Genomic DNA, 230686 nt, shown 5'->3' with positions numbered 1-230686 from the left:
TGGGTGCCCGATGTCGCTGTCGAACCCGTGCGCGCGGGGGAAACCGGCCGCGGACAGGGGCTCGGCCAGGGAGTCGTCGAGGGTGGGGACGACGACCTGGAAGTCGAGGATGTCCTTGGCGGCCAGGCCGGGCACCGAGGTCGAGCCGATGTGGTCGACGCGCAGCGCGGCCGGGCCCACGGCCAGCCGCAGCCGGGCCAGCAGCCGTTCGGCCTGGGCGGGCCAGGTCAGGTCGTAGTCGACGACCCTGGGCGCGCCGCGGCTGAACGGGCGGCGCAGGCGGGTGTTCTCCTCGTAGGGGGCGAGCCGGTCGGTCCACAGCGCGTCGACCGCCGCCCTGGTCTCGTCCGGGGTGCCCGCGTTGGACAGCCAGATGTCGGCCGCGGCCCGGCGGGCGTCGTCGTCGGCCTGGGCGGCGATCCGGGCGCGGGCGTCGGACTCGGCGAGGCCGCGGTGGTCGACGAGCCTGCGGATCCGGGTCTCGACGGGGGCGTCGACCACGATGACGAGGTGGTAGAGCGCGCCCATCCCGTTCTCCACCAGCAGCGGCACGTCCTGCACGACGATCGAGTCCGGCGGCGCGGCGGCGACCAACTCCGCGGTCCTGGCCCGCACGAGGGGGTGCACGATCGCGTTCAACCGCTGCCGGGCGGCGTCGTCGGTGAACACGATGCCCGCCAGCCTGGGGCGGTCGAGCGCGCCGTCGGTGATGACGCCGGGCCCGAACTCCTCGGCGATCGCGGCCAGCCCCGGGGTGCCCGGCTCGACCACCGCCCTGGCCACCCGGTCGGCGTCGACGACGACCGCGCCGTGCTCGGCCAACCTGGCCGCCACAGTGGATTTTCCCGACCCGATCCCGCCGGTGAGGCCGACTCGCAGCATGGGGGCGCATTCTTCCACCACCGAGTGGTTCGCGGGTGAACTGTTGACAAGCGCACCCGGGACACGCCGCGCGGTTACCGGCGTTTTGCCACTTCAGCCGGCTACGGTGCCCCCAGGGCCATCACCCAAGCGGAGGAACCAATGCGCGACACGAGGCGCCGGGGACGGCACCGGCTCGGCACGCCGGGCCTGGTGCACTGCACCGAGTACCTGTCCGTGCCCGCACACCGCACGTGGTGGTCGCTGCTGCTGGTGCCCGCCCGGCACAGCCTCGCCGGTTTGCGCCGCCGCGCCGCCGCCGCTGCCGTCGAGCGCGCGTGGGCCCCCCAGGTCCGGACCGCCTAGCGCTCGGTGAGCGCCAGGTCGGCGAGCTTGCCCACCTGCTCCGGCGTGGCGAGGGTCTTGGCGACCGTCACCGCCACCGTGAGCTTGCCGTGCGCGACCACGACGGTCCGGGTGTCACCGTCGAGCAGGTACCCGGTATCCGCGCCGACCTTGACCTCCTCCGCCGCGATGCCCTTGTCCCGCTCGCTGTCGACGGTCTCCTGAACCCGCTGCTTCGCTGAGGCCTCGTCCGTGTAGGCCGCCATCCCCACGGTGAGGACGGCGGCGGCGGGCGGCTGGTCCTGCGGAATCCCGAAGTAGCAGTCGATCCGCCCCGTCCGCCCGATCTTCGGCAGACCAACCCCCACGACGACCTCCGTCCGCCCGGTGATCACCGTGTCCACCACGTCGTCCAGGTCCTGCCGACTCAACATCCGCCCACACGACGACGGCAACGCCGTCCGCTCCACCCGCGCCTTGGTCGTCGTCGTGGCGAACTGCGGAACCTCCGGCACCTTCGCGGGTGGAGGGGGCGCTGACGTGCACGCCGCCGCCAGCACCGCGACCAGGGGCACCAGCAGGATCCGCATCCGGAGACGGTAAACCGCCTCCCCCGCCCGCGAAAGAGGAGGGCTGGTTGTTCTCTACCTAGGGGCTAGGTAGAGTTAGACCATGGCTGGCCCGAGGATGACCCTGCCGACCCAGCTCGTGCTCCGGACGCTGATGACCGACCCCACCCGCGAGTACTACGGGCTGGAGATCTGCGCCGAGGCGGGACTGCCGAGCGGGACGATCCACCCGATCCTCGCCCGGCTGGAACGGGTCGGGTGGCTGCGCAGCCGCTGGGAAGAGGTCGACCCGGCGCGCGAGGGCAGGCCGAGGCGGCGGTACTACAGCATCGATCCGGCGAGCGTCGCCCTTGTGCGGGCCGCACTGCACCGGGCGAACAGCTCCGTCACCGCACTCGCCCACCTCCGCCCGCGCCTGGCCGGTGAGCGATGACCATGGAGCTCTCACCACGCAACTCCGTGAGACTGGTGCGAGCGGTTGCGCGTATTCGCCGCGCGCACACGCGAACGACAGACCTGCGGACCGCGCTCGCGATCGCGTGTACAGCAGCGGAGGCTGTTGACGACCTGGTCACCCCCGGCACCGCTGACAGGATCGCTACCGGGATCTACTCGGCGCTCTGCGCGAATCCACCCAACCGCGATCTGGCGAGTGTGCTCGGCGATGTGCTCTGGGCGGAGCTCGCGAAGTGGTGCGAGATCCCGATGACCGAGTGGACACCTGAAGAGCGCGTGGTCATCGACCACCTCCGTGTCGCGCGAACCCACCTCGTCGAGCTGCGGGCGTGGCTGTCAGCGATGACCGCCCCCACACCCGCTGAGATCGAACGACCGGTGTCGACATCGCTGCGGTTCGCGGTGTGGGCGGCTCGGGTGTTGCCGGTGGGGAGTCGAGACCAGTACCGGGAGATCTTCGAGAGCGAGTTGCACGAACTGGCCGCCTCGGGGTGTTCGTGGTGGGCGCAGGTGGCCTGTGCGGTGCGGGTGTTGGTGCGGGCTCCCGCGCTTCGACGTGCCCTCAAGGCCAAAGCCGCGCCGGTGGGTGAGCGCCGGTGGTGAGGCCGCATCCGCACGGGCTGGTCGGGTATCTCGTCGACGATCCTCGGCGGACTCGGCGGGCGGTTTTCCTGGTGCTGCCGGTCGTCGTGGCGTTGGTCGTGATCGTGGTGGTGGCGCCTGCCAGCGGGGCGATCGTGGCGGCGGGATTGGTCGTGGGCAGCGGCGTGCGGAAGGTCCGCGCGGGGCGCAGGCGGTCTGAGTAGCCGAGTCGCGGCTGTTGGCAATACGGGGAACCGCTGGGATCTGGTTCAGGAAAGCCGAGAGCCCCGCACCTGAGCAGGCGCGGGGCTCTCGGAGAGTTCAGCTAGCTCACACGCCGCCGGAGAGCTTCTCGCGGAGGGCCGCGAGCTGCTCGTCGGAAGCGAGGGTGCCGCCGGACTGGGCGGGCTTCTCGCCGCCGCCGGTGGAGGAGTAGTTCTGCTCCCCACCGCCGGTGGCCGCGGCGATGACGCCCTCGGCCTCGGCGGCCGCGTCGGCCTCAGCGGCCTTGGCGATCTGCTTCATGTGCTGCTCGTAGCGGGCGTGCGCGTCGGCGTACTGGCGCTCCCACTCCTCGCGCTGCTTCTCGAAGCCTTCCTGCCACTCCTGGGTGTCCGGGTCGAAGCCCTCGGGGTAGATGTAGTTGCCCTCGGGGTCGTACTCGGCGGCCATGCCGTACTGGGTCGGGTCGAACTCGGTCTCGGTGGTGAAGCCCTCGTTCGCCTGCTTCAGCGAGAGCGAGATGCGGCGCCGCTCGAGGTCGATGTCGATGACCTTGACCATGACGTCGTTGCCGACCTGCACGACCTGCTCCGGGATCTCCACGTGGCGCTCGGCCAGCTCGGAGATGTGGACCAGGCCCTCGATGCCCTCGTCCACGCGGACGAACGCACCGAACGGAACCAGCTTGGTGACCTTGCCCGGCACGATCTGGCCGATCGCGTGGGTGCGGGCGAACTGGCGCCACGGGTCTTCCTGGGTGGCCTTGAGCGAGAGCGAGACGCGCTCGCGCTCCATGTCCACGTCGAGCACCTCGACGGTGACCTCCTGGCCGACCTCGACGACCTCGGAGGGGTGGTCGATGTGCTTCCAGGACAGCTCCGAGACGTGCACCAGGCCGTCGACGCCACCGAGGTCCACGAAGGCACCGAAGTTGACGATCGAGGACACGACGCCCTTGCGGACCTGGCCCTTCTGCAGCTGGTTGAGGAACTCGCTGCGCACCTCGGACTGGGTCTGCTCGAGCCAGGCGCGGCGGGAGAGAACCACGTTGTTGCGGTTCTTGTCCAGCTCTATGATCTTCGCCTCGAGCTCGCGGCCCACGTACGGCTGCAGGTCGCGCACGCGGCGCATCTCGACCAGCGACGCGGGGAGGAAGCCGCGCAGACCGATGTCCAGGATGAGACCACCCTTGACAACCTCGATGACCGTGCCCTTGACCGGCTCGTCCGACTCCTTGAGCGCCTCGATCGTGCCCCAGGCCCGCTCGTACTGAGCGCGCTTCTTGGACAGGATCAGGCGGCCCTCCTTGTCCTCCTTCTGGAGAACCAGGGCCTCGACCTCGTCGCCGACGCTGACCACGTCGGCGGGGTCGACATCGTGCTTGATCGACAGCTCGCGCGAGGGGATGACACCCTCAGTCTTGTAGCCGATGTCGAGCAGGACCTCATCCCGGTCGACCTTGACGATCGTGCCCTCAACGATGTCACCGTCGTTGAAGTACTTGATCGTCGCGTCGATCGCGGCGAGGAACTCCTCCTCCGTCCCGATGTCGTTGATGGCGACCTGCTGCTTCGGCGCGGTCGCGGCCGGGACAATGGTGGTGTCGGTGGACATTAGGTAGGTGGCTCCGGTACGGATTGGGGGTCGCTGGGTTCAGTTCTTGGGGCGCCGCGGGATCGGGCCGCCGACGGACACCCGGACAACAGGAACCAACACCGCCAACGCGCGCCACCCCGGAACTGTTCCCGCCGACGGCTTCCCAGCGGAAGGAAACCCGGGGCAGCGCGTTACCACCGCGCGGATGTATCCTACGCGGCCCCGTGACGGCCGGGCAAACCCGGGGGTACCCTCCCGCCGCCCCCGCCCCGCGCGCGACTGGGAGGATGGCCCGGTGGTGAGCGAGACCAGCGCGGAGCAGGCCCTGGGGACGACCGGTGTGGCGCGGATGGCGGTGGGCTCCGCGGAGTCGGTCGCGGCGAACATCGCCTGGTGGGACGCCGACGCCGACGACTACCACCGCGAGCACGGCGATTTCCTCGGCGTCAGCGACTTCATGTGGTGCCCGGAGCGGCTGCGCGAGGCTGACGTGGGGCTTCTGGGCCCGGTGGCGGGCAAGGACGTGCTCGAGGTCGGCTGCGGGTCGGCGCCGTGCGCGCGGTGGCTGGCCGATCAGGGCGCGCGCCCGGTCGCGTTGGACCTGTCGAGCGGGATGCTGCGGTACGCCTCAGCGGCCAACATCGCGACCGGCACCCACGTCCCGTTGGTCCGGGCGAACGCGGAGAAACTGCCGTTCGCATCGGGGTCCTTCGACCTCGCGTGCTCGGCGTTCGGCGCGGTGCCGTTCGTGGCCGATGTGGGCGCGGTGTTCGCGGAGGTCGCCCGCGTCTTACGCCCGGGAGGCACGTGGACGTTCGCGGTCACTCACCCGATGCGGTGGATCTTCCCGGACGACCCCGGTCCGGACGGCCTGCGGGTGACCGGCTCTTACTTCGACCGCACTCCCTATGTAGAGGTCGACTCGGACGGCACGCCTACCTACGTCGAGCACCACCGCACCATGGGCGACTACGTGCGGGCGTTGGGCGCGGCCGGTTTGGACCTGTTCGACCTGATAGAGCCAGAGTGGCCGGAGGGGCACACGCAGGAGTGGGGCCAGTGGAGCCCGCTGCGCGGTGAGCTGTTCCCGGGGACCGCGATCTTCCGCTGCCGCCGACGGTGACCGCGCCGCTGCTGCGGGCGCAGACGGCCCGGTTCTCGACGCTGGACCCGCTGCTGCCCGCCGCGGTGGCACCGCCGCCGGGTGACCTGATCACGGCGGCGCTGCGCGACGGCGAGCGGGTGGCCGGGATGATCACGAAGACCACGCTGGACCCGGGGTCGCCGCAGACCCTGTGGTCGGCGGGCCACGTGTGGGAGCTGCACCCGATGGTCGGGTCGACCGGCGGCGCCGGGGTGGACGCGCTGCTGCGGCGGTGGCCGTCGATCGTGGCGAACCTGTCCCCCGGTCCCGACTCGGCGTGCCTGGTGACCTGGCCCAGCCGGGACGTCACGGCGACCGCGGCGCTGCTCGCGCACGGGTTCGTCCCTCTCGCTGTGCTGGCGGTGCGCACTGGCGGACCGGCACCCGCGGGCGACGACCCGACAGCCGTAGTCCGACGGGCGACGCTCGGCGACCTCGACGCGCTGGTGATCTCCGCGATGGCCGAGGTGGAGTACTCGACGCTGGTGGGCGGCGCGGTGTTGCGCGCGGGGGCGTCGAACATCAAGCGGGAGACGTTGCGCCGCCACCTCGCGCAGGGGGATCCGGTGTGGATCGCGGAGGTCGACGGGATCGCGGTGGGGCACGTCGAGGGGTGGCACACCGAGTCGGTACCGGGGTCGTGGGCGGAGACCCGGGTCAGGCACGGCCGCTGGGGCTACGTGAACTGCCTGTCAGTGCTACCGCACGCGCGTGGCACCGGAGTGGGGCGCGCGCTGATGGACGTGGCGCACGCGGAGCTGCTCAAGCCAGACGCGGTCGGCTCGTTCCTCTATTACAACCCGCCGAACCCAGTGTCACCGGTGTTCTGGGCCCGGCAGGGCTACCGGCCGTTGTGGACAGTCTGGGAGACCCGTCCCGCGAGCGCGGTCCGCTAGCCGATCAGGTCGAGGCTGACCACGACCTGGAGGGCGCCGAGCACGGCGACCACGGCGGCGGCGATCCGCCAGCGCGGCGCCTTGTCCGCCTCGGTCTCCCACTTCATCGCCATGGCCCAGGCGATAGCGAGGGCGCCGATGCCCGCGATGACGCCGCCGACGTTGAGCGACTCGTGCACGACGACCTGGCCGTTGACCCGCTTGGTCTCGGTGATGCCGAGGAAGAGCACGTAGGGCAGGAGCGCGCACACCAGGCCGCCGATGAGCAGTTTCAGCTGTCTCGTCACGCGGGCTCTGATGGCGCGCCCCGCTGGTCGGTTCCCCCGAACGAGTCAGCGGGATCACGGCGCGCCCGCTTGCGGTCCCGTCCGCGGCGGCGCAGTATTTGAACTGACCGGTCAGTTCAAATAGGAGGCGCTATGGAGGTCCACGCGGACCAGGTCGTGGTCACCGGCGCGCACGGGCGGCTGCTGGAGCCGACGTCGCTGCGGGTGCGCCCGGGCGAGGTGGCGGTCGTGGCCGGGGAGCCCAATGCCGGGCATACCGCGTTCGGGCTCGCGCTGACCGGTCGGATCACCCCGTCGGAAGGATCTGTCACCCCATCGGCGGACGAACTGCGCGCGCACGCGGTGCTGGTCGACGCGCCGGAGGTGACCGCGCCGGAGCCGAACCTGCGGGTGGCCGACGTGATCGCCGAGGAGTTGGTGCTCGCCGGGGCGCGCGGGCGCAAGGCGGCCATGGCGGCGCTGCTCGCCGAGCACGGCCTGGAGCCGTCGACCCGGTTCGAGGACGTCCCCGGCGCGGCCAGGATCGCGCTGCTGACCGGCCTGGCCGCGCGCCGACCCGGTGCCGAACTGCTGGTGATCGACACCCCCGACCGGCACTCCAGCAACCCCGCCGACTGGCTGCCGACGGCGATGGCGCACGCCCGCGACGGCCGCGCCGTCGTCGTGCTGTGCGGGACGTCGACCGCGCTGCGCCTGCCCATGACCCCCGCCCGGCTCGGTGAGTCGGAGCAGCCCGCCCCCTTGGAGCCGAGCCTGTGAGCGTCTTCCGCCTCGCCCGCAACGAACTGCGCCGGGTCAGCTCCGGCACGCTGCCGAAGCTCGCAGTCCTAGCTCTAGTGCTGGTGCCGCTGCTCTATGGGTCCCTCTACCTCTATGCGAACGCCGACCCGTACAACCGGTTGGACAAGATCCCCGCCGCGCTCGTGGTGACCGACAAGGGCGTGGTCCGGGCGGACGGCTCGCGGCTCGACGCGGGGCGCAAGGTGGCCGACCAGTTGGCGGCGTCCGGCAAGTTCGACTGGCACGAGGTCGACGCGAAGGCCGCCGAGGACGGGGTGCGCTCCGGCCAGTACACGTTCTCGATCACGCTGCCCGGCGACTTCTCCGCCTCGCTCGCCTCGTCGTCGGACTTCGCCCCGCGCCAGGGCATGATCACGGTGACCACCAACGACGCCAACAACTACCTGGTCGGCACGATCGCCGACCGGGTGGTCAGCGCGGTGCGCGAGTCGGTGGCGACCTCGGTGGGCACCGAGGCGGCGGAGAAGTTCCTGGTCGGCTTCGGCACCGTCTACCAGCGCACCCAGCAGGCCGCCGACGGCGCGGCCCGGTTGGCCGACGGCGCGACCCAGGCCAGCACCGGCGCGACCCGGCTGGCCGAGGGGCAGCGCGAACTCGCCGACGGCGCCACCCAGCTCGCCGAGGGCGCGACCACCGCGGCGGCGGGCACCAAGAAGCTGTCGACCGGGTTGGACACGCTGCAGGCCAAGACGAAGGACCTGCCCGCGCAGGCGACGCAGCTGGCGACCGGGGCGCGCAAGGTCGCGACCGGTGACGAGCAGGTGGCGCGCACGGCGGAGAACCTGTCGGCCGCGGCCCAGGCCGCGGTGGACCACCTCGACGAGCTGGACTCGACGATCGAGAAGAGCCTGCGCGACGCGGGCCTGTCGGACTCCGACGTCGACCGGGTGCTGGCGCAGCTGCGGACCCTGCGGACGCCGGTGGAGCAGGCGAACACCCAGGTGCGGGCCGCGAGCGGGCAGCTGCGGGCGTTGGCCACCGGCGCCGACCAGGTCGCGGACGGCGCGGAACTGCTGGCCACCGCCGCGCCCGCGCTGGCCGGGGGCATCTCCGACGCGGCCGGGGGCGCCAGGGAACTGGCCACCGGCACGACCAAGCTGCGCGAGGGTGCCGTGGCGCTGCGCGACGGCGAGGCCAAGGCGGTGACCGGCACCGACCAGCTCGCCGAGGGCACCAAGTCGCTGTCGGACGGCTCGGTCCAGCTCCGCGACGGCCTCACCGCCGGTCTCGGCCAGATCCCGCACCCCGACGACGCGACCCGCGACGCCACCGCCAAGACCATCGGCGACCCGGTGTCGGTGCACACCGTCGGCGAGAACAGCGCGGGCAGCTACGGCGCCGGTCTCGCCCCGTTCTTCCTCGGCCTGGCGCTGTGGATCGGCGCGTTCGTGCTGTTCCTGCTGATCCGCCCGCTCTCCGCGCGCGCCCTGGCCGCCGGGCACCCCGCGGCCCGCACCGCGCTCGCGGGTTGGCTGACCCCGGCGGCGCTCGGCGTGGCCCAGGTCGTGATCATGTTCGCGGTGGTCACCACGCTGATCGGCATCCACCCGGCCCGCCCGCTGGCCACCCTCGGGTTCCTGGTGCTGACCTCGCTGACGTTCGTGTCGATCGTGCACGCCCTCAACGCGTTCCTCGGCCCGGTCGGCAAGTTCGTCGCGCTGGTGGTGCTGATCCTTCAGCTGATCAGCGCGGGCGGCACGTTCCCCTGGCAGACCCTGCCCGACGCGCTGATCCCGCTGCACCGCGCGCTGCCGATGGGCTACGTGGTCGACGGCCTGCGGCACCTGCTCTACGGTGGCGCCTCGGGCGGCATCGGCACCGACGTCGGCGTGCTGCTCGCCTACCTGATCGGAGGACTCGTGGTCTCGACCCTGGCCGCGCGCAGGCAGCGGGTGTGGACCCCGGCGCGGCTCAAGCCGGAACTGGTGCTGTGACCCGACCCAGCCGCACCACCGCCACCAAGCGCAAGCTGTTCGACGCGACCCTGCGCCTCGCGGGCACCCGGGGCATGGTCGGCCTCACCGTCGACGACATCGCCGCCGAGGCGGGGGTCGCCAAGGGCACGGTCTACTACAACTTCGGCAGCAAGGACGGCCTCGTCGACGCCCTCCTCCGCCACGGGGTCGACCTCCTGGCCACCCGCCTGCGTTCGGTGTCGGGCTCCGCCGCCGACACGCTGACCGCGTTGGTGGAGGGCATGCTCGGCTTCTTCGCCGAGTACCCGACCTTCGCCCAACTCCTGGTCAGCGAACTCTGGCGGACCCCGGGCCAGTGGCAGCAGACGCTGACGCTGCTGCGGGAGGAGGTCACGTCGATCATCCGGGGCCAACTGCAACGCCTCGCGGACTCGGGAGAACTACCCGCCGGTGTCCGCGTCGCCACCGCGTCGTCCGCCCTGTTCGGCACCGTCCTGGTCGTATCCCTGGACTGGCTCGTCTTCAGCCCCGACCAAACCCTCCCCGAGGTCCGCGACTCCGTGCTCTCCCTGGTCCGCGGCCTCCGCACCCCCTGATCCCACAACCCCAGCGCCGCAACGGCTCCGCCGCCCCAAGGCCCTCCCGCTCAGCCGCCCCAGCACCTCGCGCCGCCGTTCCGGAGGCCGCCCCCGCGAACCCCAGCCCCCACCCTGTCCCGGGGGGCGTCCCCAGGCCCAGTCTACAAGGACCCCCTCCCCCGAAGGAGTGATGGCGAAAACCTGTGGATAACTCGACCCCTTGTGGACAACGCGACCTGGGCGGAGACAAGGGCAACGAGAGCGGCCAGGCCGGATTCACCCAGTCGAGCAACCGAGAACACCGCCAAGGACCACCGGCCAACCGCAAGCGAGACAACAGAACCACCGCCCGCGAGACGGCAGACCCGCGCAACCGCAAGCGGTCCGTTCAGGACACCCCCTGACCGGACCGCCGCGGTTCACCCCCGGGCTAGAGCTTCCGGAGGTAGTACGTCAGCGCGTTCCCGCCCGGGTTGCAGACGCCGTACTGGTTGTAGCTGGAGTAGTAGCCGAAGCCCGTGGGCACGGTGCAGGCGTAGAGGCCGTCGCGCGGTGTGCGGAGGTAGTAGGTGTGGCCGCTGCCCCCGGGGTTGCAGATGTTGGTCTGGGCGATGACCTGCGAGTAGGTGAAGTTGCCCGGCACCGTGCAGGCGTAGAGCTCGTCCTTCGGGACGCGCAGGTAGAAGCTGTGGCCGTTCCCGTTGGGGTTGCAGATGTTGTACTGGCTGATGACCTGCGTGTACGTGTACCCGGCGGGCACCGTGCAGGCGTAGAGCTGGTCCCGGGGTGCCTCCACGTTGTAGTACGGCGCCGAGCCGCCGCCGCACGCGTTGGTCACGTAGGTCATCGAGATGTAGGTGTAGCCCGCGGGCACGGTGCACGACCACGTCCCGGTGACCTTGGCCGGCGCCGCCCCCGCCTGCACGGTCCCCACTTGCGCTAGTCCGAGCGCGATCAGCAGCGCGGCGAACAGACCCACCACTTTCCGCATACTGTCCCCAATCGTCGTGTCGACAAACGCTCGGGTGAAGCTAGGGGCTGAATCGACGCGGATTTCCGGCATCCGGCGAGGTGCACCCGAAGTGCGCCACACCACCACGAACGGCCGGGATCGTCCCGACGTGCGCGCTCACCTCGGCGGGTACCGGTCGACACCCCGCGTGGGCCGTCAGGGATCCGCCGCTACCTGGCGGCGGCCAGGGCGCGGTCGGTGGCGTGCAGGATGCCCTCGGTGATCTCCGTCGGTGTCGGGCGCCGGGTGCGGCCCGCGTAGCCGATCGGCGTGAGGACGACGTGGTGGGTGGGGTGGTTGGGCAGCGGGGTCGGCCAGCGGTCGCGGGCGGCGTGGGCCTCGACGACGGGGGCGCCCGGGGCTAGGAGGGGTTCGACGGCGCGCAGGGTCGGGGGGAGGGTGTCGTCGGGGAGCCAGGTGATGAGGAGGTCCGCGGGGGCGCCAAGGACTCGGGCGGCCTTGGTGGCCAAGACCTGAGGGCGAGTCCAGTCGACTTCCACCCAGATAGCCTTACCGTTGCCAGTGTGGTTATCGGCGGCTAGAGGCGCGTAGTGCCTGCACGGCAACACCACGTGCCATCCGCCCACCACCAGTCGTTCCGCGCACCCGGTGAGCATCCCGGCTCCGCCCAGCACCAACGCTCGTCTGATCGCCACGCCGCCTCCTGCGTGTCAGGGGGTGCCGTCCCAGCGCTCGAAGTGCGTCACCCGCTCGACCGGGGTGCGGCTCCGCCAACCGTGTCGTTCCAGGTCCGGGACCTCCTGGAGCCGCTCGACCGGGCCGAGGCAGAGCCAGGCGACCGGGCGTACCGACGCGGGGATCTCCAGCAGGGACCGGAGGTGGTCCTCCTGGTAGAAGCTAACCCACCCGACGCCCAAGTTCTCGGCCGTCGCGGCCAGCCAGAGGTTCTGGATCGCCAGGCACACCGAGTACAGGCCCGCGTCGGCGATGGCGTGGCGGCCGAGCACCGACGGCCCGCCCCGGTCCGCGTCGTAGGTGACGACCACCGACAGCGTCGACTCCAGGATCCCGTCGATCTTGATCCGGTCGAAGGTCGCCGCCCGCTCGCCGGTGAGGGTCGCGGCGAAGCGGGCGCGTTCGTCGTGCACGTGCTGGTGGAACCGGGCGCGGGTGCCGGGGTCGCGGACCACCACGAAGTCCCACGGCTGGGTCATGCCCACGCTGGGCGCGGCGTGCGCGGCACCGAGCACGCGGCGCAGGACCTCGTCGTCCACGGCGGCACCGGTGAACTCGGCGCGCACGTCCCGGCGGCGGGCGATGGTGTCGTAGAGGTCCACCCGGCCAGCCTAGTTACCGCCCGGTCGGGGGATCAGCGGCTGTGCCTGCCGTCGCCGTCCTTGCGGACCCGGTGCCGTCCGGGGAGGTTCACCCGACCCGCCGCGAGCACGTCCCGGAGACCGTTGATCGCCAGCACGACCGCCACGACGACGAGGGCGGCGGCGCCACCGAGCAGCACCACCATCAAGACCGTGAACGGTGACTCGTACTCGACCCCGACGACCGCGACCCGGTCCGGATCCGTGCGGTCGTAGATGACCCTGACCTGCTCGCCGATCGTGTAGGGCTTGTCCAGGCGCAACGACTGCTCACGGTCGACCCCGTCGGCGGAGTACCGGACCCGCATCGAGTCCTCCCCCCGCGAGTGCTCACGGATCTCGAACACGACCGCGGACGTCTCGACGGCGTTCGCCGTCAGGGAATCGGACTCGCTCTCCAGGACCGCGCCGGGAACCATCGCGACCGCGACGAGCGCCACCGCCCCCACCAGAGCCGCTCCCGCGCCTCGCATGCCCACCCCGACTCCCTCCCGCTCAGGTGACCGGACCTGGCACCTCTCGACCCGCCACAACTCGTCCGTCGGCGGCGGCGATGACCGCGCTACTGCCCGAGCCGCCGAGCAGGACCCGGCCGGTGCGCGCGCGGACCCGGCCGGTGTCGACGAAGACCTCGCCGCGCGCGTCGAGACCGATCCTGGCCAACTGGGACTCGACGGTGGCCGTGCCGGGGCGCCACCCGTGCGAACGGACCGACCGCAGGCGGCGCAGCCACCGGACACTGAGGACGGCGCCCGCCACGACCAGCACGACCCCGAGCGAGGCCGCGACCAGGTAGCCGACCTCAAGTACCGCCGGGGGCTCGGTGCCCGCCTGCGCGGAGGCCACCCGCTCCGGGTCCGCCGGGTCGTAGAACAGCGTGATCCGGTCGTCGACGCGCGGCGGCGGGTCCGGCACGAGCAGGGTCAGCGTGCGCACCCGGTCCTGTCCGTCCACAGCGAACCGCACGTCGATCGACGCGGACGTGACCCGGGTGGCCTCCTCGACGCGCACCACCACGCCGGGCACCCGCACGCCGTCGGCCAGCAGTCCGGACCGCTGGTCCTCGGCGGCGGCGTCCAGCAGGCCACCGACGACGACCAGGGCGACACCGAGCACGAGCACCACGACCGACCGCAGCAAGGCCCGGCGCACCGCCCCCGCGGCCGCGGTCGTCGTGAGGTGGTCGTCGCCCATGATCCCCTCCTTCGGCATGATCATCGCCCACCGCGCGGCCCTGTTTCCAGCACCGGCAGAGACCGGCGGCGGATCACCGCGGCTCCGGACCCCGTCTCCCCAGGATCTCGCGACCGGGAACGACCCTGCCGTCGGCGAAGACGAGCACGGCCCCACCACCCGAACCTCCGAGCAGGACACGGCCACCGGTCGTCTTGGCGCCGTTGGTGTCGATGACGACCTCACCCGCGACGTCCAAGGTGACGCGCACCGAGTCCTCGTCGACGGTGGCGGTGCCGGGGCGCCACCCGTGCCTGCGCACGGCGACGAGGCGGCGCGACCACCGTCCACTCAGGATCACCCCAGCGGCGGTCATGCCCACGGCGGCCATCACCACGCCGAAGCGGGCCAACTCCAGGGCCACCGGGGCGGACCGCCGCTCGTCAATCGCCACACCCAACTGTCCGGCGACGACGACCAGCGCGACCCCGACCAGCAGGCCCGCGACCGACCGCGCCAGCGCCCGTCGCACCGCGCCGGTCGCGGCCACCCCGCTCAGCGGTCGGCTCTGCATCCGTCCCCTCCCCTACCCGGGAAGGATCATGGCCCTGGGGCGGACCACGGTCTAGTGCGCTGCCTCGTTCCAGGACCGGCCGAACCCGACGGAGACGTCGAGCGGGACGCGCAGGTGGAACGCGGCCGCCATCTGGGCGCGGACCAGGGACTCGGCCTGCTCGCGCTCACCGTCGGCGACCTCGAGCACGAGTTCGTCGTGGACCTGCAGCAGCATCCGGGTGCGCAGGCCCGCGGCGCCGAGTTCGCGGTGCACGTTGAGCATGGCGACCTTGATGATGTCGGCGGCGCTGCCCTGGATGGGGGCGTTGAGGGCCATCCGCTCGGCCATCTCGCGGCGCTGCCGGTTGTCGCTGGTCAGGTCGGGCAGGTAGCGGCGGCGGCCGAAGAGGGTCTCGGTGTAGCCCTCCTTGCGGGCCCGCGCGACCACCTCGTGCAGGTAGTCGCGGACCCCGCCGAAGCCCTGGAAGTAGTCGTCCATCAGCGCGCGGGCTTCCTCGGTGGTGATCCGCAGCTGCTGGGACAGGCCGTAGGCGGACAGGCCGTAGGCCAGGCCGTAGTTCATCGCCTTGATCTTGGCGCGCTGCTCCTGGGAGACCGCGGTCGGCTCCACCGAGAACACCCGCGCCGCGGTGGCCGCGTGGAAGTCGAAGCCCGAGTTGAACGCCTCGATCAGCGCCGCGTCCTCCGACAGGTGCGCCATGATCCGCATCTCGATCTGGCTGTAGTCGGCGGTGAGCAGCTCGGCGAAGTCGGCACCGACCACGAAGGCCTCGCGGATGGTGCGCCCGGCCTCGGTGCGGATCGGGATGTTCTGCAGGTTCGGCTCGGTGGAGGACAACCGGCCGGTCGCGGCGATGGTCTGGTTGAACGTGGTGTGCACCCGGCCGCCGTCGGACACCGACTTGATCAGGCCCTCGACGGTGACCCGCAGCCTGGTCGCGTCCCGGTGCTCGAGCATGTGCGCCAGGAACGGGTGCGCGGTCAGCTCGAACAGCGTGGTCAGCGCCTCGGCGTCGGTGGTGTAGCCGGTCTTGGTGCGCTTGGTCTTGGGCATCTGCAGCTCGTCGAACAGCACGACCTGCAGCTGCTTGGGCGAGCCGAGGTTGATCTCCTTGCCGATCACGTCGAACGCGGCCCGCTCGGCGTCGCGCACCCGCGCGGCGAACTCGGACTCCAGGATGGACAGCCGCTCGCCGTCGACCGCGATGCCGACCGCCTCCAGCTCGGCGAGCACCCGCAGCAGCGGCAGCTCCATGTCGGCCAGCAGCGGCGCCTGCCCGGTCTCGGCGAGCGCGGTGTCGAGCGCGTCGGCCAGCTCGGCGATCGCGCGGGCGCGCAGGATCTCCCCCGCCGCGAGCTTGCGCTCGTCGTCGCCCTCGTCGTCGAGCAGGGACAGCTGCTGCTCGCCGTCACCGTCCTCCACGCGCAGCTCCCGCTGCAGGTAGCGCAGGACGAGGTCGTCGAGGTTGAACGTGCGCTGGCCGGGGCGCACCAGGTACGCGGCGAGCGCGGTGTCGGTGGTCAGGCCCGCGAGCTCCCAGCCGCGGTGCCGGACGGCGTGCAGCGAGCGCTTCACGTCGTGGGCGAGCTTGGGCGCCCTCGGGTCGGCCAGCCAGTCGCTGAACGCCTTCTCGTCGTCCTCGGTGAGGGTGGTGACGTCGACGTAGACGCCCTCTCCCCCGGCGGTGGCCAGCGCGACGGACTTGAGTTCGACGGCTTGGCCGGATACCCCGGTCGCCACCTCGCGGAACGACAGGCCGATGCGGGTGCCGCGCGGCGCGTGCGTGGCCAACCAGCCGGGCAGCTCCCCGGCCGCGACGGCGCCGCCGCTGACCTCGAAGCCCTCCTCGGCCTCGGGTTCCGCGGTGGACAGCGTCGCGAACAGCCGGTCGCGCAGCACCCGGAACTCCAGCTCGTCGAAGAGCCGGTGCACCGCGTCGCGGTCCCAGTCGCGCACCTCGAGGTCGTCCGGACCGACCTCGAGCGGCACGTCGCGCACCAGCTCGGTCAGCTGCCGGTTGAGCAGCACCGCGGCCAGGTTCGCCCGCAGCGCCTCACCGGCCTTGCCCTTGACCTCGTCCACCCGGTCCACCAGGTCGCCGAGCGAGCCGAACTGCTGGATCCACTTGGTGATCGTCTTCTCGCCGACGCCCTTGATGTTGGGCAGGTTGTCGCTGGGGTCCCCGCGCAGCGCGGCGAAGTCCGGGTACTGGGCAGGCGAGAGGCCGTACTTCTCCTGCACCAGCTCGGGGGTGTAGCGGGCCAGCTCGGAGACGCCCTTGACCGGGTAGAGCACGGTGACGTCGTCGGTGACCAACTGCAGGGCGTCGCGGTCGCCGGTGCAGATCGCGACCTTGAAACCCGCGGCGGTGGCCTGCGTGGTCAGCGTGGCGATGAGGTCGTCGGCCTCGTAGTTGTCCAGCGACAGCTTGGTGATGTTCAGCGTGCCGAGGACGTCCTCGATCAGGCTGACCTGCCCCTTGAACTCGTCCGGGCTGGCGCTGCGGTTGGCCTTGTACTCGGCGAAGTGCTCGGTGCGGAAGGTCTTGCGGGACACGTCGAAGCACACCGCGAGGTGGGTGGGCGCCTCGTCGCGCAGCAGGTTGATCAGCATCGAGGTGAAGCCGTAGACGGCGTTGGTGTGCTGGCCGGTGCCGGTCTGGAAGTTCTCCTTGGGCAGCGCGAAGAACGCCCGGTACGCCATCGAGTGGCCGTCGATGAGCAGCAGCCGGGGGGTGGTACGGGTCTCAGTCTTCGCAGGCACGGTGCGAGTCTAGGGTGGGGCACCGACACCCTTCGGAGGACCCATGAGCGGGATCGACCGCGACAAGCTGCCCGGGGCGCGCCCGGAGGTGGCCGACCAGTTCCTGCCCGACAAGCTCGGCATCGACGTCACCGACTGGACCCCGGCGCGGCTCGTGGGCACCATGCCGGTCAAGGGCAACCTCCAGCCCTACGGCCTCCTGCACGGCGGCGCGAACGCCGTCCTCGCCGAGACCCTGGGCTCGATCGCCGCGGTGCTGAACGCCCCCGAGGGCAAGCTCGCCGTCGGCTTGGAACTGTCCTGCACCCACCACCGAGCCGTCCGCACCGGCATCGTCACCGGCGTGTGCACCCCCTTGCACGTCGGGCGCACCACCTCGACCTTCGAGATCGTCATCACCGACGACCACGACCGCCGAACCTGCACCGCCCGCCTCACCTGCGTCACCATCTCCAAGCCCCCCGGCGACACCCCACCCGCCTAGCGCTTCGCCCTTCTTGCCGCCGCCTTCGCGGCGCGGTTGGCCCGTCGGCCTGCCTGCTCTCTTGGCCCTCGGCTCGGCCGGGCCCAATCCCTCGGGCGGGCTGCCTCACGCCCTCGGCTCGCCGCCTCAAGGCCCTGGCCGCGCTCTCACCACCGCGAACCGCGCGGATCCGACGTGCGCCAATCGAGCCTGCCCAAGCGGCCCCATCACACCTTCGAGCGAACCCCCTTGACACCCCCGGGGGCCCACCCCAAGCCTGGCCCGGCCCCCACCCTCTCCGGGGGGCGTCCCTGGGCCAGTCTACCGGGACCCACCCACGGATGATCTTGAAAGCACCCCCGCGGAGATCCACATGTGGACAACTTCTGTCACCCAGCAGAGGGACATTTCCGGGCCCGCACAGTACGCATCCCCTGCTAGACGCCACAACGCCGGGTGAACGCACCCCCGCACAGCGGCAGTCAAAGCGAAATCGCCTTCCAGCCGACCAAAAAAGGGCCGCACCCGGGGACAACCCCGGGTGCGGCCCGCACAGAACGAAACGAACCTCAGTCCTCGCCCAGGTAAGCGGCTCGGACGCGCTCGTCGGCCAGAAGGTCGTGTCCCGGGCCTTCGAGCGTGGTGCGGCCGAGGTCGACCACGTACCCGCGGTCGGACAGCGCCAGCGCCGCGAGGGCGTTCTGCTCGACAAGCAGGATGGTGGTGCCCTGGGCCTGCAGGTCCTTGATGGTGTCGAAGATGCGCTGCGTCATGATCGGCGACAGGCCCATGGAGGGCTCGTCGAGCATGAGCAGGCGCGGGCGCGACATCATGGCCCTGCCGATGGCGAGCATCTGCTGCTCGCCGCCGGAGAACAGGCCCGCCTTCTGGGTGCGGCGCTGGCCGAGTACCGGGAACAGGTCGTAGACCCGCTGCATGTCCGCCGCGACGCCGCTGTCCTTGCGGACGTAGGCGCCCAGGTGCAGGTTCTCCTCGACCGTCATCCGGCCGAAGAGCCTGCGGCCCTCGGGGCAGTGCGCGACGCCGCGTTCCAGGATGGTGTGCGCGGCGAGCTCGGTGATCGGCTTGCCCTCAAGCAGGATGCTGCCGGACTTGGGCCGCAGCAGGCCCGAGATGGTGCGCAGCGTCGTGGTCTTGCCCGCGCCGTTGCTGCCGATGAGGCTGACGATCTGCCCCTCGCCGACCGCGAACGACACATCGCGCACGGCCTCGATGGCGCCGTAGGCGACGCTGAGGTTCTGCACCTCCAGCAGTGCGGTCACCGGTTGCCTCCCTCGTGGCCGTCCTGGTCGCGGATCGGCTGCATGACCTGCGTCGACTCCGGCCCGCCGTGCGCGGCCTCCTCGGCGTACTGGCGCACCTCGGCCTCCACCTCGTCCGGCGGCTTGCCCAGGTAGGCCTCGATGACCCTGGGGTCGGCGCGCACCACGTCCGGGGTGCCCTCGACGAGCAGCTGGCCCTGCACGAGCACCGAGACGTGGTCGCACAGCGAGAAGATGAACTTCGTGTCGTGCTCGATGACCACGACCGCGACGCCGGTCTCGCGGATCGCGAAGATCAGCTGCCGGGTCGCCTCAGTCTCCTGCGGGTTCATGCCCGCGGTCGGCTCGTCGAGCAGCAGCACCTTCGGGTCCGTGGCCAGCGCGCGGGCGATCTCGAGCCTGCGCTGGTCGCCGTAGGGCAGGTTGCGGGCCAGTTCGTCGTGCACGGTGCCGAGCCCGACGAACTCCAGCAGCTCCCTGGACCGGTCGCGGGCGTCGCGCTCGCCCTTGAGGTAGGCCGGGCCGTGGAACAGCGAGGCCAGCGGGCCCTGCTTCATCCGCGAGTGCCGCCCGACCATGACGTTCTCCAGCGAGGTCATGCTGGGGAACAGCCGGATGTTCTGGAACGTGCGCGCGACACCGGCCACGGTGACCGCGGCCGGGTCGGTCGGCAGGACCTGCCCGCGCAGCTGCACGTTGCCCGTCGTGGGCGAGTACAGGCCGGTGAGGCAGTTGAAGAACGTGGTCTTGCCCGCGCCGTTGGGCCCGATGAGCCCGAGGATCTGGCCCTCCTGCAACCGCAGGCTGACGTTGGACAGCGCGGTGAGGCCACCGAAGACCATCGACACGCTGTTGGCGGCGAGCACCGGGGTCGCGCTCATCGGGTCACCGCCTTCTCGTCACCGGGGGTGTCGTGCACGTTGAGCTCCTCGATCGGCACCCCGTCGGCGCCCTCGTCGGCGAGTTCGGCCCTGCGGTGCCGGTCGGGCACCAGGCCCTGCGGCCGGAACCGCATGATCAGCACCAGCGCCAGGCCGAAGAGCATGAGCCGGTAGTCGGAGAACTCGCGCAGCTTCTCCGGCAGCACCAGCAGCAGCGCGGCACCGAGCACGGCGCCCGGGATGGACCCCATGCCGCCGAGGATGACCGCCGCGAGCAGCGTCACCGACTCGATGAACTGGAAGCTGTCGTAGGCCACTGTGGAGGTCTTGTGCGCGAACACCGCGCCTGCCAGACCCGCCAGCGTCGCACCGATGAGGAAGGCGAGGATCTTCGCCTGCCCGGTCTTGATGCCCATGGCCCGCGCGGCGTCCTCGTCCTCGCGGATGGCGATCCAGGCGCGGCCGATGCGCGAGTTCTTGAGGTTCGCGAACACCACCATGACCAGCGCGACCAGCACGATGATCAGCACGTAGTACAGGACGCCCGAGGGCAGCTCCAGGGAGCCGATGGTGAGCGACTCGTCGAACGACGCGCCGAACCAGTTGATCGGCGGCACGTTCGGGATGGCGTTGGCACCACCGGTGAGGCCGCCGATGTTGTTCTGCGCGGCCTTCTTGAAGATCTCACCGAAGGCGAGGGTCACGATGGCGAGGTAGTCACCGCGGACCCGCAGCGTCGGCGACCCGACCACGGCGCCGAAGATGCCAGCCACGACAGCGGCGATGATCGCGGCCACCACGAACGGCAGCTCGATGTCGAACGCGGCCGCCGCGGCACCGGAGAAGTTCGCCGCGACGAACGCGCCGATGCCCAGGAACGCCACGTACCCCAGGTCGAGCAGACCGGCGAGGCCGACGACGATGTTGAGGCCGATCGCGGTCGCGGCGTAGACGCCGATGTTGGCCGCGGTGGTCATCCAGTAGTCGGTGCCCGCCTCGGTGAACGGCAGCGCGAGCGCCACCAGCACCAGGACGATGACGCTGAACCACTTGTGCTTGTCGGACAGGCCGGAGATCCAGCCGGTGAGGCCGATGCCGTGCAGGGCACCGAGGACACCGGCGAGGAAGGCGAGCAGGGACAGGAAGATCGGGCCCGCGTACGGGTTGCCGACACCGCCCTGGCCGCCCGCGTTGAGCATCATCGCGACCACGAGCAGCAGCGCGACGAAGGAGACCACCAGCACCGCGTACGCGACCAGCGTCGGGACCGAGGTCTTCCACTGCGGCACGGGCTCGAGCGGGCCGGTCTTGGCGGCCAGCACCAGCGCGATGCCCGCGATCAGCGACACGATGCCGCCGAAGGCGAAGTTGGTGCCGTCGGAGGTGATCGCACCGAACCCACCGCCGTCGACGAGCGGGAAGACGATGTTGACCGCGGCGACGCCGATGAGGCCCCAGCCCAGGGCGCGCAGCACCCGGCGCAGGGGCACGGGGATGAAGTGCGCCACGATCGCGACGACGCCCAGCAGCAGCACGTGCAGGCGGAACCCGCTGACGGCGTAGGGCGCGTCGAAGAACTGGAGGGTGGCCTTGTCCGGGTACGCGCCGTCGTTGAGCAGGAACGTGACCCAGGGCAGCAGCGCGCCGAGGATGGCGAGCACCCCGCCCCCGATGCCCAGCGGCCTGGCCAGGCCGGGCGGGATGGCGACGGAGCCCGTCACCGAGTTCGTAGGCTTGCTCACGCGCGCACCCTTTCCGGCTCACCGAACAGGCCCTGCGGCCGGAAGACGAGCACGACGATCAGCAGGACGAAGATCCACACCAGGTCGTACTGCGTGCCGCCGGGCAGGTACTGACCGGACAGGGTCTTGATCAGGCCGATGGCGAAGCCACCGATGACCGCGCCCTTGATGCTGCCGACGCCGCCCAGCACCGCCGCGGTGAAGGCGAAGATGCCGTAGAGGAAACCGACCTCGGTGTCGACGTTGGTGATGTGGATGCCGTAGAGCACACCCGCGAGGCCCGCCAGCGCGCCACCGATGGTGAAGGTGAGCACGATCGTGCGGTTCGGGTTGACGCCCATCAGCCGGGCGGTGTCCGGGTCCTGGGCGGTCGCGCGCATCGCGCGGCCCATCCGGGACCGGGTGATGTAGGTCTGCAGGATGATCGCGCCCAGGATCGACACCACGATCATCAGGATCGCGGTCGCACCGATGGTCACGGTGCCCTCGCCGAGCTGGAAGCGGAACTGCTCGTCGACGAAGGCCCGGGGGAAGGGGACGGGGGCGGTCGCGCCCGGGTACCACAGGCGGACGGCCTCCTTGAGGATGACCGAGACGCCGAGCGCCGTGATCAACGGCGCCAGGCGGGGAGCGTTGCGCAGCGGCCGGTAGGCCAAGCGCTCCATGGCAACGGCGAGCACCACGGCGACCACCGCACCGCCGAGAGCCATCAACGGCAGGGCGATCGGCCAGTGACCGTGATCGCGCCAGCTCTCCGGGAGGACGTAAGAGTACGTGGCGAGCGAGGCGAACCCGCCCACCATGAAGACCTCGCCGTGCGCGAAGTTGATCAACTGGATGATGCCGTACACCATCGTGTAGCCGAGTGCGATGAGCGCGATCAAGCCACCCAGCACCAGGCCGTTAATGAGCTGCTGTAGCAGCGTGGCCACGTCTACCTCCAAGAGCGGCGGGGGCGGGCCAGGTGCGCCCGCCCCCGCCACGTGCGGTTGGACAAGAAAGTTCCGGCTCAGCCGCCGAAGGTGCCGGTCTCGTCAGCCACCCACTTGCCGCCGGAGACCTTGTAGACGGTCAGCAGCTTGTTGGTGCTGTCGCCGTACTGGTCGAACTTGATCTCGCCGGTCGCACCCTCCGCGGAGTACGTGCCCACGTTGGAGATCACGTCGGTGCGCTTGGCCTCGCTCCACTCGGCGCCACCGGTGAGGGCCTTGCCCAGCGAACCGATGATGGCGTTCGCGGCGTCGTAGGCGAACGCGCCGTACGCGCTGAAGTCGTCCTTGTACGCCTTGGCCTTGTACGCGGACACGAACGCCTTGGCGGTGTCGAGGGTGTCGGTGGGCGCGCCGACCGAGGTCGCCAGGTCGCCCTCCTTGCCGCCGAGCTCGATGTACTTGCCGTCGTAGATGCCGTCGCCGCCCATCACGGGGATGTTGAGGCCCGCGTCCTTGAGCTGCTTGGACAGCGGACCGGCCTGCGGGTACTCACCGCCGTAGTAGACCGCGTCCGGCTTCGAGCCGCTGATGGTGCCGATGACACCGCTGAAGTCGGTGTCCTTCTCGCCGACCTTGGCGGTGGCCACGATGGTGGCGCCGTCCTTCTCGGCCTGCTTCTTGAACTCCGCGGCCAGACCCTCGCCGTAGGTCTTGCCGTCGGTGATGATGGCGATGGACTTCTTGCCCGCCTTGCCGACCAGGTACTTGGCCGCGAACGGGCCCTGCAGGTCGTCGGTGGCGCAGACGCGGAAGTAGTTCTCGAACTGGCGCTTGGGCGCGGTGCCGTACTCGGCACCCCGGGTCAGCGACGGGTTCGTGTTGGCGGGCGACACCTGGACGATGTTCTTGCCCTTGAGGATCGGCTGCACGCTCTGCGCGACCGACGAGTTCAGCGTGCCGACCACGCCGACCACGTTGGCGTTCGACGACAGGCGGGTGGCCGCCTGCGCGCCGACCTGGGCGGTCGCCTGGTCGTCCTCCGGCTGCACCTGGAGCTTGTAGCCCGGCACGGCGCACTTCTCGTTGGCCTGGTCGGCCGCGAGCTGCGCGGAGTTCCGGATGCCGAGGCCGAGCGCGGACAGGCCGCCGGACAGCGGCGCGATGACGCCGATGACCAGGGTGCCCTTGCTCTGGTCGCAGCTCTGGTTGTTCCCCCCGCCCGAGCCTGACTCGGTCTTGTTCGTGCCACAGGCTGCGAGCAACAACGCGCCAGCGACCAGCACCGCGGCCTTCACCGTCTGGTTTCGCACGTGATGTCCCTTCTCCGCTTTCGTCCGGACAATGCGTGTAAGCATGCCGAACCTCGCCCTCATACCTGTTGGAGGGTTGCGCCGGAAAGTAGTGACCGAATGCGACGTAGTCACGCACCTGGGCTCCTCGTGACCAGACTGCAACGAAAGTGCGGGGTCGTGTTCGCAGTCCGGACATCCGGGCATGAACAGCGCGACACCGACCCGGTCTCAACTTCACAACAACGTGTCACACACCGTCACCGGCGGCCCTAGGGTGCGGGGCGTGCGACTGCGGAACCGGGTCCTGGCCTGGGGTTCCGCCCTGCTCGCGATCGGTGCCGCCGTGGTGTTGTTGCGGGCGCCCGCCGAGCCGCCGAGGCCGGGACCTGCGCCTATCCCGCCACCGGAACGAGTTAGCCGCTACGCCGCCGACGACGTGGTGCTACCGGAGCAGGGGGCGCCGCCGGACACACCGCGTGACGTGGTCGTGGGAAAGGCACCGGGCAGACTGGTCGTGTCGTGGGCGGAAGTGGCCCGGGCCACGGGATACGAGGTGCGGTGGAGCGGCGCGGGGCAGTCACCCGGTACCCGGTTGGTGGCCACCCGCGACACCCAGTTGGACGGGCTCGTGGACGGCCGAGAATACCGGATCGAGGTACGCGCGGTGGACGCGTTCGGCCAGGTTTCGGGGCCCGCGGCGGCAATCGGGAATCCCGGACCGGGTGATACTTCCTGGCGCGCCGGGCTGACCGGCCTCCTGGACGATTTCCCCGACGATTCGACGCTGCGCGCGGACACCGTCGGGTCACTGTGGCACCTGTCCGGTTACCGCGGGTGCGTCGACCTCGGCGCGCGGGCGGCGGCGGAGGTCGGGCTGCCGATCGACCTCGGCTGCGGGGCGGACGAAGCGGTGCTGCGCGCCAGGGCGCCGGTGCTGCTCGGCGAGTCCACTCCGGACGGCGAGCTGGGCCGGGTGGCGGTGCTGACCGACGCGGCGGGCCCGGGCGGGCGGCTGACGCTGGACCTGGTGCCCGGACCGGCGGACCGGGTGGGGTCGACCGCGGGCGGCGGGTCGTTGCCGCCGGGGACGGTGCGGGCGGTCGTGGACGACACGGGCGCGCGGGTCGGTGAGCAGGACGAGTTCGTCGCGACGCCCGGTCCACGCGGTGCCGGGGTGCTGCACTTGTTCGAGGTCCGGGTGACCGCTACGGGGGTGACGCTGTCGCAGGACGGCAGGGTTATCGCGTCGTCGCCTGTGGTGCCGTCGTGGCGGTCGGCGTGGTTGTTGGTGGGTGTGCGGGGTCCGGAGGGGCGGCGCGCACGGGTCCATCTGGCGACGGTGGGGTTCACGGGGCTGGCGTCGCCTGTGCCGCAGGTAGTGGAGACGCCGGTGAACCTGGCTACGCGGCAGGTGTTGGACCCGTCAGCGACGGCACCGTCGGCCGGGATCTTGCGCCGTCCATTGGCGACAGCATTGTCTGCGCGTCTTGTGGTGACGATGGTGATGTCCACGGGGATGGATGTCAGCCGCACGCAGATCCAACTGGGCACGTCGATGCTGCCCGCACGCCCGGTAGCACCACCGCCTATAGAGGCCGGTTCGGTGGTGACTGTGGTGGCTGACGTACCGCAGTCGTTGTTGGGTGGGAGTGGGCCTGACTCGTTGACGCCTCTAGTGGTCCGCGCGCCGGGGGCTGGTGAGGGCGCGTTGGTGCAAGAGAGCTATTTGGAACTGGTACCCGGGCCAGTGGCGTCTGTAAGGACCACCACGCAGCCCGCGCGTACCGACCGCCTACGCCCCACCGTCAACGCCTTGCCCACAGCCGGACTCACTCTCGGGGACTCGACCGGGCGGCCTCTAGCGACTCCTACCGTGCCCGCGCAAGGGAGGCTGGTCCTGACCGTGAACCTCGCGGGCGCGGCGGCGCAGTGGGACACAGGTGGACTAGAGGGCGTGCAAGGGTTCCAGGTCTGGGTGGACGGCCGGATGACGGCGAGCCTGCCTACGTCGGCACACACAGGGGCACCCGGTGGGCGCTATGCGATCCCAGTAGGGCTGACGGGGCGCGCGGTCGGTGAGCACACCGTGGAGGTCCGGGTGATCGGGACGCAGGGGACCCGGGGATCGGTCCTGAGTCAGTTCACCGTGTCCTAGTTGATGGTGTCTTAGTTGATGGTGTCGACAACGGCCTCGGCGACGGCCTTCATGGTCGTCCGCCGGTCCATGGCCGTGCGCTGGATCCACCGGAACGCCTCGGGCTCGGACAACCCCTGGGCGGCCATCAGCAGCCCCTTGGCCCGCTCGATCACCTTCCGCGTCTCCAGCCGCTCGGTCAACCCGGCGACCTCGTTCTCCAACGCCTGCACCTCGGCGAACCGGCTGACCGCCAACTCGATCGCGGGCACCAGGTCGTGCTTGGCGAACGGCTTCACCAGGTACGCCATCGCCCCCGCGTCCCGCGCCCGCTCCACCAACTCCCGCTGCGAGAACGCCGTCAACATCACCACCGGCGCGATCCGCTCCCCCGCGATCATCGTCGCCGCCTCGATCCCGTCCATCCTGGGCATCTTCACATCCAGGATCACCAAATCCGGCCGAAGCTCCCCAGCCAGCCGAACAGCCTCCTCCCCATCCCCCGCCTCCCCGGCGACCTCGTACCCCTCTTCCCGCAACATCTCCACCAGGTCAAGCCGAATCAACGCCTCGTCCTCGGCCACCAACACCCGCCGCGGGACAGACCGACCCTCAGCAACCACCTCAGTCACCGCTGGTCCTCCTCAACACCCGACCCAACCCAGAGCCCCCAGCTTACCGCCAGGTAGCCCCCACCCCCTCCCCACCACCCGTGACCACCCCAACACCCCGCCACCCCCATCCCGTAGAGTCACCGCCAACGCCCCCGTAGCCCAACCGGCAGAGGCAGCGGACTCAAAATCCGTCCAGTGTGCGTTCGAATCGCACCGGGGGCACGCACAGGTTGCACACTGGCCATCACCTGCCGATTCAGGGCAGTCGCCACAGTGTCCTAGCGACCTCTCCGCCACCGCCTGCCCGATCTCGGCGATGGCGTGCACCTCGTCGGCGGGGAGTGTGACTTTCAGGGTGGCTTCGTTGGTTGCGTAGTGGATCCGCACCGTCAACTGGGTCAGGTCAAACAATCGTTCGAGCAGGGGTCCTGGGGCCTGGTCGAGGTTGATCGCCAGGTAGGGCAAGGCGTCGATGAGGTCCAGTTGGTCGAGGCTGGGCTGGGTTGGCTCCTGTTGCTGGTCGAGTTGGTTGATCGCTCCCAGCGCCGCCTGGCGTTCGGTGTCGAGGTCGTTGTAGCGCTGGCGAAGGCCCTGGGTGAAGGGGTCACGGGGATCGGCGTCCTCGGCTTGCCGCCGGACGTTGTCGAGCTTGCGAGCGATGTCGGCCACCTTGCCTTGGAGCCGCTTGTCGTTGCGGGCCGATTCGTGCGATCGCCACCTCTATGATTCGGGCATGGGCCAACCGATTCCGTTCACCGACGTCAACTTCAAGCTCGCCGTCGTCCACGAGCTGATGTACAACCAGGGCCTTCTGCCGAGGTTCAGGTTGACCGAGTACGCCGTCGAGCAAGGCTTCACCTACAACGCCTGGAGCGGCGAGGTGGTGCCTGCGGCACTGGCATACTTCGCGGCGCTCGAGGTCCCCGTCGAGCTCGCGGAGCGGATCACCAAGATCGAGATGGACGGCGGCAACAAGATCTACCTCGAGATCGCGCCGGGCTGGGACGGCGAGGACGAGCTGTTCGAGATCAACGAGTTCGCCGACCTGCGGCACTTCCCCAACCTGAAGTCGATGACACTGTTCTACACCGGCGACGAGGAGCCGCTGGAGATGCTGCGTGCTCGCGGTATCGACGCGGCTTGGGTCTGAACAGGCCGCTAACCCGGATCTTTCACGTGGGTCATGGTCTGGCTCGAGGCAGGAGGACCGCGACGCCTTGGGCTACGTGAAGGCGGGCAATAACTAGACGACTGGACTCCGGCTGCCGCTCGTCAATCGTGAGTGTGCCACCGTCCGAATGGTAGCCGGATCCGGCTAGCCCTCCGGGCATTGCGCTATCGCTGCTCGTCGTTGCGGGCGTCACGGCCTTCGGTGTCGAGTTCGTCGTTGACGATCTCGGCGATGAGGATCTGGTCGGCGGGGTTGTCGTCCGCAGCGGGAGTGGGCTGGACACCGTCGTCGGGGAGCCCGTACTTGTCGCGCAGGAAGCGTTCGCGGTACAGCCTGTCGGCGTCGTCTGCCAGCTTGGCGAGCAGCCGGGCGTTGAGACCGGCACCGATCAGGATGCCCGCGATGGGTACCGCCTGACCGAGCTTCTGTTTGGTCAGGCGCAAGCCGAGCCGTTGGTAGACGACGTGCAGGACACGGGTGACGCTGTTCGTGTTCAACTGCGCCCAGGTCGCGTTGCGCGCCAACGCTTGCACGATCTTGTTGAGCTCCAGGTAGGCGGCACTCTTGCCCGCCTGCCGAGCCAGGCCGAAGTTCAGCACACCGAGGGCGAAGACCTGCTCCTCCGGATGTCTGGTGTCGTAGCCGTAGAAAGCCGCCGTGCGGGCGACGGCGCGTGTCATCGCCCCCAGCGTCGCGGCCGCATCCGCGGCCAGCGCTGCGATGACCGTTCCGGCGCCGGGTGCTGCGGCCGCTCCCGCACTCGCCACCGTGCCGACCGTGGCCAGCAGTTCGCCGCCGGACACAGCCAGTCCGGTGGCCGCGCCCGTGACCGCGGTGCCGGAGGCATAGCGCAGGCCGAGGCGCGGCTTGACCTTGTCGACCACCTTGAGGTCGAGCTTGCGGATGTCCTCGATGTCGGTCAGGACGTGGCCGCGCTTGGCATAGGCAGCGAGGACGACGCTGCGCCGCATGCTCTTCTCCGCCGCCTTGTTCACCACGCTCAGCATGCCCTCGAGTGCTTGACCGAGGGTGCCGACAAGCTGCTGCGCACCGGGAATCCCGTCGACTCTCCCACGGCCGAGCTCGCCTGCCTTGGCCAGGCCACCACGAACCACCTGGGGCAGCACGTGCCGCTCCGCCGACGGCAACCGGTCGACCCGCCATGCAGCAAGCTCGTCCCACGCCGTCCGCTCATAGCTGCTCATGTCTCCGGTACCCACCGCGCCGCTCCCCAGTACTCGATGTCGCAATGAGCGTGCAGCCTACGCTCAACGGCTGACACCCCCGGATATCCCACTATCGGCACGACTGCGGGACGGCCCGTAGCGCGCGCATCGACAGACGCGGATGTTCGCGTCATGACGAATGAGGCAGCTCGCAACAACCCGATCCCCGTCAGAACCCACACACAACTGCCCAACGACACACCGGTCTGCGGCGCGTCAAAGCGCCAAGTACGCCTCGACCACCAACAGCCGGTAAGAACGATCGGTTGACAATTCCGGCTGTTCATTCAGATGAGACTCGATCATCTCAGCGGAGTCACATGTGGACATTCCGACGCAGTGAGCGAAGGCCGATCGCAGGATTGAAGATGTTGGGCGATGTCCTGGATCCAGCGGGCATTCTCTGCCTTCGCGTGGCATGAACCCCGTCGCTCTTGGCGAAGCACGCCCGTGCGGTGGATGGGTGTCCACCCACCGCACGGGCGGTTGTTAGAGATCGGAGCGGACTGTGGCGGTGGCGGCGACGAGGTTGGTGAGGGTTGCGTGGACCTCGGGGTAGCCGCGGGTTTTGAGGCCGCAGTCGGGGTTCACCCAGAGGCGGTTGGCGGGGAAGGAGGCTGTGGCGGTGCGGAGGTGGCCGATGATCTCCTCGACCGAGGGCACGCGCGGGGAGTGGATGTCCCAGACGCCGGGGCCCACTTCGTTGGGGTAGGCGGCGGCGGTGAGGTCGGTGATGATGGCCATGTTGGAGCGGGCCGCTTCCAGGCTGATGACGTCGGCATCCATGTCGATGATGGCCTGGAGGACGTCGCCGAACTCGGCGTAGCACATGTGGGTGTGGATCTGGGTCTCGTCGCGGACGCCTGCGGTGGCGAGCGTGAAGGACGTCACCGCCCACTCCAGGTAGGCGGCGCGGTCGGCCTGGCGCAACGGCAGCGTCTCGCGCAGCGCGGGTTCGTCGACCTGGATCACGGCGATGCCCGCGCGCTCCAGGTCCGCCACCTCGTCCCGCAGCGCCAGTGCGACCTGGCGCGCGGTCTCCGCCTCCGGCTGGTCGTCGCGCACGAACGACCACGCCAGCATGGTGACCGGACCGGTGAGCATTCCCTTGACCGGACGCGGTGTCAGGCTCGCGGCGTAGGTGGACCACTCGACGGTCATCGGCGCGGGACGGGACACGTCACCGGCGATGATCGGCGGCCGGACGTAGCGGGTGCCGTAGGACTGGACCCAGCCGTGCCGGGTGGCGACGAACCCCGCGAGCTGCTCGGCGAAGTACTGGACCATGTCGTTGCGCTCCGGCTCGCCGTGCACCAGCACGTCGAGCCCGAGTTCCTCCTGCGCGGCGATGACCGAGCGGATCTCCGCCCGCATCGCGTCCTCGTACGCCTCGTCCGACAGCCGCCCCGCGCGCAGCTCCGCGCGGGCCTTGCGCAGCTCGCTGGTCTGCGGGAACGAGCCGATGGTGGTGGTCGGCAGGTCGGGCAGCGCCAACCGGGCCTGCTGCGCCTGACGACGCTTCTCGTACGGGGACGCGCGGTGCAGGTCGGCGTCCGTGACCGCCCGGTCCCGCACCTCGGGCACCCGCACGATCGGCGAGCCGACCCGCGACGCCAGCCGGTCCGCGTTGTCCCCCAGGGCTTCGGCGATCGCGGCGCGCCCCTCGGCCAGCCCGACGCGCAGCGTGACGACCTCAGCGACCTTCTGCCGGGCGAACGCGAGCCAGCCCGCGATCTCGGGGTGCAGGTCGCGCTCCAGGGTGACGTCGAGCGGGACGTGCAGCAGCGAACACGACGCCGACACGTCCAGCGAGCCCGCCAACCCGTACAGGGTGTCCAGCGTGGTCAACGCGGCGGCGAGGTCGGCGGCCCAGATGTTGCGACCGTTGACCACGCCCGCGACCAGCCGTTTCCCCGGCACGCCCCCGATGGCCGCCAAGTGCTCGAGGTTGGCCGTGGCGGGACCGGTGAAGTCGATCGCCAGACCTTCGACAGGGGAGTCGGCGAGCACCGGCAGCGCGTCGCCGAGGCGGTCGAAGTACGAGGCGACCAGGATCTTGGGCCGCACCCGTTCCGCCGCCAGCGCCGCGTAGGTCTCCGCCACCCGCTCCAACACGGCCGCGGGCTGGTCGGTGACGAGCACGGGCTCGTCCAGCTGCACCCACTCCGCCCCCGCCGCGCGCAACTGGCCGAGCAGGTCGACGTACAGCGGCACCAACCGGTCGAGCAGGGCCAACGGCTCGGAGGTGCCGGTCGGGTCCTTGGCAAGCAACAGGAAGCTGATCGGACCCAGGACCACCGGCCGCGTGAGGATCCCGTGCTCGAGCGCCTCGGCGAACTCGGAGAGCGGCTTGGTCGGGTCGAGGGTGAACTCGGTGTCCGGCCCCAACTCGGGGACGAGGTAGTGGTAGTTCGTGTCGAACCACTTGGTCATCTCCAGCGGCGGGACGTCGGCCGCGCCGCGCGCCATGGCGAAGTAGCGGTCCAGCCCCTCCCCCACCGCCGCGTGCCGCCGCGGGATCGCGCCGACCAGCCACGCGGTGTCCAGGACGTGGTCGTAGAGCGAGAAGTCGTTGCTCGGGATCTCGTCCAGCCCGGCGTCGCGCAGTTCCACGAGCCGTCCCAGCCGCAGGTCCCGGGCGGCTGAGAGCAAGGTGTCAGCGTCCGTCCGGCCTGCCCAGTAGGCCTCGGTCGCCTTCTTCAACTGCCGGTTGGCACCCTGGCGCGGGTATCCGTACACGGTCGCGCCGCCGGTGTTCGTGCTGGTCACGGGCCTCTCCTTCGCGAGTCCACATGGACCACCGCGGGAGGCGCGCACGGCGAAGCAGACCACCAGGGGCCTGGTTCGGCACGACCCACCCGCGAGGTCTCAGCCAGCGCCCCGCGGTCACGGGGCGCGCAGCGGGCAGGTCTTCGGACTCGCGGGCGCCACACTCGTGCCTACTGGCCGTCGCTTCCCAGGTCTCGCACCCAGTGCTCTGTGACGGCGGTCGTTCCCACTCACCGCTGCGGGGCAGTCCCGGACTCACACCGGGTTCCCTCTTGCCTCGATCACCGCACGTCAACGCACGGCGACCGAACCTGCTGCACCACCAGCCTAGTGCCTGCGCGCACCCCGGTGTCGAGCGCCGATCGGGTCACGACCGGTGACCCTCGACATGGTCGGTCTTCCTGCTCCACGGTATCGGGATGCTGGCGCGGTCCCGCCACCGAGACCGGGAGCGGCACTCCGTCACGAGGCCACTGGCGCGAGCTGGGAAGGCCGGGGCAGCCGTTGTGGTGTCACTCGGCCGAATGGCGTGGGTAGGTCGCATTGTGGTTCGCGCCGACACCCACCTCCGTAAAGTCTCGGCGCGAATTGGGCACTATGTGGGAACCCGATACTGGCGTCAGGGTCCCAGGACGTCGTGGATCGCTGTGGCGCAGCGGTGGGCCATGTCTCTTACTTGCTCAGGTGTGACGACGAGCGGGGGGCCGAAGAGCAGCAGGTCGCCGTCGTGGCCGTTGGTGTTGCCGGTTGCGTGGTAGAGGAGGAGTCCTTCGGTTTTCGCGGCGGCGATGATCTGTTCGGCGATTCGGTCGTGGCGGGGGAAGGGCTGGCGGGTGTCGCGGTCGCGGACGAGTTCGACCGCGCGCAGGAGGCCGATGCCGCGGATGTCGCCGACGGCCCAGTGGGTGGAGAGTTCGCGGTGCAGTGCCAAGCCGAGGTCCCGGCCGCGGTCGGCGACAGTGGGCACCAAGTCGCGCAGGACACCTAGTACCGCCCGTCCGGCGGCGGCGCCGACAGGGTGGTGGGAGTAGGTGAAGCCGTGGGTGAAACCGGATTCCGCCACGGTGTCGTGGATCTCGCCGGAGCACACGGTGAGGCCGAGGGGCCAGTACCCGGAGGCTGCGCCCTTGGCCGCGACGAGGATGTCCGGCCGCAGGCCCCAGTGCTCGCAGGCGAACCAGCGGCCGGTGCGGCCGAAGCCGGTCATCACCTCATCAGCGATCAGCAGCACACCGTGGGCGCGGCAGACCTCGGCAATCGCGGGCCAGTACTCCGCAGGCGGAACACAAGCGCCGAGGGCCGCGCCGGACACTGGTTCGGCGATGAACGCGGCCACCTGGTCCGGACCGATCTGGGTAATGACCCGGTCCAGGTGCTCGGCGTGCCTAACAGCGCACCCGCCCGGGTGCACGTCGGGGAACGGGCAGCGGTACTCGTACGGCGGCGTGGTGTGGAAGGCGTGCCCGAGCCACGGCAGATAAGGCGCCCGTAGACCAGCTCGACCGGAAACATCCAGCGCACCACGGGTGTTGCCGTGGTAGGAACCCTGCCGCGCGATGATCACGGACCGGTTCTGGCCGCGACCCAGGTGGTAGGCCCGCGCGAGCTTGATCGCGGTCTCCACAGCCTCACTGCCGCCGGACACCGGGTAGATCCGGGGATCGTCCACAGGCAACAGTGGTGCGAGTTCGTCGGCATAGGCATCCAGTGCCTCCGAACCGAACGCGGTGCCATGCACGTAGGCGACAGCGGCGGCCTGAGCGGCGATGGCGTCGACGACCTCAGTGACACCATGGCCGATCGAGTTGACCACCGCGCCCCCGGATCCGTCGAGATAGCTCCGTCCGTCCTCATCGAACAACTCCGCCCCCGTTCCCCTGACCACCAAAGGAAGTCGGTGACCAGGGGAACGGGAGAACACGTGCTTGCTCATCGGCAGGCGTCGATCGCCTCGGCGAACACCCTCAGCGCGACCTCGGCCTGCTCGGCGGCGACCACCAGCGGCGGAGACATCCGGGCGCGTTGGCGAGCGCGGCGAAAGCCTTGACGTGATCACGTTGGTAGGAAACGAGAAAGTCGGGTACACTACCCGGCCAATGCGTGGCGAACTGGACCTCCACCAGTTCACGCGGAGTCTCTCGTAGCGCGTCGAGTTCCTGGCCGAGTTCGGGTTCGGACACCTCGGGCATGGGCTCGAACACATCCGGAGTCCGCTGCCCGCGCCCCGCCTCCGCCAAGTGGAGGTGGACGTGCAGCGCGGCGACTTGCGGCACCGTGCGCAGGATCTCCCAGGCGCGCCGGGCCCATTCAGTGTATGGCCAGGGCGCCTGCGAGCCGTACCGGTGAAGCAACTCCAGCGCGGCGACGGACTCGTTGAGCGGGCTGATCGCGATCCTGGTGCGCGCCAACGTCAGAGGTCCCAGGTGGATGCGGATCATCGCTACCTCGGGTCCGCGCGCGCGTCGTGGTCAGCCAACCCGGTCGCGATACTCCACATGCAGCGCTGGAGATAAGGCTTCATGAACCACCGCATCCCCCAGCGCGCGGTGTACGTGCCACGCCAACGGATCCGCGTCCCACCGTTGGGCAACTCCGCAAGGTCGACCGTGGCCCGGTAGCCGGTGAGCTGCGGATTCACCACACCCTCGTACCCGAACCGCCGCTCAGCCTCCAGGACCGTGATCCGCTCCTTCGTCACCACCTTCCCAGTCCGGAACGTGCGGAACGTGCCGACCTCCACCCCGCCCACCAGGGCTGTCCTCCGCCTCATCGACCCGAGACCACACAGGCCACGTGTCGACATCAAGCAACAACGCCCACACAACACCCGGCGCCCCCGCAGACTCCGCAACAACGCCATAAGACCGCACTCCACCCATTCCCCCAACGTAGCCGCTACCAGCCAAACCTCCCACCCGGGATCACGGTCCGCCTGCAACGTGCGACTGCCCCCGCTTGTTGATCAACACGAACGGACACGCAGGCACGTGCGTGGTGCTACATGATCAATTCGAGCGGAATTCTTCGAGTTTAGCCATGGAAACGGCCAGGCGTGTGGCTTGAATGGGATCGGGCGGCAGGACCGGTTGTTTCCGGGGAATTTCGGGTGGTCGCGGGGGTGGCGTGCGAGGATGGTTGGGCCAATTTCCCGAGGGGGTCGGGGGAATTTAGGCCGACCTCGGGCTTCCTCGGTTCGGTGAGGACGAGATGTTGGGGAGAACAATGTTATGGCGTAGACGGCGGGTTGGGGTTGTGGTGGCTGCTGTGCTGGTGGCCGGGGTGACACCGGGGGTTGCGGCGGCGCGGGTCGAGGCGTCTGAGGGGCCCGCGGTCATCAAGATGCGGGTGGGGATCGACGAGGGCGAGTTGGACAAGATGCGGGCGCAGGCCCGGGCGGGGCAGAAGGTTGGCCCACAGCAACAAGGTCGGGCGCCGCGGACGCCGGGTGATGATCAGCGGGAACGTCAGCCCGCACAGAAGCCCGCCACGGCAGAGAAGCAGGCGCGCGCTACAGAGGCGGCTGCGGAGCGGGTGACGAAGCGGAATCCTGGTGCGGTCACCGCCGCCCCGCCACCGCCGGTGCTCAACGAGCCGAACCGCAGGTTGCTCGATGAGTGCTTCGGGGCGCCGGAGTCGGCGCCGGGGATGGGGCGGATCCACAACAGGTTCACGCACTGCCAACGGATCGGGGTCGAGGCGGAGTACTGGACGATCCGCAACGGCGTCCCGGTCGAGAAGGAGGGCACCACGACCGCGACGCTGGAGCTGTTCACCCAGACCGACGACAAGCAGCGCCGCGCCCGGCAGTGGGCCCGGATCCAGCGGGACTCGGTCGACTACGACTGGGGTTGGTGGGACAACATCTGGCTGGCGCCGAACGTGCCGCTGACGATCATCGGGCAGTGCCGCGAGTCGTTCTCCGTGTGCGCGGCTAGCGGTGGCGGAGTGACTTTCCCGTGGGCGTACTGGGACAACCAGACCACCTGGCAGTCGTGGGACGTCTACAACAAGCCCGGGTCCGGCGTCGGTCGGGACGTGATCTCCTACAACCACGAGTACGTGGAGCTGTTCACCGACTTCCCGCCGTTCGTGACCATCAAGCGCGGGGAGAGCCCGCAACGGGCGCTGCGGTGCGACTCGGCGACGTACTTCCGGCACGGCACAACGACGTACCCGCACGCGTGCGTGTTCGCGGAAGTCACGCCACGGGCGGGTTTCACGACTGACCCGGCGTCGAACTACTACCTGGTTTCGCTGCACATCCTGCAAGCGCAGGATGCGCCCAACCAGACCTATCCGCGGCTCGTGCCGGACGGTGTGCCGCCGCCGCGCGACAAGCGGATCCCCGGGAAGTACATCGCGGGTGACGAGAACGCGCCGGGGCTGCACCGGATCAGCCCGCAGCTGCATCCGACCGAGGACAAGGAGAACGACGCGCACAAGAACGGCGCCTGCTACGGAACCGGGATCTACGCGGACCTCTACCGCGACATCGGGTTGCCGGTGCCGCCGGACACGTCGATCCCGGATGAGTGTGACGAGTACCCGATGGGGTCGACGCTGGAGGGCGCTGCCCACCCTGACTGGGACTTCTCGGTCAAGGCAGTGCCGCGCTCGCACAACCGCGCCGCAGGCGGGAAAGTCCGCGTCTACTATGTCGACGACCGGATCCTGCAGTGGGACTACGACCTCGAGGATCCGTTCAACAGCAACGACCGCTTCTACGTGCACGTCCAGTAACCGGGAGGACGAGGGTGGCTGATCCGTTCGACCCCACGACCCTGCTCGGCGAGGGGTGGTGCTTGCTCGTCACCGACATGCCGGTCGACGCCACCCTGGAACTGATGGGCGTGGCCGACGAACGGGACTTGCCCGACGGCTTGGGGCAAGCGAGCACCCGACTGGCGAACAGCGCCGACGACGGCGTGTTGTTGCTGGCCAAGCAAGTCCGGCCGGGTCGCACGCTCGTGCTCGAACTCGACGGGCTGACCGGCTGGGTCGGGATGGACCCGGACCTGCTGACCGAACTGTCCGCTGGCAACGGCGTCTCGTGCGCCGCTTTCACCGACCCGAACAACGTCGAAGTCCTGACCTCGTTCAACGGCGAACCAGTCACCAGCCTCAACCCTCGTTCCCTGAGGCGGTGGGGAGCGGAGAACACGGACTACATCTCCGCCCTCACCGCCCTAACCTCCCCCGACGACCACCTCTCCCCCACCCAACGCACGATCCTCGCCATCCAGGCCGCCACCAACGTCCGCCTAACCCCCCAAGACCTCACCGCCCCCTGGACCGGCGGCTTAGTCATGTGGCCTTGATCCGGACGCAAAATGGCGAATATTGCCCCAATGCGTAAAACGCGAACCGCGGGGCGGGCGCGCGCCATCGACCTCGTTCAGCGAGAATCCGCCATATTCGCGATGCTCAAGCGAGCGTCCGCACGCCCAGGCGCTCTTGGCGACTTTTCCTCAAATTTGACAGTTCACCTGGATCTTTGCCAACCGCTGTCCGCCAGTTCCGCGCCGTTCGCGCAGGTCGCGGGGCCACGACGTAACACGAGAGCGCCATCCGGCGACCCTTGCTTCGTAACGTCGGCGTTGAATGTCGGCGGCGCGCGTGCCAAGATCAACTATCGACGGCGGGCGGTGGTTGGGTGAGCAGGCCGAAGGTGGACCACGGTGAGCAACCAGGAGTGGTCAATGATCACTCAATCGGGGAAGCGATTGCCGCGCTCGCACGGCGATCCCGTCCGCCGTTTGCCGTAGTCTCAGCGCCGGGAAGTCGTCCACGCCAGGGGAGGCGGGGACGCGGGCCCGTTGAAAGGATGTCTTCCGTGCCAGTTGCGGACACGATCACCCGGAGTCCGAGGTCATGACCGGTCGAAATCCACATCGGATGGCGGCGGCGGTCGTCTACTGCTCCGCCGCCGGGCTCGCCGCGGTCGCCGCGGCCATACTGACGCATGACCCGACCGGGCCGGGGAGTTGGGGAGTTCCTCTTGGAGTTGCCATCGCCGTCGCCGCACTAGCCGGGTTGTGTGGCGACCGAGTCATTACCGCGATGACTCCAATCCGTTCGCGTTCGTCATTTCCGCTGAGACTTCCTCTTGGACCAACGGACTCCTCCGACGACCAGGCTGACCAGCGTGGCCAGTCCGCCAGCAGCGGAAAAGGCGAATTTCCACGACACGTCACCCTTAATTACGATAACGGCGGCCACCACTAGCACGCCGAGCACCACAAGCCAGGCCATGATGGTATTCAGGATATCTTTTGCGCGACGGGTCTTGTCGTCAGAACTGATAACGTTGCCAAAAGCCTTGGCAACTATCTCGCACAGCGTCGGTCGCACATGGGGTTTGCTGATCGGGCGTCGCCGAGCTTTCTTGGCAACAGGCGCGTCCTCACGTAGTTCGGGGGACTTCTTCTCGTCCCCCGGATCGGCTGGTGGCGGTGACGTGCCAGCCTGCTCGGTCATCGCTGAACTCCTGGTAGGGAAAGGCGCGGCGCGGGTGTGTCGCTGACTTGCGGGGCGACTACGAGATGGGGTATCGGGCGAGCTCGTCGGCGATGCGGCGGGTGCTCCGCTCAGCGGTGAGGGCGATGCCCGTCAGCGCGTCGAACGTCGCCCCGTATCCGGCTATGCGCTTGTCGTCATCGCGCACCAAGGCGCTGTGCACGGGGTGGTCGACGAATACCACGGTGTTGGTGGGGACCAAGGCGGTGCTCTCCGGGGCCAGGTCGAAGATCGCGAAGGACTCCCGCAGGCCCGGGTGCGCCCCCGCCGAGTACTCGATGATCCGCACGTCGACCTTGCCCTCGTCGATGAGTCGGAGCAGGTGCCGCAACTGCCCGGCCATCACCTCCGGGCCACCGACCTGCCGGTGCAGGACCGACTCGTCGAGGATGACGGTGTACGCGGGGGACGGGTCGGCTTCCAGTTGGCGTTGCCGTGCGCGCCGCAGCTCGAGTTGCTGGGCCAGGTGGTCCGCGGGGGTGTCATCGATCGGCTGGAGCCCGCGCGTGTAGTCGTCGGTCTGCAACAGCCCGGGTAACAGCACGGTGTGGACCTGTCGGATCACCCGTGCGGCCCCCTCCAGCGCCAAGAAGGCGAGGAACGGCGGCTGCACGACCCCGCGGTACTTGCTGTAGGGCGAAGGCCGCCTGCTCTCCTCGGCCAAGGCGAGTAGCCGAGCGACATCAGCCTGATCGGTCACCCGGTACACCCCGATCAGGGCGTACACGGTCGCCGCGGTGAACCCCTCCAGGCCGTTCTCCCTGCGGATCAGCGTGCGCGCCGACCACCCGAGCTCCGCGGCGGCTTGCTGCTGCGTCAGCCCGACCAGCTCCCGCAACCTCCGCAGCTCCGCCCCCAGGCGCAAGCCGTCGATCGAGGGGACAGGGGTGTTCGCCAAGTGAAGCCTCCGGGGTGGGGGATCCGGTGCGCAGGCCGCGCCGGGGGTGGTTTCCACACCACCGCGCCGTCACTGCCCGCGAGTCAGTGACAGCGAAGCTATCACGGGACGAGCGGAAACCGTCCGGTCGACGCGGCCGCTCCGCCGCTGGTCACGGACCATGCGCGCGCGAACACGCAGCGTGCGCCAGGCGGAGCGCCGGATTCCGCACCACCCAGGCAGCGGATGCCATTCCCGGCGAACCAGCGGAATACTTGACGAGCCATTTACCGGCTCAGTCTGGAGGCTTTCATGACCCCGTTTCGCACGGTCTGGCGGAAAAGCACCCGCAGCGAGGCGTTTCTCAACTGCGTCGAGGTCGGCCGAACTCCGCGAGGCCTGGGAATACGAGACTCGAAGAATCCTGGACAGATAGTGGACATTTCCGCACCGAGCGCTGTTCGGTTTCTCACGTTCCTCACGTCTAGGGCGGAGGAGAACTCAGCGGGATGACGCTATTGGGCTATCTCGCGGATGAAGTCGGCCAGGGTGGTTACGGCGGGGTGGCTGGGTGGGTTGTTCCAGACGAGGTGGAGGGGGAGGGCGGGGGCGTCGGTGAGGGGGAGGTAGGTGACGCCGGGGTAGGGGTGGAGGGTGGCGGTGGCGGATGAGGTGACGCCGATTCCTCGGGCGGAGGCGATGGCCGCCAGCCAGTCGTCGGTGTTGTCGACGTTGAGGACGGTGGTGGGGCGGGTCTCGGGGGGCCACAGGGTGAGCGTGGTGCTGCCGGAGACGGGGTTGACCACGATGATCTCGTGGGTCAGGGCGGCCAGGACCAGGTCAGGGTGGGTGGCCAGCGCGCTGTCGGACGGGACGGCGACCATGCGGGGCTCGGTGAACAGCAGGGTCGCTCGGGTGCCCGGGGTGTTCGGGGGGACGCGCAAGAGGGCAGCGTCGACCCGGCCCTGGCTCAGGCCCGCGGTGCGGTCGTCGAAGCGCAGGAGTTCCAGCGGCATGCTCGGGTGGGTCGTGCCCCAGCGCCGCAGGACGGTGGTGGTGTGTTGGCCGAGGGCGGACCAGGCGTGGCCGACCCGCAGGGGCCAGGTGCCCGCGCGTTGGGGGTCGAGGGCAGCGTCGACGGCGGCCACGGCGGTGGCGGCGCGGGTGCGGAACGCGTGACCGGCGTCGGTGAGGCGCAGGTGGTGGGTGGACCGGTCGACGAGCCGCGCGCCCAGGTGGTCCTCCAGCGCCTTGAGCATCCGGGACAGGGCGGGCTGGGTGAGGTGCAGCCGGACGGCGGCGCGCGTGATGCCGCCCTCCTCGGCGATGGCGAGGAAGGCCCGCAGGTGCCTGAGCTCGACGGTCATTACCGCTGAGCATAACCGCTGGTGAACCGGCATTTCACCTCGTGGCTGGCGGCACCTAGCGTCGGCGGTATGAGCCAGGTCGACATCGCCGCCCCCGTGGTCCTCGTCCGTCCCCTCCCCCGGGCCCGGGCCTCGGCGGGGATGGCCCTGGTGCTCGGTGGGCTCCTGTTCCAGACCTTCGGCGCGGCGATGGCGGCCGTCCTGTTCCCGCGCGCGGGCGCCGCCGGGATCGTGACGCTGCGCCTGGCGATCTCCGCCGTGGTGCTGCTGGCGCTGTGCCGTCCCCGGGTGCGCGGGTACCGGCGGGCGGACTGGGCCGTGGTCGTCGGGTTCGGGGTCGCCATCGCGGGGATGAACATGCTGTTCTACCAGTCCATCGCGCGGATCCCGCTGGGTGCGGCGGTCACGCTGGAGGTGCTCGGCCCGCTGGTGCTGTCCGTCGTGACCGCGCGGCGGGCGGCGAGTTGGCTGTGGGCCGGGCTGGCGCTGGCGGGCGTCGCGCTGCTGGGCCGGGGCGGGTTCGACCAGCTCGACCCCGCCGGGATCGCGTTCGCCCTGGGCGCGGCCGCGCTGTGGGCCGCCTACATCCTGCTGTCCGCCCGCACCGGCAGCCACTTCCCCAAGGCCGACGGCCTGGCGCTGGCCATGGGCGTCGCCGCCACCCTCGCCCTCCCGATCGGCATCGCCGACGCCGGGTCCAGCCTCCTCGACCCGGTCACCCTCGGCCTCGGCGCCCTCGTCGCCCTGCTCTCCTCCGTGGTGCCGTACACGCTCGAACTCCTGGCCCTGCGTAAACTGCCCTCCTCGACCTTCGCGATCCTGGTGAGCCTGGCCCCCGCCGTCGCGGCCACAGCGGGCTACCTCGTCCTGGGCCAATCCCTCAACGCCGCCGACCTCGTCGCCATCGCCTTGGTCGTCACCGCCAGCGCAGGAGCCGTGCGGTCGTCGCGACCCGCTGTGGGAACCTGACTGCGTGCTTGAGGAACGGGTGCGGTTCACCGAAGGTGAGGCCGTCGCGAACTTGCGGACCGTGTTGGAGCTGTGCGCCGCCGGGGAGATCAAGTGCGGTCGCAAGACCGGTCTCCCGCTGGCTTCGGGGATCCACGTCGTCGAGACGCACTTGGCGAACGGCGACTTCTACGAGGACGACCCCATCGCGGCGTTCGCGTGGCCGTTGCTGCTGCAAGCCGGTGGGCTCGCGCGGGTGGAGGGCATCCAGCTTCAGTTGACCCCCAGCGGGCAGGCGGCGCTGACGGAGCCTGCTGCCGACGTGATCCGCGGGTTGTGGCAGAGCTGGCTCACCGACGGGGTGATCGACGAGTTCAGCCGGATCGAGGAGATCCAGGGTCCGGAGCAGGCGCTGACCGATGCGACGCCACGCCGGAAGGTGGTCGCCGCGGCGCTGGCCACCTGCAGGCTGGGCAAGTGGGTGGACGTGGACGCGTTGTTCGAGCGCATGCAACGGGACGGCCTGGATCCCACCATCGCGCTCAACTACAAGCTGGTGGGTGACCTATACCTGGTCGATCCCTACTACGGCGGCCTCGGCGACGACGACTGGGAACTGCTTGAGGGGCGCTACACCCTCGCCGTGCTGTTCGAGTACGCCGCGACCTTAGGCCTGATCGACGTCGACTACGTACACCCTGACGGCGCCCGTGAGGACTACCGCGACAACTGGGGCGGTGACGACTTGGACGCTCTTAGCCGCTACGACGGTCTAGTGGCGATCAGTCTCAACGCTCTAGGGGCATACGTGCTGGGCCTCAGCGATACCTACGAGTGGCCATTGACCAGCCACAACAGGTGACTCCCAAGGCGGCTCGACAGGCTCGGAGCGTTCCACTCGCACTGACTGCCGTCCGCGAAGACCCATGAACCGGATGTCCAGGCCGTGTCGGGCTTCAGGCTCTCGATGACCCGGCGCAGAGGCGGCGTGTCGACAGCACCGTCGGTCCGCGCGTCGGCTGCTCCTCCGTGTCGGCGAGGAATGCTGGTGATCGCCAACGGGAGCCCCGCGAGCGACGCGTCTCGGCCGTTGAGCGCTGCTGGCCATCGACGGGTTGGTCCTCGTCAGCCGAGGTCTGGTCATTGGAGATGATCAACTCCCCCACGGCCGAGTAGTCAACGAGTTCGCCGTGCAGCAGGGCGGGATCGAATGTCCCCCGGTGGTCGAAGACCACGACGATGGCGTTGACCAGCATCGAGTGGTCGTCGCTCGCCGCACCAGGAAACTTCTCTCAACATTGAACTGTTTGACGTCGAGATGATGGGTGGCTAGGGTCGAGACAGTTCAATGTTGAGATGTTGGGGGTGTGGGGTGGCTCGGACGTGGGGGTATACGGGGTTGGCGGCGGTGGCGCCGGTTAGTTGGGGGACCACGTACTTGGTGACGACGGAGTTGTTGCCCGCGGGGGTTCCGTTGGGGGCGGCGGTGATTCGGGTGTTGCCCGCGGGGGTGGTGTTGCTGTTGATCAGCCGGAGGGGGCCGGTCGGGGTGTGGTGGGGGCGGGTGGCGGTGTTGGGGGTGTTGAACATCGGGGCGTTCAACGCGTTGTTGTTCGTGGCGGCGTACCGATTGCCGGGTGGGGTGGCGGCGACGTTGGGGGCGGTGCAGCCGTTGTTGGTGGTGGGGTTGGCTTTCGCACTGCTCGGGGAGCGGGTGACGCGGTGGCGGTTGGGGTGGGGGGTCGCCGGGGTGGTGGGGGTTGGGTTGATCGTGCTCCGGGGGGCGATTCCCGTTGACATGATGGGGATCGCGGCTGGGTTGGGTGGGGCGGGGTCGATGGCGGCGGGGGTTGTGTTGACGAAGCGGTGGGGGCGGCCCGACGGGGTTGGGCCGGTGGCGTTCACCGGGTGGCAACTCACGGCCGGTGGTCTACTGCTCGCACCGGTCGCGTTTCTCGTCGAAGGGTTGCCGCCCGCGCCGGACGTCGCCGCGCTCGCGGGGTACGCGTGGTTGGCGATCGTCGGGACCGCGATCGCGTATGTGTTGTGGTTCCAAGGAGTGGGCAGGCTCCCGGTGACGGCGGTGTCGTTCCTCGCCTTGCTGTCGCCGGTTGTCGCGGCCGTGCTGGGGTGGGTCGTGTTAGGACAGACGCTTACGCCGTTGCAGTGCTTGGGGTTCGCACTCGCGCTGTTGGCGATCGCCGCCGCGCAACTGTCCCCCGCGACCGCGCGTTCACTCGTCCACCAGGCGAGGAACTAGACACAGTGGACCGCACAGTACTGATCACCGGCGCTACTGGCACCGTCTCCACAGCGTTGATCAACGCGCTTCGCGGCTCTGGCTTGACCATCAGGGCGCTAGTGCGCGATGAGAGCAAGGCCTTGCCGGATGGGGAATCCACTCCTTCGTCGGCGATCTTGGCGGACGACATCGCGACTCGAAGCGCGTTCCGGCTCAAACACGGCGGCGGTCGACTCGGCATGATCGACGTGCGCGACATCGCCGAGTTCGCCGCCGTGGTGCTCACCGCAGGTCCGCACACCCACCACGGCCGGACCTACACCCCGACCGGCCCGGAGTCGCTCTCGTTCGCTGAGGTCGCGGCGGTCTTCAGCGCGGTCCTCGGCAGGCAGGTCCACTATCTTCCGACTGGAGACGCTGAGATCGAGGCGCGGTTGCTCGGAGTTGGCGTGCCTGTGTGGATCGTCGGGATGCTGACCGAGTACGCGCGGGCTTACGCGTCCGGCTGGGGCGACTTCACCACGTCCGACTTCCGGGACGTCACGGGTTACGAGCCACGCGGGCTGGCGGGCTTCATCCGTGACCACGCCGACGCGTTCTCGTCGCGCGAGAGGTCACCCGTGGTCTGATACCTTGGCAGCGAACAGTTCCAGGTTGGGAGTTGGAGTGGACAACGTCGACCGCGTGTTGGCGCAGTGGCACGCCGAGCGCCCCGATGTGGATCCGGCGCCGATGGGGGTCGTCGGCCGCATCCAGCGGGCGTCCCGACTGCTGGAGAAGGGCCTGGCGACCTACTTCGCCACGCACGACCTGCAGCTCTGGGAGTTCGACATCCTGGCCACGCTGCGCCGGGCCGGGCGGATGACGGCGGGCAGGCTGGTCACCGCGTCGATGGTCACCTCCGGCGCGATCACCAACCGCGTCGACCGACTGGTCACCCGGGGCCTGGTGACCAGGGAGGTCGACCCGGACAACCGCCGCAGCGTGCTGATCGACCTCACCGCCGAGGGCCGAACCCTGGTCGACAAGATCCTCGCCGGGCACATCGACAACGAGAATCGCCTCCTGGCACCACTCGACCTCGAAGACCGCGACCGCTTAGCCAACCTCCTGCGCACCCTGCTCACCGGCCTCGGCGACGTTCCAGACTGACGTCCCACCAGTAAATCCTTGGTAGTAAGCAACTTCGGGTCAGTGGTCGCGGCGGTGGTTGACGTGGGCTGAGGTGATGCCGGGGATCGAGGTGGCGAGGACTTCGGCGACGTGGTGGTCGGTGGGGTCGTTGAGCTCGTCGGTGATGGTGGCGGTGCCGTTGTGGACGGTGACGGTCCAGCGGGTGGGGTCGCCGTAGAGCTCCAGGCGGTGGCGCAGGTCGGTGGCCAGGACCTCGTCGTCGCGGGTGAGGAGGCGGACCAGGTCGCCGCGGGTGATGATTCCGAGCAGCTCGTCGCCGTGTACGACGGGTAGGGCGCGAATGCCGTCGTCGAGCATGGTGGACACCAGGTCGACGACGTCGGTGCCCGCGTCCACGCTGGTGGCGGGGCTGGTCATCACGTCGGCGACGATGTTCGGGGGTGGCGCGTCGGCGGTGTGCAAGTGGCGGAACCGTGCGTCGCGGGGGAAGCGGTCGCGGACGATGTCTGCCTCGGTGACGACGCCAACGAGTTTGCCGTCCTCCGACACCACCGGCAGGGTCGTGAAACCGTGCGATGCCAACAGCCCAGCGGCATCCTTCACGGCCGTGGCCGGTGTCGCGGTGACGACGGGACTGCTCATGACATCGCGGGCGCGCATCCGGTCCTCCTGCGTTGCTTGGCTGAGTCCAACGCTATGCGCCTGCAGCGGGTCGTGGCACTGTCGTAGGTCCCGGACTGGGTGGTCCACACCAGACCTCACGCAGGGACCAAGGTCCCTCTTCGACAGGGACCGCGGCCGCTACCCGAGAGGCGAGCTGCGGGGCAGTCTGGTGCTGACACGGGAGGGAACTCATGTCCACCACCGTTTCGACCGTGCACGCGGCTATCGCGGCCGCGGTGCGAGCCCCATCACCCTTTAACACGCAACCGTGGGAGTTCGCGGTGCACCCGGACCGCGTCGACGTGTGGCTGGACCAATCCCGGGTGCTCGCGGTGACCGATCCCAAGGCGCACGAGGCACACATCGCTTGCGGGGCAGCGATTTACACTTTGCGCCTCGCCCTCGCGGTGTCCGGTCAACGCTCCGAGCTGGCCGTGTTGCCCGACAGAACGCGGCCAGACCTAGTGGCCTCGGTCGTGCTGGACGGCAAGTACCGGCCGTCGCCGCACGAACGAGCACTGGCAGAGGCTGTGTGGCGCAGGCACACCAACCGCAGGCCGTTCCTGGACCACCCGGTGCCGTCCCCGGCCAAGACGGCCCTGATGCGCGCGGCGGCTGGAGAGGGCGCGCAACTGCACCTGATGGACCAGCCCGCCGACGTCGGTGCGGTGGCGGACCTGATCCGCCGCGCGGACCACGTGCTCGGCCAGGACCTGGCGCACGTCACCGAGGTGCGCGGGTGGACCGGCGGGCGCGACCGGCTCGACGGCGTCCCGGTGGCCGCCGCGGGTCGTCCATCCACTGCGGACACTGTGATCGTGTTGCGGGAACTTGGTTCTCGGGCACCCGCTGTCCCGTTCGAACAGCTGCCGCTGCTCGGCGTGCTGACAACCGTCGGCGACACCCACAACGACCACCTCGCTGCGGGACAAGCGTTGCAGGCGGTTCTGCTCGAGGCTTGCGCGGCAGGGCTCGCCGTATCGCCGCTGTCCCAGCCGATCGAGGTTCCCGCGACTCGCGACGCCCTCAGCGTGCTCGTCGGCGCGGCGGCACACCTGGTCCTGCGGTTCGGGTACGGCCATCCCGGTGCCGTCACGCCGCGCCGCCCGGTCGGCGAGGTGTTGCGCTGAACGGGTGGCGGACTCCGGCGTTGCGGTGAAGGTCCGCTGATCACGCCACTCCCCCGGCCCCGGTTCCTACTGTGCGAGACGTCAGTGGACCAGGGGAGGTCGGGGTGGGCAAGGCGCTGTCGTTGGCGGTGGCTGTCGCGGTCGGGCTGGGCGGGTCGGCGCCGACGGCGGCCGCGGCGCCCCGGCAGGCTCGGGCGTTGGCGGCGGATCCGGCGGTGGCGTTGGTGCAGCCGAACAAGCGCGTCCGCGCGGACACGACGCAGAGCTATCCGCCGTCGTGGGGGTTGGACCGGATCGACCAGCGCACCGCCGACCTCGACGACGCGTACACCTACACGACCACGGCGTCGACCGTCACGGCGTACGTCATCGACACAGGGATCTACACGGCGCACGACGACTTCGGCGGCCGCGCGATCTGGGGCACCAACACCACCGGCGACGGCCAGGCCACCGATTGCAACGGGCACGGTAGCCACGTTGCGGGAACCATAGGTGGCACGAGCCACGGTGTCGCCAAGGAGGTCAAACTTGTCGCTGTGAAGGTCCTCGACTGCAACGGGGAGGGCACCGTCGAAACCGTTGTCGCGGGCTTCGACTGGGTGATCGCGCACCACACGTCGGGTCCGGCCGTGGCGAACCTCAGCCTCGGCGGCGACGCGGACCCGGTGCTCGACGCGGCGATCCGGCGGTTGATCGCGGACGGGATCACCACGACGGTCTCCGCGGGCAACGACAGCGCTGACGCGTGCCTGCAATCCCCCGCGCGGACAGCGGAAGCCATCACCGTTGGGTCTACGAGCGAAGACGATGCGCGATCGTCGTTCTCGAACACCGGCACCTGCGTCGACCTGTTCGCCCCTGGCGACGGCATCACCTCGGCCTGGACGGGCTACTCGGGCGCGACCAACACCATCAGCGGGACATCCATGGCGGCACCGCACGTGGCCGGGGCGGCAGCATTGTTGCTCGCGGTGGACCCCGCGACCGCACCGGCGCAGGTCGCATCGCACATTGCGCTCGACGCCACCGCGGGCAAGGTCACCGACGCGGGCACGGGCTCGCCGAACCGACTACTGGTCGTGGGCACGGGGAGCAGACCGGGCTACCCGATCGTGTCGAACCCCGGCTACCGGGCGCAACGGACCGGCACGCCGATGACCATCCAGATGACCGCGATCGGGGGTACGGCGCCGTACACGTGGTCGGCGACCGGGCTGCCGACCGGGACGAGCATCAACGCGGGCACCGGGCTGATCTCGGGGACCCCGACGCAGACGCTGGTCAACAGCCCGGTGAGCGTGTCGGCCAAGGACAAGGCGAACCGCGTGACGGTGTCGCAGTTCCGGGTGACGGTCGTACCGCCGGGGTGGACGTGCCCGAGCGGCGGGCAGAAGCTGGTCAACCCGGGGTTCGAGAGCGGCGACGCGACGTGGTGGTCGAGCGGGTACTACATCGACCAGCACACCGGGGCCGACGCGCCGCGCACCGGGTCCTGGGCGGCCAAGGTCCCGGCGTTCACCTCGATGGGCGGGCACCTCGCGCAGGACGTGCGGATCCCCCAGGAGTGCGGGTGGTCGACACTCACCTTCTGGGTGAAGGTCAGCTACGAGGAGACCAGGGACGACCGGGACAAGCTGAACGTGAAGGTCGACGGGAAGGTGCTGGCCACGGTGCCGGGCGGCACGGCGCCAGCGGGGTACCAGCAGTACACAGTGGACTTGTCGGCCTACGCGGGCAGGTCGATCAGCATCTGGTTCTCGGGCTGGGGCGACACGGCGAACGTCACCAGCTTCGTGCTCGACGACATCGCGGTGAACGCCCGCTGACGGGTCGGCCGTGGACGCTCACTAGGATCGCGCGGTGACCACCGAGTTCTTCGACGGCCTTGACGCCTCGACCCTTCCCGAGCGGCAGCAGCGCATCCTGCTCGCGATCGGCGACTGGGTGGTCCGGCACGGCTACTCCCCCAGCACCCGCGAGCTCGGCGAGGCGGTCGGCCTGCGCTCGACGTCGGCGGTGTCGCGGCACCTGGCGAGCCTGGAGGACAAGGGTTTCCTGCGCCGGGGCACGGCGGTGTCGCGGCCGATCGACGTGCGGGCGTTCCTGGGTTCGCCGGAACCGGAGTCATCGGACTCGGTACCGGTGCCGGTCGTCGGCGACATCGCGGCCGGGGCGCCGATCACCGCCTCGGAGCACGTGGACGACGTCCTGACCCTGTCGCGCGAGCTGACCGGACGGGGCACCGTGTTCGCGTTGCGCGTGCGGGGCGACTCGATGGTCGACGCCGCAATTTGCGACGGGGACATGGTCGTTGTGCGGCAGGGGTCGGAGGCGCACTCGGGACAGGTCGTCGCCGCAATGATCGACGACGAGGCAACGGTGAAGGTCTACCGCCGCCGCAACGGACACGTGTTCCTCGAACCGCGCAACGATGCGTACGAGGTGCTGGACGGGGACAACGCCGTCATCCTCGGCACCGTGGTGTCGGTCCTGCGCACCATCTGACCCACTCCCGGGGTGCCCCGGTTTCCTTGCTGCCTCTTGCTCACTGAGGCTCCCGCCGCGCCCGTTGCGACCCCGCGCGTCACCCGCCGAACCCGGCTGCCAGGCGCTGCACTGCCCCCTTGCCCGCTGCTCCAGCGGGTGAATTGTCGATCGCACCGCGCTCCGGCCCAGGTCGCGGTTGTCCACAAGGCCCCGAGTTGTCCACAGGTTTTCGCCGTCACCCCTTCGGGGGAGGGGGTCCTTGTAGACTGGGCCTGGGGACGCCCCCCGGGACAGGGTGGGGGCTGGGGTTCGCGGGGGCGGCCTCCGGAACGGGGCGGCGGGCGCGGCAGGGGGCTCGACCAGCAGCTGGGGGCGGGCATGGCGGGGCGGCTTGGGGCGTGAGGGAAGAGGCCGGGGCGGATTGCCGGGGTTGGGGGTCGCGGTCATTGCGGCGGGCAGCAGCGGACGCGGGTGCTGGAGTGCTGAGGTGGCGTAGCCGCGGGGTACTGGGGATGGCAAAGGTCTAGCCCTGAGGTACGCGGCTTGGGCGGGGGGCGGCCGGACGTCGGAGTGGGGGCTCAGGTCGGGTGGCGCGGACGAAGGTCCGGCGCTGGCCAGGGCATCGGCTTGGCGGGGTGAGTGGCGACAGACGCGGTGCTGAAGTGCTGAGGCGGCGTAGCCGCAGGGGAAAGGTCTGGCCCTGAGGTGTGCGGCTTGGGCCGGGGGTGGCCGGACGTCGGAGTGGCGGGGCGGGCTGGGTGGGGCGTCGAAGGCGGGCGCCGACCAGGGCGTCGGTTTGGCGGGGCAGGCCGGGTGGGGCGTCGAAGGCCGGTGCTGGCCAAGGCGTCGGCGGGGCGGGTGTGGGCGGGGACTGGGGCAGCGCGGCGGTGAGGCGAGGCCGGGTGGGGTGCGGGGTGCGGACCGGGGCGCAGTGGGGGCGGGGCGCATTCTGGGGTGGGGTTTCTTGGGGGTTTTCGGGAGCCGAGTGGGGGCGCGCTTGGGGGCCGGGCGGCAAATAAATGGGTATCTCCACTTAAATGCGCGTGGATTGGCTGGCCACTGGGTTGGGGGAAAAGTGGGCGGCGGTGGTCGCCCGTTACAACCCTGCTCGCGGCCACTCGCCGAGGTGGCACCGCCCCCGGCGCGGTGAAATGGAGTTTCGATGAATTACAGGTATTCGATGCGGTCGTTGGCCGTGATGGGCGTGGTGGCGGGCGCGGCGCTCGTGGCCGCGGTGGCACCCGCTCTCGCCGCTCCGGCGGAGGGCTCGGTCCGCGGCGCGGGGGCGCCCGGGACGGTTGCCGGGAGCTACATCGTGGTCCTCAAGGACGGCGCGAGCACCCAGTCGGTCGACGCGGTGTCGGCGGACCTGGCGAGCCAGTACGGCGGGCAGCGGAAGCTGACCTACGGCACGGCGCTGCGCGGGTTCTCGGTGTCGATGTCCGACCAGCAGGCTCGCCGCCTGGCCGCCGACCCGAAGGTGGCCTACGTCGAGCAGGACGGCATCGCGCACGGCACCGGCGAGCAGCCCAACCCGACCTGGGGCCTCGACCGGATCGACCAGCGGTCGCTGCCCGCGGACAACAAGTACGCGTACCCCAACGACGGTGAGGGCGCGACGGTCTACGTCGTCGACACCGGCGTCTACCGCGGTCACTCGGACTTCGGCGGCCGCGTCACCTCCGGGCGCGACTTCATCGACAACGACGCCGACGCCTCCGACTGCCACGGGCACGGCACGCACGTCGCGGGCACCGTCGGTAGCGCCACCTACGGCGTGGCCAAGAAGGTCAAGATCGTCGCCGTCCGCGTGCTGGACTGCCAGAGCTCGGGCCAGTGGTCGCAGATCATCGGCGGGTTCGACTGGGTCGCGGCGAACGCGGGCGCGAACTCGGTGATGACCGCCAGCCTCGGCGGCAGCTCCAACTCCTCGGTGGACGACGCCGTGGCCAAGGTCGTGCAGAAGGGCATCACCTCGACCATCGCCGCGGGCAACAACAACGGCGACGCGTGCCAGACCAGCCCGGCCCGCACCCCCAGCGCGATCACCGTCGGCGCCTCCGACAACGCCGACAAGCGCTCGCTGTGGAACAACGGCCAGGGCTCGAACTACGGCACCTGCGTCGACCTGTTCGCCCCGGGCACCAACATCCTCTCGACGCTGCAGAACGGCTCGTCCGGGACGATGTCGGGCACCTCGATGGCCACCCCGCACGTCGCGGGCGCCGCGGCGCTGTACCTGACCGCCAAGCCGGGCAGCACCCCCTCGCAGGTCACCCAGGCGCTGCTGGCCGCGACCACCCCGGACAAGATCAGCGACCCCAAGGGCTCGCCGAACAAGCTGCTCTACGTCAAGGAGCTCGGCGGCTCGACCCCGCCCAACCCGGGCACCTGCGCGCCGCAGTCGAGCACCAGCTCCGTCGCCATCCCGGACGCCAGCTCGGTGGACTCCCCCGTGACCATGGCCAACTGCACCGGCAACGCCTCGGCGTCGACGACCGTCAAGGTCGACATCGACCACGCCTTCACCGCTGACCTGGCCATCGACCTGGTCGGCCCGTCCGGCGCGGTGTTCAACCTGCGCCCCTCCGGCGGCCTCGGCGACAGCGCGGGCATCCACACCACCTACACCGTCAACGCCTCCGGCCAGGCGAAGAACGGGACCTGGAAGCTGCGGGTCTCCGACGTCTACCGCTTCGACACCGGCACCCTCACCGCCTGGACCCTGACCCCGTGACCCGCCGTGCCCGGGTGACCCCCGGCTCCCCCGCATCGGAGAGAAGTCCCATGTTCACGAACAAGCGTTCCCTGCGCGCGGGCGCGGTGGCGGTGGGTGTCGCGGTGAGCGCGCTCGCGGTCGTCGCGGTCGCCAACGCGGCCCCGTCCAACGCCAAGGCGGCCACCTTCGAGGGCGACACCCCGGTGCCGGTCCCCGACGCGACCGCGCAGATCTACAAGGGCGTCGACGCCACCCTGTCGGACTACCCGGCGGTCATCGGCGCGCTGCGCGAGGGCGGCTCGCGGCCCAAGGGCCAGTCCTGCACCGGCTCGGTCGTCGGCAAGCGCAGCATCCTGGTCGCCGCGCACTGCTACGACCTGGCGGGCACCAAGACGTTCCTCTACGGGCTCGACGACCTGTCCGTGGGCACCGGCACCACGCTGACGGTCAAGTCGTACGAGAAGCACCCGAAGTACGTCAACTTCGACCAGGGCTACGACGTCGCCGTGGTGACCACGAACGAGGACATCCCGCTCTCGCAGGACAAGTGGGCCAAGTTCGCCACCTCGGCCGACGCGGGCAACGTCTGGAAGGTCGGCGACTCGGCGCTGAGCATCGGCTACGGCAAGAAGACGCACGAGGACAGCCCGGCCGACGTCTCGCTGGACAAGCAGAACTTCCCCATCGTCAACGGCGACTCGGTCTGCCAGGGCGTCGGCGCCGGGTTCAAGTCGGCGTACATGATCTGCGCCGGGTACCCGGACGGCCGCTCGACGATCCTGCCCGGTGACAGCGGCGGCCCGCTGGTGGTCAACGGCAGGCTCGTCGGCGTCGCGTCGTGGAGCCGCTCGGACTTCAAGTGGTACGGCATCTGGGCCCGGCTCGACAACGAGATGGGCGACTGGGTCAAGGAGAAGGTCGGCACGACCACACCGCCGACCGGTGAGTTCGGGGTCGCGGTGAACCCGTCCTCGCTGCGGGTCAACGCCGGGTCCAGCGGGTCGGTCGCGGTCAACACCACGGCCGGGTCGTCCCCGGAGGACCTGACGCTGACCGTGTCCGGGGCGCCCTCGGGCGTGGAGGCGGTGTTCCAGCCGACGTCGATCAAGACCGGTGAGGGCGCCAAGCTCTCGGTGAGCGTCGCCCCCGGCACCCCGGACGGCAACCACACGCTGACCGTCACCGGCAAGACCGCGACCGGCACCAAGACGGCCAACCTGGCGCTGACCATCGGCGCGGGCGGCCCCGGCGGCGAGTTCGGCCTCGGCGTCAGCCCGTCCGCGCTCAAGGTCGACCCGGGCAAGTCGGCGTCGACGAACATCACCAGCGAGGTCGTCGGCGGTTCCCCGGCGGAGATCACGCTCTCGGCCAGCGGCCTGCCCTCCGGCGCGGAGGCGGTGTTCCAGCCGACGTCGATCACCTCGGGTCGCACCGGCAAGCTGACCGTCACCACCTCGTCGAGCACCCCGAAGGGCGAGTACCGGGTCACCATCACCGGCACGTCCGGCTCGGTGAGCAAGCAGGCCACCCTGACCCTGACCGTCGGCGACGGCGGCCAGGAGCCCCCCACCGGTGGCCTCACGGTCGCGCTGACGCCCGCCTCGGGCACCGTCGCCCCCGGCGGCGCGGCGTTCCCGAACATCCGGGTCACCGGCGCCACCGGCTCGGTGAACCTCACGGTGAGCGGCGTGCCCTCGGGCGTCACCGCGCAACTGGTCCCCGCGACCATCAGCGGCAACCAGACCTCGATGCTGTTCCTGACCGCCTCCTTCTCCGCGGCCCCAGGGACCTACAAGATCAAGGTCACCGCCACCGGCGGCGGGAAGTCGGGCAGTGCGGACTACACCCTCACGGTGTCCGCACGGCGGTAGTCGCCAGCTGAAGTGATCGCGGCAGGGGCCGGGTGAGCGGGTTGCAGGACCGCTCACCCGGCCCCACTCTTTTCCGCCTCGGACGATGGCGCGCTCGTGCCGGGTTCGCCCCTGGCAGCTGATCGCGGACCCTCACCGGCCCGCGCAGGCGGTTCGCCTACCGCGAAATCCGGCTCCGCCTGGACCGGAGACCCGCTCCGACGCCCGCGGGTTCCATGATCAACTCGCGTGGTGGGGCCCACCCTCCCGGGGTCTGAGGTCCCACGTTCGAGACTACCGAAAACGGGGACTTGTCAAGAGGGGCCGCGCGAAGCTGTGGATGGCTCACGGGGTTGTGGACAAGTCGGCCGTTGCGGGCGGTTGGGCCGTTGTGAACAGGAGAGCCCAGCGGCTGTTGCAGCTGGGCGGTTGCGGACAAGGGGCGCCTCGTGGCCATGGCGGCCGGGCGGTTGCGAACGAAAGAGCCCAGAGGCTGGGCGGTTGCGACAAGGAGCGCCTCACGGCTGTGACGGTCGGGCGGTTGGCGAACAAGGGGTGCGCAGTGGCTGTGGCGGGTGGGTGGCCACGGGCAGGGGCGCGGCTGCTGCTGATAGCTGGGCGGATCGCGGGGCGGGGCGCTCGCACAGCGCCGATCCGCTCGATGGGCGCTACGCCGATCGCGGAATCCGTGACCGCACTGACCGGGGACCCTCTTCGGCGGCCGCGAGTTCCATGATCAACTCGCGTGGTGGGGCCCACCCTCCCGGGGTCTGAGGTCCCACGTTCGACACTACCGAAAACGGGGACTTGTCAAGAGCGGCCGCGTGAACCTGTGGATGGGTCGGGGGGTTGTGGACAAGCTCCGTGCGGCTGGGGGTCAGGTGGGCTGGCGCGCGAACCAAGGCTGGGGTGGGACCGCCGCGTGAGGTGTCCGGGGGGATCGGGTGTGGTCAGGTGGGGTTGGGTTCGAAGGCGGCGCGGGAGGTTAGGCCTAGTTTGCGCATTGCCTTGGCTACGTGGTGTTCGACGGTGCGTGGGGAGAGGTAGAGCTCCTGGGCGATCTGGCGGTTGGTGCGGCCGGCGGCGACCAGGTCCACCACCTCCCGTTCCCGGGGCGAAAGGTCGTCGCCGTAGCCCTTGCGGCCTCGGGGAGTGCCGCGGCGGAAGCGGCGGGCGATCTGGCGGCAGCGGGCCTCGTCGCGGGTGGCGCCCAGGTCGGCGAAGGCTGTGGTGGCGGCGGTGAGGTAGCGGGTCGCGGCGGCGGTGTCGCCGAGGTCGAGGGCGGAGCGGGCGGCGGCTTCCCTGGCCGAGGCGGCGGCGTGCAGGTGGGGTAGGGCGGCGTAGTGGTCGGCGGCGGCGGCGTAGTGGGTGACGGCTTCCTCGTGGTAGCCGCGGGCGGAGGCGAGGACTCCCCTGGCCAGTTCCGCGCCTGCGACCGCGAGTGGGGCGTCCCGGCCCTCGATGCCGTCGGTGTACTCCGCGACCAGGTCGGCGGCGTCGGCGATCCGGCCGCTGCGGACGAACGCGCGGGTCGCCAGCGGCACGAGGTCCGCCGCCCACACCCAGTTCCCCTTGTGCCGGGCCTCCCCCACCGCCCGCTCGGCACCGACGGCGGCAGCGGCGACGTCACCCCGGGCCAAGGCAATCGCGACCCGCCCAGCGGCCACGGCGAGGGACACGGGGGCGTTCTCCGGTGCGGCGACCAGGGCGTCGTCCAGGTGCCGGGCGGCGAGTTCGCGGTCGTCGCGGGCCAGCGACAGCCAGGCGAGGGCGAGCCAGGCGTCGGCGGCGAGGTAGGCCATCTCGCCCGCCTCGTCGATCAGCGCGGCGGCCGCGGCGGGCAGGCCCTCCCACCGACCGGCGGCGACGTCCAGGCGCAGCCCGGTGCCGGTGGCAAGCATGGACAGGAACGGCACGTCCGCGTCGACCAGCAGCGATCCGCCGAAGCCCAGGTACTCGCGGGCGGCGCCGTAGTGCCCGAGCCAGGCCGACGCGTCGGCCAGGTTGTTGTACGCGCGGCTGAGCTGGCGCCGGACCCGCGACGAGCGGGCGGTCACCGGGAGTTCGGCCACCGCGGCCCACATCGCCGGGTCGCCGGTCTGCGCGAGCGCGGTGACCTCGTTGGCCCGCACGGACGCCACCAGTTCCTGGTCGCGGGCGTCCTCGATGACCCGCAGCGCCTCGCCGAGCCAGCGCAGGTGGAACTCGACCGGGTGGGCGCCGAAGCTGGGCACGCACAGCGCCGCCATCCCGCGCGCGGCCAGCAGCGGGCGGTCGCGCAGGTCGTGGATGGCCATCTCGATCTCGTTCTGGCCCAGCTCCATCCGGCCCGCCTGGTTCATCAGCAACCGCCCCAGGTTGAGCCGCACCTCCCCGCGCGCCGTCCGCCCCAGCGTCCCGTCGCGCAGCAGGGCGCCGAGCCGTTCGATGGTGCTGCTGTGCGCGATGGCGTTGAGCGCGACCCGGCTCAGCCGCACCGCGAGGGTGTTGCGGGCCCGGCTGGGCAGCGCGTCGTCGACCAGGGCGTCCTCGAGCAGGTGCAGGGCGAGCGCGGTGTCGCCGACCTCGGTGGCCTGGTCGACGGCGGCGAGGGTCTTGCGCACCCAGTTCGTCAGGTCGCCCGCGCGCCGGTGGTGGTGGGCGAGCCGGACGACGGGCGGGTCGGGCGCGGCGGCGAGCAGGTCGGCGGCCCTGGCGTGCAGCCTGCGCCGTTGCGGGCCGGGCACGCAGATGTAGGCGGCCTGCCTGGCCAGCGGGTGGCGCAGCGCGTAGCGGCCGGTGTCGGTCTCGTGCAGCACCGCGGCGCCCAGCGCCCGGATCAGCGCGCTGCCGACCCGGCGGGCGGGCAACCCGGCGACGGTGCCGATCTCGTGCTCGGTGGCGGGCATGTCCAGGACGGCCGCGGCGTGCACGACGGCGGAGACGGTCGGTCCCAGCCGGGCGAGCCGGTCGGACATGGTGTCGCGCAGCAGGTCGGGGATGTCGACGAGGTCGAGCACGGTCGGTCGGGGCGTGGTGGTGTCGCCGGTCTCGCGAACCTCCCGCAGGACCTCCTCGATGACGAACGGGATGCCCGCGGTGCGGTGGTGCAGGGCGAGCGCGAAGTCCTCGGGGACCTCGGCGGTGCCGAGCAGGTCGGCGGCGAGGGCGGCGACCGGACCTGGCTCGAGCGGGCGCAGGCGCAGCAGCGAGTTGCGCGCGTCGGCGAGCAGGCGGTAGCCGGATCCGGGCAGGGCGGCGCCCTCCTCCTTGCGGTAGGAGAACACGGCCGACAGCTCGGGCGGCGGTGGGCTGGTGATGAACCGCAGCAGGTCCTGGGTGCCCTCGTCGGCCCAGTGCAGGTCCTCGACGACGAGCAGGATCGGGCCGTAGGCGGCGAGCAGCTCGCGGACCGCGCGGAACACCCGGTGCCGCTCGACGGCCGCGTCGCCGCGTTCGAGCTCCGGCGGGAGCAACGGTGCCAACTCGGGGAGCAGCGGTCGCAACGCACCGGTGACCGGCGGCAACCGGTCGGCCACCCCGGCCAGCAGGTCGCCGGTCTCGCGCAGGATGTCCACGACCGGGCCGTAGGGCAACGGGGTCCGCATCGGCTGGCAGGCGCCGACCAGCACCGTCCTGGCCGCGATCTGGGGCAGCCGCAGCAGCTCGCGGACCAGCCGGGTCTTGCCGACCCCGGCCTCGCCCTCCAGCAGCGCCACCGCCGGGGGTCGGCGCACGCACCCCGCCAGTTCGGCGAGCTCGGTCGAGCGGCCGACGAACAACGACGTCGGCAGCCGAACCGGGGGGAGCGTGGTCACGACGGCACGGTACCTCGCGGTCCCCCACCAGGCGATGCACCGCCGGTGGCGCGCCATTGCCACCGCCATTCCCATTTCGGGACTTTGAATAGGGGTACCCATCAATCCACTCATCCATTCACCACCGGCCGGGCGGGCCGCATTGTGGTGGCGCGGCGGTGTGTCCCCTGACATTTCCCTGCCCCTTGTGCACCGGCCGCGGAGGAGTCCAACAATGTTCAGTCGGAAAACCGGCCTGGCCGCGCTCGCGCTCGGCGCCGCCTGCGCCGGGGCGATCATCGCCGTCCCGGCCGGGGCAGCCCAAGCGGTGGGCACGGTGGTCCAGGCCAAGGAGCACTACACCGGCCAGTACATCGTGGCGCTGCGCGACGCGTCGGCCTCCGGTGCCGCCGTCGAGGCGTCCGCCCAGTCGCTGGTGTCCAAGTACGGCGGCACCATCGCCTCCCTCTACAAGGTCACCGCGCGCGGGTACTCGGTGCACGGCATGACCGAGGCGCAGGCCAAGAAGCTCGCCGCCGACCCGGCCGTGCGCACCGTCTACCAGGACGGCAAGATGCGCGGCAGCGACGTCCAGACCAACCCCACCTGGGGCCTGGACCGGGTCGACCAGCGCGACACCACGCTCGACCGCAAGTACGAGTACAACGCCACCGGCGAGGGCGTCACGGTCTACAGCGTCGACAGCGGCGTGCGGATCACCCACCAGGACTTCGAGGGCCGCGCGCGGTCCGGGTACGACTTCCTGGACAAGGACAACGACGCCTCGGACTGCAACGGCCACGGCACGCACACCTCGGGCACCGCGGTCAGCAAGACCTACGGCGTGGCCAAGAAGGCGAAGCTGGTCGCGCTGCGGGTGCTGGGCTGCGACAACAACGGCCCGGACTCGCTGCTGTCCGACGCCGTCGAGTGGATCACCGCCAACGGCGTGAAGCCCGCGGTGGTCAACATCAGCATCGGCCAGTTCGAGACCGGCATCGGCGACGAGCAGATCCAGGCCTCGATCCGCGCGGGCTTCGTCTACGCGGTGGCCGCCGGTAACAACAACGCCGCCAGCGCGTGCAACTACAGCCCGGCCCGCGTCCCGGAGGCGATCACCGTCGCCTCCATCGACCAGGGCGACCGCCGGTCCAGCTTCTCCAACATCGGCAGCTGCGTGGACATCTTCGCGCCGGGCGCCAACATCACCTCGCTGTCCTACAGCAGCGACACCGGCACCGCGGGCAACTCCGGTACCTCGATGGCCACCCCGCACGTCGCGGGCGCGGCGGCGCTGTACCTGCAGGGCCACCCGAACGCCAGCCCCGCCGACGTCGCGAACGCGCTGATCTCGCTGTCCACCCCGAACAAGGTGACCGACGCGGGCTCCGGCTCGCCGAACAAGCTCCTCTACACCAAGGAGATCACCGCCACCCCCGGCCCGGGTCCGGACCCGACCTGCGCCAAGCAGACCAACGCCGACGACGTCGCCATCCCGGACGCCGGTGCCGCGGTCACCAGCAATATCGCCGTCAGCGGCTGCACCGGCAACGCCAGCGCCACCGCCTCGGTCGAGGTCGTCATCGCCCACCCGTACCGCGGTGACGTCGCCCTCGAGCTCGTCGCCCCGGACGGCACCACCTACCGCCTGAAGGAGGCCTCGGCCGGTGACCCGGCCGCAGACGTCCGCGCCACCTACACGGTCAACCTCTCCAGCGAGGCCAAGAACGGCACCTGGAAGCTGAGCGCGCGCGACGTGTACCGCTTCGACGCGGGCAAGATCGACAGCTGGTCACTCACCGTCTAGTCCCTCCCGGCCCGTGCGGGCTCCGCCCTCTTCCGTGGGGCGGAGCCCGCACGGCTTTGCGCCATACAGCCGGACGGGCTTTGGCCAACCGGTTCTTTGGGTTGCGGGCAAGGGGGATCCCGGGACCACTGTGGTGGGTGGCGCACGGGCCTGGGGTTGAGGGACGCACGATCGTGGGGTTGGCGCGGAGTGTTGGGGACGGGTGAACGTACTTTCGGCTGAGGCGTTTGCGCTGGCCAGGCTCTTACACTGACGCGGTGTACGACCTCTTTCGTTCGCTTTGGCGGGAGCCGCGTCCTGCGGCCGCGCTGCCGTTGCGGTGGTGGGACTGGGTGCTGGTTGGCGTCCTTGTGTCCGTGGCGCTGGTCGAGGGCGTAGCGCGGGGTGGGGTTGTGTCCACTGTGCTGGCGGTGGGGTTGGTACCGGTGCTGTTGGTGCGGCGGTCGGCGCCGTTGGGGGCGGTGGGGGGCGCGTTCGGGGTGTGTGCGGTCGCGTCGGTGATGATGGGGCGGAACTTCCCTGACCTCAACGTCATGGTGTACCTGGTGCTGTTGCCGTTCGCGCTGTTCCGGTGGGGGTCGGGGCGGGAGGCGGGCCTCGGTGCGGTGGTGATGGTGGGGCAGGTGGGGCTCGCGGTGCTGTTGGGGTACCAGCGGGTGGCGGACGCGGGGGCCGGGGTCCTGGTGCTGGCCGCCGCGATGGCCGTCGGGGCGGCGGTCCGGTACCGGTCCAGGGCGCGGACCCGGCAGCTCGACCAGGTGCGGTTGCTGCTGGCGCGCGACCTGCACGACACCGTCGCCCACCACGTGTCGGCGATGGCGATCCGGGCCCAGGCGGGGATCGCCGTGGCGCCGTCCGACCCGGCGGCGGCGGTGGCGGCGTTGCGGGTGATCGAGCAGGAGGCGGGCCGCGCGCTGGACGAGATGCGCGCGCTGGTCCGGGTCTTGCGCGCGGGCGAACTCCCGGAGATGGGCCCCGTTGGCGACCTGACCAGCCTGACCTCGACCGGTCACCCCACTGTCGACGTTCGGGTGGTCGGCGACGCCGCCGAGTTGCCCGCCCCGATCGCGGCCACGGTGTTCCGCCTCGCCCAGGAGGCCGTCACCAACGCCCGCCGTCACGCCCGCCACGCCACCGCCATCGAGGTCCTGGCCGAGATCACCCCCACCACCATCCACCTCCACATCACCGACGACGGCGACCCACCCCCCGCCCGTCCCCCAGGCCTGGGCCTCACCGGCATGCTCGAACGCGCCACCCTCCTCGGCGGCACCTGCACCGCCGGCCCCTCCCCCGAACGCGGCTGGACAGTGACAGCGGACCTCCCGCGAACGGGAGTAGCGCGGTGACCGTGCGGCCACACAAGCCCAGCGACTGGGCCCGCGTCAGACACCAGCGCTACACCCCATGCGAGCACAGCGCGATGGCGACACGTGCGGCAGACCTCCCCAGGACAGGAGTGGCGTGGTGACGGTGCGGGTGGTGGTGGCTGATGACCAGGAGATCGTCCGGACCGGGTTGGTGATGATCCTGGGGGCGCAGCAGGGGATCGAGGTGGTGGGGGAGGCCGGGGACGGGGCGGCGGCGGTCGCGGTGGTGCGGCGGGAGCGGCCGGATGTGTGCTTGATGGACATCCGGATGCCGGGGATGGACGGGATCGAGGCGACGCGGGTGTTGGCGGATGAGGTCGCGGTGGTGGTGATCACGACGTTCGACCTGGATGAGTACGTGCACGCGGCGTTGCGGGCGGGGGCGCGGGGGTTCCTGTTGAAGAACGCGGGGGCCGACATGCTCGCGCAGGCGGTGCGGGCGGCGGCAGCGGGGGACGCGTTGATCGCGCCGAGTGTCACCGCGCGCCTTCTGGCCACGTTCGCGGGGCGGGCTCCGGTCGCACGGCTCGTGGATCCGTTGACGGAGCGGGAAGAGCAGGTGCTGGTCTCGGTGGCGCGCGGGCGGACCAACAACGAGATCGCGGACGAGTTCCACATCACGTTGAGCACCGTCAAGTCGCACATCGCCAGCCTGATGGGGAAGTTGGGCGCGCGGAACCGGGTTGAGGTCGCGATGTGGGCGTACGAGACCAACCGGGTCTGAGCCGAAAGTACTAGGGCGGGACCGTACCTGGTCCTGATGTGCCGGGGTGGGCCCGAGCAGCACGATGGCCTGGTGTCCATGAGAACCAAGCGGTTGCCCGCGGCGTTGGTCCTGCTCAGCGCGGTCCCGATCATCGCGGGGGCGGCCAGGCTGACCACGCTGGCGGCGCCGGTGACTGCCGAGAACGCCCGGTTCGCCGCCGCGCCGGTCCCGATCGTGCTGCACATCGTCGGCGCCACGGTCTTCAGCCTGCTCGGCGCCTTCCAGTTCTCCCCCGGGCTGCGCCGATCGTCCTGGCACCGGCGGGCAGGCCGGATCACTCTCCCTTGTGGACTGATTGCGGCGCTGTCCGGGCTATGGATGACCATCGCCTACCCCGACGCGCCCGGTGACGGCCAGCTGTTGGCCACCTTCCGGTTGGTCTTCGGCACCCTCATGGTCGTCTCCCTGGTGCAGGGCTACCGCGCCATCCGGCGCAGGGACCTCCGGGCGCACCGGGTGTGGATGATCCGCGGGTACGCCATCGGGGTCGCGGCCGGGACGCAGGTGGTGGTGACGTTGCCGTGGGTGGTGGTGTTCGGCCAGCCGGGCGGGACCACGCGGGCACTGCTGCTCGGCGCGGCGTGGGTGATCAACCTGGGGATCGCGGAGTGGGCCGGGCGGCGCAGCGGCCAGTCCGCACCACACCGGAGAACCCGGACGAGACAGTCACTTGTGGACGGTCAGCCCCGTGTCAGCCGGATGTCAGCCCGGTGGGCCGGACGTCCGAGCGGGCGCGGCCGGGCGGTCGACGACGGCCCCGAGCGCGCTGGTTCGTTGGGGTGACGGGGATTCCTGGGCCGCCGCACCGCATGTGATCGTTCGCTCATCCGACCCGAACGGAGGAACGCATGAGGAAAGCGAAGGCGGTGGCGGCCGCGGTGCTCGCCGTGGGCGCGGTGGTGACCGGGGTGACCCCGGCCAGCGCTGACTACTGGGCCAGGTACAGCATCGGCCCCTACACCGACGAGGCTGTCTGCAACTACGACTCCGACCGCCTCTGGGACCCGCCCTACTGGTACTCCTACGACTGCCACTACCTCACGACCGACCCGGACAACCGGGGGCGCGGGGCGGGCTACTACTTCTGGAACCGCGTCGACATCCGCTAGGCGCGCCGCTCACCCGGTCCGCGCCGGGTGAGCGGGCTCAGAAAGCGCTGAGGGCGGGCAGGAAGCGCTCATAGCGGAACGGCCCGAGGACGTCGTCCTGGTTCTCCCCCAACACTTCCGCGGCGACCAGGTCACCGGCGTGCACGCTCAGGGTGGTGCCGCTGTGGGAGACGGCGAAGTGGAAGTTGGGCATGTCCGCGACACGGCCGAGGACGGGCAGGCCGTCAGCGGGGATGGGGCGTTCGCCGACGCGCACGCTCTCGACGGTGGCGTCGCGCAGGCCCGGGTAGAGGTCGCGGCCCGCGGCGAGGACGACCTCGACGGCGTCCTGGTCGACCCGCGTCCGACCGCCGGTGATCCGCGCGGCGGCGTCGACCTGGTGGGTGTGCAGCAGGAGCCTGCCGCCGCCGTCGGGCCGCAGGTGGACGTTGGGGGCGTGCACGACGCGCGCGACCGACACCGGGACCGGCGAGGTGTAGATCAGCACCCCGAGGGTGTTGCGCATCGGCAGGTCGAGCCCGGCGAGCGCGGCGATGCGGGTGGCGTGCGGACCGGCGCAGTTGACCACGGCGTCGGCGGTCACCCGCTTGCCCGAGGTGAGCCGGAGCGCGGCGGTGGGACCCATGTCCAGGTCGACCACGGCGTCGTCGCGCAACAGTCGGGCGCCCCGCGACAGCGCGGTGGCCAGCAGGTGCCCGACCAGCCTGGTCGGCTCGACCCAGCCCTCGCGGGGGAAGTAGGCGATCTCGTCCGCGGGGACGGCGGCGCGGTCGATGTCGGGTTCGAGGGCGAGCACCTCGGCCCGGGTGAGCCACCGCACGGCGTACCCGTACTCGGCGACCGTGGCGACCTTGCGGCGCAGCTGGGCGACCCCGTCGGCGTCAGCGGCCCACTCCAGGTTGCCGCCCTCGTGGTACCAGTCGCTGTGCGGGGCGCGGGCGGCCAGCCGCTGGTGCGCGACCATGCCCGCGACACCGAGGTCGTGGTAGCTGCGCGGTTGCTTGCCGCAGGAGTTGGTCCACGAGAAGGTCGCGCCGGACGTGCCGGACGCGGGGGCACCCGCCTCGACCACGGTCACCCGGGCGCCCCGGCTGGCCAACCCGGCGGCGACGGCGGCCCCGTAGACCCCGGCGCCGATGACGACCACGTGTCCGACCATCGCGCTCCACCCCACCTGCGTCGACAGCGGCGGACCACCTTGGTACCGGCGCGGCGCTGTGGGGGTCAACCGCCAGCAGGGGGCGGCTCGCTCAGCCGTTCAGGTGCCCGACCAGGGTGGTCACCTGCACCACCTCGGGAAACGGCCCGAGCCCGGTCAACGCCTTGTCGATCCGGCACTCGAGCAGCGCGCGGTTCTCCTGCGTCGGCAGGCGGTGCACGGGTAAGGCCGAGTAGATACCGCCGACGATGTCAGGCAGCGTCAACTCGCCGGTATAGGTGACCGCGGACCGGCTGACGGTTAGGCCTGCCGCAGATAGAGCCGACGCGTAGCGCTGTTGGCTGGCCTCGTCTGTCCCACAGGTGGCGACGAGTTTGGTGGTGAACCACTGTTCGAGCACCTCGCGCAACGCGCGGGACCAGTCCGAGTCCTGTAGCCACAACGGGGTGCCGTTGGTGACGATCGCGATCCCGCCGCCGGGGCGGACCGTCGCGGCGATCTCGCGGAAGAGGACCTCGTGGTCCATCCAGTGCAGCGCCTGCCCAACGGTCACCGCCGCTACCGGACCGGTGACGGCTCTTAGCGCGGGCAGGTCACTGTCCTTGCCGAGCACCCAGGTCGCGTTAGGCACACCGTGGGCGGCGGCGCGGGTCAGCATGTCCGGCTCCGGGTCGACCCCAACCACGGCGCGAACCCTGGCGGCGAGAGGTAGGGCTAACTGCCCCGTGCCACACCCGAGGTCGACCACGACGTCCGCACCGGTCAGGCCGAACGCCCGCACGACAGCGTCGACCACCTCGCCCGGATACCCACGCCGGTACCGGTCGTAGAAGTCGGCTACCTCTCCCCCGAACCCCAGTTCCATACCTCCAGGCTGCCAGGGCCGGACGGGACGGACGCCGGATTTCGCTCAGGGCTTGCTGTTCCTGCGCCACCGGTAAGTCCATTGGCGCAGGTAGGCGTATTAGCATGCGCGTGTGCACGGCGAAGACGACGAGAAACCGGCCGGGCGGCGCAGACCGGGAGAGCTCGCCGCCCAGGTGTTGCGCACCCTGGTCGAGGCGGGGCAGCCGCTGTCCCCCGGCGAGGTGCTCGACCGGCTCGACCCGTCGGGGGCGTTGTCCTACAGCGCGGTCGTCACCACCCTGACCCGGCTGCACGAGAAGAAGGCGGTCACCCGCGAGCGCTCCGGCCGCGCGTTCCGCTACCTCGCCGTCACCGACCCGTCGGCGCTGGTGGCCTGGCGGATGAGCAGGCTGCTCGACGCCGAGGCCGACCACACCTCGGTGCTGACCCGGTTCGTCTCCAGCCTCACCAAGGGCGACGAGGAGATCCTGCGCAAGCTGCTCGACGACCGCTGAGTCAGCGCACGCCGACCCACTGACGCCACCCACGGTTCACGGTCGCGGCCACCCAGGTTCATGATCACGCCCCGTTCCGGCCCGGCGCGCTGGGCACCCTGGACCCGTGCAGGCGCTGGTGGTCCACGCGGTCGAACTCGCCGCGACCCTGCTGTCGCCCCTCGGCGACCGCTGGAAGCACACCATCGGCGTCGCCCACCGCGCCGAACACCTCGCGTCCGCGGTCCCGGACGCCGACCGCGACACCCTGGTGGCCGCCGCCTGGCTCCACGACATCGGCTACGCCGTCCCCGACACCGGCTTCCACCCCCTCGACGGCGCCATCCACCTCACCCGGCTGACCTGGCCGCCCCGCCTCTGCGCCTTGGTCGCCCACCACTCCGGCGCCCGCTTCACCGCCGACGTCCTCGGGCTCACCCATCTCCTCGCGCCTTACCGCCACATCGACGACCCCTTGTCGGACGCCCTCACTCATGCCGACCAAACCACCGACCCCTGCGGCACTCTGGTTCCACTCTCCGCCCGCCTGACCGAGATGCTGACGCGCCACGGCCCCACATCAGCCAACGCTCTCGCCCACCCGGTCCGCGGCCCATACCTCCAGGCGGTCGCGGACCGCGTCGAATCGCGTCTCTCCCACGGCTGACTGCGGCTTGGGGCTGCTCAGCTCAGCGCCGGGCGCATCCTGGCTTCGATCTCGTTCGCGGCTTGGGTAGCGCCGCCGGTCCGGTGGATGACCTGACGCATCGCGGCGAGGTTGGCGCGGGTGGTCCGGTCGGCCACGACGGCGGTGACGGTGTCGTGGATGGGGTCGGCGAGGGGGACGCCCAAGCCGAGTTCGTGGATCCTGGCGGCGTTGACGACCTGCTCGGGGAGCCGGGGTGAGGTGATCAGCGGGACGCCGTGGCTGAGGGCCTCCATGGTGGAGTTCATGCCCGCGTGGGTGAGGAAGGCGCTGGCGTGGCGCAGGACGGACAACTGGGGGAAGTACGGGCGGGCGTCGACGTTCGGGGGTAGCGGGCCGAGGTCGGCGCCGCCGGTGGTGATGGCGAGGTGCCAGTCGGTGCCCGCGAACGCCTCGACGCACTGGCGGTAGAGCGCGACGTCGGTCAGCACGGAGCCGAGAGCTACGTAGAGCACCTTGTCCGACGGCGGCGACCACGGCTCATCCGACTGCCGCACAGTCGGTCCGACGAACCGGAAGCGGTCGTCGAAGGTGTCACCCGCGGGCTGGAACTCGCGCGGGAGGAAGACCAGGTTCACCTCGTCCACCACGTCGTACAGGGTGCTGGGGTCGAGATCGATGCCGTGGGCTCCGGCGAACGAGGCGCACCGGCGCGCCAGGGCGAGCGCTGCCGGGTGGTCGTCGGGGAGGCCGCGCTCGAGGGCGAAGTGAGCGTTGGAAGCCAGGTGCGGGACCAACCGCACAGCGGGAACACCGAACTCGGCGGCGATCACCCGCGCGGGCCAGTTGGTCGCGTCGTAACACACGACATCCGGCCGCTCAGCCGCGATGTGCTCCCGCAACACCGGGTACACGGCACTATTCGCGGCGAAGTAGTGCAGGAACCAGGCCCCGAGGATGTCGACCAACTCCCCACCTGGCGGCACGAACAACGGCAGCGGCGGCAACGGCACCCGCTCCACCCCGGCCACCACCTCCCCGCTGGCATACCGCACCCGATGCCCACGACGCCCCAACTCCGCCACCACCGGCACAGTCGGATTGATGTGCCCGGCCCCCGCCAACGTCACGAACAGCACGCTCCCGCGCAACGCCCCCACCCTTCCGTCGTCAGTCCAGTCGCAGAACCCGACTCCACGCGTACCCGACCGCCCTCCCGGCGACACCGCAAGGAGGCCGCCGCACCAGTCACCCACCCGCTACGCCGACCGCGAATCCACGACCACACCGCGCCAGACCGATCGACGGCCGCTACGCCGACCGCGAAATCCGGCGCCGCCCAGCCCAGAAACTCTCGCCACCGCCCGCGAATTCCATGATCAACTCGCGTGGTGGGGCCCACCCTCCCGGGGTCTGAGGTCCCACGTTCGAGACTACCGAAAACGGGCGGTTGTCAAGAGGGGCCTCGTGAACCTGTGGATGGGTTGGGGGGTTGTGGATAAGTCGGCCGTTGCGGACGAGGGTGCGCAGCGAAAATGGGTTAGCGCTGGCGGAAGGTGGTGGCTACGGCTTTGCAGGCGGTGGCGACGTGGTCGAACTCGGTGCGGATGTCGGTGAGGTCTGGGGATAGGCGGCCTGCCTTGGCGTCTTGTTCGACCGTGGCGAAGAGGGCCGCCAGGCCGGAGGCGCCGATGTTGGCGGCGGAGCCCTTCAGGGTGTGCGCCTGCACGACGGTCGCGTCGGTGTCGCCCGCGGTGATGACGGCCTTCAGGGCGTTGAGGGCCGCCGGGGTCTTGGTGGTGTACGAGGTGAGCAGGTGCGCGAGGAAGTCGAGTTCCTCCTGCGGCGGGTTGGGGCCGCTGATCTCCAGCAGCCGCGCTCGGATCTCGGTCTCCCGGTCCAGGGTGGTCGTGGCCATGGTCGCGGTCGTCGCGGTGATCTCGGTCTGCTGCGCGCCGGAGAGGGCGGCGACGAGGTCGGGGACGCGCACGGGCTTGGCCAGGTGGTCGTCCATCCCCGCCGCGAGGCAGGCGGCGCGGTCCTCAACGAGGGCGCTGGCGGTCAGCGCCACGATCAACGGCTGCCGTTCGACGGGAAGTTGCGCGCGGATGGCCCGTGTTGCGTCCAGGCCGTCCATGACCGGCATCCGCACGTCCATCAGGACAACGTCATAGGGGGCGGCGTGCATGGCCTGCACGGCTTCGTGTCCGTTCGCAACGGTGTCGACGTGGTGGCCGAGGCCCGCGAGCATGAGCCGGGCGACCTTCTGGTTGATGTGGTTGTCCTCGGCGACCAGCACGCGCAGCGGGCCGGTCGGCGTGAGCGGTGCCGTGCGCGGCTCGGCGGCCTGGTCGGCGGCCACGTCCAGCAGGGCGCTGAAGGTGAAGGTCGACCCGACGCCCGGGCTGGTGCGCACGGTGAGGTCGCCGCCCATCGCGACCGCGAGGCGCCTGCCGATCGCGAGGCCGAGGCCGCTGCCGCCCTGGGTGCGGGTGGTGGAGCTGTCGACCTGCCGGAACGGCACGAACAGCACCGCCATCTTGTCCTCGGGGACGCCACAACCCGTGTCGCTGACCGAGATCCGCAGCCACACCCGGCCCGCAGCGGCGGGGTGCAGTTCGACGGTCGTCATGATCTGGCCGTGTTCGGTGAACTTCACCGCGTTGTCGAGCAGGTTCACCAGCACCTGGCGCAGGCGGGCGAGGTCGCCGACCAACCTGGTCGGGGTACCGCCCCGCACCACCACCTCGGTGCTCAACCCCTTGCGGCGCGCCTCGTCGGCGACCAGCGCGGTGGCGCTGTCGACCAGGTCCCGCACACCGAAGCTGACCTGTTCCAGGCCCCACTGCCCGGACTCGAGCTTGGCGAAGTCGAGAATGTCGTTGATGATGCCCAGCAACGTCGCACCGCTGTCGCGCACGGTCTGCACGAGGTCGCGCTGCACGGTGTCGAGGTCGGTGTCGAGCAGGACGCCGGTCAGACCGACCACGGCGTTCATCGGGGTTCGGATCTCGTGGCTCATGGTGGCCAGGAACGCGGTCCTGGCGGCACCGGAGGTGCGCAGCGCGGCCGCGGACGAGTCCAACGCGTCGGCCATCCTGGCCAGTTCCGCGGGGACGGTCACGACGGGCACGCGCACGTTCGGGTCACCCGCGCCGATGCGGGCCGCAGCCTCGGTGACCGCGCGCACTCCGGTGCTGACCTGGCGGACCGTCCACCACGTACCGATCGTCACGACGACAACCCCGACCAGGCACACCCAGGCGACACCAGCGGTCGCGGTCGGCCCCAGGAGAGCGGCCGCCCCCGCGCCGACCACGAGCAGGACCAGCACGGCGAGGGTGGGGCCGACGGCGAGCAATCGGCCGAGCGTCCACCACCTGGCTGAGGGCGCGCGGGGACCCGAGCGGTCCTCCGCACCCTGCAAACCATCCGTGGTCACCTCTTCGCTATCGACACAACGCGCAGTCGGATGAGGCCGTCGCACAGCCGGGTGGCGTTCGTGACCCGGGGTTTGCGGCCGACCGCGCGTGGTAGCCGGTGGGAAGACCCGGAGGAGGTCACGATGTCCACCGCACACCACTTCCCGCACCGGCGCTCGGATACCACTGTCCTGCAACCAGTCCGCTCCGCCGCGGCCATCGTGGCGGGCCTGTTCGCGGTCGTCGGTGTGCTGGGGTTCGTTCCCGGCGTGACGCGGGGCCTGTCGGAGATCACCTTCGCTGGCCACGACTCGGGGGCGCTGCTGCTGGGCGCGTTCGCGGTGTCGGTGCTGCACAACCTCGTCCACCTGGCGTTCGGCGCCGCCGGGATGGCCATGGCGCGCACCAGCAAGGGCGCCCGCGAGTTCCTGCTCCTCGGCGGCACCATCTACTTGGCACTGTGGGCCTACGGGATGGTGGTCCCGCACGACAGCCACGCCAACTTCGTCCCGCTCAACACCGCCGACAACTGGCTGCACCTCGGCCTCGCCGCCGCCATGATCGCCACCGCCCTCCTCTTCGGCACCCACGTCGAACGCACCCCCATCACCCCGCCCACCCCGGAGTGACCCCTCCACACCCGCGACCGTCCACGACTTGTCCACAACCCCGCGAGCCATCCACAGGTTCACGAGGCCCCTCTTGACAAGCCCCCGTTTTCGGTAGTCTCGAAAGTGGGACCTCAGACCCCGGGAGGGTGGGCCCCACCACGCGAGTTGATCATGGAACTCGCGGGCGCCGGAAAGGAACGTGCGGGCGCTGGGGAGGGCTTCCGGGTGGTGCGGCCGCGGATTTCGCGATCGGCGTAGCGGCGGCTGATCGAAGTAGCGCCATGCGAGCGCCTCGCCCGCGACCAACCCGCAACAGCCGCGCCCCAGCCGCAGATACCCAATCGCCACAGCCGATGCGCGCTCTTGTACGCCAAGGCCCCACGAGCCACTCACAGCGGCCGCACGCCCCAGCCCACAACCACAACCGATGCGCGCCCTCGGTCGCAACCGACCACTTATCCACAACCCCGTGAGCCATCCACAGGTTCACGCGGCCCCACTTGACAAGTCCCCGATTCCGATAGTCTCGAACGTGGGACCTCAGACCCCGGGAGGGTGGGCCCCACCGCGGGAGTTGATCATGAGCCGGAGGGTGGCGACGCGGGGTTGACGGGGGCATGGAGGGGCGTGCTCTTCATCACGTCGAGGGGTTCGACCGTGCCGAGAGCGCGATTTCCTCGTTGTGCCCGAAGGGTTCGTCGGCTGCACACAGTCCACAGTAGAGAAAAGCGCGGCAGCTATCGGCGGGGGGCGGTCTGGCCGGACCGGCGGTCGCGGAGTTGGCGTTCGGTGCGGGGTGGCGGGGCGGTGTGGCCCGCGACGGGCACCGTGAAGCGGACCTGGGTGCCGCCGTCTCGGCCGGGTTCGACCCAGATGGTGCCGCCGTGGCGTTCGACGATGCGCCTGCAGGTGCTCAGGCCGATGCCGGTGCCCTGGTAGGCGGAGGCGACCTCGGCGCGGTCGTAGAGGGCGAAGACCCGCTCGCGCGCCTCGGACGGGATGCCGATCCCGTTGTCGCTGGTGGTGATCGTGACCGCGCCGTCTGTCCACTCGGCACCGACGTGGACCCGCGGCTCGACGCCGGGGTCGACGTACTTCACCGCGTTCCCCAGCAGGTTCGCCATGACCTGGCGCAGCAGGGTCGGGTGGCCGGGGATGGCGGGCAGCGGGTCGCGGGTGATCTCGACGCGGCGGGAGCCCGCGCTGAGCTCGGTCGCCAGGTCGTCGACGATGCCGTCGAGGTCGACCTCGCGCAGGCCGAGGGGTTCGTGCGAGGCGCGGGCGTGCGCCAGCAGGTCGTCGATCATGACGGTCATCCGGTCCGCGGCGCGCGAGATCGCCGAGAGTGCCTTGTGCGCGGCCTGGTCCCCGCGGCGACCGCGCTCGTCGATCAGCTCCGTGACGACCTCGGTGTACGCGGTGATCGCGGTCAGCGGGCTCTTGAGGTCGTGCGCGACCATGGCGGTGAACTGGTCGAGTTCGTCGTTCGCCGCCGCCAGTTCGCTGTTGGCCAACGCCAAGCGCTCCCGGGCCGCCTCGCGCTCGGTCACGTCGCGCAGGAACGAGTGGAAGCGGCGCTCCCCCTGCCAGGTGAACGACGCCAGGCTCAGCTCGACCAGCAGCCCGCTGCCGTCGCGGCGGCGCGCGGGCACCTGGACGATGCCGTCGTGCAGCCGGGACTCGCCGGTGCGCGCGCGGTCGGCGTAGCCGCGGTTGTGCGCGGCCGCGAGCCCGGTCGGGATGATCAGCTCGTCGAGCCGCCGCCCGACGGCCTCGTCGCCGGTGTAGCCGAACATCGCCTCGGCGGCCGGGTTCCACGCGGTGACCGCGCCCCTGGCGTCGGCGACGATGACCGCGTCCGGCGCGGTGTCGAGGATGGTGGCGAGCAGACGCTCGCGGTCGGCGAGTTCCTGGCGCTGGGCGCGCTCGACGGTCACATCGCGCATGGTGACCACGGCCCCGATCGGGGTACCGCCCGGTCGGTGCAGGGCCCGTCCGGCGCACACCACCCGGACCGGGTCGCGCCCGTCGCGGGTGATGACCATCTCCACGTCGGCGACCGAGCCGTCGCGCAGCGCCACGCGCAGCGGGACCTGCTCGGCGTCGAGCGGGGTGACGCCGTCCTGGGCGTAGAGCCGGTAGTGCGCGGGCCACTGCTCGGGCTCGACGCCGGGGTCGGCCCCCATGCCGTGCCACTCGCGGGCGGCGCGGTTGAACAGGGTGAGGCGGCCGTTCTCGTCGCAGGCGACGATGGCCACGTCGATGGACTCGTGCACCGCGTCGGTCAGCTCCTGGCGGGCCTCGAGCTCGTTGGCGTAGTCCTCGGCGAGGGCGCGGGCCGCCTCGGTCTCGGCGGCGAGCGCCTCGGTGGCCCTGGCCTGCCTGCGGCGCTCGAAGAGCGCGAGGACGACGACGGCGAGGTCCTGCAGGGCGGTGACCTGGGTCTCGGTGAACGACCTCGGCTCGGTGTCGAACGCGCACAGCGTGCCGAGCACGTGGCCGTCGGGGGTGATCAGCGGGACGGAGGCGTAGCCGCGGACGGCGGCGAGCTCGCCGGTCACCCACGGGCTGGTGGCGAAGCGCTCGTCGCGGCTGGCGTCGGTGACGTGCACGGGGTCGCCGGTGGTGACGACGACCTGGCACATCGAGTCCGCGCGCGCGGAGTCGGCGCCGTCGAAGCCGACCGTGGTCAGCTGGCACTGCCGGTGCTCGTCGAGCAGGTTGAGGGTCGCCGTGGGCACGCCCGCGACGTGCGCGGCGACGCGCACGACGGCGGAGAGCTCGTCGTCGGCGGGTGCGTCGAGGACGGCGTACTCGTGCAAGGCGGCCAACCGCGCGGTCTCGCTCACCGCCGTCCTCCAGTCACCTAATCGGGTCCCTGCCGACCTGTCATCGACCGAGAGTCACCCCGACCTGAAGGCTTTTCGGGCCGCGAAGGGTGCGGTTCGACACCGTTCCCGCACCCGAAGCGGACCCGGTTCTCACCCTGTGCGCGGTATCAGGGTTCGCTCATCCTGTGGACGGACGCCTGGTCACACGGCACAAACCCAAGATCGGCGCATGCACAGGAAATGGATGGCCCTTGTCATTCCCCTAGCGGCGGTCGGCGCGCTGCTACCGATGGGGACGGCCCAGGCCACGGGAAGACCACAGGTACGGCCGATCGAGTGGAGGGCATGCGGGACGGGTGCGGAGTGTGGTGAGGTCCAGGTCCCGCTCGACTGGGCGCGGCCGGGCGGCGAGAAGATCACCGTGGCGGTGAGCCGGGTGCGGGCGACCGACCAGGCCCGGCGGCTGGGGGTCGTGCTGTTCAACCCCGGTGGCCCCGGGGGTCCCGGCACGCCGGTCGTGCGCGAGTTCGCGGCGCAGGTGTTCCCGGCTGACCTGCGCGCCCGGTTCGACATCGTCGGCTTCGACCCGCGCGGCGTCGGCGACAGCAGGCCCGCGATCACCTGCCCGGTGCCGCCGACCAGCCCGTCGGTGACGCAGTTCCCCGCCACCGGCGCGGAGTTCGACCGGCTGGTGGCCTACAACCGCCGGGTGGCGCGGGGCTGCCGGGACGCGACCGGGCCGCTGATCGACCACGTGGACACGGTCAGCGCGGCCCGCGACATCGACGTCCTGCGGCAGGCGCTGGGCGAGTCGCGGGTCAACTGGCTGGGGCTGTCGTACGGGTCGCTGCTCGGCGCGACCTACGCGGGGCTCTACCCGGACCGCGTCCGCGCCATGGTGCTCGACGGCGCCGTGGACCACACGATCGGCACCCGCCGGATGGTGGTCGACGAGACCCGGTCCACCGAGGACGTGTTCACCCGGTTCGTCGCCTGGTGCGACGCGGAACCGTCGTGCGCGCTGCACGGCCAGGACGTCGCGGCGCGGTACCGGGCGCTGCTGGACGGCGGCGCGCAGGACGCCACCCCGGACGAGGTCGGGTTCGGCGCGTACACGCTGCTCAACCTGCCGTCGTACTGGCCGCAGCTGGCGGAGGCGATCCGGGACCGGACCGGTTTCGCGGGCGAGGAGAGCTCGGCGGCGTACCGGGTGATCGGCTGCCACGACTTCCCCAGCGACATCCGCACCTTCGGCGACCTGCGCAGCCGGATGACCGCCGTCCGCGCGCTGGCTCCGAAGACGCGCGGGTACGTGGAGGCGTGGGACGTCCAGGCGGGGTGCGCGGGCTGGCCCATCCCGGCCGCGAACCCGTGGGGCCCGACCCCGGTCCGCGGCGCCCCGCCGATCCTCGTCGTCAGCGGTGAGCACGACCCCGCGACCCCGCTCGTCTGGGGTACGGGCATGGCGAGCCAGATCGCCTGCTCCCGCCACCTCGTCTGGAGCGGCGTCGGCCACACCGGCTTCCTCAACGACGGGCCGACCCAGCAGAAGGAGGTCGACTACCTGATCTCCCCGTGACCGCCCGCCGCCGTGGGGACCAGCTCCGGTCTCCACGGCGGCCGCGTCGGCTCGCGCCACCACCGGCGCGACGCCATGGCGGCCAAGGCCGCACCGACCGCGTTGAGCAGCACATCGTCCACTGAGGACACCCGGTCGAGCTGGAACGCGTACTGCGCGGTCTCGACCAGGACCGAGCACACCGCCCCGAGCGCCAGCACGCGGGGCACGGACGCCATGGCCGCGAACCGGATCGGCGCGAAGAACCCCAGGGCGGCGAACACGAGCAGGTTGCCGCCGATGCCGAGCGGCCCCATCGTGACCAGGTCCCGCAGCGGCACGAGGCTCACCCTGCCGGGGACGACGCCCGCACCGGACCCCGGCATCAACGTCATCCACACCCACGGGATCGTCCCGTAGACCATGCCCACCTCGGCCAGTGACATCCGCCAAGCGGCGGGCCGCCGACGCCGCGCCAAGACCCACGCGACCAGCACGGCCACCGGTATCCCGGCGAACGTCATCAGCACGACGCCGTTCTCGGTGCTGAGACACCCGTTCCACCGCCCGGCGAGGCACATCGGCGCCGCCATGAACAACGGCCCGCGCACGACGTACACAAGACCCGCCAGAGCGAGGACCCCTAGGCCGACAACCACTCGCACCCGCGTCGATGAGCTGACCTTCACCTCCACAGTGAACCCGACACCCCGTTGCCCCGACATACGCGTTTTCGCATACACCCGCGATACATCCGCCGTCGTGGTCCTGGGTCAACCCGCCGCGAGGGAGCCTGTGGACAACTTAATCCGCGTTAGGGGTCGGAGGGTCGAGACTGTCGCGCATGGAGGTGAGGTATGAGCGGAAGGACGCGCTGTCCTGGACTTGGGCGGCGCGCCAGCGGACGAGGTCGGCGGGGGTGATGTCGCGGCCGGTGAGGGATGTGAGGTGGTCGATGAGGACGGTGTCGGTGTGGGAGGCGTCGAAGAGGACCTTGTGGTCGGAGATCTCGAACTTGCGCATGAGGTCCATGCGCAGGGTGGAGTAGAGGAAGGAGTCCTTGGCGAAGCGGTAGGACTCGGGCAGTTCCATCCGGGCGGAAGCCGGGCTGTGGTACCAGGAGACGTAGACCGACTGGTCGACCATGGCGTAGCGGTAGACGGCGGTGTCGTCGTTGTAGAGCACCTCGACGGGGCAGATCTTGCGGCAGTCGAAGAGGGAGACGAGGTTCATCAGCAGCTCGTCCTCCAGCTCGGCCTCGATCGCCTCGATGGGTTGGCCCCGGGAGCGCAGCCACGACAGCCGGTCGGCGGCGCGGCGGCTGATGGCGCGGCGGTTGCCGGGGTTGATCATGGCGACCCGGATCTGCTGCGGGTGGTGGCGCGCGGCGAGCAGCCGGGCGGCGACGTAGCGGGCGCTGGGGCCGTAGAAGGCGAAGAAGACAGTCGACTCCAGGTCCACGGTCAGGTCGCGGTTGTAGTCGTCGCCGAAGGAGGTGGTGGGGTTGAGCGCGTCGTAGTGCTTGGCGGGCAGGAACATCCGGTTCGTGCGGGCCAGGTCGGCGGTGACCCGCCCGGCGAACTCCTCCAGGCTCTCGGCGATGGTGTCCTGGGTGTGCCGGTCCTGCACCCAGTTGGCCAGCGCGGCGAACATCAGCGCGAACACCACGCTGGCGAACAGGTTGAGGCCGACCGAGGAGGAGATCTGGGCGGCGGTCATGTCGTCGTCCTGCATCACCAGGATGACGCTGATCAGCAGCGCGACCGCGCACGCCGTGGCGAACGAGTAGCGCAGCAGGGTCCGGCGCAGCGACCGGGCGGACCGCCGGTCAGCCGTCATCACGGCTCGCCAGCGCCCAGCGGACCGCGTCAGGCAGCTCCCGCACGACCGGCACCCGCAGCCCGTCGACCCGCGTCTGGCTCACCAGCGCGCCGTTGGACGGGTGGTAGAGCAGGCAGGGGACGCCGCACGCCGTGGCCGCGTGGACGTCGTCGACGCTGTCACCCACCACGAGCACACCGCGCTCCCCCACGGACTCCAGGTGCCTGCGCAGGTGGGGTTCCTTGCGGTGCTGTTCGTCGGAACGCATGCCGTCCACTCTGTCGAAGAAGTGGGCGATCACGCGGAACTGCGGTAGGTCAACCAGCCGATCGTGCGGGTACATCGACAGCAGCGACTGGGACCCACCGGCGTCCCGCCACGCGGTTAGCGCTGCCACGGTCTGTGAGTGCAGGGCGGCTCGGCCCATCAGGTCGGCGTAAGAGAACTGGAAGTGGTCGTTGAGGTCGGCCTGCTCTTGCGGTGAGAGGGCCTTGCCTGCCAGGCGGTCGTAGAAGTCCGTGATGGGCCGGGTGAAGTGCTCCTGGTAGCCGGTCACGGTCACCTCGGGCAGCCCGGCGCGCGCGAAGGCGGCGATGGTGGCCCGCACCAGGGCGTCGCCGTCGTCGAACAGGGTCCCGTTCCAGTCCCAGACGATGTGGTTCACCCGCACGCGCGTGCCTCCAGGTCTGCGATCATGGCCGGGTGCGGCGAGCGCAGTCGAGGGCAACGGCGGCCAACCAGCGGGGCTACTCCGGTGACGAGGTCGCGGGCTACCTGCGCGACCCGTACCACCGGCTGCGCCTCGACCACGCGCTCGACCTGCTCGCCGAGCACCTGCCCCCCGGTTCCCTCTCCGCCGACCTGGGCGCGGGTGGTGGTGAGGTCGCGGCCCTGATCGCCGGTCGCGGCCTGCGCCCGATCGCCTGCGACGTGGTCCACGACGCCTGCCGGGCCGCGGGCTGCCCCGCCGTGCGGCTCGACGTCGGCGAGGTCCTGCCGTTCCGCTCCGGATCGCTCGACGGGGTGCTGGCCGGGGAGATCATCGAGCACGTCTACGACCCGGCCCTGCTGCTGCGCGAGTGCCACCGGGTGCTGCGGCCGGGCGGCGTCCTGGTGCTCACCACGCCCAACCTGGCGCCGCTGCAGGACCGGCTGCGCTTCCTGCGCGGCCACGCGCCGCGGCAGGTCGACCCGTTCCACGAGTACCTGCACCTGCACATCCGCCCGTTCACCTACCCGCTGCTGGCCACCGGTCTGCGCCAGGCCGGGTTCACCCCGTCGGCCCCGCGCTCGAACCAGGTCGTCTGGCGGACCCGGCGCCGCGAGTTCCGCTCCACCTGGGCCGCCCGCCGCTGGCCGACCCTCGGCGGCTCGCTCGTGGTCGCGGCCCGCAAGCCCTGACCGGGCCCGCCCGTTCAGAACGGCTCCGTCAACGGCACGGCGTGCACCTCCCGCAGCGCCGCGTCCAGCTCGCCGACCTCGAACCGGCACAGCCCCACCGCGTGCCAGAACTCGCCGCCGGGGGCACCGTCCACCTTGTACCGGCCGTCCGGGGTTACCGCCGCCCACGCCTCGGGCAACCCGATCATGGTCAGCCGCAGCGCCTGCCGCTCGACGTCCCAGAGCCGGGTCGTGCCGTCGGCCGACCCGCTGGCCAGGGTCCGCCCGTCGGGGCTGAACGCCAGCGACAGCACGCGGCGGGTGTGGCCCGCCATCCTGGCCAGTTCGGCGCCGGTCGCGGTGTCCCACAGGTAGACCACCGCGTCGTCCCCGGCGACGGCGAGCACCCGGCCGTCGGGGCTGAACGCGCCGGACCACAACCGCCCGCGCTGGGCCCGCACCACCAGCGACCTGCTGTGGTCGGCGACCCGCCACAGGACCGCGGTGCCGTCGTTGCTGATGCTGGCCAGCACCTGCCCGTCGGCGCTGAACCGCACGTCGTAGACCCGGTCGGCGTGGCCGTCGAGGGTGGCCAGGCAGGCGCCGGTCTCCCGGTCGAAGAGCCGGACCTTGGCGTCGTCGCAGCCGGTGGCCACCAGCGACCCGTCCGGGCTGAAGACGATCGAGCGCACCCGGCCGCGGTGCTCGTGCAGCACCAGCACCTCGCGGCCGGTGGCCTGCCACCACAGCCGCACGGTGTCGTCGTCGTTGGCGGTGGCCAGCACCTCCCCGTCCGGGGCGAACGCGCTGGCCCACACGTACTCGGTCTCCACGTCGAGCTCCTGGTCGGCGCGCCAGGTGCCCAGGTGCCACAGGTGCACGCCGCCGTCGTTGCTCGCGGTGGCCAGCACCGGCTTGACCGGGTTGAACACCGCGCCGGTGAGCTGGTCGTCCGGGCCGGTGAGCACCTTGAGCTGCCTGCCGGTGGTCGGGTCCCAGACGCGCACGACGCCGTCGTTGCCCGCCGCGGCCAGCAGGTCGCCGTCGCGGTTGAAGCCGACCTGCAGGACCCGGCGGCCGTGGCCGTGCAGCTCGTAGCGCTGCCTGCCGGAGTCCGGGTCCCACAGCCGGACGGCGCCGTCGCGGCCGCTGGTGGCCAGCTGCGCGGAGTCGGCCCGGAACGCCAGCGGCCACACCGCGCCGCGGTGGGCGAGCACCTCGTGGGTCTCCCGCCCGGACGCGGTCTCCCAGACCCTCAGCGTGCCGTCGCTGTCCCCGCTGGCCAATGTGCGGCCGTCGGGGCTGAATGCCAGGTGGTAGACGGCGGTGGCGTGCCGGTGCTGCAGCGCCGCCCCGGTGGCCCGCCCGCGCGGCGGGATGGTCCACAACCGGACCTGGCCCGCTGTGTCGCCGCTGGCCAGCACGTCCTGGTCGGGGTGGAACACGACGGAGTAGACGTGCTCGACGTGCCCGCCGAGGGTGTGCGTCTCGGCGCCGGTCTCGACGTCCCACAGGCGCAGGTACCCGTGCTGCCCGGCGGCCGCGAGCAACCGCCCGTCGGCGTTGAAGCACAGCGTGTAGACCGCCGACCCGAGGCTGAGCAACCGGTGCCGCTCGGCGCCCGTGGTCAGGTCCCAGACCCGCACCGCGCCGGACTCGTCGGCGGTCGCCAGCAGCGGGGCGCTCGGGTGGAAGGCCAGCGCCCACACCCGTTCGACGTGCCCGGTGAGCCGGTGCGCCACGTCGCCGCCGGGGATCGTGCGCACCACGACCGTGCCCGCGCTGTCCCCGTAGGCGACCAGGGTGCCGTCCGGGGAGATCCGCAGCGGCCAGATCGGCGCGGTGTGCCCGTCCCCGTCGGCGATGACCTTCGTCGGTTCCCCGGTCGCCGGGTCCCAGAACCGCACCGTGCCATCAGCGGACGCGGTGACCAGCGCGCTGTCGGGCGGCCCGAAGTCGACCGCGTAGACCCGGTCCAGGTGCCCGTCGAGGATGCGCAGCGGCAGGCCCCGGTCGGTGTCGCACAGCAGCACACCGCCGTCACCGCCGCCGACCGCGAGCAGCGACCCGTCGGGGCTGTAGGACAGCGGGTTGGGCAACCTGCCGTCCTCGAAGCCGAACTGGACCCCGACACCGGCCGGGCGCAGACCGGTCAGCACCGGCTGCCCGGGCACGATCGCGGCGGCCCGCAGCGCGGGCGCGTCCCACAGGTCCTGGTCGGCCTGGACGTTGATCAGCGCGGCCCTGGCCCAGCTGCTGCCGGTGATCACCGCGCCGCGCAGGTCGGTCTCGAGGAGGCGGGCGCCGTCGAGGTCCGCACCGGTCAAGTTCGCGTCGCGCAGCAGGGCCCGGTCGAGCCTGGCCCGGCGCAGCCGGGCGCCGCGCAGGGTGGCGCGGGAGAGCTTGGTGCCGATGAGCAGGGTGTCGGACAGGTCGGCGTCGGACAGGTCGACGCCGGACAGGTCGCGCCAGGACAGGTCCTCGCCGCGCAGCACGGCGCCGCGCATGTCGGTCTTGGCCGGACCGCTGATCTGCTTGCTGACCATGAGCGCGTTGGCGTCGACCACCGCGTCCCTGGCCGGTCGGGCGACCCACAGCAGCAGCTGCCTGGTGTCGGCGAGGTCGCAGAGGAACTCGACGGTCAGCTCCGAGAGCTTGCGGCGGCCCAGCAGCGCGGGCGTGTCGTCACCGGCGGCGAAGTGCCTGGCGATCTCCTTGGCCAGCAGGAACTCGGCCACCGAGCTGTGGATGAAGCCGAAGAGCCCTTCCTCGGTGCGCACCAGGAGGCTGCCCGCGCCGACCGCGTGCGTGGCCTGCTGGGCCGACATCGGGGCGTCGACGAGCTCCGCCAGCGCCTGGGCGACCTCCGCGACATCGTCGAGCCGCAGCAGCACGTCGTCGGACTCCCAGACCCGCAACGCCAGCGTGGTCACGGCTGACCACATCTCGTCGATGGACAGGCCTGCCTGCGCGCCGGGAGGGTTAGCCCTCTCGTACTCGTAGGTGAGCCAGGCGGTCAGGATCTCTTCATAGAGGCTCGCCGCGCTGTCGACCGCCTCGAGCCGGTCGGTGTCCAGGCCGACGACGAAGCTGAGCATCCGCGGGTTGCGGGCCAGACCGCCGAGCTCGTCGACCCGGTTGATCACCTCGAGGCGTTCCCGCGCGACGCCCCGCTCGGTGCCGTAGGCGTTGACCATGTAGTCGTCGATCTGGGTGCGGGTGAAGTCCTCCAGCAGCAGGATCCGCCGCTGGGTCAGCACACCGAGCCGGTCGCGCAGCGCGGTGCTCACCTGGGCCTCGTTCTGGAAGTGCTGCGTGCGGCTGGTGACGATGATCTTGGCGCGGTCCTCGGCGGCGGCAAGCAGCGTGGTCAGGTGGTCGGCGGCGCGGTCGTAGCTGACCCGGCTGGCCAGCTCGTCGAACCCGTCGAACAGCAGCACGATCCGGCCCTGGCGCAGCAGGTAGCGGAAGGCGCGCAGGTCGATGCGGGACTCGCCGTTGTTGGCCAGGTGCGCGGCCACCAGCCCGTCGACGCTGTGCGCCTTGTCCAGGGCGTGCAGCTCGATGAGCACCGGGGAGACGCCGGGCAGCTCGGTCGGCAGCCGCATCGCCAGCGTCCGCATGGCGAAGGTCTTGCCCCGGCCGAAGTCGCCCAGCAGCAGCACGAACCGGCCCTCGTCGGCGGAGAGCAGGTCGACCAGCTCGCCGACCACGTCCTCGCGCACGTCCGGGACGGTCCCCGGGGCCACCTCGATCTCGCGGAAGCGCTGCGGCACGTACAGCTCCGGCGGGTACACCCGGTCCTGCCGCAGCCGGTCGGTCTGCGCCGCGACGTACTCGCGCAGGTCCAGGAGCCCCTGGAACTCGAGGAAGCTGCGCAGCCGGATCCCGTCGCGCGTCGCGGCCGCGCGCAGCGTGACCCCGGGGTTGGGGCCGAGGTAGACCAGCTCGGAGGTCAGGTCCTCGGCGTTGCGCCTGCGGACCGTGGCCAGCGCGGCGACGTCCTGGGCGGTCGGCTCACCGACGTGCGCGGCGATCAGGAACTGCGGCACCAGGTCGCCGTCGGGGTAGCTGACCCGCAGCACCGGCGGTCGACCGGGCAGCCTGCGCACCGCGGCGCCGGGGTGGCGGACCTCCAGCACCTCGGTGATCCGGCGCAGCAACTGGTCGACCGGGTGCTCGGAGCGCTCCTCCTCGGCTTGGCGCACCTCGGTCTGGCGGACCCGGGGACCGGCGGGTGGGGTGAAGGTCCGCGCGGCGGCGTGCCACGGGCGGGCGACCCCGCCGGTCCGGCGCGGGCCACCGACCAGCGACCAGGTCTCCACGCCGTCACGGGTCAGGTGAAGCAGCCGGGGGGCGCTCGCGGGCGGGATGCCGCCAGCCTGCGGGGCGACCTTGCCAGTACCGGAGGTGTCGCCGCTGAGCAGGAGGTTCAGCCGGGTGCCGAGGGCCGCGTCGAGGGCGTCGGCGTCGGCGAGCCCGGCACCACCCGCGGCGCCGGGGGTGTGGCCGACCACGCCGAGCCGCAGGTACCCGGCGTCGACGTACGGGGAGAGCGCGTTGGCGAACCACTCGAGCTGGCCCTCGCCGAGCTTGCCGGGCTCGTCGAGGGTCAGGTGGGTGTGCGGGAGGGTCGAGTTGAACGCGGCGACGACCACCCGCAGGTCGGCGATCTCGATCAGCGACCACGGCTGGTTGGCGTCGAACACGGTGCCGGGGCCGTTGCCGCCGGGGTAGAGCTCGCGGTGCAGGCGTTCGTAGTGCAGCCACTTGCTGAAGTACGGCGGCTCCGGGTTGAGGCTTTCCGCGCGGCAGTGCGCGAAGTAGGCCTCGCACGCGGCAGCGGTGATGTCACCTCCGCCAGGTACGACTACCAGCCTGCCCGCGTCGATACCCAGCAGTGAGCGCAATCCGGTGAGGAAGCTGCGTACTTGGTCGAACTGCTCGCGGCTACCGGAGTCGGTGAGGCTGCCGCTGATGACAACAAGCTCAGGCGTCGGTAGGCCTGACTCGGTGAGGCGGGCTAGACCGGCGTCCAACGCGGCGAGCCGGTCGACAGGGCTACCTGGGTCGCGACCGAACCTGGGACCAGGCAGGTGCAGGACGCCAAGTTCGTGGCGGGGGTTGCTCGTTGGCTTTGCCGTGGGCGGGAACTCGGCCGATTCGGAGGTGTGTTCGCCGCGCGGGTTCGGGATGGTCTCCTCGACGACTGCGACCGTTGGCAGGGCCTTGCCGGGGAAGCGCGGGTTGTCGCCGGGCTTCGCGCGGCCGGTCAGCGCGTGTTCGAGCCGGTCGAGCAGCCGCGCCCTGGCCAGCTCCGGCTCCTCGATGCCGACCATGTCCACGAAGGTGACCTGGCCGAGCAGGCCCTCGGGGAAGATGTTCTGGATCCGCACCGGCACCAGCAGGTTGCTGTCCGGGCGGTCGTGCGCGGCCTGGTACGCCGCCATCCACTCCAGCTTGCCGTACTGCGAGGCGAGGTAGTTGCTGGAGAGCACCGCGATGACCGCCGAGGACTCCCGGATGCCGCGGTCGATGAAGTCCAGGAAGTGCGTGCCCGGCACGAAGTCCCAGGCCTGGATCATCACCGAGTACCCGGCCGACTCGAGCTCGTGCGCGATCCAGGTGGCCCAGGCGTCGTCGAGCAGCGAGTAGCTGACGAAGAAGTCGACCGGGCCGGACCGGGGTGGGCGTGGGCCGCGCACCGGCGGACGCGGACCGGGCAGCGGGGTCGGCACCAGCTCGGCCACCGCCATCCCGAGGGCGAGCGCGAGCAGCGACACCTCAGCCGTGGTGACACCGCGGGCACCCGACTCGATGGCGGCGATCGCGGCGGCGTCGAGCGCGTCGGACCCCAGCCGGGCGCACTCGGCGGCCAACTCCCCCGTCGAGAAACCCCGCCGCCGACGCGCCTGCGCCAATCGCGCCCCGAACCCCGGCTCCGCTCGGCTCACCCAGGCCTCCCCAGCTCGGTGGACCCCGTTCGACCGTCAGCGGGCGGCCGGGCGGCGGGCGAGGGAAAGGACCGCCCTTGTCCGGTTATTCTCCGCGTGGCAGGCGAGCGGAATGGACATCGAGCCTACCCGTCGGAATTCCGCTACCGGATCCCCCGATCGGGGTCACGCCGAAAGGGGCGGCACCGAACAATGTGGTGCAGGTGCCGTACCGGCTCATCCCGTAAACGGCGAGGCCGGGCAGCAGGCCGCTGAACTCGGCGGCGGGCGGCAGGTCCGACAGCTCCACCCGGAAGCCGGGGTCGACCGGCCACGCGAGGGTGACGTGCGGGTTGAACCGGTCGGTCGCGCCGCCGTCCCACACCTCGGTGACCTCGTCGAAGCCGAACCGGGTCAACTGCTCGCGGCGCACCGGGTCTTGGCCGGGATCGCCGATGATGCCCGCGACGCTGTCGCCCGCCGGGTCGGTGTCGCGCAACCGGCCGCGCCGCAACGGCTCCACGGCCTCGATCACGGCCCGCTGCAAGGCGATCCACTCCGCCGTCTTGCGGAAGTACAGCTCCGGCGCGCCGACCGGGTTGTGCCGGTAGTACTCGCCCTCGGCCACCAGCGCGGCCATCCCGGCGGCGAGGTCGCGGGTCGCCGAGACGACCCCGGGGACCTCGTCGGGCTCGACGGCGAGCATGAACAGGGACACGTGCGGCGCGGCGGGACCGGCCTCGAACCGGTCACCCAGGCGGAACCACGACGGGCTGCCACCCGCGCGCATCCGGGCGGTGAGGCGGTCGCTGAGGGCCAGGGCGGTGGTGTCGAGGTGCCGTGGCAGGACCGCCACGATGTCGACCGTCTCCATCGGCGGATCTCCTCCGAATGGGAATCGCGTGGGCGAGCACACAGTAGTGCGGTTGTCCGGCGCGGCGACAGCGGTTCCGGAAAAGTCTGGATCGCGGTTTTCCCGTTGTTGCGGCACCGGGGGGAATGGATAGCCCATTCCGGGGACGGCGGCGCCGGTGTGGCAGCATGTCGCGCATGCCAGACAAGCGGCTGGATGGCGCGACGCGCGGGCTGCCCAAGCTCCACGTGCTCGACTGGGTCGCCCTCGGACTGCTGCTGGCGGGCTGCCTCTGCGTGGCGTTCGGCGCGCTCCCGGCCGCGGACGCGCGGGCGACGGTGACCCGACTGGTGCCGCTGCTGCTGTTCCTCGGCTCGGTCATCATCCTGGCGGAACTGACGGCGGTCGCCGAGGTGTTCGACGTCGTCGCCACCCGCCTGTCGATCCTGGGACGCGGCCGCTACCCGCTGCTGTTCCTGCTGTGCGTCGCGCTGGCCGCCGTCACCACCATGGGCCTCAACCTGGACACCACGGCGGTGCTGCTGACCCCGGTCCTGCTGGCCCTGGCCGCGAAACTCGGCGTGGCCGCGCTCCCGCTCGCGATGACCACGGTGTGGCTGGCGAACACGGCGAGCCTGCTGCTACCGGTGTCGAACCTGACGAACCTGCTCGCCGCCGACCGGGTCGCCCTTGCCCCGGCGGAGTTCGCGGCGAAGATGTGGGCCCCGCAGCTGGCCGCGATCGTGGTGACGGCGGCGTTCTTGTGGGTTTTTTACTGGCGTGGCACGGAAAGCCGCCCGGGGTACGCGGTGCCGGAACGCCACCAGCCGACCGACGGGGTGCTGTTCCGGGTCGCGGCGGTGGCCTGCGCGCTGTTCGTGATCGGCATCCTGGTCGGGGTACCCATCGGCATCGCTTCCTCTGTGGCGGCCGGGATCCTGGTCATCACCTTCGTGCTCCGCCGCCGCTCCGCCCTGACCCCGGCCCTGCTCCCCTGGCGGCTGCTGGTGTTCGTGATCGGGCTGTTCCTGGTGGTGGAGACCATCAACCGCCACGGCCTCGCCGACCTCGTCCACGCCATGATGGGCGACTCCGACGACGCGGCAGGCGCGGCCCGAGCGGCGGGGACCGGGGCGCTGCTGTCGAACCTGGTGAACAACCTCCCCGCTTACGTCGCGGGCGAATCCGTTGTGCCGCTGGAAAACCACAACCAACTGCTGGCCCTGCTGGTCGGCACCAACGTCGGCCCCATCGTGACCCCGTGGGCCTCCCTGGCCACCCTCCTCTGGTACGAACGCTGCATCGCCAACGGAATCCGCGTCCCCATGACCCGCTTCCTGTGGACCAGCGCAGGCCTCGCCATCACCGCCCTGACGGCAACAGTGGCCACCCTCCTCCTCGTCGGCTGACCCCTGATCATCTCGCGTTGAGGCTCCGCGCTGCCGCCTCCCCCATTCGAACAAGCCGACCTGCGGATCCCCTGCCCCACCGACCCAAATATTCATGCCGCTGGGTGACAGAAGTTATCCACATGTCGATCTCTGCGAGGGTCGGTTCAAGATCGACTGTCGGTGGGGCCCGGTAGACTGGCCCAGGGACGCCCCCCGGAGAGGGTGGGGGCCGGGCACTCGCTTTTCGCGCGCGCGAGGCCATTCGGCGGGGGGCGGGGGGCGGGGAGCGCCAGCGGGAAGCGCGGCCGGGTAGCGAAGAACCGCGTGAGGCCATTCGGCGGCCGGGAGCGCCGTGGGATGACCGCCCGGTGGGTCAGGCGGCACCGCAGGCGAGGCTATTCCGCGGGGGCGGGGAGCGCCGCAGTGAGACCGCTCCGGAGGGTGGGAAGAGACGCGCTGGTCGCCGGACCCGGAACCGTTCGGCGGGGCCAGGCGGTGCGGTAGGCAAGGCTATTCGAGCGGGGCCGGAAGCGCCGCAGGCAAGAGCGTCCAGGGAGACTGGGAGCGCCACGCGAGGCCGAGCGGCCAGGCCGAACAGCGGAAGGCGAGGCAATCGGCCGGGGTCGGAAGCGCAATGGAAGGAGGCACTGTGGGTGAGGCGCCATGGGTGAGGTGGCGGAGTCTGCGCGCCTCAGCGGGCGGCCGGTGGCGGAGCTGCCGCAAGGCGCTTGGGGGCGCTGGGGTCCAGCAACGGCCGCGGAAGGGGACTGACGCGGGAGTCAAGGCTGGGTGGGTGGGCGGCGGGGTAGGACTATGCCGTTGGTGAGGTCCCAGGGGCGGGCGCCGGAGGAGTCTTCTTCGCGCATCATGGACATGGTGTCGCGGTGGTCCAGTTCCATGCGCTTGGAGGCGTAGAAGAGGGCGGTGAACTCGTTGACGTAGGTGGCCGTCAGCGGGGCGCCGTCGAGGCCTTTGTTCTTGCGGCGGCGGAGTTCGTGCACGCCGAAGGCGACCACGCCGAGGGACGAGGCCGGGATGCTCAGCGACAGGATCAGCTCGAGCGGGGTCACCCCGGGTCAACGGTCGGGTGGGCCGCCGAGTTCCGGACAGATCCGGGACAGCGGGCCGTTGTGACCTTCCGGGGCACGCGCGGGCGTTGCTAGGCTGGTCGGGCAGGGGAGCCTAACTTCCGGGGCGTTCACCATGTATTCCGAGCTGTTCGACGCGATCGGGCGGGGTGCGGGCGGGTGGTTGGTCGGCTGGGCGCGGGCGGCGTTGGCCGGGGTGGTCAGCGGCGACCGGGCGGTGGCGGCGGTGCGTCACCCGCTGGGGTTCGTGTGCGTGCCGGTGTACCGCGGCGGTGATGACGGTGTGTGCGTGCACCTGTGGGAACCCGCCCGCACCCTGGCGCCGCCGACGACCTCGCCCACGCACTGCCACAGCTGGGACCTGCTGAGCTGGGTCCTGGTCGGCGGCTTGCTCAACCAGGCGATCCGGGTCGAGGAGAGCGCCGCGCCGACGCACCGCGTGTTCCAGGTCCGCAGCGACGCTGAGGGCGACACCATCGAGGCGACCGACCGGCTGGTCCGCGCGCACGTCGCCGCCACAACTGAGCACCGCGCGGGTGAGAGCTACACGCTGACCGCCGGGATCTTCCACGAGACCGTCATCCCCGACTCCGAGCGCGTCGTCGCGACGGTGGCGCTGGGCAGCAGCCGCCCCGGTGCCGCCGACCTCTCCCTCGGCGGGCTGCACACCGCCGACCACCGGGTGGTCCGCCAGCAGTGCTCGCGCGCCGAGACGATCGCGGTGGCCACGACCGTCCTGGCCGCCATCGCCGACGACCGCGTCCCCGGCTGACCGGCTCGGCGGGGTGGGGCCGGACCCCCACCCCGCCGACCCGTCAGCGGAACGGCCCGATCACGTCGTCGACCGTCCTGGGCACGCCGTTCTTGACCACCCAGCGCACATCGGCGAGAGCGGCGATGTCCCGCGTGGGGTCACCGGAGACGATCACGAGGTCGGCGAGCTTGCCCGCCTCCACCGTGCCAAGGTCCTTGTCGACGCCCAATTGCCGCGCAGGCACCGAGGTCGCGCTGCGCAGGACCTGGAACGGTTCCACACCGTACTTCGCCATCGACCGCAGGTTGAGGTGCAGGCTGACGGCCGTGGTGTCCAGTGGCGCGTCGGTGCCCGCGACCACACCCGCCCCGGCGGCGAGCAACCGCTTGATCAGCTCGACGTCACGGCGGGCTTGGGCCGGTGTGCCGTCCAGGAAACCGCACGGGCCAAGTCCTTGGGCGCACAGGAGTTTGGCGTTCAACGCCTGCTTGTCCTGGGTCGTGAACAGGGCCTGCACACGCGGATCGGCGACGATGCCCGGATCGTCGGCCAGCAGCGTGCTGGCGCTGAACAACGTTGTGCTGAAGAGCATCCGTCCTCGCGCGGCGAGCTGCAGGACGTCCTCGTACGGTCCGCCGAAGGACGACTCGCGGGCGAACCCGAAGCCCCATTTGGACGGTCCGAAGAGGTGTTCCTTCGAGTCGACCCCGTTGGCGACGGCCGGGTACAGGTAGTGCGACGTCGTGCCGATGCCCTGCCGGTGCGCCTGGTCGGCGACCTTCGCCTGCCAGTCGACCCGGAACCGTTCGTAGGTCTTGACCAGGTCGTAGTCGAGTTCGCGCACCCGGCTCAGTTCCAGGGCCAGTTGCCGTTCGTCGCGGACCGGTCGGGAGAACTCCCAGAGGAGCCGCGTTCCCTCCAGCATCTCGCCGGTCATGAAGTAGCGCGGCCCGACCCGGGTCCCGGCCGCGAGCGACTCCCGGTCCTCCACCGCCCGGTACACGGCGTCACCGGTCGAGCGGGTCGAGGTGATGCCGTAGGACAGCAAGAGCCTGCCTTGGCGGTCGCCGAAGACCTTCGAGCGCATCTGCTGGTGGTTGTGCGCGTCCACCAGGCCTGGCGTGACCGTCAGGCCGCTGGCGTCGATGAAGGTCCACCCGCCTCGCGGTCGGTCCGGCTGGTGCGGCTCGATCCGCTGGATCCGGTTGCCGACCACCAGAATGTCCACATTGGTCCGTGGTTCGGGGTCGCGGCCGTCCCACAGCCGCCCTGCGTGGATGACAAGCCGACTTTCTGGCTTCTCTTGGCGATAGGAGAACCGCAGTGGGACTTCCTTGCTTCCACCGTCTACTGTGGTCAGCTTGAGGGTGCCGTTGTGCAGGTACAGCAGCGTTCGCGAGTCACCCGCCCAGCTCGGTGCGTCGCTGGCCTCGGTGGTGATCCGGCGGGCTCGTCCGGTCGGTGTGCCGTCGGGGGCAACCGGGAGTACCCACAGCACGCTGTCCATGGAGAAGGCGAGCCAGCGGCCGTCTGGCGAGAACACCGGGCCATCATCGCCGCGCGTAGACACCGAGCCGAACGGCACGGGCTCGACGACCTTGCTCGCCCCTGTCGCGAGTGTGACCAGCTGGATCTGGTTGCGATCGGCCGAGTTCACCGCCAGCGCAAGCGTTTTCCCGTCCGCCGACCAACTCGGTTTCCCCGGCACGCTGAACGATCCGGGCAGCACCGTGGTCACCGCGCCAGTGGCGATATCGACGGTGAGCGTCTGGTTGGCCTGGTCCTGGAACGCGAGTGTCTTGCCGTCCGGGGACCAGGCCGGGGCGTACTCCGCGCCGTCGATCGTGGTGATCCGTCGATGTTGGTTCGTGGCGAGGTCGAGTACGTAGAGGTCTTCGGTGCCTGCCTTGTCTGACGCATAAGCGATCTGCTTGCCGTCGCGCGACCACGCCGGGTCGACCTCGTAGGCCGAGTCCGAGGTGATCTGCTTGGGGACACCGCCGAGTGGCGCGACCCACAGGTCGTTGAGTGCCTTGAACACCACCGACCGGCCGTCCGGCGATAGTGCGGGGCCGACGATCCCCCGCACTGACTGCGGTCGTCTGGTGTCGAAGTCGCGCGCTTTCGGCTCGTAGTGGTCACGTTTCAGGGTGAACGTTGCGCGGAACGGCACGGTTTTGCTCGCGCCACTGCTTGCCTGCGTCACCACGATCGCGCCGTTCGCACCGTAGACAAGCTCGTCCGGCGACGACCACCGCGCGGGGAACGGGAACACATCGGTGTGCGCGCCGACCTGGCGGATCGCACCCGCCTGCCACACCTGCACCGTTCGCCCGCCCGGACCGGTGCGCAGGAACGACAGCGACTTGCCGTCCGGTGACCACGACGGCGCCGCAACGGTGCCCTGACCGGCGGGAACCAGGGTGGTCACGGCCCCGGTCGCCACATCGATGCTCTCGATGGTGTTGCCTTGCACGTAGGCGATGCCGCGCCCGTCCGGTGACCAGGTCGGCTGCGACTCGGCCGTGGCCGCCGTGGTGATCCGCCTGGGCTCGCCGCCCCGCGTGTCCACGGTCCAGATGTCCTCGCCACCGGCCCGGTCCGAGGTGAAGGCGATCCGGGTGCCGTCCGGCGACCAGGCGGGGTAGGTGTCGTCGTACTCGCCCCTGGTCAGCGGCCAGGACGACCGGCCGTCCGCGGTGAGGAGCCGGACGCGGAACATGCCGTCGGCGAGGGACTGGACGGCGATGAGCTTGCCGTCCGGGGAGAACGACGGCCAGTACGGGTCGAGGTTGATGTCCCCGATCGCGGTGGCAGAGCCACCGCCGCGAGGCAGGGTAAACAGTTGGCCTTGGAGGTCGAACAGGATCGTGCCGTCACGAGGTGACGTAGACACGGCCAGGTTGGTGCCCTCGCTGACGGTAACGACAACGGGGGCGGTTTTCAGTTCGGGTTGGCTCGCGCGGGCGGCGGACATCGGCAGGACGGCGAAGGTGAACGCCAGTGCCGCGCCCCCGACCCTGCGGAAGGTCGGTGAGGTCATGTCGCTCCCATGGCGTGCTCCGGCGCTAGGACTATCCCCAGCGCCGGAGCGACAGGGTTATAGGCCGAAGGCGAGCAGGACGTTGCCGTGGTCGGACGGGTAAGCGGGCCAGTAGCCGGATTGGATATAGAGCATCCCGTTGGCCACGACAGCGCCGCCGTTGCCGGAGATAGCGCTACCGCTGCCGGTTAGCCCGTTCACGCCCTGGAAGTCGCGGATCGTGTCGAACGTCCAGAGGACCTTGCCGTCCTTGGCGTCGTAGACCCGCATCTTGCCGTCGACGCTACCTTCGTAGACAAGGCCGGGGCTGGAGGTCACCGCTGGCGTGTGGGCGCGCTTGCAGACCGTGGGGTGCTGGGCGGCGCCACCGGTCGTGCAACCGTCGGCAGGGCTCTCGGTCTGCCACACGACGTCACCGTTCGCCGGGTTAAGAGCGAAGAGAGTGCCCGGGTTGCCCCAGTTGGTCGCGACATAGATGTTGCGCCCGTCGAAGCTGGTCCCCCACTGCACGCCGGAGAGGCCGCCGCCGGGCATAGGGACGGAGAGTTGACGACGCCAAGTGGGCTGACCGGAGCGAGCGTCAAACGCGTGGAAGACGCCGCTCTTCTGGCCGATGCCGACATAGGTGCGGCCGCGGACCTGGAACAGCGTGGGCGTGGCACCGAGGTCGTAGTCCAGCGCGGTGCCGTCCTTCTGCCCGGGGCAGTAGCCCTCGGCGTCGGGGAACCCGCACAGCAGCCGCCAGGTGTCGGCCTTGGTGACCTGCTGCTTCCACTTGACCGCGCCGGAGCGGGCGTTGAGCGCGAGCAGGGTGTCGAAGTCGCCGGTCGTGCCGGAGTAGAGGTTGCCGGTGCCGACGTAGAGGGTGCCGGTGCGCTCGTCGACGATCGGGCTGCTCCACACACCCGCGCCGGAGGGCTCGTAGCGGGTCGCGCCGCTGGGCCAGGTGCCGACCGCTTTCGGCTCGGGGACGGTGAAGTAGCGCCAGGCCAGCTCACCGGTCTCCGCGTCGAGCGAGTCGATGTGGCCGCGGAAGGTGCAGCACGGGTAGTTGCGGTCCGGGGTGACGTTCTCGCCGCTCGACGCGCCCACGTAGATCCGACCGTCATGGTAGAGCGGGGAACTGGTGTGCTGCCCCGCCGCGTGTGGCTCGGTGTCCTTGGCCCACACCAGTTTCCCGGTGCGCTGTTCGAGGGCGTAGATGTACCCGTTGGTGTCGCCGAAGTACACCTTGCCCTTGGCCACGGTCGGACCGTCGATGACGACCGCGCGCGGGGCGACGGTGCCGAGGTCGAAACTCCACCGCGCGGCACCGGATCGGGCGTCGAGGGCGTGGAACTTGCCGTCAGGGCTACCGAAGTAGATGGTGTCACCGACGACAGCGGGCTGGCTCTTGGCCGGGAACCCGTTCTTGGGGTAGGCGAAGGCCCATTTCAGGGTCAGCTTGCCTGCGGTGCGCGGGTTGATCCGGTGTTCCGCCGAGGCGAAACGGGATCCACCTTTGTCCCCCGTCCACGTTGGCCAGTCGCCGGGGCGGTGACCACCGCCCACCGGGGCACCTGCGGCGGCGCTCTGGCCGCCGACCAGCAGCACCGCGAGGGCGGTCACCGCAAGCACACGGCGTTTTCGGTGCGACACGGGCACTCCTCTGGGTCGTGAGCCGCCGGTGGGCGCGCTCAGCCCGGGGAGGCTCGGCTGTCGTGGCCGCGCTTTGGTCTCCAGGCGTAGCCATCAGTCGGTCCAGTCTCGAACCAGGTCCGGTCGCGGGACCAATCACGCGGCGGGGATGGCCGGGTGCTATCGACTGGCCGGGTGACCGCCATCCCGGTGACCAACTGGCGAACCCGGTCCGGGCGCCAAGGCCAGCGGTCCACCCAGCGGGCGGCGGCCACCACCAACTGGGAAGAACAAGCTCCGGCACCGGTTTCCCACCGTGTCGGGTTTCGTTGCCGGAACGCGGTTTTGGGTCAACACCTGGAGCCTAAAGACTCACTTCGCGGAGAACCCGCCGTCCACGAAGACCATCTGGCCGGTGACGTAGGCCGCGGCGGGTGAGGCGAGGAAGACAGCGACGCCGGGGAAGTCGGCCAGTTCGCCGTTGCGGCCGATCATGGTGCGCGCGGCGAGCGCCTCGATCTGGGCGGGGTTGGAGTACACCGGCGCGGTGAGCGGGGTGCGCACGAAGCCGGGCGCGACGGCGTTGACGCAGACACCGCGCGACGACCACGCCTCGGCCTGCGACCGGGTCAGCCCCGCGAGGCCCGCCTTGGCCGCACCGTAGGCGCCGCTGTTGCCGAACGCGCGGACCGCCTGCTGGGAGGTGACGTTGATGATCCGCCCCCAGCCCGCGTCGGCCATCAGCGGGCCGAAGCGCTGGCCGAGGACGAACGGGGCCTCCAGGTTGGCGCGCAGGGTCAGGTCCCAGTCGGCCTCGGTCAGCTCGTCCATCGGCGGCCGCAGGTTGACCGCGGCGGCGTTGACCAGGATGTCCGGCGCACCGTGGCGGCCGATGACCTCGTCGGCGACCCGGTGGACCTGGGCGCGCTCGGACAGGTCGGCGCTGACCCAGTCGGCCTTGCCGGTGACCCGCAGCTCCTCGACCGTCTCGCGCAGCGCGTCCTCACGGCGGGCCACCACGATGACCTCGGCACCGGCCCGCCCCAGCGCCACGGCCATCGCCCGCCCGATGCCGGAGTTGCCGCCGGTGACGACGGCCCGCCGTCCGGCGAGGCTGAACAGCTGGTCGAGATAGGCGGACATCAACGGCTCCCGTGGTCGAGCTGGCGCGGTCATACTGGCTGGTAGTAGCGAGCCAGTATCGCACCGGGGAGGCCCCTCTTGTCCGATCCGCTGGTCATCAGCAACGGCGTCTTGGTCACCATGAACGATGCAGGCGACGTGCTGCACGGCGGCACCGTTGTCATCGAGGGCGATCGGATCACCCAGGTGCTGCCCGCGGGCGCCGCTGTTCCCGCAGGTCGGGTCCTGGACGCCGAGGGCAAGGCGGTGCTGCCCGGTCTGGTCGACCTGCACTACCACACGGCGCTGGGCAAGGGGTACAGCGATCACCTGCCGTTGCTGGAGTACCTGGAGACGTGCTGGTACCCGCTGATCCGCGCGCTGGACCCGGAGGCCGCGTACTGGGCGGCGCTGGCCAGCTACAGCGAGTCGCTGCGCTGCGGGGTGACCACGGTCAACGACATGTACCGCGAGCTGGACTCGTTGGGCAGGGCGGCGCGGGAGATCGGGATCCGGGCGGTGCTGTCCAACGACGTGGCCATCGCCGAGCACCGGCTGGACACGTTGGCGGACAACGAGAGCGCGTTCCGGCGGTGGCACGGCGAGGCAGGTGGGCGGATCGAGGTGCGGGTCGGGATCGAGTGGCTGCCACTGGCCTCACCGGAGCTGCTGCGCGACGCGCGCGGGCTCGCCGACGACCTGGGGACCGGCATCCACATCCACCTCAACGAGTCGTTGGGCGAGGTGGAGACGGTGCTGGCGCGCCACGGCAGGCGGCCGACCGAGCTGGCGGCGGACACCGGGATCCTGGGCCCGGACTGCGTCGCGGCGCATTGCGTGTGGTTGTCGGACGCCGAGATCGCCATGATGCGCGAGACGGGTACCCAGATCGCGCACAACCCGACGTCGAACGCCAAGTTGGGCAACGGGATCGCCCGGGTGCCCGAGATGCTGGCCGCCGGGCTGAACGTGGGCTTGGGCCACGACGCGGCGGAGTGCAACAACAGTCGGGACCTGTTCGAGGTGATGAAGTTCGGGTCGTTGGTGCACCGGGCGAATCGCACCGATGCCGGGCTGTTCCAGGCCCCGGACATGCTCGGCATGGCGACTCGCAACGGTGCGCGGGCACTGGGCCACGAGACCGGGGAGCTGACGCCCGGTCGCAAAGCGGACGTGATCCTGCTCGACTTGCACCACCAGGCGTTCACCCCGCTGGAGCCGGGCAACGCCGACCACCTGTACTCGCACCTCGTCTTCGCGGCCTCCGGCGCCAACGTCACCCACACGATCGTCGACGGTGTGGTGCTCCTGGCCGACCGCGTGTTCACGACCATCGACGAGGCGGAGGTGCTGGCGAAGGCGAACGAGTCGTTCCTGCGGGTCCTGGAGCGGGTCCGGCGCTAGCCTTGGCGGCATGACTGACGGGGACCGTTTCGTGGCCGCACTCTGGTCCGACATCGAAGACATCTACGCCGCCATCCTGGCCCACCCCTTCATCACCGGCCTCGGCGACGGCACCCTCCCCCGCCCGGCGTTCCGCCACTTCATCACCCAGGACGCCCACTACCTGCGCGAATACGCCCGCGTCCTCACCCTCTGCGCCACCAAGGCGACCCACGACGACGACGTCACGATGTTCGCCTCCCACAGCGCCAACGCCGTCACCGCCGAACAAACCCTCCACACCTGGCTCCTCACCGAACTCGGCACAACGGCGGAAGAGGCTTTGGCCGAACCCGTGATGCCGACCACTCTTGCGTACACGAACTACCTGCTCGCATCGGCCTACCGAGGCTCTTACGCCGAAGCCGTCGGTGCCGTACTCCCCTGCTACTGGCTCTATGCCCGCGTAGGCACCCACCTCCGCGCCGTCGGCTCCCCCGACCCCCTGTACGCCCGCTGGATCGAGGCCTACGCCGACCCCGACTTCCAAGAAGCCACCAACCACATCCTCACCACAACCACCCGCATAGCCTGGGAATCCACCCCCGGCACCCAACTCCTCATCCGCAACCGCGCCCACACCGCCGCCCGCTACGAATACCTCTTCTGGAACGCCGCCTGGCACCAAGAACAGTGGCCGATCTAACCCACCATCCCACGCCCCACTCAGCCCACCCGCCTTGCCACCCCACGCTCCACAAAGTCCCCACGCCCAGTCCAGCCCACCACCTACGACTGGCTAGGACCCCGAGCGCATTACCCCAAGGCTCCCGCCGACAACGTTGGCCGCCCGCCGCTCCACGAAGGCGCTGGTGCCAGGCCGTCTCGATGGGGCGAACGTGTTTTGTGTGGGGAGACGGTACCCGTAGCGTCGGTAGCGGACAGGGCCATGCTTTTCGGCCCCTGCTTTGCGGTCCTGCCACGGGTGTCGTAGGGGCCCCACGCAAAACACGTTCGCCCCATCGAGCTTCGCTCGAAAATCGCGCCTGTTCGATGGCGCAGCCGAGGCGTCTACTGCAGCGCAGCGGAGGCCGCGAAAGCCGGACTTCCCCAGCTCAACGCCTTGCCGCCCACGGCCAGCAAGATCAACCCGCCCCAAAGTCCCCTGAATACACAGCCTACCGAGGGGGCGCGCCGAGCAGAGAGGCTGAAAGTCGAGCCTGTGGACAGCTAGGACCCATGTGGACAACTCCCCGCAAGTCGACCCTTCACACACAGCCAGCCCATCAGACCGCCAGCGCACGCACCGCAGGCCCCCTACCTCAACAACCCCGCAAGATCAGCAACAGCGTGATCCGGCCGAGTCTCAGCAGTGGTCAACGCCGCCCCAACAAGAACGGTAGCGAGGCCCGCGCGCCGTCCTCCGAGAATGTCAACGCCCGGCGTATCCCCCACAACCGCCGTGCGACCCGACCCCAGCCGCGACTGGGCCAGGCGGAAGATCGGAGGCTCAGGCTTGCCCAGCACCGTCGCCGTGCGTCCGAGAGCCGTCTCCACTGCGGCGAGAATCGCGCCTGTGGCAGGCCAAGGGCCGTCAGGCATCGGAAAAGTCGGGTCCCGGTTCGTGGCGAACAGTTCAGCAGCAGTAGCACGGCAAGCAGCGCGAAGCTCGGCATAGCTGAAGTCGCTATGGCCTGCCACAAGGATGCGGTCGGCAGAGGAAGCGTCGGCAGCAGACAGCACAGTGCCGCCCGCGCGAGTCACTTCGGCCCGAAGTTCAGCCGACCCGATGACATACACAGCAGCCCCGCCCTCAGCGACCGCCAGCGCCCCCGCCCAGCCGGCGGTGATCACCGAGTCGACGGACACCGACAACCCGAAACCCCGCAGTCGGGCTGTGATCGACGCGCGGGCGTACCGGGGTTCGTTGGTCAGGTACACCACACCTTTGCCGCGGCGGGTCAGTTCTTGCAGGGTTTCGACGGCGCCGGGTAAGGGGGACCAGCCGACGTGGACTACGCCGTCCAGGTCGATGATGTAGTTGTCGTAGAGGTCGGTGAGGGGCATCAGGTGTCGATGGCGGCAACGATGCGATCGGTGGGGTCCTCGCCGGGGGTCAGGGTCAGGTAGGTGACCGGTGCGACGGTGTGCAGGCCGCGTACCAGGAACGCGTACTCCGCGCCCTCCTCCAGCAGCAGGACGATGGGTTTCCCGAGCGCGGACGCCCAGCCGATCTCGATGTGCGTGCCCGGTGAGGCGGGTGAACCGGGGAAGGCCACGAACACGTCGCTGGCGGTGATCTCGTCAAGGTCGAGCCGGGTGCACTCCTGCGGCGTCAGGAACTCCGCGCCCCACTTCTCGCGGCGGTGGGCGTTGTACACCTTGTGCCCCGCCGCCTCCAGGCCCGCGATGATGGCCTCCAGCCGCGCGCGTTCGGCGGGCCGCATGACCCCGTCCACGTCGACCAGTGCCTTGAACGGTCCGCCGAGGAACACGCTGCCCATCACTTCACCCCTGTCACGACGAGGAACGGTGCGTTGTCGGCCTCCGCGGGCCGCTCGGTGTCGAGCAACGTCCCCGCGATGCCGCTACCCGGGACGTCGCCGAGCAACGGTGCGATGAACTCCACCGACGTGAACCCGGCCGCGGTCAGGACATCCGCGTAGGTCGAGCGCGGCCAGTGGTAGTCCGACAGTTCGAGCACGCCGCCACTGGGCTGGTTCAGCAGCACCTGACGCCGCTGGCCCGCGACATAGGCGACGCCGGGCTCTCCGCTGCGGAACGTTGAGAAGTCGATGCCAGTGGTGTCGGGGTTCGTGTCGAGCACCGCGTAGCGGCCGCCGGGTCGCAATACCCGGTACACCTCCGCAACGATGCCGCTGATCACGTCCGGGTCGCCGATGTTGATGAACACGTAGCAGGTCAGCGCCGCGTCGACCGCGCCGTCGGGCAGGAACGCCAGCTTGCCCGACTCGACCAGGTGGTGGTCGACCCGCGGGTGCGGCCTGCTCCGGCGCGCGATCTGCAGCATCCGCTCGGCGATGTCGACCGCGACCACGTCCACGTCGTGTCCACTCGCGACGCGGAGCGCGACCTTCCCCGGCCCGCACCCGTAGTCGAGCACGGTGCGCACGTCCGGGTCGTCGAGCCGCAACTGGGCCAGGGCGGTGGGGTATCCCAGCACCCGTTCGGGCAGGTCGTCGTAGGCGTCGAAGCCCTCGGCGACCGTGGTGCTGTGCTTCCAGTCGGTGCCCAACCCGTCTCCTTCAGCTCGTCGGCGCCGCGACCAGGCGCGGCTGCCAGTGCGTGATCAGGTTTCGGTACAACGGTGGCAGCGGGTGCAGCAGCTCCTCGTCCACTACCTCACCTGCCCGGACCCTGCGGTGCAGTTCGAACAACCGCACCACGTCGGCCCAATACTCCGGCAAGTCCACAGTGGAGCCAAGGCGGTTGCCTGCCCGCAGCGATTCCTCCAGCAGCAGCACTTCCCGGATGGCGGGCCAGTTGTCCCCCTCGGGCATGCCGGGGAACCGGAACTCGGGGTCGACCCGCGTGGCCGGGTCCGCGAGGACGGCGTCCACCCGGCGCGAATCGGGGTCGTAGACGTGCAGCGACCCCACCGAGTGCACGTACTCCCCCACCGGCAGGCCGAGTTCCCGCGCCATCACCTCCTGCAGGAAGGTGAACGAGAAGACGTCGCTGCTCATCCCCCGGTACGCGTCGTTGGCGCGCATGAACCCGATGGCGTGCAACGCGCCGTCGCGGATGAGCAGTTGCAGTCCGAGCGTGCAGGACACGTCCGGGTTCGCGGGGACCCGCAGCTCCTCGCCGCGGAAGATCTGGAGCACCGCGCGCTTGCTGTCCGGGTCGGCACGCAGTTGGTCGACCACGGTGCGCCACTGGTCCCGACCGAAGATGGCGTTGCCGTAAGCGGTCCCGGTCAACCGCACGCCATCGGCGGAGTACTTGCGGATGCTGGGCGCGTAGGTGGCAATGAACGCCAAGTCGTCGCGACCGGACAGGTACCACAGTGCCTCGGCGAAGTTGAACACAATGTTGAGCCGCCTGGCCGGGATCACCGGAACCCGTTGCGCCGCCTCGCGAACGCGGTACTGCACCCCGATGCGTTCCCGGCTCGCGTTGCCGCGCGGTGCGTTGCGGTAGGTCGGTTCCTCGGCCACCGACCGCAACACCGCCGCGTAGGCGTGGTGAAAGGTGTCGAACTCCATCCCGCTCCTCCCTCTCACCCGCCCGCCCGTCCTCCGACCGTCGAGCACTACCCGGCTGGTACGTGGTCGTTCGTCATGAGCGATGCCGCGTCGATGTGCCGCTTGACCATGCCCTCGGCGTAGAGCCAGTAGGCGAAGGCCTGCCACTTGGCCGGGTCCATCCGGCCGAAGCCCCTGGGGTTGGTCAGCAGCGGCAACGTTGCGGCCACCATCTTCTCCAGCGCCTCGCCGTCGTACCCGGTGGCAACCTTGCGGATCGACGCGGTGGCGAAGCTCGGCTCACCCTGGGCGGCGGCAACCCCCTTGCCCAGCGCGGCGACGAACCGGGTCACCGCGTCGCGGTAGCCTGCGTCGTCGCGCAGCCGGTCGCGGTTTGCGACGAGCACCAGTTCGTCGTACTCGGGCACGCCCGCGTCAGTCACCGGCACGATGTAGGGCGCCTTGCCGTCCTGCGCCAACTGCACGCCCTCGATGTTGCGGTACGCGCCGATGGTGGCGTCGACCTGCCCGGAGAGCATCGCGGCCACCAGGTTCGAGCTGACGTTGACCTTCTTGACGGTGTTGAGGTCCACCCCGTGCTTGGCGGTGATCTGCTTGAGGTAGACGTCGTCCGACGGCAGCCCGGCGGTGCCGACCGTCTTGCCAGCCAGGTCCTCCGGGGACTTGACCGGCGACGACCCGACCGCCATCAGCGAGTTCAGCGCCACCGGCACCAGCGCCGCGACGGCCACCACCGGCAGGTCCTGCTCGGCGGCCATCAGCACGTCCGGCTCGTAGGAGATGCCGAGTTCGACCTGCCTGGCGGCGACGAGCTTGAGCGGGTCGGCCGGGTTGGACGGCGGGGTCAGCGTCACCTCCAGGTTGGCGGCGGTGAACAGGCCCTTGTCCTGCGCGGTGTAGAGGCCGACGTGGTCGGGGTTGGGGAACCAGTCCATCAGCACCCTGACCTGCGCCTTGCCGCCGGGTTCGACGCTCTCGCCCGCCCCGCACCCGGCGGCGAGCAAGCCGACCGCCAGCACCGCGGCGAGGACCCGCCGTGTCGCACCCATGCTCATCTCCGGTTTCCTCGGCGGGTGGTGGTCTCCAGCACCCGCACGATCAAGAACAACGCGACCGATTGCACTGTCAGCACCACGATCGCGGCGAACACCAACGCGGTGCGCAACTGCGGGGTGGCTTGCAGCATCACGAAGCCGAGCCCGTCGGTGGAGCCGGACCACTCGCCGAACACCGCACCGATCGGCGCGTACGTCGCGGCGACGCGGACACCGGAGAACAGCCTCGGCAGCGCCCACGGGAACTCGACCCTGGTGAAGATCGCCCAGCGGGACGCGTCCAGGGTGCGCATCAGCCGGGGCAGGTCGGGGTCGACCGAGCGCAGCCCGTCGAGCGCGTTGACCACCACCGGGAAGAAGCAGATCAGCGCGACGATGACCAGTTTGGGCACGATTCCGTAGCCGAACGCGATCGCCAGGATCGGCGCCAGCACCACCACCGGCACGGTCTGCGAGGCGATGAGCAGCGGGAACACGGTCTTGCTCAGCAACGGCGAGAAGTGCAGCGCGACCGCGATCACCAGGGCGACGGCGACCGCGATGAGCAGTCCCAGCACGACCTCGGTGGCGGTGACCAGCGAGGCGTCGGCGAGCAGTGCGCGGTCGTCGACCGCGGCGCGCACGATCGCGCTCGGCGCGGGGAACAGGTACGCCGGGATGTCCGCGAGAGCCACCACGAGCTCCCACAACGCGACCAACGCGATGGCCAGCCCGATAGCCGGTCCCCACCTCGCGAACGCTGATGGCCTCTTATCCCGAGCACGCACTACGGGACGCGCGGTGACCGCCGACCGTGTCACCTCACGCCCTCCGACAGCAGGGATAGGACCCGCGCGCGCATGGCGGTGAACTCAGGATCGGCGACTGTCTCCGCACGCGATCCGCGCACAGGTAGGTCTACCGAGATGGTGGCGACAACGGTCGCGGGTCGTGGGGACAGCACTACGACCTCGTGGCACAGCAGCAACGCCTCTTCGACGTCATGGGTGACCATGACCGTGGTACGCGGTTCGACAGTGAGCACTCCGCGCAACCAGTCCTGCATGTCAGCGCGGGTGATGGAGTCGAGACCGCCGAAAGGCTCGTCGAGCAAGAGCACGTCCTTGTCCGCGACCAGGGTTCTTAAGAACGCGACGCGTTGACGCATACCGCCGGAGAGTTCATGAGGCCAATGGCGCTCGAACCCAGCCAGGTGGAACCGTTCGAACAGCGGCGCGACCCTGGCCCGGGCCTCCTTGCGCGGCACGCCTCGGTTCTCCAGTGCCAACGTTGCGTTGTCGATCGCACGGCGCCACGGCAGCAGTAAGTCCTTCTGCGGCATGAGGGCGCACGCGGCCAATCGCGCGGCAGGGTCTAGAGCCTCGCCGACACGGACCGTACCTTCAGCGGGGTCGGCGAGACCGGCGATGAACGACAGCAAGGTGGACTTACCGCAGCCGCTTGGCCCTACCACGCCGAGACTGCGCTGAGGCGCGACAGTGAAAGCTATGTCCCGTAAGACATCCACGTCGCCGTAGTGGTGTCCGACACCGTCAAGGCTAACTCCCGCGCCCCTCGGCGTCACCAACCGCGCCCCCTCCGTCGAGCACCAGTCTCAAGAGTCACCGTACGCGGTGTCCGGTCGCGCCACCAGCGTCCGCGGTAGGTGATCGTCCTTACGTCCAACCACGGGTGAACCAGTTGTGGAACAAGGGTTCCGTTGGGGCTTATGGTTCGGTGGTCCCGTCGCGAGGAAGGCGCCGCCATGAGCAGGTTCGTCGAGCTGGACGGCTGTTTCAACTTCCGGGACCTGGGCGGCCACCGCACGGTCGACGGGCGGGAGGTCGCCTGGCGCAGGCTGTTCCGCGCCGACGGGCTGCACCGGCTCACCGAGACCGGTCGGGAGGCGTTCGACGAGCTGGGCGTGGTGACCGTGCTGGACCTGCGCACCCAGCGCGAGGTCGACCAGAAGGCGTGGCGGCCCTCGCCGGGGTGGGCCGGCCAGTGGCGGCACGTGCCGTTGGTCCGCCAGACACCGGACTGGTCGAACCAAGACAGGGCTACCTTGGACGATCCCGGGTTCGCTGCGGCGCACTACGCCGAGATCGTCATCGAGGGTGCGTCAGGTCTAAGGGAAGCGGTGGAGGCCTTGGCCGAGCCGGGAGGTCTTCCCGCTGTGTTCCACTGCGCGGCCGGTAAGGACCGCACGGGCATCCTCGCCGCCTTGGTCTTGCGCCTGCTCGGTGTCCCAGCCGAGGACGTCGCCGACGACTACGCGGTGAGCGAGCAGGCCACGGCGCGGTGGGTCGCCTCGGTCGCCGCGACCGGCACCGATGACACAGCCGCGACCTGGCCGTACATCCCGCCGTCGATGCTGCGGTCCGACCGCGCCACGATGCTCGCGTTCCTCACCGAACGCGGCGACATCACCGACTTCGCCCACTCGCTCGGCATCACCGACGACACCATCGCGAAGCTGCGCACCGCCTTGCTCGCTCCCTGATCCTCTTACCCGATACCAGACCTGGGTCATTCGGGCGAGGATCGGCAGGTTTCCCCGACGGCCCAACCCCGCTGGGGCGCGACGGCGTTTGATGGTTGACAAGTCGTCGTGAGGAGAGGGTGCATGCGAGGACACAAGCGAGGATTCCTCGCCGGGGTGGCCGTTCTGGTGGCCTCGGTGGGAGTGGCGGTCCCGGCCTCGGCCGCGCCGCAGGCGCCGCGGTCGGACGGCGCGGCGAGCCGGTTCCAGGTCACGTTGGTGACCGGGCACCAGGTCGAGGCCGTGCGGGACGCGGGCGGGCGGTGGCGCGTCGGGTTGGCCCCGTCCGGGCCGATCACCCGGTACAGCACCTTCGGCAAGCAGCGGGGGAACACGACCGACGTCTACCTGGTGCCCCAGGGCGCGGCGGCGCTGGTGCAGGCCGGGGTGGTGGACCGGGAGCTGTTCAACGTGACCGGCCTGATCCGCCAGGGCTTCGACGACAAGCGCAGCAAGACGGTGCCGCTGCTGGTGGAGTACGGGCAGGGCGTCGCGGCCGCCGCGCCGCGGGGTGCGGCGGTGGAGCGCGCGCTGCCCGGGCTCGGGTTCGCCGCGGTGGCCGAGGACAAGGCGAACGCGAACCAGTTCTGGTCGTCGGTCGCGGGCAGCACCACGGCGTTGTCCGGTGGTCCCCGCAAGATCTGGCTGAACGCCCGGTTCACCGCCAACCTGGACCAGAGCGTGCCGCAGATCGGGGCGCCGACCGCGTGGCAGGCCGGGCACACCGGCAAGGGCGTGACGGTCGCGGTGCTCGACACCGGCTACGACACCGGTCACCCCGACCTCGCCGGGAAGGTGACCAAGAGCAAGGACTTCTCCGGCAAGGGCACCGTCCAGGACGGCCACGGGCACGGCACGCACGTGGCGTCGACGGTCGCGGGCTCCGGCGCGGCCTCGGGCGGCAAGTTCAAGGGCGTCGCGCCGGACGCGTCGCTCGCGGTCGGCAAGGTGCTCGACGACGGCGGTTCCGGGTCGCTCGACGACATCCTCGCCGGGATGGAGTGGGCATCCGGGGAGGCCGGGGCGAAGGTTGTGAACCTGAGCCTGGGCAGCTACCCGACCGACGGGACCGACCCGGCCTCGCAGGTGGTCAACACCCTCACCGCGCGCAACGGCACGCTCTTCGTGATCGCGGCGGGCAACTTCGGGTCCGACGAGGCGGTGAGCAGCCCTGCCTCGGCTGACGCGGCGTTGGCGGTCGGCAGCATCACCAAGGGCAACGAGCTGTCTGACTTCTCCAGCCGTGGACCCCGGGTCGGCGACGGCGCGGTAAAGCCAGAGATCGCCGCGCCCGGTAGTGACATCGTCGCCGCTAGGGCTAAGGACACCGACCTCGGCGACAACGTTGACGCCAACTACGCGCGCTTGTCCGGTACATCTATGGCGACCCCGCACACCGCGGGTGCCGCAGCGTTGCTGGCCCAGCAGCACCCGGACTGGCAGGCGCCCGCGTTGAAGGCGGCGCTGGTCGGTACCGCGGCGGCGGTGGGCGACAACGGGGTGAACGCCGTGGGTGGCGGTCGGGTCGACCTGGCCCGCGCCACCAGCCAGGCCGTGCGGGCCGACCAGGCGACGGTCAACGGGTACCTGAGGTGGCCGTCGACGACCGTTGAGCAGCGGAAGGTGACCTACACCAACGACTCCGCGGCACCGGTGACGCTCAAGCTCGACGTCACGCTGCGGGACAAGGCGGGCGCGGCGGCACCGGCGAAGTTGGCCAAGCTGTCGGCCACCACGGTAACCGTGCCCGCGAAGGGTAAGGCTGACGTCACGCTGGCGTTGACTCCGCGGTCGGGCACGCCTGGCCTCTATAGCGGAGTGTTGTCGGCGACCACGGCGGACAACGCAGTGAAGGTCCGCACACCGGTAGCGGTGCACGACGAGGCCGAGCACTACGACCTGACCGTCAACGCCAAGGACCGCACCGGTGCCGCGACCACGACGGGGATCGTCAACGCCGTCAATCTCGACACGGGCGCCTGGGCGTACGGCGCTCCCGGCGAGAAGCTGCGACTGCCTCCGGGCAACTACGCCCTCGGTGGCGCTATCGAGACTCCTAGGCCCGGTCAGCTCCCCTCGTCCACGCTGTTCACGAACCCGGCGTTCAAGCTGGGCAAGGCGAACAAGACAGTCACCTTCGACGCTAGGGACGGCAAGCGGGTCGCGATCAGCACCGACCAGCCCGATGCGCGCGGCGGTGTGTGGACGACCCGGTTGCAGTACAAGGTGAAGTCGGTCCCTTACCCGTACGGGCAGATGTGGGGCTTCGACCCGCGCTTCAACGAGGTGTACGCGTTCTCTACGCGCGGGGTGACCTCCCCCGGGTTCGGCTACGCGGACAACGTGCACTTGGCGCAGCCGGACCTGGAGCTGTTCGGCGAGGGCAGCCAGTCGTTCGAGACGGCCGCCGGTTGGCTGCGCGGCTCGGCGACGCCGGTGCTCGACGACCGGGTTCCGACCGCGCACGGTGGCGCGGGTACCCCGGAAGACCTGGCGAAGATCGACGCTAGGGGCAAGTTCGTGGTGCTAGAGCTGTCGGGTGACCTGACGTACGAAGAGGTGTACGCGCGGATCGCGGCGGTCAAGCAGGCAGGCGGCAAGTACGTCGGCGTGCTGCCGGTGGAGTCCTCCGCGCTGATGGCGCTGGCCGACGACGAGGAGCCTCTCGCCGCGCTGCCGACCGTACGGCTCTATGAGGAGCCGGGTAAGAGGTTCGCCAGCGCCGTGAAGGCCGGTGGGCTCAACGCTCGGTTCGTCACCCGCGCGTTCAGCAAGCACCGGTACGAGCTGTCGTACCCATCAGCGGGCAAGATCCCCACGAACCTGACCCACCACGAGAAGACCGCAAACCTCGCGGCCGTGCGGATGGCGTACTACGAGGGCACCGAGGCCGAGCCGCCGATCAGCTCCGCGTGGGTCGAGGCGCTCGACGACGAGATCGGCACCCAGTGGGGCCTGCCGACCGTCCCCAAGGCCGAGCGCGTCGAGTACTACACGCCGGGCAAGTGGCGGCTGACCGTCGGCTCTTGGTGGGCCATCGGCGGTGACGGCGAACAACGCCTGACCCTGGAGCGCGGTAAGACCTACAGCGCCGAGTGGGGTGCGTCGGTGCTCGCACCGGCGTTCCCGGGTAAGACCACCAACGACCTCGGCGCCGACCACCCGTGGGTGTGGCGCAAGTCCGGGCTGCTCGACGTGACGGTGCCGTTCTTCACCGACCCCGCCGGGCACACCAGGGGCGCGGACTACTGGATGAACACCGACAGCGGGTCCACCGCCCTCTACGCCGACGGTAGGCCTATCGGCACCCAGAACAGCCCTGGGCGCGGGGTGTTCGTCCTGCCCGACAACGCCAACAAGTACCGGTTGACCACGGACATCACCCGCGACCAGCCGTGGTGGCCCAACTCCACCAAGATCACCGCCGACTGGACCTTCCAGCTCCCGCGGGCCGCGGACGCCCCAGCGCCGTTGCTGTCCGTCGGCTACCGCCCCAAGGTGTCCCTGGCCAACACCACCCCCGGCGGCGGCGAGTTCACCTTCCCCGTCACCGTGGCCCGCCAGGACGCCACCCCCACCATCACCACCCTCACCGTCGACATCTCCTACGACGACGGCGCCACCTGGACCCCGACCCGCCTCACCCGTGACGGCGCGTCGTGGCAGGCGACAGTGACCCATCCGCCCACCGGCTTCGCGTCCCTCCGGGCCAAGGCCACCGACACCGCGGGCAACACGGTCGACCAGACCGTCACCCGCGCCTACCGCATCGGCTGACCCATCAAGACCGCAGGCCCCGACGTCCCCCACGGGCGCCGGGGCCTGCCCTTGTGGTGAGGTGGTCGGGTGTTGGACCGCTTCGCTGGCCCGGTCACCAGTTCACCGCTGGTGGACGACGACGGGTTCCTCGTGCCGCCTTCCGACGGGGACCGGGCCGTGCCGGTGTCGGCGCTGCTGACCGACAGCTTCGTGCTGCTGGCGGCGGGTGGTGCCGGGAAGTCGGCCACGTTCGCGGCGCTGGCCGGGGTCGAGGCCGGACGCGGTCCAGATCAACGCCGCCCCGCTGACCAGGGATCGGCTGGAGCAGCGGATCGCCGGGGCATGCGTGCCGGGGGCGGCGGTGTACCTCGACGGGCTCGACCAGGCGGCGTCCGTGGACCCCATGCTGTTCCAGTGGCTGGAAGACGCGCTGACCACACCCTCGGCCCGTCAGGTGCGGTGGCGGTTGGCCTGCCGTTCGGCGGCCTGGGACGCGCCGCTCGCGGAGGCTCTGCGGCGGACCTTCCCGGGGTTCGCCGAGTGGTCGCTGCTCCCGTTGGACCGCGAGGCGGCGCGGGCGGCGGTCGAGCGGGCCATCGCGTCGCCCGGCTTCGACGGGACCGAGTTCCTCCGGGCACTGACGTCGGCCAGGTTGGGGCGGCTGTCGGCCTGCGTCGGCCAGCTGATCGACGTGGCAGGCTACTGGCACAACCAGGGCGAGCTGCCTCGGAACGCGGTCGCCGCCACCGAGTACGAGATCATCCGGCTGCTCAAGGAACGAGACCGGCGGCGCCGACGCCCACTGCCCGCCGACCGGGCGATGCGGCTGGCGAAACGCCTCGGCGCGTACACGATGTTCGGCGGCACCCAGGCGCTGACCGTGGCACCGGTCGGGGACAACGCCACCATTGCCGTTGACGACCTGCCCTCGGAGCCCGATCCCGCCGAGCCGAACCGCCCGGTCGATCCCGGCGACTACCGCGAGGTGCTCGACAGCGTCTTGTTCACCGCAGGCCCGTCGGGATCCGTCGTCTTCCAGCACCAACGGTATGTGGAGTACGAGGTCCTGGCCGCGATCATCGACGCGGTCTACCCAGACCTGCTCGGCACCCAAGACCTCGTGCGCATCCTGCGACCACACAAAACGACGCCCATCGGCGGTTACCACAAGACACTGCGGAACCTGGCCGGGCATATCCCCGAGGCAGATCTCGTGCTATTCGCCCGGTGGCTCGCCGACCGCACCACCAGGGAGAACGTCGACGAAGATCGGTTCGGCGAACTCCACACCAGCGTGGTGCAGCGGCTGTTCGAGCACGCTGACGACGATGTCGTTCGAGACGCACTCGCGCGACTCGCGGCCGCAGGCGTCAAAGCAGGCAGACGGCACCACAACGCCTTTCCCTGGGCCGGCGGACCGGTAGATCGCCGCCGGGCACTCGCCATCGCGGTGGCAAGTTCCGGCACAGACCCCTGGTACACCATCTTCGCGCTTGCACTGCTGACGGTGGACGACATCGATTGGCTTCTAGACGTCTTGCCCTCACTTCCACCCGAAGCGACCGGCGCACTGAGCACGTGCATCGCGCAACTCGTGCGCGAGCCCTCCACACGGATCGCCGACCGCATCCTCACGCTTCCCCCAAGCCACCCCGCGTACACGGCGACCAACTACCTCCGAGGTCAAGTAGCGGTCGATTCAGAAGCAATGGCGCCTTGATCTGGTGATCCCGGACTGGTCTGGAGCGCACCTGCTGACCACCCTGCTCCAGCACGCCCATCGACAGCGAACTCAAACGTGATTTGCTCACCCTGTTGGTCCGACACGCACCGGGTCCGATCGCCCTCAGTACGTGTCGGAACCTCATCGACAGGCAGACCCGCTTGCCCCTCAAGCCCTACGCCACACGGCAACGCTGGATCCGAACTCGATCGCCGACTCCGCTGTCCAGACACCGCACACGCCTCAGGAGCTGGCGGAAGCGCTTCGCGGCGTTCAAGCCGACAACCTGGACCACGACCGTCTCGTCGCACTCTCAAGCCTGCTGATCGACGCGTTCCCGATTGCCGAGGACCCACCGGTGAACACGAAATCGCTTTACACCGATGATCGCAGCGCCCACGACCTCCGGAAATCTGGGACGGGGACCGGCCCCAGGTCGAGGACAACGTCTCCGACTGGCTGCAGCGGCGCCTTGAAGAACGGCTGGCCAGCGGGGTGGTCGTCGACCGGGAAGTGCAGGTCACCCGGCACAAGAGCGGCGGTATCGGGACGCGCATCGACCTCACCGCGACCACGACGACGCCGACCAGGGACACGGCCCGCGTCGTCGTCGAAGCCAAGCACCTGAACAACGCCGGGCTGCTGACGGCGTTGCGCGAGCAGCTGATCGACCGGTACCTCGTCCCGCTGGACCGGCGGCACGGCATCTACCTGGTGTTCTGGATCAAGCCCGAGCAGCGGCCAGCCGACTGGTCACGCACCCTCGCCGCTGATCTCGATGCCTTCAGGCTGCGACTCCAAGCTCAAGCAGACGAGGCGCGCGCGGACGGGTTCCGGGTGACGCCGTTCGTGTTGGACGTCAGCCGACCTGGGTGACGTCGGACCACCAGCGGCGGGCTACCTCGGGGTGGGAGCGGAGCCAGCCGAGGAGGGCGTTGGCGCCGTAGGCGGAGAGGAGCGGGTTGTCGGCGTCCTGGCTGATGCCTCGCGCGGCGGCTGCGAGGTCCGCCGGGAGCTCGATGGGCTCGACGAAGGCGTCCAGGCGGGGGCCGAGGAAGAACGGGACGGAGTAGCGGTCGACGCCTTCGGGTGGGGAGATGACGCGGTGCTTGGTGGCGATGAGGTAGCCCTGAGTGGCGATCTCGAGCATCTCGCCGATGTTGAGGATGAAGCTACCGGGCACCGGCGTGGCATCGACCCAACCGCCGTCAGGTAGCTCTACCTGGAGGCCACCGATCTCGTCCTGTTGGAGCAGGGCGAGGAAGCCGTAGTCCTTGTGCGCGCCGACGCCCTGGTCGGTGCCGTCGTCGGGGCGACCGGGGTAGCGGACGATCTTGGCGTGGGTCGCGGCCTCCTCGTCGAACCAGGCGTCGAAGTAGTCCTCGGGCTGGCCCAAGGCCGCGGACAGGGCACGCAGCACCTCTTGGCAGACCCGCTGCGCCTCCGACTGCCAGGCCAGCGCCACCTCGCGCAGTTCGGGCAACGCGGCGGGCCACTGGTTCGGGCCAATCAGCCGCAGCCACACCGGGTCGTCCGGGCCCAGCTCCAGCGCCTCCCGCTCGGGTCCGACGTCGATCTGCTCGCGCCAGTCGCGCCTGCCGCCGGTGTACTCGTGCCCGGTGCGCGTGTACCCGCGGAAGTGCGGCGTGTTCACGTTCTCGATGGCCAGCCGCTCCGCCTCGGGCAGCGCGAAGAACCGGCGCGCCACCTCGAAGATCCCGCTGGTCAGCTCCTCGGGGACGCCATGGCCGACGACGTAGAAGAACCCGGCCTCGTGCGCGGCCCGCCGGATGTCCGCCAGGAACGCGTCCCGGTCCGCGGCGGGGTCGCGGAACCGGGAGATGTCGATCAACGGCAGGGCGGTCTCAGCAGCACTCACCAGCCGAGCGTAGGCCGATCCACCGCCGAGCGGCCGGTGTCCCACATCCCGGACGCGACCGTCCACAGAGGAGCTCAATTCTGTGGATAGCAGCGGGGGTCTCAGCCTTCCAGCGCCGCGAGGGCGCGCACGAACGCGGCCTCGTCGACCACCGGGACGCCCAGAACACGGGCGGAGTCGGCTTTGCGGGACATCGTGTCGGGGTCGGCGGCGGCCACCACGCGGGTCAGGCGGCTGACAGTGGTCATGACGCGCAGGCCGGCGGCGGCGGCGCGGGCGGTGAGGTCGTCGCGGTCGCTGGTCATCATGCCGGTGAGGACGATCTTGTCGCCGGGGTGCAGGACCAGGCCGCCGATGGTGGGGGCGCGGTCGAGCGGGACGGGGGCGCCGATGGCGTCGGGGGTGATGCCCAGGAGGCGGGCGACCAGGGCGATGTCGGCGCGTTCCCGTTCGCCCATCTCCCCTGCCGCGTCGACGAGGGCCCGCAGGTACGTGTGGTGGATGGCCAGGACGTCCGTGCGGCGCAGGCCGAGGCGGGTGGCGACGTCGATCAACGTGTCAGCGTCGGAGGCGGACACGCGGCGGTCGAGCAGGGCGTCGTCAAGGACGGCGAAGTACGCGTCGACGGTGGGTTCCTCGTCGCGGGGCAGGTGCTCCACGAGCCGGGCCAGGAAGTGCGGTTCGACGTGGTCGGCCGGGCGGCGGTGGGCCGGGGCGACCCGGTCGCGGGGCAGGTCGGGCCACGCCCACGCGGCGGCGCGCAGCTGCTCGGCGGTCGGCTGGACCGTGTCCGGTGCGCTGGCGAGCATGTGTCCCAGCAACGCGCCCGCGGCCATCGCATCGTCGCGAGCCGTGTGCCAGCGCATCGCCGGTAAGCCCGCGGTGGTGCAACACGCGAGCAGGGAACGCCGGGAGTGCGGCATGACCACGCTCGCCGCGCGCATCGTGCACAGGCCCGCGAGGTCGTCGAACGGCGTGTCCAGGCCGATCCTGGTGAACTCGGCCCGCAGGTGCATCGCGTCGAACGGCCAGTTGTGCGCGACCACGACCCGGCCGCGCAACCGGTCGACCAGGTCACCCGCGATGTCGGCGAAGCGCGGCGCCTGCCGGGCCTCGGCGGCGGTGATCTGGTGGATCGCCTGCGGACCGAGGTCGCGCTCGGGGTTGAGCAGCGTCGACCACTCGCCGGTCACCGCGCCGCCCCGGTCGAGGTGCACCACCGCGACCTCGGCGATCCGGTGCCGGTGCGCCGCATCGATCCCGGTCGTCTCAGTGTCGACCACCGCGAACCCGTCCACGCCACCTCCGCCGTCCCGCGCCACCCGTCACCGGTATTCGATCACGGGGCACCGACGACCGGGCTGGGCCACTGGGGTCATCCGGGTTGACCTGAACCGGAGTTCAGGTTCGAGCATCGAGTGGGGGCACATCACTGGAGGAGGGGTCATGTTATCCAGGGGTTTACGGGTCGCGGGCGCGGTCGAGTTCAGCACCGAGGCGGTGGGTGATCGGCGCGGTTTATCGGTGTCGACCTACCAGGAGGACGTGTTCACCGCGGCCGTCGGCCGCCCGCTGTTCCCGGTCGCGCAGTCGACCACCACGCGTTCGCGCAAGGGCGTCGTGCGCGGGATCCACTTCCAGCCGCACACCGCGAAGTACGCCTACTGCCTGCGCGGCAAGTCGCTCGACATCGTGCTCGACACCCGCGTCGGGTCCCCCACCTTCGGTCGCTGGGACTCGGTGATGCTCGACGACCGGCACTTCCGGGCGCTCTACCTGCCCGCCGGGGTGGGTCACCTGTCGGTCGCGCTGGCCGGGGAGACCACGCTGACCCTGCTGACCTCCACCCCCTACGACGACGACCGCGCGGCCGCGCTGTGCCCGGTCGACGCCGGTCTCGACCTCCCGCTCCCCCGCGGGCTCACGCTGACGATCACCGACCGCGACCAGGCCGCGCCGACGCTGGCGGAGGCGCTCGCCGCGGACCTGCTGCCGGAGTACGCGAGCCAGCTTGACCTCAAGCTGTGTTGAGGTCATAGCGTGGCACCACGTCGAGCAGCGCCGGACGTGATCCAGCGGGAGGACCTCACCCGTTGACGTCCACAATGGACACGGTGGCGCGCCGGAACCAGCTCGCGCAGTGCTGACCGCTCGCGGCGGCACGGCGTGAGGGCCCTGAGGGGGCGCCTTGTCCGGGGCGCCTCCTCACCCCCTCGCGGGACCTAGCCGCTCTCGGGCAACGGCTCCTCGGTGTCAGGCACCAGCATCCGCGGGCCGGTGCCGCCCGCGCCGAGCCGGTCATCGGGGTTGGCCAGGGCGCAGTGGCTGATGGACAGGCAACCGCAGCCGACGCAGTTGGCGAAGCTGTCGCGCAGGTGCACCAGCAGCCGGATCCGCTCACTGAGCTCGTCCTGCCAGCCCTGCGACATCCGCTTCCAGTCCCGCCGGTTGGGCACCCGGCCCTCCGGCAGCCGGTCGAGCGCCTCCCGGATCTCCACCAGCGGGATCCCCACCCGCTGCGCGATCCGGATCAGCGCGACCCGGCGCAGCGTGTCCCGGTGGTAGCGCCGCTGGTTGCCCGGCGTCCGCCTGCTGCTGATCAGCCGCTGCCGCTCGTAGAAGTGCAGCGCCGACACCGACGTCCCGCTCCGCCTGGCCAACTGCCCGACGGACATCTCCTCCCCTGCCCCCTCGCTCATACCCATGATCATCCCATCGCCCCGCACCCCCCGCGAACGCCCACGACCAGGTGTAGCTGGTCGGACGCCACCAGTGCCGCGTCTCGCCACCGTTGATCGAGCAACCGGTGGACAAGCTGGGGATCGCAGCGCTGGACCCGCAATGGACGTCCTCCGGCTGCCCAGCCACCGTTGCGCGAGGCAGGACTAGTCGGCTGTCTGCTCCTCGATCCGCGGGAACAGTGGCTGCGGGGCGGGCAGGCGACCGTCGACGGTGGTGACCTGGGTGCTGACCCGCTTGGCGGCCTCGGGCAGGAACGGGGTCAGCTCGTCGGCCACCACGCGCAGCACGTGGAGCAGTAGCGCGAGGGCGTCGTCGAGCTTGCGGGCCGCTTCGGTGTCACCGGTCTTCTCGGCCTTGGCCAGGGTCCACGGTGAGACCTCGACGACGTACCGGTTGGCCTCGTCGACGACCGCCCAGAGGGCCGCGGTGGCCCGGCGGAAGTCGAACTCGTCGAGCGCGGCGTCGATGGTGGCCGGGGCGGCGGCGAGCAGGTCGACGAGCGTGCCGGGCGGCAGGTCGGCGGGCAGCGCCCGCTCGACGCCGTCCCGGTACTTGTGGATCATGCTGACGGTCCGGTTGACCAGGTTGCCCAGGCCGTTGGCGAGGTCCTCGTGGTAGCGGTTGACCAGCCGCTCGACGGTGAAGTCGGCGTCGCCGGTGCGCGGCACCTCGCGCACCAGCCACCAGCGCAGCGCGTCGGCGCCGTACTGCTCGACGATGGCCACCGGGTCGATGGCGTTGCCCAGGCTCTTGCCCAGCTTGCGGCCCTCGACGGTCAGGTAGTCGTGCACGAAGATCGTGGTCGGCAGCGGCTGCCCGGCGCTCATCAGCATCGCGGGCCAGTAGACGGCGTGGAAGCGGACGATGCCCTTGCCGATGACGTGGGTGCGCACGTCGGCCCCGCCCCACCAGTGCCGGTAGGTATCGCTGTCGGCGCCGTAGCCCAGGGCGGTGATGTAGTTGCCGAGCGCGTCCCACCACACGTAGACGACCTGGCCGGGGTCGCCGGGCACCTCGATGCCCCAGCCGCGGGCGCGCTCGGTGGAGCGGGAGATCGAGAAGTCCTGCAGGCCGCCCTTGATGAACGACAGCACCTCGTTGCGCCTGCCCGGCGGCTCGATCCGCAGCTCGCCGGACTCGACCAGGGCCAGCAGCCGGTCCTGGTAGCGGGAGAGCTTGAAGAACCAGTTCTCCTCGTTCACCTGCTGCGGCGGGGTGAGGTGCTCGGGGCACAGGCCCTCGGCGAGCTCGCTCTCGGCGTAGAACTGCTCGCAGCCCACGCAGTACAGGCCCGCGTAGTGCTTGCGGTAGAGGTCGCCCGTCTCCTCGGTCGCCCGCCACAGCCGCTCGACGCCCTCGCGGTGGCGGGGGTCGGCGCTGGTGCGGATGAAGTCGTCGAAGCTGATCTGCAGCGGGTCACGCAGGTCGTGGAACGTGGCGGCGTTGCGGTCGACCAACTCCCGGGTGGGTATTCCCTCGGCCTCGGCGGCGATCGCGTTCTTGAGCGAGTTGTCGTCGGTCCCGGTGAGGAAGTGCACCTCGTGCCCGCGGTGGCGCCAGTGCCGCGCCATCACGTCCGCCTCCACCAGTTCCATCGCGAACCCCACGTGCGGCTTGGAGTTCACGTAGGGAATGGCGGTCGTGATGTAGCGACGTGACATCGAACGGCTCCTGGGATGTGGGTTCGACGGCTGCCGAGCGGCCGTCCGAAATCCACCCTACCGAAGCGCGGGCACGAAGATCGGGGACGGATCTGGCGCCTGTGGACAACTCGCGCCATTGTGTACAAACCCGAATTGATGCCCCGTCAGGCGCGGTCGTGGAGGGTGATCCGGTAGCCGTCGGGGTCGGCGAAGGTGAACGTCCGACCGAAAGGGCCGTCGATCGGGGCGGCGACGATGGTGTGCCCGTCCGCGACCAGGGCGTCGTGGATGGCCTGGACGTCGGTGGCGTGGAGCCAGATCGCGGCGCCGACGCCGGGGTGCGCGGCGGACTCGAGGTCGGTGCCGGGGATGACGTCGCGGAGTGCGAACGCGATCGGCTTGGTCTCGAACACGACGGCGTGCGGCGGCCCTGCCTGCGAGCGGACCAGGCCGAGGTACTGCTCGTAGAACGCCCGCGAGGCGTCGAGGTCGCGCGCTTGCAGCGAGATGAAGTCGGGGCCGGTGACCGGCATGGTGACGCTCCTTGCCCATGTGTCAGTCTTCTGACACGCCCGAATCTATGTCAGAATCCTGACATGAGTCAAGACGGCGCGGGCATCGACCTGGGAACATCACTGGGCTACCTGCTCAAGGAGACGTCGAGCGCCTTGCGCACGGCCATGGAGGAGGTGCTGCGACCGCTCGAGATGAGCGTGACGCACTACTCCTGCCTGGAACTGCTGGCCCAACGACCGGGCTTATCGAACTCCGAGCTCGCCAGGGGCGCGTTCGTGACGCGGCAGACGATGAACGTGCTGCTCCAGGCCCTGGAACGGGACGGTGACGTGACCAGGCCCGCGCGCGCACCGGTCGGGAAGGTCCTGCCCACGCGGCTCACGCCCCGCGGCAGGCGGCGGCTCGAGAAAGCCAGCGCGGCTGTCCGATCCGTCGAGGTCAGGATGCTGGCGGGCCTGACCGAGGCCGAGCGGTCCGACGCCACCCGGATCCTGCGGAACATGATCCATTCCCTGCGCGGCGACGGCGCCTAGCGGCGCGAGACCCCGGGAAAAGCGAAAGGCGGCGGCGGGAAATCCCGCCACCGCCTCCAGCGAGGGGTGGTGCTCAGGCCTGCGGGGCCTGGACGAAGCGCAGGTACGGGCGGACCTCGTCGACCTCGCCGAACTTGGCGCGGGCGTCCTCGGTGGACACGGTCGGCGGGACGATGACCCGGTCACCGGCGCGCCAGTCCACCGGGGTGGAGACGGCGGCGCGGTCGGTGAGCTGCAGGGCGTCGAGGGCGCGCAGGATCTCGTCGAAGTTGCGGCCGACGCTCTTGGGGTAGGTCAGGGTGAGGCGGACCTTGTTGGCCGGGTCGATGATGTAGACGACGCGGACCGAGGAGGTGTCGCCCTCGTTGGGGTGGATCATCCCGAACAGCTGGGCCACGGTCTTGTCCGGGTCGGCGATGATCGGGTAGTCGACGGTGGTGCCGTTGACCTCGTTGATGTCCGGGACCCACTTGGCGTGGTCGTCGACCGAGTCGACCGACAGCGCGATCGGCTTGGCGCCGCGGGCCGCCCACTCGGCGCTGAGCTGGGCGACGCGGCCGAGCTCGGTGGTGCACACCGGGGTGAAGTCGGCGGGGTGGCTGAACAGCACCGCCCACGAGCCCTGCTTCCACGCGTGGAACTCGATCGATCCGGCCGTGGTGTCGGCCTGGAAGTCCGGGGCGGTATCACCCAGTTGGAGAGCCACCAGCGGGTCCTCTTCTCCTATGTCGGGACAATTCGCCCGCGAGTCTAGGGACGGCGGCGCGGCGTGGGCCAGAAACGGGTTCAGATCACAGTTGCCACCGCGACACCGGCCGAGCGGGCCGCGGCCTGGTAGGGGGGCAGGTCCTCGCCCTCGAGCACGACCTCCAGCAGGGCGCCGTCGAGGCCCCAGTGCAGTGCCGCCTGCGCGGTCGGCACGCTACCGCCCGTGAGCTCCACGACGTAGACCAGCTTGTCCCCGGCCAGCCGCCTGGCCCGCAGCACCCGGCGCACGGTGGGCAGGGTCGCGGTGGCGGCCAGCACCTTCTCGTCCACTGTGGATGCCGACGGCTCCGGCCGGAACCGGGTGTCGGCGGCCACCGGGGCGGGCAGGTCAGCGAGCACCGGGCTGTCCACCCGGACGCCCTCCGCCGCGAGCAGCGCGCGCTCGGTGTCGTCGATGCCGACCCGGTGGTCGGCCAGGGCGAACAGCAGCGACCGCTCCAGGTCGTCGACCTCGCCCGCGCCCAGGGTCGAGCGGAGGGCTGCGAGGTCGTCGTCCGGCAGTCGCCCGGCGAGCCTGCGCAACACGGTCACCCACGCGGGCACGGTCACGGCCAGCACCCCGACACGGGGACCGGCGCCCCGGGCACCAGCGCGCCCGCGTTGTCGGTCTCGTAGACGACTGGTTTACCGGTCTGGTCCACCGCTGGCCTTCCGTCTTGTCCTACCGCCGGGTACTTCCAGGTATCGCTATCCCGGTCGTAGCGCGGCGGGAATGTCTTGGCGCCGTTGATCTGGGGTGCGGCGGGAGGCGAGTCCGGGTTCTTGAAGACAGCCTGGTCGTTGAGCTGAGCCGACTTGGCCACGTGGACCTTGTCCCGGTCGACGATCGTATTCGGACCGCCCGCACGCAGTGAGGGATAGCCGTTGCGGAATACCCCGTCTTGGAAGACATAGAGGTCGAGTTCGACGGTTATCCCCTTCACCGTCGCTCGGCCTAAGAACCGCCACGACCACACCTGGGCGTTCATGTGGTTGCGGTCGCTACGCGGGCTCGTGGTCGGTTGGCCCTGACCGTCGATGGTGTTGCCCTGGTCGACGACCTGCGCGATGGCGTCCTTGATGTCGTCAGCGGTCCACGCCTTGGGGAACTCGGTCTTACCCGGCCCACCCGCTCCGGCAGCGTGCCCTCCCCTGTTCTGCTTACCGGGGTCGGCTGGGTCGTACGGGTCGCCCTGGAGCATGTGCTCCAGGTTCGGGGTCGTGTAGACGAGGTCCTTGCCCTTGGGCTTGACCGTCGGCGCCGCCGCGGGCCGTTGGTGAACGAGCGCCCGCACGTCATCGGCGCTGAAGATGTATCGACCCTCGGGCACGCTGTCGCGGGTCAGCTTGTTCGCGACCATCAACTCGGTGACGACCGGTTCACCGGTGGCGTCGCGGAGCAGGTCGACCAGGCGCTTGCCGCCCGCGTTGTGCAGGCTGAACTGGTCGACGAGCACCTTGCGCTGCACCTGGCCGTAGGCGGGGAACGCGTCCCCGAAGTCGATCACCAGGACCTTGGCGAGACCGGTGGTGTCGACCCCGGCGAACGCCTTGATCGCCTTGTCCACCGCGTCGTACACCCGCTGGTCGCGGTTGTCGGGGTTGGTGACCGAGGCGATCGAGTAGACCCGCTTGGCGTGCGTGTCGACGATCAACTCCTTGTCCACCCGCAGGGTGTTCGGCGGGCGCCCGCCCTCCTGGGCCAACCCGGCGAGCAGCGACAGGGCCTGCCTGGCCGCGAGCCGCTCGGCGCCCTTGCCCTTGACCGCCGCCCTGCCCAGGGCGATGGCCGGGCTGGGCGCGTCGGCGGCGACGGAGATCGCCGGGTGCTTGGCCAGCACCGTGAGCAGGCTGAGCAGCCGCGCGTCGCCCGCCTTGCGCACCAGGTCGAGGACGTCGTCGAGCAGCGGGTCGACCTGCTTGGCGAACCCGGCGACGGCGGGTCCCGGGGTGGCGAGCCGGTCGATGGCGGAGTTGACATCCGGCCCGGCGATCTCCGGCTTCAGCGGGATGGGCCTGCTCGGGTCCAGGCCGCGGTCGTAGAGCCGCTTGCCGGTGTCCAGGTCGGCCCCGGCGATGGCGGTGACCTGCGCGAACGCGCTGACCGTGTACGGCCGGGTGCAGGTCTGGGTGCACGTCCAGGCCGGGTTGACCACCTGGAACACCTGCTGCGCGGTCTGACCGGCGGCGACGGTGATCGGCTGCGCTCCCCCGCCGCCGCTGGTGGAGGACACCGAGACCATGCCGGTGGCGGCCTCGTCACCCGCGTTGCGGATCTCGACCGGGGTGGGGCAGGACGGCGTCGTGCAGGTGCCGGTGGGCAGCACGGTCACCGAGATGTCCGGTCCGTGGCCGGGCTCGGGCAGCGGCGGCGGTGCCGGGGCGGTCGCGGCCTGCTGCTTGGCGTCGGTGAGCGCGCGGGTCGTGCGTTCCTTGCACGGATCGTCCACGCCGCTGGCGCTGACCAACGCGTGCGGGAAGTTGGTCGCCTGCTTGCCGCGCAGCTTCTGGCCGGACGCGGCGAGTGGCCCGCTGAGGCCGAGCAGCCGGGGGCCGCCCTCGGTCGCGTAGTAGATCGTCCACGGCGATCCGCGCGGTGATAGCGCTACCGCCGAGGTGCCGTCGACGTAGACGGTCGGCTGAGCGATCCAGTCGTCGCCGGTGACCAGTTCGCGCAATCGCTTGCCGGACAGCGCTGACAGCATCCCGATCGGGAAGCCCATGTCGTCGGTGGCCTTGACCCACTTGCCCGCGATCTGGTGGGCGTAGACCGGCACCGTGTTGAGCCACCAGGCGTTGTTGGCGTTGACCACGACCTGGTCGTTGATGGCGACGAAGGTGGCGACCCCGCCTGCTCCGTCGGTGACCGTCGCGGTGGTCTCCCCGGTGGCCAGGGCCACCACGTCGACGCCGAGCGCGATGCCGCCGTCGGTGTCGAGCGTCCCGCGCAGCCGCAGGTCGTCGAGCTTGCCCAGCTCGGCGAGCGCGGTCGCCCCTAGATCGGCCGCCGCGATCTCGCGCGGGCTGCCCGCCAGCACGTTCGGCCCGGCGAACACGGCGACCAGCACGGCCGCCACCACTGCGAGGACCACAACCCCGAGCTGGCCGCGTCGCGGCGTCAGCCGTCCCATCCCCGAACCCCCGAATCCCGTCCCACGGGCATTCTGCCCCCCGTGCCACGCATTCTGCCGGGCACCACCGACAATCTCGACGGAGATGCCGAAAAGTGTCCGACTGACACAGTCGGGACAACCGGATGGGCTAGTGGTTGGCGTGGAAGTGCCTGCGGATCTGGGCGTCGCTGAGCTGCGACCCGAACACGGCGTACTCGTCGAGCGAGCCGATGATGTAGTCGCTGGCAGGCCGGTTGGGGAAGCCGGTGAGGATGCCGCCGCCCCACCGCCAGTAGCCGGAGTAGTTCTGCGCCGTCGTGGTCGCCGCGTCCTGCGCGACCAGCACCCCGTCGACGTAGAGCTTCATCCCGGCGGCACCGAGGCTCGCCGCGACGTGGTGCCAGGTGCCGTCGTTGTACGACGACAGCGAGTTGATCGACTTGATGCCGCCGGCCGGGTTGACACCGAAGGTCACCCGCCCGGTGCTGTCGAGGTAGACCACTCTGTCCCGGGCGGTGCTGCTCACACTGACCGTGTCGAAGAAGCCCGCGATGAGACCACCGGCGGTACCGCTGACCTTGAACCAGGACTCGATGGTGAAGGTGGTCGGGTTCGTGAACGAGGTCAGGTTGGTCGCGTTCGTCGTGCCGTTGAACGCGGTGGCCGTGCTGGAGCTCTGCCCTTGTTGCGCGCCTTGCAGCGCGCCCGGCTGGGCGGCGTTCATGGGCGAGAGCGCGCCCGCGACCGGTAGCGGGTCCGGGGCGGGGGCACCCGCGTTGTAGAGGTTCTGGACCTGCGCGGTCGACAGGCTTGCCTGGATCGTGCGGACCTTGTCGATGACGCCGTTGAAGTAGTCCATCTGGCTACCGCTGCGCAGCGCGCGTCCCACCTGCAGCGGGTTGGTCGCGTTCCACATCACGGAGTGCGTGGCACTGCCCTGGAGGACGCCGTCCACATAGAGGCGCATCAACTCAGAGCCCGCGTAGAAGACGCCAACCAGGTGGTACCAACGGTTCTGGGTAGCGTCAGCGAGGCTGTACACGGTGTCGTAGGTCGGCGAACTTGAGTCGGTTCTCGGCATGCGGAAGGCCCACTTCACCGAGGAGATGTCGGCTCCCAGCATGAACGCGCTGCCCACGGTGCCTTGTTGCGACACCACAGCGCGGTCTTGCGACGGGGTCGTCAGGTACACCCACGCGGACACGGTGAAGCTGGCGTCGGTGCGTAGGGCTGCCGTCTGGCTGACGGTCCAACTGCTGGAGCCGTTGTAGATACCGGCTGTGCCTTCATAACCCGAGTCGGTCCACTGAACGGCGTTCATCGTGCCGTAGTTGCCGTTGCCCGAAGAGTCGGACGCGGTGCTCGCGATGTTGTCGTTGAACTGCCAGTCCAGCGTCGGCCGCGTGTAGAGGTCTTCGACGTCCGCAGTGCTGAGGACACGGTTGTAGAGGGCGACCTCGTCGATACGCCCGGGCCAGTACTCGACGTAAGAGCCGTTGCGTTGCCCACGACCGATGGAGATGGAACCGTTGCCGTTCCACCCACCCGACCGACTCACAGTCGCCTCTAGCGTGCCGTTGACGTATAGCCGCATCTGGCTCGCGGCCGCGTCCCACACCCCGACGATCCACATCCACGTGTTGGCGATGGCCGGGTTGACGCTAGAGGCACGGACCGTAGATGCCCCGTTGGTGTCAGAGGCGGGCATGGTGAACGCGAACTTGCCCGTAGAGGCTATGTAGCTCAGGTAGAACGCACTGTTGACCTGGCTGTCTTTGGACAGAATTGTCCTGTCCACTCCACCCGAGCTACTGATGTACATCCACGCGGCCGCCGTGAAGCTGCTGTCGGTGCGCAGGCTGAAGTACGACGCGGAGACGTAGTCGTCGATCCCGTCGAAGGTGAGCGAGCGGCCGAGCCTGCCCAGGGTGTTCCATACCGGGCCGGTGATGGTGCCGTTGTAGCCGTAAGGGCCGGAGTCGGTCAGCACGGACCCTGACTGCTCGAAGGCGTAAGAGGCGTTGGGGGCGGTCGCGGCGCCGATGATCCCGGAGATCTCGCTAGCGCCAAGAACGCGCGAGTACACCCGCGCGTCGTCGATCGAGCCAGCCCACGGGTACTGCCAGGTCCCGTTGATCTGCACGCCGCCAGCCGTCAACGCGCCCGTACCGCGCCACTCGTAAGCGTCCGCGCGGGAGCCAGTCGCCTCTAGGGTGCCGTTGACATAGATGCGGATGACGTTGTTCGGGTCGTCGTAGACGCCGACGATGTGCGTCCAGGTGTTGGCCGCGACCACGCTCGTGGAGTTCAGGTAGTCCTCGGTCGCGCTGGAGTTGTCCGACCTCGGCATGCCGAAGCGGAACCGGCTACCCCAGGTGTAGACATACCAGGCGTTGTGGTTGTTACCGGGCTGGGTGATCGCAACCGCGTTCGCGGAGGCGGAACTGGTGCGTAGCCACAACGACACGCTGAAGCTGGTGTCGCTAACAGTCGAAGGACCGGAACCGACGACGCGGTCGTTGATACCGTCGAAGGTGATCGCGGACCCGGTCAGCCCAGTGGACCAGGTAGGACCGTTCGTGAGTGTGCCCTGGTTAGCGCCACCGGAGCTGTCCGATGCCGCTGTGCCGCTAGCGTCGTCGAAACGCCAGTAGGTGTAAGGGCCGTTGGTGGCCGCGTTGTACTGACCGGGTCGGCTGTTGCCCGACGAGTCGGCTGCGGTGCTGGTCGCCGACGACGACGCGGCCTCGTCCTGCCGGTGGTAGAAGGTCGGGCCGTCACCGATGACCGACGCGGAGTACGTGGGGAATGTGGCGGCGGTGCCGATAGCGTTGCCCGAGTTCGCGCCCGTGGCGGTGAACTTCGCGAAGCCACCGCTGTCGAGCACTACCATCAGCACGACCCCCAGGGTCGCCGCGGCCGAGACACGCCGATCCGTCCGCCGCCGGGTGAAGCTGACGTCGGACGTGCGCCGGTGCTTACCGGAGCGAGGTGGCTCTGTCGGTGGCGGATCGAGGTCACCGGGGCGTCGCCAAGCGAGCACTACGAGACCGACAAGCCCTATGGCGGCCGCACCGAGCGCGGGCCAGTTCTGCGTCTGCGCCCAGTAAGCCGGTAGGCCTACCCACGGCACACGCAGCCTGCCCTGCCCGAGAACGTCGTCCTCGGTGACCGGGGTGCTGTCGGAGTCGGGGTTGGCGTCCCCCTTGGTGACCAGGGTCTGGTCCTCGTTGACCTTGAGGACGCGGTGCATGAGGGTCCGGCCGTCGTGCCCGGGGTCCTCGAAGGCGATGACCGCGCCCGGAGCGGGGTGGTCGGTCAGCAGCGACCCGACGATGACGACGTCACCGGTGTGGATGGCGGGCGCCATCGATCCCGACAGCACCACGTAGGAGTGCCACGACACGATGTAGGGCAGCACGCACCACGCGAGCAGCCACACCAACGTCGACAACACCGCTTGCGCCAGGAACGCCGCGACCTCGGGCACGTAGCCCACGAGTCGCTTGGCGTTCCTGGCGTTCACGGTGTCCTCCATCGCTCGTCCCCGAGCGGGTCAATCGGCTATCAGGAGCTCTGCGCTTCCCAGGTGAACCCGATACCGGCGCTCTTGCTCTGCGCGCTGTTGTTGTCCTGCAGCGTGTAGGTGAACTGGAACGTCTTCTTGGTGCCGTTGGTCGACGGCGTCCAGCTGCCGATCCCGTTGCCGAAGTTCGTGTAGCCCGAGGCGAACGTGGCCAGCGTGCCGTTGTGCAGCGGACCACCACCGTCGGCGACGAACCCGGTGCAGTCGGCGTAGGTGCCGCCGGTGCCCTGCCGGACCACGAAGTCGAGGTACGGACCGAGCGTGCCGGTGTACGAGGCCGCGGTCGTGTAGAGCTTGACCGTCGAGGCCACGTTGCCGGTGAAGGTCACCTCGATGCACTTGGACCCGGTATCACCCGGCTTGAGGCCGGACACGTTGAAGAGCACGCCGTTCGAGTCGTCGTCGGTGATGGACACCGAGCCTGAGTTGAACGAGTTGCCGCTGTTGGTCGTGGTCGCGGTGAAGGCCGCGTAGCTGCTGAACCAGATGACCAGGGCGCTGGCGACCAGGCCAGTAGCCACCACCGCCGCTGCCTTGAGCCCGGTCCGGTTCTTCTTGACCTGCATCGTCACTCACCCTCCTGTCTTTTCCCCACTGTCGGCTGATGGGCCGGCCCCGATTAGGCGGTCCAGTTGCGAGGTGGTTGCTACTTCGGGTGCACGACGGTGCGCCGAGAGAGTTACAGGGCGTGAGCAGTACCACGTTCGTGTCTTGCTCAGGTGCGCGCGGTCGTGGTCGATGTGGGCTCCGACAAGGAACACGGTCCACGGTGGACAACCGGAAGGCGGCAGGGATGGTTCTCGGCAGGGCCAAGGTAGGCACGAGGCTGGGCGGGTCCTTCGCGGTGCTGGTGCTGTTCATCATCTTCGCCGCGTGCGCGGGCTGGTGGGGGTTGTCCAAGCAGGACGACATCAGCAACCGCCTCGACACGCTGCGGCTGGTCCAGGACGACGTGGACCTCATCAAGTACGACGCCGCGGACGTCACCGGCTGGCAGGCGCTCGTCGTGTCCGACGCCGGTGCGTACGGCATCGCGTTCGCGACCGGGCCCGACGGGTACAACCGGACCGCCGAGCTCAAGGCCAAGGAGTCCGTCTACGCCCACATCAGCGCCACGCACGTGACCGCGATGACCGACGCGGAGAAGGCCCAGTTCGCCAAGCTGCGCCCGGCGTGGGACGACTTCTTCGCCTGGGACACCAAGATCATGGACTGGCTCAAGGCCGACGACCAGGCCAGCCGCGCCAAGGCGATGGACAGCATCAACGGCGGCGAGGCCTCCGCGGCCTACGGCGACATCCTCGACGTGACCACCGAGCTGACCAAGTCCATCGACGCCCGGATGGAGGCGCTCAAGGCCGAGGCGGACAGCTCGCAGGCCACCAGCACCTGGGTCCTCGGCGCCACCCTCGGCGTCGCGCTGCTGCTCGCCGCCGTCCTCAGCGTGTGGGCCACCCGCTCGGTGGTCCGGCCGCTGGCCTCGGTCGTGCGCGCCCTGCGCAGGGTGGAGAGCGGCGACTTGACCGGCACGGTCGGGCTGCGCACCACCGACGAGATCGGCCAGGTCGGCGCCGCGGTGGACAGCACCATCGGCTCGCTGCGCACCACCGTCACCGGCCTGTCCACCCACGCCAGCGCGCTGGCCGCCGCGTCCGAGGAGCTGTCCCGGGTCTCCACCGAGATCGCCACCTCGGCCAACGACGCCAGCGACCAGGCGGGCGCGGTCACCGACGCCGCGGCGCAGGTGCTGCAGAACGTCGACATCGTCGCCACCGGCGGCACCGAGATGGGCGAGTCGATCCGCCAGATCGCCAACAACGCCAGCGAGGCCGCCGACGTCGCCAGCAAGGCGGTGACCGTGGCCGAGCAGACCAACCAGACCGTCGCCAAGCTCGGCGTGTCCTCCTCGGAGATCGGCAACGTCGTCAAGGCCATCACCTCGATCGCCGAGCAGACCAACCTGCTCGCCCTCAACGCGACCATCGAGGCCGCGCGGGCAGGCGACGCGGGCAAGGGCTTCGCCGTCGTCGCCGGTGAGGTCAAGGACCTCGCCCAGGAGACGGCCAAGGCCACCGAGGACATCATCAGCCGCGTCGAGGCCATCCAGTCCGACACCGCCAACGCCATCTCCGCCATCGGCGAGATCGTCGCCACCGTCGGCCGCATCAGCGACTTCCAGATCGTCATCGCCGCGGCCGTCGAGGAGCAGACCGCCACCACCAACGAGATGAACCGCAACCTCGCCGAAGCCGCCTCCAGCAGCCGCGCCATCAGCACCAACATCACCGGCGTGGCAACCGCCACCAGCACCACCACCGCGGGCGTCCACCAGTGGCAACAAGCCGCCACCGAACTAGCCCAGATGAGCGGCGAAATGCACGCCACCGTCGTCAAGTTCCAACTCTGAACCCGGTGCCCGCCAGTCCCTGGGGGTCTGGCGGGCACCACCTTTCTCACCCCGCAGCGGCGCCGACCTCCTGGTCAGCGCCGCTGCGGCGTTGTTCTGTCCACAGTGGCGCGGCGGGTTGCCCGTATTCGGTCAGTTGTCCATAATGGCTGAACTGTCCACATGGGGCCGAGTTGTCCACAGGGGCGACTTTCAGCCTTCCTGCTCGGCGCGCCCCCTCGGTAGGCTGTTTATTCGGGGGTCTTTGGAGCGGGTTGATCTTGCGAGTGTCCTGTGAGCTGGGGATCTCCGCTTTCGTGGCCTCCGCTGCGCTGCGGTAGACGCCTCGGCTGCGCCATCGTCGTGACGCGAGTTTCGAGCAGAGCTCGATGGGGCGAACTTGTTTTGCGCGGGGCCCCTACGACACCCGGGGAAGGGCTAAAAGCAGGGGGCCACAGTGCGGCCCTCCCTGCTGCCTGTCGACGCTACGGGTGCCGTCCCCCCACGCAAAACAAGTCCGCCCCATCGAGCAGTTGGCACCAGCGCCGTGGTGGAGCGGGGCGGGCCAACGCCGTCGGGCGGGCGCCTTCGGGCAACGTTGTCGGCGGGGGGTGGGGGCCAACGTCGTCGGCGGGAGTTGTTGGGGCCAACGTTGTCGGCGGGCGTTGTTGGGCCAAGGTCGTCGGGGTCAGCGCCGGTCGTTATCGGGTGGGCCGGGACTGGGCGTGGGGGGTTGGTGGGGCGTCGGTCGGTTAGGTGGTCGAGGGTTGGTGGGGTGGGCTAGTGGGTGAGGGAGAGGAGGGAGTGGCAGAAGGGGTGGTCTGGGTCGACGGCGGCTAGGGGTTGGCCGGTGTTGATGGAGAGGGGGATGTCGGGGGTGGCGGGGAGCCAGGCGGCGATGGGGGTGCGGGCGGCTAGTTCGACCTCGGCGGTGGGGATGCCGTTGTCGGGGTGGGTGCGGTTGATGACGACCGAGCGGAGGCGGCGGTCGTGGCCGAGGGTGTCGAGCATGTCCAGGTAGCGGCCGAGCGCGCGCAGGGCGGGGCGTTCGGGGGTGGTGACCAGGACCTGGCGGTGCGCGTACTCCAGGGCGGTGACCACGTGCTTGTTGACGGCGGCGGGCGCGTCCACCACGACGTGCGCGTACATGGTGGACAGGGAGGCGAGGAGTTCGCTGACCACACGCTCGGGGACGCGGCCGGGGTCGCCCAGGACGGTCGGGGCGAGGATCGCGTACAGGCCGCGGCTGAGGCGGGTGGCGACGTGGGCCTCGGGGACGCCGCCCTCGTCGGCCTCGGCGTCGAACATGGTGGCGATGTCGCCCGCGGTGAAGTCCAGGTCGACCAGGCACACGGGGCCGGTGCCGGACCGGGCCAGCGCCACGGCCAGGTTGGCCGCGACGGTGGACGCGCCCGCGCCCGCCCGCGCCCCGACGATGGTGACTATCTGTGCGTCCACCGGTGGACCTCCGCTCTGTTGTCACAGAGCGTTGCCTGTGCGACCCGGTGCGCGGCAGCGGGCAACCGGTCGACCCGCGTCGGTCCGCCGTCCGACATAACGTCTGGACCTGCATATTCTGTTATGGCCACGGGGCGCGGGTGCCGTTGAGACACATTTTTCAGGTTCCTGTAACCCTGGCCGGAGGTAAACCGACAGTCACCTATGTTGTCGCCCAAATGGGTGACGGGAAGGTGGAGGCCGGTGATTCGCACCGTCGTGATCGACAGCGACACGCTGACGCGGTACGGGTTGTCGATGCTCGCGGGCGCGCACCCCGACGTCGAGGTGGTCGGCGAGACCGGCTCCGCCGTCGAGGCGGCCGCCCTGGTCGAGCGCGCACGCCCGGACGTGGTGGTGGTCGACGTCGAGCTGGCGGACGGCAACGGCCTGCCCCTGGTCCGGGCCCTGCGGGACCGCTACGCCGACCTCGGCATCGTCGTCATGACCTCCCTGGACACCGACGACGTCCTGTTCCGCGCCCTCGACCACGGCGCCTCCGCCTTCGTGGTGAAGACGGCCCCGGTCATCGAGGTCCTCGGCGCGATCCGCCACGCCGCCGTGGCCGCCACCTCCTTCACCGCGACCGGCCTCCTCGACGCCCTCACCCGCCGCCGCGAGCAGGAAACCAAGTTCGCCCTCTCCCCCCGCGAACGCCAAGTCCTCACCCTCCTGCGCGACGGCCTCTCCATCCCCGAGATCGCGGGCACCATCCACATCAGCAAGTCCACCGCCAAGACCTACGTAGCCCGCCTCTACGACAAACTCGGCGCCTCCAGCCGCGCCCAGGCCCTGGTCACAGCCCTCCGCACCGGCCTCATCAACTACGAACCCACCCCCGGCTCGTAACCCCCGCCAACCCGCCGGTCGGCCAACCCCAGCAACGCGGTGAACACCGCCTTCGCCTGGTCATCGGGCAACTCGCCGAGCAAGCCCGCGGTGACGCCCTCGGGCAGGTCCGCCAGCAGGGTCGCGGCCCGCACGGCGGGCATCGCGGCGAGTATGCCGGGCGCCGTCTCCCGGGCGGGCGATGCCGCAACCGGGTTGGACCGGTTCAAGTCCGGTCGACGGTGGTTGTACTCGGCGATGACCCAAGCCTCACGCCACGCCCGCAGCGACAACCACGGCGCCTGGTCATCGACCTCGCCGCTCCACGACGCGCCATCCACCAGTCCGGGAGCCTTGGACACCTCGACGGCATACAGATCCAGCCCCGTCCGGGGATCGGTGAAGACGATGAACCCGCGCCGCCGGTACAGCTCGGCGGTGACTCCCTCGGTCGGCGTCACCGCTATCGCGTACGCGGCCGCCGACTCCACCGCGCCCAACCTGGGTACCCCTCCCGCGGTGAAGGTCATGACCCTGCTGGCCAACGTCGGCAGCACCACCTCGTCGGCGAAGTAGACCCCGGCGATCCCCGTCGCCGACGCGTACACCTCAGGCATCGCCGCCACGTCACCGACCAGCGACGAAGCCAACTGCATGCCGCGGTCGAGCGCCTCGAGGAGCGCGAAGGACGGCTGGCCGACCAGAGTCCCGACACCCGCCTTGACCGCCAGTGCCCGCAATCTCCTCAGCTCGGACACCAGATCGCGACCGATGATCGGACCAGGGCCAGATCGAACACGGGGCGGGTTCCCGTTCCGCGGCATGAGGATCACCGGCCCAGTGACCTTGGCAGTGGCGTGGGGCGCGTCCTCTCGGCGGAACTCAGTCCCGCCGTCGCCGTGCTCGTGGAGCAGGGTATCGACCAAGTCCACGAACGTGGTGGCCTGCGGTGGCCTGCGACGGTTGAGGATCTCCGACAACGTCGACTTGGCGAGCCCCCGCTCGCGGCCGTGGCGCTGGAGGCGGCGGTCCAGGCGAGCGCAGATCTCGGCCAGGCTCGGGTTGCCCGCGCGCAGCCTGAGCACCTGGAGTTCGTGGATCAGGTCGTCGTAGGTGCGCACGGTTTCAGGATGGGGGACGGCCCCGGCTTGCTCGATCGCGCCCGTCGACTGTGGTCCACGCCCATCGTGTTCACGAAGCCGGTCAACGCTGGTCCGCGCGGCGATCTCGTTGTTCGTCTGGGTCCAGAACTCCTCCCAGTCCTTGACGTCGTCCGCGCGAACGACACCCAGAGCGTTGACGAAACCTCTCACCACCTCCCATGTGGGCAACTTCTTCCCGGTCGCTGCCTCCGCGAGCACCGATCGGGAGAAGTTGCACCGGTGAGCCATCGTGCGATAGGTGGCACCGTGAACGCTCTCCTTGAGTTTGATCAACTCGGTGGCGAACTCCCCCAACGGTCCGGTGTCGGTGATACGCGCGGGTCGACGCCCCATCTTGCGCCCGCCCCGCTCAGGCGTGGCGCGGCCGAGCCGCGCCAGCAGCGGAGGAACCGAAACGGCCGAGCCGCTCGACCGCGGTCAACGCCGCCGAGCCAACCGCGGCGGGTACTGCCAACGCGAAAACCGGGTCTTGTCCTTGCGCGACCAGCGCTAGTACAGCAGCCAGGTAAACCACCACGATAATGACGTAGACGCGCGCCAACCCAGGTTGCACAGGCGGACGGCGAAATGGACGGAGAACAGTGACGGACATGGAGATGATGCCTTTCCCAGTTGACTCGGCGACGCACGACGCGCGCTCGGCGGCCACCGGGCCAGGTGTCGCGCATCGGTGTCGATCATGACGCACCGAGCCTCCGCGGACCGCGCCATCCTGTCCGGAGTTGTCCGCGTCCTTCGCAGCCAGGCATCCGGTGACCAGGTTTTGTCTGTTTGTCCACCGGACATCCCCGAGCAGTAGGCAACCAAGCCCCAGCTCAGGCCGCCTGCACTTGCCAGGGTTCGGTGACGTTCACCTGGCGGGTTAGCAGTGGACCCACTCGACTGGGCACGGCATCATCGAGTGGAAGCGTCGTGGACTGGGCGTGCGGGCACGTGGTGGTTGCCCGTGGTGGACGCTCCTGTGCGAGTAGTCGCCCCATATTCCGGGCGACCAGACCTCTAGAGCGAGACAGCGCGAATTCTCCAGGCGGCGAAGTCTCAAGATCCGACTGGCCACGTGAAATCGGCGCGTTTCCCGGTAAGCATCATCGGGGGCAGCCCGACAGTTTTCCCGGTCGGCGGAAATAGTTGAACTAGGCCTTGGCGGTGAGGGTGGAGACGAGGCCGGTGATGGCGGGGATTACCAAGGATAGTTCCTGGCGGATGGGGGGCAGGGCGGTGGCGGGGTCTGGGAGGGTGCCTTCGCGGGCTTGGTGTTCTAGGGATAGGAGGAGGTCGGCTAGGGCGGGGGCGCCGATGTTGGCTGCGGAGCCTTTGAGGGTGTGGGACTGGGTGAGGACTTCGTCGAGGTCGTGGGCGTGGAGGGCGGATTCGAGGGCGTCCAGGGCTGGGCCGGTTTTCTCGGCGAAGGAGGTGAGGAGGTGCGCCATGAAGTCGCGTTCCTCGGTGGAGGGGTTGGGGCCGGTGAGTTCGTCGAGGCGGGCGTGCAGGGCGGCGGTGCGGTTGTCCAGGGCCATCTCGGGGCGCGCGGGTGGGGTGGCGCCGGGGATGGACTCGGTGCGGGCGGCGGGGATCTGGGCGGTGAGCTTGCCCAGGACGGCGGCCAGGTCGGTGGGGCGGACGGGTTTGGCGAGGTAGTCGTCCATGCCCGCGGCCATGCAGGCGTTGGCGTCCTCGACCAGGACGCTGGCGGTCATGGCGACGATGTGCGGTTGGCGGTCCTCCGGCAGGTCGCCGCGGATGATCTGAGTGGCCTCCAGGCCATCCATGATGGGCATCCGGACGTCCATCAGGACGACGTCGTAGGGGCGCAGCCGGACGGCCTGGACCGCCTCGCGGCCGTTGGAGACCATGTCGGCGCGGTAGCCGAGCTTGGTGAGCATGAGCTGGGCGACCTTCTGGTTCACCAGGTTGTCCTCGGCGACCAGGATGCGCAGCGCGCCGCTCTCCGGGGTGGGCGCGGGCAGCTTGGTGCTCTCCGGGGTGGTCTCGATGGCGCCCAGGATCCGGGTGAGGGTGGTGCGCAGGACGCTCACCCGGACCGGTTTGGTCAGCACCGCCTCGAACATCGCCCGCTGCTCGGTGGTCAACGGCATGGTGACGCTGCTCAGCAGCATCAGCGGCAACCGCTCGCCGTCGGGGAGCAACCGCAGCGCGGCACCGAGTTCGGCGCCGTCCATCTCCGGCATCAGCATGTCCAGCAGCGCCACGTCGAACACCTCGCCCGCGCGGACCAGGGCGAGCGCCTCCGGACCGGACGCGACCTCGGTGGAGCGCATCCCCATGTCCGCCAACTGCGCGCGCAGCACCTCGCGGTTGGTGTCGTTGTCGTCGACCACCAGCGCCCGCTTGTCGGTCAGCGCCGTCCAACCCGGCTCGCGGTCCTGCTCGATCTGCGGTGACACCCGCAGCACCGCCGTCACGGTGAACCGCGACCCGATGCCCGGGGTGCTGACCACGGTGATGTCGCCGCCCATGGCGTGCGCCAACCGGTGGCTGATGGCCAGGCCGAGGCCGGTGCCGCCGAAGCGCCGGGTGGTGGAGGCGTCGACCTGGCTGAACGACTGGAACAGCCTACCGATGTGCTCGGGCGGGATGCCGATGCCGGTGTCGCTCACCGACGCCCGCACCAGCACCTTGTCGTCGGGACCCGGCAGCAGTTCGGCGTGCACGTTGATCGCGACCTCGCCGCGCGGGGTGAACTTGACGGCGTTGCCGAGCAGGTTGAGGAAGATCTGCCGCAGGCGGGTCACGTCGCCGCGCAGCACCGGCGGGCACGAGGCGTCGACGTAGCCGATCAGCTCCAGTTCCTTGTCCCCCGCGGGCACCGCGACCAGGGCGAGCGCGCTGTCGACCACGTCGGTGATGTGGAACGAGGCGTCCTCCAGCTCCAGCTCGCCCGCCTCGATCTTGGAGTAGTCCAGGATCTCGTTGATCACCGCGAGCAGCGCGTCGCCGCTGTCGCGCACGATCCGGACCAGTTCGAGCTGCTCGACGGTCAGCTCGGTGTCGAGCAGCAGCCCGGTCATGCCGATCACCGCGTTCATCGGGGTGCGGATCTCGTGGCTCATGGTGGCCAGGAACGCCGCCTTCGCCTTGCCCGCGGCCACCGCCTGGTCCCGCGCGACGACCATCGCGTGCGTGGAGGCGTTGACCGCGACAGCCATCTCCTCCACCTCGGCCGGTCCGCCGACCGGGGCGCGTCGATCGGTCTCACCACGGGCGACCTGCCTCGCCGTCTCGGTGACCCGCCTTATCGGCCTGGTGACCTTGCGGGTCACCCAGATCGCGCCCAGCGCCGCCAGGGTGCCGACGCCGACGGTGACCAGGGCGATGAGCTGCTGGGTCGCGGTACCGCTATCGCTGATCACCTGCTGGTTGAGCGCCAGCAACTCCTGCTCGTGCAGGCGCATGTTGCCGAGGATGTCCTCTATGGCCGCCATGTCCCGCACCCCGCGGCCGGTCGACACCAGCTCCACGGCCGCGTCGACGCCTTGGCTGCGGCGCAGTTCTATGGTCTGCGCGAGCTCGTCGAGCTTGTCGGCGACGACCGGTCCGAGGGCCTCGTACAGCTGGCGCATGTAGCCGTCGTTGGCGGTGAGCTCGCCCAGGGCCGCCTCGGTGTCGGCGATGTCGAGCACCGCGGCGGAGTACGGGGCGAGGTACTGCTCGTCACCGCCGATGAGGAACCCGCGCTGCCCGCGTTCGGCGTCCTGGATCTGCTGCCACAGCATCGAGACCTGGCCGAGCACGGCGTGGCTGTGCTCGATGGGCACGCGCGCCTCGAGCAGCGTGTCGATCCTGACGTAGGAGTTGACGCCGACCGCGAGCAGGCCGCCGATGGCCAGCAGGTACCCGGCGGTGAGCAGCCTGCCCACCGTCCACCGCCACAGCGGGACGCGCTTGCGCGACTCGGGTGCCGGGCCCGACCCCGGGGTCGGGATCGGGCCGGGCACCGCGAGCAGGTCGTCCACCGGCGCGGGGTTGTCCGTCGTCATCGGCTCGACATCACCGCCCCGGCGGGTCGCCGCCACCCGTCAGCAGCGCGCTGATCCGGTCGACGAGGTCGCGCGGGCTGAACGGTTTGAAGATGTAGTCGCTCGCCCCGCTGGAGCGGCCCGCCGCCACGTCGGCCTCCTGGGTGTGCCCGGTCAGCAGCACCACCGGGGTGTCCTTCGTGGCGTCCTCGGACCGCAACTGGGAGCACACCTGCAGGCCGGTCATGTCCGGCAGGGTCACGTCGAGCAGGAACAGCTGCGCGGCCTCGGCCTCGTCGAGTGCCTCGCGCCCGGTGCTGACGGCGGTGACCTCGTACCCGGCCTGCACGAGCTTGAACACGAGCAGGTCGCGCAGGTCCGGGTCGTCCTCAGCGACGACGATCCGCTTCACGGCGGTGCCTCCTTCCGCCCGACCTGGCGGGCGCGCGGCCCGGCGGGCCACGCCGTCCACCGCGGTCGGGATCGAGCCGGGGCAACTCACGACCGCCTGCCCCGCCGCAGCGAGTGGTAGACCAGGCCGACACCGGCCACGGTCAGCAGCAAGCCGATGGTGAGCCACCGCAGCACGGCGAACCCGGTCTGGCTGAGGTCCTGGTCCTCGGGGTCGGTGGTGTCCGGCTGCTGCCCCGAGGTGTCGGTGCCGGGGTCCGGCGTCGGGGTCTCGGTGCCGGGGTCGGTGTCCTCCGCGCTCACCTCGGTGGCGGCGGTCGCGGTGTCGTCGGTGTCCTCGGAGTCGATGACGTCGGCGGCGGTCAGGGTGGCGATGTTGACCAGCGAGCCCGCCCGGTCGATCCGCGCGGCCACCCGCAGCGTGGGCTGCTCCCCCGGCGTGATCGCGTCCAGGCGCCACACCCCGGAGGCCGGGTCGTAGGTGCCGGTGCTGGTCACCGCGGAGATCAGCGTGACCCCGGCGGGCAGCTCGTCGGTGACCGTCACCGCGGGTGCGGTGGACGGACCCGCGTTGCTCAGCACGACCACCCAGTTGATCTCGTCGCCCACCGCGGCGGTCGTCTTGTCCGCCGTCTTGAGCACCGAGAGCGCGGTCCGGCGCTGGACCGGCTCACTGGACACCGCGTCGTCGTCGGCGGTGTTGGCGTCATCCGAGGACGAGGTGGCCAGCACCGAGTTGACCAGCGTGTCACCCGCCACCGCCGGGTCGATCGCGGCGGTGAGCCGGACCGTGGCGGTCGCGCCCGCGGCGAGGGTGCCGATACCGCAGCTGACGACGCCGTCGGTGGCGGTGCAGGTGGCTCCCGTGGCCGAGACGTAGGTGGCGCCGTTGGGCAGCGCGTCGGTGATGACCACGTCGGCGGCGGCGCTGGTACCGGCGTTGGTCACCGCGACCACCCAGACCGCGTCGTCACCGGCCACGATCGGCCCGTCCACGGTCTTGCTCACCCGCAGGTCGACCTGGGCGTCGACGGTGCTGGTCGACGAGGCGAAGTTGTCCGTCGGGGCCTGTTCCGCGGTGGACGAGATCACCGAGGCGGTGTTGACGATCGACCCCGCCGTCGCGTTCGCCGCGACTTGACCGGCGATGAGCACCGTCGCGGTGTCCCCCGGCGCGATGTCGCCCAGGTCGCAGACCACGCGGTTGGTGGTGAGCACGCAGCCCGCGGGCACCACGATGGAGCCGACGTTGGCGGGCAACTGGTCGGTGAGCACGACCTCCCTGGCCGTGGAGGTGCCGTTGTTGGTGATGGTCAGCAGCCAGCTGATCGGGTCACCCGGCGCGTACAGCGGCCGGTCCGGGGTCATGACCAGGCCGAGGTCGGTGACCGCGGCCGCGGCACCGGCGATGGACACCGTGTTGTCCGACGGGTCGGCCTCGGTGACGTCGGAGACGACCGTGGCGGTGTTGCTGACCGTGTTCGGCACGAAGCCCGGGTCGACGTCGACCACGATCGTCACCGTCACGTCGCCGTCGGGCCCGATCGAGCCCGGCGTGCAGGTCACCACCTGGCCGACGATGGCGCAGGTGCCCTGGGTCGGGGTCGCCGAGACCGGGGTCATGCCGGGGCCGATCGGGTCGGTGATGACCACGTTGGTCGCCGTCGAGTAGCCGAAGTTGACCACGTCCAGGGTGAACACCGCCTGGTCACCGGGGACGATCGGGTCCGGGTTCAGCGTCTTGTCGATGGACAGGTCGGCGATCCTGGCGATCTGGGTGACGGCCAGGCTGGTGTTGTTCGAGACGTCGGTGTCGGTCACCGTCGTGGTCACCGACGCGGCGTTGTCCAACTGCTGGTCGCTGAACTCCGGGTCGACCTCGGCGGTGATGGTGAGCGCCCGGTCCCCGCCCTGGGCGAGGGTGCCCAGCGCGCAGCGGTAGGTGCGGTCGGTGAGCACGCAGGCCGGGTCGGCGGTGACCGGGGTGACGCCCTTGGGCAGGGTGTCGACCACGACCACGTTGCGCGCGTCGGACGGGCCGTCCGCGTGCACCGCCAGCGTCCAGGTGATCTGCTGACCGGCGGTCACCTGGGTCGGGCCCGCCTTGGTGATCGAGACGTCGGTCTCGGTGGACACGGCCTGGGTGACGATGACCGACTCGTTGCCGGGCACCGGGTCGTTGGTCGTGGACTCGACCACGCCCACCACGGTGGCGTCGCCCGCGACGTCGGAGCTGAACACGCCGCGCACCTCGATCACGACCTCCGCGCCCGGTGCCAACGGGCCGAGCTCGCAGGCGATGGTGTTGTCGCAGGTGACCCCGTTCGGGGCGATGATCGTGATGTTCTCGAACTCACCCGGCAGACCCAGGGCCAACAGGACGGCCACCGCGGTGGACGGACCGGCGTTGCGCGCCTTGGCGATCACCACGGCGGGAGCGCCCGCGGTGAGGGTGTCGGCCTGGAAGTCGAGCACCATCGACAGGTCGGCGTCGGCGGCGACCGGCTCGGACAGCGCCACGGTGTTGCCCGCGCCGTTCGGGTCGCTCGCGTCGGAGTCGACGGTCACGGTGCTCGTCAGCGGCGTGGTCTGGTCGACCGCGACGGTGCCGGTGACCAGGACCTCCACCGAGGCCCCCGGGGCGAGCGAGGCGACGACACAGGTGACCGCGGTGTCGCAGGTGACGCCCGGCGGGGCGGTGACCACGACGTCGAGCAGGCCCGCGGGCACCGGGATGGTGATGGTGACCCCGGTGGCCACCGACGGTCCGGCGTTGGCGACCGTCGTGGTGATCGTGGCCGCGGCGCCCGCCACGACCCGGTCCGGGCCGATGTCGGCGGTGACCGTCAGGTCGGCGACGGTGGTGACCGCGTTGGACACCGTGATGGTGTTGTCGGTCTCGTCGGCGTCCGGGGTGGGCGAGTCGGCGGTCGCGGTGATCTCGAACGGACCGCTCGCGTCCGCGCCAAGCACCGACTGGACCGTCACGGTCACCGTGGTGCCCGGGGTGAGCGTGCCGACGGTGCACAGCACCGACGAGTCGCAGGTGACGCCCGCGGGGGCGGTCACCTGGACCTGCTGCAGGCCCGGCGGCAGCGGGATGGCGAAGGTGACGCCCGTCGCCGTGGACGGCCCATTGTTGGTGATGGTCGCGGTGATGCCCACCGGCGAACCCGCGATCGGCGGCCCGGAGGTGACCACCGCGGTGGCGGCCAGGTCGGCGTTCGCGGTCACCGGAGCGCTCGCGGTGAACGAGTTGTCCGTCGGCGTCGAGTCGGTGGCGGGCGAGGTCGCCGCCGCGGACACGACCAGGGTGCCGGTCTGCGCCGGGTCGACGGTGCCGCGCAGCACGATCGAGACCTGGGCGCCGGGGGCGACGCTGGCGATCACGCAGGTGCCGCTCGCGTCGCAGGTGACACCAGCCGGGACCACGAAGTCCGCCCCGGTGAGCCCAGCGGGCACGGGCACCGTGACGACCACGCCGGTCGCCGCGGACGGCCCGCTGTTGGCCACGGTGACAGTCGCCGACAGCGGCGAACCGGCGGTCGGGGTGGCCGGGTCGAGCACGACCGTGGTGCGCAGGTCCGCGTTCACGGCCAGCGGCGGCGTGATGGTGACCGTGCGGTCGGCCGGGTCCGGGCCGGGCGTCGGCGAGGACGCCGTGGCGGTGAACGTCGGCGGCGTGGTCGTGGTCGGGGTGACCCGGCCGCTGATCACGATGGTCACGTCGGTGCCCGGCGGCACATCACCGATGGTGCAGCTGACGCTGGTGTCGCAGGTCACGCCGGGCGGCGCGGTGACCGTCACGGTGCCGACCCCGGACGGGATCGGCAGCGTGAAGGTCACGCCGGTCGCGGTTGACGGGCCGCCGTTGCCGATCACGGTGGTCGCGGTGAAGGTCTCCCCCGCGGTCAGCGTGCCCGGGTTGAAGGTCGTGTCGATCGTCAGGTCGGCGGACGAGGTGACCCCGGCGTTGAGGACGACGGTGTCGTTGCCCGCGTTCGGGTCGGCGGTTGCCGAGCCCGCCGTGGCGGTGAACGTGATCCCGGTCGGGTTGGCGTTCGGCGCGACGACACCGTTGACCACGAGGTCGATGGTGGCGCCGGGCGCCAGGCTCGCCGCGGTGCAGCTGACGGTGTTGTCGCAGGTCACGCCGGGCGGCGCGGTGACGCTGACGTTCTGCACGCCCGCCGGGACCGGCAGGGTGAACGTCACGCCGGTCGCGGTGGACGGCCCGGTGTTGCTGATCGTCGCGGTGACCTTCACCGGCGATCCGGCGACGAGCGCGGTCGGGTCGAGCGCGGCGGTCAGCCCGACGTTGGCCGAGGCGGACACCGTCGCGGTCGCCGATCCGGTGTTGTCCGCGGTCGACGGGTCCGGCGACGACGAGGACGCCTCGGCGGTGAAGGTCAGCTGCGACCCGGTGAAGTCGGCGGCGACGGCCGCGACCACCACGATCTGCGCGGACGCCCCCGGGGCCAGCGGGTCGATGGTGCAGCTGATGGCCCTGGCCACGCAGCTCACCCCGCCGGGCGCGGTGTACTGGACGTCGGTGACGGTGACCCCGGCCAGGTCCGGCAGGTCGACGGTGACCGGGCCGGAGGTGGACGGGCCGTTGTTGCGGATGGTCACGGTGTGCTTCACCGAGGTGCCCGCGGTCACCGAGGTCGCGTCGAGCGCGCTGGTGACGGCGAGGTCCGCGGCGACCGTGACGGCGGTGGTGGCGGTGGCCGAGTCGTTGCCCGGGGTCGGGTCGGGGCTCGGCGAGTCAAGTGTGCCGGTGAAGGTCAGGCCCGGTCCGGTGTAGGTCGGGGCGACCGTGCCGGTGATGGCCAGGGTGATCTCCGCGCCCGGGGCGAGGTCGCCGAGGGTGCAGACCGCGGTGGTGTCGCAGGTGACGCCTGCCGGGCCGGTGACCTGGACGCCGGTCAGCGCGGCCGGGATCGGCAGGCTGAACGTCGCGCCCGCGGCGGTCGACGGACCGGCGTTGCGCAGGGTCGCGGTGAGCGTGACCGGGGTGCCCGCGGCGGTGGTCGCCGGGCCGGTCAGTGACACGACAGCCAGGTCGGCGGCGACGGCCACCGGCAGGCTGAGCGTGCTCGTGTTGCCGCTCGGGGCCGGGTCGCCCGCACCGGAGGACACGGCGCCGGTGAACGACAGGTCGGACCCGGTGAACGACGGCGACACCGTGCCGCGCACCGTGATCACCACAGTCCCGGCCGCCGCGAGGGAGCTGATCGTGCAGGACACGGCGGTGTCGCAGGTGACGCCCGCGGGGGCGTCGACGACCACGTTGGTCAGACCGGCGGGCACCGACAGGGTCACCGCGACCCCGGTGGCCGTGGACGGACCCGCGTTGCTGACCGTCGTGGTGATCGCCACCGGCGACCCGGCGGTGAGCGAGGTCTGGTTCGAGGTGACGGCCACCCCGAGGTCGGCGGTGACCGCGACCGGCGCCACGACGGTGGTCGAGTTGTCGGCCTGGTTGGTGTCCGGAGTGGAGCTCGCGGCGCTGGCGGTGAGGCTCACGCTGCCGCCGGTGAAGCCCGCATCGACCCGGCCGCGCACGACCACGACGACGTCCGCGCCCGAGGCGAGCGGCCCGACGGTGCAGGCGACGGTGGTGTCGCAGGTGACCCCGGCCGGGGCGACGACCTCGACGTCCACCACGCCCGCCGGGATCGGCAGGGTGAAGGTGACGCCCGCCGCGACCGACGGACCGGCGTTGCGCAGCGTCGTCGTCGCGGTGAACGGCGAACCCGCGGTCAGCCCGGCCGGGTCGACGACCGTCTGGACCGACAGCCCGGCGGAGGCGCCGGTCGCCGCGTCGTAGCTCGCGGAGTTGTTGCCCGGCGAGGCGTCCGGCGTCGCCGAGGAGGCGGTGGCGCTGAACGGCAACGTAGAGCCGGTGAAGTCCGGGGCGACGGTGCCGCGGATCGTGATCACCGTGGTGCTGCCCGGCGCGACCGTGGCCGCGGTGCAGACCACGGCGGTGGTGCAGGTGACGCCTGCGGGGGCGACGACCTCCACGTTGCCGACGCCCGCGGGCAGCGGCACGGCGAAGGTGACACCGGTGGCGGTCGACGGGCCCGCGTTGCGCAGGGTCGCGGTCGCGGTGAACGCGGAGCCCGCGGTGAGCGCGGCCGGGTCGATCGACAGCTGGGCGGACAGGTCGGCGTTGACGACGACCGGCACCGTGGTGCTGCTGCTGTTGCCCGCCGTGTCCGGATCGGGCGTCGGCGAGGACACGCTGGTGTCGAAGGTCAGCGACCCGCCGGTGAACTCCGGCGCGACCCGCCCGGTCACCGTGATCACGAGCTGCTCACCCGCGTCGACCGAGCCGACGGAGCAGGTGACGGTCGTGTCGCAGGTGACCCCGGCGGGGGCGTTGACCAGGACGTCGATCAGGCCCGCGGGCACCGGGAAGGTGTAGGTGGTCCCGACCGCGGCCGACGGCCCGGCGTTGCGGATGGTCGTGGTGATGGTGACCGGCGAGCCTGCCGTCAGCACGGCGCCCGGGTCGACGGTGGTGGACGCGCTCAGGTCGGCGGTCGCGTTGACCTGGACCGGCACCGTGGTGCTGTTGTCGGCGGTGTCCTGGTCGGCGGTCGGCGAGGCGACCGAGCCGGTCAGGATCAGCCCGGTGCCCGTGAAGTCCTGCGCGACCCTGGCCCGGACCAGCACGTCGACCTGGCTGTTGGGCGCGATGGACCCGATGGTGCAGGCGACCGAGGTGTCACACGTGACCCCGGCGGGCGCGACCACCTCGACGTCGACGACCCCGGCCGGGATCGGCAGGGTCAGCGTGACGCCGGTGGCGACCGACGGGCCGTCGTTGCGCGCGCTGGCCGTGATGGTGAACGGCGAACCCGAGGTCAGGCTGAGCGGGTTCGGGGTGACCTTGACCGCGAGGTCGGCGGTCACGCTGACGTTCCCGGTGACGGTGGTCGAGTTGTCGGCCTGGTCGGGGTCCGGCGTCGCGGACGCGGCGCTCGCGGTGAACGCCAGCGACGGCCCGGTGAACGCCGGGTCGACGGTGCCGCGCACCTCGACCCGCACGGTGGTGCCCGGCGCGACAGCGCCGACGGTGCAGCTCACCGAGTTGTCACAGGTGACCCCGGCGGGCGCGATGACCTGGACGCCGATCACGCCTGCCGGGATCGGCAGGGTGAAGGTCGCGCCGGTGGCGGTCGACGGACCGCCGTTGGCGATCGTGGTGACCGAGGTGAACGGCGACCCGGCGACCAGGGTGGCCGGGTCCAGGGTGGACACGACCGAGAGGCCCGCGGACTTCGCGACGGCGGTCGTCGCGGTCGCGGTGTTGTTCCCGGCGGACGGGTCGGTCGCGGAGGTCGCCGCCGTGGCGGTCAGCGTCAGGTCGGGCGCGCTGAAGTCGGTGGCGATCCGGCCGCTCACCGTGATCTCCGCGGACGCGCCCGGGGCGAGGTCGCCGAACGTGCACGACACGCTGGTGTCGCAGGTGACCCCGGCCGGGGTGAGCACCTCGACGTCGACGATGCCTGCGGGCAGCGGCAACGAGAGCGCGGTGCCCGCGGCGGTGGACGGACCCGCGTTGCGGACCGTCACCTTGGCGGCGAACGGCGAACCGGCGACCACGGCACCGGGCTCGTAGGCGAGCGTGACCCCGAGGTCGGCCGCCGTGCCCACGCTCCCGGTCACGTTGAACGAGTTGTCGGCGGTGTTCGGGTCGGACACCGCGGAGGTCGCGGAGCCGGTGAAGGTCACCGGGCCGGTGACGTTCGGCGCCACCGTGCCGCGCACGACCACGCTCACCGTGCCGCCCGCCGGGATGGTGCCGACGGTGCAGGCGACCGCGGTGTCACAGGTGACACCGGCGGGCGCTTCCACGGTGATCCCCGTGACGCCCGCGGGCACCGGGACGGTGAAGCTGACGCCGGTCGCGGCGGACGGGCCGTTGTTGGTCAGCGCGGCGGTGACCGCGACAGCGGTGCCCGCGGTGAGCGGGGTCGGCGTGACCTGCGCGGTGAACGCCAGGTCGGCCGAGGTGGCGGTGCTGCCGGTGTCGGTCGACGAGTTGTTGCCCGGCGTCGGGTCCGCGGTCTGGGCGGTGGCCGTCGCGGTGGCGGTGATCGGCGCGGTCACATCCGGCGCCACCGTGCCGCGCAGCACGACCCGCGCGGAAGCGTTGGGCGCCAGGGTGCCGATGGTGCAGAACACCCCGGTGTCGCAGGTGACCCCGGGCGGGGCGACGACGCTGACGTTGATCACGCCAGCGGGCACCGGGATGGCCAGGGTGGCCCCCACGGCGGTGGACGGGCCACGGTTGACCACGTCGGCGACGATCTCGATCGGGCTGCCCGCGACCGGGTTGTCCTGGGTGATGTCGAGCAGCGCGTCCAGGTCGGCCGAGGCGGCGACCGGCCTGGTCACCGAGGCGGACCCGTCACCGGGCGTCGGGTCCGGGGTGTCGGAGCCCGAGGTCGCGGTGAACGTGATCGCGTTGCCGGGGTAGGCGGGGTCGAGCACACCGGTCACGGTGATCACGACGTCCGCGCCCTGCTCGACCAGGCCGATGGTGCAGGCGACCGAGTTGTCGCAGGTGACACCGGCGGGCGCGGTGACCACGACGTTGGTCAGCCCCGCGGGTACCGGGATCGCGACGGTGACGCCCGCGGCGGTGGACGGCCCGCCGTTGCTCACCCGCGCGGTGGCGGTCACCGGGGTGCCCGGCGTGACGGTGGCCGGGTCGACGGTGAGCGCAACGGCGACACCGGCGCTGGCACCGACCGCGGTGGTCGTGGTCGCGATGTTGTTGGCGGGCGTCGGGTCGGCGCTGGTGGACGCCGCCGAGCCGGTGAGGGTGATGTCCTGGCTGGTGAAGCCGGGGGCGACCCTGGCCCGGACGGTGATCACGGACTCGGCACCGGGGGCGAGCGTGCCGATGGTGCAGGCCACGCTCTCGTCGCAGCTCACCCCGGCCGGAGCGGTGACCTCGACGGCGACGAGGCCGTTGGGCACCGGCAGCGTGAAGGTGACACCGGTGGCGGTGGACGGACCCTCGTTGCGGACCGTCGCGGTCGCCGTCACCGGCGAACCCGCGACCAGCGGCTGCGGGTCGACCACGAGCGCGACCCGCACGTCACCCGCGACACCGACACCGGTGGTCACGGTGCTGCTGTTGTCGGCGGGCGTGGGGTCGCTCACCGGGGAGGTCACCGTGGAGGTCACGGCGATGTTCGGATCGGTGACGTCGGACTTGACCCGGCCGCGCACGACGATCACGAGGTCCTGCCCGGGCGCCACGCTGGCGGCGGTGCAGCGGACCGCGGTGTCGCAGGTGACCCCCGCGGGCGCTTCGACGGTGATGTCCGTCAGCCCGGCGGGCACCGGGAGAGTGAACACCACGCCGGTCGCCGTGGACGGGCCGCTGTTGCGGATGGTCGAGGTCAGCGTCACCGGCGAGCCCGCGGTCAACGGGTCCGGGTCGGCCGTGGTGACGACCGACAGGTTCGCCGACGCCGAGGTCGACGCGGTCGCGGTGGCGGAGTCGTTGGTCGGGTTGTTGTCCGGGCTCGACGAGTCGACCGACGCGGTCAGCGCCAGCGAGCCGCCGGTGAAGTCAGCGGCGAGCACGCCGCGGACCACGATGGTGAGTTCGGCGCCCGGCAGCACGGTGCCGAGGGAACAGGCCACGGTCGGGTCGCAGGTGACGCCTGCGGGCGCGGTGACCTGCACGTCGCGCAGTTCGGCCGGGATCGGCAGTGTGAAGGTCACGTCGGTCGCGGTCGACGGGCCGCTGGAGCGGACCACCGCGGTGACCGTCACCGGCGAGCCCGCGACCGGCGCCGCCGGGTCGATGGTCGCGGTGACCCCGAGGTCGGCGGAGACCTCGGACTGGGTCACGGTGGTGGTGGAGTTGTCGCCCGGGTTGGGGTCACCGGCGTCGGAGGAGACCGACGCGGCCAGGCTCAGCGTGCTCTCGGTGTAGGTGGGCGACACCCGGCCGCGGATGACGATCTGGATGTCGCCGACCGGCAGCGTGCCGACCGCGCAGGCCACCGAGGTGTCGCAGGTGACGCCCGGGGGCGCCTCGACGGTGATGTCCTCCAGCCCGACCGGCACCGGGAGGGTGAAGGTGGTGCCCGCCGCGACCGATGGACCGGCGTTGGTGATGGTCGCGGTGATGGCCACCGGGCCACCGGCCACGATCGGCTGCGGCGTCACGGCCACGGCGATCCGCAGGTCGGCGGTGGGGCTGACCGGGGTGCTCGCGGTGGCGGTGTTGTCACCGGTGTCCGGGTCCTCGACCGGGCTGGCCACCGTCGCCTCGGCGTCGACCAGCGGCACCGCCAGGTCGGCTGGCACGTTCGCGCGCAGCGTGAGCTGGGCGCTGCCTTCCTTGCCGGGGGTGAGCGCCGGGATGACGCAGCGCAGCGCGGCGCTGTCGCAGGTGACCCCGGGCGGCCCGGTGAGGGTCGCGCCGGTGGTGCCCGCGGGGGCCACGGCGGTGACCACGATGTCGCGCGCGGTCGACGGACCGGCGTTGATCGCGGTGATCGTCCAGCTCGCCTGCTGGCCGGGGGTGATCGTCGGGGTGTCGGAGACGACCTCGACGAAGATGTCGGCGCGCGCCCGCACGGTGCTCGACGCGCTGTCGGAGCGGCCGTCGGGCTGGGTGTTGGACGGTTCCGCGACGGTCGACTCCAGCGTCGCGGAGCTGGTCAGCTGCGCGGCGGTGACGTCGGGGGCGACGACGCCGTAGACCGTGATCGTCGCGGTGTTGCCCGCGCCCACGGTGCCCAGGTCGCAGCGGACCGTCTGGTCGACGACGGTGCACGTGCCGCCGGAGGCGATGGCGGTGATCTCACCGACGCCCGCGGGCAGCGTGTGCACGACGGTCACCGGGGCGTCGGACGGCCCGGAGTTGACCACCTTGAGGTCCCAGGTGGCGGCGTCACCGGGGACGACCTCGGCGGGCGCGGTCAGGTCGACCGACAGGTCGGCCACCCGCACGACCGCCGCCTCGGCGCTGGCCGAGTTGTTGGACTGGTCGGGGTCGTCGGTCGAGCCCTGCACCGAGATGGACTTGACGATGTTGCCGTCGGCGAAGGACGAGGCGACCTTCACCGGGATCCGCACGATCACGGCGGTGGTCGGGTCGATCCGGCCGAGGTCGCAGACCACGCTGCGGCCGATCGTCGAGCAGGTGCCCTGGGTGGAGGTGATCGGGCCGCCGATGTCGGTGCCGTCGGGCAGCGGCGAGAACGTCACCACGCCCTGGGTGCTCGACGGGCCCTGGCTGCTGATGGTGGCGGTGTAGAGCAGCGTGGTGCCCGGCGCCACCGGGTTCGGGTCGACCGAGAGCCCGGTCGCCAGGTCGGCCGAGGTGGTGACCGTGACGGTGGACGCGGCCGAGTTGTCCCGGCCGTCGGAGTCGGGGGTCGGCGACGAGACGTTGACCCGGGACTCCAGCACCGACCCCGCGTAGTTGGGGTCGACCGTGCCGGTGAACCTGACCACGACCGAGGCCCCTGGCGCGATGTCGCCCACCGAGCACGACCCGAGGTTCGGGCACGACGGCCGGTCGCTGGTCAGGCCGAGCAGCCCGGCGGGCAGGACGCCGTCGAGGGTGACCGCGTCGGCGGTGGACGGGCCGTCGTTGGTGATGGTGACGGTGTAGGTCAACGGCCTGCCCGCGACCACGGTGCCGGGCACCGCGACCCCGATGGACAGGTCCGCGGACTCGGTCGCCGACGCGGTGACCGACCCGGAGTTGTCCGAGCTGTCCACCTCGGGCGTCGGGCTGGACACCGTGGCGGTGTTGGAGACCGTGTCGCCCGCGCCGTCGGCGAGCACACCGCGCACGGTCACGGTGACCGGCGCCGCGCCCGCGGCGATGGTGCCCAGCGCGCAGGCGAGGTCCTGGCCGGTGAACGTGCAGGTGCCGACCGGCGTCTGGGCGGTGAGCTGGCCGACGGTGGCGGGCACCGTGTCGGCGACGGTGACCGACTGGGCGTCGGACGGGCCGCCGTTGCGCACCTCGATGGCGAACACGATCGGCGCGCCCTGGACCGGGACGCCGCTGGTGACGGCCTTGGCGATGTGCAGGTTCGCCTGCGGGGTGACCGGCGCGCTCGCGCTGGTCGAGTTGTTGGCCGAGTCCGGGTCGGGGGTGGTCGACGTCGACGAGCCGGTGGCGGCGATGGTGGGCGTGGTGGCGCTCGAGGCGAGCAGCCCGGAGAGGGTCACCAGGACGGTGACGCCCGGCGCCACGGCCCCGACCGGGCAGCTGATGTCGCGACCGCTCACCACGCAGGTGCCCGCCTGGGTGGTCGCCGTGATCGCGGTGACGCCCTCGGGGAGGGTCGCGGTGAGCACGACGGCGTCGGCGGTCGACGGGCCGAGGTTGCGCGAGCTGAGCACCCAGGTCAGCCGGGTGCCCGGCACCGCGGCGGTGGGCGCGGTCAGCGTGGTGACCAGGTCGGCGGCGCGGCTGGCCGAGGAGATGGCGTCGGCGACGTTGTTGGCCAGGCTCGGGTCGGCGGTCTGCGCGATGGCCTCGGCGCCGACGGTGAGCGGGCCCGAGTACGCGGCGTCGATGGTGCCGGTGAGCGTGATGTCGATGCTCTGCCCGGCGGTGACGACACCGATCGGGCAGGTCGCGACGGCGCCTGCGACGGTGCACACCCCGGACGGCCACCGGACCGACGCGTTGTTGAGGTACGCGGGAATGGTCACGGTGACGTTGGTGCCGACCGCGTCGGACGGACCGGCGTCACTGACCCGCACGGTCCACGTCGCGGGCTGACCGGCGACGGCGTTGGTGGGCTGGACGACGGTGACGGCGACATCGGCCTGCGGGTTCGGCGTGCTGACCGCGGTGGCGGTGTTGTCCCGGGTGTCCGGGTCCGCGGTGCCGCCGCCGACGGTGCCGGTGTTGCGCAGCGAGGCCTCGCTGAACCCGGCGGCGAGGGTGCCGGACACGGTGACCGAGGCGGACGCGCCGACCGCGATGTCGCCGATCGGGCAGCTGAACCGCTGGCCGGTGAGCGCGCACCCGGCCTGCGGGCGCGGGGTGACCCCGGCGGGCAGCTCGTCGTTGACGACGACTCCGCGCGAGGTGGACGGGCCGTTGTTGGTGGCGGTGAACGTCCAGCTCACCACCGAGCCGGGCACGACCGGCTCGGGCTGCGCGGTGACCGCGAGGGCCAGGTCGGCGCTGCTGGTGGTGTCGGAGACCGCCGACGAGGCGTTGTCGCTGGGGTCGGGGTCGCTCGAGGTGCTGGAGACGGTGACGGTGTTGGTGACACCGGTGCCGGTGTAGTCGGGGGAGAGCGTGCCGGTGAGGGTCACGGTGGCCGTGGCGCCCGAGGCGAGGACCCCGATCGCGCAGACCGCGGCGCCGCTGCCGTTGATCGAGCAGGTGCCCGCGGTGCTGGTCACGAGGCTGTAGGTGACCCCGGCCGGGGCCGGGTCGGTGGTGGTGACGCCGTAGGCGGAGGACGGGCCGTCGTTGCGGACGACCGCCTGCCAGGTGAGCTTGCCGCCCGCGACCGGGGCACCGGAGGTGAGCACCTGCACGACCGACACGTCCGCGACGGCGCCGACGGTGGCCGTCGCGGTGGCGGAGTTGTCCGCCGGGTGCGCGTCGGCCACGGCGGCGGAGGCGACGACGGTGTTGGCCACGGTGGACCCGGCGGGGGCGCCGCTGGACAGGTTCACCGTGATGTCGGCCGAGACCGAGGCGCCGACCGCGAGCGACGGCCAGGTGCAGCGCACCGAGCCGGACTCGAACACGCAGCTCCCGCCGCCCGCGGGCGTGGCGCTGACGAAGGTGAGGCCCGCGGGCAGCGGGTCGGTCAGCACGACCTGCGGGGCGACCGACGGACCGAGGTTGGTGGTGCTGACCCGGTAGGTGGCCGGGGTGCCCGCGACCAGCGGCCCGGAGGTGAGCGAGATGGCCGAGCGCAGGTCGGCGTTGGCGCTGACCGACTGGGTGGCCGAGCTGGAGTTGTTCGCCGGGGTCGAGTCCGTGGTGGCCGCGCTGACGGTGGCGGTGTTGACCACCGTCGGCTGGCTGTAGTCGGCGGCGAGCCGGACGGTGAGCGCGACGGTCTTGATGGCGCCCTGGGCCAGGTCGCCGATCGCGCACCGGACCTCGGTGCCGACCAGGGTGCAGCTCGGGTCGGCGGAGATGAAGCTCAGACCGGCGGGCAGCGGGTCGGAGATGACCACCGACCTGGCCACCGACGGGCCGTTGTTGGCGACGGTGATGGTGTAGCTGGTGTCGCGGCCCGCCTCGGCGTTGCCCGAGGTGGCGTTGGTGGTGATGGCGAGGTCGGCGTCCGCGCTGACGGTGGCCGCCAGCGAGATCGCCCGGTTGGCAGGCGTCGGGTCGGGTGTCGGCGAGCCGACGGCGGCGGTGTTGGTGAGCACGGTGCCCGCCGGGGTGTCCGCGGGCACGAGTGCGTTGAGCACGACGACCCGGGAGCTGCCGGGCGGGATCGTGCCGAACGAGCAGTTGACGCCCTTGTTGTCGGGGGTCGGGGTGCAGGTGCCGCCCTGGACGGCCACACCGCCGGGCAGCAGGACGAGCCCGTCGGGCAGCGTGTCGGACAGGACCACGCCGGTGGCCACCGACGGGCCGGTGTTGGACACGGTCAGCGTGTAGGTCTGCGCGGTGCCCGCGCGGACCGGGTTCTGCGACATGGTGCCGGTGAGCACCAGGTCGGCGCTCTGCACGACGGGCGTCGCGAGGATGTCGAGCTGGTCCTCACCACCCGGGCTCGGACTGACCGTGACGACCTGGGCGCTGGTCTCCACCGACCCGCTGGCGGTCGGCGACACGTCCACGGTCACCGACAGGGCGTCGCTGGTGCCCGACGGCAGCCGGTCGAGCACGCAGGTGACCACCCGGCCCGCGACGGTGCAGGAGCCCAGGGTGCTGACCGCGGAGACGATGGTCAGCTCGGCGGGCACGGTGTGGGTGACGGTCACGGTCGTCGCGTCGGACGGGCCGTTGTTGGCGGCGACGATGCCGTAGGTCGCCCGCGCACCCGCCACGAGCGGCGAGGGGTTGACCGTCTGGTCGATGGTCAGGCGGGAGAACGCGGTGACCGCGGTCGCGGCGGTGACGGAGTTGTTCAGCAGCACCGGGTCCGGGCTGGAGGTGCTGATGGTCGCCGAGAAGCTGCGCGGCCCGGGCGGGCTCGACGCGGCGATCCGGCCGGACACGGTGCCGCTGATCACGCGGCCCGCGGTCAGGGTCCCGACCGCGCAGTTCACCCGGCCGCCGGTGACCGGGCAGCTGACCCCGTCCAGGGTGACGACCAGGTCGAGCACGCCTGCCGGGAGGTCGGCGACGACGGCGACGTCGCGGGCGTCGGACGGGCCGACGTTGCCCACGCTGAAGGTGCGGGTGAACGCCTCACCGGCGACGAAGGTGCCGGGCGCCTGCACGTTGGCGATGCGCACGTCCGCCTCGGCGCGGACCGACACCAGCGTGCTGGCGGTGTTGTTGGACTGCGTCGGGTCCGGTGTGGTCGCCGCGACGGTGGCCGTCGCGGTGGTCGAGCCGAGGGTCTGTCCCGAGGGGACGGTCACGTCGACGGTGACCGAGGCGGCCGCCGCCGCGGGGAGGTTGCCGAAGTTGCAGACCACCCGGCCGCTCTGGATCTGGCAGCTGCCGGTGGTCGGCGTGATGGTGCCGATGGTGAAGCCCGCCGGGATCACCTGGCTCGAGGTCACGCCCAGCGCGACCGACGGGCCCTCGTTGGTGACGGTCATGGTGTAGCGGGTTCCGGTGCCCGCGACGACCGACGGCGCGGCGACGACCTGGGTGACAGCGAGGTCGGCCTGCGCGGTCACCGACGAGGTGTGTGTCGCGGTGTTGTCCGCGGGGTTCGGGTCGGCGCTGGTCGAGGTGACCGTGGCGGTGTTGGTGAACCCGCCCGCGGGCACGGTGCCCGGGGTGTCGGCGGTGATGGTGATCGACGCGGAGCCGTCGACGGGGAGCCTGCCCAGCTGGCAGGTGATGGTCCGCCCGGCCACGGCGCAGGTGCCCTGGGTGGTCTGCTCGCCGGTGGCGGTCAGCCCGACGGGCAGCGTGTCGGTGACCACGACGCTGTCGGCGACCGAGGGGCCGTGGTTGGCCACGGTCAGGTTGTAGTTCAGCGGCCCACCGGCCACGACCGGCTGCGGGACCGCGGTCTTGGTGATGCTCAGGTCGCTGACCCGGCCGACGACGGTGGCGACGCTGGCCGAGTCGTTGGCGGTGAACTCCTGCGGGGTGCTGGTGGTCGCGGTGGCGGCGTTGGTCAGCTCACCCGCGGGGCGGTCGGGCGCGATGGCCACGCGCAGGCTGACGGTCACCGAGCCACCGGCGGGCACGACCCCGATCTGGCAGGAGACGGTGGTGCCGGTGGTGCAGGTGCCGGACTGCGGGCTGGCGCTGACGACCGAGACACCGGTCTGGATCGGGTCGGTGACCACCACGTTGCGGGCGTCGGACGGACCGTCGTTGGTGACGGTGATCGTGTAGTTGGTCCTGGTGCCCGCGACCGGGGTCGGCGTCGACGCGGTCTTGGTCACCCGCAGGTCGGCGAGCGGGGCGGTCGGCTGGGTCGCGGTCGAGGAGTTGTTGCCGTTGGCCGGGTCCGGTGTGCTGGCCGAGGCCGACGAGGTGATCGACAGGGTCGGGGCGGCGAAGCCGGGGTCGACGGCGAGCACGACGTCGGCGGTGAAGGTCGCGCCGGGGGCGAGGGTGCCGACGACGCAGGTGAGCGTGCCCGCGCTGACGGTGCACCCGTCGGTCGCCCAGACCACGGTGGTGCCGTCCGGCAGCGGGATGTTGATCACGACGTCGCGGGCCGTCGACGGGCCCGCGTTGGTGACCGTGGTGGTCAGCACCGTCTGCTCGGTGCCGGGCACGACCGGGCCGTTGAGCGAGCTGGTGACCTGCAGGTCGGCGGACTGGGTGACGGTCACCGGGACGGTGGCGGTGTTGTTGACCGAGACGTCGTCGGCGGTGGTCCCGGCGACCCGCACCGAGTTGATCACCACACCGCCCGCGGTGTCGGCGTTGACCCTGGCCACGACCGGGATCGAGACGGTGGTCGCGTTGGCGACGGTGCCGAGCGAACAGGTGACCGTCTGCCCCGACGGGGTGCACGTCACGCCCGCGGGCGGCGAGGTGGAGACGTAGGTGGTGCCGGTGGGCAGCGTGTCGGTGAGCGTGACACCGGTGCCGCTGTTCGGACCGTTGTTGGTGGCCGAGATCGTGTAGGCGACCGTCTGGCCCGCGTTCTGCGACGGGGCCGCGACGGTCTTGCCCGCCGCGAGGTCGGCCAGCGCGGTGACGGTCGTGTTGACCGCGTTGCCCGCGAAGGAGTAGTTGCGGTTCAGCGTGCGGGCGCGGTAGTCGAGGATCGGGGTGTTCACGATCGTGGACCCGGCGGCCGCGCGGTTGACCGTGGCGCGGAACCGGGTCGCGACAGACCCTCCCGGCGCGATGGTGCCACCGGTGGACGCGTTGGCCCCGGTACCCACCCGGAAACGGACAGTTCTGTCCCCTGCTGTGTAGTCGGCGGTGTCATCACCGGTCGCGTCCGTCTTGGTCCCGGTAGCGCCACCGGGATCGGTCTCGACGACGAGGCTGCCGGGGACGAACGACAAGCCGGTGGGCACGGGGTCGCGCACGACGGCGGTGTCGGCGAAGTCGCCACCGGTGTTGGCGAAGGTGAGCCGGTACTCCAGCGTGTCACCCGGCTGGGCCGGGTTGTTGCCGTTGAGGTTGGTCACGGTCTTGCTCACCGCGTTGAACGACGGGGTGAACAGGTCGATCTGGCTGGTGACCACGCCCGGGTAGTACGAGTCGCCGCTGGAGGTCAGGTTGATCGTCGCCGACGTGCTGCCGTTGCTGAGCACGTTGGTGGTGGCGATGCGGCCGATGTCGACGCCGAAGTTGTTCAGGTTCGCGGGGTTGCGACCGAGCTGGTCGACACCGGCGTCGCTGATGCGCGAGTCGAAGAAGTTGGTCGCGGGTCGGGTGGCATCGCTGAGCGTTGTGCTCCCCAGGCGCAGCGCGTCACCGGTGGTGCCGTAGTCGCCTTCCCACGCGACGACGCCGACCGAGGCGTTGACGTTGCCGGTGGTCGGGGTGAGGAAGCCGGTGACCGGGATGTCGACGCTGTTGTTGCCGGTCGCCGAGGTGATGTCGGCGAAGCCCTCGAACACACGCAGGTTGCGCAGCGGCAGCGACGGGTTGCGGTAGGAGACGATCAGCGACCAACCCGCGTAGCGGTCCTGACCGGTCGCGGCACCGATGTCCGCGCCCATGTAGAGGCCGTTGCCCGCGGCCTTGACCAGCTCGGTGACGTCGACCGAGGCCTGGAAGGGGCCGCCGTCACTGGTGACGAGCGCGGCGGGCTGGATGAGGTTGGACGCGGTGAGGGTGGTGTAAGAGGTCGCGCCGGGGGTGCGGAACCTGATGGTGTTGACGGCCTTGGTCGGCGCGACGCCGTTGGTGCCCGCGACGGTGCGCCCACCCCAGATCAGGCGCGCGTTGAGCACCGTCGAGCCCGCGGGCATCGCCAGCGTCGCGGTGGACGAGTTCGAAGTGGACAGGTCCAGGTCCACGTCGACGAAACCCATGTTGAACACGTTGTTGTTGTTCGACGTTCCCGTCGCGGTTCCCGCCCGCGCCGAGGTGCACCCCGAGGACAACGTGGGGCAGTCCATGTTGCTCGCACCGATGAGCGTGATGGCGCCGTTGTCCTCAGTGGAGTACACCGCGTCGAACGGGGCCCGCACGATCGCTTGCGCGGGAGTGGGCGCGACGACCGGCAGCAAGGTCGCCAGCAAAGCCGCGGTCAAGCTGAGCACACCCGCACGGGTGCGTCGCTGGACCGTGGGTCGAGACACCGCACCCATGGCAAATCCTTTGGCGTCGCAGAGGGAAACTGAGATCACCTTAGGCGGAGAAACAGAACTTGGCAGGGGTCATACCCAATCGGGTGGGGATAACCCACATCAATCACACAGCGCAGAGAATGGCCTGGCCTGCGTCGCCCTTCCGAGGGTGTAGGCGCTGGTCAACGACGCGGCCACGTGACATCGGCGCCGCGGAACAACGGTCGGTCACCAGCCTCGGCGATCTTCTTCGCGGCGTGATCGACCGGGCCGCGGGGATTCACTCAATTTGGCGGAAGCCAGCCGATCGAGCACCACAAGGATGAGGCAATTTCTCCGGGCAGCATCACTGGGAGCCAACATTTCCCGGTTCAAGACCGCGAAAACCACTCGGACGGGTCAGACCACTCGCGACAACTACGAGTGACGCCCCCTCCGCGTGCCCGACGAGTCCACATCGGATAGTCGGCCGCGCGCGAGGCACTAGTGCGTTTGGACTACCTGCAGGTCCCAAGAGGACGAAGAGCAGTTAACGCTACCGAGATCCAGAGGGGCGAGATGACGCTCCACCTCTTGCCTCGCGCGAGACCGCCAGCGCCACCGGGCGATTTGCTACGGCAAATTGCTATGTGCGGGCGACCGCCGCCCGTGGCTAGCGTCGGCCGGGACCGGATCTTGACGACCCGGTCCTAGGGAGGAGAACCATGCGAGTGCTGGTCACCGGGGCGACGGGGAACGTCGGTCGGCACGTGGTCGACGAACTGCTGGCCGCCGGGGTGGCGGTGCGGGCGATGACCAGGCGTCCCGAGACCGCGAGGTTCGCGGAAGACGTCGAGGTGGTCGGGGGCGATCTGGACGCCCCCGAGACGCTGGAGGGCGCGTTCGAAGGGGTCGACGGCCTCTACCTGTTCGCGGCTGGCAAGACTGCGAGCGTGCTCGAGCAGGCCAAGAGGGCTGGGGTGACCCGCGTGGTGCTCTTGTCGTCGGCGTCGGTGGGGTTCGGCGACGAGCAGGTAGGTGAGTCACATCGCGTAGCGGAGGAGGCGGTGGAGGACTCCGGCCTGGAGTGGACACATCTGAGGCCGGGGATGTTCGCGACCAACTTGCTGGAGTGGGCGGCGTCGATCCGCGAGGAGGGCGTGGTCCGCGAGCCGTACGGGTTGTCCGCGCAGACCGCGATCCACGAGGTCGACATCGCCGAGGTAGCGGTAGCGGCACTGACCACCGATCGGCACGTGGGCCAGGTGCTGGCGCTCACCGGGCCGCAGGTGCAGACCAAGGTCGAGCAAGCGCGGACGATCGGCGCGGCCATCGGTAGGGAGATCAGGTTCGAGGAGTTGACGCCGGAGCAGTGGAAGGCAGAACTGCCGGAGGAGGTTCCTGGGTGGGTCGCGGATTGGCTGTTGGCGGTCTGGGCTGGAGCTACCGAGATCCCGGAGACGGCACTGTCAACTGTGGAGGACGTCCTGGGCAAGCCAGCGAGGACGTTGGCACAGTGGGCGGCTGACCACGCTGACGACTTCCGCTAGGAGATAGCGCAAACGACGAGGACGGCCGTTGTCGCTGCCTCGGCGTTAGCGCCGAAGACGTCTCCGGTAACTCCGCCGAAGCGGCGGTGGAGGTGATGAGTCAACGCGACCACCACCACCGCCGCTAGAGCGACTCCTGCCGGACCTAGCAGCGGAACCCCGGGGACCACGAAGACCCCGGCGACGCAGAGCGCGAACGCCCAGACGATAGGTACGGCCACAGGCTGTGTTCCGGCAACTAGCGCGCCGAAGCCTTCCGGTCGCGCGGCGGGCACCCCGTGGCGGCAGCACCAGGAGAAGGCCGCCCTGCCAACTGTAAGAGCAAGAACGACAGCAGGTAGTCGTCCAGACGCGCTCAGTGTGGCGAGCGACGCCGCTTGCACTCCGATGACGATGACCAAGGCGACTGCGGCGAAAGCGCCGATCCCACCCTCCTTCATCACCGTGAGCGCGCGTTCAGGGGGCCCGTAGCAACCAAGACCATCCGCGGTGTCCGCTAGCCCGTCGAGATGCATGCCTCGGGTCAGTAGCGCGATCGCGCCTACCGCGAGAAGACCAGCGACCAGCGCCGGTACGCCGACCTCTCGAAGGCAGAACAAGAGTCCTGCGGTCACGACGCCCAACGCGAGACCGACCACCGGCGCGGTGGCGATGGCCCACCTACGAGCGTCCAGGTCGGTCCGCTGCGCGGGGACCGGTAGGACGGTGAGCCAGTGGAAGGACAACCGCAGGCCGTCTAGAGCAACCATCAGCGCAACCTCAGTGGGATACCGGCTACGAGTAAGAGAACCTCGTCGCATTGTGCGGCTAGATCGGCGTTGAGTGCACCCAACTCGTCTCGGAAGAGGCGGCCCGCGCTGGTGGACGGCACGACCCCGAGACCCACCTCGGCGGATACCAGCACCAACCGCGCCCGGCACTGGGCGACGGCCGCGACGAGGTCGTCCATGACGGTGATCGGCCGGTTCGCGCGATCCCAGCCGGTGTCGTCGAGCACGCCGGTGACCCAGGTCGCGATGTCGTCGACGAGGATCGGCGGGTCGCCCGGATCGGCGGAGCGCAGGAAGGCCGCGAGGGCGGAGGCGACGGGGACCTCGGTGGTGCGCCAGTGGGCGGGCCTGCGGGCGACGTGCTCGGCGATGCGGGCCGACCACTCGGCGTCACCGGGGTCGCGGCGCGCGGTGGCGAGGTAGTCGACCGGTCCGTCGCCACGCAGCAGGCCCTCGGCGTGCGCGGACTTGCCGGACCGCGTGCCGCCGAGCACGAGGGTCCGCTGCGGCTGGCTGTCCATCGGGCCATCCTGTCAGCCGCGGTCGGGTGATCGACCCGGGCCCGGTTAGGGTCTTGGCATGGACGCGACGCGAGTGGAGATCATCGGGATCGGCGCCGGTGACCCCGACCACGTGACGGTCGGCGCGGTGGCCGCGATGACCCGGGCCGACGTGTTCTTCTTCCTGGACAAGCCGGACGCGGCCGGGGAGCTCTCGGACCTGCGGCAGGTGATCCTCGACGCGCACGTCCCCGCTGGCGGTTACCGGCTCGCGCGGGTGCAGGACCCGCAGCGGGTGCGCACCGAGGCGGGCTACGGCGAGGCGGTCGCGGACTGGCGCAAGCGGCGAGCGGACGCGTGCGAGCGGTTGATCGCGGACAACCTGGCACCCGGTGAGACCGGGGCGTTCCTGGTCTGGGGTGACCCTTCGCTCTACGACAGCATCATCTCGGTCGTGGATGACATTCGCGCGCGCGGGAACCTGGAGTTCGAGGTGCTCGTCCACCCGGGCATCAGCAGTGTCTCCGCGTTGGCCGCGCGCTGTCACACCACCCTCAACCAGGTAGGCGGAGCGGTGCAGGTGACAACCGGGCGGCGGTTGGAACAAGCGTGGCCGGACGGCGTAGACGACGTCGTGGTGATGCTCGACGCCAGGGACGCTTACCTCGCCTACGCGAACGACCCCGACATCCACATTCACTGGGGTGCTTATGTGGGAACGGCGGACGAGATCATCGTGTCGGGCCCGCTGTCTGAGGTAGCCGAGCAGATCAGGGACACGCGCGAGAAGGCCCGGCAGGACAAGGGCTGGATCATGGACACCTACCTGCTCCGCCGTAAGAGGTCCTCAGTGGACTAACTGGGCGTGGTGCAGCAGCTCGCCGAACTGGTGGGCGTGTTGCTTCGCGTAAGCCCAGTAGGCGTCCTGAGCAAGCTCGATCACGGACGCCGCGTGCTCGCCCAGTGGTCCCTCGCGGCGGTAAGCCAAGACGTGGCGCATCTCGACAGGGCTACCTGCCAGAGGGCGCACGACGATGCCGTCGCCACCGCGGTACACAGCTTGGCACGCTGTGACCGCGCGGTTATGGGCTACCAGGTCACGGATGGACTCGGTGCTGGGCGAGGTATACCGGACGCGCGGTGTGAACCCGGCGTGCTCGCAGGCCGCGTGGAAGCAGTCTGGCCATCCCGCGCCATCGGACGGCGTCATCACCCACGTGCGATCAGCGAGATCCGGTAGCGCTATCTCGCTGTTCTCGACCAGGGGATCGCATTCCGCTAAGGCCACGAAGATGGGTTCACGCGCGATGGTGGTGCACTCGATGTCGGGCGTAGAGGAGAGTTCGTACCCCGGGTAGTCGACCGTGGCGATGGCGTCGAGCCTGTCCGCCGCGATGAGGTCCCAGAGCAGGCGCGGCGAGTACTCCATGGTCAGGCGCACCTCTATACCGGTCAGGGTCTCCCCTATCCGCTCCGCTAGCCCTACCGACACTGAGCCGACCGCGCCGCCTAGAGCGATCACGGGCTCGCTCGCGTCGAAGTAGCGGGCAGCGCCACGGTGCAGATCGGCGACGCTGTGCAGGATCGCCCGTGCGCGCGAGAGCACGAACTCGCCGACGACCGTCGGTGCCATCCCCCGCGGCCCCCGCGCGAAGAGCGGCGCGCCGATCTCGGCCTCGACCCGCCGGAGCCGGGCGGTGAGGGCTGGCTGCGACAACCGCAGCACGGTGGCCGCCTTGGTGAGGCTGCCGGTCTCGGCGATGACGCAGACCGTCCGCAGGTGGCGCAGCTCCAGTTCCATCCGCCGAGCCTAGGTCTGGCACTCGGCGCCGTTCAACAGATCAGAGCCACTCATAAAACCGGGTTATGCAATCTGTGATTACCCGGGTGCTCGGCGTGCGGGCGATAGTGGGCGGGCTCTGCGCTCCCGTCCCCCCTGCGTGGTTCCCTGCCTGAACGGAGCATCATGCGCACGAAGTCCCTGCTCGCCGCCGTGGCGGCGGCCGGTATCGCCGCCGGTGTCGTGGCCGCGATCCAGCCCGCCGCCACCGCGGCACCCGATCCCGCCCCCGCGGCGGCCACCGTCGTCAAGGAGGTCTTCTCCCCCGACGGCAAGATCAGCCAGGCGCGCGTCCCCGCGCCCGTGGCCTCGGCAGCCCCGCTCGCCGCGGTCAGCGCCGACGTCGTCACCATCCAGCAGGCCGGTCCGTCGAGCTCGAAGTTCGACCTCGTGTTCGTCGGCGACGGCTACACCTCGGCCCAGCTGGCCACCTACCACCAGCACGTGCTCAACCGCTGGAACGAGCTGATCCAGGTCGAGCCGTTCAAGTCGATGAAGAACTCGTTCAACGTGTGGCAGGTCAACGTGGTCTCCGCGCAGTCCGGTGTGGACAACGACCCGAGCAAGGGGGTGAGCCGCAGCACCGCGCTGGACATGTACTTCTGGTGCGGCGACATGGAGCGGTTGCTGTGCGTCAACGAGACCAAGGCCAAGCAGTACGCCGCGCTGGCGCCCGGGGCCGACCAGGTGCTGGCCGTGGCCAACAGCACGAAGTACGGCGGCGCCGGTGGCGGGGTCGCGACCTCGTCGGGCGGCAACGCCCAGTCCGGCCAGATCGTGGCGCACGAACTGGGCCACTCCATCGGCGGCCTCGCTGACGAGTACGACTACCCCAACGACCTCTACACGGGCGCCGAGCCCCGCGAGGCCAACGTGTCCATCTACCCGAGCGCGACGATGACGCGCTACCGCGTCAAGTGGTACTCCTACATCGGGAAGGCCTCCCCCGACGGTGGCGTTATCGGCACCTACCAGGGCGGCTACTACTACAAGCGTGGTGTCTACCGGCCAACCGACAACTCGTTGATGCGGAGCCTAGGGCGCCCGTTCAACCTGATCGGTCTCGACATCATGAAGGCAGCGATCGCCCGCAAGGCGCCTGCCCGCTAGGTGCTACCGGTCGCGGGCTTCGGTCCGCGACCGGTTAGTCCCACTCCCAACGGATGCCGTGAACGCCAGGCGGCGCATCGGGCACGGCGATGTGGGTGGTCATACTCGGGCCTAGAGGGAGTTCGGCGTCGTTGGCGCTGAGACCCGTGGGGCTCTTGTAGTACCGATAGCAGCGCACCGGCGGTTGCTCACGGTCGAACGTGACCTGGATCAGCAGTTGGCGGGCCGGGGTCCGCAGACCGTACTGCGCGTAGTCAGTCGCTGGCGGAGGGCCTTCGTAGCCGATCTCGTAGGCGTAGACGTAGGTGTCCCCCGCGCGCAAGGGGTAGTCGAAGCGAAGCTCTACGGCGAGGAGTTCGGTCTCCAGGTCCGTGCGGACTCGCGCGGGACTGCAGCACTCGGTGGTGCGCAGCGTGGGGTGGTGGCCCTCGCCGTCCTGCGGGTGGAAGAAGCAGACCCAGCGGTCCACGCCGTTGACCCTGGCGGTCGCGACGACCTCGGTGCGCACCAACCGCTCGGTGCGGTCGGGACCGATGTGGACGTGCTGGTGCAGCGACATCAGGGCCAGCCGGGTGTTGCCCGCGAGGTCGATGCCGTCGCACGACTCGATCGCGGCCGTCGTGAGGTCCAGCGCGCTGGCCAGACCGGCCGCGGTGTCCTCGGCGGCCCGGGGGCGAGCGGGCGTGATCAGGCGCTCCAGAGCGGAGCGGGGCAGGCCGAGGCTGTCCTCCAGGGCGCGCACGGCCCGCAGCGAGCGGTCGCCGTCCGGGCGGCGGCCGCCCCGGCGCCAGTAGCTGAGAGTGGCCTGGCTGACCGTGGCACCGCGCAGCGCGACCCGCCGCTGGACCGCCTCCAGGCTCAAGCCGCGGCGACGGATCGCCAGGTCGAGCGCACGGTCGAACGGGCCCGCGCGCAGGGCGGCGGTCAGCTCGGCCGACAGGTCCTCCCCGTCGTCGGTGGTCGACGCGGCCATTGTCACAGTGCGCTCCTCCAGGGGTTGCTCAGCGGGGTGTCCCCACAGCATGAGCGCACGGCGGCGGCAGGCTCAAGGGTCGAGCCGAGGAAGCAATACACAGAATTGGATTCGGCTGCCGCGACGGCGATGTGAGAGGACCGGGCTGTCCCGGTCCTCTCACACAGCGCTATCGGGCAGACGCGCGACGACGGGTCAGCGCGACAAGAGCGACACCACTCAAGAGCAGCAGAACACCTACCCACGCAACCGAGGGACGGTAGATCCCGGTAGCAGCTAGAGCAGGCGCGTTGGCTCCCTGCGGCACGGGCGCCGCGCCATTGTTGCCGCCAGGGTTGAGAACCGGGTTGATGGTCGGCGGCGTGCTGGACGTCGTAGGCGTCGTGCAGTCCACCGTGGGCAGTGCGTTGCTCGCGCCTACCGAGCTCACCTTGGCGTAGCTGATTCCGACGATGCCGGGGATCGCGAGGCTGGTAGCGCTAACGGCACCAACATTGGATCCCGGCGTGGCGAAGATGGCGCCGCGGACGGCCTCAGCGGCGGTGCACCCTTGCTGGAGGCTGGTCAGGAACGCGACCGCCTTGTCGGCCTCGGCAGTCTTACCGGCCGCGCGCAAGGCCTGCGCGGCCAAGCCGGTAGAGGCGGCGTTGTCTACCGCGTCGGGCAGGCTCGACTTGAACCCGCCGGTGGCGGACTGCTGGCTGATCAACCAGGTGAGTCCGGCGGTGGCCGCGTCGGCGCGCCCCACGGCGAGCAGCGCCTGCACCGCGACTGCGGTGCCCTCCACATCGGACAGGCACGTGCTGTCGAGCGCGACCGGGAACCCGCCGTCCTGGCAGGCCGACGCGACCAGGAAGTCGACGGCCTTCGCGGGTGCCCCACCGGCCCGCTCCAGGGCCAGCACGGCCAGCGCCTGGCTGAGGCCATCGGACTGGTCCGGCTGGGCCGAGGCGTCGACGAAGCGGCCGGACGGGGCCTGCAGCGCGCCGAGCCCGGCGACCAGGTCGACCTCACCGAAGGACCTCGGGTCGAGCCCGCGCGACTCGGCGACGAGGGCGAGCTTGGCCAGCGGTCCGGCGTAGGACTCGGCGGCACCGTCCCCGACGTACTCCAGCACGGCGTCCGGCTCGGCGAGGAACGCGGCCGCCTTGGTCGCGGCGTCGGCACCCACCCCGGCGGCGTCGAGCGCGAGGACCACGTCAGCGGTGCCGTCGAAGTCGGGGGTGGCCGGGGCGCTCTCGACGTGGTCGCCGTCGACCAGCTGGCGCGCGAGCCACCCGGCGGCGGTGTCGTCGGCGGTGGCACCGGCCTGGGCGGCCGCGCCGAGAGGGGTCATCACGAGCGCGACAGCCGTGACGCCTGCCATGACTGCTGATCTGGGGCCAAGGCCCATGTCCTACGCCTCTCGCGCGGGAGGACAGTGGCCGACCCGGCGCACCCGGGCCACCCGCGGTCCTCGACAGTTCGGAGCACGCCGCGCCCGGCGGGGGCAGTGGGCTCCGCCGCCACATGGGCGGCCGACCTCGCGGGGCCAGCACCGGGCTCAGACCGGACTTTCCCCGTGTGGGCGCGGTTGCTTAACGCTTCGGATCATGCCCAACGGCGACTACGGACCGCAAGATCCGTTAGCGGCCACGAGCGCCACCACCCGTACGGCCCAACGGGCCAGAATCCCCTTGAGCGCCAACGGAAACGAGCGCGGTCGCGTCTACCGCACGCATGGACGTCGGCAGCCGTTAGTTGAAACGTGATCGACCCGGTACTCGGCGTTTGATCCAGTTAGCGCAACCGATCGCAGCCAATAAGAGCAATCAGTCCCGGCGTAGCACCAAGAGGGCGATGTCGTCGTCTTTGTTCTGACCGTAGGTGCTAAGCAATCGCTCGCACATCGACTCCGGGTCTTCGTCGGCCCGCATAGACGCGCGTAGGTGCTCCATGTCGGCGTCGAGGGGGGACGTGCGGCGCTCGATAAGCCCATCGGTCATCAGGACGACGGTCGTCCCAGAGGGGATGTCCACCGTGGTCGCCTCCGGGCGGGGTGTCTTGACCCCGAGCAACGCCCCGGGCAAGCGCAGGTAGCGCGCACTGGACGCGTCTACGACCAACGGCGGGATGTGACCCGCGTTCGCGATGGTTGCCTTACCCGCTACGGGATCCAGCACAAGCACGCACAGCGTCGTAAGACCCTCCGGGTGGAACCGGCGGAGCATCGCGTTAAGAAGCTCGACGATCAGGTCCGGCGGGTGGCCCTCGATCGCGTAAGCGCGCAGGGCGTGCCGGACCTCACCCATGACGCTGGCCGCCTCGATCGAGTGCCCGGTGACGTCACCGATGGCCACCAGCAACCGGTCCCCCAGCTCGGCGACCTCGTAGAAATCACCGCCGACCTGAGCGATGGTCGACGCGGGGACGTAGCGGGCCGCCATGGTCACCCCGGGCGAACGCGGCAAGCTGCTGGGCAGCAGGCTCCGCTGCAACGCGAGTGCGATGTCGTGTTCGTCGGCGAACGCCCGCAGCCCCTCAGCGGCAACGGCCGTAGTTAGTCCTATCTGGACCAACAGGTCTCGCTCCTCCTGCGCCACTACGGCTTTCGCCGGGAGCGCGACACAGGTAGCCGGGTGGTCCGACCTGGTGCGGGCCAAGACCGCGCAGGTATCGCCATCCGGCAACGTGCGGAACACGGAAGTGGTGCGCTCAGGCAGGACTTCCTCCGCGAGGCCGTCGAGCAAGCGCGTGTTCGACACCGTGACGTGGCTGCCCGCACCCTCGGTGCTCCCCCACAGCTCGGCGCCGTCGCGCAGCCGCACCAAGACGGTGGCGGCACTGTCGAGCACCGCCGCGGCACCCTGCACGGCGGCGGTGACCAGCGCCGGGAACGTGCGGGCCGCGTTGATCTCCAGGCTCGCGGCGGTGAGCAGGCTCAACCGGGCGGCCAGCCGCTCGGCCGCGATCCTGGCCCGGTAGTACCGCAGCGCGGCCTTCACCGTGGCCTGCAGCTCACCCGGGTCGACCGGCTCGCTCAGGTAGGCGTCGGCGCCCCTGGTCAGCCCGGCGGCGCGGTCGCTGGCCTCGATCAGGCTGGCGGACACGTGCACCACCGGCAGCGCCGCCGTCGCCGGGTCGCTCTTGATCGCCTCGCAGACCTCGAACCCGCTCATGTCCGGCAGGTTCACGTCCAGGATGACCAGGTCCACCTCGGACTCGCGCAGCGCGGCCAGCGCACCGGCCCCGGTGTCGGCCTCGATGATCTCGTGACCGCCGCGGCGCAGCCAACTTCCGGTGACGTACCTGCTGGCCTCGGTGTCGTCGACGACCAGGATGCGGGCGGGCCGGTCCTGGTCGAACCCGGCAGTCACGGCCTCGACTCTTCCGGCGCGGCGGCCAGCGCCCGGCGAACGCCGTCGCGGACCGAGTCGGAGGTCAGCTGCGAGGTGTGCAGCACCACCAGGCCGCCCTCCCGGTCCCGGTGCTCGGCCGACTGCACCGCCAGCACCGGGACACCGGCGAGCCGGGGCTCCCGGTGCAGCCCGGCGAGGCAGTCCTCGGCGTGCGGCGCGGCCAGGTCGAGCACCAGCAGGTCGGGCCGCTCGGCGGTGGCCATCAGCACCGCGCCGAGGCCGTCGGCGGTCTGCCGGATCGCGTCGACGAGCGGGCCCATCGCGGTGCTCAGCCGGGCACGCAGGGTGTCGTCCGCGGTGACCAGCAGCACCGACCGGGGCCTGGTCGGGGCCTCGGCCGCGAAAACAGGGAGTCGCACGGTGACAAGCGTGCCCTGACCAGGCGTACTCCGCAGATCGAGCGACCCGCCGAGCACCTCGGCCACGCTGCGCGCGTAGGGCAGCCCGAGGCCGGTGCCCGCCGCGCGCGCCTGCAGCGCGTTGGGCACCTGGTGGAACTCCTCGAAGACCTTGTCCAGGTGGTCGGCGGGGATGCCGATCCCGGTGTCGGCGACGGTGAACACCCAGTGCTCGCCGTCGGTGGTGGCGCTGACCCGCACCTCGCCGCGCTCGGTGAACTTGAGGCCGTTGGACACGAGGTTGCGCAGGATGTGCTGCAGCATCGTGTCGTCGGTGCGCAGGGCGGGGGCGTCAGGCAGCTCGTCGAACACGAGTTGGACCGCGCCGTCGCGGGCGGCGGGCGCGAACCCGTCACGCAGGTGCGCGAACAGCAGCCGCATGTCCACCTCGGACACCCGCGGCTGCAACCGGCCCGACTCGGCCTTGGCGACGTCGAGCAGGTCGTTGACCAGGGTCAGCAGGCCGCCGCCGGAGGTGCTGATCAGCTCCAGCTGCCTGCGCTGGTCGTCGGTGAGCGGGTCGGCGCCCGGTCCGAGCAGCAGGCGGGCCAGGCCGACGATCGAGTTGACCGGGGTCCGCACCTCGTGGCTGACATTGGACCAGAACCGGTTCTTGGCGTCGCTGGCCCTCTTGAGCTCGTTGCTCTTCTCGTCCAGCTCCGCGTAGAGGGCAACAACGCCGCGGTTGGTGTCGTCCAGCTCCTCGGTCAGCTCCGCATAGAGGGCGACGACACCGCGGTTGGTCTCTTCCAGTTCCGCGTTGAGCTGGAGGAGTTCCTCTTGCTTGCGTTCCAGGCTGTCCAGCGTCTGCAACAGCTCTTCGTTCTGGGCGCGCAACTCGTCGGCAGCGTTACCCGGCTGGAGGCTTCCCAGCTCGCCGCGCAAGTGGGCCGCCCCACGCACGTCGGGGAAGGTAGTCCCACCCGGCAACGCCTTGCGGACCCTGACGTGCACCATGCCGCGCCGGTTCTCGACCTTGACCTCGTCAAGGAGCCGTTCCGCTGTGGACCACCCCGGCTCCGACACCGGCGCGCTGGACAGGCCGGTGCCCAGCCGCACCACCAGCGACGCCACCGGGTCCTCGGTCAGTTCGAAGACCACCGTGAGGGGGATCTGACCAACGAGCAGGAGCCTGCCCAGGTCGCTCAGGGCCGTCGCGATCCGGATCTGGTCCTGGGTCTCCAGGCCGATCGCCCGTGCCACTTCCCGACCGCGCTGCCGGAGCAGGAACACGCCTTGCTCACCGGACAGCGACAGGGTCAACAGCTCGACGGCACTCATCGGGCACTCGCCTTGGCCACCACCACGGACGCGTCGTCCCGGCGGCCGCCCGCCTCGCGCAGGAGGTCCAGCGCGACCACCAGCGGGTCCGCGCTCCAGCGGTCGAGCGGGTCTGTCGTCCAGCGCTCGTTGAGCCCGTCGGAGTGCAGCACCACCACGGCGTCTTCGGGTAGTTCGTAGTCGAAGCGGCGGATCGTCCGTGCCTGGTAACCCGCGATGCCGGGGAGCGACACCATGCCGCGTTTGCGGTCGGTCACCACCGCGCCCGAGATGTTGCCCACGCCCGCGTAGCGCACCAGCGCGGCCACCGGGTCCAACTCGGCCACCGCGACCGCGCCGCCTCTAGTTCCGCTCATGCCACCGTGCAGCAGGCGCACCGCGTCTTCTGGGGTGGTCCAGTCGATGTCCAGGAAAGTCCGCACAGCCGCTTGCGATGCCGAGGCGGCGAGCGGTCCATGACCAGAACCGTCACAGAGCATCAACAGCAGTCGTTTACCCTGCCTGCGGATGGCGTAGGCGTCGCCGCAGATCTCCTCACCGCCCATGGGCCTCGTGACCCCAGCGGCGACAGCAGGCTCTATGCGCGCGGGGTGGCGCAAGTCGCGCGGACCGAACCGCGCGGTGAGGATCGTGCCCCTGCCGACGGTGGACCTGATCGCGTAGGTGTCCGACATGCGGGCCACGGCTCCGAGCCCGATACCCAGGGTGCCTGCGGTCGAGTGGCCGTCGAGGAAGGCCAGGGCCGGGTCCGCGATGCCGGGGCCGCGGTCGACGGAGGCGACCTCCACCTCCGCGTGCTCGGCCGTGCGCAGGGCGCGCAACAGCAGAACGCCCTGGTCGGCGTGCTTGGCCAGGTTCGTCGCCAGCTCGGTGACCACCAGCGCGACCTCGGCGACCCTGGTGGGGGTGAAGGCGAGCCGCTCGGCCAGCCCGGTCGCGGCCCGCCGCGCCGCCCCGACCGCGCTGAGCTCCTCGACCGGCAGCCAGCCGACATCCTCGGCGGTGGGCAGGTGGTCGGCGGGCGGACCCCCGGTCACCGCGACCACTTGACCACGGTGACCGTGGTGCCGCGCCCGACCTCGGTGTCCAGCTCGAACTCGTCGACGAGCCTGCGCGCCCCGCTGAGCCCGAGGCCCATGCCGCGCCCGCTGGTCCAGCCGTCGGTCAGCGCGAGGGCCGTGTCGGGGATGCCGGGGCCGGTGTCCTGGAAGCTCGCCCGGACGCCCTGGCGCCTGCCCTCGCCGAGCAGCTCGACGACGGCCGCACCCCCGCCGCCGTAGGTCAGGGTGTTGCGGGCGAGTTCGCTGGCCGCCGTCACCAGCTTGGTCTGGTCCACGAGCGACAGCTTCGCCCGTTGCGCGAAGGACCGCACGACCTGGCGCACCCGCACCACGTCCTCGTCGGCGGCGATGGGGATGTCCTCGCGCCCCGTCACCGGGGTGCTCGCTCGCCAAGTTCGGCGAGGATGGCCAGGCCCTTCTCCAGGTCGAGAGCGGTCCGCACCTCACCGAGGGTGAGGCCTAGCTCAACCAGCGTGATGGCCACCGCGGGCCGCATCCCGACCACGACGGTGTGCGCGTCGAAGAGCCGGGAGGTGGAGGCGATGGTGGCGAACATCCGGCCGATGAACGAGTCGACGATGTCGACGGCCGAGATGTCCAGGATGACGCCGTGCGCGCCGGTCGCGGTGATCTTCTCCGCCAGGTCCTCCTGCAGCGCGAGCACGTCGCGGTCCTGCAGGTCGACCTGGATGGAGGCGAGCAGGACGTCGCCGATCTTGAGGATGGGGATGCGCTCCACCGCGCTCACCCGCGCCGGTCGGCGGTGACCACGTCGACCCCGGAGCGGCGCAGCGCGTGCCGCAGGGCGTCGGCGAGCGAGGACTTGGTGGTGATGTCGCCGAACTCGATGCCCAGCGCGACGATGGTCTGCGCGATGTGCGGGCGAATGCCGGAGATCGTGCACTCCGCGCCCATCAGCCGCGCCGCCATCACGGTCTTGAGCAGGTGCTGGGCGACCTGGGTGTCCACCGCGAGCACACCGGTGATGTCGATGATCGCGTGCGCCGCGCCGGTGGTGACCAGCGCCTCGAGCAGCTTCTCCATCACGACCTGGGTGCGCGCGGAGTCCAGCGTGCCCACCAGCGGGACCGCCAGCACCCCGTCCCACAGCTTGACCACCGGGGTGGTCAGCTCGAGCAGCTGCTCGGCCTGCTCGTCGATGACCTCCTCGCGGGCCTTGGCGTAGGTCTCGAAGGTCTGCAGCCCGAGCGCGTCGAGCAGCTGGGAGAACACGACGACCTCGCGCAGGCCGCCTTGGGCGTCATCGCGGTCGACGAACTCGAACAGGGCCTGCTTGAGCGCGAACACCGCGATGGCGGTCTCCGACGGGGTGAACCCGGCACGCGCCCGGCGCCGCGACAGGTCGGCCAGCTGGCCGCGCAGCTCGGCGTAGGGCTCGGCCGCCACGTCCCGGGCGCCGCTGTCGACTCCGGAGAGCAGGGCGCCGTAGAGCTCGGACAGCTCGCGCTCCAGCTCCGCGGGGCTCAGGCGCCCCCGGAGAGGGGCGGCGGCCAGCTCGACCCACCGCGCGGTCAACGCCGCGGCACCGGTCCGCAGCAGATCCGCGAGGTTGTCCGAGCGCCCCGTTTCGATCGTCATCCTGCCTCCTAGTCGAGCCGACCGGCGGAGCTTAGCGCCGAGGGCGAAGGTGTGTTCGCGTTCGGGCCGCGCGTAGGCAGGGCTTGCACCTGGATGTCCGAACCGCGCGGGCGCCGTGAGCGGGCTGTTGGCTCAACCTGGGCTCGGGAACGTGAGAAGCCTAACCCGAGCGTGTGTTGGGCATCCGGACCGGGTAGACCGACCCCATGGACCTCGACGCGGTGCGTGCGTTCCTCACTGAGCGGCTCTCTGAAGACGAACGCAGGGCGGCCGCTGGGGGCGTCCCGCTGCTAGAGGAGGCCGAGCGGCTCGGCAGGCTCCACGTGCTGCGTAGTGACGACGGCACAGGGTTGCTCCTAGCGCCGATAGCGAGCCCTGGTGAGCCGGTGTCGTTCGCGGAGAAGGCCCCGTTGCTGCGCGCGGAGATCGCCGTCGCCGACGAGGACACCCTGCGGCTACTCGCGACCGCGTACGACGCGCACCACGGTTGGCAGGAAGAGTGGCGGGTGCAGCAGTAGGTTTCACCTGTCGCGGGCGTGGTGAACCCTCCACCATGGACGCTGAAGTGGATCATTGGGCCGACTCGGTGCGGAGGCGTTGATGGTGGCCGACGCGGTGGTGATCGGCAGTGGGCCCAACGGCCTGGTCGCGGCGAACCTGCTGGCTGACGCGGGGTGGTCGGTGGTCGTGCTGGAGGCGGCCGCGCACCCGGGTGGCGCGGTGCGGACAGCGGAGCTCACGGTCCCCGGGTTCCGCCACGACCTCTACAGCGCGTTCCACCCCCTGGCCGCTGCGTCACCGGTCATTGAGGCGCTGGGGCTCGAGCACTACGGGTTGCGGTGGCGCCACGCGCCCGGCGTGCTCGCCCACGTGTTCCCGGACGACCGATCGGTCTTGCTCTCCCGTGATGTGGAGCGCACCGCGGAGTCCGTGGGTTCTTTCGCCGCTCAAGATGCCGCTGCGTGGCGCTCCGAGTACGCCCGGTACCTGGATGTCCGAGACGACTTGATCCGGGCCTTGCTTCGGCCGTTTCCCCCGGTTCGCGCGGGGTTGGGCTTGTTGACGACCCTGGGCGTCGCCGAGGCTCTTAGGGCGATGCGTGTCGCGACGATGCCCGTTCGGCGGTACGGGGAGGAGCGGTTCGCCGGGGAGGGCGCGCGGATCCTGTTGGCAGGTAACGCGATGCACACCGATCTAGGACCGAACCAAGCAGGTAGCGCTGTGTTCGGCTGGTTGCTGGCGATGCTGGGGCAGGACGTGGGGTTCCCGGTGCCCCAGGGTGGCGCCGGATCGCTGACCGACGCGTTGGTGCGGCGACTGGAGTCCCGGGGCGGTCGCGTCGAGTGTTCGCGACCGGTGACGAAGGTCTTGGTCGCGCGCGGCAAGGCTGTCGGTGTTGTCGCGGGCGGCGACCACGTGCGGGCCGCGAAGGCGGTGCTGGCGGACGTCCCCGCTCCCGTGCTCTACCGGGACCTGGTCGGCGCGGACCTGCTGCCCGGCACGCTGCTCGACGACATCGCCAACTTCGACTGGGACGACTCGACGATCAAGGTCGACTGGGCGCTGTCCGGACCGATCCCCTGGCGCTCCGCCGCGGCATCGGCGGCTGGCACGGTCCACTTGGGAGTGGACGCCGACGGACTGGTCCAGGTGGACGCCGAACTCGGCAGCGGGCGGGTCCCGGAGCGGCCATTCCTGCTGCTCGGCCAGATGACCACTGCCGACCCGAGCCGCTCCCCCGCCGGGACGGAGTCGGCATGGCTCTACAGCCACGTCCCCCGCGGCGGGCACTGGCCCGCCGAGCGGCTGGCCACATGGGCGGACGGGGTGGAGGACATCGTGGCCACCCACGCCCCCGGTTTCCGCGACCTGGTCCTGGGGCGGGTCGTCTCCGGTCCCAGGGACCTGCAGAGCGGGAATCCCAGCCTGGTCGACGGTGCCATCAACTCCGGGACGGCGGGCATCCACCAGCAGTTGGTGTTCCGGCCGACCCCGGGCCTCGCCCGCGCCGACACGGTCATCGAGCGCCTGTTCCTGGCGAGCGCGTCAGCTCACCCGGGCGGTGGGGTGCACGGGGCTCCTGGTGCGAACGCGGCAAGGGCTGCGCTAGCCAGCCACTCTTACTACGGCCCTGTCTACCGACCTCTTATGCGCGGCCTCCACCGCACCCTTCATCCGCCCAAGCACTAGGACGAGCTCTAAATCAGGCGCGAGCGTTGGTGAGAAAGCGGAGTGCGGCCGGAAGACGCTGGTCGATTCGGATCTGGTTGGTGATCCGGCTTAGCGGTGACGGCGGGGCTACCTGCGGGCGGCCTGCCATAAGAGCGCCGTAGACGCGCGAGGCGAGAGTGGTGCTGGAGTGAGATTCCGGCGCTAGAGCCGTCACCGTCAGGCCGGTGCCCAGGAGTTCGTCGCGCAGTGAACCCGCGAACGACTGCACGAATGCCTTGGTGGCGTTGTGGACCGGGTGGTTGGTCGCTCCCGATGACGTGAAGAGCAATCGGCCGTGAGCGCGGGCGATCATCCCGGGTAGCAACCGCTTCGTCAGGTGGATGGTCGCGCGGACGTTCAGGTCGGTAGTGGCCAAGTGGTCTTCGAGCGCCGCGCCTTGCGAGAACGAACCGCCGGTGGTGGTGTCGGCGTTGATCGCCATCGCGGTAGGGACACCTACGCGTGCCGCTAAAGAGTCGACGTTGGCCGGTACGGCTAGATCGAGCTGGATCGCGGTGGCCTCGGGGAGGTCGGCGGCCACATCGTGCACTGTGGGGTCGTTGGCCACTAGGACGACGTGGAAGTCGTGGGCCGCGAACTCTCCGGCGAGATCGCGACCGATGCTGGAGGTAGCCCCGGTGACCAGGGCGAGTGGGGGCGAGACGCTCTTCATGGAAGACCTCGTTCAGAGCTGGATCGGTGGTTCGGGGTCAGCGGGCGGCGGCCAGGTCGGAGAGCCTGCTCAGTGTCTCGCGGTTGCGCGGGATGAGCAGCGCGTCGACGAGGAAGCGGGGAACGAGGGCGAGCGGGCCGCGACGGGGCTGCTCGGTCATGGTGATGGTGGTGCGGTCGCCGTGGTCGAGCAGCTCGAGCCGGACGTGGGCGGTGCCCGCGGGCCACACCCTGGCCTCCAGGTCGATGCTGCGGCCCGGGTCAGCCGCGACCACCTCGGTCGCGTCCTGGATGACCGCGGGCCAGACGCCGACGCTGTGGTGGATCCGGGTCCCCACGGCGGGCCAGCCCGGGTCGACGCTCCGGATGTGGGAGGCGCCGACGACCCACGAGGCGTAGGTCCAACCGTCGGCGAGCACGTCCCACACCCGGGCGGGCGGGACGGGTACCTCGGTGCGCACTGGGGCCATGTGCGTGACCTACCCGCGAATCGCCGGGGACAACCGCACCGCGCGCGACCCCCGTCACCCGATCGTGGCTGGTGGCGCGCGCCGGTGGGGCCAGCGGGTCATCATCGGGGCTTGGCGGTGTCCACGACCGCGCACGCGCGGGCCGGAGTGCAAGGAGTAGCGGATGGCCGTGTCACAGCTGGCCGCCGTCGACATCGGAGCGGGGTTCTCCGACGCCTGGCGGATGGTCATCACGTTCGTGCCGAGACTGATCGGGTTCGCCCTGGTCCTCGGCATCGGGTACCTGGTGGCGCGGTTCGCCGCGAGGGTGGTCACCAAGGTGCTGGCCAGGGTCGGGTTCGAGCGCGTGGTGGACCGGGGCGGCATCCGGCAGATGCTGGCGCGGTCCCGGTTCGAGGCCTCGGAGATCATCGCCAAGCTGGTGTACTACGCGATCCTGCTGGTCACCCTGCAGGTCGCGTTCGGGGTGTGGGGGTCGAACCCGGTCTCGGCGCTGCTGAGCGACATCGTGGCGTGGCTGCCCAAGGCGGCGGTGGCACTGCTCATCGTCGTGGTCGCGGCGGCCATCGCGCGCGGGGTGCGCGACTTCATCACCGCGGTGCTCGGCGGCCTCTCTTACGGCAAGGCGCTCGCCACGGCGGCGTCGGTGTTCATCGTGGCGCTGGGCATCATCGCGGCACTCAACCAGGTGGGGATCGCCACCACGGTGACCATGCCGGTGCTCATCACGGTGCTCGCGACGGCGGGCGGCATCGCCATCGTCGGCATCGGCGGCGGCATGATCCGCCCCATGCAGCGGCGGTGGGAGGGCTGGCTTGACCGCGCGGAGCACGAGATCCCGAAGATGCGCGAGCACATGGAGGCGCACCCGATGACCCGCGAACCGGCGCACTCCGGCGCGCCCGCGCAGGCGTGGAACGCCCAGGGCATGCACCAGCCGCAGATGACCCAGCCGGGCATGCACCCGACTGGCTCTTACCCGTCGATGCCGCCGCAGCCTGGCCCTTACGGCGGTCAGATGGGCGGCCCCGGGCAGATGCCCGCGCCACCGCAGCACCCTTATGGCCAGATCCCGCCGTACGGCCAGGCACCACCTAGCCGCTAACAGCACCAAGAGGGCGCCACCCACGCGGGTGGCGCCCTCTTGCGTCTAGAGGCTCATGCGCTGACGGGTTCCAAGATGACTCGTTGAGTTCGACGGCCGGTCGCGACCGTCCAAGCCCAGCCCGCAAGCACAGCGGCTCGGTTACGCCAGCCGACGAGGAACGCGAGGTGGACGACGGCCCAAGCAGCCTTGCCGATCAGGCCGCGCAGGCGCAGGCCACGGACGTCGCCGACAGCGTCGTTGGCGGAGATGGTCGCCATGGTGCCGAGGTCCAGGTAGCGGAACGGGGTGATCTTGTCGCCGGTGAGCCGGGCGCGGATGGCCTTGGCCACGTACTTGCCTTGCTGGAGGGCCGTTTCCGCGACGCCGGGCAGATCACTGTGGTTGGCGGTGTCACCGATGACGAACACCTCGGGGTGACCGGGGACCGTGCAGTCCTCTTGGACTACCAGGCGTCCCTTCTTGTCGGTCTCCACGCCCGCTGACGCGGCAAGCTTGCCGGTGAGCGGAGCCGCTCTTACTCCAGCGGCCCACACAACGGTCGCGGCGTCGAGTCTCTCGGTGGGACCGCCATTTGTTGGGGCATAGACGATGCCGTGGTCGTCGACCTCCTCCACCTTCTTACCCAGCCTGACGTCCACACCCAACTCACGCAGTTTGCGTTCAGTGTGGTCGCGGAGAGACTCGGTGTAAGGAGGCAGGACCGTGTCTAGAGCGTCGAGCAAGACGACGCGAACCTCGTCCAGGTTGAGTTCCGGGTATTGACCACGCAAAGTGCGGCGCTTCATGGCAGCGATCTGGCCAGCCAGCTCGACGCCGGTAGGGCCAGCGCCGACGATCGCGAAAGTCATCTCGCGGCGACGAGTGGCCTCGTCAGACGCAAGAGCAGCGCGCTCGAACGCTCGCAAGATGCGTCCACGGAGGTTGACGGCATCGTCGAGGGTCTTCATCGGTGGTGCCCACTGGCGCCATCCGTCATTACCGAAGTAGCTGTCCGTGCTGCCTACCGCGACGACAAGGGAGTCATAGCCGACCTTGCGGATAGCGCCATCGGCTTGGACGACGTCGACGACGCGGTTACCAGCGTCAACGTCCGTAGCCTCACCGAGCACGACCCTGCAGTCCTCACCGAGGACCTCGCGCAACGGTGGGGCGATGTTGCCGGGAGGCAGGATCGCGGTCGCCACCTGGTAGAGCAGTGGCTGGAAGAGGTGGTGGTTGACCCGGTCGACGACTACGACTTCCGCGTCCGCACGACGCAGACCCCGGGCGGCGTTCAAACCCCCGAAACCCGCGCCGACGACTACCACGCGGTGCCGCGCACCCGGTCGGTCGATGATCGCAGTCATACCCCAGGCGTACCTCTTAGCGAGATCGGGAAACCTCTCTCACCAAGCGTGACGCGCCGGTAGCACAAACGCGATGGCCGGTGTTCCCCGCGCGGGGAACACCGGCCATCTGCTGTTGTCGTGGTCAGACGCGGTTATCCTGGTCAGACTCGGAAGCGGGTGACCACGTTGTTGAGCTCGCCCGCCATGGTGGCCAGGGAGTCGGCGGTCTCGCGGGACGCGCTCACCGTGTCGCTGGTGGAGGACGCGGCCTCGGCCACCTCGGTCACGGTCTGGGCGATCGCGTCGGCACCGGCGGCCGCCTCGGAGACGCTGCGGCTCATCTCGCTGGTGGTCGCGGTCTGCTCCTCCACCGCCGAGGCGATGGTGGTCTGGTAGTCGCTGATCCGGTGGATGATCTGCGAGATCCGCTCGATCGCGCCGACCGCCGACGAGGTCTCGCCCTGGATGGTCTGCACCCGGGTGGCGATGTTCTCGGTGGCCCGCGCGGTCTCCTGGGCCAGGTCCTTGACCTCGCTGGCGACCACGGCGAAGCCCTTGCCCGCGTCACCGGCCCGAGCGGCCTCGATGGTGGCGTTGAGGGCGAGCAGGTTGGTCTGCTCGGCGATGCTGGTGATGACCTTGACGATGTTGCCGATCTCGGTCGACGACTCGCCGAGCTTGCCGACGATCTCGGTGGTCTCCTGGGCGGAGGCCACCGCGTCCGAGGCGACCCTGGCCGCGTCGGAGGCGTTGGAGGCGATCTCGCGGATCGACGCGCCCATCTCCTCCGAGGCCGTGGCCAGCGTCTGGACGTGCAGCGACACGTCCTGGGCGGCCTGGCGGACCGCACCGGCGCGGTCGGCGGTCTGCGCGGCGCCCTTGGCCAGGATGTCGCCCGCGGTGGCCATGTCGCGCGAGGACCCGGTCAGCGCCGAGGCGTTGGACCCGATCGTGCGCACGGTGTCGAGCATGCTGTCGGTGGCCCGGTTGAGCGCGGCGGCCATCTGGCCGACCTCGTCGCGGCTGGTCACGTCGGCCCGGCGGGTCAGGTCGCCGTCGCCGACGGCCTCCAGGACCGCGGTGACCCGCTGCAGCGGCCGGGTGACCGCGCGGGCCACCCACCAGGCGAGCAGCAGGCCGAGGAACAGGCCGATGCCCGCGCCGCCCAGGATCCAGGCGTTGGTGCGGTCACCGGTCGCGGCGACGTCGGCCGCGGCACCGGCGGCGGCGTTCGCCTGCGCGGTGGTCAGGGTGTCGAGCTGCTTGTCGAGCGTCGCGGTCAGCTCGTCGGCCTTGTTGTAGCCGTCCCAGAACGCGTCGAGGTTGTTGGTGTCGGCGGCGGGCAGGATCTGCTGGTCGCGGACGCTCAGGTAGCTCTTCCACGTGTTGCGGAGCGCGGTCAGCGTCGCCGGGTCAGCGGTCTCAGCGGTGTAAGAGACGAAAGTCGACTCGATCTCCGCGTCCAGGGCGGTCATCGACTGCTTGTTCTTCGGCCGCCACTCGGCGTCGGACATGTAGTAGTTCAGCATGAAGTTGCGGTCGGTCAGGATGTCGGCCCGCACCTTCGCCAGGGTTTGCGTGGCGTGCACGCCGCGGTCGTAGACCGCACGCGCCCCGTCCGTCAACTGCCCGGTCCCGGTCAAGCTCAGCCCCACCACCGCGGCGAAGGCCACCAGGACCACCGCCACCGCGCTGAAGATCTTCACCGTCACCGGGAGGTCCGCGAACCGCCCCAGCACACCGCCCCGCCGTCCTGCAGCCATCAGCCGACCCTTCATCTCGTGTCCCGCTCCAGGGGGGACATCGGCGGGTGGGCGGAGGACCTGAGCGTCTGGTTCGAACGGATGCGCGACGGCGAGCGGCGATCGGGCGCACGGGGCGCGCCACCCCGGGCGAGGGGTGGCGCGCCCGCTGGTGCGGGGCTACTTCGTGGTAGCGCGGGCGGCGGTGGTGATGACGCGCGTCACCTCGTCCGGGTGGGACAGCATCGGGACGTGGGAGCTGTTGAGCTCGATGGTCTTGGAGTTGGCGCGCTTGGCCTCGAAGCGCTCCAGGTCCGGGGAGATCGCACGGTCCTGCTTGGCGATCACGGCCCACGACGGGATGGTGCGCCACGCGGCGGCAGGGGCGGCGTCACCGAAGAGGGTGGCGTTGATGGGGCGCTGGGAGGCGGCCAGCAGGGCCGAGGTCGACGGGGAGAGGTCCGCGGTGAACACGTGGCGGAACTTGGCCGGGTCGATGTAGAGGTCGGCGCCGTTGGCGTGCGGGATCGGCTTGAGGGCGGGGACCAGCTCGGAGCCGGGGAAGCGACCGGCGAGCTCACCCAGCACCTCACCGGTGTCCGGGACGAACGCCGCCACGTACACCAGGGCCTTGACCTGCGGCAACGACGCGGCTGCGGTGCTGATCACCGCGCCGCCGTAGGAGTGGCCGACCAGCACGACCGGGCCGGGGATGGACTTGATCACGGACGCGATGTAGTCCGCGTCCTGGGTCAGCCCGCGCAGCGGGGTCGCGGGGGCGACCACGGTGTAGCCCTGGCGCTGCAGGCGGGTGGTGGTCTCCGACCAGCTCGACGCGTCCGCGAAGGCGCCGTGGACCAGGACGACCGTGGGCTTGGGGTGGTGCGACTCCTCGGTCGAGGTCCCGGCGGACCCGGTGGGCGCGGCGGTCGTGAGCAGGGCGCCGGTGGCGGCGAGGACGAGCAGGGCGGTGCGCAGGCGGCGCATCGGAGGGCTCCTTCGAGTAAGAGGGATCACGCGCTGAGGAAGGCGAGGAGGTCGGTGTTGAACTCTTGCTCGTACGCGCCGACGAGGCCGTGCGGGGCGCCGGGGTAGATCTTGAGGGTGGCGCCGGGGACGAGCAGGGCGGACTTCTTGGCGGCGTTGTCGACCGGGACGATCTGGTCGTCGTCGCCGTGGGCGACGAGGGTCGGGACGTCGATGCGCTTGAGGTCCTTGGTGAAGTCGGTCTCGGAGAACTGCTTCACGCACTCGTAGGCCTGGTGCAGCCCGGCCTGCAGGCTCCACAGCCAGAACGCGCGCCGCACACCCTCGGACTCGACGGCGCCCTCGCGGTTGTAGCCGTAGAACGGGGCGCTGAGGTCCCAGTAGAACTGCGACCGGTCGGCGGCCACGCCGGCGCGGATGCCGTCGAACACCTCGATCGGCACACCGCCGGGGTTGGCCTCGGTGCGGACCATCCGCGGCGGCACCGCCCCGAGCAGCACCACCTTCGCGACCCGGCCGGTGCCGTGGCGACCCAGGTAGCGGGCCACCTCGCCGCCGCCGGTGGAGTGGCCGACGAGCACGGCGTCGCGCAGGTCGAGCGCCTCGATGAGCTGGGCTAGGTCGTCGGCGTAGGTGTCCATGTCGTTGCCGTGCCAGGTCTGCGCGGACCGGCCGTGCCCCCGGCGGTCGTGCGCGACGGCGCGGTACCCGTGCTGGGCGACGAGGCGCGCCTGACCGTCCCAGGCGTCGGCGTTGAGCGGCCAGCCGTGGCTGAACACGACCGGCTGACCGGTGCCCCAGTCCTTGTAGAACAGGTCGGTGCCGTCGGCGGTGGTGAAGGTGCTCACGCGGCGCTCCCGGTGGCGGCGAACCGGCGGATGAACTCGAGCGCGGTGTCGGCGACCTCGCGCCACCCGCTGTCGATGATCAGCGAGTGGCCCCGGCCGGGGATCTCGACGATCTCGGTGACCCCCTCGTTGGCCTTCTGCCGCTTGTACTCGGCGTTGGCCATCGCCCACGGCACGGTGTTGTCCTTCTCGCCGGAGACGATCAGCAGCGGGCCGCGCCCCGGGTTCTCGTTGTCGACCTTGACCTCGGTCCACGGGTTGAGGTTCGCGGTCGCGGCCTGGAACAGCGGCGCACCGGGCGCGGGCACGGCGTAGGTCTCGAACAGGTGCTTGGCCTCGTCCTCATCCACCGCGTTGGCGAAGGCGAACCGGAACTGGTCGAAGGTCAACGGCACCGCCCGGTGCCGGTTCGCCGGGTTGTGCAACACCGGCGCCGCCGCCCGCAACGCCGAGATCGGCAACGGCAACACCCCCCGGAACGGCGCCGGGTCAATGGCCACCGACGCGACCGACAACCCGCGCCCCGCCAGGATCTGCGTGATCAACCCACCGAACGAGTGCCCGACCACCGCGGGCTTGCGGTCCAACCGCTCAACCAACCCACCGACGTGATCCGCGATCTGCCCAACGGTCTTGTTCGCGAACACCTCAGGATGCGCGTTGGCCTCCTCGACGGTCTCGGGGTCATCCGGCCAGGAAGCCGTCACCGCCACATACCCGGCCGCCTCGAACAGCTCAGCCCACCGATCCCAACTACTGGGCAGCAACCAGAGCCCGTGGACGAAGACAACCGGAGCCAACCCAGAGGCATTGGCCCGCTCAACCTGCTCGCTGTCATGTGCGTTGCTCATACCCCAACCCTGTCGACACCCCCCAGGTCCCCGCATCAGTCACACGACTGCATGTGCCCTCCAGCAGTGCCCAGGCCCACCCCGCGCCACCGCACCCAACACCTTTGGCCTCGACATCGTTGGCCCCCAAGGCCCCGCCGACAACGTTGGCCCCGAGACACCCGCAAGCAACGTTGGCCCCAAGACCGCCCGCTGACGACGTTGGCCGACCCGCGCTCCACGAAGGCGCTGGTGCCAGGCCGGCTCGATGGGGTGGACTTGTTTTGTGTGGGGGGACGGTACCCGTAGCGTCGGTAGCGGACAGGGCCATGCTTTTCGGCCCCTGCTTTGCGGTCCTGCCACGGGTGTCGTAGGGGCCCCACGCAAAACACGTTCGCCCCATCGAGCTCTGCTCGAAACTCGCGCCTGTTCGATGCCGAAGGCGAGCCGTCCACCGCAGCGAAGCGAAGGCAACGAAAGCCAGAGATCCCCAGCTCACCGCCTACCCAGCCACGGCCAGCAAGATCAACCCGCCCCAAAGACCCCCGAATACACAGCCTACCCAAGGGAACGCAAGCCAAGAGAGGCTGAAAGTCGAGACTGTGGACAACTCAGCCCCATGTGGACAACTCCCACCCCGCCACAGGAACTCCACGCCCCGGGTCGTTCCAAACGCACCGCCGCACACCCGCAGCCACCTCCCCGCACCTGGTCAAGTCACAGCGAAGCAAGGGCATCGCGAAGTGCCGAGCGCGATGTGATTCCCAGTTTGGGGAAGACGCGGTAGAGGTGGGCGCTTACGGTGCGAGGGGATAGGAATAGGCGTTCGGCGATTTCTTTGTTGGTCAGGCCGGTGGCGGCGAGGTTGGCCACTTCCAGTTGTTGGGCGGTGAGGGTGTCGGTCGTGGGTTCGGTGTTGATGGCGAGGCCGGTGGCTCTGAGTTCTTGTTCGGCTCTGCGTTGCCAGGTTGTGGCGCCGGTGCGGCGGAAGAGGTCCGCGGCGCGGCGGAGTTCTGGGCGGGCTTCGCCGGGGCGGTGGTTTCGGCGGTGGGTCTCGCCTAGGGCGAGGCGGATTCGGGCGTGGTCGAAGGGCCATTGTTCGACCAGGGGTAGGGCCAGTGCGGCGCGGAACAGGCCCACTGCCATGTCGTCGTCCGCTGTGCTGAGGGCTTTGGCGGCGAAGACGTGGAGGCGGACGCGGGGTGAGCGGTCGGCCAAGCGGGCGAGTTCGGCGGCTTCGACGTAGGCGGCCGCGGCGGCGCTTCGTCGGGTGCGGACCGCGGACTCGACCAGGTCGAACAAGAGCCACGGAGCATAACTGGCGTGGTCGGCGATAGCGGACAAGGAGACGTAAGCGGTCTCGTAGTCGCCCTCTGCCAAAGCCGCAGCGGCGGTGTTGCGGGCAGATAGGGCTAAGTGCAGCGCACTGCCGCGCGGCTCCGCCCACCGTTCGACCGTGCTGCTGTACTCGCGCGCGCTGTCGACGTCTCCCCTGCTCGCGGCCAGCCAGCCCAGCGTGCAGCGCAGGTCGTGCGCGATCAACTCCAGGTCGTGCCGCACGCACAGGTCCAGCCCAGCCTCGGCCGACGACTCAGCGGCGTCCCAGTCGCCCGCCAGGAAGTGGTCGTGTGCGGCGAACCAGTGGCAGGCGGCGACGTGTGTGACCGCTCCCCCGCCGCTTTCCCGGTCGATCAGCTCACGTAGCGGGGTGCGGTGTTCGTGCAGTAAGTCCAGCCAGGTCGCGAGTCTGCACAGGTCCACGATCCGGCCAGGAGACGCGGTCGCCGGTAAGAGGTCGAACGCGACGCGAAGGCGTCTAGGCGCGTCAGCGACAGGGGCGCCGGAGAGGACGTCGTACAAGAGCAGCGTGGACTCGTCGGGGTTCTCGACGGCCGCTAGAGCCTTGCCCAGCCTGTCCCACTCATCCGGGTCTTGGGTGTAGGTGGCGATAGTCAGCCAGAGGTGCAGCACCCGGTCGGCGACTGGCGTGTGTTCGAGCAACCTGCGCGCGCCGGACAGGTCGCCGTCGCGCAGCAGGGCGATCCTCGCGCGGGTGACCACGCCGTGCGCCGGGTCGTCGAGCAGGGCGCGGGCCTCGTCGAGCAGCTTCTGCGCCAGGTGCAGCTGGCCGGACTCCCCCGCCAGCTCGGCGCCCCGGTGCAGCCGCCCGGCCGCGTCGGCGGGGTCCGGGCTCAGCGCGGCGGCCCGGCGCAGCGCGGGGACGGCCAGACCGCTGCCGCCGCGCAGGCTCGCCGCGAGCGCGGTCCGCTCGATCTCGGCGGCGACGGCCTCGTCCGCCTCGACCGCGGCCTCCGCGAGGTGCCAGACCCGCCGCTCCGGGGTGTCCCGGTACAGCTCGGCGAGCTCGGCGTTGGCGGCGCGCAGCTCGTCGGGGGCGGCCGAGGCGATGATCGCCGACCGCACCAGCGGGTGCCGGAACCGCAGGCCGGACGGGGTGGAGTCGTGGGTGACCAGGCCGACCCGCTCCAGCTCGGCCAGCAGTGACGGCGCCAGTGACGTCGGGTGCGCCCGGTTCTCCAGCCGGTCGCCGTCGAGAGCGGTGAGCAGCAGCGTCCGGCGCACGTCGGTGTCGAGTTCGCGCACCCGCCCCGCGAAGGTCGACTCCAGCTTGGTCCTGGTCGACGCACCCGGGGGCAGCATCTCCAGCCCGGTAGCGGCATCCGTGCCGAGAACCCCTGGCAGCTCCACCAGCGCCAGCGGATTGCCCGCCGCGTAGTGGAGTACCTGGTCGCGCGCCCGCACAGGCAAGTCGGGGTGCGACCGTGCCAGCAGATCGATGGCGTCGGCGTCGGCGAGCGGCCTCACCTCGTACATGTGGATGTTCGGGGTGACGCGCTCACTGCTCAGCAGCGGTCGGCGCGCGAAGATCGCCCTGAGGTCGTACGGACGCAGCCGCAGGAGCATGAACATCATGACCTCGCGGGTGGGGTGGTCCACCCAGTGCGCGTCCTCGACCGCGACCAGCACCGGGCCGTCCTCGGCCACCGCCGCCAGCACCGCGAGCGAGGCCACCGAGATGGCCAGCCGGTCCGGCACCGGCCCCGCCTCGAACCCGAGCACGCGGCGCAGCACCTCGCGGTGGTACGGCTCGACCCGGTCGAAGTACTCGAGCACCGGCGCGAACAGCTGGTGCAGGCCCGCGAACGCCAGCTGCGCCTCGCTCTCGTAGCCGGACCCGCCCAGCACCCGGACCCCGCGCTCGATCGCGTACTCGATCCCGGCCCTGAGCAGCACCGTCTTGCCAACCCCCGGGTCACCGTGCAGCACCAGGTTGGGCTCGACACCGGGGTCTCGATCGATCACGCGCCGCAACGCCGCCAACTCCGCCGCGCGGCCGATCACATCCACGCCCCCACTGTGCCCTACGTACGACCTACCGAACGATCCTCGCGTATGTGCGGTCAGATGACTGATTCCCAGCCGTCCCCGGAGTTCCACGCTGTGGACCTGGGTGAAGGAGTGTGCTGTGCCGCTGCTGCGAGTCGGACCCGACGTCGAGCTGTACTACGAGGACGCGGGGTCGGGGCCGCCCGTGCTGCTCGTCCCCGGGTGGCCGCTGACCTCGGAGTCGTGGGAGTGCCAGGTCGGCGCGCTGGTCGAGGCGGGCCACCGGGTGATCACCTACGACCGGCGCGGGTTCGGCCGCTCGACCCGCGCCTGGGACGGCTACACCCCGGCGGCCCTCGTCGACGACTTACACGGATTGATCACGCACCTGGACCTGCTCGACCTCGTGCTGGTCGGCTTCTCCTCGGGCGCGGTTGAAGCCGCCCGCTACCTGACGGTGCACGGACCTGACAGAGCGCGCGGGCTGGTGTTGGCCAGTCCGTTGGGTGGCGCGTCAGCGCTAGGGCGCGATCTGCGCATAGCGGCCAAGTGGCACCGGGTGGCCATGCTGGACGACGTCCTAACTCGGTTCTTCAGCGTCAACGGCGAGGGCGCGCTCGATGAGGCCACCCGCCAGCACCTGCTATCGACGGCGGCGGCGTCCTCCGCGCGCGCGACCCTCGCCGTGATCGACGCGTGGTCAGACCCAACGCTCGATCTAGCCGCAGACGTCGCCGCAGCAGTCCTGCCAACTCTTGTCCTAGGCGGCGAGGGCGACGCGGTAGCGCCATCGCACAGGGTCAACGCACCCACGGTCGTCATCCCTAGCGGCCCCCACGGCGTGCACATAACCCACCCGCAGCAGTGGAACCAAGCCGTGCTGACGTTCCTGGCAGGCTAAGAGCCGCGGTTCTGGCGAGGTTTGATCGTGACCGGTGGCAGGACAGGAGCGGGCAACCGCGCCGGACTGCCCGTGTAGCCCTCTACGCGGCCGAACTGGTCCGACTCGTTCTCCCACGCCTCGCGGTAAGCGACGATCTCTTCGTGCGTGCGGGCCACGAAGTTCCACCACATCAGGATCGGCTCGGTGAACGGCGGACCACCCAGCAGCAGCACCCGCGACGGTTCATCTCCGAGGTTGGTCAGCTCTATCTGCGACCGACCGCGCCCGAGATAACCGAGTTCGGCCACCTTAAGAGGCTCCCCCGACACACAGATCTGGCCGGTGTCGAGCAGAACCCCGTGCTCGAACCCGGGGTCGACGTCGAGCGTCACCCTGTCGCGCGGAGCCACTACGAGTTCCGCGCCAAGAAGCGGCGTGAACGTGGCCACCGGGGACTTGCTGCCCGCCAACGTCCCGAGGAACACGCGCGCGGTCGCACCGTCTAGCGCTACCGGCTCAGGTGCGTAGTGCTCGAACGCGCGGGGAGCGTGACGGTGCTCCTCAGGTAGCGCTACCCACAGCTGCACGCCGTGCAGGATGTCGGTCGCTGCCGTGGACACCTCCGAGTGGCAGATCCCCGCGCCGCCGGTCATCAGGTTGACCTCACCGGGGCGGACGTACTCGTGCGTGCCCAGGCTGTCGCGGTGCTCGATCTCGCCGGAGAACAGCCAGCTCACCGTCTGCAGGCCGGTGTGCGGGTGCGGGGCGACGTCCATCCCGCCCGCCTCCGCGACCCGGGCCGGGCCGTAGTGGTCGACGAAGCACCACGCGCCGATCAGCGACCGGTCCCGCTGCGGCAGCGTGCGCCGCACCCGCATCGCGCGCGGACCGCCCAGCGGCACCTCGCGCGCGGTCAGCACCTCGACCCCGGGCGACGCCGGGTCCGGCCTGCACGAGAGCGGCGCGGGCGCGGTCTCGGTGTTGCTCATCGGTCGCGGCCGGGCGTCGTGGTCATGCCGTCCAGGGTAGTTGTCCACAGGCCGCGCGCACCGGACCACGGCGAAAACCGTCGAGCCCGTAGGATCCCGGCCGTGTCCGGTGCCACGACCGATCCCAGTCCCACCCCGGCGACCCGCGAGGCGGTGACCGAGGTCCTGCGCAGGGTGTTCGGCTACGACTCCTTCCGCGGCGAGCAGGAGGAGATCATCACCAGCGTCGCCGACGGCGGTGACGCGCTGGTGCTGATGCCCACCGGTGGCGGCAAGTCGCTGTGCTACCAGATCCCCGCGCTGGTCCGCCCGGGTGTCGGCGTGGTCATCTCGCCGCTGATCGCGCTCATGCAGGACCAGGTGGACGCCCTGCGCAACCTCGGGGTGCGCGCCGGGTTCCTCAACTCCACCCAGGACTCCGGCGAGCGGCGCGCGGTCGAGCAGGCCTTCGTCGACGGCGAGCTGGACCTGCTGTACCTGGCGCCCGAGCGGTTGCGGTTGGCCTCGACGGCGCAGCTGCTCGACCGGGGCAAGATCGCGCTGTTCGCCATCGACGAGGCGCACTGCGTGTCCCAGTGGGGCCACGACTTCCGGCCGGACTACCTGGAACTGTCCGCGTTGCACGAGCGCTGGCCGGAGGTGCCGCGGATCGCGTTGACCGCCACCGCGACCAAGGCGACGCACACCGAGATCGCGCAGCGGCTGAACCTGGGCGCCGCCAAGCATTTCGTGGCCAGCTTCGACCGGCCCAACATCCAGTACCGGATCGTGCCCAAGGCCAGTCCCACCAAGCAGTTGCTCGACCTGATCCGCGCCGAGCACGCCGGGGACGCGGGCATCGTCTACTGCCTGTCGCGCGCGTCGGTGGAGAAGACGGCGCAGTTCTTGTCCGACAACGGAGTGCCCGCGGTGCCGTACCACGCGGGTCTCGACTCCAGGGTCCGCGCGACCAACCAGTCCCGGTTCCTGCGCGAGGACGGCTTGGTCGTGGTCGCCACGATCGCCTTCGGCATGGGGATCGACAAGCCGGATGTGCGGTTCGTGGCGCACCTGGACCTGCCGAAGTCCGTGGAGGGCTACTACCAGGAGACCGGTCGCGCGGGCCGCGACGGCCAACCGTCCACCGCGTGGCTGGCCTACGGCCTCACCGACGTGGTGTCGCAGCGCAAGATGATCGACAGCTCCGAGGGCGACCTCGCGCACCGGCGCAAGCTGAACCTGCACCTCGACGCGATGCTCGCGTTGTGCGAGACCGTCGAGTGCAGGCGGGTGCGGCTGCTCAACTACTTCGGCCAGACCGGTGAGCCCTGCAAGAACTGCGACACCTGCCTGAACCCGCCGGAGTCCTGGGACGGCACGGTTCCCGCGCAGAAGCTGCTCTCCGCGGTGTACCGGCTCGACCACGAGCGCAACCAGCACTTCGGCACCGGGCAGGTGGTGGACATCCTGCTCGGCAAGCAGACCGAGAAGATCACCCAGCACCGGCACGACGAGCTCTCCGTCTACGGCAAGGGAACCGAGCTCAGCGAGGGCCAGTGGCGCGGCGTGGCCCGGCAGCTGCTCGCCCAGGGGTTGCTCGACGTGGTCGGCGACTACGGGACGCTGGCGCTGACCGACGGCAGCGCCGAGGTGTTGTTCCAGGGCCGCAAGGTGATGCTGCGGCGCGAGCCGGAGAAGGTGGCCCGCGCGTCCACCCCGCGCACGGCCAAGGCTCCCGCGGTCGACCTGCCCGCCGAGTCGGTGCCGGTGTTCGAGGCGTTGCGCGCGTGGCGGGCGGCGTCGGCCAAGGAGCAGGGCGTCCCGGCCTACGTGATCTTCCACGACGCGACGCTGCGGCAGATCGCGGCGGCGCGGCCCACGGAACTCTCGGGGCTCAGCGGCATCAGCGGGGTCGGCGAGAACAAGCTGGCCAAGTACGGGCAACAGATCATCGACACCCTGGCCGAACTGGACTGACCTACACCGGGTCCGGTGTGGACAGTTGGAACTCCTGCAGCGTTGCCTGCAGCGCCCGGTTCTCGTGCGCGGTCACCATCGCCGCGGCGACGTCGCGCAGCTTGCGGTTGGAGTTCTGCGAGGCGCGGGTCAGCGTCTCGAACGCGGTGTCCGCGTCGAACCCGAAGCGCTGCATCAGCAGGCCTTGGGCCTGCCCGATGGTGGCCCGCGTGGTCAGGGCGGTGCGCAGCTGCTCGACCAGGCCGGTGCTGTGGTGGTAGAGCGAGACGTTGTCGAAGACCACGCCCGCGTTCAGCGCCAGCAGCATCACGAAGTCGTAGGACAGCGCGTCGAACTGGTCGGGCTCGCGGGAGAACAGCGTGAACACGGCCTGACCGCGTTCGCTGGTCGGGATCGGCAGGACCAAGCACCCGCACCACCCCGCGAGCAGCAACTGGGTGGAGAAGGTGGGCCACCGCTCGTCGGCCGCGGCGTCGTCGAGTCTTCGCGGTTCGTGGTGGATCAACGCCTCGGTGACCGGCCCCGGCACGAGCAGGTTGACCGGGTGCTCCCCGACGGTCTCGAAGTCGCCGCGGTGGGTCCGGACGGTGATCGAGGCGTGCGCGCAGCCGGGCACCGTGTCGGTGGCCCTGGCCACGAACCGGCCCAGCGCGGAGGACACATCATCCCCCGCGACGAGCCTCGTCACCTCGGCCAGCTCCTGGGCCAGGGAGAGCACACCTGTCATACGAGCCAGCCGGGAGTCGGGGCGTCGTGCTCCTCACACCACTCGATGGAGCCGACCGTCCACAGCAGCGCCAGCACCAACACGTCCACCGGGTCGAACCGGGGGTCGTCGAGCATGGCGAGCTCCAGCTGGGTCCGCACGTCGTCCGGGCGCCCGTTGAGCTGCGCGAGCAGAGCCCGGACCAGCGCGCGCACCGGCGGGTCGAGGGTGTCCACGTCGACCACACCACCGGTGTCGTCGCGCAGGTCGAGCACGAAGGCCTTGTCCGGTCCGGACGTCTCGGCCCGGCACAACATCATGTCCGCGGTGGCGATCACCAGTTCGCGCAGCACGGCGCCCAAGCGGTCGCGGTGGTCCGCCCCCGCCAGCACGTCGAGCGCGCCGGTGCGCGTGGTCGAGTCGAGTTCGCCGCCGCGGGTCACGGCAACGAGCCTGCGGGCCACGCCGCGGGGGTGCTCCGTCACTGCACTGCCCTCCAGGTCGCGTTCGGCTGTCCTGTCGGGGACTTACCCGGTCCGCGCCGGGGTCAAGCGCCGGTGGACCGGGTGAAATGTGCCCGCACCACGGTGCCGTCCCCGGTGGCGTGGATGGTGACCAGGTCAGCGAGGGTGTGCACGAGCAGCAAACCGCGGCCGTGAGCTTGGTCGACCGGAGCCGGGCGCAGGCCCGCGAGCGGGTCGGCCAGCTTGCCGCCGTCGCGCACCTGGCAGACCAGTTCGCCGTCGACGGCCCACACGCTGAGCGTGGCCTGGCCGCCGCCGTGCTCGATGCTGTTGGTGACCAACTCGGTGATCACCAGCGCCACGTCGCCGACCCGCTGCTCGGCCAGGCCGTGCGCGCGGGCCTCGGTGGACACCAGCGCCCTGGCGGCACCGAGTTCGCCGACGCCGACCAGCAGGCTGCGCGCCTTGGTCGGGGCGGGCGCCTGGTCGTGGCCGACCAGCGCGGCCTCCGGGGCGTACGCGTCGCTCGCGCGGTACCCGGCCTGGTCCAGCACACCGGGGTGGGTGACCAGCGCGTCGGCGAGGACGGAGTGGTCGAGCGCGGCCGCGTCGTAGGGGCACAGCAGCCGCAGGGTCCTGCCGTCGAGCAGCCGGTTGGCCAGCGCCTCGTGCCGCACGCAGGACTGGTACTGGGCGGAGGGCCGTCTCGGCCACACCACCTCGGTCACCACGCGCGCGGGCCGGTCGAGCACCGGGTGCAGCACGGCGGGGACGATGCGACCGGGGTTGCCGCCGACCTCCTCCATGTCCAACCAGCGGACCTGGTCGGCGAACCCCTCCGCGATGCCTGCCGCGCGCAGCACTGCCAGGTTCGCGGCCGGGGCGGCGACGGTGACCGCGTCCCCCACGGCGACCCCGTCGCGCACGAACGGCAGCACAGCGGCGAGGTACTCCGCGGTACCCCGGTAGAGCAGAGCGGTGTGCGCGGCGGCGGCCGTCACGTTCTCGGCCGTCACGGCGACATCAGGCCCGTCACGCGATCCACCGTCGGGCCCCTTCCATGGTCGTCCACCACACGCGGGCCCGCACTGGGGGCACCGCGGTCGACCCGGTGGGTCTGTCTGGTGGTCATCAATCTACGCGTGCCGCGACAGCCTGGCCGAACGCCCGCCGAACGCCTGCCGGACGCCATCTCGGCCATCAGCGGACCGGGTGATCCGCGACTACTGTCGACGCCTGCGACAGGGAGGCACAGAGGGGGCAGGGCACGTGGTCGAGCGCGACGAGGCGAACCTGGAGCCCGACCTGCGCGCGCTGATGGCCGCGCTGGACTGGTCGGCGACCGGGCTGGGACCACGGCAGGCGTGGGACCCGCAGTTGAGCGCGGTGGTGCGCACGATGTTGTCCTCCCGCCAGCAGATGGTGCTGTTCTGGGGCCCCGACAAGATCGCCCTGTACAACGACGCCTACGCGCCGACCATCGGCGCCAAGCACCCGCGGGCCCTGGGCATGCCCGCGCGGGAGAACTGGGGCGAGCTGTGGGAGGTGCTCGACCCGTTGCTGGAGCGGGTCATCGGCACCGGGGAGTCGTTCTGGGCGGAGGACTACCCGTTCCCCATCGAGCGGCACGGGTTCCTGGAGCAGACCTACTTCGACATCTCCTACGACCCGGTGGTGGTCGACTCCGGCGCTGTCGGCGGCGTGCTGTGCCTGGTGACCGAGACGACCGGCCGGGTGCTCGGCGAGCGCAGGATGCGCACGTTGGGCGAGCTGGGCACCCGGCTGGCGGGCCTGACCGACGTGCGGCGGATCAGCGAGGTCGCCGCCGCGGTGTTGGCGGACAACCCCGAGGACCTGCCGGAGGTGGCGATCCGGCTGCTCGGCCGCGACGACGACCCGGCCCTGCTCGCGGTGGCCGACAGCGGGGCGGCGGCGTGGCCGGACCCGGGGACGCTGGCGTTGCCGTTGCTCTCGGCCAGTTCCACCGCCGGTGTGCTGGTCGTGCGGGTGAACCCGATGCTGGAGGTCGGCGGTCCGTACCGGGAGTTCCTCGACCTGCTGGCCGCGACGATCTCGGCCGTGCTGTCGCGGGCGGTGGCCCAGGAGCAGGAGCGGTTGCGGGCCAGGGCGCTGGCCGAGCTGGACCGGGCCAAGACGGAGCTGTTCGCCAACATCAGCCACGAGCTGCGCACGCCGTTGACGTTGATCGCCGGTCCCGCCGAGGACGCGCTCATCGACCTGGACGACCCGCCGGGCCCCAGGCAGCGCGACCGGCTGGAGCTGATCCGGCGCAACGCGGCCAGGTTGCGCCGGATGGTCGACAACATCCTCGACTTCACCCGGATCGAGAGCGGCGCGCTGAGACCGGAGCCGGTGGGCACGGACCTGGGCGCGTTCACCCGCGCGATCGCGATGTCGTTCCACCCGGCGGTCGACCGCGCCGGGCTGGACCTCCGGCTGGACTGCCCCCGGCTGGCCCGCCCGGTCTACGTCGACCGCGAGATGTGGCAGCGGATCCTGCTGAACCTGTTGTCCAACGCGGTCAAGTTCACCCTGGCGGGCCACATCCGCGTGACGGTCAGCGAGCTGGGCGAACGGGTGGCCGTCACGGTCGCCGACACCGGGCTCGGGATCGCCGAGGACCAGGTGCCGCTGCTGTTCCGCCGGTTCCACCGGGTGCGCGGCGCGGGCGGCCGGTCCCAGGAGGGCACCGGCATCGGGTTGGCCCTGGTGCAGGAACTGGTGCACCTGCACGACGGCGAGATCGCGGTGACCAGCACCCCCGGGGTCGGCACGGCGTTCACCATCACCCTCCCGCACGGCAGCGGCGCCAGCGCGCCTGCCGAGGGCGTTCCCGTGTCCACTGTGGACTCCTATCTGGACGAGGCGTACGGCTGGACCGACGACGACCAGGTGGACACCGAGGCGGGCGGGTGGGCGCTGGCCGGGCGGACCGCAGGCGCGACGGTGCTGGTGGTGGAGGACAACGCGGACCTGCGCGGGTTCCTGGCCCGGCTGCTCGGCGCGCACTGGCCGGTCACCGTCGCCGCCAACGGCGAGCAGGCACTGGCCCTCATCCGCGCGCGGCGCCCGGACCTGGTGCTCAGCGACGTGACCATGCCGGGGCTCGACGGCTTCGGGCTGCTCGCCGCGCTGCGCGGGAACCCGGCCACCGAACAGGTCCCGGTGATCCTGCTGTCGGCGCGCGCGGGTGAGGAGGCCGCGGTCGAGGGCCTGTCCGCGGGCGCCGACGACTACGTGGTCAAGCCGTTCTCCTCGCTGGAGCTGATCGCGCGGGTCCGCTCGACGCTGGAACTGGCCAGGCTGCGCACGCACCAGACGGCGTGGCGGGCGGCGCTGGTCGACGCGCTGGAGGACGGGTTCTTCACCGTCGACGCGGACGGCACGATGCTGGAGATGAACGCGGCCTGCGGCACGATCCTGGGCTACGGCGCCGAGGGCCTGCCCTACGCCCCGCCGTACCCGTGGTGGCCGACGGACCCGGACCTGGCCGCCGACCGGGACCGGGTGCTCGCCGCCGCGCTCGCCGGGGGCGGCGGCCGCCACGTGCTGCCCGCGCGCCGCGCCGACGGCCGCGACATCTGGGTGTCGATGTCGTTGAACCGGGTGCCCGGCCGCGCCGACGGCAGGCAGGTGTTCGTCGGGACGCTGCGCGAGGTCACCGCCGACGTGCGGGCCGCGGAACGCGACCAGGTCCAAGCGGGCTTCGGCGCCGCGCTCGCGGAGGTGACCGGGGTGGAGCAGGTGCTCGACGCCGGGGTGCGCTGGCTCGGTCGGGCATGGCGGGGTGAACCAGCGGTGGTCGTCAGCTGGCCGCCCGACCTGACCACCACGGCGCCGGACGCCCCCGAGGTGCTCGCCGCCGACCCGCCGACCACCTGGGCGGACCTACCGGAGCGGGCGCGGATCGCCCTCGTGGCGGCCAGGACGACCCGGGTTCCCCAGGTCGTCACCGACCAGTCCGGTGCCGCGCTGGGCATCGCGGGCCCGCTCGACACCTCCGCGCCACCGACCGCCGCGTGGGTGCCGTTCGCCCACCCCACCGTGCTCCCGGAGGTGGACCGGTACCTGTTCAGCGCGCTGTGCGGCCAGTTCGGCGTCGCGTTGAGCCGGGCCAGGTCCTACGAGTCGCTGCGCACGGTCTCCGAGACGCTGCAGCGCTCCATCCTCGGGCCGACGAACCTGCCCGAGGGGTTCGCGGTGCGCTACGAGCCCGCGGTGAGCCCGCTGGAGGTCGGCGGCGACTGGTACGACGTGCTCACCCTCGACGGGGACCGGACCGCCGTGGTGGTGGGCGACTGCGTCGGGCGCGGCCTGGCCGCGGCGTCGGTGATGGGGCAGCTGCGCAGCGCGTGCCGGGCGTTGCTGCTGCGCGCGATCGGACCGGCGGACCTGCTGGCCGCGCTGGACGACTTCGCCGAGCTGCTGCCCGGCGCGTTCTGCACCACGCTGTTCTGCGCGATCATCGACCACGGGCGCGGCGAGCTGGTCTACAGCAGCGCGGGCCACCCGCCCGCGATCGTGGTCGGCCCCGGCGGGGACTCCGAGCTGCTGGACCGGGGCACCTCGGTGCCGCTCGCCGTGCCGAGCACCGGCCCGCGTGCGGAGGCGTCGGTAGCGCTGACACCCGGCTGCACGCTGCTGCTCTACACCGACGGTCTGGTCGAGCGGCGCGGGGAGACGCTGGACGAGGGCATGGCGCGGGCCGCCGAGGCGCTGCGGGTCAACCGGGAGCTGGACCCGGCCGAGATCGCCGACAAGCTGCTGGTGGAACTGCTGCCCACCGGCGGGCACGACGACGACGTGGCGGTCCTGCTGTACCGGCAACCCCTGACCGGACGACCCTGAACCGGCGCTCAGCCCTCGGCGAGCGCGGCCTCGACCGACGGGTGCACCTCGAGCACGTTGTCCAGCGAGCTGACCTGGATGGCCCGCAGCACCGCGCCGCCGTCGGTGAGCACCCGCAGCGAGCGGCCCGCGTCCCGGCACCGGGTGTGGTACTCGACCAGCAGGGCCAGGCCCGCGGAGGCGAGGAACCCGACCTTGGTCAGGTCGAGCAGCACGGGCGCGGCCTGGTCGCCGCTGGTGACCGCGCTCTCCAGGTGGTCGCGCAGCGCGGGCGCGGTGCCCATGTCGATCTCGCCGCGCACGCGCAGCAGCACCGCGTCGTCGCGGTCGGCGAACTCGACCGTCAGCAGGTCGGACGTACTCATGGCAGCCCTTCGGGGTGTGGACACGACGGTGTGGCGGCTGGCTGCTCAACCGCCTCGGTGACCACCCTAGTAGGTTCTGCGCCGTCGGATCGAGCCGTCCCAGCGCGGCGGGGAACCGGGGCAGGGGGATGGCCCGTCGGACCGGTCCCGGCCAGGCACGCGACCCCGAGGAGTCCCAGGTGAGCGACCCCACCCAGCCCGAGGTGGCCGATGTCGAGCTGCGGCTGCGCGCTGACCTGGTCAACCTGCCCGTGGTGCGCGGGGTGGCCGCCGCGGTGGCGATGGCCGCCGACTTCACCGTCGACGAGATCGCCGACCTGCGGCTGGCGGTGGACGAGGTGTGCTCGCAGCTGATCGTGCTCGCCGCGCCGTCGGCCGACCTGGAGTGCCGGTTCACCCGGGTGCCGGGGACCGACCGGGGCACCGAGGTGGTCTTCCACGCCAGCACCCGTTCCCGCGACGGCCGCCCGCCCGCGACCGACACCTTCGGCTGGCACGTGCTGCGGACCCTGGCCGACGAGGTGGAGACCGGGCTGGGCGAGGGCGTCCGGCCGCCGGTGCACATCACGGTGCGCAAGCGCCGGGCAAGGTAACAGTGCGCAAGCGCCGGGCGAGATAACAGTGCGCACCCGCCGGGCGAGGTAACAGCGCGCACCCGCCGGGCAAGGTAGCAGTGCGCAAGCGCCGGGCGAGGTAACTGCGCGCAAGCGCCGGGCAAGTAACAGCGCGCAACGCCAGGCGAGGTAACCGTCCGGAAGCGGCGGGCGAGGTGACTGTCCGCGAGCGGCGGTCTGGTGGAGCGGAGACGCGCGTCTCCCCCACGCCGCCGCCGTTGATGGGAAGATCGACCGCGTGGGCACTCTCCTGGCGATCAGCGACCTGCACATCTCGTACGCGGAGAACCGCGAGATCGTGCGGGGTCTGCACCCCGAGTCGCCCGAGGACTGGTTGATCGTCGCCGGTGACGTTGCCGAGCAGGTCGCGGACGTGCGGTGGGCGCTGGAGCTGCTGGCGGGCCGGTTCGCGCGGGTGGTGTGGGCGCCGGGCAACCACGAGCTGTGGACGATGCCCGCCGACGCCGTGCAGGCCCGTGGCGTGGAGCGCTACCAGGCGTTCGTGGACATGTGCCGCGAGATCGGGGTGGTCACGCCGGAGGACGAGTACCCGCTGTGGGAGGGCGAGGACGGCCGGGTCCGGATCGCGCCGCTGCACCTGGGCTACGACTACACCTTCCGGCCGGAGGGGGCGTCGACCAAGGCGGAGGCGCTGGAGATCGCGCACGCCAGCGGCGTGGTCTGCACCGACGAGTACTACCTGCACCCCGACCCGTACCCGAGCCGGGACGACTGGTGCCGGGCGCGGGTCGCCGAGACCGAGGTGCGGTTGGCGGCCGCCGCCGACCCGACCGCGCCGTTCGTGCTGGTCAACCACTACCCGCTGGTGCGGGAGCCGACCAGGGTGCTGCGGTACCCCGAGTTCGCCCAGTGGTGCGGCACCGAGCTGACCGCGGACTGGCACACCCGGTTCCCGACCGCGGTCGTCGTGTACGGGCACCTGCACATCCCGCGGATCACGCACTACGACGGCGTGCGGTTCCAAGAGGTGTCGCTGGGCTACCCGCGTGAGTGGCGCAGGCACGGCAACCCGCACGGGCTGCTGCGCAAGGTGCTCAGCGCGCACGAGCGCGTCTGAGACGCCGACCTGGGGAACAGCGTCTAGGGCCGAACGTTCCCACTTCCCGCTGTAGCCGCGTCAGCGGACCGGTACAGATGGTGTGACCTGCGGGTTCATCGCCACTGTGTGGCCGGTATCACGCCGGGGTTATGCCCGGTTGAGATGAGTCCAGCCGGAATCCGTCACCCATCCTGGTGAACGACAGTCGACGGCCGGGCAACCAGGCCACCACACGGGCACTCCGGACGCCGACGGCGAAAGGTGGCTCGCCATGACCGCGGCGGAACTGTCCGACCTGCGCGCGCTGGACGGGGGCGTGGATACCGCGCCGACGTTCGACGTGCCGGACTACCGGAGGAGACTCGGCTGGCCGGTGGACGGGGACGCGCTCGGCGCGTACCTGGACCTGGGCACCGAGCAGATCGGCGGCCTGCGCATGCGCGCCGGGCTCGGCGCCGAGGTGCAGTGGTGGCTGCGCCTGCGGATGCTGGCCGGTCCGGTGCTCGCGGTCCCCGGCAAGCGCACCGAGTGGACGTTCCTCACCCAGCCCATCCCCGACGAGCACCACCGCAGGCCGCTGCCCCCCGGTGTGGAGCCGGTGACCTCGCGGGTCCTGCTGCCCACCGCCCACACCGACCGCGCCACCGCCTTCTGGGCGACCGCCCCCGACGTGGACCACCCCAGCCTCCCGCTGTTCACCTCCGTGGTGGGCGCCGTCCGCAGCGTGCTCTACGGGCACAGGTTCTGAACGCCTTCCTGTCTGGCGTGTCTTTCGCTTTCTCTCAATCGACCTTTGTCCAGTGGATGGCGGCGGCCCCCGACCGCCGCTGTCTACGGACCTGGTGAGCACAACCGGCTCGGATCCCCCGCCGAGCCGCTGGGCCACCGGCGGGTCGCCGCGCACCCCTGCGACGCGGACGCGTCGCGCGGCGACCCGCCCACCCCCGCGCGCGACGCCCGCACCGCCCCCTGCCGGTGCGGGCGTCGCGACGCGCACCGGCACCGAGCCCCGGACCGGTGCGTGCCGCCGGTGGGGTGAACTGGCACGATCGTCAGCACCATGACGCTCACCGCGCGGCTGCCCGCCTCCCCCGACCCGGATGACCTGTTCGACGCGTTCGCCACTTGGGCCGCAGACCAGGGCCTCGCCCTGTACCCGGCGCAGGAGGAGGCGTTGATGGAGATCGTCTCCGGCGCCAACGTCATCCTCAGCACGCCGACCGGGTCCGGCAAGAGCCTGGTGGCCACCGGCGCGCACTTCACCGCACTGGCGCACGGGAAGCGGACCTTCTACACCGCGCCGATCAAGGCGCTGGTGTCGGAGAAGTTCTTCGCGCTGTGCGACACCTTCGGCGCGGAGAACGTCGGCATGATGACCGGCGACTCCAGCGTCAACGGCGGCGCGCCGATCATCTGCTGCACCGCGGAGATCCTGGCCAACATCGCGCTGCGCGACGGCGCCGAGGCCGACGTCGGCCAGGTCGTCATGGACGAGTTCCACTTCTACGCCGAGCCCGACCGCGGCTGGGCGTGGCAGATCCCGCTGATCGAGCTGCCGAAGGCGCAGTTCGTGCTGATGTCGGCGACCCTGGGCGATGTCACCCGGTTCAAGGAGGACCTGACCAGGCGCACCGGCCGCGACACCGCAGTGGTGACCTCGGCGCAGCGGCCGGTCCCGCTGTTCTACTCCTTCGGCATGACCCCGCTGACCGAGGCGCTGGAGGAGTTGCTCAGCACCAACCAGGCGCCGGTCTACGTCGTGCACTTCACCCAGGCGGCGGCGCTGGAGCGGGCGCAGGCGCTGATGAGCATCAACGTGTGCACCCGCGAGGAGAAGGAGCGCATCGCCGCGCTGATCGGCGACTTCCGGTTCTCCTCCGGGTTCGGCAAGACGCTGTCGCGGTTGGTGCGCCACGGCATCGGCGTGCACCACGCGGGCATGCTGCCCAAGTACCGGCGGCTGGTGGAGCGGCTGGCCCAGGCGGGCCTGATGAAGATCGTCTGCGGCACCGACACCCTGGGCGTCGGCATCAACGTGCCGATCCGCACGGTCGTGTTCACCGCGCTGTCGAAGTACGACGGGGTGCGCACCCGCATCCTCAAGGCGCGCGAGTTCCACCAGATCGCGGGCCGCGCGGGCCGGGCGGGCTACGACACCCTGGGCACCGTGCTGGTGCAGGCGCCGGAGCACGTGATCGAGAACGAGAAGTCGCTGGCGAAGCTGGGCGACGACCCGAAGAAGCGGCGCAAGTTCGTCCGCAAGAAGCCGCCGGAGGGGATGGTGTCCTGGGGGCTGCCGACCTTCGAGCGGCTGCGCGACGCCGAACCGGAGCCGCTGACCTCCAGCTTCCAGGTCAGCCACTCCATGCTGCTCAACGTGATCGGCCGCCCCGGCGACGCGTTCGCCGCGATGCGCCACCTGCTCGAGGACAACCACGAGGACCGGCCCGCGCAGCGCAGGCACATCCGCCGGGCCATCGCGATCTACCGCGGGCTGCTGGAATCCGGTGTGGTGGAACGGCTCGACGAGCCCGACGAGCAGGGCCGCCGGGTCCGGCTGACCGTCGACCTGCAGTTCGACTTCGCGCTCAACCAGCCGCTCTCGCCGTTCGCGCTGGCCGCCGTCGAGCTGCTCGACCGCGAGTCGCCGTCCTACCCGCTGGACCTGCTGTCCATTGTGGAGTCCACACTGGACGACCCGAGGCAGGTGCTCTCCGCGCAGGCGCACAAGGCGCGCGGCGAGGCCGTGCAGGCGATGAAGGCCGAGGGCATCGAGTACGACCAGCGGATGGAGCTGCTGGAGGCGGTCACCCACCCCAAGCCGCTCGCGGAGCTGCTCGGGCCGATGTTCGAGACCTACCGGCGCGGCCACCCGTGGGTCGGCGACCACCAGCTCTCCCCCAAGTCGGTGGTGCGCGACATGTACGAGCGCGCCATGACCTTCACCGAGTACGTGTCGTTCTACGCGCTGGCCCGCTCGGAGGGCCTGGTGCTGCGCTACCTCGCCGACGCCTACCGCGCGGTCCGCCAGACCGTGCCGGACGAGGCGAAGACCGAGGAGGTCGCCGACCTCATCGAGTGGCTCGGCGAGCTGGTTCGCCAGGTCGACTCCAGCCTGCTCGACGAGTGGGAGAAGCTCACCAACCCCACCGAGGACGGCCAGGTCCCGGTCGACACGGCGCCGCCAGCGGTCACCAGCAACACGCGGGCTTTCCGCGTCCTGGTGCGCAACGCGCTGTTCCACCGCGTGCAACTGGCCGCCCGCCGCGACTACACCGCCCTCGGCGACCTGGACGGCGACGCGGGCTGGGACGCCGACGCCTGGGCGGACGCCCTGGACCCGTACTACGACCTGCACAGCCAGATCGGCGTCGGCCCGGACGCGCGCGGCCCGGCGCTGCTGATCATCACCCAGGAACCCGAGCGCTGGCTCGTCCGCCAGATCTTCGAGGACCCGGCTGGCGACCACGACTGGGGCTTCACCGCCGAGGTCGACCTCTCCGCCTCCGACGAGGCGGGCGCCGCCGTCGTCCACATCACCGCGGTCGGCGAGCTGTAGCGGTGCGTCGGCGGGTGCTCGGATGCCCGCTCCCATAAGGTGCCCGCGACAGGGAGGAGCCAGATGACCAGGGGTGACGGCGACCGGATGGTCCGCTGCGGGCAGGGGCACGAGCACTGGGGCGAGCACGGCGCGGCCGGGTTGCTGCCGGTCGCCGACGGGCACGTCCTGCTGCAGCAGCGCGGGGGCGGCATCAGCGGCAGCGGCACGTGGGGGATGTTCGGCGGCGCGCGCGACAGCCACGAGGACACGATCACCGCGGCGCTGCGGGAGGCGGCCGAGGAGAGCTCGCTCGACCCGACCTTGGTGCGCCCGTTCGGCGTCCTCGTGGAAGACCACGACGGGTGGACCTACGAGACGGTGCTCGCGTCCGCCGACGAGCGCTTCGCGGTGGACCCGGTGTCCGACGAGACCGCCGGGGTGGCCTGGGTACCGGTCGACGAGGTCACAGACCTACCCCTGTTCGGCCCCTTCGCCGCCAACTGGACCCGCTTGCGCGAGTGCCTGGCGCCCCGGGTGCTGGTGGTGGACTGCGCCAACGTGATGGGCTCCCGCCCGGACGGCTGGTGGCGCGACCGCGCCGGAGCCGCCGCCCACCTCCGCGACCGCCTCGCCGCCGCCACCGGCTTCCCCGGCCTACCGCCCTTCGACCTCGCCTACCCGGACATCATCCTGGTCGTCGAGGGCCAGGCCCGGCGCACCAAGGCCGTCCCCGGCGTCACCGTGGTCGCCGCCGACCACAACGGCGACGACAAGATCGTCGAGGTCGCCAAGGACCACCCCGGCTGCCTCGTGGTCACCGCCGACCGAGAACTCCGCACCCGCTGCACCGCCGTCGGCGCCGACTACATCGGCCCCGGCTGGCTCCAAGACCTCCTCCCCGAATAGCCCCCCAGCCCTCGCTCCCTCGGCTCCCGGCGAGCCTCGCACGCCCCCACCCGCCGACCACTCCCCGCGAGCCCCAGCCCCCAAGATCGCGATTGGTCGCCCGCCCCCAGCACCTCGCGCCGCCGTTCCGGAGGCCGCCCCCGCGAACCCCAGCCCCCACCCTGTCCCGGGGGGCGTCCCCAGGCCCAGTCTACAGGGACCCCCTCCCCCGAAGGGGTGACGGCGAAATCCTGTGGACAACTCGGGGCCTTGTGGACAACGCGACCAGCGCGAACGTGGGTCACGGCGGAGCGCGCGAGCGGGATTCACCCGGTGGAACAGCAGGAGAGCCGTCCGCAGCCAGACAAGAACAGCCCGGGGACGGCGCCGAAACCGGGTCCGGACAGCACGAAGGCCGGGAACACGGCGGCCGAATTCCGTGTTCCCGGCCTTGCCCCGTCATCCCAAACGGAAGGTCAGCCCAAACGGGAGGTCATCCCGACGGGGGGTCAGCGGAAGCGGGAGTTGACGCAGGCCAGGCGTGGACCAGCGGTGCCCGCCTCGCCGGGGCCGGTGTGCGTGTGGTCGGCGTGGATCACGACGGCGGCCGCGGGGCGGTCGCCGAAGCGCCAGAGGACGTTGGCGATGGCGATGGCCGAGCCCTTGTCGTCGGTGGCGAAGTCGAGCCAGATCTCGTTGCGGGGGTTGGCGTAGGCCGGGTCGACCGAGGGGACGACCGGGTCGGCCTTGTCCTGGAAGTGCGGGCCGGAGTCGGCGGGGGCGGGGCCGCACGGCTTGACGTGCACGTGGGCGCCGTAGTGCCGGTAGGGCAGCAGGCCGTGCACGTAGAGCAGCACGCTGGTCTTGCGGCCGGTGGCCAGCGGGACGACCGCGACCCGGGCGCCGACCGGGACCTTCTCGACGTCGTAGGTGACCGCCTTGGCGCCCGCGCGCCAGGTCTCGAACACACCGTGCCCGGTGGCCGAGGCGGGGGTGGCGGCCAGGGCCGCGAGCAGCAGAGCGGCGGCCACGCTCAGGAGTTTTCGCATGGCCCCGATCCTCACCGTTGCCGGCGGCGCGCCGTCCCCACTGGCAAGGGGATCACCTCAAGAGGTGAACGATTGGTCTAGACCTCAGCCGGTAAGGACCACGTCAGCGCTCGACGGTCCCCTGGATCACCGTGGGCGGCTCCGGGTCGACCACCACCGAGTCGACCACGATCACCGGCCGCGACCGCTCGGCCCGCCGGATGATCCGGTTGCGCAGCAGCGCCCTGGTCGGCGGCAGCAGCAGGAGCAGCGCCAGCACGTCGCTGATGAACCCGGGCAGCACCACCAGCACGCCCGCCGCGGCGATCAGCATGCCGTCGACGACCTCGCGCTCGGGGGTGCGGCGCAGGAACACCGCCTCGCGCAGCGCGGCCAGGGTGCGGGTGCCCTCGCGGCGCAGCAGGAACCCGCCGAGCAGGGTGGCGGCGATCAGCAGCCCGATGGTGGGCAGCACACCGATGGCGCTGCCGACCGAGACCATCACGGTGATCTCGGCGGCCAGTGCCAGCAGGACGACCAGCAGGATGGGCACTTCGGACTCCCCGGGCTATTTCGATGGATATCCCTCTAACGCACCAGCGCCCCGGAATGCTCCCGCGCCGAGAAACCACAGGTCAGCGCGCGTGTTGAGCGCAGCGTCGCGGTCAAGACCACGTGGTGTTCACCACGGGGGCCGCTTGGCCTATCCCGGATACGCCGAGTTCACACTATTGTCATGAGAACCCCCGGATGACCCCGGGACGCTCCACTCGTGGGTGACGGCCCGACTCCGCACCGGAGAACGACCGCCAGACCCGCGACCGGCCGCACGACGAGGTGCGCTGCCACTTCCGCACGACGAGGTGCGCTCCACCGCCCGAGCCCGGGCGACGCTTTTGCACGCCGCACCGTTTCGAGGCGCGGCACCGGGACTCGCCAGCGGCTGGTGACGCGCGCCTCCGCCCGCCCCCCAGCCGCCCGCGAGGCACACCCGTGTGCGCGCATCCAGAGCACTGGGAGGGCCGCTAGCCATGACGACCCGCCAAGACCTCCTCCGGGGTGGTCTCTACGACGAGCAGTACGAGCATGATGCCTGCGGGGTCGCCTTCGTCGCCGACCTCACCGGCCGCCGAGACCATGGCATCGTCGCCAAAGCTCTCGTCGCCCTGCGCAACCTGGAGCACCGCGGCGCGCGTGGCGCCGAGCCGGACACCGGTGACGGTGCCGGGATCCTGATCCAGGTCCCGGACGCCTTCTACCGCGCGGTCGCGGAGTTCGCCCTGCCCGACCCCGGTGCGTACGCGGTCGGTACCGCGTTCCTGCCCGTGGACGACGCCGCGCGCGCTGACGCCGTCGCCACCATCGAGGCCATCGCCGCCGAGGAGGGCGCGGTCGTGCTCGGTTGGCGCGAGCTGCCGGTCCGCCGCGAGCACGCCGGTGCGACTGCCGCATCGACCATGCCGCACTTCACCCAGCTGTTCCTCGCCGCCGCCGACGGTGTCGACGGGCTCGCCCTGGAGCGCCTCGCCTTCTGCGTGCGCAAGCGCGCCGAGCACGCCGCCGACGTCTACTTCGCCTCGCTGTCGGCCAGGACGATCGTCTACAAGGGGATGCTCACCGAGCCGCAGGTGGAGAGCTTCTTCCCGGACCTGTCCGACGAGCGGGTGACCAGCTCGATCGGCCTGGTGCACTCCCGGTTCTCCACCAACACCTTCCCGTCGTGGCCGCTGGCGCACCCGTACCGCTACGTCGCGCACAACGGGGAGATCAACACCCTGCGCGGCAACCGGAACTGGATGGACGCGCGCGAGTCGATGCTCGCCAGCGACCTGATCCCCGGTGACCTCAAGCGGATCTACCCGGTGATCACCCGCGGCGCCAGCGACTCCGCATCCTTCGACGAGGTGCTGGAGCTGCTGCACCTCGGTGGCCGCAGTCTGCCGCACGCGGTGCTGATGATGATCCCGGAGGCGTGGGAGAACCACACCGAGATGGACCCCGCGCGCCGGGCGTTCTACGAGTTCCACTCGACGCTGATGGAGCCGTGGGACGGTCCCGCGCTGGTGGCCTTCACCGACGGCACGCAGATCGGCGCCGTGCTCGACCGCAACGGCCTGCGCCCGGCCCGCTACTGGGTCACCGAGGACGGCCTGGTCGTGCTGGCCAGCGAGGTCGGCGTGCTCGACATCGACCCGACCACCGTCGTGCGCAAGGGCCGGTTGGAGCCGGGCCGGATGTTCCTGGTGGACACCGCGGCGGGCCGGGTGATCGACGACGAGGAGATCAAGGGCGGGCTGGCCGCGGAGCACCCGTACGGCGAGTGGGTCGCGGGTGGGCTGCTCCCGTTGGCGCAGTTGCCCGCCCGCGAGCGCGAGGTCCCCACGCACTCGTCGCTGGTGCGCAGGCAGCAGGCTTTCGGCTACACCGAAGAGGAACTGACCGTCCTGCTGGAGCCGATGGCGCGCACCGGTGCCGAGCCGATCGGGTCGATGGGCAACGACGCCCCGCTCGCCCCGCTCTCGCGCGCGCAGCGGCCGCTGTTCGACTACTTCAGCCAGTTGTTCGCCCAGGTGACCAACCCGCCGCTGGACGCGATCCGCGAGGAGCTGGTGACCTCGCTGGGCACCCACCTCGGCGCGGAGCCGAACCTGCTGGTGGGCGCGGCCGAGTCGTGCCGCCGGATCACGCTGCCGGTGCCGGTGCTCGACAACGACGAGCTGGCCAAGATCGTGCACGCCGACGACGACGGCGACCTGCCGGAGTTCCGGTCGGTCATCGTGCACGGCCGCTTCGACGTCGACGGCGGCGGGGACGCGCTGCGCGAGCGGCTCGACGAGATCCGCGCCGAGGTGTCGCTGGCCATCCGCGGCGGCGCCCGGGTCGTGGTGCTCTCCGACCGCGGCGTGGACGACGCGCTGGCGCCGATCCCGTCGCTGCTGCTGGTCGGCGCGGTGCACCAGCACCTGGTGCGGGAGAAGACGCGCAGCCAGGTGAGCCTGGTGGTGGAGTCCGGTGACGCCCGCGAGGTGCACCACGTCGCGCTGCTGATCGGCTACGGCGCGTCCGCGGTGAACCCGTACCTGGCGATGGCGACCGTGGAGGACATGGCCGAACGCGGTCTCGTGCGCGGCGTGGCGGACCCGCATGCCGCTGCCCGCAACCTGATCAAGGCGCTGGCCAAGGGCGTGCGCAAGACCATGTCCAAGATGGGTGTGTCCACTGTGGCCTCCTACCACGGCGCGCAGATCTTCGAGGCGCTCGGTCTGGGGTCCGAGGTGGTCGACACCTGCTTCACCGGCACCACCTCGCGGTTGGGTGGCATCGGGTTCGACGTGCTGGCCGAGGAGGTGCGGCAGCGGCACGCGGTGGCCTTCCCCACCGACGGGGTGCACGCCGACCACCGCGAGCTCGCGGTCGGCGGCGACTACCAGTGGCGGCGCGAGGGCGAGCCGCACCTGTTCAACCCGGAGACGGTGTTCAAGCTCCAGCACTCCACCCGGGCCGGGCGCTACGAGGTGTTCAAGGACTACACCCGGCTCGTCGACGACCAGTCCGCAGCGCTCAAGACGCTGCGCGGGTTGTTCGCCTTCAAGGAGGGCGTGCGCCCGCCGGTCCCGGTCGACGAGGTCGAGCCGGTCAGCGAGATCGTCAAGCGGTTCGGCACCGGCGCCATCTCCTACGGCTCGATCTCGCAGGAGATGCACGAGACGCTGGCGATCGCGATGAACCGGTTGGGCGCCAAGTCCAACACCGGTGAGGGCGGCGAGGACTCCGACCGGCTCTACGACCCCCTCCGGCGTTCGGCGATCAAGCAGGTCGCCAGTGGCCGCTTCGGCGTCACCAGCGAGTACCTGGTCAACGCCGACGACATCCAGATCAAGATGGCCCAGGGCGCCAAGCCGGGCGAGGGCGGTCAGCTGCCGGGCACCAAGGTGTACCCGTGGATCGCCAAGACCCGGCACTCCACGCCGGGTGTCGGCCTGATCTCCCCGCCGCCGCACCACGACATCTACTCCATCGAGGACCTCGCCCAGCTCATCCACGACCTCAAGAACGCCAACCCGGCGGCCCGCATCCACGTGAAGCTGGTGTCCGAGGTCGGGGTCGGCACGGTGGCCGCGGGGGTGTCCAAGGCGCACGCGGACGTGGTGCTGATCTCCGGGCACGACGGCGGAACGGGCGCCTCGCCGCTGTCGTCGATCAAGCACGCCGGTGGCCCGTGGGAACTCGGCCTGGCCGAGACCCAGCAGACGTTGCTGGCCAACCGGTTGCGCGACCGGATCGTGGTGCAGACCGACGGGCAGCTCAAGACCGGCCGCGACGTCATGGTCGCCATGCTGCTGGGCGCCGAGGAGTTCGGGTTCGCGACCGCGCCGCTGGTGGTGTCGGGCTGCGTGATGATGCGCGTGTGCCACCTCGACACCTGCCCGGTGGGCGTCGCGACGCAGAACCCGGTGCTGCGGGCCAGGTTCAGCGGCAAGGCCGAGTACGTGGTGAACTTCTTCGAGTTCATCGCCCAGGAGGTGCGGGAGTACCTGGCCGCGCTGGGTTTCCGGTCCATCGAGGAGGCCGTCGGGCACGCCGAGCTGCTCGACACCCGGGCCGCGGTGGACCACTGGAAGGCGGCCGGGCTCGACCTCGCGCCGATCTTCTTCGTGCCGCCGCTCGAGCCGCGCGCGGTGCGCCACCAGGCCGTCGCGCAGGACCACGGCCTGGAGAAGGCGCTGGACAACACGCTCATCCAGCTGGCCGAGGGCGCGCTGTCCTCGGGGGACAAGGTGCGGCTGGAACTGCCGGTGCGCAACGTGAACCGGACCGTGGGCACCATGCTCGGCTCCGAGGTGACCAAGCGGTGGGGCGGCGACGGCCTGCCCGACGACACCATCGACGTGACCTTCACCGGGACCGCCGGGCAGTCGTTCGGCGCGTTCCTGCCCCGGGGCGTGACGCTGCGGCTGGTCGGTGACGGCAACGACTACGTCGGCAAGGGCCTGTCCGGTGGCCGGATCACGGTGCGGCCGCACCCGGGGTCGCAGTACGCCGCCGAGCAGCACGTCATCGCGGGCAACGTCATCGCCTACGGCGCGACCGGCGGCGAGGTGTTCCTGCGCGGCAAGGTCGGCGAGCGGTTCTGCGTGCGCAACTCCGGCGCGCTGGCCGTCGTCGAAGGTGTTGGCGACCACGCGTGCGAGTACATGACCGGTGGCCGCGTCGTGGTCCTCGGGCCGACCGGGCGCAACCTCGCGGCGGGCATGTCCGGTGGCATCGCCTACGTGCTGGACCTGAACCCGGCGCGGGTCAACCCGGAGATGGTCGACCTCGACCCGCTCACCCTGGCCGACAACGACTTCCTGCGCGGGGTGGTGGCCAGGCACGTCGCCGAGACCGACTCGGCGGTCGGCCGGGCGCTGCTCGCGGACTGGGACAACGAGGTCAGCCGGTTCACCAAGGTCATGCCGACCGACTACAAGCGGGTGCTCGCCGCGCGCGCGGCCGCCGAGGCCGAGGGCCGCGACATCGACCAGGCGATCATGGAGGCCGCACATGGCTGATCCCAAGGGCTTTCTGACCACCCAGCGCGAGAACGCCCAGCACCGACCGGTTTTCCTGCGGCTCAAGGACTGGCGCGAGGTCTACGACGAGTTCGGCACCGAGCGCGTGCAGAAGCAGGCCGGTCGCTGCATGGACTGCGGGATCCCGTTCTGCCACCAGGGGTGCCCGCTGGGGAACCTGATCCCCGAGTGGAACACGCTGGTGTGGCGGGAGGACTGGAAGCGGGCGGCCGAGCGGCTGCACGCGACCAACAACTTCCCGGAGTTCACCGGCACGCTGTGCCCGGCGCCGTGCGAGTCGGCGTGCGTGCTCGGCATCAACGACGACCCGGTGTCGATCAAGCGGGTCGAGGTGTCGATCGTCGACCGGGCGTGGGACGAGGGCTGGATCGCGCCCCAGGTGCCGACGGCGCGGACCGGCAAGCGGGTCGCGGTCGTCGGGTCCGGTCCGGCCGGGCTGGCCACCGCGCAGCAGTTGAGCCGCGCGGGCCACGACGTGGTGGTCTTCGAGCGGGCCGACGCCATCGGCGGGTTGCTGCGCTACGGCATCCCCGAGTTCAAGATGGAGAAGGCGCGGCTGGACCGGCGGCTGGCGCAGATGCGGGCCGAGGGCACCGAGTTCCGCACCGGGGTGGACGTCGGCGTGGACATCACCGCCGCTCAGCTGCGGGCCGAGTTCGACGCCGTCGTGCTCGCCGGTGGCGCCACCGCGTGGCGCGACCTGCCGGTCCCCGGTCGTGAGCTGGCCGGGGTCCACCAGGCGATGGAGTACCTGCCGCCCGCGAACCGGGTGGCGGCCGGGCAGCTCGACCGCTCCCCCATCCACGCCGAGGGCAAGCACGTCGTGGTCATCGGCGGCGGCGACACCGGCGCGGACTGCGTCGGGACCGCCCACCGCCAGGGCGCGGCGTCGGTGACGCAGCTGGAGATCATGCCCAAGCCGCCCGGCGCGCGCGCCGAGGCGAACCCGTGGCCGACCTACCCGCTGCTCTACCGGGTGACCTCCGCGCACGAGGAGGGCGGCGAGCGGGTCTACTCGGTGTCGACCACTGAGTTCATCGGCGATGACAACGGCAACGTCCGCGCGCTGCGGCTGGCCGAGGTGGAGCTGGTCGGCGGCCGGTTCACCCCGGTCGCGGGCTCGGAGCGGGAGATCCCGGCAGAGCTGGTCACGCTGGCCATGGGGTTCGTCGGCCCGGAGAAGGGCGCGCTGCTGTCGGACCTGGGCGTCGACCTCGACGAGCGCGGCAATGTCGCTCGCGGCCGGGACTTCCAGACCTCCGTCGAGGGCGTGTTCACCGCGGGTGACATGGGCCGCGGTCAGTCCCTGATCGTCTGGGCCATCGCCGAGGGCCGCTCCGCCGCCGCCGGTGTCGACGCCTACCTGACCCAGCGGTCCGTGCTCCCCCGCCCGATCGAGCCCACGGACCGTCCGCTGGTCTAGGGCTCACCCCAGGCAACGGCCCCCGCGAGCGACGCTGCTCACGGGGGCCGTTCTCACATCCGGGCTATGCCCTCAGCAGGTGGGCACAGCGGTGAGGACTACGGGGTGGGGCTCAACTTCGCCCGGACCTCGCCCACCTTCACATCCGCGACGACAGTGGTCCCCGCCCTGGACACGACGCGCACGGGGATCACCGTGATCTCGTTGGTGGTGACGACCTGCTGGTTGAGGTGGACGGTCACCGACAGCGGCCCACCCGCCACGGGGATGGTCTGGGAGGGCAGCACGCCGTTGAAGGTCTGGCCCGCGACGGTCAGGTTCTGCACGGTCACCAGGCCGGTCCGGCCAACCGTGGTGGAACCCTGGTTGATGGAGGCGATCGCCTGCGAGCTGATCGAGGCCGCCGAGACCACCGGGGGGCCGAGGGGGGCGATCAGCGAGACCCCGGTGATACCCGCCTGGGCCCTGGCAGTGCGCGTGGTGGCGGTGTCGGTCAACGACGCCAGGGTGTTGATGCTGCCGAGGTTGCCGATCACCGGGGCGCTCAGGTTGGGTAGCCCGTTGGTCTGCCCGGTGGGCACGACGTTGGTGGTGTTGACGTTGGCCCTGGCCGCGGCGGGCAGGGGTAGCAGGGGCGGGAGCGCTTGGGCCTCAGCGCCGGTGGCGGTGGCGGATCCGTAGTAGGCGGGGGGCGCTGCCGCTGCGGGCTGGGCGGTCACCACGGCGACCGCGCTCACCAGGGCGAGTGCGGCAGGCATCATCCAGCGTCGGGAGACACTGCGCATTGCTGACTCCTCGATGTCAGGCCCGGGGTTGGGCCACGAGGATCATCGTCCGCCGGATGCCGGGAGCACAGCCGTACAGCGCACGTTCCAGCCGGACGGCCGTGCGAGTTCACCCGAATCCGACACGGGTAAAACGCACGGCCATCCGCACGGGCGACCGCACGGTACCGGCTACCGCCGAACGGAGTTCGATGCCTCCGGACGGGTCCACCGGCGGCCACGAAGGGGCACAATGGCCCTATGAGCGAGCGGTTCACCGAAGATGAGTTCGCGTTCCTGCGCCACGTCCGCTTCGGCGAGCTGCCCGCGCGGGTCCGGCCCGAGGACCTGGTCACCGTCAAGGAGACCGAGCCCGCGGCGGACTACGCCGACCTCGCCTACGACGTGCGCCACCGCGCCGAGGGCTGAGCGCCCCCGGTCAGGACGCGTTCGGCGCGGCGAAGTAGATCGACGCGCACCGCGCGGGCTCGGTGAGACCCACCAGGCCGGTGATGTCGTCGGCGCACGTCGCGTAGTTCGCCTCGGTCGTCGACGTGACCGGCACCGTGACGGTGCAGGTGGGCTGGGTCGCCGCGATCGTGCCCACGACGGCGTAGGTGCCGGGTGACGCGGTGGTGATCGTCGCGCCCGTGCAGGTGGACGTCGCCGCCGCGGGGCTGGTGATCCCGCTCGGCAACGACACCCCGAAGGAGAACGGGACCGCGGCCGGGGTGTCGGAGTTGGCCACCGTCAGCACCAGGTTCCACCGGGTGCCGATCGCCACCGCCCTGGCGCTGTAGGCCGCGCTCAACCCGGGCTGCGGTGCCGCCTGCGCGGGCTGAGCGGCAGCGACCACGACCGTCACGGTCGTCATCGCGAGCACGGCGGACAAGACACGGCGCTGGTTGAACATCCAACTCACCTCTCGGTCGACGTCGGGTCGCTCCCGGCGGTGTGGTGGTACCCACCCTCACCCGCGTACCGGCGTCCACGCTGTCCGTCCCATCCGGACAGGTGGTCGTTTTCACCCGGCAGAACCGCCCTTGGACGCGTACGGCTCCTCGAAGTAGATCGACGCGCAGGAACCGAGCGTGGTCGGCCCCGTCAGGTCGGCGATGTTCGCCGCGCAGGTCGGGTAGACGCCCTGGCCTGCCGCGGTGACCGGGATCGTGATGGTGCACGACGGGGTCGCGCCGGAGAGGATGCCGTCGATGTAGAGGACGTCGGCGGGCAACGCCGTGCGGAAGGGCGGGATCACGATGCCACCCGGGTCGGGCGGGGTGTCACTGACCGTGGTGTCCACACAGGTGCTGGTCCCCGCGCCGGGTCGGGTGATGCCCAGGGGAAGGGTGAGCGTGAACGAGAACCCGTGGGTGGCGAGGATGTCGGAGTTGGTGACGGTGAAGACCAGGGTCCTGGTGGTGTTCACCGCGGAGGCGCTGACGCTGTAGGCGGCGGACAGCCCGGGCAGTGGCGCGGCCACCGCCGGGAGCGCGGTCGCGAGCAGTCCGGCCGCCGCCAGGCAGGTCCCGGCGGCGAGGTAACGGACGGAAGTCATGGCGTTCCACCTCTCGGATCGACTGCGTGATCCCTGTCGGGTACCCAGACCCCGGGTTCGCAGCGGTCCACGGTGGACATTCCCCCGAGTGGGTGGCGGTGTGGCCACCCACCCGGGTCGGCTCACAGGTTGATCATGTGTCCGGCCAAGCCGTGCACCGCTTCCTTGACCGCCTCGCCCAGCGTCGGGTGCGCGTGCACGTTGCGCGCCACCTCGTGCACGGTCAGGTCCCACTGCTGCGCCAGGGTCAGCTCCGGCAGCAGCTCGGTGACCTCGGGGCCGATCAGGTGCCCGCCGAGCAGCTCGCCGTGGGTCTTGTCGCTGATCAGCTTCACGAAGCCGACCGGCTCGTTGAGGCCGTGCGCCTTGGCGTTGGCGGTGAACGGGAACTTCGCGACCTGGACGTCGTAGCCCTTCTCGCGGGCCTGCGCCTCGGTGTAGCCGAAGCTGGCGACCTGCGGCTGGCAGTAGGTCGCGCGCGGGATCATCACGTAGTCGAGCTCCATGGTCTCCGCGCCCGCGATGGTCTCGGCGGCGATGACGCCCATGGACTCGGCGGCGTGCGCCAACATCAGCTTCGCGGTCACGTCACCGATCGCGTAGATGTGGTCCACCGAGGTGCGGCAGAACCCGTCGATGTCGATGGCCTTGCGGTCGGTCAGCTTCACACCGGTGTTCTCCAGGCCGTAGCCCTCGACCCGCGGCACGAACCCGATGGCCTGCAACACCTTGTCGGTCTCGATGACGTCCTGGGCGCCGCCCTTGGACACCGTGACCTTCACCTTCGCGCCGGAGTCGTCGATCGACTCCACCTTGGTGCCGACCCGCACGTCGATGCCGAGCTTCTTGTACCGGCGCAGCAGTTCCTTGGAGACCTCCTCGTCCTCCAAGGGAACCATCCGGTCCAGGAACTCGACGATGGTGACCTTCACGCCGTAGTTGTGCAGCACGTAGGCGAACTCGACGCCGATCGCGCCCGCACCGGCGATGACGATGCTGTCGGGCAGCGTGTCGGCGAGGATCTGCTCCTCGTAGGTCACCACGCGCTCGGACAGCGAGGTGCCCGGCAGCAGGCGCGTCGTGGCGCCGGTGGCGATGATCGCGTTGCCGAAGGTGACCGACTCGGTGCCACCGTCGGACAGGGCGACGTCGATGGTGTTCGCGTCGCGGAAGGTGCCCCACCCGTTGTACTGGGTGATGCCGTTCTTCTTCATCAGGTAGTGCACGCCCTTGACGCGGCCCTCGGCCACGGTGCGGGAGCGCTGGAAGGCGACACCGTAGTCGAGGCTGATCGAGCCTTCGACCTGGATGCCGAACGTCTTGGTCTCGTGCTGGAGGATGTGCGCCAGCTCCGCGTTGCGCAGGAGGGCCTTGGAGGGGATGCAGCCCACGTTGAGGCAGACACCGCCCCAGTAGCGCTCCTCGATGATCGCGGTCTTGAGGCCGAGCTGGGTCGCCCGGATCGCCGCGACGTACCCGCCCGGTCCCGCGCCGACGACCACGACGTCGAAGTGTGTGCTCATGCCCCCACGATATTCGCCCGCACGGGGTGGTCGCCCACGCAGGGCTCAGCCGTTGACGGCCACGCCGCCGGGGGTGTCGGAGGCCACAAGTCCCAGCGTCCCGGTCAGCCCGAGCACCCCGGCCAACCTGGGTCGCGTCCGGATCCGCCGCTCCCCCACCGCCAGCGCCTCGGCGACGTCGGCGACCACGTCGAGCCGGGCCAACACGCCCGGCCCGACGGGATCACCGAGCACCGGTACCACGGTCGTCGGCACCCCGGTCAGCTCCCGGACCCGGCCCTGGCCGACGAGCACCAGGCCGCGCACGATCTCCGGGAACTCGGCGACGACCTGGCAGGCCACCTCGGTCAGCGCGGTGTGCGCCACGACCTGGGTGCGGGTGGCGCGGTCGGCCAGCGTCTCCAGCACGTCCTCCAGGCGGTCGAGCGACCCGGCGCCACCGGCCTGCGGCGGCACGGCGCACCAGGCGACCTGGTAGAGCTGCTCGAGCGGGCGCCAGGCATCGGGCAGCTCCCTCGGGCGCGTCGCCGACGGGCTCAGCACCACGACCGCGGGACCGTAGTCCAACCCGCGCCACAGTGGTGCTCTCGCCGACGAGAGCGTCGCCAACCGGTCGCTGCGTGCCATGAGCGCCTCCCGAGTCCGATCCCGCCCCGTCCCCGGGATTACCCAGGTCAGGTGGTTTCAATCACTCGATAGCGCCGATCAGGGCGCAGATCACAGCGCGGGCTCAGCCCGGCTGCTCGCCGTCGGACTGGCGCAGCACCGCGAAGTTCAGCTGTCCCTGCGGGTCGGCCTGCACGTCGAGCACCTTGTCCGACAACAACTCGGCCGCGCCCGGCTCGAGGAACACGTGCGCGCCGGTCGGCGCCGTCACGACCTCGTCGCCCGCCACCGGTTCCGGCGCGAGCGCCACCGCGAGCGGGGTGCCCTCCACCTGCGGGGTCACCAGGGTGAACCGCAGCCCACCGGTCTCCGGGATGCCGTCCTGGGCCGTCAACGCGCTGATCGCGTCCGCAGCAGCCTCTGTCACCGCCAGCATGTCTGGCTCCTTTCCGTGTCACCTTGTCGTGCGGCTCGCGGTACCCACGGTAGGGGCGGCGCACACGCCCCGCCGGACGGAGCCAGACCCGCCTTGTGCCCGCTTCGGCGTGATCTTTAGAGTGCTCCGGTAGCGGTTGAGCAAGCAGCCGCAGCACGCCGGGGGCGACACCCGGGCACATGCCGACCCAGCGGTTCGCACCGAGGGGTCCTGTCGCCGCCCGGCACTCGCGTGAAGCGAGGGGGCTGCGTGCTGCCCGACCCCCGCCTGTCCTGGCGGCGGTGTCGCTCGTGCCGCGCCCCCTCGCCGAACGCGCCCCGCGCGTCGTCCCCCAATGGCGCCCGGGATCGGCCGATTGGACGTGGACCGGGAGGGAAGACCGCCATGGGCACCGCGGTGCGAAGACCGCATGAGCGAGCCGGGGGGTGCCGGTGACGCCGGACCCGATCTCGCGGGTGGCCCAGTTGCAGTCCGAGTTGGACGGTCTGCGGCGCGCCCTGCGCACCAGGGCGACCATCGAGCAGGCCATGGGCGTGCTGGTGGTGCTGCGGCGGTGCTCGCCGAAGGAGGCGTTCGACGCGCTGGTTCGGCTGTCCCAGCAGTACAACACCAAGCTGCACCGCGTAGCGCACCTGGTGGTCGGGCTCTTCGCCGAACCGTCGGTGGAACCGCTCGACAGCTACCTGCGGCGCAACATCGACGGCCTCGACGACGACCTGGCCCAGGCCGAGCGGACCGGACCGGTCGGCCTGGACGAGGCGCTGCTCGACGCGGCGCGGGCGCTGGCCGAGGCGGGCCAAGGCCAGGCCGAGGTGGACCAAGCGGTGCGCGACCTGCACCGGGTGCTGGTCGAGCAGGGCTGGGTGCCGCCGTACGACGTGCTGGGTCCGATGGCCGACACCTCGCGCGCCTGAGGCAGGTCACGACGATGACCGCCACCCGAACGCGCAGGTGTCCGCGCCCGCGATTCTGGGTACGTGGTGCACATGACGGGGACCCGGCGGCGATGAGCGGACGCGGAGAGCGCGACAGCCGCGGCCCGCTGGCCGGTTTCGGGCTACCCGGCCCCCGGCCGGTCGGCGACCGGGTCGTGGTGCGGGTGCGCGCGGACGCGGTCAACCTGCCCGTGATGCGGGAGGTCGCCGCGACGACGGCGGCCGCGGGCGTCGACACCCTGGCGGCCACGGCGGACGTCGTGCTCGCCGTCGATGAGGTGTGCACGACGCTCATCGCGCTCGCCGAGCCGGGAGCGGTGGTGGACTGCGCGTTCGTGCGGCACGCGGGCGCGCTGGGGATCGAGGCGTCGGTACCGGCCCCGCGGGGCGCGGCACCGGACACCACCTCGTTCGGGTGGCGGGTGCTCACCGCGCTCGCCACTAGTGTCGACTGGGGTGTGAGACCGGGGCCGGACGGGAGAGCGACAGTGCACATCAGCGTCGTGCTGGCCAGGACGGCGGTGCTCGGGTGAGCGCGGAGACCCCGACCAGCTCCTCGCACGAGTACAGCCACCTCGCGCCGCTGTTCGCCGAGCTGGTGGAGCTGCCCGAGGGCGACGGCAGGCGCGAGGCGGTGCGCGACAAGCTGGTCACCGGGCACCTGCCGCTCGCCGAGCACATCGCCATGCGCTTCGCCCACCGCGGCGTGGCCCGCGACGACCTCACCCAGGTCGCCACGGTCGGGCTGATCCACGCGGTCGACCGGTTCGACCCCGGCCGCGGCATCGACTTCCTGTCCTTCGCGGTGCCCACCATCATGGGCGAGGTCCGCCGCTACTTCCGGGACACCGCGTGGTCGGTGCGGGTGCCGCGCAGGCTCAAGGAGCTGCACCTGACCATCACCGCCGCGGGCAACGAGCTCTCGCAGCGGCTGGGCCGGGCGCCGACCCCCAGCGAGATCGCCACCCACCTGGGGATGAGCCGCGAAGAGGTGTACGAGGGTCTGGAGGCGGGGCAGGTGTACCAGTCGGTGTCGCTCGACGAGGCGCTGTCCTCCGGCGACCCCGACTCCGACCCGCTGGCCGACACCCTCGGCGAGGACGACGCGGCGCTGCTGGGCATCGAGGACCACGAGTCGCTGCGCCCGCTGATCGAGCGGCTGCCCGAGCGCGAGCGGCGCATCCTGCTGCTGCGGTTCTTCAAGAACATGACCCAGACCCAGATCGCGGAGAAGATCGGCGTCTCGCAGATGCACGTGTCCCGGCTGCTGACCCGCACCCTGGAGACGCTGCGTGCCGGGCTGGTCACCGACGAGCGCTGAACAGCGCCGATCCGCCCGCCGTGGTCCACACTGGAGGCAGGGGACACGGGCAGGAGGCTGGCGTGGCGCGACCGATCTGGCACGGTGCGATCAACTTCGGGCTGGTCACGGTCCCGGTCGACCTCTACGGGGCCACCGAGGACCACACCATCAGCTTCCGGCAGTTCGAGCGCGGCACCAGCGACCGCATCCGCTACAAGCGGGTCAACGAGCGCACTGGCGCCGAGGTCGCCTTCGCCGACATCGTCAAGGGCGCGGAGGTCGGCGGCGGCGAGTACGTGATCATCGAGCCGGAGGAGCTCGACGAGATCGCGCCGGGGCGCTCCCGCACCATCGACATCTCCTCGTTCGTGGCGCTGGAGGAGATCGACCCGATCCACTTCCAGAAGACGTACTGGTTGGCGCCGTCGAAGGAGGAGTACGGCAAGGCCTACGGCCTGCTCCTGCAGGCGATGCGCAAGACCAACCGGGCGGGCGTGGCCACCTTCGTCATGCGCGGCAAGGAATACCTCACCGCGATCCGCGCCGGTGACGACGACCTGCTGCTGCTGACTACCATGCTGTTCGTCGAGGACCTGCGCGACCCGGCCAAGGAGCTCAAGTCCCTCCCGGAGATCACCCCGGCGCGCGGCAAGGAACTCGACATGGCCATCACCCTGGTCGACTCGATGACCGAGCAGTGGAACCCCGCCGACTACCACGACACCTACACCCAACGCGTCGAGAAGCTCATCGACGACAAGAAGGCGGGCCGCGAGGTCGTCGTCGGCGAGGAACCCAGCTCCCCCACCAAGGTCGTCGACCTCTTCGAGGCCCTGAGCAAGAGCGTGGAAAGCCGCAAGACCCGCCGCCCCACCTCCCCCACCCCCAGTGACGACCTCGATACCCTCAGCAAGGCCGACCTGGACAAACTAGCCCGCGAACTGGACATCAAGGGCCGCTCCAAGATGACCCGCGACGAACTCCAGAAGGCGGTGGCCGCCACAACAAGGAGGGCCTCATGACCTGCCCCGACTGCGCCACCGCCCTGGACCACTGCCACGGCACCCTCATCCCCACCCACTCCACCTGCACCACCCCGTCCTGTGTGGACCTAGACCCCGCCCGCCACCCCCTAACCGCCACAGACGACGACCTACTCCCCCACCCCACATCCCTCCCCGCCGCCGCCTAACCCCTCCACCCCAGACGGTCAGCCCCCGCACCACCTCCTGCAGCCTCACCCCCTTCCGGCAGCGCTCGACGGCCACCCCGGCCCCGCGCCCCCAGGGCCCCGCACACACACCGCCCCACGCTCCCCCAAGTCCCCACGCCCAGTCCCACCCCCACCCCACCCGACGCGACTGGCGACGACCCCACGACGTTGGCTCAAAAACACCCGCCGACAACGTTGGCCCCAACCGCCCGCCGACGACGTTGGCCGCCCCGCGCTCCACGAAGGCGCTGGTGCCAGGCCGGCTCGATGGGGTGGACTTGTTGTGTGCGGGGGAGGACCACCCGTAGCGTCGTTGCGCGGACAGGGCCATGCTTTTCGGCCCCTGCTTTTCGGTCCTGCCACGGGTGGTCTCGGGGCCCCGCACACAACAAGTTCGCCCTATCGAGCTTCGCTCGAAACTCGCGCCTATCCGCAATGCCGCAGGCGAGCCGACGACCGCAGCGAAGCGAAGGCACGAGACCCGGACTCCCCCAGCTCAACGCCCTGCCGCCCACGGCCGACAAGATCAACCCGCCCCAAAGACCCCCGAATACACAGCCTACCCAAGGGAACGCAAACACAGAGAGGCTGAACACGTCCCCTGTGGACAACTCAGCCCCCTGTGGACAACCCACCCCACCCAACACCCAGCCAGCCAAGCCAACCCGCACATCAGCCCAGCCAGCCGCCATCACGCACCACAAAGGACGCCCACCAACGGCGTCCCCCTCAGCACTCGATGACGTTGAGCGCCAATCCGCCGCGGGCGGTTTCCTTGTACTTGGTGTGCATGTCGGCGCCGGTTTCGCGCATGGTCTTGATGACCTTGTCGAGGTGGACGATGTGGCTGCCGTCGCCGCGCAGGGCCATGCGGGAGGCGTTGATGGCCTTGGTGGAGCCGACGGCGTTGCGTTCGATGCAGGGGATCTGGACGAGGCCGCCGACGGGGTCGCAGGTGAGGCCGAGGTGGTGTTCGAGGCCGATCTCGGCGGCGTTCTCGACCTGGGCGACGGTGCCGCCGAGGACGGCGGTCAGGCCCGCGGCGGCCATGGCGCAGGCGGAGCCGACCTCGCCCTGGCAGCCGACCTCGGCGCCGGAGATGGAGCCGGTTTCCTTGAGCACCACGCCGATCGCGGCGGCGGTGAGCAGGAAGTCGACGACGCCGTCCTCGTTGGCCGCCGACAGGAACCGGGTGTAGTAGTGCAGGACGGCGGGGATGATGCCCGCGGCGCCGTTGGTGGGGGCGGTGACGACGCGGCCGCCGGAGGCGTTCTCCTCGTTGACGGCCAGGGCGAACAGGCTCACCCAGTCCATCACGTACAGCGGGTCGCCCGCGCCGTCCTCGTCGAGCAGCTTCTCGTGCAGCGCCTTGGCGCGGCGCGGCACCTTCAGGCCGCCGGGGAGCACGCCGTCCTGCTCGCAGCCCCTGGTGACGCAGTCCTGCATGACCTGCCAGATGTGCAGCAGGCCGGAGCGGACCTCGGCCTCGGTGCGCCACACCAGTTCGTTGGCGAGCATCACCTGCGCGATGGACTTGCCGGTGGCCTCGCAGTGCGCCAGCAGGTCGGCCGCGGTGCGGAACGGGAACGGGACCGGGGTGGTGTCGGCGGAGATGACCGGGCCGTCGGCCGCGGTCTCGTCGAGCACGAACCCGCCGCCCACCGAGTAGTACGTGCGGTGCGCCAGCTCGGTGCCCGCGGCGTCCCAGGCGGCGAAGGTCATGCCGTTGGGGTGCAGCGGCAGGGACTTGCGGCGGTGCATGACGAGGTCGTCGTCCTCGGTGAACGCGATCTCGTGGCTGCCCAGCAGCCGGATCCGACCGGTCTCCCGGATCGCGGCGACCCGGGTGGGCACGGTGTCGGTGTCGACGTCCTCGGGGCGTTCACCCTCCAGGCCGAGCAGCACCGCCTTGTCGCTGCCGTGGCCGTGGCCGGTGGCCCCGAGCGAGCCGAACAGCTCGGTGCGCACCCTGGCCACCTCGGCCAGCGTGCCCGCCGCGCGCAGCCCCTCGACGAACATCAGGGCCGCCCGCATCGGGCCGACCGTGTGCGAACTCGATGGGCCGATGCCCACGCTGAACAGGTCGAAGACGCTGACCGCCACGACAATCCTCCTCGTTCGGCCACCGGGGCCGCGCCGGATCTCGGCGCGGCACCCGGGGGCGGGTAGATCAGCCCAGCTCCGGGTAGAGCGGGCGGCGGCGCACCAGCGCGGCGACGCGCTCGCGCAGCGCCTCACCGGTGGCCTCGTCGAGCTCGGGGCGCAACGCGATCGCGATGACGTCGGCGACCTCGGCGAAGTCCTCGGCGTCGAAACCGCGGGTGGCCAGCGCCGGGGTGCCGATGCGCAACCCGGAGGTGACCATCGGCGGGCGCGGGTCGAACGGGACCGCGTTGCGGTTCACGGTGATCCCGATCGAGTGCAGCCGGTCCTCGGCCTGCTGGCCGTCAAGCTGCGAGTCGACCAGGTCGACCAGCACCAGGTGCACGTCCGTGCCACCGCTGAGCACCTTCACGCCCGACTCGGCGGCGTCCGGGGCGGTCAGCCGGTCGGCCAGGATCCTGGCGCCCTCGAGCACCCGGCGCTGCCGCTCAGCGAACTCCTCGGACGCGGCGATCTTGAACGCCACCGCCTTGGCCGCGATCACGTGCTCGAGCGGGCCGCCCTGCTGACCGGGGAACACCGCCGAGTTGACCTTCTTGGCCAGCTCTTTGGTGCACAGCACGACACCGCCGCGCGGACCGCCGAGGGTCTTGTGCGTGGTGGTGGTGACCAGCTGCGCGTGCGGCACCGGGTTCGGGTGCAGCCCGGCGGCGACCAGTCCGGCGAAGTGCGCCATGTCGACCATGAGCAGCGCGCCGACCGCGTCGGCGATCCGGCGGAACTCCGCGAAGTCCAGGTGCCGCGGGTAGGCGGACCAGCCCGCGACGATCAGCTTCGGGCTGTGCTCCTTGGCCAGCCGCTCGACCTCGGCCATGTCGACCCGGCCGGTCTCGCGGTCGCTGTGGTAGGCGACCACGTTGTACAGCTTGCCGGAGAAATTGATCTTCATGCCGTGCGTGAGGTGGCCGCCGTGCGCCAGGTCGAGACCGAGGATGGTGTCGCCCGGCTTGAGCACGGCGAACATCGCCGCGGCGTTGGCCGAGGCGCCCGAGTGCGGCTGCACGTTGGCGTGCTCGGCGCCGAAGAGCTCCTTGACCCGGTCGATGGCCAGCTGCTCGACCACGTCGACGTGCTCGCAGCCGCCGTAGTAGCGGCGACCGGGGTAGCCCTCGGCGTACTTGTTGGTCAGCACCGAGCCCTGCGCCTCGAGCACCCCGACCGGGGCGAAGTTCTCCGAGGCGATCATCTCGAGGGTCGACTGCTGGCGGTGCAGCTCGGCGGCGACCGCGGCGGCGATCTCCGGGTCGACCTCGGCCAGGCTCTGCCCGAAGGTGGGTGTCCCTGCCATCAGTCCTCCTTGGTGTGCTCGGCGTACGCGGCGGCGTCGAGCAGCTCGGGCTCGCCGTCGACGCGGACGCGGAAGAGCCAGCCGTCGCCGAACGGGTCGGTGTTGACCAGCTCGGGGGTGTCCACGACCGCCTCGTTGATCTCCACGACCACGCCGTCGGCGGGCGCGAACAGGTCGGAGACGGACTTGGTCGACTCGATCTCCCCGCACGCCTCACCCGTGGTCAGCGTGGCGCCCACCTCGGGCAGCTGCACGTACACCACGTCACCGAGCGCGTCGGCGGCGTACTTGGTGACACCGACGGTGGCCGCGGCCGGGTCGGCGAGGTCGACCCACTCGTGGTCGGTGGTGTAGCCGAGGTTCTCCGGGTTGCTCATTGCTTCTCGATCTCCTGGGTTCAGGCTTGACGCTGGTAGAAGGGCAGCTTGACGACCTCGACCGGCGCGCTGGTGCCGCGGATGTCCACGGAGAGCGCGGTGCCCGGCTCGCTGACCGCGACCGGCACGTAGGCCATCGCGATCGGGTGGCCGAGCGTCGGCGAGAGCGCGCCGCTGGTGACCGTACCGACCTGCGTCCCCTCGGCGTCGACCACGGCGTACCCGTGTCGGGGGGCGCGCTTGCCGGACCCGACCAGGCCCACCAGCACCTTGGTCTCCACGTCGGCGTCGCGGCGGCGCTCCAGCGCCTCCTTGCCGACGAAACCGCCGGGCTTCTCGAACTTGACGACCCGGCCGAGACCGGCGTCGAACGGGGTGAACGAGGCGCTGAGCTCGTTGCCGTAGAGCGGCATCCCGGCCTCGAGGCGCAGGGTGTCGCGGCAGGCCAGCCCGGCGGGCAGCAGCCCGTGCTCCTGGCCCGCCTCGGTCAGCAGCTCCCAGATCCGCGGCGCCTGCGCACCGTCCACATAGACCTCGAAGCCATCCTCACCGGTGTAGCCGGTGCGGGCGAGCAGCACGTCGATGCCGCCGATGGCCGAGGGCACGCTGGCGTAGTAGGCCAGCGCGTCGAGGTCGGCGTCGGTGACCGAGCCGATGATCGCCGTCGACGTCGGCCCCTGCACCGCGATCAGCGCCAGCTCGGCGGAGCGGTCGTTGACCTCGACGGCGAACCCCTCGGCCCGCTCGCGCAGCGCGGCGGCCACGGTGGCGGCGTTCGAGGCGTTCGCCACGACCATGTACTTGTCGGCCGCGAGCCGGTAGACGACCAGGTCGTCGAGCACGCCGCCCTCGGCGTCGCAGATCATCGTGTAGCGGGCCTTGCCCGGCTTGACCGCGGACAGCTTGCCGACGAGCGCGAAGTCCAGCGCCTGGGCCGCCTCCGGACCGGTCAGCTCGATCTCGCCCATGTGGCTGAGGTCGAACAGGCCGGAGGCGGTGCGGACCGCCTTGTGCTCGGCGAGCTCGCTGCCGTAGCGCAGGGGCATCGACCAGCCTGCGAAATCGGTGAACGAGGCACCGAGCGCCTCGTGCACCGAGTGCAGCGGGGAGGGGGTGCTCATGGAAGTCGGGTCTCCTTCGGCGCGCTGGGAACTGTGCTGTTCGCAGCGTGGCACGCCGGGCGTGCGTGGTGCAGCACGACCGGGCGGGCTGTGGATGAGTGTGGCGGATGTGGACAACCGGGCGGCTGTTCGCTGTATGGGGTGCGGTGGACGAGGGTCATGGGAGCTCCTGGGCAGCGCGCCGGATGGACGGATCCAGCGCTGGAACTCCCCCTCTGTCATGGCACCTGAGAGCTTCGCCGCGAGCGCGGCTTGCACCGTGGGTGAGACGCCGAGATCGCGTCTGCTTTCCAGAGTGGCCTGGTGGGGGCGGTAGCTTTACCTGAGAGATTGACGGGGAGTTGCTCCTTCGGTGTCTCGATCAAGATCGAGAACTCTCCCGGCCCCACTCGTTCGGCCCGATATGTGGTTGTGCCCGCGACACTAGTCGAGGCGGAACCCGAAAGGAAGTTCGAGCCGGTGCCTGGCCAACAGGTCGCCGTCGGCGAGCAGCTCGCGCGTCGGTCCGTCGGCCACCACGACCCCGCCGTCGACGAGCACCGAGCGCGGGCACAGCTGCAGCGCGTAGGGCAGGTCGTGGGTGACCATGACCGTGGTCCGGCCAAGGCCGAGCAGGACCTCGGCCAGCTCGCGGCGGGCGCGGGGCTCCAGGTTGGCCGAGGGTTCGTCCAGGACGAGCACGTCGGGATCGCAGGCCAGCACCGTGGCCAGCGCGACCCTGCGGCGCTGCCCGCCGGACAGGTGCAACGGCGAGCGGTCCGCGTGCTCGGCCATGCCGACGTCGTCGAGCGCGCGCGTGACCCGCGCGTCGAGTTCAGGTCCGCGCAACCCGAAGTTCGCGGGCCCGAAGGCGACATCGTCTCGGACAGTGGGCATGAAGAGTTGGTCGTCGGGGTCTTGGAAGACGATTCCGACCCGGCGCCGGACCTCTTTCATATTCTGTTTATTGACCGGCAGTCCGGTGACCTCGACCTTGCCCTGTCCGGTCAGAACGCCATTCAGGTGTAGGACGAGGGTGGTCTTACCGGCGCCGTTAGGGCCAAGAACCGCGACCCTCTCCCCTTGTTCGACTCGCAGGTCCACACCGAAGAGGGCTTGGTGGCCGTCGGGGTAGGCGTAGGCGAGGCGTTCGACCAGCAGGGCGGGCGGTGTCACAGGGCTATGCCTAGCACGACGGCGGCTAGAGCCGTCGGGGCGAGCCCTAGGAGCCATGCGGCGCGTCCGGCAGGCCTGCCTTGGTCGGGCATGGCGCCGGTCCACCCTCGGGAGACCATGGCGAGGTGGACGCGTTCTCCGCGCTCGTAGCTGCGGATGAACAAGGTGCCGATACCGCGCGCGGTGGCACCTACCTGCCACAGGAAGCGCGGATCGTGGCCGCGGCAGATGCGCGCGATCCGCATCCGGCGGGCCTCCGCGGCGATCACGTCCAGGTAGCGCAGCATCAGCGTGGCGATGGTGATCACCATGGTCGGCACCCGCAGCCGCTGCAGCCCGACGATCAACTCGCCCGGGGTCGTGGTCGCGGCCAGGGTGAGCGACACCAGGACGCCGAGGGTGCCCTTGACGACGATGTTCCACCCCGACAGCAGGCCGTGCTCGGACAGCGCGACGCCGAGGACGTCGACGGTCGGGCCGCCCGCGAGGAACGGGAACGCGAACGCCAGGACCACGAACGGCGCCTCGATCAGGGCGCGCTTGGCCAACCAGCCCGGCGGGATCCTGGCGAGCACCCAGACCCCGGCGAGGACGGCGAGGTAAAGGCCGAACGCCCAGAACCGCTCCCTGGGCGTCGACACCACGCACAGCACGCCTGCGACAGCGGCCACGACCTTGACCTGCGGCGCCATCCGGTGGACCGGGGTGTCACCCGGCCGGTGCAGCGGATGCGAGTGCCCCGCACTCACGCCTTGGGTCGCCTGCGCAGCATCCAGAAGAACCCGCCCGCGACCACGACCGTCACCACGACACCGATGACACCGGCCACGCCGGTGGTGTTCTCCCCGCCACCGATCGCGTAGTCGGCAAGAGGGCTACCAGCGAACTGGTGGTTCTTGGCGTTCTGCGCGATGCAGGAGCCCTGGAGTTGTTCTCCCTCAGCGGTCTCCACTACCTCGCAGCCTTGGAGGGTGGCGTGGTCAAGACCGTCCGGATTGGAGTCGGCCAGATAGGACACTGCGCCCGCGAGGACGAGAGCGACTAAGAGGAACCCGAGCAGGAACGAGAGGTTGCGGGTCTTGGTGTTCACGCCGGGGTCCCTTCACGCAGCTCCAACGGGCGGCTAGTACCGCGCAGCAGGTAGACCAAGTCAGGGCGAACGGCCGCGACAGCACCAACGGTCAGCGCGGTGATCACGCCCTCGCCGAGGCCGATGAGGCAGTGCACGCCGACCACCGTCGCGCTGACGGCACCCAGGCTGAACGCCGGGTCCCCACCGATCGCGAACTCCAGGACGAACCCGAGCGAGGCGACCACGGTGTTCACCAGCGCGGCGACGAACGCGACCACGACCAGCCCGGCCTTGCCGGTGGCGAACCGCTTGAGCAGCGTCGCGACCAAGAACCCGGCGGCGGTGCCGATCAGCGCCATGTTCGTGATGTTGGCCCCCAGCGCGGTCACCCCGCCGTCGGCGAACACCAGCGCCTGCACCACGAGGACGATCGACACGCACAACGCGCCGACCCACGGTCCGACCAGGATCGCCGCGAGCGCGCCACCGAGCAGGTGACCGCTGACCCCGGGCAGCACGGGGAAGTTGAGCATCTGGGTCGCGAACACGAACGCGGCCACCAGCCCGGCCAACGGCGCCGTCCGGTCGTCCAGGTCGGCCCGGGCCTTCGCGGCGGCCACCGCGAGCCCGACGACGGCGACCCCGATGAACAGCAACGAGGTCGTGGTGTTGAGCAACCCGTCACTCATGTGCATGGCGACCGAGCCGGTCATCGGCGCGCACCTCCGGGACTCGTGCGGTGGGGACTCACGGCGGACAGGGAATCGAGCGTAGTTGCGAACCGGACGCTACCGCCAGAGCCTGGCAACAACCCACACCGCGCCGTTGTGACCTCAGCTACCCACAACCACCGCGAGCTCGTCAGGCCTACCCTGCGCGAACCGCGTATCGCGCCACCTGGACTGGTCGTGGAAGGCAGCCCCTTCGAAGCGCACCTGCTGCTGGAACACCGCCTCGCTGAAGTTCGCCACCCCGCCGAACCGGGCACCGTCGAACCGAGCCCTGTCGGTGAAGGTGGCGGCGCGGAACCACACGTAGCTGTCGAACTCGGTCCCGCTGAAGTCCACCCGGTACCGGAAGGTCACCATCGCGAAGGTGGCGGACCGGATCCGGCAGCGGGACAGGTCGAGGTCGATGAGCGTGGCACCGGTGAGGCCCAGGTCCATGTCCGGCCAGAACGACTCCGGGCTCTCGGGGCGCAGGTGCAGCAGCAAGATCCGCTGGACCGCGCGCCGGACCTCCCGCTCCTCCAGCCGCTGGTGGTGCGCGAGCAGCTCGGCCCGCTCGGTCGGCTTGGCACCCTCGGGCGGGTCGAACGGCATCCGCAGGTAGGCGCAGTACACGTTGACCACGGTCTGCCGGTGCCCCGGGTTGTCCTGTGCGAGCCGCTCCAGGGCGTAGAGCCCGGCCATCCGCACCGGGGCCTTGTCCGAACCGAGCTGGTCGGCGGCCTTGGTGTAGAGGTCGGTGATGCGCCGCTCGACGCCGTCCTTCTCGGTGATCGCGGCCATCCGGTCCTGGTGCGCCTTGGCGTCGGCGGCCACGTCGCGCTGGTGGGCCAGCGCCCGCTCGCGGTTGTCCAGGTCCTGTTCGGTGGTCCGCTGCCTGCGCCACGACAGGTACAGCGCGAACACGCCGCCCCCGCCGATGCCGATGCTCAGGCCGATCCGCACCGCCTCGAACCGGGCGGTGACCAGCTTCTCGCCGGTGAGGCCGCGAGTCGCGGGCCACCACAGCAACACGACGGTCGTCGCGGTGAGCAGGAGGATGCCGACCGCGACCAGGGCGATTGATCTACCGGAGACGGGCCTAGGGCGGGGTTCTGGTGCGCTCACGACCATGTGATCGACTGCGGGCACGGGATCGTGTCAGAACCAGACGAGGGTGCGGCCACCGCGGCCCGCGCGCATGTCGGCGAACGCGTTCTCGATGCCGTCCAAGCCCACTTCGGCGGTGACGAGGCCTGCGATGTCGAGGCTGCCGTCGGCGACTAGGTCCAAGAGGCGCGGGATGTCGATGTCGGGGTCGGTGGAGCCGAAGAGGCAACCGGTGAGGGTGCGGCCGAAGAAGTACAGCTCCAGGGCGCTGAACTCGACGACCGCCTTGGCCGAGCCCACGCCGACGACCACGACGTGCCCGCCGCGCCTAGAGGACGCCCATGCGGTGCGGATCGACTCCGGGATGCCTACGCACTCGAACGCGATGTCCGCGCCGCGTCCGTCAGTAAGACCCCGGATCGTCTTGGCCACCGGGGAGTCGGACAAGAGGAAGTGGGTAGCTCCATGCGCGCGGGCTAGCGCTTCCTTCTCCGGGTGCACGTCGACGGCGATGATCGGGGCAGCGCCAGCGATCCGTGCCGCTTGCAACACCGATAGGCCGACACCGCCAACACCCACGACCACCACTGACTGTCCAGGTTTGACCTGCGCGGTGTTGAACACCGCCCCCGCACCGGTCAGAACCGCGCACCCCAACACCGCCGCTTGCTCCAACGGCACATCGGCCGGGATCTTCACCGCCGCGCGCTCAGACACGATCGTCTCTTCTGCGAATGCGCCCGTTCCGAGTCCCGGGTAGAGCGGCGTGCCATCGGGCAACGTGGCGTGCGGAACCTCGGCAGCGTCAGCGGCACGCGCGCACAGGTAGGGCTCTCCCTCTAGGCAGAACCAACACTCCCGGCACGGCGGAGCCCAGTTCAGCAGCACGTGATCCCCTGCCGCTACCCGCGTCACCCCCGCCCCCACCGAGACGACGACTCCGGCCCCCTCATGCCCCAACACCGCGGGCACCGGCTGCCTAAGAGTCCCGTTCGCCAGCGACAGGTCCGAGTGGCACACCCCGGCCGCGACAACCCTGACGCGAACCTGCCCCGGTCCGGGCTCCGGCACCACGATGTCCATGACCACCAACGGCTCACCCTGCGCCCGCAGCACCGCAGCCCTGACCATGTCTCTCCCTCAGCCGCCCGTCCCCGACACCAGCAGGCTACGGCCGCCGGAAATCGGCCGGAGCCCCAGTGCCCGGCTACTTACCGTGTGCACGGTGGATTGGGAAAGGCGGCTGCACCAACGCACGTACAGCTATGTCGGGACGAACGCGAAACACGACGGCGCTGCGTGCGATCTCGCTCTCGTCGGTCCCGTGGGTCACACGAACGCGTTGATGCCCGTCAGGGCGCGGCCGATGAGGAGTTTCTGGACCTGGCTGGTGCCCTCGTAGAGGGTCATGACACGCGAGTCGCGCAGGATCTTGGCGACGGGGTACTCGTCCAGGTAGCCGTAACCGCCGAAGACCTGGATGGCGAGGTTTGCCGCGCTTACGGCGTTCTCGCTCGCGAAGAGCTTGGCCATAGAGGCCGCGGTACCGAAGGGCAGCCCCCGGTCCACAAGGTCGGCCACGCGCCACACCAACAGTCGGGCGGCGTCAGTGTTGACTGCCATGTCCGACAACATCTCTTGCACGAGCTGGTAGCTGGCGATGGGCTTACCGAACTGCAAACGCTCCTTCGCGTACCGCACACTTGCTTGCAGCGCACCGTTCGCGAGGCCGACACAACCCGCGGCGACGGACATCCGCCCCTTGTCCAAAGCGGACATCGCCACCTTGAAGCCGGTGCCCTCCTCGCCCAGCCGCGCGTCCACCGGGACCCGCACGCCGTCGAGGACCAGCTCGCCGGTCGACTGGCCGCGCAGCCCCAGCTTGCCCTTGATCTCCCGGTGCTGGAACCCGGGCGAGTCCGTGGGCACCAGGAACGCGCTGATCCCCTTGGGACCGGGGCCACCGGTGCGCGCGAAGATCAGCGCCAGGTCGGCCCAGGTGCCGTTGGTGATGAACATCTTCGTGCCGGTGAGGACGTAGTCGTCGCCCTCGCGCACCGCGCGGGTGGCCAGGCTGGAGGCGTCAGACCCGGTGTCCGGCTCGGTCAGGCCGAAGCAGGCCAGCGACTGCCCGGCGGAGAGCCGGGGCAGCCAGTGCGCCTTCTGCTCGTGCGTGCCGTGCGCGGCGATCGACTTGCCGACCAGGCCAAGCGAGACCGACACGATGCCGCGGATGGCCGAGTCGCCGCGGCCGAGCTCCTCCATCATCAGGCAGTACGACAGGTGGTCGCCGCCGGAGCCGCCGTACTCCTCGGGGATGGTCAGGCCGAGGAAGCCCACGTCGCCGAGCTTGCCGACGATGGACCGGTCGACCTGCTCGCGCCGGTCCCACTCCGCGGCGTTGGGCACCACCTCGCGGTCGATGAAGTCCCGCGCCAGGTCCCAGAGGGCCTGCTGCTCACCGCTGAGGGCCAGGTCCACGCCGATCTCCCGTCCATAAACCAAACGGTGTTAGGTTCGCTAAGGATAGGATCAGCCCGCTGAGTCGGCAAGCACCCACCGGGGGGAGACATGCCGCGACCCCGTGTCCCGCTGCTGGACCGGCCGCGCATCCGCGCCGCCGCGCTGGCCGCCGTCGACCGCGACGGGCTCGCCGGGCTGTCCATGCGCAGGCTGGCCGCCGACCTCGGCGTCCAGGCGCCGTCGCTGTACTCGCACTACCGCACCAAGGACGACCTGCTGCAGGACGTCGCCGAGGACGTCATGGCCGCGGTGGACACCTCCGGGTTCGCCGAGGACTGGGTCACCGGCCTGCGCGGCTGGGCCCGCTCCTACCGCGCCGCGCTGGCCGCCCACCCCAACCTGGTGCCGGTGCTCGCCGCGGGACCCGCCCGCAGGCCGACCGCGCTGCTGCACGCTGACGCGGTGCACGGCGGGCTGGTCGGTGCCGGGTGGCCGCCCCGGCACGCCACCATGATCGGCGCGTCCACCAAGTACCTCGTGCTCGGCGCCGCGATGAGCTCGTTCTCCCGCGGCTTCGAGGACGACGTGCAGGTCTACGTCGACCGCTACCCGCACCTGGGCCAGGCGCACCGGCTGCGCGAGCACGCCGACGAGATCGACGCCGACAGCTTCGAGCTCGCCGTGGACGCGTTCATCGCCGGTCTGACCGCGCTGCACGCCCGGGTGGCGCGAGCCGGGCCCTAGGGCGTGTTTCAGAAGTCCCGCCCGCGCCGGCCGCGCCAGATCGACCGGCATCAGACGCGACTTCTGAAACACGCCCTAGCGGCGGCGAACACCGCCTCGGCGGTCGCCGACAACGCGGGCGAGTCCAACTTCCACTGCTGCCAGAACAGCGGCACGTCGAGCACCCGGTCGGTCAGCACGACCAACTCCCCCGCCGCGATCCTCGGCTCGGCCTGGATCGTGGGCGCCAAGCCCCACCCCATCCCGGCGACGATGGCTTCGAGGAACGCCTCCGACGACGGCACGTGGTGGCGCTGATCGCTCGCGGACCGCTTGGTCAGGCCGCGGACGAACCGGTCCTGCAGCTCGTCGCGGCGGTCGAACACCACCACCGGCGCGTCCGCCACGCACTGCCGCAGCGGACCGGCCAACCACCGCGCGGCGAAGTCGGGGGCCGCCACCGGCAGGTACCGGAACTGGCCGAGCGGGCGCACCGAGCAGCCCGTCACCGGCTCCGGCGACGAGGTCACCGCCGCCATCACCCGCCCCTCCCGCAGCAGCGACGCGGTGTGCGACTCGTCCTCGCGGTGCAGGTCGAAGTAGACGTCGGGCACCCGGGCCAGTGCGGGCAGCAACCAGGTCGCCAACGAGTCCGCGTTGACCGCGACGGGCAGCCGCGCCGACTCCCCCGGTACCCCCAGGCCCGCCCGCAGGTCCCGGTCGAGCTGCGCGAGCTGACGCGCGAACCGCACCACCTGGGTCCCGGACTCTGTGGGGCGCACCGGTTTCGTGCGCAACAGCAACACCCGGCCGGTGCGCTGCTCGAGCGCCTTGACCCGCTGGCTGACCGCCGACGGCGTCACCCGCAGCGCGGCGGCCGCGGCATCGAAGGTGCCCTCGTCGACCACGGCCAACAGTGTGCGCACCTGGTCAAGCGGCAGATCGCTCATCACGACCGCTAATGCTACGTAAGAATCTTTAGCTGGTGTTACCCGCGAGCGCGGCCATACGGTCGGTCCATGGGGCTCGCGGTTCTGGCCGGGTTCGGCACCGGACTATCACTGATCATCGCCATCGGCTCGCAGAACGCTTTCGTGCTGCGGCAAGGCATCCTGCGGCAGTCAGTGCTACCTGTCGTGGTGATCTGCGCGGTGTCAGACGCGGTGCTGATCGCTCTAGGCGTCGGAGGCATGGGAGCCGTGGTGGCGGCTCAACCGGTCGCGCTCACCGTGGTCGCTATCGTCGGCGGTCTGTTCCTACTGGGATACGGCCTGCTCGCGGCCAAGCGCGCGGTCCGCCCGTCTGCACTGTCCACAACCGGCACGGGCGCGGGATCGACCAGGACCGCCGTGCTCACCTGCCTCGGCCTGACCTGGCTCAACCCGCACGTCTACCTGGACACCGTGCTGCTGCTGGGGACCATCGCCGCCGCCCAGGGGTCGGCGCGCTGGGCGTTCGCCGTCGGCGCGACGCTGGCCAGCGTGTGCTGGTTCGCGGGCCTGGGCTTCGGCGCCCGCCTGCTCACCCCGGTGTTCGCCAGGGCCGCGTCCTGGCGGGTACTGGACGCGGTGATCGCGGTGACGATGACCGCGCTGGGGGTGTCGTTGGTGGTGGGGGCGTGAGCGCCACGCCCCCACCGCTCAACCGACCCCGGCGCCGTGCAGGGCGACCCACCGGCGCATCGAGTACTCGACCATGGTGATCAACGTGCTCTTGACCGACTGCCGGTCCCTGGCGTCGCACGGCACGATCGGCACCTCCTGCCCGATCGCCAGCGCGTCCCTGACCTGGTCGATGGTGTGCCCGAGCACCCCGTCGAAGCAGTTGAGGCCGATGACGTAGGGCAGGTTGCGCTCCTCGAAGAAGTCGATCGGGGAGAACGAGTCGGCCAGCCTGCGGGTGTCGGCCAGCACGACCGCGCCGATCGCGCCGCGCACCAGGTCGTCCCACATGAACCAGAACCGCTGTTGGCCCGGGGTGCCGAACAGGTACAGCACCAGGTCCGAGTCGAGCGAGACCCGGCCGAAGTCCATCGCGACGGTGGTGGTGGACTTGTTCGGCGTGGCCGCGGTGTCGTCGATGCCCGCGCTGGCGCTGGTCATCACCGCCTCCGTGGTCAGCGGCATGATCTCCGAGACCGAGCCGACGAAGGTGGTCTTGCCCGCGCCGAACCCGCCTGCCACCACGATCTTGACCGAGGTCAGCCCACCACCGGGTGCCGGGTCGTCATAGCCTGCGGAGTCCACTCAGTACCCTTTCCATCAGCACCAGGTGAGCCTTGTTGGCGCCACCGGTCGCGGTCTTGTGCACGGCCACCAGGCCCAGCTGGGCCATGTCGCCCAGCAGCACCTTGGCCACCCCGAGGGGCACGCCGAGCAGGGTGGCCACCTCGGCGACCGACCTGGGGTCGTGGCAGAGGGCACCGATCGCGCGGTGCTCGGACTCGGCGAAGGCCGTGGCGTCCCCGGCCCGCTCGCTGGTGGACACCATGGTCTCCACGCGCAGTTCGAAGTTGGACTTGGTCCGGCCCCTGGTCCAGGCGTAGGGGCGCACGATGGCGGCGGCGTCCTCGTCGGACCCGAACACCCGCACCGACCCGACCTGGTCGACGGCCGGTACCGCTGACTCGCCCTGCTCGACGGCGTCGCCGTCCGGCCAGTCCGGCTCGTCGTCGCGCCCCGAGGCCACCGGTTCGTCCACTTCGGACTTGCGGCGCCTGCGGGACCGGCCACCGCCCAGCGTCAGGTTGGCCATGACGTCGGCGATGGTCTGCTCCGGCTCACCGGAGCGACCCTGGTTGGAGCTCATGCTGTGCTCATGCGGGCTGCCCCACCATCCTCCCGGCGGTCCCCTGCAGGGCCGCGCGCAGTTCCGGGGTCAGGATCTGGCCCACCCGGTCCACCAGCAGCGTCATCTCGTACGCCACTTGTCCGATGTCACAGGTCGGGGCCGCGAGGATCGCTAAACACGACCCGTCGCTGATGGCCATCAGCAGCATGATGCCCCGCTCCATCTCGACCACGGTCTCCTTGACCGCGCCCGCCTCGAAGCAGCGGGCCGCGCCCTGGGTGAGGCTGACCAGCCCGGAGGCGACGGCCGCCAGCTGGTCGGCGCGGTCGGTCGGCAACCGCGCGGACGAGGTGAGCAGCAGCCCGTCCGCTGACACCACCACCGCGTGCGCCACCCCGGACACCCGCTCGGCGAACTCGTTGACCAACCACCCGAACTGGCCTGGCTTGGACTGCGTGGACGTCATCGTGCTCCATTTCCCGTCGGTGACGGCGGCTGCATCGGTTCGGTTGACTGCGTGCGACCTGGCTCAGGCATCCCCGCCTTCTTTCTCGGTGTCCCCGTCCTGTCCCGGGTGCCGCTGCGCGATGCTGCTGCGGCCCCGGCCGATCCCACGCTGCAGGCTGCCCAACCGGGAGCGCAGCGCCTCGGCGTCGCGCTCGATCGGCGGGGGCTGCGGCGCGGCGGCGGTGGCGCCGAGGCTGCCGGGCAGCAACCGCTCCCGCGGCGTCCGCTTGGGCAACCCGCCCTCGGGCAGCGGGTCGGCGTCGGCCTGGGTGCTCAGCGCCTCGGCGGCCTGCCAGCCCGCGTCCCGCGCGAAGCGCCACCGCGCGCCGCGCAGGTCGAGCCCCTGCTGCCCGTCGGCCTCCGGCGCGCCGTGCGCGGGACCCGCGTGGTGCGCGCCCCTGGCCCGGTGGATGCCGCGCTGGTAGCTCGACAGCCGCTCGCGCAGGTCCTGCGGGTCCCGGTTGGCGTGCGCGGGTGGCGTCGCGGCCGCCGCGCGCCGACCGGGCTGCCGGACCCCGCCGGGCACCAGGTTCCGGCGCGGGGTGCGCCGGGGCAGGCCGGAGGTGGTGAAGTCCTCCGGCTCGGCGGCCGACACCGCCCGCGCGGTGTGGAAGCCCTGGTCGGCGGCGAAGTCCCAGTCCGGTCCCCTGCTGACGTCGGCCGCGGTGGAGTTCGGGTCGTCGGTGACCGCCCGGAACCACGCGGAGACCATCTCGTCGAAGATCGGCGTGGTCTCGTGCAGCGCGGCGGCGGGCGGCTCGGCCGCAGCCTGGTGCACCAGGGTCGTGTCCCACCAGCCGCTGTCGTCCTCGACCCCGCCGTCGTAGTCGCCGTGATCGCCGCGGTCGCTGTGGTCACTGTGGACACTGTGATCGCTGTGGTCGCCGTCGTCCGCCCTGACGGGGGCGTGGTCGGGGACCACGGGGCTCTGCGGCTCGGTGTGCTCGTCGACGAACAGCGCCTGGGTCTGCTCGACCGGCGGGATGTCGGGCTGGGCAGGCCCCCTCGGCGAGCGGCGCGGCAGCGGGACCCCGTCGGCGCTGGGGCTCGGCGACGGGATGGGCAGCGAGCTGGGCAGTTCCGCCCCGTCGCCACCGGGCGCGCTGGTCGGCTCCCACTTGGGCTTGCCGTTGGCGAGCCTGCGGGCCAGACCGGCGGTGAAGCCTGCGGGCCCGGTGCCGTTGCTCTGACCGGTCCCGTTGGCGTGGCCCGTCCCATTGGTGTGCCCGGTCCCGTTGGTGTGACCGTTGGCATGGCCGTTGCCGTTGGCATGGCTGTGACCGTTGCCGTTCGCGTGACCGTTGCTGTCACCGTGGCCGTTGCTGTGCCCGTTGGACCCGTTCGCGTGCCCGTTGGACCCGTTGCTGCCAACGGGTTCGCGGGACGCCGGGGCGACGCGTGGCAGGTCGTGACCCACGTCCCCCGCGACCAAGTCGGCCGGTACGGCGACCACGGCGCGCACCCCGGTCTGGGCGCCGGGGCGCAACCGCACCTCGACGTTGAGCCGGGCGGCGAGCCTGCCGACCACGAACAGCCCCATGCGGCGCGAGGTGGACGCGTCCACGGTGCGGCTGTCGGCGAGCCGGGTGTTGGCGGCGGCCAACTCCTGCTCGCTCAAGCCGATGCCGCGGTCGACCACCTCGATCCGGATCGCGCCGGTGTCGGTGACGTGGCTGGTGATGGTGACCTGGGTGGCGGGCGCGGAGAACGCGGTCGCGTTGTCCAGCAGTTCCGCGGTGAGCCGGACCAGGTCGCCGACGGCGTAGCCGACCACGAGCACCGCGGCGGGCGGCGCGATGACCACCCGCTGGTACTGCTCGATCTCCGACACGGCCGCGCGCAGCAGGTCGCCGAGCTGGGTCGGCGCCTGGGCCCGGCGGGCGGTGTCGGCGCCCGAGAGCACCATCAGGTTCTCGTTGTTGCGCCGCATCCGGGTGGCGAGGTGGTCGAGCTGGAACAGGGTGGCCAGCTGGTCGGCGTCCTCCTCGTCGCGCTCGAGCCGCTCGAGCAGCTGCAGCTGGCGCTGCACCAGGCCCTGGCTGCGGCGGGAGAGGTTGACGAAGACGTTGCTGTAGTTGGCCCGCAGCCCGGCCTGCTCGGTGGCCAGCCGCAGCGCCTGCTCGTGCACCGCGTCGAACGCCCGCGCCACCTGGCCGACCTCGTCGTCGGGCAGCACGGCGACCGGTTCGACCACCGGCTCGACCGCGTCGCTGCCGTCCCGGATCCGGGCGACCGCCGCGGGCAGCCGCCTGGTGGCGACGTCGAGCGCGCCGCGGCGCAGCAGTGCGAGCGAGCCCAGCAGCTGCCTGCCGATCACGATCATCACCGCGGCGGCGGCGACCAGGGCGAGGATGAGGATGACCGAGGCCAGGCCCGCCGCGTCGCTGGCCTCGTCCTGCATGGCCGACGAGCGTTCCTTGATCTCGGCGCCGAGCAGCGCGCTGACCGCGGTGATCCGCTCGGAGACCTCCTCGGACGAGGCGTTCCAGTCCACCGAGGTGATCGGCAGCGGCACGTTGACGCTCGCGCTGCCGTCGGTGCCGTCGCCGACGGCGAGCCGCAGCAACTCGGTCCTGGTGCGCACCTCGGGCGCGTCGTGCAGCGCGTCGTAGCCCGACTGCTGGCGCAGCGTGGCGATGGACCGGAAGTCCGCGGTGCGCTCGGCCAGCCTGGACTGCGAGGCGCGCAGGCTGTCCAGGTCGGCGGGGTTGAGCCCGCCCCTGGCGATGCCGATCGCCACCAGGCCCTGCTGGTAGTACACCTCTTCCTTGGCCGCCTCCAGGTCGTGCAGGGCGGCGGCGGTGTTGGCCAGGCCGGGGTCGGCGACCTCGCCGGTGGTGGCGCGGTCGAAGTCCAGCAGCGTGTGGATCACGTCGGTGTAGCCCGCGAGCGCGGTGCCGCTGTCCACGGCACCGGCGCCGACCGGGCGGCGCAGCGCGGTGAGGGTCTCGAACGCTGAGGTCACGTCGACCAGCC

At 70.8% G+C, this 230686-nt stretch carries 185 protein-coding genes, 1 tRNA gene and 2 riboswitches (2 of these 188 running past the window's edge); of the genes, 73 read left to right on the top strand and 113 right to left on the bottom strand.

Annotation, left to right across the window (positions count from 1 at the left end; translation table 11 throughout):
• A protein-coding gene (coaE, locus tag LV79_RS22015) for a dephospho-CoA kinase (RefSeq protein WP_253840075.1) crosses the window boundary here: on the bottom strand, positions 1 to 882 show its 5' portion. Its footprint begins 291 nt before the window's first position; 882 of the gene's 1173 nt are visible here — the first part of the coding sequence; the start codon lies at positions 880 to 882; its stop codon lies off the left edge, out of view.
• Positions 883 to 1023: 141 nt separating this feature from the next.
• Between coaE and LV79_RS22010 the strand changes: the two genes are divergently transcribed.
• Positions 1024 to 1227, top strand: coding sequence for a hypothetical protein (locus LV79_RS22010; protein WP_253840074.1), 204 nt, complete (start codon positions 1024 to 1026; stop codon positions 1225 to 1227).
• Here LV79_RS22010 and LV79_RS22005 read toward each other — a convergent pair.
• The gene (locus tag LV79_RS22005) at positions 1224 to 1796 is read right to left on the bottom strand and encodes a hypothetical protein (protein ID WP_253840073.1); all 573 of its coding nucleotides are present in this window, start codon (positions 1794 to 1796) and stop codon (positions 1224 to 1226) included. The genes LV79_RS22010 and LV79_RS22005 overlap by 4 nt on opposite strands.
• A gap of 82 nt (positions 1797 to 1878) precedes the next feature.
• Between LV79_RS22005 and LV79_RS22000 the strand changes: the two genes are divergently transcribed.
• Genes LV79_RS22000 through LV79_RS21990 form a run of 3 tightly spaced genes read left to right on the top strand, consistent with a single transcriptional unit; the run spans position 1879 to position 3037 of the window.
• Positions 1879 to 2208, top strand: coding sequence for a PadR family transcriptional regulator (locus LV79_RS22000; RefSeq protein WP_253840072.1), 330 nt, complete (start codon positions 1879 to 1881; stop codon positions 2206 to 2208).
• A 35-nt stretch (positions 2209 to 2243) separates the two neighbouring features.
• Positions 2244 to 2834 carry a hypothetical protein gene (locus LV79_RS21995; RefSeq protein WP_253840071.1) on the top strand — a complete coding sequence of 197 codons (591 nt, stop codon included), beginning with the start codon at positions 2244 to 2246 and terminating at the stop codon, positions 2832 to 2834.
• Positions 2828 to 3037 (top strand): hypothetical protein, encoded by a 210-nt coding sequence (locus tag LV79_RS21990; protein ID WP_253840070.1) that lies wholly within the window; start codon positions 2828 to 2830, stop codon positions 3035 to 3037. Before LV79_RS21995 ends, LV79_RS21990 begins: the two co-directional genes overlap by 7 nt.
• 106 nt (positions 3038 to 3143) lie before the next feature.
• On the opposite strand, the gene rpsA is transcribed toward LV79_RS21990, so the two are convergent.
• Positions 3144 to 4649, bottom strand: coding sequence for a 30S ribosomal protein S1 (gene rpsA / locus LV79_RS21985; RefSeq protein ID WP_253840069.1), 1506 nt, complete (start codon positions 4647 to 4649; stop codon positions 3144 to 3146).
• A gap of 331 nt (positions 4650 to 4980) precedes the next feature.
• Between rpsA and LV79_RS21980 the strand changes: the two genes are divergently transcribed.
• Positions 4981 to 5754 (top strand): class I SAM-dependent methyltransferase, encoded by a 774-nt coding sequence (locus LV79_RS21980; protein WP_253840386.1) that lies wholly within the window; start codon positions 4981 to 4983, stop codon positions 5752 to 5754.
• Positions 5751 to 6671: a GNAT family N-acetyltransferase gene (locus LV79_RS21975; protein WP_253840068.1), complete on the top strand. Its 921-nt coding sequence runs from the start codon at positions 5751 to 5753 to the stop codon at positions 6669 to 6671. The genes LV79_RS21980 and LV79_RS21975 overlap by 4 nt, the downstream gene beginning before the upstream one ends.
• On the opposite strand, the gene LV79_RS21970 is transcribed toward LV79_RS21975, so the two are convergent.
• A complete protein-coding gene (locus LV79_RS21970) occupies positions 6668 to 6958 on the bottom strand; it encodes a hypothetical protein (protein WP_253840067.1) in 291 nt (96 codons plus the stop codon). The genes LV79_RS21975 and LV79_RS21970 overlap by 4 nt on opposite strands.
• Positions 6959 to 7090: 132 nt before the next feature.
• On the opposite strand from LV79_RS21970, the gene LV79_RS21965 reads away from it, so the two are divergent.
• From LV79_RS21965 to LV79_RS21955, 3 genes are read left to right on the top strand one after another with little or no spacing between them, the layout of a single operon-like run.
• Positions 7091 to 7717 (top strand): ATP-binding cassette domain-containing protein, encoded by a 627-nt coding sequence (locus LV79_RS21965; protein ID WP_253840066.1) that lies wholly within the window; start codon positions 7091 to 7093, stop codon positions 7715 to 7717.
• Entirely contained in the window at positions 7714 to 9693 is a 1980-nt protein-coding gene (locus LV79_RS21960) for a YhgE/Pip family protein (protein ID WP_253840065.1), read from the top strand. The genes LV79_RS21965 and LV79_RS21960 overlap by 4 nt, the downstream gene beginning before the upstream one ends.
• Positions 9690 to 10271 (top strand): TetR/AcrR family transcriptional regulator, encoded by a 582-nt coding sequence (locus tag LV79_RS21955; protein WP_253840064.1) that lies wholly within the window; start codon positions 9690 to 9692, stop codon positions 10269 to 10271. Before LV79_RS21960 ends, LV79_RS21955 begins: the two co-directional genes overlap by 4 nt.
• Before the next feature lie 412 nt (positions 10272 to 10683).
• Here the strand turns inward: LV79_RS21955 and LV79_RS21950 are convergent, their stop codons facing one another.
• The 7 genes from LV79_RS21950 to polA all read right to left on the bottom strand — a co-directional run bounded on the left by LV79_RS21950 (position 10684) and on the right by polA (position 17115).
• The gene (locus LV79_RS21950; RefSeq protein WP_253840063.1) at positions 10684 to 11244 is read right to left on the bottom strand and encodes a hypothetical protein; all 561 of its coding nucleotides are present in this window, start codon (positions 11242 to 11244) and stop codon (positions 10684 to 10686) included.
• A 191-nt stretch (positions 11245 to 11435) separates the two neighbouring features.
• On the bottom strand, positions 11436 to 11921 hold the full coding sequence (locus tag LV79_RS21945; RefSeq protein ID WP_253840062.1) for a hypothetical protein: 486 nt from the start codon (positions 11919 to 11921) through the stop codon (positions 11436 to 11438).
• A gap of 15 nt (positions 11922 to 11936) precedes the next feature.
• Positions 11937 to 12563 (bottom strand): 5,6-dimethylbenzimidazole synthase, encoded by a 627-nt coding sequence (gene bluB / locus LV79_RS21940; RefSeq protein WP_253840061.1) that lies wholly within the window; start codon positions 12561 to 12563, stop codon positions 11937 to 11939.
• A 32-nt stretch (positions 12564 to 12595) separates the two neighbouring features.
• Positions 12596 to 13075: a DUF3592 domain-containing protein gene (locus LV79_RS21935; RefSeq protein WP_253840060.1), complete on the bottom strand. Its 480-nt coding sequence runs from the start codon at positions 13073 to 13075 to the stop codon at positions 12596 to 12598.
• Positions 13076 to 13097: 22 nt separating this feature from the next.
• Positions 13098 to 13820: a DUF3592 domain-containing protein gene (locus LV79_RS21930; protein ID WP_253840059.1), complete on the bottom strand. Its 723-nt coding sequence runs from the start codon at positions 13818 to 13820 to the stop codon at positions 13098 to 13100.
• Between the two features lie 49 nt (positions 13821 to 13869).
• Positions 13870 to 14349: a hypothetical protein gene (locus tag LV79_RS21925; protein ID WP_253840058.1), complete on the bottom strand. Its 480-nt coding sequence runs from the start codon at positions 14347 to 14349 to the stop codon at positions 13870 to 13872.
• A gap of 51 nt (positions 14350 to 14400) precedes the next feature.
• Complete coding sequence (gene polA / locus LV79_RS21920) at positions 14401 to 17115, bottom strand: DNA polymerase I (RefSeq protein WP_285469916.1); 2715 nt, start codon at positions 17113 to 17115, stop codon at positions 14401 to 14403.
• A gap of 43 nt (positions 17116 to 17158) precedes the next feature.
• On the opposite strand from polA, the gene LV79_RS21915 reads away from it, so the two are divergent.
• The gene (locus LV79_RS21915) at positions 17159 to 17599 is read left to right on the top strand and encodes a hotdog fold thioesterase (protein WP_253840057.1); all 441 of its coding nucleotides are present in this window, start codon (positions 17159 to 17161) and stop codon (positions 17597 to 17599) included.
• Positions 17600 to 18147: 548 nt separating this feature from the next.
• On the opposite strand, the gene LV79_RS21910 is transcribed toward LV79_RS21915, so the two are convergent.
• The 5 genes from LV79_RS21910 to LV79_RS21890 all read right to left on the bottom strand — a co-directional run bounded on the left by LV79_RS21910 (position 18148) and on the right by LV79_RS21890 (position 23726).
• A complete protein-coding gene (locus LV79_RS21910) occupies positions 18148 to 18861 on the bottom strand; it encodes an ABC transporter ATP-binding protein (RefSeq protein ID WP_253840056.1) in 714 nt (237 codons plus the stop codon).
• On the bottom strand, positions 18858 to 19742 hold the full coding sequence (locus tag LV79_RS21905) for an ABC transporter ATP-binding protein (RefSeq protein ID WP_253840055.1): 885 nt from the start codon (positions 19740 to 19742) through the stop codon (positions 18858 to 18860). The genes LV79_RS21910 and LV79_RS21905 overlap by 4 nt, the downstream gene beginning before the upstream one ends.
• Positions 19739 to 21484, bottom strand: coding sequence for a branched-chain amino acid ABC transporter permease (locus tag LV79_RS34610; RefSeq protein WP_253840054.1), 1746 nt, complete (start codon positions 21482 to 21484; stop codon positions 19739 to 19741). Before LV79_RS34610 ends, LV79_RS21905 begins: the two co-directional genes overlap by 4 nt.
• Positions 21481 to 22416, bottom strand: coding sequence for a branched-chain amino acid ABC transporter permease (locus tag LV79_RS21895; RefSeq protein ID WP_253840053.1), 936 nt, complete (start codon positions 22414 to 22416; stop codon positions 21481 to 21483). Before LV79_RS21895 ends, LV79_RS34610 begins: the two co-directional genes overlap by 4 nt.
• Before the next feature lie 77 nt (positions 22417 to 22493).
• Positions 22494 to 23726: a branched-chain amino acid ABC transporter substrate-binding protein gene (locus LV79_RS21890; RefSeq protein WP_253840052.1), complete on the bottom strand. Its 1233-nt coding sequence runs from the start codon at positions 23724 to 23726 to the stop codon at positions 22494 to 22496.
• A gap of 265 nt (positions 23727 to 23991) precedes the next feature.
• Between LV79_RS21890 and LV79_RS21885 the strand changes: the two genes are divergently transcribed.
• Positions 23992 to 25863 carry a fibronectin type III domain-containing protein gene (locus LV79_RS21885; protein WP_253840051.1) on the top strand — a complete coding sequence of 624 codons (1872 nt, stop codon included), beginning with the start codon at positions 23992 to 23994 and terminating at the stop codon, positions 25861 to 25863.
• An 11-nt stretch (positions 25864 to 25874) separates the two neighbouring features.
• Here LV79_RS21885 and LV79_RS21880 read toward each other — a convergent pair whose 3' ends face one another.
• Entirely contained in the window at positions 25875 to 26474 is a 600-nt protein-coding gene (locus tag LV79_RS21880; protein WP_253840050.1) for an ANTAR domain-containing response regulator, read from the bottom strand.
• Between the two features lie 130 nt (positions 26475 to 26604).
• On the opposite strand from LV79_RS21880, the gene LV79_RS21875 reads away from it, so the two are divergent.
• The 3 genes from LV79_RS21875 to LV79_RS21865 all read left to right on the top strand — a co-directional run bounded on the left by LV79_RS21875 (position 26605) and on the right by LV79_RS21865 (position 27606).
• Positions 26605 to 26678 (top strand) — tRNA-Leu (locus LV79_RS21875).
• 153 nt (positions 26679 to 26831) lie between these two features.
• Positions 26832 to 27182, top strand: a complete 351-nt coding sequence (locus LV79_RS21870) for a hypothetical protein (protein ID WP_253840049.1) — start codon at positions 26832 to 26834, stop codon at positions 27180 to 27182.
• A 7-nt stretch (positions 27183 to 27189) separates the two neighbouring features.
• On the top strand, positions 27190 to 27606 hold the full coding sequence (locus tag LV79_RS21865) for a DUF6892 domain-containing protein (RefSeq protein WP_253840048.1): 417 nt from the start codon (positions 27190 to 27192) through the stop codon (positions 27604 to 27606).
• Between the two features lie 185 nt (positions 27607 to 27791).
• Here the strand turns inward: LV79_RS21865 and LV79_RS21860 are convergent, their stop codons facing one another.
• The 5 genes from LV79_RS21860 to LV79_RS21840 all read right to left on the bottom strand — a co-directional run bounded on the left by LV79_RS21860 (position 27792) and on the right by LV79_RS21840 (position 34371).
• Positions 27792 to 28832: an EcsC family protein gene (locus LV79_RS21860; protein ID WP_253840047.1), complete on the bottom strand. Its 1041-nt coding sequence runs from the start codon at positions 28830 to 28832 to the stop codon at positions 27792 to 27794.
• A gap of 510 nt (positions 28833 to 29342) precedes the next feature.
• Positions 29343 to 31622 (bottom strand): 5-methyltetrahydropteroyltriglutamate--homocysteine S-methyltransferase, encoded by a 2280-nt coding sequence (gene metE, locus LV79_RS21855; protein WP_253840046.1) that lies wholly within the window; start codon positions 31620 to 31622, stop codon positions 29343 to 29345.
• Positions 31623 to 31739: 117 nt separating this feature from the next.
• Positions 31740 to 31952: riboswitch (cobalamin riboswitch) on the bottom strand.
• 289 nt (positions 31953 to 32241) lie between these two features.
• On the bottom strand, positions 32242 to 33555 hold the full coding sequence (locus LV79_RS21850) for an aminotransferase family protein (protein ID WP_253840045.1): 1314 nt from the start codon (positions 33553 to 33555) through the stop codon (positions 32242 to 32244).
• Positions 33556 to 33586: 31 nt separating this feature from the next.
• Positions 33587 to 34060, bottom strand: a complete 474-nt coding sequence (locus tag LV79_RS21845) for a hypothetical protein (protein WP_253840044.1) — start codon at positions 34058 to 34060, stop codon at positions 33587 to 33589.
• Between the two features lie 2 nt (positions 34061 to 34062).
• Entirely contained in the window at positions 34063 to 34371 is a 309-nt protein-coding gene (locus tag LV79_RS21840; RefSeq protein ID WP_308208954.1) for an SRPBCC family protein, read from the bottom strand.
• Positions 34372 to 34877: 506 nt separating this feature from the next.
• Between LV79_RS21840 and LV79_RS21835 the strand changes: the two genes are divergently transcribed.
• Positions 34878 to 36362 (top strand): hypothetical protein, encoded by a 1485-nt coding sequence (locus LV79_RS21835; protein ID WP_253840043.1) that lies wholly within the window; start codon positions 34878 to 34880, stop codon positions 36360 to 36362.
• A gap of 14 nt (positions 36363 to 36376) precedes the next feature.
• Positions 36377 to 36940, top strand: coding sequence for a hypothetical protein (locus LV79_RS21830; protein WP_253840042.1), 564 nt, complete (start codon positions 36377 to 36379; stop codon positions 36938 to 36940).
• A 766-nt stretch (positions 36941 to 37706) separates the two neighbouring features.
• On the opposite strand, the gene LV79_RS21825 is transcribed toward LV79_RS21830, so the two are convergent.
• Both LV79_RS21825 and LV79_RS21820 read right to left on the bottom strand, forming a co-directional pair.
• Positions 37707 to 38099, bottom strand: coding sequence for a hypothetical protein (locus LV79_RS21825; protein WP_253840041.1), 393 nt, complete (start codon positions 38097 to 38099; stop codon positions 37707 to 37709).
• A gap of 58 nt (positions 38100 to 38157) precedes the next feature.
• Positions 38158 to 39036 carry a helix-turn-helix domain-containing protein gene (locus LV79_RS21820; RefSeq protein WP_253840040.1) on the bottom strand — a complete coding sequence of 293 codons (879 nt, stop codon included), beginning with the start codon at positions 39034 to 39036 and terminating at the stop codon, positions 38158 to 38160.
• 291 nt (positions 39037 to 39327) lie between these two features.
• On the opposite strand from LV79_RS21820, the gene LV79_RS21815 reads away from it, so the two are divergent.
• Positions 39328 to 39528 (top strand): DUF397 domain-containing protein, encoded by a 201-nt coding sequence (locus LV79_RS21815; RefSeq protein ID WP_253840039.1) that lies wholly within the window; start codon positions 39328 to 39330, stop codon positions 39526 to 39528.
• Between the two features lie 2 nt (positions 39529 to 39530).
• On the opposite strand, the gene LV79_RS21810 is transcribed toward LV79_RS21815, so the two are convergent.
• On the bottom strand, positions 39531 to 40382 hold the full coding sequence (locus tag LV79_RS21810; protein WP_253840038.1) for a LysR family transcriptional regulator: 852 nt from the start codon (positions 40380 to 40382) through the stop codon (positions 39531 to 39533).
• Positions 40383 to 40451: 69 nt separating this feature from the next.
• Between LV79_RS21810 and LV79_RS21805 the strand changes: the two genes are divergently transcribed.
• Together LV79_RS21805 and LV79_RS21800 are read left to right on the top strand one after the other, a co-directional pair.
• On the top strand, positions 40452 to 41351 hold the full coding sequence (locus tag LV79_RS21805; RefSeq protein ID WP_253840037.1) for an EamA family transporter: 900 nt from the start codon (positions 40452 to 40454) through the stop codon (positions 41349 to 41351).
• A 4-nt stretch (positions 41352 to 41355) separates the two neighbouring features.
• On the top strand, positions 41356 to 42192 hold the full coding sequence (locus LV79_RS21800; RefSeq protein ID WP_253840036.1) for a hypothetical protein: 837 nt from the start codon (positions 41356 to 41358) through the stop codon (positions 42190 to 42192).
• Positions 42193 to 42286: 94 nt separating this feature from the next.
• Here the strand turns inward: LV79_RS21800 and LV79_RS21795 are convergent, their stop codons facing one another.
• Positions 42287 to 42586, bottom strand: coding sequence for a hypothetical protein (locus LV79_RS21795; protein WP_253840035.1), 300 nt, complete (start codon positions 42584 to 42586; stop codon positions 42287 to 42289).
• A gap of 185 nt (positions 42587 to 42771) precedes the next feature.
• On the opposite strand from LV79_RS21795, the gene LV79_RS21790 reads away from it, so the two are divergent.
• The 3 genes from LV79_RS21790 to LV79_RS21780 are packed head-to-tail and all read left to right on the top strand — an operon-like array spanning position 42772 to position 44724.
• A complete protein-coding gene (locus LV79_RS21790; protein ID WP_372495391.1) occupies positions 42772 to 43590 on the top strand; it encodes an EamA family transporter in 819 nt (272 codons plus the stop codon).
• A gap of 5 nt (positions 43591 to 43595) precedes the next feature.
• Complete coding sequence (locus tag LV79_RS21785) at positions 43596 to 44201, top strand: Rossmann-fold NAD(P)-binding domain-containing protein (protein WP_253840033.1); 606 nt, start codon at positions 43596 to 43598, stop codon at positions 44199 to 44201.
• A gap of 37 nt (positions 44202 to 44238) precedes the next feature.
• Positions 44239 to 44724 (top strand): MarR family winged helix-turn-helix transcriptional regulator, encoded by a 486-nt coding sequence (locus tag LV79_RS21780; protein ID WP_253840032.1) that lies wholly within the window; start codon positions 44239 to 44241, stop codon positions 44722 to 44724.
• A gap of 39 nt (positions 44725 to 44763) precedes the next feature.
• On the opposite strand, the gene LV79_RS21775 is transcribed toward LV79_RS21780, so the two are convergent.
• Positions 44764 to 45366, bottom strand: coding sequence for a CBS domain-containing protein (locus LV79_RS21775; RefSeq protein WP_253840031.1), 603 nt, complete (start codon positions 45364 to 45366; stop codon positions 44764 to 44766).
• Positions 45367 to 45560: 194 nt separating this feature from the next.
• Here LV79_RS21775 and LV79_RS21770 point away from each other — a divergent pair, with 194 nt between their 5' ends.
• From LV79_RS21770 to LV79_RS21750, 5 genes are all read left to right on the top strand, one after another.
• On the top strand, positions 45561 to 46499 hold the full coding sequence (locus tag LV79_RS21770) for an Acg family FMN-binding oxidoreductase (RefSeq protein ID WP_253840030.1): 939 nt from the start codon (positions 45561 to 45563) through the stop codon (positions 46497 to 46499).
• Between the two features lie 104 nt (positions 46500 to 46603).
• Complete coding sequence (locus tag LV79_RS21765) at positions 46604 to 48328, top strand: S8 family serine peptidase (protein WP_372495390.1); 1725 nt, start codon at positions 46604 to 46606, stop codon at positions 48326 to 48328.
• Positions 48329 to 48362: 34 nt separating this feature from the next.
• Entirely contained in the window at positions 48363 to 49007 is a 645-nt protein-coding gene (gene lexA, locus LV79_RS21760) for a transcriptional repressor LexA (RefSeq protein WP_253840029.1), read from the top strand.
• A 1144-nt stretch (positions 49008 to 50151) separates the two neighbouring features.
• Positions 50152 to 51726, top strand: a complete 1575-nt coding sequence (locus LV79_RS21755) for a S8 family peptidase (protein ID WP_253840028.1) — start codon at positions 50152 to 50154, stop codon at positions 51724 to 51726.
• 50 nt (positions 51727 to 51776) lie between these two features.
• On the top strand, positions 51777 to 53579 hold the full coding sequence (locus tag LV79_RS21750; protein ID WP_253840027.1) for a trypsin-like serine protease: 1803 nt from the start codon (positions 51777 to 51779) through the stop codon (positions 53577 to 53579).
• Positions 53580 to 54508: 929 nt separating this feature from the next.
• Here the strand turns inward: LV79_RS21750 and LV79_RS21745 are convergent.
• Complete coding sequence (locus LV79_RS21745; RefSeq protein WP_253840025.1) at positions 54509 to 57355, bottom strand: helix-turn-helix transcriptional regulator; 2847 nt, start codon at positions 57353 to 57355, stop codon at positions 54509 to 54511.
• Between the two features lie 214 nt (positions 57356 to 57569).
• On the opposite strand from LV79_RS21745, the gene LV79_RS21740 reads away from it, so the two are divergent.
• The 5 genes from LV79_RS21740 to LV79_RS21720 all read left to right on the top strand — a co-directional run bounded on the left by LV79_RS21740 (position 57570) and on the right by LV79_RS21720 (position 62386).
• A complete protein-coding gene (locus tag LV79_RS21740; RefSeq protein WP_253840023.1) occupies positions 57570 to 59141 on the top strand; it encodes a S8 family serine peptidase in 1572 nt (523 codons plus the stop codon).
• 257 nt (positions 59142 to 59398) lie between these two features.
• A complete protein-coding gene (locus tag LV79_RS21735) occupies positions 59399 to 60490 on the top strand; it encodes a sensor histidine kinase (RefSeq protein ID WP_253840021.1) in 1092 nt (363 codons plus the stop codon).
• Between the two features lie 118 nt (positions 60491 to 60608).
• Entirely contained in the window at positions 60609 to 61235 is a 627-nt protein-coding gene (locus tag LV79_RS21730) for a response regulator transcription factor (protein ID WP_253840019.1), read from the top strand.
• 78 nt (positions 61236 to 61313) lie between these two features.
• Positions 61314 to 62060, top strand: a complete 747-nt coding sequence (locus tag LV79_RS21725) for a DUF2306 domain-containing protein (protein ID WP_253840384.1) — start codon at positions 61314 to 61316, stop codon at positions 62058 to 62060.
• Positions 62061 to 62125: 65 nt separating this feature from the next.
• Positions 62126 to 62386 carry a hypothetical protein gene (locus LV79_RS21720; RefSeq protein ID WP_253840017.1) on the top strand — a complete coding sequence of 87 codons (261 nt, stop codon included), beginning with the start codon at positions 62126 to 62128 and terminating at the stop codon, positions 62384 to 62386.
• Between the two features lie 37 nt (positions 62387 to 62423).
• Here the strand turns inward: LV79_RS21720 and LV79_RS21715 are convergent, their stop codons facing one another.
• Both LV79_RS21715 and LV79_RS21710 read right to left on the bottom strand, forming a co-directional pair.
• Positions 62424 to 63545 carry an NAD(P)/FAD-dependent oxidoreductase gene (locus LV79_RS21715; protein WP_253840015.1) on the bottom strand — a complete coding sequence of 374 codons (1122 nt, stop codon included), beginning with the start codon at positions 63543 to 63545 and terminating at the stop codon, positions 62424 to 62426.
• A gap of 91 nt (positions 63546 to 63636) precedes the next feature.
• A complete protein-coding gene (locus tag LV79_RS21710) occupies positions 63637 to 64410 on the bottom strand; it encodes a class I SAM-dependent methyltransferase (protein ID WP_253840013.1) in 774 nt (257 codons plus the stop codon).
• Between the two features lie 112 nt (positions 64411 to 64522).
• On the opposite strand from LV79_RS21710, the gene LV79_RS21705 reads away from it, so the two are divergent.
• Together LV79_RS21705 and LV79_RS21700 are read left to right on the top strand one after the other, a co-directional pair.
• The gene (locus LV79_RS21705; RefSeq protein WP_253840011.1) at positions 64523 to 64906 is read left to right on the top strand and encodes a BlaI/MecI/CopY family transcriptional regulator; all 384 of its coding nucleotides are present in this window, start codon (positions 64523 to 64525) and stop codon (positions 64904 to 64906) included.
• 106 nt (positions 64907 to 65012) lie between these two features.
• Positions 65013 to 65552, top strand: coding sequence for an HD domain-containing protein (locus LV79_RS21700; RefSeq protein WP_253840003.1), 540 nt, complete (start codon positions 65013 to 65015; stop codon positions 65550 to 65552).
• A 17-nt stretch (positions 65553 to 65569) separates the two neighbouring features.
• On the opposite strand, the gene LV79_RS21695 is transcribed toward LV79_RS21700, so the two are convergent.
• Positions 65570 to 66682, bottom strand: a complete 1113-nt coding sequence (locus LV79_RS21695; RefSeq protein ID WP_253839989.1) for a nucleotide disphospho-sugar-binding domain-containing protein — start codon at positions 66680 to 66682, stop codon at positions 65570 to 65572.
• A 389-nt stretch (positions 66683 to 67071) separates the two neighbouring features.
• Positions 67072 to 68973: an ATP-binding protein gene (locus tag LV79_RS21690; protein ID WP_253839987.1), complete on the bottom strand. Its 1902-nt coding sequence runs from the start codon at positions 68971 to 68973 to the stop codon at positions 67072 to 67074.
• Positions 68974 to 69096: 123 nt separating this feature from the next.
• Between LV79_RS21690 and LV79_RS21685 the strand changes: the two genes are divergently transcribed.
• Positions 69097 to 69582, top strand: a complete 486-nt coding sequence (locus LV79_RS21685) for a DUF4383 domain-containing protein (protein ID WP_253839980.1) — start codon at positions 69097 to 69099, stop codon at positions 69580 to 69582.
• A 719-nt stretch (positions 69583 to 70301) separates the two neighbouring features.
• Here LV79_RS21685 and LV79_RS21680 read toward each other — a convergent pair.
• Complete coding sequence (locus LV79_RS21680) at positions 70302 to 72413, bottom strand: PAS domain S-box protein (protein ID WP_253839978.1); 2112 nt, start codon at positions 72411 to 72413, stop codon at positions 70302 to 70304.
• Positions 72414 to 72624: 211 nt separating this feature from the next.
• On the opposite strand from LV79_RS21680, the gene LV79_RS21675 reads away from it, so the two are divergent.
• The gene (locus LV79_RS21675) at positions 72625 to 73974 is read left to right on the top strand and encodes an alpha/beta hydrolase (RefSeq protein ID WP_253839976.1); all 1350 of its coding nucleotides are present in this window, start codon (positions 72625 to 72627) and stop codon (positions 73972 to 73974) included.
• Here LV79_RS21675 and LV79_RS21670 read toward each other — a convergent pair.
• The 3 genes from LV79_RS21670 to LV79_RS21660 form a co-directional block, all read right to left on the bottom strand.
• On the bottom strand, positions 73956 to 74642 hold the full coding sequence (locus LV79_RS21670) for a VanZ family protein (RefSeq protein ID WP_253839973.1): 687 nt from the start codon (positions 74640 to 74642) through the stop codon (positions 73956 to 73958). The two genes, LV79_RS21675 and LV79_RS21670, sit on opposite strands and share 19 nt — an antisense overlap.
• A 115-nt stretch (positions 74643 to 74757) precedes the next feature.
• On the bottom strand, positions 74758 to 75792 hold the full coding sequence (locus LV79_RS21665; protein ID WP_253839971.1) for a hypothetical protein: 1035 nt from the start codon (positions 75790 to 75792) through the stop codon (positions 74758 to 74760).
• The gene (locus LV79_RS21660) at positions 75782 to 76444 is read right to left on the bottom strand and encodes an HAD family hydrolase (protein ID WP_253839970.1); all 663 of its coding nucleotides are present in this window, start codon (positions 76442 to 76444) and stop codon (positions 75782 to 75784) included. Before LV79_RS21660 ends, LV79_RS21665 begins: the two co-directional genes overlap by 11 nt.
• 32 nt (positions 76445 to 76476) lie before the next feature.
• Here LV79_RS21660 and LV79_RS21655 point away from each other — a divergent pair, with 32 nt between their 5' ends.
• On the top strand, positions 76477 to 77175 hold the full coding sequence (locus LV79_RS21655) for a class I SAM-dependent methyltransferase (protein WP_253839968.1): 699 nt from the start codon (positions 76477 to 76479) through the stop codon (positions 77173 to 77175).
• 14 nt (positions 77176 to 77189) lie between these two features.
• Here LV79_RS21655 and LV79_RS21650 read toward each other — a convergent pair whose 3' ends face one another.
• Positions 77190 to 83108 (bottom strand): WD40 domain-containing protein, encoded by a 5919-nt coding sequence (locus LV79_RS21650; RefSeq protein WP_253839967.1) that lies wholly within the window; start codon positions 83106 to 83108, stop codon positions 77190 to 77192.
• 85 nt (positions 83109 to 83193) lie between these two features.
• Positions 83194 to 83961 carry a hypothetical protein gene (locus tag LV79_RS21645; RefSeq protein WP_253839965.1) on the bottom strand — a complete coding sequence of 256 codons (768 nt, stop codon included), beginning with the start codon at positions 83959 to 83961 and terminating at the stop codon, positions 83194 to 83196.
• 176 nt (positions 83962 to 84137) lie between these two features.
• Between LV79_RS21645 and LV79_RS21640 the strand changes: the two genes are divergently transcribed.
• The gene (locus LV79_RS21640; RefSeq protein ID WP_253839963.1) at positions 84138 to 85349 is read left to right on the top strand and encodes an ArsB/NhaD family transporter; all 1212 of its coding nucleotides are present in this window, start codon (positions 84138 to 84140) and stop codon (positions 85347 to 85349) included.
• A 761-nt stretch (positions 85350 to 86110) separates the two neighbouring features.
• Here the strand turns inward: LV79_RS21640 and LV79_RS21635 are convergent.
• Positions 86111 to 86401 (bottom strand): DUF6191 domain-containing protein, encoded by a 291-nt coding sequence (locus LV79_RS21635; RefSeq protein ID WP_253839961.1) that lies wholly within the window; start codon positions 86399 to 86401, stop codon positions 86111 to 86113.
• Positions 86402 to 86534: 133 nt separating this feature from the next.
• Between LV79_RS21635 and LV79_RS21630 the strand changes: the two genes are divergently transcribed.
• Complete coding sequence (locus LV79_RS21630) at positions 86535 to 87191, top strand: hypothetical protein (protein WP_253839959.1); 657 nt, start codon at positions 86535 to 86537, stop codon at positions 87189 to 87191.
• A 43-nt stretch (positions 87192 to 87234) separates the two neighbouring features.
• Here the strand turns inward: LV79_RS21630 and LV79_RS21625 are convergent, their stop codons facing one another.
• The 3 genes from LV79_RS21625 to LV79_RS21615 form a co-directional block, all read right to left on the bottom strand.
• Positions 87235 to 90216 carry an amidohydrolase family protein gene (locus LV79_RS21625; RefSeq protein WP_253839957.1) on the bottom strand — a complete coding sequence of 994 codons (2982 nt, stop codon included), beginning with the start codon at positions 90214 to 90216 and terminating at the stop codon, positions 87235 to 87237.
• A gap of 57 nt (positions 90217 to 90273) precedes the next feature.
• Positions 90274 to 91854, bottom strand: a complete 1581-nt coding sequence (locus LV79_RS21620; RefSeq protein ID WP_253839956.1) for an outer membrane protein assembly factor BamB family protein — start codon at positions 91852 to 91854, stop codon at positions 90274 to 90276.
• Between the two features lie 351 nt (positions 91855 to 92205).
• Positions 92206 to 92976 (bottom strand): SDR family NAD(P)-dependent oxidoreductase, encoded by a 771-nt coding sequence (locus tag LV79_RS21615; RefSeq protein WP_253839954.1) that lies wholly within the window; start codon positions 92974 to 92976, stop codon positions 92206 to 92208.
• Between the two features lie 78 nt (positions 92977 to 93054).
• On the opposite strand from LV79_RS21615, the gene LV79_RS21610 reads away from it, so the two are divergent.
• Positions 93055 to 94359 carry an amidohydrolase family protein gene (locus tag LV79_RS21610; protein WP_253839953.1) on the top strand — a complete coding sequence of 435 codons (1305 nt, stop codon included), beginning with the start codon at positions 93055 to 93057 and terminating at the stop codon, positions 94357 to 94359.
• A gap of 10 nt (positions 94360 to 94369) precedes the next feature.
• Complete coding sequence (gene tenA, locus LV79_RS21605) at positions 94370 to 95044, top strand: thiaminase II (RefSeq protein WP_253839951.1); 675 nt, start codon at positions 94370 to 94372, stop codon at positions 95042 to 95044.
• A gap of 611 nt (positions 95045 to 95655) precedes the next feature.
• Here tenA and LV79_RS21600 read toward each other — a convergent pair.
• From LV79_RS21600 to LV79_RS21570, 7 genes are all read right to left on the bottom strand, one after another.
• Positions 95656 to 96405 carry an HAD-IIA family hydrolase gene (locus LV79_RS21600; RefSeq protein WP_253839949.1) on the bottom strand — a complete coding sequence of 250 codons (750 nt, stop codon included), beginning with the start codon at positions 96403 to 96405 and terminating at the stop codon, positions 95656 to 95658.
• A complete protein-coding gene (locus LV79_RS21595; protein ID WP_253839947.1) occupies positions 96405 to 96842 on the bottom strand; it encodes a nucleoside 2-deoxyribosyltransferase in 438 nt (145 codons plus the stop codon). Before LV79_RS21595 ends, LV79_RS21600 begins: the two co-directional genes overlap by 1 nt.
• Positions 96842 to 97594: a class I SAM-dependent methyltransferase gene (locus LV79_RS21590; RefSeq protein WP_253839945.1), complete on the bottom strand. Its 753-nt coding sequence runs from the start codon at positions 97592 to 97594 to the stop codon at positions 96842 to 96844. Before LV79_RS21590 ends, LV79_RS21595 begins: the two co-directional genes overlap by 1 nt.
• A gap of 10 nt (positions 97595 to 97604) precedes the next feature.
• A complete protein-coding gene (locus LV79_RS21585; RefSeq protein ID WP_253839943.1) occupies positions 97605 to 98567 on the bottom strand; it encodes a thymidylate synthase in 963 nt (320 codons plus the stop codon).
• Between the two features lie 47 nt (positions 98568 to 98614).
• A complete protein-coding gene (locus LV79_RS21580; protein WP_253839941.1) occupies positions 98615 to 99622 on the bottom strand; it encodes an ABC transporter substrate-binding protein in 1008 nt (335 codons plus the stop codon).
• Positions 99619 to 100296, bottom strand: coding sequence for an ABC transporter permease (locus LV79_RS21575; RefSeq protein ID WP_253839932.1), 678 nt, complete (start codon positions 100294 to 100296; stop codon positions 99619 to 99621). Before LV79_RS21575 ends, LV79_RS21580 begins: the two co-directional genes overlap by 4 nt.
• 122 nt (positions 100297 to 100418) lie before the next feature.
• Positions 100419 to 101129 carry an ABC transporter ATP-binding protein gene (locus LV79_RS21570; RefSeq protein ID WP_285469918.1) on the bottom strand — a complete coding sequence of 237 codons (711 nt, stop codon included), beginning with the start codon at positions 101127 to 101129 and terminating at the stop codon, positions 100419 to 100421.
• Positions 101130 to 101366: 237 nt separating this feature from the next.
• On the opposite strand from LV79_RS21570, the gene LV79_RS21565 reads away from it, so the two are divergent.
• The 4 genes from LV79_RS21565 to LV79_RS21550 all read left to right on the top strand — a co-directional run bounded on the left by LV79_RS21565 (position 101367) and on the right by LV79_RS21550 (position 108501).
• Positions 101367 to 102104 carry a tyrosine-protein phosphatase gene (locus LV79_RS21565; RefSeq protein ID WP_253839928.1) on the top strand — a complete coding sequence of 246 codons (738 nt, stop codon included), beginning with the start codon at positions 101367 to 101369 and terminating at the stop codon, positions 102102 to 102104.
• Positions 102105 to 102227: 123 nt separating this feature from the next.
• Positions 102228 to 105920 (top strand): S8 family serine peptidase, encoded by a 3693-nt coding sequence (locus LV79_RS34065; protein ID WP_285469919.1) that lies wholly within the window; start codon positions 102228 to 102230, stop codon positions 105918 to 105920.
• A gap of 211 nt (positions 105921 to 106131) precedes the next feature.
• Positions 106132 to 107622 carry a hypothetical protein gene (locus tag LV79_RS21555; protein WP_253839926.1) on the top strand — a complete coding sequence of 497 codons (1491 nt, stop codon included), beginning with the start codon at positions 106132 to 106134 and terminating at the stop codon, positions 107620 to 107622.
• Between the two features lie 498 nt (positions 107623 to 108120).
• Positions 108121 to 108501, top strand: a complete 381-nt coding sequence (locus LV79_RS21550; RefSeq protein ID WP_253839907.1) for a hypothetical protein — start codon at positions 108121 to 108123, stop codon at positions 108499 to 108501.
• Here the strand turns inward: LV79_RS21550 and LV79_RS21545 are convergent.
• Both LV79_RS21545 and LV79_RS21540 read right to left on the bottom strand, forming a co-directional pair.
• Complete coding sequence (locus LV79_RS21545) at positions 108485 to 109504, bottom strand: isopenicillin N synthase family dioxygenase (RefSeq protein WP_253839905.1); 1020 nt, start codon at positions 109502 to 109504, stop codon at positions 108485 to 108487. The two genes, LV79_RS21550 and LV79_RS21545, sit on opposite strands and share 17 nt — an antisense overlap.
• Before the next feature lie 101 nt (positions 109505 to 109605).
• Positions 109606 to 110802, bottom strand: a complete 1197-nt coding sequence (locus LV79_RS21540; RefSeq protein ID WP_253839903.1) for an exonuclease domain-containing protein — start codon at positions 110800 to 110802, stop codon at positions 109606 to 109608.
• Positions 110803 to 110950: 148 nt separating this feature from the next.
• On the opposite strand from LV79_RS21540, the gene LV79_RS21535 reads away from it, so the two are divergent.
• Positions 110951 to 111535, top strand: a complete 585-nt coding sequence (locus LV79_RS21535) for a dTDP-4-dehydrorhamnose 3,5-epimerase family protein (protein ID WP_253839901.1) — start codon at positions 110951 to 110953, stop codon at positions 111533 to 111535.
• 191 nt (positions 111536 to 111726) lie between these two features.
• Here LV79_RS21535 and soxR read toward each other — a convergent pair whose 3' ends face one another.
• From soxR to LV79_RS21520, 3 genes are all read right to left on the bottom strand, one after another.
• Entirely contained in the window at positions 111727 to 112203 is a 477-nt protein-coding gene (gene soxR / locus LV79_RS21530; protein WP_253839899.1) for a redox-sensitive transcriptional activator SoxR, read from the bottom strand.
• 186 nt (positions 112204 to 112389) lie between these two features.
• On the bottom strand, positions 112390 to 113907 hold the full coding sequence (locus LV79_RS21525; protein WP_253839897.1) for a methionine--tRNA ligase: 1518 nt from the start codon (positions 113905 to 113907) through the stop codon (positions 112390 to 112392).
• 146 nt (positions 113908 to 114053) lie between these two features.
• Positions 114054 to 114422: a VOC family protein gene (locus LV79_RS21520; RefSeq protein ID WP_253839895.1), complete on the bottom strand. Its 369-nt coding sequence runs from the start codon at positions 114420 to 114422 to the stop codon at positions 114054 to 114056.
• Positions 114423 to 114485: 63 nt separating this feature from the next.
• Between LV79_RS21520 and LV79_RS21515 the strand changes: the two genes are divergently transcribed.
• Complete coding sequence (locus tag LV79_RS21515; protein ID WP_253839893.1) at positions 114486 to 114938, top strand: MarR family winged helix-turn-helix transcriptional regulator; 453 nt, start codon at positions 114486 to 114488, stop codon at positions 114936 to 114938.
• Positions 114939 to 115011: 73 nt separating this feature from the next.
• Here LV79_RS21515 and LV79_RS21510 read toward each other — a convergent pair whose 3' ends face one another.
• The 5 genes from LV79_RS21510 to LV79_RS21490 form a co-directional block, all read right to left on the bottom strand.
• The gene (locus LV79_RS21510; protein WP_253839878.1) at positions 115012 to 115644 is read right to left on the bottom strand and encodes a peroxiredoxin; all 633 of its coding nucleotides are present in this window, start codon (positions 115642 to 115644) and stop codon (positions 115012 to 115014) included.
• A gap of 80 nt (positions 115645 to 115724) precedes the next feature.
• The gene (locus LV79_RS21505) at positions 115725 to 116255 is read right to left on the bottom strand and encodes a hypothetical protein (RefSeq protein ID WP_253839876.1); all 531 of its coding nucleotides are present in this window, start codon (positions 116253 to 116255) and stop codon (positions 115725 to 115727) included.
• Positions 116252 to 118816, bottom strand: a complete 2565-nt coding sequence (locus LV79_RS21500; RefSeq protein WP_253839874.1) for an EndoU domain-containing protein — start codon at positions 118814 to 118816, stop codon at positions 116252 to 116254. The genes LV79_RS21505 and LV79_RS21500 overlap by 4 nt, the downstream gene beginning before the upstream one ends.
• Positions 118817 to 118946: 130 nt before the next feature.
• On the bottom strand, positions 118947 to 122336 hold the full coding sequence (locus LV79_RS21495; RefSeq protein ID WP_253839872.1) for a signal peptidase I: 3390 nt from the start codon (positions 122334 to 122336) through the stop codon (positions 118947 to 118949).
• Between the two features lie 29 nt (positions 122337 to 122365).
• Complete coding sequence (locus LV79_RS21490; RefSeq protein ID WP_253840383.1) at positions 122366 to 122950, bottom strand: TasA family protein; 585 nt, start codon at positions 122948 to 122950, stop codon at positions 122366 to 122368.
• A gap of 227 nt (positions 122951 to 123177) precedes the next feature.
• Here LV79_RS21490 and LV79_RS21485 point away from each other — a divergent pair, with 227 nt between their 5' ends.
• The gene (locus tag LV79_RS21485; RefSeq protein WP_253839868.1) at positions 123178 to 124791 is read left to right on the top strand and encodes a methyl-accepting chemotaxis protein; all 1614 of its coding nucleotides are present in this window, start codon (positions 123178 to 123180) and stop codon (positions 124789 to 124791) included.
• A gap of 759 nt (positions 124792 to 125550) precedes the next feature.
• Here LV79_RS21485 and LV79_RS21480 read toward each other — a convergent pair.
• Positions 125551 to 126228: a CpaE/TadZ family protein gene (locus LV79_RS21480; RefSeq protein WP_253839866.1), complete on the bottom strand. Its 678-nt coding sequence runs from the start codon at positions 126226 to 126228 to the stop codon at positions 125551 to 125553.
• A gap of 243 nt (positions 126229 to 126471) precedes the next feature.
• Between LV79_RS21480 and LV79_RS21475 the strand changes: the two genes are divergently transcribed.
• Positions 126472 to 127116, top strand: a complete 645-nt coding sequence (locus LV79_RS21475; protein ID WP_253839859.1) for a response regulator transcription factor — start codon at positions 126472 to 126474, stop codon at positions 127114 to 127116.
• On the opposite strand, the gene LV79_RS21470 is transcribed toward LV79_RS21475, so the two are convergent.
• The 5 genes from LV79_RS21470 to LV79_RS21450 form a co-directional block, all read right to left on the bottom strand.
• Complete coding sequence (locus LV79_RS21470) at positions 127092 to 128408, bottom strand: hypothetical protein (RefSeq protein ID WP_253839857.1); 1317 nt, start codon at positions 128406 to 128408, stop codon at positions 127092 to 127094. The genes LV79_RS21475 and LV79_RS21470 overlap by 25 nt on opposite strands.
• 199 nt (positions 128409 to 128607) lie before the next feature.
• On the bottom strand, positions 128608 to 128775 hold the full coding sequence (locus LV79_RS21465; RefSeq protein WP_253839855.1) for a hypothetical protein: 168 nt from the start codon (positions 128773 to 128775) through the stop codon (positions 128608 to 128610).
• A gap of 616 nt (positions 128776 to 129391) precedes the next feature.
• Positions 129392 to 132256: a hybrid sensor histidine kinase/response regulator gene (locus tag LV79_RS21460; protein ID WP_253839853.1), complete on the bottom strand. Its 2865-nt coding sequence runs from the start codon at positions 132254 to 132256 to the stop codon at positions 129392 to 129394.
• Between the two features lie 10 nt (positions 132257 to 132266).
• On the bottom strand, positions 132267 to 132647 hold the full coding sequence (locus tag LV79_RS21455) for a response regulator transcription factor (protein ID WP_253839851.1): 381 nt from the start codon (positions 132645 to 132647) through the stop codon (positions 132267 to 132269).
• A gap of 86 nt (positions 132648 to 132733) precedes the next feature.
• Positions 132734 to 151510: an isopeptide-forming domain-containing fimbrial protein gene (locus tag LV79_RS21450; protein WP_253839849.1), complete on the bottom strand. Its 18777-nt coding sequence runs from the start codon at positions 151508 to 151510 to the stop codon at positions 132734 to 132736.
• Between the two features lie 731 nt (positions 151511 to 152241).
• Between LV79_RS21450 and LV79_RS21445 the strand changes: the two genes are divergently transcribed.
• Entirely contained in the window at positions 152242 to 153066 is an 825-nt protein-coding gene (locus LV79_RS21445; RefSeq protein WP_253839847.1) for an SDR family oxidoreductase, read from the top strand.
• Here LV79_RS21445 and cobS read toward each other — a convergent pair.
• A complete protein-coding gene (gene cobS, locus LV79_RS21440) occupies positions 153063 to 153815 on the bottom strand; it encodes an adenosylcobinamide-GDP ribazoletransferase (RefSeq protein ID WP_253839845.1) in 753 nt (250 codons plus the stop codon). The genes LV79_RS21445 and cobS overlap by 4 nt on opposite strands.
• Positions 153815 to 154357 carry a bifunctional adenosylcobinamide kinase/adenosylcobinamide-phosphate guanylyltransferase gene (cobU, locus tag LV79_RS21435; RefSeq protein WP_253839838.1) on the bottom strand — a complete coding sequence of 181 codons (543 nt, stop codon included), beginning with the start codon at positions 154355 to 154357 and terminating at the stop codon, positions 153815 to 153817. The genes cobS and cobU overlap by 1 nt, the downstream gene beginning before the upstream one ends.
• Before the next feature lie 58 nt (positions 154358 to 154415).
• Here cobU and cobF point away from each other — a divergent pair, with 58 nt between their 5' ends.
• Positions 154416 to 155195, top strand: a complete 780-nt coding sequence (gene cobF, locus LV79_RS21430; RefSeq protein WP_253839831.1) for a precorrin-6A synthase (deacetylating) — start codon at positions 154416 to 154418, stop codon at positions 155193 to 155195.
• Here the strand turns inward: cobF and LV79_RS21425 are convergent.
• Entirely contained in the window at positions 155184 to 156137 is a 954-nt protein-coding gene (locus tag LV79_RS21425; RefSeq protein ID WP_253839829.1) for a LysR family transcriptional regulator, read from the bottom strand. The genes cobF and LV79_RS21425 overlap by 12 nt on opposite strands.
• Before the next feature lie 165 nt (positions 156138 to 156302).
• On the opposite strand from LV79_RS21425, the gene LV79_RS21420 reads away from it, so the two are divergent.
• Positions 156303 to 157286, top strand: coding sequence for a M64 family metallopeptidase (locus LV79_RS21420; protein WP_253839825.1), 984 nt, complete (start codon positions 156303 to 156305; stop codon positions 157284 to 157286).
• Between the two features lie 34 nt (positions 157287 to 157320).
• Here LV79_RS21420 and LV79_RS21415 read toward each other — a convergent pair whose 3' ends face one another.
• From LV79_RS21415 to LV79_RS21380, 8 genes are all read right to left on the bottom strand, one after another.
• Complete coding sequence (locus LV79_RS21415; protein WP_253839823.1) at positions 157321 to 158265, bottom strand: helix-turn-helix domain-containing protein; 945 nt, start codon at positions 158263 to 158265, stop codon at positions 157321 to 157323.
• A gap of 163 nt (positions 158266 to 158428) precedes the next feature.
• Entirely contained in the window at positions 158429 to 159625 is a 1197-nt protein-coding gene (locus LV79_RS21410) for a prenyltransferase/squalene oxidase repeat-containing protein (protein ID WP_253839821.1), read from the bottom strand.
• Positions 159626 to 160070: 445 nt separating this feature from the next.
• Complete coding sequence (locus LV79_RS21405) at positions 160071 to 161615, bottom strand: fused response regulator/phosphatase (RefSeq protein WP_253839813.1); 1545 nt, start codon at positions 161613 to 161615, stop codon at positions 160071 to 160073.
• Positions 161612 to 163336 (bottom strand): ATP-binding protein, encoded by a 1725-nt coding sequence (locus LV79_RS21400; protein ID WP_253839811.1) that lies wholly within the window; start codon positions 163334 to 163336, stop codon positions 161612 to 161614. The genes LV79_RS21405 and LV79_RS21400 overlap by 4 nt, the downstream gene beginning before the upstream one ends.
• Entirely contained in the window at positions 163333 to 164382 is a 1050-nt protein-coding gene (locus LV79_RS21395) for an ATP-binding SpoIIE family protein phosphatase (protein WP_253839809.1), read from the bottom strand. The genes LV79_RS21400 and LV79_RS21395 overlap by 4 nt, the downstream gene beginning before the upstream one ends.
• Positions 164370 to 164771, bottom strand: a complete 402-nt coding sequence (locus tag LV79_RS21390) for an anti-sigma regulatory factor (protein ID WP_253839807.1) — start codon at positions 164769 to 164771, stop codon at positions 164370 to 164372. The genes LV79_RS21395 and LV79_RS21390 overlap by 13 nt, the downstream gene beginning before the upstream one ends.
• Positions 164768 to 165136 carry an STAS domain-containing protein gene (locus LV79_RS21385; protein ID WP_253839805.1) on the bottom strand — a complete coding sequence of 123 codons (369 nt, stop codon included), beginning with the start codon at positions 165134 to 165136 and terminating at the stop codon, positions 164768 to 164770. Before LV79_RS21385 ends, LV79_RS21390 begins: the two co-directional genes overlap by 4 nt.
• A 5-nt stretch (positions 165137 to 165141) precedes the next feature.
• On the bottom strand, positions 165142 to 165996 hold the full coding sequence (locus LV79_RS21380; protein ID WP_253839804.1) for an STAS domain-containing protein: 855 nt from the start codon (positions 165994 to 165996) through the stop codon (positions 165142 to 165144).
• Between the two features lie 206 nt (positions 165997 to 166202).
• On the opposite strand from LV79_RS21380, the gene LV79_RS21375 reads away from it, so the two are divergent.
• Both LV79_RS21375 and LV79_RS21370 read left to right on the top strand, forming a co-directional pair.
• A complete protein-coding gene (locus LV79_RS21375) occupies positions 166203 to 166514 on the top strand; it encodes a DUF6221 family protein (RefSeq protein ID WP_253839802.1) in 312 nt (103 codons plus the stop codon).
• Positions 166515 to 166596: 82 nt separating this feature from the next.
• Complete coding sequence (locus tag LV79_RS21370; protein WP_253839800.1) at positions 166597 to 168186, top strand: phytoene desaturase family protein; 1590 nt, start codon at positions 166597 to 166599, stop codon at positions 168184 to 168186.
• 13 nt (positions 168187 to 168199) lie between these two features.
• On the opposite strand, the gene LV79_RS21365 is transcribed toward LV79_RS21370, so the two are convergent.
• Positions 168200 to 168880 (bottom strand): SDR family NAD(P)-dependent oxidoreductase, encoded by a 681-nt coding sequence (locus tag LV79_RS21365; protein ID WP_253839798.1) that lies wholly within the window; start codon positions 168878 to 168880, stop codon positions 168200 to 168202.
• A 37-nt stretch (positions 168881 to 168917) separates the two neighbouring features.
• A complete protein-coding gene (locus LV79_RS21360) occupies positions 168918 to 169349 on the bottom strand; it encodes an SRPBCC family protein (protein ID WP_253839796.1) in 432 nt (143 codons plus the stop codon).
• 163 nt (positions 169350 to 169512) lie between these two features.
• Here LV79_RS21360 and LV79_RS21355 point away from each other — a divergent pair, with 163 nt between their 5' ends.
• Positions 169513 to 170454: a mechanosensitive ion channel family protein gene (locus LV79_RS21355; protein WP_253839795.1), complete on the top strand. Its 942-nt coding sequence runs from the start codon at positions 169513 to 169515 to the stop codon at positions 170452 to 170454.
• Between the two features lie 53 nt (positions 170455 to 170507).
• On the opposite strand, the gene LV79_RS21350 is transcribed toward LV79_RS21355, so the two are convergent.
• From LV79_RS21350 to LV79_RS21325, 6 genes are all read right to left on the bottom strand, one after another.
• Entirely contained in the window at positions 170508 to 171803 is a 1296-nt protein-coding gene (locus LV79_RS21350; protein WP_253839792.1) for an NAD(P)/FAD-dependent oxidoreductase, read from the bottom strand.
• 143 nt (positions 171804 to 171946) lie between these two features.
• Positions 171947 to 173548 (bottom strand): methyl-accepting chemotaxis protein, encoded by a 1602-nt coding sequence (locus LV79_RS21345; RefSeq protein WP_253839791.1) that lies wholly within the window; start codon positions 173546 to 173548, stop codon positions 171947 to 171949.
• 159 nt (positions 173549 to 173707) lie between these two features.
• Positions 173708 to 174514: an alpha/beta fold hydrolase gene (locus LV79_RS21340; protein WP_253839790.1), complete on the bottom strand. Its 807-nt coding sequence runs from the start codon at positions 174512 to 174514 to the stop codon at positions 173708 to 173710.
• 26 nt (positions 174515 to 174540) lie between these two features.
• Entirely contained in the window at positions 174541 to 175362 is an 822-nt protein-coding gene (locus tag LV79_RS21335; RefSeq protein ID WP_253839788.1) for an alpha/beta fold hydrolase, read from the bottom strand.
• Positions 175359 to 176213 carry an alpha/beta hydrolase gene (locus LV79_RS21330; protein ID WP_253839786.1) on the bottom strand — a complete coding sequence of 285 codons (855 nt, stop codon included), beginning with the start codon at positions 176211 to 176213 and terminating at the stop codon, positions 175359 to 175361. Before LV79_RS21330 ends, LV79_RS21335 begins: the two co-directional genes overlap by 4 nt.
• A 696-nt stretch (positions 176214 to 176909) precedes the next feature.
• The gene (locus tag LV79_RS21325; RefSeq protein ID WP_253839784.1) at positions 176910 to 179561 is read right to left on the bottom strand and encodes an AAA family ATPase; all 2652 of its coding nucleotides are present in this window, start codon (positions 179559 to 179561) and stop codon (positions 176910 to 176912) included.
• 118 nt (positions 179562 to 179679) lie between these two features.
• On the opposite strand from LV79_RS21325, the gene LV79_RS21320 reads away from it, so the two are divergent.
• Complete coding sequence (locus LV79_RS21320) at positions 179680 to 180441, top strand: alpha/beta fold hydrolase (protein ID WP_253839782.1); 762 nt, start codon at positions 179680 to 179682, stop codon at positions 180439 to 180441.
• Here LV79_RS21320 and LV79_RS21315 read toward each other — a convergent pair.
• The gene (locus tag LV79_RS21315) at positions 180438 to 181412 is read right to left on the bottom strand and encodes a pirin family protein (RefSeq protein WP_253839780.1); all 975 of its coding nucleotides are present in this window, start codon (positions 181410 to 181412) and stop codon (positions 180438 to 180440) included. The two genes, LV79_RS21320 and LV79_RS21315, sit on opposite strands and share 4 nt — an antisense overlap.
• Before the next feature lie 102 nt (positions 181413 to 181514).
• On the opposite strand from LV79_RS21315, the gene recQ reads away from it, so the two are divergent.
• Positions 181515 to 183368, top strand: a complete 1854-nt coding sequence (recQ, locus tag LV79_RS21310) for a DNA helicase RecQ (RefSeq protein WP_253839778.1) — start codon at positions 181515 to 181517, stop codon at positions 183366 to 183368.
• A 1-nt stretch (position 183369) separates the two neighbouring features.
• On the opposite strand, the gene LV79_RS21305 is transcribed toward recQ, so the two are convergent.
• The 3 genes from LV79_RS21305 to LV79_RS21295 all read right to left on the bottom strand — a co-directional run bounded on the left by LV79_RS21305 (position 183370) and on the right by LV79_RS21295 (position 185554).
• Positions 183370 to 184095, bottom strand: a complete 726-nt coding sequence (locus tag LV79_RS21305; protein WP_253839776.1) for a GAF and ANTAR domain-containing protein — start codon at positions 184093 to 184095, stop codon at positions 183370 to 183372.
• Positions 184092 to 184559 carry a hypothetical protein gene (locus LV79_RS21300; RefSeq protein ID WP_253839774.1) on the bottom strand — a complete coding sequence of 156 codons (468 nt, stop codon included), beginning with the start codon at positions 184557 to 184559 and terminating at the stop codon, positions 184092 to 184094. Before LV79_RS21300 ends, LV79_RS21305 begins: the two co-directional genes overlap by 4 nt.
• Before the next feature lie 62 nt (positions 184560 to 184621).
• Positions 184622 to 185554, bottom strand: coding sequence for an anti-sigma factor RsbA family regulatory protein (locus LV79_RS21295; protein ID WP_253839772.1), 933 nt, complete (start codon positions 185552 to 185554; stop codon positions 184622 to 184624).
• Positions 185555 to 185807: 253 nt separating this feature from the next.
• Between LV79_RS21295 and LV79_RS21290 the strand changes: the two genes are divergently transcribed.
• The gene (locus tag LV79_RS21290) at positions 185808 to 189407 is read left to right on the top strand and encodes a SpoIIE family protein phosphatase (RefSeq protein WP_253839764.1); all 3600 of its coding nucleotides are present in this window, start codon (positions 185808 to 185810) and stop codon (positions 189405 to 189407) included.
• Between the two features lie 8 nt (positions 189408 to 189415).
• On the opposite strand, the gene LV79_RS21285 is transcribed toward LV79_RS21290, so the two are convergent.
• Positions 189416 to 189772, bottom strand: a complete 357-nt coding sequence (locus LV79_RS21285) for an STAS domain-containing protein (protein ID WP_253839762.1) — start codon at positions 189770 to 189772, stop codon at positions 189416 to 189418.
• 179 nt (positions 189773 to 189951) lie between these two features.
• On the opposite strand from LV79_RS21285, the gene LV79_RS21280 reads away from it, so the two are divergent.
• From LV79_RS21280 to LV79_RS21260, 5 genes are all read left to right on the top strand, one after another.
• Positions 189952 to 190365 carry an ATP-binding protein gene (locus LV79_RS21280; RefSeq protein WP_253839760.1) on the top strand — a complete coding sequence of 138 codons (414 nt, stop codon included), beginning with the start codon at positions 189952 to 189954 and terminating at the stop codon, positions 190363 to 190365.
• A 250-nt stretch (positions 190366 to 190615) separates the two neighbouring features.
• Positions 190616 to 191464, top strand: coding sequence for a metallophosphoesterase family protein (locus LV79_RS21275; protein WP_372495422.1), 849 nt, complete (start codon positions 190616 to 190618; stop codon positions 191462 to 191464).
• Between the two features lie 253 nt (positions 191465 to 191717).
• A complete protein-coding gene (locus LV79_RS21270; RefSeq protein ID WP_253839756.1) occupies positions 191718 to 192194 on the top strand; it encodes a hypothetical protein in 477 nt (158 codons plus the stop codon).
• A 312-nt stretch (positions 192195 to 192506) separates the two neighbouring features.
• On the top strand, positions 192507 to 195005 hold the full coding sequence (locus LV79_RS21265) for a DEAD/DEAH box helicase (RefSeq protein WP_253839754.1): 2499 nt from the start codon (positions 192507 to 192509) through the stop codon (positions 195003 to 195005).
• Between the two features lie 63 nt (positions 195006 to 195068).
• Positions 195069 to 195893: an NUDIX hydrolase gene (locus tag LV79_RS21260; protein WP_253839752.1), complete on the top strand. Its 825-nt coding sequence runs from the start codon at positions 195069 to 195071 to the stop codon at positions 195891 to 195893.
• A 488-nt stretch (positions 195894 to 196381) separates the two neighbouring features.
• On the opposite strand, the gene LV79_RS21255 is transcribed toward LV79_RS21260, so the two are convergent.
• Together LV79_RS21255 and LV79_RS21250 are read right to left on the bottom strand one after the other, a co-directional pair.
• Entirely contained in the window at positions 196382 to 196921 is a 540-nt protein-coding gene (locus LV79_RS21255) for a superoxide dismutase (RefSeq protein WP_253839750.1), read from the bottom strand.
• A 103-nt stretch (positions 196922 to 197024) separates the two neighbouring features.
• The gene (locus LV79_RS21250; RefSeq protein ID WP_253839742.1) at positions 197025 to 197453 is read right to left on the bottom strand and encodes an FxsA family protein; all 429 of its coding nucleotides are present in this window, start codon (positions 197451 to 197453) and stop codon (positions 197025 to 197027) included.
• Positions 197454 to 197931: 478 nt separating this feature from the next.
• On the opposite strand from LV79_RS21250, the gene gltB reads away from it, so the two are divergent.
• Together gltB and LV79_RS21240 are read left to right on the top strand one after the other, a co-directional pair.
• Entirely contained in the window at positions 197932 to 202452 is a 4521-nt protein-coding gene (gltB, locus tag LV79_RS21245) for a glutamate synthase large subunit (RefSeq protein ID WP_253839740.1), read from the top strand.
• Positions 202445 to 203896 carry a glutamate synthase subunit beta gene (locus LV79_RS21240; RefSeq protein WP_253839738.1) on the top strand — a complete coding sequence of 484 codons (1452 nt, stop codon included), beginning with the start codon at positions 202445 to 202447 and terminating at the stop codon, positions 203894 to 203896. Before gltB ends, LV79_RS21240 begins: the two co-directional genes overlap by 8 nt.
• A 98-nt stretch (positions 203897 to 203994) precedes the next feature.
• On the opposite strand, the gene LV79_RS21235 is transcribed toward LV79_RS21240, so the two are convergent.
• A complete protein-coding gene (locus LV79_RS21235; RefSeq protein ID WP_253839729.1) occupies positions 203995 to 204681 on the bottom strand; it encodes a hypothetical protein in 687 nt (228 codons plus the stop codon).
• Between the two features lie 240 nt (positions 204682 to 204921).
• Between LV79_RS21235 and LV79_RS21230 the strand changes: the two genes are divergently transcribed.
• Positions 204922 to 205089 (top strand): hypothetical protein, encoded by a 168-nt coding sequence (locus LV79_RS21230; protein ID WP_253839727.1) that lies wholly within the window; start codon positions 204922 to 204924, stop codon positions 205087 to 205089.
• A gap of 10 nt (positions 205090 to 205099) precedes the next feature.
• On the opposite strand, the gene LV79_RS21225 is transcribed toward LV79_RS21230, so the two are convergent.
• The 5 genes from LV79_RS21225 to LV79_RS21205 form a co-directional block, all read right to left on the bottom strand.
• A complete protein-coding gene (locus LV79_RS21225) occupies positions 205100 to 205573 on the bottom strand; it encodes a DUF7933 domain-containing protein (RefSeq protein ID WP_253839725.1) in 474 nt (157 codons plus the stop codon).
• 111 nt (positions 205574 to 205684) lie between these two features.
• Positions 205685 to 206218, bottom strand: a complete 534-nt coding sequence (locus LV79_RS21220) for a hypothetical protein (RefSeq protein ID WP_253839723.1) — start codon at positions 206216 to 206218, stop codon at positions 205685 to 205687.
• A 122-nt stretch (positions 206219 to 206340) separates the two neighbouring features.
• Positions 206341 to 207741: a dihydrolipoyl dehydrogenase gene (gene lpdA / locus LV79_RS21215; RefSeq protein WP_253839721.1), complete on the bottom strand. Its 1401-nt coding sequence runs from the start codon at positions 207739 to 207741 to the stop codon at positions 206341 to 206343.
• 45 nt (positions 207742 to 207786) lie between these two features.
• A complete protein-coding gene (locus LV79_RS21210) occupies positions 207787 to 208368 on the bottom strand; it encodes a hypothetical protein (protein ID WP_253839720.1) in 582 nt (193 codons plus the stop codon).
• Between the two features lie 103 nt (positions 208369 to 208471).
• Positions 208472 to 208783 (bottom strand): iron-sulfur cluster biosynthesis protein, encoded by a 312-nt coding sequence (locus LV79_RS21205; RefSeq protein ID WP_253839718.1) that lies wholly within the window; start codon positions 208781 to 208783, stop codon positions 208472 to 208474.
• A 431-nt stretch (positions 208784 to 209214) separates the two neighbouring features.
• Here LV79_RS21205 and LV79_RS21200 point away from each other — a divergent pair, with 431 nt between their 5' ends.
• From LV79_RS21200 to LV79_RS21180, 5 genes are all read left to right on the top strand, one after another.
• Positions 209215 to 209697, top strand: a complete 483-nt coding sequence (locus LV79_RS21200; protein WP_253839715.1) for an ANTAR domain-containing protein — start codon at positions 209215 to 209217, stop codon at positions 209695 to 209697.
• 92 nt (positions 209698 to 209789) lie between these two features.
• Positions 209790 to 210251, top strand: a complete 462-nt coding sequence (locus tag LV79_RS21195; RefSeq protein WP_253839714.1) for a hypothetical protein — start codon at positions 209790 to 209792, stop codon at positions 210249 to 210251.
• Complete coding sequence (locus LV79_RS21190; protein ID WP_253839712.1) at positions 210248 to 211039, top strand: SigB/SigF/SigG family RNA polymerase sigma factor; 792 nt, start codon at positions 210248 to 210250, stop codon at positions 211037 to 211039. Before LV79_RS21195 ends, LV79_RS21190 begins: the two co-directional genes overlap by 4 nt.
• A 62-nt stretch (positions 211040 to 211101) precedes the next feature.
• Positions 211102 to 212043 carry a non-homologous end joining protein Ku gene (gene ku, locus LV79_RS21185; protein ID WP_253839704.1) on the top strand — a complete coding sequence of 314 codons (942 nt, stop codon included), beginning with the start codon at positions 211102 to 211104 and terminating at the stop codon, positions 212041 to 212043.
• Positions 212040 to 212213 carry a hypothetical protein gene (locus LV79_RS21180; protein WP_253839700.1) on the top strand — a complete coding sequence of 58 codons (174 nt, stop codon included), beginning with the start codon at positions 212040 to 212042 and terminating at the stop codon, positions 212211 to 212213. Before ku ends, LV79_RS21180 begins: the two co-directional genes overlap by 4 nt.
• Positions 212214 to 212963: 750 nt before the next feature.
• On the opposite strand, the gene LV79_RS21175 is transcribed toward LV79_RS21180, so the two are convergent.
• The 11 genes from LV79_RS21175 to LV79_RS21125 all read right to left on the bottom strand — a co-directional run bounded on the left by LV79_RS21175 (position 212964) and on the right by LV79_RS21125 (position 223708).
• Positions 212964 to 214337 carry an L-serine ammonia-lyase gene (locus LV79_RS21175; RefSeq protein WP_253839698.1) on the bottom strand — a complete coding sequence of 458 codons (1374 nt, stop codon included), beginning with the start codon at positions 214335 to 214337 and terminating at the stop codon, positions 212964 to 212966.
• Between the two features lie 67 nt (positions 214338 to 214404).
• The gene (gene glyA, locus LV79_RS21170; RefSeq protein WP_253839689.1) at positions 214405 to 215685 is read right to left on the bottom strand and encodes a serine hydroxymethyltransferase; all 1281 of its coding nucleotides are present in this window, start codon (positions 215683 to 215685) and stop codon (positions 214405 to 214407) included.
• Positions 215685 to 216062, bottom strand: a complete 378-nt coding sequence (gene gcvH / locus LV79_RS21165) for a glycine cleavage system protein GcvH (RefSeq protein WP_253839684.1) — start codon at positions 216060 to 216062, stop codon at positions 215685 to 215687. Before gcvH ends, glyA begins: the two co-directional genes overlap by 1 nt.
• A 20-nt stretch (positions 216063 to 216082) precedes the next feature.
• The gene (gcvT, locus tag LV79_RS21160; protein WP_253839675.1) at positions 216083 to 217183 is read right to left on the bottom strand and encodes a glycine cleavage system aminomethyltransferase GcvT; all 1101 of its coding nucleotides are present in this window, start codon (positions 217181 to 217183) and stop codon (positions 216083 to 216085) included.
• 300 nt (positions 217184 to 217483) lie between these two features.
• Positions 217484 to 217575: riboswitch (glycine riboswitch) on the bottom strand.
• Positions 217576 to 217606: 31 nt separating this feature from the next.
• The gene (locus LV79_RS21155; RefSeq protein ID WP_253839673.1) at positions 217607 to 218338 is read right to left on the bottom strand and encodes an energy-coupling factor ABC transporter ATP-binding protein; all 732 of its coding nucleotides are present in this window, start codon (positions 218336 to 218338) and stop codon (positions 217607 to 217609) included.
• A complete protein-coding gene (gene cbiQ, locus LV79_RS21150) occupies positions 218335 to 219087 on the bottom strand; it encodes a cobalt ECF transporter T component CbiQ (protein WP_253839671.1) in 753 nt (250 codons plus the stop codon). Before cbiQ ends, LV79_RS21155 begins: the two co-directional genes overlap by 4 nt.
• A complete protein-coding gene (locus LV79_RS21145; RefSeq protein ID WP_253839664.1) occupies positions 219084 to 219428 on the bottom strand; it encodes a PDGLE domain-containing protein in 345 nt (114 codons plus the stop codon). The genes cbiQ and LV79_RS21145 overlap by 4 nt, the downstream gene beginning before the upstream one ends.
• Positions 219425 to 220123 (bottom strand): energy-coupling factor ABC transporter permease, encoded by a 699-nt coding sequence (locus tag LV79_RS21140; protein WP_253839662.1) that lies wholly within the window; start codon positions 220121 to 220123, stop codon positions 219425 to 219427. Before LV79_RS21140 ends, LV79_RS21145 begins: the two co-directional genes overlap by 4 nt.
• 120 nt (positions 220124 to 220243) lie before the next feature.
• On the bottom strand, positions 220244 to 221245 hold the full coding sequence (locus tag LV79_RS34605; protein ID WP_253839660.1) for a pentapeptide repeat-containing protein: 1002 nt from the start codon (positions 221243 to 221245) through the stop codon (positions 220244 to 220246).
• Positions 221246 to 221278: 33 nt separating this feature from the next.
• Entirely contained in the window at positions 221279 to 222358 is a 1080-nt protein-coding gene (locus LV79_RS21130) for a zinc-binding dehydrogenase (RefSeq protein ID WP_253839658.1), read from the bottom strand.
• Between the two features lie 198 nt (positions 222359 to 222556).
• Complete coding sequence (locus tag LV79_RS21125; RefSeq protein WP_253839656.1) at positions 222557 to 223708, bottom strand: acyl-CoA dehydrogenase family protein; 1152 nt, start codon at positions 223706 to 223708, stop codon at positions 222557 to 222559.
• 90 nt (positions 223709 to 223798) lie between these two features.
• Here LV79_RS21125 and LV79_RS21120 point away from each other — a divergent pair, with 90 nt between their 5' ends.
• Entirely contained in the window at positions 223799 to 224434 is a 636-nt protein-coding gene (locus tag LV79_RS21120; RefSeq protein ID WP_253839648.1) for a TetR/AcrR family transcriptional regulator, read from the top strand.
• 50 nt (positions 224435 to 224484) lie between these two features.
• On the opposite strand, the gene LV79_RS21115 is transcribed toward LV79_RS21120, so the two are convergent.
• On the bottom strand, positions 224485 to 225363 hold the full coding sequence (locus LV79_RS21115) for a LysR family transcriptional regulator ArgP (RefSeq protein ID WP_253839640.1): 879 nt from the start codon (positions 225361 to 225363) through the stop codon (positions 224485 to 224487).
• Between the two features lie 69 nt (positions 225364 to 225432).
• On the opposite strand from LV79_RS21115, the gene LV79_RS21110 reads away from it, so the two are divergent.
• Positions 225433 to 226035 carry a LysE/ArgO family amino acid transporter gene (locus tag LV79_RS21110; protein WP_253839626.1) on the top strand — a complete coding sequence of 201 codons (603 nt, stop codon included), beginning with the start codon at positions 225433 to 225435 and terminating at the stop codon, positions 226033 to 226035.
• 18 nt (positions 226036 to 226053) lie between these two features.
• On the opposite strand, the gene LV79_RS21105 is transcribed toward LV79_RS21110, so the two are convergent.
• The 4 genes from LV79_RS21105 to LV79_RS21090 all read right to left on the bottom strand — a co-directional run.
• Positions 226054 to 226659 carry a GTP-binding protein gene (locus LV79_RS21105; protein ID WP_253839624.1) on the bottom strand — a complete coding sequence of 202 codons (606 nt, stop codon included), beginning with the start codon at positions 226657 to 226659 and terminating at the stop codon, positions 226054 to 226056.
• Entirely contained in the window at positions 226640 to 227221 is a 582-nt protein-coding gene (locus LV79_RS21100) for a DUF742 domain-containing protein (protein ID WP_253839622.1), read from the bottom strand. The genes LV79_RS21105 and LV79_RS21100 overlap by 20 nt, the downstream gene beginning before the upstream one ends.
• A gap of 7 nt (positions 227222 to 227228) precedes the next feature.
• Positions 227229 to 227669 (bottom strand): roadblock/LC7 domain-containing protein, encoded by a 441-nt coding sequence (locus LV79_RS21095; protein WP_253839620.1) that lies wholly within the window; start codon positions 227667 to 227669, stop codon positions 227229 to 227231.
• Between the two features lie 63 nt (positions 227670 to 227732).
• Positions 227733 to 230686: the 3' portion of a sensor histidine kinase gene (locus tag LV79_RS21090; RefSeq protein ID WP_253839618.1), read on the bottom strand. Its footprint extends 517 nt past the window's final position; only the last 2954 of its 3471 coding nucleotides appear in the window; its start codon lies beyond the right edge, outside the window; its stop codon occupies positions 227733 to 227735.

Source organism: Actinokineospora globicatena (assembly GCF_024171945.1).
GTDB classification, from domain to species: Bacteria; Actinomycetota; Actinomycetes; order Mycobacteriales; family Pseudonocardiaceae; genus Actinokineospora; species Actinokineospora globicatena.
This window is presented reverse-complemented; position numbering and strand designations above follow the sequence as displayed.

Coding starts and splice junctions, on each gene's coding strand:
- LV79_RS22010 (WP_253840074.1), top strand. CDS start 1,024: ATGCGCGACACGAGGCGCCGGGGACGGCACCGGCTCGGCACGCCGGGC.
- LV79_RS22005 (WP_253840073.1), bottom strand. CDS start 1,796: ATGCGGATCCTGCTGGTGCCCCTGGTCGCGGTGCTGGCGGCGGCGTGC.
- LV79_RS22000 (WP_253840072.1), top strand. CDS start 1,879: ATGGCTGGCCCGAGGATGACCCTGCCGACCCAGCTCGTGCTCCGGACG.
- rpsA (WP_253840069.1), bottom strand. CDS start 4,649: ATGTCCACCGACACCACCATTGTCCCGGCCGCGACCGCGCCGAAGCAG.
- LV79_RS21980 (WP_253840386.1), top strand. CDS start 4,981: ATGGCGGTGGGCTCCGCGGAGTCGGTCGCGGCGAACATCGCCTGGTGG.
- LV79_RS21965 (WP_253840066.1), top strand. CDS start 7,091: ATGGAGGTCCACGCGGACCAGGTCGTGGTCACCGGCGCGCACGGGCGG.
- LV79_RS21950 (WP_253840063.1), bottom strand. CDS start 11,244: ATGCGGAAAGTGGTGGGTCTGTTCGCCGCGCTGCTGATCGCGCTCGGA.
- LV79_RS21935 (WP_253840060.1), bottom strand. CDS start 13,075: ATGCGAGGCGCGGGAGCGGCTCTGGTGGGGGCGGTGGCGCTCGTCGCG.
- LV79_RS21930 (WP_253840059.1), bottom strand. CDS start 13,820: ATGATCATGCCGAAGGAGGGGATCATGGGCGACGACCACCTCACGACG.
- LV79_RS21925 (WP_253840058.1), bottom strand. CDS start 14,349: ATGCAGAGCCGACCGCTGAGCGGGGTGGCCGCGACCGGCGCGGTGCGA.
- LV79_RS21915 (WP_253840057.1), top strand. CDS start 17,159: ATGAGCGGGATCGACCGCGACAAGCTGCCCGGGGCGCGCCCGGAGGTG.
- LV79_RS21905 (WP_253840055.1), bottom strand. CDS start 19,742: ATGAGCGCGACCCCGGTGCTCGCCGCCAACAGCGTGTCGATGGTCTTC.
- LV79_RS21865 (WP_253840048.1), top strand. CDS start 27,190: ATGGGCCAACCGATTCCGTTCACCGACGTCAACTTCAAGCTCGCCGTC.
- LV79_RS21860 (WP_253840047.1), bottom strand. CDS start 28,832: ATGAGCAGCTATGAGCGGACGGCGTGGGACGAGCTTGCTGCATGGCGG.
- LV79_RS21850 (WP_253840045.1), bottom strand. CDS start 33,555: ATGAGCAAGCACGTGTTCTCCCGTTCCCCTGGTCACCGACTTCCTTTG.
- LV79_RS21845 (WP_253840044.1), bottom strand. CDS start 34,060: ATGATCCGCATCCACCTGGGACCTCTGACGTTGGCGCGCACCAGGATC.
- LV79_RS21825 (WP_253840041.1), bottom strand. CDS start 38,099: ATGACCGAGCAGGCTGGCACGTCACCGCCACCAGCCGATCCGGGGGAC.
- LV79_RS21815 (WP_253840039.1), top strand. CDS start 39,328: ATGACCCCGTTTCGCACGGTCTGGCGGAAAAGCACCCGCAGCGAGGCG.
- LV79_RS21810 (WP_253840038.1), bottom strand. CDS start 40,382: ATGACCGTCGAGCTCAGGCACCTGCGGGCCTTCCTCGCCATCGCCGAG.
- LV79_RS21805 (WP_253840037.1), top strand. CDS start 40,452: ATGAGCCAGGTCGACATCGCCGCCCCCGTGGTCCTCGTCCGTCCCCTC.
- LV79_RS21795 (WP_253840035.1), bottom strand. CDS start 42,586: ATGCTGGTCAACGCCATCGTCGTGGTCTTCGACCACCGGGGGACATTC.
- LV79_RS21775 (WP_253840031.1), bottom strand. CDS start 45,366: ATGCGCGCCCGCGATGTCATGAGCAGTCCCGTCGTCACCGCGACACCG.
- LV79_RS21770 (WP_253840030.1), top strand. CDS start 45,561: ATGTCCACCACCGTTTCGACCGTGCACGCGGCTATCGCGGCCGCGGTG.
- LV79_RS21755 (WP_253840028.1), top strand. CDS start 50,152: ATGAATTACAGGTATTCGATGCGGTCGTTGGCCGTGATGGGCGTGGTG.
- LV79_RS21750 (WP_253840027.1), top strand. CDS start 51,777: ATGTTCACGAACAAGCGTTCCCTGCGCGCGGGCGCGGTGGCGGTGGGT.
- LV79_RS21740 (WP_253840023.1), top strand. CDS start 57,570: ATGTTCAGTCGGAAAACCGGCCTGGCCGCGCTCGCGCTCGGCGCCGCC.
- LV79_RS21725 (WP_253840384.1), top strand. CDS start 61,314: ATGAGAACCAAGCGGTTGCCCGCGGCGTTGGTCCTGCTCAGCGCGGTC.
- LV79_RS21720 (WP_253840017.1), top strand. CDS start 62,126: ATGAGGAAAGCGAAGGCGGTGGCGGCCGCGGTGCTCGCCGTGGGCGCG.
- LV79_RS21715 (WP_253840015.1), bottom strand. CDS start 63,545: ATGGTCGGACACGTGGTCGTCATCGGCGCCGGGGTCTACGGGGCCGCC.
- LV79_RS21710 (WP_253840013.1), bottom strand. CDS start 64,410: ATGGAACTGGGGTTCGGGGGAGAGGTAGCCGACTTCTACGACCGGTAC.
- LV79_RS21685 (WP_253839980.1), top strand. CDS start 69,097: ATGTCCACCGCACACCACTTCCCGCACCGGCGCTCGGATACCACTGTC.
- LV79_RS21675 (WP_253839976.1), top strand. CDS start 72,625: ATGCACAGGAAATGGATGGCCCTTGTCATTCCCCTAGCGGCGGTCGGC.
- LV79_RS21665 (WP_253839971.1), bottom strand. CDS start 75,792: ATGACGGCTGACCGGCGGTCCGCCCGGTCGCTGCGCCGGACCCTGCTG.
- LV79_RS21645 (WP_253839965.1), bottom strand. CDS start 83,961: ATGGAGACGGTCGACATCGTGGCGGTCCTGCCACGGCACCTCGACACC.
- LV79_RS21640 (WP_253839963.1), top strand. CDS start 84,138: ATGCCAGACAAGCGGCTGGATGGCGCGACGCGCGGGCTGCCCAAGCTC.
- LV79_RS21630 (WP_253839959.1), top strand. CDS start 86,535: ATGTATTCCGAGCTGTTCGACGCGATCGGGCGGGGTGCGGGCGGGTGG.
- LV79_RS21625 (WP_253839957.1), bottom strand. CDS start 90,216: ATGACCTCACCGACCTTCCGCAGGGTCGGGGGCGCGGCACTGGCGTTC.
- LV79_RS21615 (WP_253839954.1), bottom strand. CDS start 92,976: ATGTCCGCCTATCTCGACCAGCTGTTCAGCCTCGCCGGACGGCGGGCC.
- tenA (WP_253839951.1), top strand. CDS start 94,370: ATGACTGACGGGGACCGTTTCGTGGCCGCACTCTGGTCCGACATCGAA.
- LV79_RS21600 (WP_253839949.1), bottom strand. CDS start 96,405: ATGCCCCTCACCGACCTCTACGACAACTACATCATCGACCTGGACGGC.
- LV79_RS21595 (WP_253839947.1), bottom strand. CDS start 96,842: ATGGGCAGCGTGTTCCTCGGCGGACCGTTCAAGGCACTGGTCGACGTG.
- LV79_RS21585 (WP_253839943.1), bottom strand. CDS start 98,567: ATGGAGTTCGACACCTTTCACCACGCCTACGCGGCGGTGTTGCGGTCG.
- LV79_RS21580 (WP_253839941.1), bottom strand. CDS start 99,622: ATGAGCATGGGTGCGACACGGCGGGTCCTCGCCGCGGTGCTGGCGGTC.
- LV79_RS21565 (WP_253839928.1), top strand. CDS start 101,367: ATGAGCAGGTTCGTCGAGCTGGACGGCTGTTTCAACTTCCGGGACCTG.
- LV79_RS34065 (WP_285469919.1), top strand. CDS start 102,228: ATGCGAGGACACAAGCGAGGATTCCTCGCCGGGGTGGCCGTTCTGGTG.
- LV79_RS21535 (WP_253839901.1), top strand. CDS start 110,951: ATGTTATCCAGGGGTTTACGGGTCGCGGGCGCGGTCGAGTTCAGCACC.
- soxR (WP_253839899.1), bottom strand. CDS start 112,203: ATGAGCGAGGGGGCAGGGGAGGAGATGTCCGTCGGGCAGTTGGCCAGG.
- LV79_RS21525 (WP_253839897.1), bottom strand. CDS start 113,907: ATGTCACGTCGCTACATCACGACCGCCATTCCCTACGTGAACTCCAAG.
- LV79_RS21520 (WP_253839895.1), bottom strand. CDS start 114,422: ATGCCGGTCACCGGCCCCGACTTCATCTCGCTGCAAGCGCGCGACCTC.
- LV79_RS21515 (WP_253839893.1), top strand. CDS start 114,486: ATGAGTCAAGACGGCGCGGGCATCGACCTGGGAACATCACTGGGCTAC.
- LV79_RS21500 (WP_253839874.1), bottom strand. CDS start 118,816: ATGGGACGGCTGACGCCGCGACGCGGCCAGCTCGGGGTTGTGGTCCTC.
- LV79_RS21495 (WP_253839872.1), bottom strand. CDS start 122,336: ATGGAGGACACCGTGAACGCCAGGAACGCCAAGCGACTCGTGGGCTAC.
- LV79_RS21490 (WP_253840383.1), bottom strand. CDS start 122,950: ATGCAGGTCAAGAAGAACCGGACCGGGCTCAAGGCAGCGGCGGTGGTG.
- LV79_RS21485 (WP_253839868.1), top strand. CDS start 123,178: ATGGTTCTCGGCAGGGCCAAGGTAGGCACGAGGCTGGGCGGGTCCTTC.
- LV79_RS21460 (WP_253839853.1), bottom strand. CDS start 132,256: ATGACGACGGACAACCCCGCGCCGGTGGACGACCTGCTCGCGGTGCCC.
- LV79_RS21445 (WP_253839847.1), top strand. CDS start 152,242: ATGCGAGTGCTGGTCACCGGGGCGACGGGGAACGTCGGTCGGCACGTG.
- cobS (WP_253839845.1), bottom strand. CDS start 153,815: ATGGTTGCTCTAGACGGCCTGCGGTTGTCCTTCCACTGGCTCACCGTC.
- cobU (WP_253839838.1), bottom strand. CDS start 154,357: ATGGACAGCCAGCCGCAGCGGACCCTCGTGCTCGGCGGCACGCGGTCC.
- cobF (WP_253839831.1), top strand. CDS start 154,416: ATGGACGCGACGCGAGTGGAGATCATCGGGATCGGCGCCGGTGACCCC.
- LV79_RS21425 (WP_253839829.1), bottom strand. CDS start 156,137: ATGGAACTGGAGCTGCGCCACCTGCGGACGGTCTGCGTCATCGCCGAG.
- LV79_RS21420 (WP_253839825.1), top strand. CDS start 156,303: ATGCGCACGAAGTCCCTGCTCGCCGCCGTGGCGGCGGCCGGTATCGCC.
- LV79_RS21410 (WP_253839821.1), bottom strand. CDS start 159,625: ATGGCAGGCGTCACGGCTGTCGCGCTCGTGATGACCCCTCTCGGCGCG.
- LV79_RS21400 (WP_253839811.1), bottom strand. CDS start 163,336: ATGAGTGCCGTCGAGCTGTTGACCCTGTCGCTGTCCGGTGAGCAAGGC.
- LV79_RS21380 (WP_253839804.1), bottom strand. CDS start 165,996: ATGACGATCGAAACGGGGCGCTCGGACAACCTCGCGGATCTGCTGCGG.
- LV79_RS21375 (WP_253839802.1), top strand. CDS start 166,203: ATGGACCTCGACGCGGTGCGTGCGTTCCTCACTGAGCGGCTCTCTGAA.
- LV79_RS21370 (WP_253839800.1), top strand. CDS start 166,597: ATGGTGGCCGACGCGGTGGTGATCGGCAGTGGGCCCAACGGCCTGGTC.
- LV79_RS21365 (WP_253839798.1), bottom strand. CDS start 168,880: ATGAAGAGCGTCTCGCCCCCACTCGCCCTGGTCACCGGGGCTACCTCC.
- LV79_RS21360 (WP_253839796.1), bottom strand. CDS start 169,349: ATGGCCCCAGTGCGCACCGAGGTACCCGTCCCGCCCGCCCGGGTGTGG.
- LV79_RS21355 (WP_253839795.1), top strand. CDS start 169,513: ATGGCCGTGTCACAGCTGGCCGCCGTCGACATCGGAGCGGGGTTCTCC.
- LV79_RS21350 (WP_253839792.1), bottom strand. CDS start 171,803: ATGACTGCGATCATCGACCGACCGGGTGCGCGGCACCGCGTGGTAGTC.
- LV79_RS21345 (WP_253839791.1), bottom strand. CDS start 173,548: ATGGCTGCAGGACGGCGGGGCGGTGTGCTGGGGCGGTTCGCGGACCTC.
- LV79_RS21340 (WP_253839790.1), bottom strand. CDS start 174,514: ATGCGCCGCCTGCGCACCGCCCTGCTCGTCCTCGCCGCCACCGGCGCC.
- LV79_RS21330 (WP_253839786.1), bottom strand. CDS start 176,213: ATGAGCAACGCACATGACAGCGAGCAGGTTGAGCGGGCCAATGCCTCT.
- LV79_RS21315 (WP_253839780.1), bottom strand. CDS start 181,412: ATGAGCAACACCGAGACCGCGCCCGCGCCGCTCTCGTGCAGGCCGGAC.
- LV79_RS21305 (WP_253839776.1), bottom strand. CDS start 184,095: ATGACAGGTGTGCTCTCCCTGGCCCAGGAGCTGGCCGAGGTGACGAGG.
- LV79_RS21285 (WP_253839762.1), bottom strand. CDS start 189,772: ATGAGTACGTCCGACCTGCTGACGGTCGAGTTCGCCGACCGCGACGAC.
- LV79_RS21270 (WP_253839756.1), top strand. CDS start 191,718: ATGACCGCGGCGGAACTGTCCGACCTGCGCGCGCTGGACGGGGGCGTG.
- LV79_RS21265 (WP_253839754.1), top strand. CDS start 192,507: ATGACGCTCACCGCGCGGCTGCCCGCCTCCCCCGACCCGGATGACCTG.
- LV79_RS21260 (WP_253839752.1), top strand. CDS start 195,069: ATGACCAGGGGTGACGGCGACCGGATGGTCCGCTGCGGGCAGGGGCAC.
- LV79_RS21255 (WP_253839750.1), bottom strand. CDS start 196,921: ATGCGAAAACTCCTGAGCGTGGCCGCCGCTCTGCTGCTCGCGGCCCTG.
- gltB (WP_253839740.1), top strand. CDS start 197,932: ATGACGACCCGCCAAGACCTCCTCCGGGGTGGTCTCTACGACGAGCAG.
- LV79_RS21240 (WP_253839738.1), top strand. CDS start 202,445: ATGGCTGATCCCAAGGGCTTTCTGACCACCCAGCGCGAGAACGCCCAG.
- LV79_RS21235 (WP_253839729.1), bottom strand. CDS start 204,681: ATGCGCAGTGTCTCCCGACGCTGGATGATGCCTGCCGCACTCGCCCTG.
- LV79_RS21230 (WP_253839727.1), top strand. CDS start 204,922: ATGAGCGAGCGGTTCACCGAAGATGAGTTCGCGTTCCTGCGCCACGTC.
- LV79_RS21225 (WP_253839725.1), bottom strand. CDS start 205,573: ATGTTCAACCAGCGCCGTGTCTTGTCCGCCGTGCTCGCGATGACGACC.
- LV79_RS21220 (WP_253839723.1), bottom strand. CDS start 206,218: ATGACTTCCGTCCGTTACCTCGCCGCCGGGACCTGCCTGGCGGCGGCC.
- lpdA (WP_253839721.1), bottom strand. CDS start 207,741: ATGAGCACACACTTCGACGTCGTGGTCGTCGGCGCGGGACCGGGCGGG.
- LV79_RS21210 (WP_253839720.1), bottom strand. CDS start 208,368: ATGGCACGCAGCGACCGGTTGGCGACGCTCTCGTCGGCGAGAGCACCA.
- LV79_RS21205 (WP_253839718.1), bottom strand. CDS start 208,783: ATGCTGGCGGTGACAGAGGCTGCTGCGGACGCGATCAGCGCGTTGACG.
- LV79_RS21195 (WP_253839714.1), top strand. CDS start 209,790: ATGAGCGGACGCGGAGAGCGCGACAGCCGCGGCCCGCTGGCCGGTTTC.
- LV79_RS21180 (WP_253839700.1), top strand. CDS start 212,040: ATGACCTGCCCCGACTGCGCCACCGCCCTGGACCACTGCCACGGCACC.
- glyA (WP_253839689.1), bottom strand. CDS start 215,685: ATGGCAGGGACACCCACCTTCGGGCAGAGCCTGGCCGAGGTCGACCCG.
- gcvH (WP_253839684.1), bottom strand. CDS start 216,062: ATGAGCAACCCGGAGAACCTCGGCTACACCACCGACCACGAGTGGGTC.
- gcvT (WP_253839675.1), bottom strand. CDS start 217,183: ATGAGCACCCCCTCCCCGCTGCACTCGGTGCACGAGGCGCTCGGTGCC.
- LV79_RS21140 (WP_253839662.1), bottom strand. CDS start 220,123: ATGACCGGCTCGGTCGCCATGCACATGAGTGACGGGTTGCTCAACACC.
- LV79_RS21130 (WP_253839658.1), bottom strand. CDS start 222,358: ATGGTCAGGGCTGCGGTGCTGCGGGCGCAGGGTGAGCCGTTGGTGGTC.
- LV79_RS21120 (WP_253839648.1), top strand. CDS start 223,799: ATGCCGCGACCCCGTGTCCCGCTGCTGGACCGGCCGCGCATCCGCGCC.
- LV79_RS21115 (WP_253839640.1), bottom strand. CDS start 225,363: ATGAGCGATCTGCCGCTTGACCAGGTGCGCACACTGTTGGCCGTGGTC.
- LV79_RS21110 (WP_253839626.1), top strand. CDS start 225,433: ATGGGGCTCGCGGTTCTGGCCGGGTTCGGCACCGGACTATCACTGATC.
- LV79_RS21100 (WP_253839622.1), bottom strand. CDS start 227,221: ATGAGCTCCAACCAGGGTCGCTCCGGTGAGCCGGAGCAGACCATCGCC.
- LV79_RS21095 (WP_253839620.1), bottom strand. CDS start 227,669: ATGACGTCCACGCAGTCCAAGCCAGGCCAGTTCGGGTGGTTGGTCAAC.